Source organism: Microbacterium sp. EST19A (assembly GCF_019969685.1).
Classification (GTDB): domain Bacteria; phylum Actinomycetota; class Actinomycetes; order Actinomycetales; family Microbacteriaceae; genus Microbacterium.
The window spans coordinates 1-228289 of record NZ_JAHXYZ010000004.1 but is presented as its reverse complement, the minus strand read 5'-3'; the positions used below and the strand labels follow the sequence as shown (position 1 = coordinate 228289).

Below are 228289 nucleotides of genomic sequence, written 5' to 3'. Positions count from 1 at the left end.
CGCCCGACAGCTCGACATTGACGTGCTTGAACTGCTTGATGACCTTGCGCAGGATCGGCGCGTTGCTGCCGCGACCGAAGGCCGCGTCGAGATCGACGAGGTGGATCCACTGCGCGCCCTGCGACACCCACTCCCCTGCGGCATCCAGCGGGTCGCCGTAGCTCGTCTCGGTTCCTGCCTCGCCCTGCGTCAGCCGCACCGCCTTGCCGCCGGCGACATCGACCGCGGGAAGAAGGGTGAGCGAGGGGGACTGCGCGAAGTCGTTCATGGGTTCCTAAGCTCGGAAGTTCAGATCCGTGGTCCGGCACACCCGTCTCGGACGCACGAGAACTGAGGGTACCGCGCGCGAGGGCGGCCTCCAAATGCAGCGAAATGCGCCCCGAAACGCAGGAGCTAGGCTGAAGGATCATGTCCGGACCGCACGAAGACTCCACTCCCGCCGAGGCCACGCCCGCGGCCGGCGACACGCCGCCGCTCGTCGACTCGGTCCCCCTCTTCCCCGCCGACGTCCCCCCGGTACCGCCGCTGCCCGCGCAGCCGCCGTATCGCCGGACGCGCGCGGCGGCCCGGGAGGAGCGCCTGGCAGAGGACCGCGACGACGACTTCCCGGAGGACACCGTCCCGAGGCCGGCCGCACCCGCGCCTACCTCGGCGGCACCCGCGCCATCTCGTGCGGCACCCTCGCCTTCCCCGGTCGCGTCACCGCCTTCGGGAGTCGTTTCCTCTGCTCCGAGCACTCCGGCGCCGGCCTCGCCCGTGCAGGTCTCGCCTCCCCCGGCCTCGCCCGCACCGGTCTCGCCGGCACCGGTCTCGCCGGCTCCGGGTTCACCTGCGCCCGTCTCGCGGCCGTCCGATTCGCCGACGCCCGTGCCGTCGGCGCCGATCACCTCCGCCACTCTCGCGTCCGGCCCGTTCTCGTCGGCACCACCCGCATCGGCACCGCCCGCATCGGCACCGCCCGCGTCGGCACCACCGCTGCCCTCCCCCGTCGCGCCCGCGTTCACGTCGCCCCCGCCCGCCGGTGCTCCGGCCTTCTCCTCTGCGCCGGCCACGCCGCCCGTGATCGAGCCTGCATCGCGTCGCGCGCTCCGGGAACGGAGCTCCTTCCTGCAGCAGGAGCGTCCGGAGGAACCGGCGCGCGAAGGCACCCGCGGTGTGCTGAACCGTCTCGGCTTCCGGGTGCGCCCGTCGTCGCAGGAGCAGTCCTCGCGCGACGACGAGCTCGCGGTGAGTCAGCACTGGCCCGGCCCCCGTACGATCGCCGTCGTGAACGGCAAGGGCGGCGCCGGCAAGACCCCGACCACGATCCTGCTCTCCGCCGTGTTCGCTCGCTACGGCGGTGCGGGCGTGCTGGCCTGGGACAACAATCAGACCCGCGGCACCCTGGGCTGGCGCACCGACGCCGGGCCGCACGACCGCACCCTGCTGGAGCTGCTCCCCGAGGTCGGACGTCTGCTCGGAACCGGCGCGCAGTCCGCCGACCTGGCGCAGTACATGCACCACCAGCCTCGGGAGAAGTACGACGTGCTGCGCTCGAAGCCGATCCGACTCGCGCATGAGAACCGCCTCAGCCCGGCCGACGTCGACGCGATCCACGCGGTCGCGGCCAAGTTCTACCGGCTGATCATCATCGACTCGGGCAACGACGAATCCGATCCCATGTGGCTGCGGATGATCGACCATGCGGATCAGCTGGTCGTCGCGACGACGACGCGTGCCGATCACGCCGAGGCCGGTGCGCTCCTGCTCGAAGCCCTCGAGGATCGCGACGAGCGCTCCGCGCGTCTTGCGCAGCAGTCCGTCGTCGTGGTGTCGCAAGCCGACCCGAAGGCGACGCCCACCGAGATCGAGAACGTCGTGAGCGGCTACCGTGCGCTGGCGCGCGATGTCGTCAGCGTCCCGTTCGACCACGAGATGGTCGACGGTCACCTGCGCTACGGAGCGCTCGCGAAGCGGACGCAGCGCGCGTGGCTGGCCGCCGCGGCATCCGTCGCTCGCGGGTTCTGAACCCGCGCTTCCGTTCTGAACTCGCGCGTCAGAGGCTTTCGACCCAGTTGCGGAGCAGCTGGATGCCGGCTTCCCCGGACTTCTCCGGGTGGAACTGCGTCGCCGACAGCGGGCCGTTCTCGACGGCGGCGAGGAACGGGTCGCCATACCTCGTCCAGGTGAGCACCGGCTGCGGGAACGGCGGGATGACGTCGAGCTCCCAGGACTGCGCCGCGTAGGAGTGCACGAAGTAGAAGCGCTCCTGCTCGATTCCCCGGAAGAGCACGCTGTCGGCGCCGGGCTCGACCGTGTTCCAGCCCATGTGCGGGAGTACCGGAGCATTGAGCTCGGTGACCGCGCCCGGCCACTCGCCGAGCCCCTCGGTGTCGTGCCCGCGTTCGACACCGTGGGTGAACAGCACCTGCATGCCGACGCAGATGCCGAGCACGGGGCGTCCGCCGGCGAGACGTCGGTCGATGATCTCGTCCCCGCCGTGCGCATGCAGGGCGTCTCTGACGGCCTGGAACGCGCCGACGCCCGGGACGAGGAGTCCGTCGGCTTCGAGCGCTTCCTTGCGATCGCGCGTCAGGACCGCATCTGCGCCCGCGGCGACGAGCGCCTTGACGGCCGAGTGCACATTGCCTGACTCGTAGTCGAAGACGGCGACCCTGGGTGCTCGACTCACAGCGCGCCCTTGGTGGACGGCACGCCGTCGACCAGCGGGTCGAGGGCCTTGGCCTGACGGAACGCGCGCGCGAAGGCCTTGAACTCGGCCTCGGCGATGTGGTGGGGGTCGCGTCCGCCGAGCACGCGCACGTGCACCGTCAGAGCCGCGTTGAAGGCGATCGCCTCGAACACGTGCCGCACCAGCGACCCGGTGAAGTGTCCGCCGATGAGGTGGTGCTCGAAGCCTGCGGGCTCTCCCTCGTGCACGAGGTACGGACGCCCCGAGATGTCGACGACGGCCTGCGCGAGCGCCTCGTCGAGCGGAACCAGAGCGTCGCCGTAACGAGAGATACCGGACTTGTCGCCCAGCGCCTGCAGGATCGCCTGTCCGAGCACGATCGACACGTCTTCGACGGTGTGGTGTGCGTCGATGTTGGTGTCGCCCGAGGCGCGGACCGTGAGATCGGTCAGCGAGTGTTTCGCGAAGGCGGTGAGCATGTGGTCGAAGAACGGCACGGAGGTGTCGATGCGCGACGCACCGGTGCCGTCGAGGTTCAGCTCGAGTTCGACGGTCGACTCCGACGTGCTGCGCACACGGCTCGCGGTGCGCGGGTTCTGGGCGAGGGTGCTCATGAAGCCGATCCTATCGAGGCCAGGGCATCGAGGAACGCCGTGCTCTCGGCCTCGGTTCCCGCCGTCACCCGCAGGTGACCGGGGATGCCGACGTCGCGGATCAGCACGCCGCGGTCGTACAGCTTCTGCCAGGTCGCGCGCGGGTCGGCCACGCCGCCGAAGAGGACGAAGTTCGACCACGATTCGTGCGGCGTGTAGCCGAGCGCCTCGAGCGTCGCCGAGATGCGGTCGCGCTGCTCGACGATCTCCTCGACCATGCCCAGCATGACGTCGGAGTTGCGCAGCGCCGCGACGGCCGCCGCCTGGGTCAGGGCACTGAGGTGATACGGCAGGCGCACGAGACGCAGCGCGTCGATGAATGCAGGGTCGGCGGCGAGGTAGCCCACACGCGCGCCGGCGAAGGCGAACGCCTTGCTCATCGTGCGGGACACCGCGAGACGCGGACGACCTTCGAGGAGCGACAGAGCGGATGCCGCGTCGCGCGGCGCGAACTCCTGATACGCCTCGTCCACCACGACGATGCCACGGGCGGCCTCGTACACCGCCTCGATGACGTCGAGCCCGAGCGGCGTGCCCGTGGGGTTGTTCGGCGAGCAGAGGAGGATCACGTCGGGGTCGATCGCGCGAACCTGCTCGACCGCCTCTTCCGGCGTGATCGTGTAGTCGGGCTCCCGGGTGCCGGCGATCCACCGAGCGCCCGTCCCCTGCGCGATCAGCGGGTACATCGAGTAGGTCGGGGCGAAGCCGAATGCCGTGCGTCCGGGGCCGCCGAACGCCTGCAGGATGTGCTGCAGGACCTCGTTCGAGCCGTTGCCCGCCCAGATCTGGTCTGGGGTGAGACCGTGACCGAGATAGTCGGCGAACCCTTCCCGCAGCGTCGTGAACTCACGATCGGGATACCGGTTCACGTCGCGGAGCGCCACGGCGATGTCGTCGAGGATGTCGCTCGCCACGGCATCCGGAACAGGATGCGTGTTCTCGTTCACGTTCAACGCGATGGGCAGCGGCGCCTGCGGTGCGCCGTAGGGAACGAGCCCGCGCAGGTCGTCGCGGAGCGGGAGGGCATCGAGTGAAGAAGTCACCCTTCCATGCTAGGCCGCGTGGCCGACAGGTGACGCGCCCCTCCCTGCGGCCGCTGGGCCTGCCGAAGGGATCAGTCCGTGTACTGCGCCGGGATAGCGAGCTCCTGGCCGATCTGCAGCTCGCCGCCGCGGAGCATGTTGAGGCGGCTGATCTCGCCGATGACCTCGCGCGGGTCGGCGGTCGGCGCGACCGTGCTGGCGATCGACCACAGCGTGTCTCCGGGCATGACGGTCACCGTCTGGAAGACGGCCGTCGTCGCCGCCTCGTCGGCGCCGGAGGCGAGAGCGCTGCCCCCGCTGATCGCGGCGAACGCGATGCCGAAAGCCAGCGGCACAGAGGCGACCGCCAGCAGCACGCCCCGACCGCGAGCGGTCAGTCGCAACCGCGACCGCGTCGCCGGACGTGCCGGGATGACCGTTGCGGTGCTGAAGCTGATGCTGCTCATGTCGGGCTCCTTACCCTGTCCCGTCGGCGGGAGCCGGCGGTGAAGTTGGCGTAGCGTTCGCATTCGCGTCTCGGCCGGGAGCCGTGAATGCGAAGCTACGTTCCGAAGATATCTTCGAGTTCGAACATCTGTCAACTGTTCTTCGAAATCGGATCCGCGAATCTGCCGACACGCTCGAACAGATCTTCCAGATCGGGCCGTTTCTCGGATACGGTTTCGATAAGAACACCCCACCACGGACCTCCGACATTCGAAGAGGAACGCCGGATCGCGTACTGAAGGAGCACCATGAGCGAGAACTCAGCCCCGGAGCAGGAGGCCCCTCGGACGCGCCGTCGGAAGAGCCTCAGCCCGAAGCAGATGGCGATCCTCGAGGTCATCCAGACCTCCATCGCGCACCACGGCTACCCGCCGAGCATGCGCGAGATCGGCGACGCCGTGGGGCTCAAGTCCCTGTCCAGCGTCACCCACCAGCTCGGCCAGCTCGAGCTCAGCGGATACCTGCGTCGCGATCCCGGCAAGACCCGCGCGATGGAGGTCCTCATCGACCTCCCCGGTACGAGCGGCGAGAACCCGGCAGACGTGGCGACGCCGGTCGGCGATGCCGCACTCGTGCCGCTGGTCGGACGGATCGCTGCGGGAGTCCCGATCACTGCCGAGCAGCAGGTCGAGGAGATCTTCCCCCTGCCGCGTCAGCTCGTCGGCAAGGGCGACCTCTTCATGCTCAAGGTCCAGGGCGAGTCGATGATCGACGCGGCGATCTGCGACGGCGACTGGGTGGTCATCCGCTCACAGAACAGCGCAGAGAACGGCGAGATCGTCGCCGCGATGCTCGACGACGAGGCGACCGTCAAGACGTTCCGCCGCCGCGACGGGCACACCTGGCTCCTCCCCCGCAACTCGGCGTTCGAGCCGATCCTGGGCGACGAGGCCACCGTGCTGGGCAAAGTCGTGGCCGTGCTCCGCGCCGTCTGACCGCGTCGCTCCGGCATCCATCCGCCTCTCGCACGCGCGAACGTGACGGCGGCCCGCACCCGGTGACGCCGCCTGTCGACTCGCGCCTAGGCTCGAACCATGTCGTCCACGTACGGTTCCTGGCCCTCCCCTTTCTCCGCCGCGTCCGTCGCGGCATCCGCTCCCCGCATCGACGGCGCGCGGTTCGTCGGTGAGGAGATCTGGTGGGGCGAGTCGGTGCCTGCGGAGGGTGGACGGGTGACGGTCCGCAGCTCGAGCGGAGCCGAGATCCTGCCCGGGCCGTGGAGTGCGCGGTCGCGCGTGCACGAGTACGGCGGCGGAGCCTGGACGACGGATGCCGAGGGGACGCTGTTCTTCGTCGACGCCGGCGACCAGCGCGTGTACCGGCTCGCTCCGGGCAGCCAGCCGGTGCCGCTGACTCCCGCCGGCCCCGCTCACGGAAGTCTGCGGGTTCAGCACGGGCGTCTGCTGGCGGTCCGGGAGGACCTCGCCCTCGAACCCGCGCTCCGCGCCATCATCGAGATCCCCGTCGACGGGTCGGCTGCGGACGACCGCTCCGCCATCCGCGTCTTCGCAGAGGGTGCCACGTTCTTCGCGCACCCCGCGCTCTCCCCCGCCGGCACGCGGATCGCCTGGGTCGAATGGAGCGGCACGGAGATGCCGTGGGACAGCGCGTCTCTGCTCATCGACTCTGTCGACGCCGGCGACGCCGGGGCTCTGATCCCCACGCGTGCCGCCTTGCAGCCCGAATGGGTGAGCGACACCGAACTGCTGTACGCCGACGACCCGAACGGGCGCTGGCAGCTGCAGCGCCTTCGGCTCGATGCCGAGACGCTCCGGGGTGAGGCCGAGGAGATCACCTCGACGGATGCCGACACCGGCTACGGTCTGTGGGTGCTCGGCAACCGCTGGTACCAGCCGGTCGCCGACGGTCGGATCGTCGCCGTCCGCACCAACGGTCGCGACGAGATCATCGAGATCGCGGTCGACGGCAGCACGCGTGCGCTCGACGTGCCCGGTGACGGGCACGTGAGCGTCGACGACGTCGCGGGTTCGCGCGTCCTGCTCTCCGGCAACAGCTCCACCACGACCCCCGGGGTCTGGAGCGTCGACCTCGACTCGGGTGAGGTCGTCACCGTGACGGGCGGCGAACCCGTCGACACAGACTGGATGCCTCCCGCGGCGCCGATCCTGGTCGACGGTGCGCACGGTTCCGTCCACGCCTTCGCCTACGCGCCCGCGAACCCCGAGGTCGAGGCGCCGCACGGAGAGCTGCCGCCCTACGTCGTCTTCGTGCACGGCGGGCCCACCGCGCATGTCACGGGAGCGTCGTCCGCAGCCATCGCGTTCTACACGAGCCGGGGCATCGGCGTTCTCGACGTGAACTACGGCGGCTCGACCGGCTACGGGCGCGCCTACCGCGGTCGTCTGCACGGACAGTGGGGAGTCGTCGACGTCGACGACGTCATCGCCGCCGCCCGAGGCCTCGCGGATGCCGGCCTCGCCGACCCCGCTCGCATCGCGATCCGGGGCAGCTCCGCCGGCGGGTGGACCGTGCTGTCGGCCCTGGTCCGCGGCGGCACGTTCGCCGCCGGGATCAGCCGCTACGGCGTCGCGGATCTCCGGATGCTGGCAGAGCACTCGCACGGCTTCGAGGAGCACTACATCACGGGTCTCGTCGGTCCTCTCCCGGAGGCCGAGGCCCTCTACATCGAACGCTCGCCGCTGTCCCACGCCGACCGCATCGACGTCCCGGTGCTGCTGATGCAGGGCGCCGACGATCGCGTCGTGCCGCCGTCGCAGTCCGAGGCGATCCGTGATGCCCTGGCCGCGAGCGGCATCGACCACGAGTACGTCGTCTACCCGGGAGAGGGGCACGGGTTCCGCAGCGGCACGACGATCGTGAACGCCCTCGAACGCGAACTGGCGTTCCTCGGACGGGTGTTCGGCTTCACGCCGAGTCCCTGAACGCGGGACTACTCCCCGACGCGGTTGCGCAACCGCATGGCGCGGTCCGCCTCGCGGGTGTCCTGGCGCTCACGCAGCGTCTGACGCTTGTCGTACTCGCGCTTGCCCTTCGCCAGGGCGATCTCGACCTTGGCGCGGCCGTCGGAGAAGTAGAGCTTGAGCGGGATCAGCGTGTATCCGCCGGCCGAGACCGCATGCGCGATCTTCTCGATCTCCGCGCGATGCAGCAGCAGCTTGCGGATGCGCTTCGCCGAATGGTTGGTCCAGTGCCCCTGGGAGTACTCCGGGATATGCACGGAGTCGAGGAACACCTCGTTGCCCTTGACGAACGCGTAGCCGTCGCTGAGGTTCGCACGACCCTGACGCAACGACTTGACCTCGGTGCCGGTGAGCACCATTCCCGCCTCGTACGACTTCTCGATGTTGTAGTCGTGACGGGCGCGACGATTGGTCGCGACGACCTTCTCCCCGCGTTCCCTGGGCATGGTGCTCCTGCTCTCTGTTGTGGCCAGCCCACCAGCCTACATCAGGCGCGGGGCTGCCTCAGGTGCGCAGCCAGCGTCGGATGGCGAAGCCGGCAGAGAGAGCCGCCAGGATCACGCCGATGCCGATCAGGACCGGCACCACGAGCGCGGCATCCCCCATCGTGATCCACGTCGTGATGAAGGGGACTCGTCCTCGGAGGTAGCCGTTCACGCCGAAATGCACACCGGCGACGACGGCCGCGCTGGCCAGCGCCGACCCCAGGAAGGCGGCGAAGACACCCTCCAGCACGAACGGCGTCTGGATGAAGCGGTTCGAGGCGCCGACGAGGCGCATGATGCCGATCTCCTTGCGCCGCGCGTACGCCGACAATCGGATGGTCGTACCGATCAGCAGCGTGGCCGCGATGAGCATCAGGACCGCTATGCCGACGGCGATGTAGGTCGCGACGGTCAGTGCCGAGAACAGCGGTTCGAGGTACTGGAGCTGATCCTGGACCTGCTCCACTCCCGCCTGTCCGCTGAAGGCCTCGGCGAGCACCTGCGACTGCCCCGGATCCTTCATCGTGACGAAGAAGACCTCGAACGCCTGGTCGGGCGTCAGCACGCTCGCCTGCTCCGCACCGAGCTGCTCGACGAGCTTCTCGTAGGTCTCCTCCTTGGTGTCGAAGGTCATCGAACTGATGAGCGGCGAGAGCGCGTCGCCCTCGAGCTGTGCGCGGACGGCTTCGACCTGCTCCTCGCTGGCCGCGCCGTCGACGCAGGTCTCCGCCTCCGAGACTTCCGAGCACATGTACACCGCGACCTGGGCGCGCTCCGCCCAGTAGCCGCGCATGACGCCGATCTGAGACTGCATCAGGATCGCCGCGCCCACGAAGGTCAGAGACACGAAGGTGACGAGCACGACGGAGATCACCATCGAGATGTTGCGCCGGAGGCCGCCCAGGGCCTCGGTCAGGATCAGGCCGATTCTCATGAGGTCGGGCCCACTTCCTCGGCCTCGTCGTCGGACAGACCGAGTCGGTCGGCGACCCCGAGCTCTGCGACGTCGACCTGCGGCAGCACGATGGGATGGGTGCGAGGACCCACGGAGGCCGGAGTCTCCTCGACGGTCTCGACCGCTTCGACCGCGGTCGGCTCAGGCGCCGATCGGGGCTGGGGCTCGGCGACGGGCGCGGGCGCGGGCGCCGGAGCGGGAGCGGAGGCCGCGGCCTTGCGCTGCGCGCTGAGCTCCTCGGCGAGAGCGGCCCGGACCACGGAGAGATCCGCGGTCTGGCGCTGCACCTCCTGCACGGCGGTCAACGCGGCGGCCGCTGCGGCTCCGCGCACCTCCTCGGGCACGAGGCGCGGGATGTTCGAGGTGTCGCCGTAGCCGCCGTGCACCTCGTCGCGCACCATCTCGCCATCGCTGAGCTCGATCACTCGGCGCTGCATCGCATCGACGAAGCCGGCCTCGTGCGTGGCCATCAGCACCGTGGTGCCTCCGGCGTTGATCCGCGCGAGGAGCTGCATGATGTCGACCGAGGTCGCGGGATCGAGGTTTCCGGTCGGCTCGTCGGCCAGCAGCACCTGTGGGCGGTTCACCAGCGCACGGGCGATCGCGACGCGCTGCTGCTCGCCTCCGGAGAGCTCGTGCGGCATGCGCTTCTGCTTGCCGTCGAGGCCGACGAGGGCGAGCGCCTCGGGAACGGCCTGCTGGATGAACCCGCGCGACGACCCCGTGACCTGCAGCGTGAACGCCACGTTCTGGTACACCGTCTTCGACGGGAGGAGGCGGAAGTCCTGGAACACCGAACCGATGTGGCGCCGGAAGTACGGCACCTTGCGGTTCGCGAGCGAGCGCAGGTCGCGCCCGAGCACGGCGACGCGGCCCGAGGTGGGCACGTCCTCGCGCAGGATCAACCGCAGACAGGAGGACTTGCCGGAACCCGAGGCGCCGACGAGGAAGACGAACTCTCCGCGCTGCACCTCGAAGTCGACACCGGACAGGGCGGGCTTGGACGTCCCGCGGTAACGTTTCGTGACGTTCTCGAACCGAATCATGGCGCTACGAGCCTAAGCGCGGCCTCTCGCCTGGCCGCGAGCGACACCCCGCGCGGCCGAGGGCGCAATGGGGATTCCTCCCCAGGGGATAGGCCCGATCGACGTCGTCTCCCACTGCTATACATGGAGTGGCGGTTCACGCGATTCCGCGCGCGCCGACGACTTCGAGGGGGACACCATGACGACACCTGCCGGTTGGTACGACGACGGATCCGGACGCCAGCGCTGGTGGGACGGCCAGCAGTGGACCGAGCACTTCGCTCCGGAGGCCCCCGCGGCGCCCGAGACCGCTGCTGCGGCCGAGGTGCCGGCTGTGGCCGAGATCCCTGCCGAACCCGAGATCCCTGCCGAACCCGAGGTTCCCGCCGCTCCCGAGATTCCCGCCGTTCCCGAGACGCCCGTCGAGCAGGCTCCGGCCGCCGACGAGACCCCGATCGCTGCGGAAGCATCCGTGGAGGCGCCGGTCGAGGAGACGGTCATCGCTCCCGAAGCCCCGCGCGACTGGGCAGCCCCCGCCCCCGACGACGCGTCGCAGACGGCCGCGTTCGCCGCTCCTGGCGCCACCGCGCCGACGACGCCCCTCGACGGCTCCCTCTACCCGGGTGCCGCCGCGACCGTCCCGCCGGTGCCCCCGCTGCCCGTCCCCCCGGGCGGCGCTCCTGGGTACCCCGGCGCGGCAGCCCCCGCGTACCCCGCTGCCACCGGTACCTATCCGCCCGCAAGCGGCGCCTACGCCTCTCAGCCGGCATACGCGGCTCCCGGCGCGTACGCAGCTGGCGGCTACCCGGCATCCGCACCCTATGCAGCGGGCGCACCGACCGGGCCGAAGAAGATCTCGGTGCTCGGACTCGTCGGGCTCGGCCTCGCAGCCCTCGGCCTGATCCTCTCCTTCATCCCCTTCACCCTGCCGTTCGCGTGGGTCCTGCTCGCAGCCGGCTTCATCGTGTCGCTCATCTCGCTCTTCCTGAAGGGCAAGAAGTGGCCGGGCATCACCGGACTCGGAGTCTCCGTGCTCGGCGCGATCGTCGCCGTCATCATGGGATTCGTCTTCCTCTTCGCTCTCGCGAGCCAGATCGACGACTCGATCCCCGATCCGATGCCGACCTTCGACTCCGGCACCGACGACGGCACGGATGAGGGCACCGACGACGGCACGACGCCCACCGATGTCGCAGAAGGGTCGATGGGCGAGCCCGTGACCGTGAAGCAGCTCTCCGGCACCGCCGAGGTCACCGTGACCTCGGCCTCGTGGAGTGCGACGAACGACTCCGGCTTCGACCCCACCAACGGCGGCTACCTGCTCATCGACCTGACGTGGGAGACCCTCGACGGCACCACCTACGTCAACCCGCTCTACTTCTCGGTCGAGACGGCAGAGGGTACCGCCGGGGACTACGACATCTTCGGCGATGCCACTCTCGAGGGCAGCGAGCTGCCGGCAGGGCAGTCCACGCAGGGCAGCGTGTCGTTCGACGTCGCGCAGAGCGGCTCGTATGTCATCATCATCACGGATGAGCTCTTCCAGGAGGTCGCCCGAGTGACGGTGGAGCCTTCGGCCGGCTGAGCGCCGACAGAAGCACAGACAACAGGAAAGATCGATGACGACACCTGCCGGCTGGTACGACGACGGATCCGGAAACCTGCGGTGGTGGGACGGGCAGCAGTGGACGGCGCATGTTCGCGCCGTCCCGCACCCCAGCCCGGAGGGCCCGACGGAGACGGCCGTAGAACCCGCCGCCGATCCGGCCGCGCAACCGGCGGTCGAGCCTGCTGCGGCGCTGCCGTCGGAGGTCTCGCTCACCGGCGCCGCCGATCCCGAGCCATTCGCACCGCCATACTCCCTGCAGCCTCAGGCCGCGGGGTATCCCGGTGCAGCAGAAGCTCCGTCATATCCGTCGGTCGCGGCGTATCCCGGCGCCGCTCAGGGATATGCGGCCGCACCCGGGATGCCGACGCCGGCGCCCGCGCGCAAGATCTCGGTGCTGGGACTCATCGGGCTCGGCGCGGCCGTGGTCGGCGTCGTGCTCGCGTGCGTGCCGCCGATCGCGGTGATCGGCTGGGTCGTTCTCGGCATCGCCTTCGTCGTCTCCCTCGTCTCGCTGTTCCTCCGCGGCACGAAGTGGCCGGGGATCACGGGCATGGGCGTCACGGTGTTCGGCACGATCCTGGCCCTCGCCGTTTCCCTCATCGCCGTCGGACTCGACTCGAGCGTCGAAGCCGGCCCCGGGCCGGTCGGCTCCCCGAGCGCGCGGCCGTCGACCGACGACTCGGCGCAGGGAGCAGAGGATCCTTCGGAGATCGAGGGCGCCGAGATGGTGTCGTTCGATGAGCTCGCCGTCGGCGACTGCATCCCGCTCGTGGAATACGACGAGGAAGAGACCGAGGTCTTCGAGGTGCCGGTGGTGCCGTGCGATCTGCCGCACACCGACGAGGTCTTCTACAAGTACGACCTTCCCGACGGCGAATACCCGGGCGATGACGCGATCTACGAACTCGCCTGGGAAGGCTGCCGCGACCAGTTCGAGGGATTCGTCGGGCTGTCGTACGACGCATCCGAACTCGACATCTACCCGTACTCGCCGACGCAGGGATCGTGGAACCGGTGGAACGACCGCACCGTCCACTGCATCGTGTTCAGCTATGACGAGGTCACCGGTTCCCTGCAGGGCGCCGCGCGCTGAGCCTTCGCACACGAAAGAAGGCCCCGGAATGATCCGGGGCCTTCTTCGTGGACTCAGTCCTCGATCTTGCGCTTGCGCCAGCGGATGCCGGCCGAGATGAAGTCGTCGAGGTCGCCGTCGAACACAGCGGCCGGGTTTCCGGATTCCTGCCCGGTGCGCAGATCCTTGACGAGCTGCTGGCCGTAGAGGAAGTACGAGCGCATCTGGTCGCCCCAGCTCGCGGTGATGTTTCCCGCCAGCTCCTTCTTCTTCGCCGCTTCCTGCTCCTTCTGCTGCAGCAGCAGACGGGTCTGCAGCACGCGCATGGCCGCTGCGCGGTTCTGGATCTGCGACTTCTCGTTCTGCATCGACACGACGATGCCGGTCGGGAGGTGCGTGAGGCGCACGGCCGAGTCGGTCGTGTTGACGGACTGCCCACCGGGGCCGGATGAGCGGAAGACGTCGACGCGGATGTCGTTCTCGGGGATCTCGACCTCGGTCGCCTCTTCCATCAGCGGGATGACCTCGACGGCGGCGAACGACGTCTGGCGCTTGTCGGCGGAGCCGAACGGGCTGATGCGGGCGAGGCGGTGCGTGCCGGCCTCGACCGAGACGGTGCCGAAGGCGTAGGGCGCGTCGATCTCGAAGGTCGCGGACTTGATGCCTGCACCCTCGGCGTAAGACGTGTCCATGACCTTGACGGGGTACTTGTGCCGCTCGGCCCAGCGCAGGTACATGCGCATGAGCATCTCGGCGAAGTCGGTGGCGTCGTCGCCGCCGGCGCCGGAGCGGATGGTGATGATCGCGGAGCGCTCGTCGTATTCGCCGTCGAGGAGCGTCTGCACCTCGAGCTGGTTGATGACGTCGGTGAGTGCCGCGAGCTCGGTGCGGGCCTCCTGCGCGGACTCCTCGTCGCCCATCTCGTTGGCGAGGCCGATGAGCACTTCGAGGTCGTCGAGGCGCGAGGCGATGCCGGTGATCCGGGCGAGCTCGGACTGACGGTGGCTGAGCGCACTCGTCACCTTCTGCGCGCGCTCGGTGTCGTCCCAGAGGTCGGGGGCGCCGGCCTCCTCGCTGAGCCTCGCGATCTCGTCGCGGAGGTGGGAGACATCGACGACCTCGCTGATGTCGCCGAAGGTGTGCCTGAGCGCCTGGATTTCGGCGGAGAGATCTAGTTCGAGCATGACACCTCAGCCTAACGTGCCGCCTGCTCGCGCGGGGACGCTCGTGTCCGGAGCACGACGACGACCGGAGTAGCGTGAGAGCGTGAGCAGTGCGTCCTCGGTCCTCCGGCAGTTCGGACCGATGGTGTACCTGCCGACGATCCTCTTCGCTCTGGGCGAGGGCGCCGTCATCCCGCTCATCCCTGTGATCGCGTCCTCCATGGGCGCGGATGTGGCCTTCGCCGCACTCGTCACGTCCGGTCTCGTCGTCGGTCAGCTCTGCGGAAATCTTCCCGCCGGCTGGGCCGTCGGTCGCATCGGTGAGCGCTACACGATGGTGATCGCGGGCGTGATCGCCATCCTCGCCGCGGTCGGAATGGTGCTCGCACCCTCGCTCGCCGTGCTCGCGGCATCCGTCTTCCTGCTCGGCATGTGCGCGGCGGCCTTCGGTCTCGCTCGGCACGCGTTCATGACGACGCGCGTGCCCGTCGAGTTCCGCGCGCGCTCCCTGTCGCTGCTGGGCGGCAGCTTCCGGCTCGGCATCTTCATCGGCCCCTTCGTCGCCGCGGGTCTCCTGCAGCTCTTCGGCACCGAAGCCGCGGCGATCTGGTTCTTCCTCGGGTGTCTGGTCGTGATGGTCGCGCTCGTGCTCTTCGGTCCTGATCCGGAGAAGACGATCCCCGCGATCACGCATGTGCGGTACGCCGAGGATTCCGGGGAGCCGGTGAGCGGGTCGATCCCGACGATCGAGCGCGCCGGCATCTTCCGCACGATGTGGCAGCAGCGCGCGGTGCTCGGCCGTCTCGGCCTGGCGGCGGCATCTCTGTCGGCGGTGCGCTCGGCGCGGCAGGTGATCCTGCCGCTGTGGGGTCTCTCTCTGGGGCTCGACGCATCCACGATCGCGTTGGTCGTGGGCGTCTCGGGAGCGATCGACTTCGCCCTCTTCTACGCGAGCGGCCAGGTGATGGACCGATTCGGCCGGCTGTGGGCGGCGATGCCCGCGATGGTGCTGATGGGTGCCGGGTTCCTCGCGATGTCGTTCACGCATGACCTCGACGCGTCGGTGCTGTGGTTCGGCATGTTCGCCGGCGTGCTCGGCGTCGGCAACGGCCTGTCGAGCGGCATCCTGCTGACGCTCGGTGCCGACGTCGCGCCGAAGCGCGAACCGGCGGCGTTCCTCGGATCGTGGCGCACGCTGACGGATGCCGGTGGCGCCGTCGCCCCGCTGCTCGTCGCAGCGATCACCGCGGTCGCTGCGCTGCCGTTCGCGGCGGCGGCGATGGGCGTGATCAGCCTGCTCGGTGCCGCCGGGTTCATCCGGTGGATCCCGAAGTTCGTTCCGCGCACGAGGCCGGAACCGGAAGACGAGGTGGAGGACGAATGAGTCGGCTGCTGTCCGCTGATGTCCATCGGCTCGTCGCTGATCTCGTGCCGAGGTCGGAGCGGGAGCGTGCGGCTCAGGCCGACTTCGCCGCGTTCTTCGCCGACGAATCCGGGCCGGTGTCGCGGGACTCCGGCCCCGATCACGCCACGGCCTCGTGCGTCGTGTTCGACGAGACGCTCACGCAGACGCTGCTCGTGTTCCACGGCAAGGGCCGGTTCTGGGTGCAGCCCGGTGGTCACGCCGAGGAGGGCGACGAGTCGATCGTGGATGCGGCGCTGCGCGAGCTGCGCGAGGAGACCGGCATCGTGTCCGCGACCCCGACCACTCCCCTGGTCTACGACCTGGACCACCACGGGTTGTCGTCCCGCTTCGGGCGCTGCGCCTCGCACCTCGACATCGGGATCGCCGTGATCGTCGACCCGACGATCACGTTGACCGTGAGTGACGAGTCCGAAGATGTGCGGTGGTGGCCGGTGGACGCGCTTCCGGCCGAGGTGCCGATGCAGCTCGAGCCGCGACTGACAGGGTTGCGGGATCGCCTGCGTTCGCAGCGCTAGTACGCGCCTCACCGCAGCGCGGTGCGGCTCGTCGCCGTCGACTCCAGCGCCACCCCGTCAGGGACGAAGGGCGAGAACAGCGGCGGACGCCACGTCGCCGCGACCGTGACCCGGGCAGAGACCCCGTCCGGCGTCGCGGCGTCGACGAGTTCGGCGTCGCCGGGCAGCGCCTCCACCAGTGCCGACGCCTGCTCTTCGACGCCGGCATCGGTCAGTTCCGCCCTCACCGCGTCACCCTCGACCTGCAGCGTGAAGCCGTCGGCTCCGGCGAGCGCGGTTGAATCGGCCAGGGCATCGAGCCGCTTCTGCGCGATGTACAGGTCTGTCGCGCACACGCAGACGAAGACGACGGCGATCGCCAGCAGCACGTACCCGAGCGTCAGGAGCAGCACGCTCCCCTCCTCCCCCGCGCGGGAATCGTCGCTCACTCGGACCCCCAGAGACGCGAGACCTTCTGCGCGGCTTCCGCCTGCACGGCGATGGAGGTCGCGCGTTCGAGACCGAACACCGGTGGCACCAGGGGCAGGTGCACCCGCGCGGCGACGGTGACGATGAGCGTGGCTCCGGCGGATGGGCAGTCGACCCCTGCCGGAGAGCACGACAAGGACACGTCGACGGCGTCGGGATCGAGGCCGTACTCCTCGATGATCCCCGCGAGCACTGCCTCTCCGTCGGCGGTGGCTGCGGCTGCATCCGGCGCCATGGCGATCGCACGAGCCGTGTGACGCGCCGCGGCCTCGGCTCCGAGCGTCTGCTCCTGGATCGCGCCGAGGGCGATCACCAGGTACACGAGCGGAACCAGCAGGATGACCCCGACCGTGATGAACTCCAGCGCCGCAGATCCGTCCTCATTCGTCGCCCAGGCTCTCAACCGGTGCATGCGCCTCCACCTCCAGTGCGTTGGGAACGCCGACGAGCCCGATCACGGGAAGAGGCGCGCGGATCCGCACGTCGACGGTCTCGTGTCCGAGCGTCTCCGAGGTACCCACCGTGATTTCTTCGGCATAGGCCGCGCCGATCGCCTGGGTGATGACCATGCGGGTGCGCTCCGCACCCTCGTCCAGAGTCGTGTCCGCAAGGGCCGCGTGGTACGCGCCCTCCACCGCCGCATCATGGACGACGTTCCGCACATACACGGCGAGCGCGAGTTGCAGCACAGCCAGAGTGAGCACAGTGAGGAGCGTGCCGACCAACACGAACTCGACCGGACTCGAACCCCGCTCCTCGCGCAGCACGCCAGGGAACCGCATCTCAGAGACCGGACACCCGCTCGATCGCCTGCTCGAAGAGCGAGGTGAGCGCCGGACCCGCGACGGCCCAGATCAGGACGACGAGCCCTGCCGTCATCAGCGTCACCAGCACCCAGCCGGGCACGTCTCCGCGCTCGTCCGCTGCGAGCGATCGAGCCCACCCCCTCGCGTCGTGCCATCCGCGCACAAGCCGGCCGGCGCCCGGGATCTTCTGCAGAAGCGCCGTCATGGTCGGGCTTTCTTGGCCGATCGGCCGCTGCCGAGTCGGAGCATGAGGAGCGATGTCGGGGGCGTCGATGCGGGAGAGATGATGCACCTGAGCATCCTCGCAAACTCCTCGTGAATGACGCCGGAGTTATCCACAGGTCGCGAACCCACGGCGGGAAGCCCGTGAATCTCACACGAAACTCAATCCGATATACCGATGGTTCCGAATGTAGAGAGGCAGCGTGTGACGACGCGGGCGTCGCGCAGAGCGCGCTCCCCGTCTCGCAGAATCCCGCTCGGTGCCGCCACTGCGAAATCTCACGCATCCAATGAAGGAGCACTCAGAACAATGTCGTCCATGCTCACACGAACACTCGCAGCGATGGGCGTCGTCACGCTCAGCGTCGCGGGCGTCATCCTGACCGCGCTGCCCGCTCAGGCCCTTCCATCCTCCGCCACGATCGCAGCACCCGACTGCACCGTCCCCTCAGCTGCCACCGTGAGCATCACGGTCGACAATGCCGCAGACGACGCCACAGACCTGACCTACAAGATCGTGCAGGACCTGGGAACCGTGCTCTTCGATAACGTCACCCTCGCCGCCGGCGAGAGCGACGACTACGTTCTCCCGGTCCTCGAGGACGTGTCGACGACCTTCCAGGTCATCGACACGCAAGGCGGCGTCATCTCCGGCTCCGTGCAGACGGCGAACTGCACCCCGAACTTGAGCCCGGCTGCGGTCGCCGCCATCGGCGAGGCCAGCTGTCTGCTTCCGACCGGTGGCATCATCCCGCCGTCGCCCGGATTCCTTTGGACCTTTGACAACACGGCGGGAATCGGGGCAGCTGATTACGAGTTCGTGAAGAACGGCACCGTCATCGAGAGCGGCACTCTCGCGGCGGGCGAGACGCGGTCCTATGCAGCGTCGCTCACGCCGAATGAAAGCGGCACCTCCGCGATTCGATCCGTCGATGCGACCGGTAATCCCGTCACACTCGCGACGGGCGCCTTCGACCTCGACTGCGAACCGGGCCCGGCTCCCACCGGCGCCGTCACGGACGCCTCGTGCGAGATCCCGACCGGTGGCATCCTTGTTCCGACCATCGCCGGTGTCGAGTACACCTTCGACAATTCGCTCGGCACCTCCGACGCCCCCTACGCCTTCCTCGACGGCGAGACCGTGATCGAGAGCGGCACGGTCGCTGAGGGCGACACTCGCATCCGCTCCGTGTCGCTCGTGGAAGACGTCGAGACCGTCGTACAGGTCGTGACGGAGGACGTCGACGGAAACACCGTCGTCCTCGATGCCAAGACCGTCACGCTGGACTGCGTCGCCAACGTCCCCACGATCACCGCGCCGACCGAAGGCTCGACCGTCACTTCGACGACGACGATCATTGGCGGCACGGGTGACGCCGGCGAGACGATCACCATCGTCATCGAGCCCGCGGCAGCGGAAGCAGCACCGGACGACGAGGGCCCCGCATTTGCCGCGGCGGCCATCGAGACTCCTGCCACGCTGACGACCATCGTGCAGCCGGACGGTACGTTCACCCTTCCCGTCGAACTCGCGAACGGTGACTTCACCGTCACCGCAACAGCGACTCGTGCAGCCAGCGCGAGCGGCATCGTGCCCGCGAGTACCTCGGCATCCTCCGCGCCGGTCTCCTTCTCGGTCGCCGTCGTCTCGACACCGGCCGGTCCGGGCAATGGCGGCGGAACGGGCAACGGCTCGCTCGCCAACACCGGAATCGATACCGCCCAGCTCATCGGGTTCGCCGCCCTCGGCGGGCTGCTGCTCGTCGGGGGTGCGATGACCATGCTCGCTCGACGCCGCTCGGCCTGATCGGCGACAGCCCGGCCGGCCCCCGTCCGCACCACAGACCCGCCACGCGCGATCAGCGCATGGCGGGTCTGCGTCGCCCAGCGTCCGCCACGTACGAGTCGGCAACCGCCTCGAAGAGGGCGTGAGCGCCGGACCCTGCGACGGCCAGATCGGGACGACGAGCCCCGCCGTCGTCAGCGGGACCAGCGCCCAGCTGAAAGCGTCTCCCCGCTCGTCTTGGAGGAACGCTCCCGGCAGGGTGAACTCGACCAGAGGCGGAAACGCCGACAGCACCCGCAGTGCCGTGCGTCTCCCGGACCCGGCCTGGCTCGAACAGGCGACCACCCTCGACAGACTGCGGGTTGGATGCACCCTTACCGGGTAGATGCACCTTGGGCGGGCTCGAGTGCACGGTAGCAGAGGCGCGGAGAGCCGCGCCATGCTCTCGTGTCACGCCACCAACGCGGGAGGCGGTGGCCCCGGAGGTTCTGCCTGTGCGCCGTGATGCGCGCCCTTTCCTGGTTGGTCAGCCGATGCCGAGTCGGAGGATGAAGAGTCCGGGGTAGATCGCGAAGACCACGGACAGCGGAAGGATGAGGAACACCAGTGGGAGGAGCATGAGGATCTCCTTGCGCCCGGCCTGCTCGATGAGGGTGCGCTTCGCGTCTTCCCGGGCGTCTCCGGCCTGCGCATGCAGCACTCCGGCCAGAGGTGCGCCGTGTTCGAGTGCGGCGATGACCTGGTCGACAGCCCGAGAGAGTCCGGGAAGCTGCAGTCGGCTGGACATCTCCCCCAGAGCATCCGCCAGCGGAGAGCCCGTCCCGGCGGCGAGCACCACCTGACGCAGCTCGGCGGTGAGCTCACCCGAGCCGACCGCGGCCACGCGTCGCAACGAATCGAGGAAGCCCTCACCCGCCGACAGGCACAGCGCGAGGAACTCCAGCGTCGTCGGAAGCTCGTCCGTGAGTCGCGCGCGACGAGACTTCGACCGCGCGGAGAGCTGCATGTCGTACCCGACGGCAGTCAGGGCTCCGGTCAGGAGGGGAATGATCGTGACAGGCACCGACATCCTGCCCGCAACCGCCAAGGCGATCACGGCGAGCGCACCCGCACCGATTCCCCCGAGCATCCAGCCGAGCTGACGTCCTCGGAACGTGACCGGATCCGTGCGCACCCCTGCCTGACCGAGGCGCTGCCGCAGGGCTTCGCCACCGCCCAGCATCCGCTCGAACGCCTGCTGCGCGCGCTGCCAGAGGCTCCGGCCGCTCGCGGGCAGCATGCCGGTCGCGGGCAGGAGACCGCGGGGCATGTCCGCATCGGCGACGACGTCGCGTACATAGGGGGCGATGCGAACGGTCAGTGAGGCCGCCCGCCACCGCGGCAGCGCCGCCAGGATGCAGAGCAGCCCGGCGGCGAGGGTCCCGCCGATCAGCACCGCGCTCGCGAGCGCCGAGAGGCCGTTCACCCGAACCACCTCCGAGGCTCCGGAAGCCTGCCGATGCGGACCATGATGCGGAAGGCCGTCACCGAGACGGCGGCACCGACGCAGATCACCACCACACCCTCCGGTGTGCCGTACGCTGACGCGCCCTCCGGTCGCATGACCAGCAGCCCGAGCACGACCCAGGGCGCGATCGCTCCGAGTAGGGCCGCACCGCGGATCCACGACTGGCGTGCCTCCACTTCGCCTCGCAGAGCGGCGTCCGCGCGCACCGACGACGACAGGGCGCGCAGCACGGAGATCAGTTCGGTCCCGCCGACTTGACGCGCCATGCGCAGGGTCTCCACGATCCGATCTCCGATCGGATCCGCGAGCGACGTCTTCAGGCGGTCGAGACTCGTCTCGAACCTGCCCGTGGCGCGCAGGTCGCGCGCGAACACGAGGAAGGCAGGCCGCAGCATCGCCGGTGACGATTCGGCGAGGCTCGCCACGGCGTCAGGCAGTGAGAGTCCGACGCGGATCGCGGCGATCAGCAGGTCGCACACATCCGGCCACAGCTGACGACGAAGGCGACGCAGCCTCATCCGACGCCCGCGCAGCCATATCACGGGGGCGACCGCGGCGGCGATGGCAGCGAGCATCGACAGCACGGGGATGCCGGTCAGCAGCCAGACGACCGACGCGACGATCAGGGCCGCTGCCGCCATGACGGTGATCACAGCCCGCGGCGCGACGGCGTCCATGCCTGCCTCTTCGAGGAGGAGCCCCATCCGACTCTGACGGGATGTCGGCGTCTCGCCGTCGGTCTGCGGCCACATCCATGGCGACAGACACAGCAGCAGACCTGCGGCCAGCAGCGCGCCGACCAGGACGGTCACGACTCGACTCCGCTGCGGTAGACGGCACGGGTGATGATGCGTCCGTCGACCACGGCGCCCGTCGGCGCGACGACCTCCTGCACGCGCCGTGCTCCGGATGCGTCCCGCACACAGTGCACGACGAGATCGATCGCGGCGGCGAGCGCAGGGGCGATGAAGGCCCGATCGATGTTCCGTCCCGCGAGCAGGGGCAGGATCGTGAGCTTCTCCAGCGCCTCTGTCGCAGAGTTCGCATGCACGGTTCCGGCGCCGGGCACTCCGGTGTTGAGCGCGAGCACGAGGTCGAGGGCTTCGGCGTCGCGCACTTCGCCGACGACCAGGCGGTCGGGACGCATGCGGAGCGCCTCCTTCACCAGCCGCCGCAGGGTGATCTCGCCCGTTCCTTCGAGCCCGGCCTGCCTTCCCTGCAGGGCCACCAGATCAGGCCCGTCGACAGCGAGCTCGAAGGTCTCCTCGACCGTGATGATGCGCTGCGAGTCCGCACAGGAGGAGAGCAGTGCTCCGAGCAGCGTGGTCTTGCCCGCGTGAGTCGCCCCCGACACGATCACGCTCCGTCCGTTGAGCATCGCATCGCGGAGCATTCGTGCGATCTCCACGGGCATCGCCCCCTGCGCGGTCAGCGCTTCGAGCGTGCGATAGCGCGGCAAGAACTTGCGGATGTTCACGGCCCACGAACCGCGCACGACGTCGGCGATCGCGACGTGCAGCCGCGAGCCGTCGGGCAGGGAGGCATCGACGAAAGGCTGGCTGATGTCGACCCGACGACCGGTGGGCTGCAGCATCCGCTCGACCAGGTCGCGCACGGTGGATTCGGCAAGGTGCAGACCGACCCGCTCCCCGATCCCGCCGCGGGCGACGTGCACGTGCCCGTCGCCGTTCACCCAGATCTCCTCGATCTCGGTGTCGTCCAGGAACGGCTGCAGAGCGCCGAGCCCGCTGACGGCGGCGAGCACGTCGCGCACGCACGCGATCTCGTCGTCGATGAGCGCTTCCCCACGCGCCAGCGCCCGATCGTCGTGACGCCGCACCTCGGACTGCGCGATACGACGAGCTGTCTCGGGATCGAGCGACGGATCGATTCCCTCGGCCCGCAGCCGCGAACGCACGCGTTCGGCGACGAGGGCGGACGGATGACTCACCCCGGCATCCTCGCAAGAACCACGACCGCCCCGCGGAAGTTATCCACAGGCCGATCCGAAGCGCAAGGGTGCAGACCGCAGCGCCCCGCGGTGATGGACTGACGGCACGTGAGCATCACTCAGTGAAAGGACTCTCATGACCGACTCTTCCCCCATCCCGGGCCCGCCCGTCCCCTCCGTCCCGGGCGAACAGCCCACAGGACCCGAGCCGACGGATCCCGGACAGACCCCTCCCGGGCCCGCCGTGCCGTCTCCGTCGCAGCCGTCGCCCGCCTTCCCCGACGAGCCGTCTCCGACGCACCCGAACGAGCCGCTGGCCCCCACCCCGCAGGAGCCGCTGGCCCCGAACCCTGAGGAGCCGCTCGCCCCGAACCCGGACGAGCCGCTCATCCCGGGCTCCGGTCCACTCGCCTGATCCGCCGTTCTGAGACCGTCTTCCGCACCGCCGCGGAAGGCGGTCTTTTCTGCGCGCCCGGGCGCAGGATCTCGACCGCAGAACTGCGGGCTGATCCCCAGATTCTGTGTTTCTCCGATCAGTAGACTGATTCCACCGCGCGGGAGTGGTGAAATTGGCAGACACGCAGGATTTAGGTTCCTGTGCCCTAGGGCGTGTGGGTTCAAGTCCCACCTTCCGCACGAGAGCTGCTTCGGCATCCTCACCGCTACACCGCCGACCAATAACGACCGACGGGACTCCCTGTGCTCGAAACCATGCTGCACGCACCCACCGCTCTCATCCCCTGGCTCGACCCCGCGACGATCATCGGCACGGCCGGGCCCTGGGCGCTGCTGGTCGTCTGCTTCATCGTCTTCGCCGAGACGGGTCTGCTGGTGGGCTTCCTGCTGCCGGGTGACACGCTGCTCGTCATCTCGGGTCTGCTCTCGCATCCGCTCGCCGGTTCGGAGCACGGAGTCTTCGGCATCAACGTCTGGTGGGTGGCCCTGCTGATCGGCCTCTCGGCGTTCATCGGCGGTGAGGTCGGATACGTCATCGGCCACAAGGGCGGGCCCGCGATCTTCGAGCGCAAGGAATCAGGACTCTTCAGCAGGAAGAACGTCGAACGGACGAACGCGTTCTTCGAGCGCTTCGGCGGCATCACCGTGATCCTCGCCCGCTTCGTTCCGATCGTGCGCACGTTCGCACCGGTCGCCGCCGGTGTCGGTCACATGCCGTGGCGCAAGTACACGCTCTACAACCTGATCGGCGCGATCCTCTGGGGCTTCGGTCTGACGATGTTCGGCTACCTGATCGGCTTCATCCCCCCGGTGGCGGAATTCGTGGAGAGCTACATCGACCTGATCCTGCTGGCCGCCGTCGGCGGAACGGCACTCGTCACGATCTACCACTACTTCTCGGAGCGCCACAAGGCCAAGAAAGCGGCCGCTGCCGGCGAAGACGTCACGACGGACGCCGTCGAGGCGGAGGAGCTCACCCTCGACCCCGAGGTGTTCGAGCGGGCTCCCGATCTCGACGGAGACGGCAAGCACTGAGCCTCGCCGCCGGGCGGATCAGCCGGTCTTCTTCGCCGGCTTCTTGGCCTTCGTGGGCTTCTCGCTCGCCCGCTTCTCCTTCGACCGCGCGACGCTCTCGCGGAGCGCCTCCATGAGGTCGATGACCTCTCCGCCCTTGCCCTCGGCTTCCGCTTCGCCGAACGTGTCGGCGATCTCGAAGCTCTCGCCCGCTTCGATCTTCGCGTCGATGAGGGTGCGGAGCTCCTTCTGGTACTCGTCGACGAACGCTTCGGGATCGAAGTCGGCCGAATAGCTGTCGACCAGGGCGGCCGACATCTCGAGCTCCTTCTTCGAGATGCGCACGTCTTCGTCGAGTGCCGGGAACTCGGCCTCGCGGACCTCGTCGGCCCAGAGCAGCGTCTGGAGGACCAGCACCTTGCCGCGCACGCGAAGAGCCGCGAGCCGCGTCTTCTGGCGCAGCGTGAACCGCACGATCGCGGTGCGGTCGGTCTGCTCGAGCGTCCTGCGCAGCAGCACGTACGCCTTCGCCGACTTCGAGTCCGGCTCCAGGTAGTACGGCTTGTCGAGCGTCAGCAGATCGACCTGATCGGAGGGCACGAACTCGACGACGTCGATCTCGCGGCTCTTCTCCGCCGGCAGTGCGGCGAGGTCGTCCTTGGTGAGCACGACCGTCTGCCCCTCCTCGACGTAGGCCTTGTCGATGTCGGCATAGGCGACCGTCTCGCCGCACACCTCGCAGGTGCGCTGATAGCGGATGCGTCCGCCGTCCTTCTCATGCACCTGATGCAGCGGCACGTCGTGGTCCTCGGTCGCCGAATACACCTTGACCGGCACGTTCACGAGCCCGAACGTCAGCGCGCCCTTCCAGATCGTCCTCATTCCCCCAGTGAACACCAGCCACACCCGTCACGGCCAGCCCTTGACGGCGACGGCTGACTACGCTTGCTCCATGGTCCGAGAAGCGCAGGTCGTGCAGGTCGACGGCCGCCGTCTGCGGATCACCAACCTCGACAAGGTCGTCTACCCCGAGACGGGTACCACCAAGGGCGAGGTCATCGCGTACTACTCGGCGATCGCTCCCCTCCTGCTCCCCCTCCTCGACGGCCGCCCCGTCACTCGCAAGCGGTGGGTGGAGGGCGTCGGAACCGCCGATGCTCCGGCTGACGCGTTCTTCACCAAGCAGCTCGAACCCGGAGCGCCGGACTGGATTCCGCGCCAGGCGATCCAGCACTCCGACGGCCCGAAGGAGTACCCGCTCGTCGAGAACGTGCCGACCCTCGTCTGGCTCGCCCAGGTCGCGGCGATCGAGCTGCACGTGCCGCAGTGGCGCTTCGCCCCCGACGGGCTGCCCGGCCGTCCGGACCGGCTGGTGCTCGACCTCGACCCGGGGCCCGGCGTGGGTCTCGCGCAGTGCGCCGAGGTCGCGCGCATCGCCCGCCGCATCCTCTCCGACATGGGCCTCGATCCCCTGCCTGTCACCAGCGGCAGCAAAGGCATCCACCTGTACGCGGCGCTTCCCGGCGAGCAGACCAGCCAGGAGATCTCCGCCGTCGTGAAAGAGCTCGCCCGGCTCATCGAGAACGACCACCCTGACCTCGCGACGAGCGTCATGTCGAAGGCGGTGCGCGGCGGCAAGGTGTTCCTCGACTGGAGTCAGAACAACGGCAAGAAGACGACCATCTCGCCGTACTCGCTGCGCGGTCGTGCGCAGCCGTGGGTCGCCGCCCCGCGCACCTGGGACGAGCTCGATGACCCCGACCTCGCTCAGCTCGACATCGACGAGGTGCTCGCCCGCGCGGCCGAGGGCGTCGATCCCCTGGCTTCGCTGCGCCCGGAGTCCGCCGCTTCCTCCGCTCCCGCACCGGTCACGCCGGCTGGTCCCACATCTTCTCCGCGGCGGTCCTCGCGATACCCGCGGAACACCACACCTCCGGCATCCGGAGCGACCGCCCCGACGCTCGCCCCCATGCTCGCCGAGAACGGCACCCCCGCCCTTGCTCGCGCGCTCAGCGACCCGTCGTGGGTCGAGGTCAAGTGGGACGGCATCCGCGCCATGGGAACATGGGCGGACGGACGGATGCTGCTGCACGCACGCCGCGGAACCGACATCACCGCCCGCTACCCCGAGCTCACGGCAGACGGCGCTCCGTTCCTCCCCGCAGCGGACGCCGTGGTCGACGGCGAGATCGTCGCCTTCGACGCCCACGGCCGGCCGAGCTTCTCGCTGCTGCAGAATCGGATGCACCTGACCCGGCCGCGGGAGATCGAACGCGAAGTGGTGCGCACGCCGATCGTGTACATGCTGTTCGACCTGCTGCGCCTCGACGGGCACGATCTCACCTCGATGCCCCTCCAGCAGCGGAGGACGCTCCTGGACGACCTCGTCGCCGACCTCGATGCCCCGGTGCAGGTGCCGCCTGTCTTCGACGATCTCGACGCGGCTCTCGCCGCCAGCGAGCAGTTCGGTCTCGAGGGCGTCGTCGCCAAGGATCCCGGCTCCCGCTACCGCCCGGGACTGCGCTCACCTGCGTGGCTCAAGCTCAAGCACACCCGCATGCAGGAGGCCGTGATCGTCGGCATCCGTCCGGGGAAGGGCGACCGGGAGAGCACGCTGGGCTCGCTGCTGCTCGCCGTGCCGTCCGAGGGGACCGCGCGGGAGCTGCGCTACGTCGGCCGGGTCGGCACGGGGTTCACCGACCGCATCCTGCGCGACCTGCTCACGCGGCTCGAGCCGCTCCGGGTGAAGACGGCTCCCCTGGACGGCGTGCCCGCGCTCGACGCGTCGGACGCGCTGTGGGTGCGTCCGGAGCTGGTCGGAGAGGTCGAGTTCGCGAACTGGACGCCCGACGGAGTGCTCCGTCATGCGCGCTGGCGCGGGCTCCGCCCCGACAAGACGCCCGACGAGATCGTCGTCGAACCCTGACGGTCAGGCGTGATGCGGTTCGCAGTCGGACTGCTCGGCCGGCTCGATCTGGAACGTCGAGTGCTCGACGTCGAAGTGATCCGCGAGGCACGCCTGCATCTCGGAGAGCAGCGCCGCGGAACGTCCGTCGGCGAGCAGCACCGGATCGACGCTGACGTGGGCCGAGAACACCGGGGCACCGCGGGTGAGCTGCCAGACATGCACATCGTGTACCCCAGTGACGCCTTCGTAGGCGAGCAGGTGGGTGCGGATCTCGCTGACCGCGGTGCCCTTCGGCGCGGACTCGGCGAGCACCGAGAAGACCTCGCGCAGCAGGGAGATCGCCCGCGGTATGATCATCGCCGCGATCAGCAGCGAGGCTAGGGCATCCGCCGGCATCCATCCGGTGGTCAGGATGATCACGGCAGCCACGATGACCGCGGCCGAACCGATCAGGTCGCCCATGACCTCGAGGTACGCGCCGCGTACGTTGATGCTGGTGCGCTGCGCACGGCTCAGCAGCCACATCGAGATCGCGTTCGCGATCAGACCCACGACGGCGACGACGAGCATGAGTCCGCCCGCCACCTCGACATCGCCGGGGTTCAGCAGGCGCCCGATGCCCTCGACGGCGACCCACGCGGCCAGGGCGATCAGGATCACGGCGTTGATCAGCGCACCGAAGACCTCGGCCCGCTGGTAGCCGAACGTGCGCCGGTCATCGGCCGGGCGTGCCGCGACGGATGCCGCGATGAGCGCGATCACCAATGCCGAGGCGTCGGTGAACATATGGGCAGCGTCGGCGAGCAGCGCGAGGGAGCCGGTGAGGATCGCTCCGACCACTTGAACGATCATCACCGTCGCCGTCAGCGACAGCGAGATCGCGAGGAGGCGTCTGCTGCTCGCCGAGCGGATGCCGCCGGCGGCGGGTGCGTGATCGTGCATGCCCCCAGGCTAGACCGGGTGTGAGGGCACGAAGGGCGGATTCTCCTAGTCGGGAAGGGTAACGAGAACCAGTCTCAGCAGTGCAGCCGTCCCGCTCAGAGCTGTGCGAGCAGCGGCACCAGTTCGGCGAACGCGCGCGCGCGATGGGACTGCGACTGCTTCTCCGCCGCGGTGAAGTCGCCCACCGTCCGTTCCTGCCCTTCGGGCTGACCGTCGGGGACGAAGATCGGGTCGTAGCCGAAGCCTCCTCCACCGGACGCGGCGTGTGCGAGCCGTCCCGGCCACAGACCTTCCACCACCTCCTCGCGACCGTCCGGCGTGACCAGTGCGATCGTCGATGTGAAGTGCGCGGAGCGGTGCGGGTCGGCGACGTCGCGCAGCTGATCGAGCAGCAGTTCCAGATTCGCCGTGGCATCCTTCTTCTGGCCCGCCCAGTACGCCGAGAAGACGCCCGGCGATCCGCCCAGCACGTCGACGCAGATGCCCGAGTCATCGGCCAGCGCCGCGAGCCCCGTGTGCGCTGCCGCCGCCCGCGCCTTGATGAGCGCGTTCTCGGTGAAGGTGACGCCGTCTTCGACCGGTTCCGGACCGTCGTAGCCGACGATCTCGAGATCGGGGCGCGTCTCGGCGACGATCTGCTGGAACTCCGAGACCTTGTGCGGGTTGTGCGTCGCGAGGACGACCTTCATCGTCATGCGTCCGAGGCAGCGGCGAGGGCCGCGAGCTGGTGGCCCTTCAGATCGGCGCAGCCGGAGAGACCGAGCTCGAGAAGAGCATCGAGTTCGCGCTTGTCGAAGGGTGCGCCCTCCGCGGTGCCCTGCACCTCGACGAACAGTCCGCGGCCGGTCACGACGACGTTCATGTCGGTCTCCGCGCGGACATCCTCGACATATGCCAGATCGAGCATGGGCTCGCCGTCGATGATGCCGACGGACACGGCGGCGACGGAATCGACCAGCGGCGTGGAGTTCTTGCCGATGAACTTCTTGTCGCGCCCCCACTCGATCGCATCCGCGAGGGCGACGTAGGCACCCGTGATCGCGGCCGTGCGGGTGCCGCCGTCGGCCTGCAGCACGTCGCAGTCGATGACGATCGTGTTCTCGCCGAGCGCCTTGGTGTCGACGACCGCGCGCAGGGCACGGCCGATGAGTCGGGAGATCTCGTGCGTGCGTCCGCCGATGCGGCCCTTCACGCTCTCGCGATCGTTGCGGCTGTTCGTGGCCCGCGGCAGCATCGAGTATTCCGCCGTGACCCATCCCTTGCCCTTACCGGTGAGCCACCGCGGGACGCCGTTGGTGAAGGATGCGGTGCACAGCACCTTCGTGCCGCCGAAGCTGATCAAGGCGGAACCCTCGGCGTGCGCACTCCAGCCGCGCTCGATCGTGATCTCGCGCAGCTGGTCGGTGGAGCGGCCGTCGGCCCGGACGATATCGGTCATGTGCTTCTTTCGGGTGGGGGTGATCGAATCGGCTCAGTGCGACTCGGAGACGGACTCGGGAAGAGTGATCACGCCGGTCTGCACCAGCTGCACATCACGGACCTCGCGGCCCATCAGCCGGTTCGCCAGTGCGGTGAAGTCGTCGGCGGACGCACCCGTCGCCTCGTAGACGTAGGTCGAAGCCGCGTCCGCCGAGGCCAGCAGATCATCGCGGACCAGCTGGCGGTAGACATCGCCGGCCGTCTCGTCGTCGCTGGAGACGAGCGTGACGCCCTCGCCCATGACGTAGCTGATCGCGCCACGCAGGAACGGATAGTGCGTGCAGCCCAGCACGAGGGTGTCGACATCGGCATCCCGCAGCGGAGCGAGATACTCCTCGGCCACGGCGAGCACCTCGGGCGTGCCGGTGATCCCGGCCTCGACGAACTCGACGAAACGCGGGCAGGCCGCCGTGAAGACCTGGAGGCGCTCGTTCACCTCGAGCATGTCCTGGTAGGCGCGGGAGCCGATCGTACCGACGGTGCCGATCACGCCCACGCGGCCGTTGCGCGTCGTCGACACGGCACGGCGCACAGCCGGGCCGATCACCTCGACGACGGGGATGTCGTAGCGCTCGCGCGCGTCCCGGAGCATGGCCGCTGATGCCGTGTTGCAGGCGATCACGAGCATCTTCACGCCCTGATCGACGAGCGTGTCGAGCACCTCGAGCGCGTAGCGGCGCACATCCGCGATGGGCTTCGGGCCGTACGGCGAGTGCGCCGTGTCGCCGATGTACACGAACGATTCACGGGGCAGCTGGGCGCGGATGGCCCTGGCCACCGTGAGCCCGCCGACACCGGAGTCGAAGATTCCGATCGGCGCGTCGTTCATGACTCCCCAGCCTACCGGGCCTCACTATGCTGAGCGCATGACCACGTCGACGGCGCTGCTCACCGATCGTTATGAGCTCACGATGCTCGCGGCTTCGCTCCGAGACGGGACGGCCTTCCGGCCGAGCGTCTTCGAGCTGTTCTCCCGACGCCTGTCCGGCGGCCGCCGGTTCGGCGTGGTGGCCGGCACCGGGCGCCTGCTCGGACTGCTGCGCGAATTCCGCTTCGGTGACGAGGAGCTGCGGTTCCTGCGCGACGGCGACATCGTGGATGCCGACACGCTGAAATACCTCGAGGCCTACCGTTTCACCGGATCGATCAGCGGGTACCGCGAAGGCGAGCTCTACTTCCCCGGCTCGCCGATCCTGACCGTCGAGGGCACGTTCGCCGACGCCGTGATCCTCGAGACGCTCGCCCTCAGCGTCCTCAACCACGACTCCGCTGTCGCGACGGCCGCCGCGCGGATGAGCATCGCCGCCGGTGAGCGTCCCCTGGCCGAGATGGGCTCACGTCGCGCCGCCGAGCGCTCCGCCGTCGCCGCGGCACGCGCGGCGTACATCGCCGGCTTCGGCGCGACGAGCAACCTGGAGGCCGGGCGCAGCTGGGGCATCCCCACGATGGGTACGGCCGCGCACTCCTGGACGCTCCTGCACGATTCCGAGGAGGATGCCTTCCGCGCCCAGGTCGAGAGCATGGGCACCGGCACGACGCTCCTCGTCGACACGTACGACATCCGCACCGGTGTCGAGACGGCGATCCGCATCGCCGGCACGGAGCTGGGCGGGGTGCGCATCGACTCGGGCGACCTGCCCATCGTGGCCGGAGAGGTGCGCGCGCAGCTCGACGAGCTCGGCGCCACCGGCACCCGCATCACGGTGACCAGCGACCTCGACGAGTACGCGATCGCCGCCCTCGCGGCCTCCCCCGTCGACGCCTACGGCGTCGGGACCTCCGTCGTGACGGGGTCGGGCTATCCGACCGCGAGCATGGTCTACAAGCTCGTCGCCAGACAGGACGACAGCGGTGCGTGGATCGGGGTCGCGAAGGCCTCGGCCGACAAGGCGTCGTACGGCGGACGCAAGGCCGCCTTCCGCACGCTCACCGACGGCGTCGCCTCCGCCGAGACGGTCGTCGTCTCCGACGGATTCGAAGAGCTCGACACTCCTTCGGAGCACCCGGACGGACGTCCGCTCCAGGTCACCTTCGTCGAGGCCGGCGAGATCGACACGGCGCACGAAGGGTCGGCGGGAACGGCATCCGCTCGCGCGCATCACCTTCGCGTGCGCGAGGAGCTGCCGGTGCGGGCGCTCGCGCTCAGCAAGTCGGACCCGGCGATCCCGACGGTCTACGTCGAAGCGGACTGAGGTCGGTCAGCCGACCATCGACTCGTAGATCTCCTTGCACGTGGGGCAGATGGGGAACTTCTCCGGGTCGCGACCCGGCGTCCACTTCTTGCCGCACAGGGCGCGCACCGGCTTCCCGGTGATCGCCGACTCGAGGATCTTGTCCTTCTTCACATAATGCGAGAAGCGCTCATGGTCGCCCGGTTCGAGATTCTCCTCGCGGAGGAGCTCTTCCAGTTCGCGATCAAGCGTTGCCACGCCGCCCTGATCGGGGCTGTCCAGCGGAGTACTCATCCCGTGAGTCTAGCCTCGTCGGTGCGCTGGCGGGCGGTCGTCACGCGGTCTCGACGAACTCCATCAGCCGTTCTCCGCTGCGTTCGAAGATGCGTCCGCCGATGACCGCGCCGAGCCAGAGCACCACGAGTCCCGACAGGAGCCCGACCCAGAATGCGGCGGGTGCGTACGAGGGACCGCCGATGATCGTGGCAGCGAACAGCCAGCCCGCCGGCAGGCTCAGCACGATCGCTCCGAGCAGAGCGGCGGCCGGACCGTAGGTGCCCCGCGACGTCGGGCGCTGCGGCTGCTGGAAAGGACTGTCCCCGGGGCGCGACACCGCATACGGCGCGACGACCGAGACGATGCTCGAGATGCCGAGTGCCGAGAACAGCAGGCTCGCGGCGAGGCCCGTCAGCGGCAGCAGCAGTCGCCAGTCGCCGATCAGCAGGAGCGTGAGCGGCACGGCGATCGCGAGCACCGGGATCGCCACCAGCAGCACCGGCACGAGTCGGCCGAGGCGATCGGGAAGACCCCGGATGCCGCTCGCCACGTGCGTCCACAGCGCCGTCGAGTCGTAGGCGACGTCGTTGTGCGGCAACCAGCCGAAGAACAGCGCCATGACCGGCACGGGAACGAGTGCGGCGATCTCGAGCGGCACTCCGGCCACGATGAGCGGCAGCACCGTCAGCACACCTGCCACCGGCACCACGATGATGTTCATGATGTAGCGGCGGTCGCGCAGCCAGTAGACGAGGCTCCGCGAGGCGATCGCTCCGAAGGCGTTCGACGGCAGCAGTCCGAACCAGCCTAGGCCGGTCCGCTCCCGTGCGGCGACCGGACGCTCCGTGGTCGTGAGCAGACGGCGCACGAGCCAGGCCCACAGGGCTCCCAGCAGTACGGCCGTGCCGACCGCGACGATGCCGCTGATCCACGCCATCGTGGTCTCATCCGCGGCGATCGAGAAGAGGAACCCCGGTGCCGCGGCGAGCGGCGTGAAGCCGAACGCCGAGGTCAGCGAGGCCAGCGACGCGGGGACATGTCCGTCCCAGCGCAGGGAGGCGAAGAACACGGCCACGGGGAAGGCGATCACGAGGATGGCCAGGGCGAACAGAGCCGTCAGCTCCCGAGAACGGCGCTCCGGCAGGAGGAGAGCGTTGACGGCCATGCCGACGCGCGCCATGAGCACGGTCGTCAGCACGCCGATGATCGTCATGAGCACGGCCAGTGGCCACGGCGCTCCGAGCTGGATGGCCACGATGCAGACGCTGATGTAGACCGCGAGAAGGGCGAGGCTCGGAACGCTGACGAACGCGGCCAGGATGAGCACCCAGGGCATCTGCCGCTCGTCGACGCCGAACACGGCGAACCGCCGCGGATCGAGCTGGTCGACGGCGCCGACGAGGATCGGCCCGACGAGGAATCCGAGGAGCAGCGCCGCACCGCCCAGGACGGTGACCGCGCGGGCGACCGGCACCGGAGCGCCGGCGAGGCTGAAGACGGCGAGGCAGACGACGACGGTGACGGCGACGACGGCCAGGAACGTGACGATCGACCGTACCCGACGTTCGCCGCGCAGGGACCCGATCAGCAGCGCGAGCCTCAGTCGGAGAACGTGTGCAGCCACTCGAGCCCCTCCACCTCACCGCTGGATCCTGCGAGCTCGACGAATCGCGCCTCGAGGGTCTGACCCGCGCGCACGTCGTCGATCGTGCCCTCGGCGAGCACCTCACCGCCGACGATGATCGCGACCCGGGAGCAGACCCGCTCGACGAGATCCATGCCGTGGCTCGAGAGGATCACGGTGCCGCCGTGCGAGACGTACGCGCGGAGGATGTCGAGGATGACCGCGGACGACACCGGGTCGACGGACTCGAACGGCTCGTCGAGCACCAGGACCCGCGGAGAGTGGATCATCGCTCCCGCGAGCATGATCTTCTTCGTCATACCGGCCGAGTAGTCGGAGACCACGCGGCTCAGGGCATCGCCGAGGTCGAACGCGCGGGCGAGGTCGGCGGCCCGCTTCTCGATGACGTCAGCGGCCAGCCCGCGCAGCAGACCGTAGTAGTAGAGGAGTTGTCGTCCGGTGAGCCGGTCGAAGGTGCGGAGCCGGTCGGGCAGCACTCCCATCACCCGCTTCGCCGCGAGAGGCTGCTTCGCCTGGTCGATGCCGCAGATCACCACGCTGCCCTCGTCGGGACGCAGGAGCCCCGCGACGATCGAGAGGGTGGTGGTCTTGCCGGCACCGTTCGGACCGACGATCCCGTAGAAGGAGCCGGCGGGCACGGTGAGGTTGATCCGGTCGACGGCACGGTTGTCGCCGAACTGCTTGACGAGACCGCGGATGCTGATGGCCTCGGTCGCCGCGACACCGCCGACCTCGGGCGCGGGCGCGGATGCGGAGCCGTCGGATGCCGAGTCCGGTCCGGGCACGACGACATCGGGCGCATCGATGACCGCCTCGTCCTGCGCCGCCTCCTCGGAAGCGGGCTCCTCCACGGATGCTTCCTCCACGACGGGCTCCTCGACGACGGGCTCCTCGACGACGGGCTCCTCGACGACAGGCTCCTCCACGACGGGCTCGTCGACTGCAGGCTCCTCCATCGCGGTCTCGGGGGTGGCGGGCTCCGTGAGGAGGGGCTCCTGGACGGCCACGTCCTCGGCAGCCGTCGGCGGAGAGAGGACGGGCTCCTGCAGAGCGGCGGCCTCCGCGGCGGCCTTCTCTTCAGCAGCCTTCTCGGCGGCAGCGGCCTTCGCCGCAGCCGTCTTCGCCGCGGCGGCCCGCGCTGCCGCGGCCTTCGCGGAGGTCGAGCGCGCCGACGCGGTGCGCGCCGTCGTCTTCGCGGCTGCTGACTTCGCCGCCGCAGACTTCGCCGCGGCGGTCTTTGATGCTGCGGCCTTCCCGGCGACGGGCTTCGAGGCCGAGGTCTTCGCGGCCGTGGTCTTCGCCGAAGCCGCCCGCGCCGCAGCCGTCGCGGGCTTCGTCGACTTCGCGGCCGCCGCGCGGGAGGCGGCGTTCTTCGCTGCCGCGGTCCGCGCTGCCGCGGCCGTCCGGGCGGTGGAGCCGGAGCCGGTCGGCGCGTCGATCACCATCTTCACGGTCGGCTCGATCACGACCTCTCCGGTCGGTGCCGCGGTATCGGCGGAAGCCTTCGCCGGCGTGCGCGCGGTGGTCTTCTTCGCCGCCGGGGTGCGCTTCGCCGGAGCTTTCCTGGCAGCGGGGCGGCCCGTCGAGCTCTGCTTCGGCGCGGGCGTGCGCGCCGAAGTCGCCTTCTGGGGCGGGGTCTGGGAATCGTCCACCTGGTCGGTGCGGTCGTCAGGGGAAGGAGTCACCGTCCTACGGTATCAATGGGTTGCCCCCAGCCAAGGGCGTGGCGAAACAATCTGCGCGCGGATCTCGAAGATTCCGCGCACATCCCGCCCGATCCTCTACCCTGAGTATTCAGTGTGTACTCGGTCACGAAATGACAACGGGGCCATCGATCCCCGGGCCTTCCCAGGCGGAATCGATACCATGAACGCGGCACGATGAGGTGTCTGGCCGGTGAACCGGCCGTGAACACAACTTCCCCTTAGGAGCACTCGTGACTCTTCAAACCGTCATTCTCGCAGCAGGTATGGGCTCACGCCTGGGCCGCGCGCTGCCGAAGCCGCTGACCGAGCTGAGCGACGGCCGCACGATCATGCGCCAGCAGCACGACAACATCCGGGCCGCCTTCGGTTCCGACGCGCGCATCACCACGGTGGTGGGCTACCGCGCCGAGACCATCATCGAGGCGTTCCCCACCGTCAACTACGTCCACAACGAGCGCTACGACGAGACCAACACCTCGAAGAGCCTGCTCCGCGCCCTCGCCGCCACCGGCAAGAACGGCGTGCTGTGGATGAACGGCGACGTCGTCTTCGACCCGATGATCCTCGGCCGCGCGGCCGCGTACATCGAGCGCGACCAGTCCTTCGTCACCGTCAACACCTCCAAGGTGAGCGACGAAGAAGTGAAGTACACGGTCACCGCCGAAGGCTTCATCGACGAGCTGTCCAAGACCGTCAAGGGCGGGCTCGGCGAGGCTGTCGGCATCAACTACATCTCCTCGTCGAACAAGAAGGCGTTCATGCGTCAGCTGCAGCGCGTCGAGGACCAGGACTACTTCGAGCGCGGCCTCGAGCTCGCGATCGCCGAAGACGGCCTGCTGCTCGAGCCGATGGACGTGTCCGACCTGTACGCGGTCGAGGTCGACTTCGCGGAAGACCTCGAGCGGGCGAACCTGTTCGTCTGATCCTCTCCCACGAAAGCCCGGCCCCGTCAAGGGTGCCGGGCTTTCGGCGTTTTCGCGGACGGACTTCGTAGGATCAGGCCATGGCCCCCAAGGTGCACAAGATCCACTCCCTCCCGGACGACTCCCCCTGGGACAAGGGCGTTCCCCCGACGGGGTCGCCGGAGCATCCGATGATGGTGCGCGGACTCGACCGCGTGCTGTCCATCCAGCGACCGCTCGTGCTCGCCCACATCCGCAGCATCCGGCTTCGCAATCCGCACGCGACTCCCGCGGAGATCATCCGCATCCTCGAGCGGCGCTACCTCGCGGCCGTGACGACGGGCGGTGCGGCCGTCGGCGCGACCGCCGTCGTCCCCGGGATCGGTACGGGCATCACGCTCGCGCTGTCGGGCGTCGAGACCGTCGGCTTCGTGGAATCGACGGCTCTGTTCGCGCAGTCCGTCGCCGAGGTCCACGGCATCGCGATCGCCAACCCCGATCGCGCACGTGCCCTGGTGATGACCCTGATGCTGGGCAAGGAGGGCGTCGACCTGGTCGGGCAGCTCGCCGGTCAGGTCGCCGGGCGCGGCGGAAGCCGATCCTCCTATTGGGGCGAGCTCGTGACCAAGTCGCTCCCCCGTGCGGCCGTCGGCCCCCTGGTCGACCGGCTCAAGAGCATGTTCGTCAAGCAGTTCGCGGCGAAGGGCGGTGCGTCGGTCATCGGGAAGGCGCTTCCGTTCGGCATCGGAGCGGCGGTCGGCGGGGCCGGCAACCACATCCTCGGACGACGCGTGCTGACGACATCGCACAAGGCCTTCGGTGCCGCGCCGGTGCACCTGCCGCTCGAACTCGAGCCCGTCGAGGGTGCGGAGAAGCTGGAGCTGCGGATGCTGCGCGGCGCGCGGTTCGCCGGGAGCGCCGTCGCGGGAGCCGCCGGCACGGCCGCGCGGGGAGTCGGCTGGGCCGGGCGAAAGGTCGGCGAGGTGACCACGCGGCGCAGCCACAGCGACCCCGCGGAACTCACCGAAGGCGACGGTGACGACCACCTGTCGGGCGGGCACGACCTCTCCGGCATCGCCCCGCCGTCCGACGCGCCGAAGAGCTGACCGTCGCCCCACGGCACTCAGGAGACCGCCAAAGGATCAGCCGCCCCGTTGTGCCGAGCATCCAACGGATCGGTCATGCCCGACGCTAGGGTGGAATCCGTGACGGACAAGCCCGACCTCTATACCACCGCCGGCAAGATCGCGGATCTGCGCGCTCGCTACACCGAGGCCGTCGTCGACGCCGAGGTCAAGGCGAAGGAGAAGCAGCACGCCAAGGGCAAGATGACCGCCCGCGAGCGCATCGAACTCCTCGTCGACCCGGGGAGTTTCGTCGAGTTCGACGAGTACGTGCGTCACCGCACGACCGCCTTCGGCATGGACCGCTCGCGCCCCTACGGCGACTCGGTCGTCACGGGTGTCGGCACGATCCACGGCCGCACGGTCGCCGTCTACTCGCAGGACTTCTCCACGTTCGGCGGCTCGCTCGGCGAGGTCGCCGGCGAGAAGATCATCAAGGTCATGGAGTTCGCCCTCGCCGGCGGCATGCCGTGCATCGGCATCCTCGACTCCGGCGGCGCGCGCATCCAGGAGGGCGTCGTCGCCCTCGGCAAGTACGGCGAGATCTTCCGCCTGAACACCCGGGCCTCCGGTGTGATCCCGCAGATCTCCATCATCATGGGCCCGGCCGCCGGCGGCGCCGTGTACTCCCCCGCGCTCACCGACTTCGTCATCATGGTCGACAAGACCAGCCAGATGTTCGTCACCGGCCCCGACGTGATCAAGACCGTCACCGGCGAGGACGTCGGCATGGAGGAGCTCGGCGGGGCGTACACCCACAACACCCGCTCCGGAGTGGCGCACTACCTGGCCGAGGACGAGGACGACGCGATCGACTACGCGCGCACCCTGCTCGGCTTCCTTCCCGACAACAACATGGCGGAGCAGCCGACGTACGAAAGCGCTTTCGAGTTCGAGACGACGGATGCCGACCGCACGCTGAACACGATCGTCCCCGATTCCGCCAACCAGCCCTATGACATCAAGACGGTCATCGAGCACGTCGTCGATCAGGGCGACTTCCTCGAGGTGCAGCCGCTGTTCGCACCGAACATCGTGATCGGCTTCGGCCGGATCGAGGGGCGCTCGGTCGGCATCATCGCGAACCAGCCGTCGCAGATGGCCGGCACGCTGAACATCCAGGCCGGAGAGAAGGCGAGCCGGTTCGTGCGCTTCTGCGACGCGTTCTCGATCCCGATCGTCACCCTGGTCGACGTGCCCGGCTACCTCCCGGGCACCGACCAGGAGTGGGAGGGCGTCATCCGCCGCGGCGCAAAGCTGCTCTACGCCTATGCCGAGGCCACCGTTCCCCTCGTCACCGTCATCCTCCGCAAGGCCTACGGCGGCGCCTACATCGTGATGGGCTCGAAGCAGCTCGGCGCCGACATCAACCTCGCCTGGCCCACGGCCGAGATCGCCGTCATGGGCGGCCAGGGCGCGGTCAACATCCTGTACCGCGGCGAGATCAAGAAGGCGGAAGAGGCCGGCGAAGACGTCGCGGCCGTTCGCACGCGCCTCGCCAACGAGTACACGTACGACGTGGCCTCGCCTTTCCTCGCGGCGGAGCGCGGCGAGCTCGACGGCATCATCGAGCCGGCGAACACCCGCGTGTCGATCGCCAAGGCGCTGCGCTCCCTGCGCGGCAAGCGGGCGGAGCTGCCCCCGAAGAAGCACGGGAACATCCCGCTGTGACCGATCCGACCGCTTCCCCCGCGTCACCGGATGAATTGCCGCTGACCCTCGAGATCACGCGCGGTACGGCGAACGAAGAAGAGCTGGCTGCGCTCATCGCCGTGATCACCGACGCGTATGCGACGGAATCGGCCGATGCCGTGGCCGACGACCCGGTCGTGTCGGCGTGGACGCAGACACAGCGCCCGCTGCGCAGACCGCTCCGACGCGACATCCCCTGGGGACGCTTCTCCGGCTGAGCGGGAAGCGCGCGGCGCTTCCCTACCCTGCGGCGGGGATCGACGCGGGGCTGCGGAACCGGAGTGTCACGAGCTGGAAGGCTCGAAGCTCGAGGTCGACGTCCCTGCCCTCGACAGCCCGGACGACCGACGCATGGATCTGCCGCTCGAGGAGATCCGTCTCGACGACCGTGTCGAAGTCGAAGGCGGTCGCGAGGTGCGCCGTCGCCCTGCCGCCGTGCGCCTCGTACAGTCGCACGATCACGTCTCCGCTGCGATCCTCGGCGAGTTTGACCGCTTCGACGACCACGGCGTCGGAGGAGACGGAGAGCAGCGGCTCCACCGGTCCCGCTCCCGAGAGCGCGCGCACCGGCAGATTCAGCCGGTAGCCCTCGCGGACGGCATCCGCGATGGTCGCATCCGGCCGAACGCTCACCGTGAACGTGTGCTCGCCCTGGTCCGCTTCCGGATCGGGGAACAGCGGCGCACGGAGCAGAGAGAGCCGCACGGTCGTCGCCGTTCCTCCGCCGGCACTCGGAGAGCGCGTGATGTCGTGGCCGTAGGTCGCGTCGTTCGCGACGGCGACGCCGAAGCCGGGTTCGCCCACGTGCACCCAGCGATGCGCCACGGTCTCGAATCGTGCGGCATCCCACGATGTGTTCACATGCGTCGGACGATGCACGTGACCGAACTGGATCTCCGACGTCGCACGATCGGTGTGCACGTCGAGAGGGAAGGCGAGCTTCAGGAGCTTCTGCCGCTCGTGCCAGTCGACCATCGTCTCGATGTCGAGCGCGCGCCCGTCGGGCGCGAGCGTGAGAGCCTGCGTGATCCGTGAACCCCCCAGCGCACGGACCACGCAGACGATTGCCGCCGAGGGATGCGGGACGATGTCGATCGACACCACGTCCGTCACGTCGACGACGTGACGGCGGTAGTGCTCGTCGATGTCCCAGGCATCCCATCGGCTGGGCGTGTCGCGGTGCAGCTGGAGCAGGTTCCCCCGCTCCCCCGCCGCGATCGCGTTCCTCCCGGTCGCGCGGGTGACGAGTGACGTCACCAGACCTGCGTCGTCGATCGAGACCGTGAGGTGCTCGTTCTCCAACACGAAGCCGTTCGTCGTCCGCGCGACCGACGCAGGGGACCCCGAACCCTGCACGACGGCGATCCCCATCGCCGCCGTTCCCTCTCTGGCGTAGGGCCCGGCGTCGGCGACCAGTTCGGTGTCTCCCGAACCCGCCACGACGGCCAGCGCCCCCGCGATCATGTGCTCCGTCGAGGCGAGCACCTCGGCGTAGCGTCTTTCCGCCTCCCGGTGCACCCACGCGATGGAGCTTCCCGGAAGGATGTCGTGGAACTGCTGCAGCAGCACGGTCTCCCATGCGGCGTCCAGCTCTGCGTACGGGTAGGGCGCACCGCGCAGAGCGGCGGCCGTCGCCCAGAACTCCGCTTCGCGCAGGGCGTGCTCGCTGCGCCGGTTGCCCCGTTTCGTGCGGGACTGCGACGTGTAGGTCCCGCGGTGGAACTCGAGGTACATCTCGCCCGCCCACACCGGGGGCACCGGATACTCCGCTTCGGCCGCTTCGAAGAAGCTCTGCGGCGTCGACAGCGTCACGGTCGGCGAGCCCTCGAGCGACCGCACCCGCGCCGCCGCGGCGATCATCTCCCTGGTGGGCCCGCCGCCGCCGTCGCCGTAGCCGAACGGCACGAGCGAGGTGTTCGCGGCGCCCTTCTCGGCGTACTGCCGCTCCGCCCTGGCCAGCTCGTCACCGGTGAGCTGCGCGTTGTACGTGTCGACCGGCGGGAAGTGCGTGAAGATCCGGGTGCCGTCGATGCCCTCCCAGAGGAAGGTGTGGTGCGGCATGACGTTCGTTTCGTTCCACGACATCTTCTGCGTCAGCATCCACCGCGATCCGGCCGCGCGCGCGATCTGCGGCAGCGCCGCGGAGTAGCCGAAGGAATCCGGCAGCCAGACGTCCAGGGGTTCCACTCCGAACTCCTCGAGGAAGAACCTCTTGCCCCTCACGAACTGTCTCGCCAGCGCCTCGCCGCCGGGCATGTTGGTGTCGGACTCGACCCACATGCCTCCGGCCGGCACGAAGCGCCCTTCCGCGACGGCCCCGCGCATCCGCTCGAACAGCTCCGGCTGGAACTGCTTCATCCAGGCGTACTGCTGCGCCGAGGAGGCGGCGAAGGCGAAGTCGGGGTCCTCCCGCTGCAGGGCCAGCACGTTCGAGAACGTCCTCGCGACCTTGCGCTGCGTCTCACGGACGGGCCACAGCCACGCCGAGTCGATATGCGCGTGCCCGACCGCGTGCAGGACGTGCGCGGAGGCGGATGCCGGCCGCGAGAGCACACCGGCGAGCTCGGCCCGGGCGTCGGCGGCAGTGCCGGCGACGTCGTCCGGGTCGGTCGCGTCGACCATGCGCTCGAGGGCGCGGAGGATCTCCGCGCGTCGCGGCGAATCGGTCGAGAGCGCCCCCATGAGCCCCCGCAGCGCGGCGACGTCCTGGATCAGCTCCCAGACGGTGACGTCGAGGATGCCGACATCGGCCTGGCGGAGCACGTAGCGCGGGTCGTCACCCGCCGAGTCCCACTCGCCGAGCGGGGTCGGCGCGAACGTCCACCCCTCCGCGACATCCGGGTTCGCCGCCGCCTCCAGATAGAGATCGATCGGCTCCCCCGCAGCGCCGTCCAGCGGGACGTACGCGTTCCGCGGCTCGACCGCCTTCACGATCGATCCGTCCGGGCGGTAGACCGTTCCCTCGGCCTGGAAGCCGGGCTCGGCCGTGTTGAATCCGAGATCGAAGACCAGCTCGGCGCGCTGCCCTGCCTCGACCTCCGGGACGACCCCGGTCACGTGCAGCCACATCGTGCTCCACGCACGACCCCAGGGCGTGCCGACCTCGAAGGGGGCGAAGGACTGCCCCACGGCTTCGTCGAAAGGGACGGGCTCGCCGGGTGCGGTCCACGATCGGAGCGTCAGCGGCTCTGTACGCGCGTAGACGGCGGGGAGGAGGCGCTCCTGCACGAAGCGCTGGATGCGCGCTTCGACGAGGGACGAGTTGTCGTGCATCGGTGGTCCGATCGCTGGGGGCTCACAGATAGTACATCGATTGGAGTTATCCCTGTCAAGACCCGCTCAATGCTCCAGCAGCAGATCCGTCGTCCGCGGTGTCAGCACCGAGTCCAGGACGACGCAGGCGGCGCCCACCGCGCCCACATCCACGCCGACGACCGTGCCGGCGACGGGCAGCGTCCGCACCGCCCGGGTGGCGCTCAGCCGCTCCAGACGCCCGGGGATCTCCTTCAGATACGCGTCGGCGAGGCGTGACCAGAACGGTCCGCCGAGCACGACGCGATCCACGTCGAGCATGTTCGTGAGCACGGCGGTGAGCACGGCGAGGTGGCCTGCCGATGCCCGCAGAACTCGCGCTGCCGGCGCGTCGCCGGCAGCGGCGCGCTCGCACAGCTGCGTCAGCCGCGCCTCCACGGCTTCGACGTCGTTGACCTCACGATCGTCGGGGAACACCCCGGCGTGCTCGGCCTGTTCGACGATCGCCTGCGGGGTGCACATCACCTCGACGCAGCCGCGCGATCCGCACAGGCACGCAGGGCCGTCAGGATCGACCACGATGTGCCCGATCTCGCCGAGGTTCTGCGTGCTGCCGCGCACGACATCCCCGTCCCTCGCCAGAGCCGCGCCGATCCCGGTCCCGAGGTACACGAACACGAACGAGTCGTCGGAAGAGCCGGGGCGGGTCCAGAGCTCCCCCACCGCCGCCGCGGTCGTGTCCTTCTCGAGGGTGACGGGGAATCCGGTCGCCTCCGCGAGCACGGCTCGGAGGGGCACCCGATGCCATCCGAGCAGCTTCGGCGGATCGATCACCGTGCCCTTGTCGGCATCCAGCGGTCCTGGGGCCGCCACGCCGACTCCGGCGATGCGCGAACGGTCCACGCCGGCCGCCGAGATGAGCGTCTCGATCGTGGTCGCCATCGCCTCGACGATCTGGCGCGGATCCATCTTCGGAGTGCGCACGCCCATGCGCCGTACGATCGTGCCCGAGAGATCCAGGAGCACGAAGGTCATGACCGCGGGATCGAGGTGGACGCCGACGGAGAAGCGGCTCTCCGAGATGAGGCGCAGCGTCACTCTCGGCTTGCCCGGACCGTTGATGGTCCGCCCCGCCTCCCGGATGAATCCGTCATCGAGGAGCCGGCGCGTGATGTTCGTGACGGTCTGGGCGGAGAGCCCCGTCGCCTCGACGAGCTCGATCCTGCTCAATCCCTCACCGGATCGCCGGATGGCCTCCAGTATCACCGACTGGTTGAAGTCGCCCATCCGCGGGAGATTGGTGCCGCGACGCGTTCCCATCGTCCAATGATCCCCCATCGGCGGAAAATCCGTGTCCCCCAAAATACCTACAGACAAGCTCTTGACGACCCATCAGACTGAGGGAGACGCTTCGCGTTCGGCTGGTCTCTCTGTCCCAGGGTAGACAGACGCTGATCGGCCACTCGCGGACGGTTTTCGGGTAACTGTCCGCATGGCGAGGGGCAGGCGGCATCGCCGCCGCCCCTCGCCCACTCTTCGTCAGACCTCGGCTGCCTCGCGAAGGATCTCGTGCCAGAGCTCGACGGAGTCGTCGTCGCCCGAGGAGCGGGTGCCGGCACGCCCGACCACGGTCACCGCCACGCGCGGGTCTTTCGCCGAACGGATGATGATCCGCCGTGCGTCGGCGTTCGCCAGGGTCACGGCGAGTTCATCCCGGATCTCCACGCGCCGGTGCTCGTCCACGCCGTCGAGACCGCCCTCGTCGAAGACGGTGACCACGACACCGCGCCGCCGCGCGGCCTCGATCACGTCGCGCACGGCATCGTTGAGCAGGTCGGCGCCGCGCAGCTCGTCGCGCAGCCGCCCTTCCGCGAGCCTCGCCTCGAGCTGCTCCTGCTCGTCGAGGGCCCCGCGTGACGCCACCACACGACTCAGCACGGGTCCGGCCACGGCGAGCGCGAACTGCGTGCGCAGGCGTCGCTCGCGCTGGCGAACGAGCTGCGTCGCATGCCAGGCGGAGACCGCCTGCTGGATCTCGGCCAGTCGCTCGGTGTCGCGGACGGCCCGGTCCCAGAACATCACGAGCAGCTGCGCGATGAGCACCCACATGATCGATCCGACGAGCCCGAGGTTCAGCGAGACCCCCATCCCCAGATAGGCGGAGGAGGTCGCGATGAGCAGCGCCACGATGAGCCACCCGATCAACGAGCGGCGCCGCACGACGCACACGACACCGAGCAGACCCAGCCCGCCGATGTACCAGGTGGCGAACGGCTCGGTGCGGTCGGCCGCATCGAGCGACAGCGTGACCAGCACCGGGATCAGCGCGCTGGACACCGCGGCCAGCACGGCCGCCCACAGCGGCATGCGCACCGTCGCCGAATCCCCCAGGATCGCGATGTTCACGACCACGAGGTAGAGCCCGATGGCGAGCACCATGAGCAGAGGTGCGGTCGGCTGCTCGATCCACCACACGCCGCGCGCCACGAAGTACAGGGCGAAGCCGACGGCGAGTGAGGTGGCGACGCTGCGCACGGTGCGGTTCACGAGCGCTCCCAGCCGAGGGTCACGATCGTGCCGTGCTCGCCGGAGTCGATGCCTGCCGTACCCGCGACGCCCGCCATCCGGGCGAAGATCGAGGCGCGGATGCCGAGACGATCGGCGCCGATCTCGTCGATGTCGAAACCGGGACCGGTGTCCGAGATCGTGACACGGATGCCCTCGTCGCCGTGGCCCTCGGCGATGATGTGCAGGCCCCGGCCGTTGGCATGCGCCACGGCGTTGCCGATCGCCTGGCGGGCGGCGAGCACCAGGGCCCGCGCAGCACGTCCGGGGATGAGTCCGATGCCGCCGCGCTCTTCGACGATCGCGTCGGCGCCGAGCTCCGAGAGCGATCGGCGGAGCTCGACGACGATCTGCGCGGTCCCGACGGGCTCGTCGCTCCCCTCCTGTGCGACGGCTCCTTCGGTGTTGGCGAGGCGGGTGAGCGCCTCACGGGCCATCGCGACGGCGAGTTCACGCGCCCGCTCGCCTTCCGCGCGCTCTCCGGCGATGAGGGCGGCGAGCACGCTGTCGTGCATCAGCGCGGACATCGCCACCCGCTCCTCCTCGGCCGCGGCCGCAGCGGCCGCGGAGGCGTACGACGCGACGGCCTGGCCCCGGGCCTCGTCCACACCCGCGGCGACCGAGCGGAACATCCAGCCGAGCGAGATGATGATCACACCGAGGATGAGCGTGAACGACACGTCGAACGCCGTCGTCACCCAGAACTCGCGCGAGAACTCTCCCTGCACCAGCCGCACGTATCCGTAGACGAACGGCATCCCGACGGCCCAGGCGAACTGGATGCGCACGGGGAACGCGAGCATGGCCGCGACGACCCCGACGTTCACCAGGAAGAAGATCCACGGCTGATCGCCGGCGGCATTGTCGAAGGGGTCCACGACGAGCGGCCACGCCGCGAGGGCGAGCGCATAGGCGATGGCGAACACGCCGGAGGCGACGCGGACGGCCCGTCCGATCACGCAGGCGAGGAGCATCGCGGTCAGCGGAGCGAAGACGACGACGACCGTCGTCACGTGCGGAACGTCGGCGAAGGACATCGTGCCGACGGCGGCGATCAGCGCCTGGGCCCCCAGTGCTGCAGACCCGATCGCGACGACGATCGCGAGGATCCGCTCCATGCGCTTGCCCGTGAAGCGCTCGAACTCCGTCTCCGCCGCGCCGGGAGAAGGGATCTTGCTCCAGGCGTCGCGGATGCTGAGCGGGTCAACGGGCACTCGCGGCCCCGTCGGCGGCGACGATGCCGTCCTCCATGGCCCGGCGGAGGAGGTCCACCTTGGTCGGGGCGGGGCGGCCCACCTCGACGTACTTCACCCGGATCCGGGTGATGTTCTCCTTCGCCGTCGAGTACGCGACGCCCAGACGCTCGGCGACGGCCTTGAGCGGCAGACCCGTCGCGTACAGGCGGAGCACCTCGCGTTCACGCGACGACAGCTGCGCATCGGCGAAGGCCCGGTCGCCGTCGACCGCGCTCGCCCACTCGACGTTGTTCAGCGCCTCCCCCTGCGCGACCGTGCGGATCGCGTCGAGCACGTCGTCGAGGGCGGAGGACTTGCTGACCACCCCGGCGGCACCTGCGGAGAGCGCTTCGCGCACGGCGGCGGGGCGGTCGGCGACGCTGTGGATCACCACGCTCGCGCCGTCGCTCACCAGTGACCGCACGTTCTCGGTCACCGTCGTGCCGTCACCCAGAGTGAGGTCGAGCACCACGACATCGGACGGGGCTGCGCCGGTCGCGCGGCGCCACTCGAGGTACGAGCTGACGGTGCTTCCGGAGAACACCACCGTCTGCCCGTCGCGCGCGCAGGCGGCCTCGAGACCGAGGCGAACGGACTCGTGATCGTCGATGAGTGCGACCGTGCTCATCCGCCCAGCCTAGTGAGTCCGGGAAGCGCCCCTGCCAGCGCGCTCACCGGGTGAGCAGCGCGACGACCTCGAAATGGTGCGAATGCGGGAACAGATCGAAGCCGCGGAGGCGGTCGACGTTCCACCCGAGGGAGCGGAATGTTCCGAGGTCACGGGCGAGCGCGACCGGGTCGCAGGCGACGTAGGCGATCGCTTCGGGCGCGAGGGCGTGCACCGCGTCGACCACCTGACGTCCCGCTCCCGCACGCGGCGGGTCGAGGATGACGGCTCCGGTGCGACCGGCCCCCTTGCGGGATGAGAGGAAGGCGTCGACGCGTGCGGTCACCGCGTTGACGGCGAGCGGGGCGAGGTTCGCGGCCGCGTGCTCGGTGGCGCGGGCGCTCGACTCGACCGTGACGATGTCCGTACCGCCGAGGTCGGCGAGGGTCGCGGCGAACAGTCCGACGCCGCCGTACAGGTCGTAGTGCGTCTTCTCGTCGTCGACATGGCCGTCGAGGATGCCGTACACGGCGGCGTCGAGCACCGATGCCGCTCGCGGGTGCACCTGCCAGAACCCCGTGGAATCGACCTCGAAGCGCCGGTCACCGATGACCTCCTGGATCACCTCAGGGGTGGGGCGGCGCCGGAAGCCGCGTGCGACGCGGGCGGGGCGCTCCGTCTCCTCCCGCCGGATGATGCGCACCTTCCCGTCGGCGGGTTCGACGAGCTCGATGCGCCCCGGCGCCTCGCCCTGCAGCGCGAGCGCGGCCTCGGCGATCGCCGGACGCGAGAGCGGGTACGAGGTGACGGGGATGACGCGGTGGCTGCGAGCCGCGAACGGCCCCACCTCTCCGGCCTCATCGACGTGCAGGGTGACGCGGGTGCGCCATCCGGTGCCGTCTCCGGACTCCACGGCCTCGATCTCCGGGGCGACGAGCCCCTCGCCGGCGAAGCGGTCCAGGGCTTCGGTGAGCACCTGGCGCTTCAGCGTGCGCTGGCGATCGAGAGCGATGTGGCCGAGGTCGGCACCGCCCGGACGGTCGACCGGATCGCGGGACACATCGGCCTCGGCCCAGATATGCGGTCGGCGATGCTCGGATGCGTCGAGCACCTCGATCGTCTCCGCCCGCCAGAAGCTGCGCGTCGAGGCATCCGCACCCTCCTGCGGGGCGATGAGCCGCGCACGCACGCGCTCCCCGGGGATCGCGTCCGACACGAACACGACCCGCCCTTCGTGGCGGGCGATGAACGTGCCACCGTGCGCGATCCCGGTGATGTCGAGTTCGAGCACGTCGGCTGGGGAGGAAGTCATCCTTCGAGGATACGGTGGTGAACATGCGCGTCTGCCTCGCCTCCACGTCTCCCGCCCGACTGATGCTGCTGCGACAGGCGGGGATCGAGCCCCTCACGCTCTCCCCCGACGTCGATGAGGACGCCGTCGCCGCCGCGTCCGCCGAGGACCGGGGCACGGAACTCCTCCCCGGAGAGCTCGTGCTGCTGCTCGCCCGGGCCAAGGCCGCCGACGTCGCGCGGCGGCTGGCCGACGAGGGCGAGTTCGACGGCCTCGTCATCGGCGGAGACTCGATGTTCGCGCTCGGCGGTCGCGTCTACGGCAAGCCGTACACGCCCGAGGAGGCGACCCGCCGCTGGCGCGAGATGCGCGGCGCCACCGGCGTCCTGCATTCCGGGCACTCCGTGTTCCGCGTCTCCCCCGGCGTCGCTCCCCTCGAGGCGACCGCGGTCGCCTCGGCATCCGTCACCTTCGCCGACGACATCTCCGACGCGGAGATCGCCGCGTACGTCGCATCCGGGGAGCCGCTCCACGTGGCCGGCGCCTTCACCGTCGACAGCCTCGGGGGCGCGTTCATCACACGTGTGGACGGCGACCCGTCCACGGTCGTCGGCATGTCCCTGTCGGCGATCCGCCGTCTGGCCGGCGAGCTCGGCGTCCGCTGGACGGACCTCTGGTCGTAGACTCCCCTCCACGTTTCCGCCACTTTCTTGTGGAGGGTCGTCAAATGGATCGAGAGGCTACTCGCTAGGCTGGCAACCATGCCTGCTATCGCCAAGGTGCTCATCGCCAACCGCGGCGAGATCGCCGTACGCATCATCCGCGCCGCCCGAGACTCCGGAATCGCCTCGGTCGCCGTCTACGCCGACCAGGACAGGGACGCCCTGCACGCGCGGCTCGCCGACGAGGCCTACGCCCTCGGCGGCGCCACCAGCGCCGAGACGTACCTCCAGATCGAGAAGATCCTCTCCGTGGCCCGTCGGGCCGGGGCGGATGCCGTGCACCCCGGCTACGGCTTCCTCGCCGAGAACGCCGAGTTCGCCCGCGCCGTGATCGATGCGGGCATGATCTGGATCGGCCCGTCGCCCGAGGCCATCGAGGCTCTCGGCGACAAGGTCACCGCCCGCCACGTCGCCGAGAAGGTCGGCGCACCGCTGGCTCCCGGCACGCCCGGTCCGGTCGAGACGGCCGACGAGGTCATCGCGTTCGCGAAGGAGTTCGGCCTGCCGATCGCCATCAAAGCGGCCTACGGCGGCGGCGGACGCGGCCTCAAAGTCGCCCGCGAGCTCGACGAGGTCGCCGAGCTGTTCGAGTCGGCCACGCGTGAGGCGGTCGCCGCCTTCGGGCGCGGAGAGTGCTTCGTCGAGAAGTACCTCGACAAGCCCCGCCACGTGGAGACCCAGTGCCTGGCGGATGCCCAGGGCAACGTCGTCGTCATCTCGACGCGCGACTGCTCGCTGCAGCGCCGCCACCAGAAGCTGGTCGAGGAGGCGCCCGCGCCGTTCCTCACCACCGAGCAGAACGACCTGCTCTACTCGGCATCCAAGGCCATCCTGAAAGAGGTCGGCTATGTGGGCGCCGGCACCTGCGAGTTCCTGATCGGCGCCGACGGTACGGTCTCATTCCTCGAGGTCAACACCCGCCTGCAGGTCGAGCACCCCGTGTCGGAAGAGGTCACCGGCATCGACCTGGTGCGCGAGCAGTTCCGCATCGCTGCGGGCGGCACCATCGACTACGACGACCCGACGCCGCAGGGCCACTCGATCGAGTTCCGCATCAACGGCGAGGACCCGGGTCGCGGGTTCCTCCCCCAGCCCGGACCGATCCACGTCTTCAAGACGTTCGGCGGTCCCGGCATCCGCCTCGACTCGGGCGTCACCGCCGGCGACTCGGTCTCCGGCGCGTTCGACTCGCTGCTGGCGAAGATCATCGTGACCGGCAAGGACCGCGCGGAGGCGCTGGAGCGCTCGCGACGCGCCCTCGACGAGTTCGAGGTCGCCGGCATGCCGACCGTGCTCCCCTTCCACCGCAAGGTCGTGCGCGACCCCGCCTTCACGGCGGAGAACGGCGAGTTCGGCATCTTCACGCGCTGGATCGAGACCGAGTTCGAGAACGACATCCCCCCGTGGGACGGCGAGCTCGAGTCCCCGGAGTCGGGCACCTCGCGGCACACGGTCGTCGTCGAGGTCGCGGGCAAGCGCCTCGAGGTGAGCCTTCCGGATCGCATCGCCGTCGCCGCCGGCACGGCCGGACGCCCCGCAGCCGTGCCGCCGTCGCGCCGCAGCCACGCCACCGTCGCGAACGCCGGAGCCTCGGGCGACGCGGTGAAGTCGCCCATGCAGGCGACGATCGTCAAGATCGCGGTCGAGGACGGCCAGCAGGTCGTCAAGGGCGATCTCGTCGTCGTCCTGGAGGCGATGAAGATGGAGCAGCCGCTGCAGGCGCACAAGGACGGTGTCGTGGGCAACATCAACGCGGATGCCGGGTCGACCGTCTCCGCCGGCCACCAGCTGCTCACGATCAGCTGACGAACGGACACGAGAAAGGGCGCCCCACCGCGGTGGGGCGCCCTTTCCGTCGGTATCAGGAGATGTAGCCGAGGTGCATCGCGCGGCTGGCGTCGGTGATGCTGCTCGACAGCGAGGGGTACGCGGCGAAGACGCGGGAGACCTGATCCACCGTGAGGCGCCGTTCGACGGCCACCGCGATCGGGTAGATGAGCTCGGAGGCCTTCGGGGCCACGATCACGCCGCCGATCACCGTGCCGGAGCCCTTGCGAGCGATGATCTTCACGAAGCCGTCCTTGATCCCCATCATCTTCGCGCGGGGGTTCGCGGCGAGCGGCAGCTTGTAGACGAGGCCGTCGGCGATGCCGTCCTCCACGTCCTTCTCCGAGTAGCCGACGGTCGCGATCTCGGGGGCGGTGAAGATGTTCGAGGTGATCTTGATCAGCTCGAGCGGGATCACGATGTCACCCAGCGCGTGGAACACCGCGGTGCGTCCCTGCATGGACGCGACCGAGGCGAGCGGGAAGAAGTTCGTGCAGTCGCCGACCGCGTAGACGTTCGGCACCGAGGTGCGGGCGACCTTGTTCACCCGCACGTGCCCCGACTCGTTGAGCTCGATGCCCGCCTCCTCGAGTCCGATGCCCGCGGTGTTCGGGATCGATCCGACCGCCATCAGGCAGTGGCTGCCCTCGACCGTGCGCCCGTCGGAGAGCGTGACCGTCACGCCCTCCTTCGTCGCCTCGACCCTGTCGGCGCGGGATTTGGAGAGCACGGTCATCCCACCGCGCTTGAAGACCTTCTCGAGAACGCTCGCCGCGTCCTTGTCCTCACCCGGGAGCACCTGCTCGCGGCTCGAGATGAGCGTGACCTTCGCGCCGAGGTTCATGTAGGCGGAGGCGAACTCCGCGCCGGTGACACCGGACCCGACCACGATCAGGTGCTCGGGCAGTGCCTTCATGTCGTACAGCTGCGTCCAGGTCAGGATGCGCTTGCCGTCGGGCTTCGCGGAATCGAGCTCGCGAGGGGCGGCGCCGACGGCCACGATGATCGTGTCGGCCTCCACCCGGTCGAAGTCCGTGCCGCCCTGACCGGTCGAGACGATGATCGCGTTCGCGCCCTCGAGCCGGCCGTGTCCGGAGAGCATGCGCACGCCCGCCTCCAGGAGAGTGGAGCGCATGTCCTCCGACTGCTGGCCGGCGAGTGCGAGGAGCCGCTTGTTCACCGCGGCGAGGTTGATCGCGATCTCGGGCTTGAGCGGCTTCCCGTGGTCGCCCTTCACGTAGAAGTTCACGCCGAGGTCGCTCGCCTCGGAGATCGCGACGGCCGCGTCGGCCGTGGCGATGAGGCTCTTGGAGGGCACGACATCCGTCAGGACGGCGGCCCCGCCGACGCCCACGCGCTCGATCAGCGTCACCTCGGCTCCGAGCTGAGCGGCCGCGAGGGCCGCCTCGTATCCGCCGGGACCGCCGCCGAGCACGGCGACGCGCTGAGTGCGCTCGAAAGGGGTGGAAGTCATGGAATCCATTCTTCCGCAATCCTGGCCCCCGAGCCTGCACCTTCCTAGAGTGGATCCATGCCCGAAACCCACAGCAACCCTCTCGACGACCCGACCGCGAACCCGTTCGAGGTCGCCACCCAGGCCGCCGCCGACATCGCGCGCCTGACCGGAGTCGAGCACCACGACATCGCCCTCACGCTCGGCAGCGGCTGGGGCAAGGCCGCCGACATCATCGGCGAGACGGTCGCCACGATCCCCGCCACCGAGGTCACCGGATTCTCGAAGCCCGCCTTGGAGGGTCACGTCGGCACACTCCGCAGCATCCGCACTCCCGGTGGGAAGAACGTCCTCGTGATCGGCGCGCGCACCCACTACTACGAGGACCACGGCGTGCGCCGGGTCGTGCACAGCGTGCGCACCGCCGCCGCCACGGGGGCGAACATCATGGTGCTCACCAACGGCGCCGGTGGCATCCGCGAGACCTGGAAGCCCGGGCAGCCGGTGCTGATCAGCGATCACATCAACCTCACGGCGGACTCGCCGCTCGAAGGCGCCACGTTCATCGACCTCACCGACCTGTACGCGAAGCGTCTGCGCGACATCGCGCGTTCGATCGACCCGAGCCTCGACGAGGGCGTGTACACGCAGTTCCGCGGCCCGCACTACGAGACGCCGGCCGAGGTGCAGATGGCGAAGGCCATCGGCGGGAACATCGTGGGCATGTCGACCGCTCTCGAGGCGATCGCGGCCCGCGAGGCCGGCATGGAGATCCTCGGCTTCTCGCTCATCACGAACCTCGCCGCCGGCATCCAGCAGACCCCGCTCAGCCACGCCGAGGTCATCGAGGCGGGCCGCGAGGCCGAGCCCGTGATCTCCGCGCTCCTCGCCAGGGTGGTCGAGGCCCTGTGAGCGAGGAGCGTGTGAGCGAGGAACTCCTCGCGACGGCCCGCGCCTGGCTGCGACAGGACCCTGATCACGAGACACGGGATGAGCTCGCCGGTCTGATCACCCGCGCCGCCGGCGGCGATGGCGAAGCCATCGCCGGCCTCGACGACCGCTTCCGCACGCGTCTCGCCTTCGGCACCGCCGGGCTCCGCGGCGAGCTCGGTGCCGGCAGCAACCGGATGAACCGTGTGCTCGTCGCGCAGGCAGCCGCCGGATTCGCCGCGTACCTGAACGAGAAGGCGAGGGGCGGGACCCCGACCGTGGTGATCGGCTACGACGGTCGCCGCAACTCCCGCGTCTTCGCCGCAGACTCGGCCGAGCTGTTCGCGGGTGCCGGCCTGCGCGCCATCCTGCTCCCCCGGCTGCTGCCGACCCCGGTGCTCGCCTTCGCGGTGCGGCACCTCGGCGCGGATGCCGGTGTCATGGTGACCGCCAGCCACAACCCGCCCAACGACAACGGCTACAAGGTGTACCTCGGCGGAGCCGATCAGGGCTCGCAGATCGTCGCGCCGGCGGATGCCGAGATCGCCGCGCACATCCAGCGCATCGCGGATGCCGGGGATGCGGTGGGTCTTCCCCGTTCGACCGCGTACGAGACCGCGGGCGAAGACATCGTCGAGGCCTACATCGCGGCCACGGCGGCCGTGGCACCCGCGCCGGCAGACGCCTCCGAGCTGCGCTGGGTCTACACCGCGATGCACGGCGTGGGCTGGGAGACGCTGTCGCGCATCCTGACCTCCGCCGGCTATCCGCAGCCCGTCGTCGTCGACGAGCAGCTCACTCCTGATGCCACCTTCCGCACGGTGTCGTTCCCCAACCCGGAGGAGCCGGGGGCGATGGATCTCTCCTTCGCCACGGCCCGACGGGCCAAGGCCGACTTCATCCTGGCGAACGATCCGGATGCCGATCGCCTCGCGCTCGCGATCCCCGACGAGTCGACGCCCGGCGGCTGGCGACGGCTCACCGGCAACGAGGTCGGGCTGCTGCTCGGGGCTCGCGCGGCGCGCGCGGCGGCAGGAACGCCCGGCGCCTCCCTCGCGTGCTCGCTGGTCTCTTCGCCGGGCCTCGCCGCGGTCGCCGCGCATCACGGCCTCGACTTCCACGAGACGCTGACGGGGTTCAAGTGGATCTCCCGCGCGCCGGGCATCGCCTTCGGCTTCGAGGAGGCCCTCGGATACCTCGTGAATCCGGAGACCGTCCGCGACAAGGACGGCATCTCCGCGGCGATCGCGATCCTCGGACTCGCCGCCGAGGCGCACGGGCGGGGCGCGACACTGGCCGACCTGCTCCGCGAGTTCGGAGAGACGTACGGGCACTTCGCGAGCGGACAGGTGTCGGTGCGCGTCGAAGACGTCTCGGTCATCGGGAACGTCATGCTGGCTCTGCGCACCCTGCCGCCGACGCAGATCGCCGGGCGCTCGATCGCCTCGGCGGAAGACCTGCTGCACGGACGTCCGGGGCAGCCCTCCGGCGACGTGCTCCGGTACCGCCTCACCGACGGCTCCCGCGTGATCGTGCGTCCGAGCGGCACCGAGCCCAAGCTCAAGGTCTACATCGACGCCCGCGCGGAGTCCGCCGAGGGTGCGCTGGCGGCCGTGGCCGATCTCGAGGCCGGCGTCCGGGCCCTGCTCGACGAGCGCTCCTGATCATGCCGTCCAGACGCGTCATCGTCAGTGCGCACAACGGCGTGCATGCGCGCCCTGTCGCCGAGCTCGTGCGACTCGCGCAGTCGCACGGGACGGCGATCACGCTCCGCACCGCCGACGGCTCGACCGTGGATCTCAGCAGCGTCCTCGCAGTGATGGATCTCGCGATCGGGCCCGGGGACGCGGTCGTGCTGGAGACCGCCGAGTCGGCGTCGTCCGATGCCGTGCTGCGACAGCTCGCCGAGGTGCTCGACCCGGGCGCGTGACGGCGGTCCTCAGCCGTCGATGACGGCGACGAGCTCGTCGAGGAAGGCCTCGAACGACGTCCCGCGACGGACGATCCGCTGAACGCTCTCGCGTTCGCTGAACACCTCGACGAGCTGCTCGAACACGGTCTGGAACGCCGCGCGATCGCTCTCGCTGAAGGCCGCGAGCGCGACGACCTGCACGCGGCCGTCGCCCCACGCCGCCGAGCCGTCGGTCACGCCGATCGCGATCGCGGTGCGCGTCGCGGTCATCTGCAGCGCGTGCGGCACGGCCAGGGCGTCGGTGAACGCGGTCGACGACATCCGCTCGCGCACGATCGTGTTCTCGACGTAGTCCTCGCCGATCAGCCCGGCATTGATCAGCAGGCCACCGAGGCGGCGGATGATCGCCTCCTCCCCCTCGTCGGGGAGCGGAAAGACGTACGCGTCCGCGTGGAAGTACCGGGCGAGCTCGCCGCGCAGCCTCGTGAGCCGACGGCCACGGCGGACGCGCGCTGCGGCCTGCTGGATGCGGTCGACGTCGGCGTCGGTGAGGAAGGGCTGGATGCGCACGAAACGGTCGCCGGGCGATCCGGGCTCGATCGTGCTGAGGACCAGATCGGTGTCGAACGACGCCCAGTCGGGGTCGACGTTGGTGACGACGCTCGTCACCTCGATCGCCGACCCCAGCGAGCGGTCGACGCTCGAGCGCAGCAACTCGTGCAGCTCGTAGTAGCCGGGGCACACGATCGTGGCGGTCAGTATCGATTCGGCCTTCCTGCTCCTCTCGAGGCGCCCGCCGACGTGCATCGCGATGTACGCGATCTCATCGTCGTGGATCGGCGTGCCCACGCGGTCGTGCAGTCCGCTTGCGATCGAGACGGCGACCTCGAAGATCATCGGATAGGTCGTCTTGAGCGAGCGGGTGAGCGGGTTGCGCGTCAGGGCGCTCTCCTCCGCTCGCCGCAGCAGGTTCTGCACGTGCAGCGCGAGACGGAGCACGAACGTCTCATCGACGAGATCGACCTGGTAGTCCTCGGCGGCCCGTGCGATCTCGGCGCGCACGGCGGCCTCGACCGCGGGGTCCACACCGCTGCGCGCGACGTCGCGGGTGGCGTCCTCGCCGGGTGCGACGATGCGCGTCAGCACGAGGGAGGCGAGGTGGCTGCTGTCGCCCTCGCCGAGCGCGACATCGAAGTTCTCCGCCGCGAGGCGCGCGATGACCGCGCCCACGCGGGGGATCTCCTCCCGGGCGCCGGCCGGCGAGGAATCGAGCGCGTGGCCGGCGGCGACCCGTTCCGCCGCGATCGCGATGTGCAGCAGCACGTCGGCGATCGCCAGCTCGTTCACGTAGTAGCCCAGCTCGCCGAGCTCGCGCACCAGCGCGGTCTTGAACGGCCCGACGGCGTGGGCGGCGACAGCACTGCCCGAGAGCGCTCGGCGGAACGTCTCCGGATGGAATGACGCGTCGTCCATCTCGTCGTGCGCCAGGCGGCTGAGCAGCCGCCGCTGAGCGGTCTCGTTGCCGCGCAGCCGCACCGTCTCACGGTCCCGCTCCAGCGCGAGGTCGGTGCCGTCGAGCAGTCCGCGCACGCGCACGAGGTCCGCTTCCAGGGTCGCCTCGCTGACGTGCAGCTCATCGGCCGTGTCGAACACGTCGATGCCGGCCGGAAGGTCGAGCAGGGTGCGCACCAGGGCGTGCAGGCGGTCGCGGGGCGCCGACTCCCCCGTCTGCCGCATACGGATCGCTCCGCGCGCCCCCGGTCCGGCGCGATACCCCGCCGGTCCCGACTCGATCACGCCGGCACCGGGGGTGCGGGCGTTCAACGCGGCGACATAGGAGCGGATGCTGCGCGGAGTGACCCCCAGCACGTCGGCGAGGCTCGCGGCCGTCGCCCAGCCCTCCTGCCGGAGCAGGGTGGAGAGGAGCTGGTCCTGACGCTGTCGCGACATGATCCCTCCGACTTCCCCACGTGCTGACTGCACTGTCCTGGCGTGACCTCCATGATGTCAGCTACCGGGGTGCCCGCGCGCGGAAGCCGCGGTTCCGCAGGGGCGGAAAGGAACCTGTTGGCGCGAGCGGCCGATCGTTCACAGACTGTTCTCAGGAAGGTGGAATCGATGAGGATCCTCGTAGTGTGCGGCGCCGGTGCGTCCAGCACGTTCGTCGCCCAGCGACTCCGGCGCGCGGCATCCAACGCCGGGCTCGACTGGGAGGCATCGGCCGGTATGGAGCATTCCGTCTCAGGCAGTGACCACGACCTGATCCTGGTCGGCCCCCATCTCGCCGACCGTCTGGACGCGATCCTCGAGCACGCGCACTCTCCGGTCGCCGTGCTGCCGGACGACGTGTTCGCCGACCGCGACGGCGCTCTCACTCTCGAGTTCGCACGATCCTTCCTCGCCGACCTCAGGAACACCCCGAAAGGAACATCATGACCGCCACACGCACCGTTCGGATCGGCTCCTCCCACGGATTGCACGCGCGTCCGGCCAAGCTCTTCGCACAGGCCGCGAAGGAATCGGGCCTCTCGATCACCATCGCGAAGGACTCGGGCAAGCCGGTCAACGCCGCGAGCATCCTCGGGGTCATCTCGCTCGCCGTCGAATACGGCGACTACGTCACGCTGACCGCAGACGGCGACGGCGCCGAAGGCGTGCTGGACACGCTCACCGAGCTGCTCACGACCGACCACGACCAGGACGCCGCCGGATGAGCGAGCTGCGCGGTGTGGGCATCGGCCTCGGCGTCGCCCAGGGGCCGGTCATCCGGATGACCGAGCCCGTGCCCGCGCCCGAAGACACGCCGAGCACGATCGGCGCCGAGGCGGAGCGCACCCGGGTGCGCGAGGCCATCGCTGTCGTCGCGCAGGAGCTGAACGCGCGCGGCGAGACCGCCGGCGGATCGGCGCAGGAGGTGCTCGAGGCTCAGGCGATGATCGCCGAGGACCCGACCCTGCAGGACGAGGTCGACACGCGGATCGACGCCGGCGCCACGGCCGAGTGGGCCGTGCACGACGCCTTCGCGGGGTTCCGTGCGACGCTGGAGGCCGTCGGCGGCTACCTCGGCGAGCGCGCGGCCGACCTCGACGACATCGCCCAGCGGGTGCTCGCCCGCCTGCGCGGCGTCGACGCACCGGGCGTCCCCGACCCTGGGCATCCGTTCGTGCTCGTGGCACGCGATCTCGCCCCGGCCGACACGGCACTGCTCGACCTCGAGCAGGTGCTGGGACTGATCACGGTCGACGGCGGCCCGACCTCGCATACGGCCATCCTCGCCCGCGAGAAGGGCATCGTCGCGATCGTCGGAGTCGCAGACGGCTTCACGCTCGAGAACGGCGAGACGGTGATCGTCGACGCCGCGGCGGGCGTCGTGACGACCGACCCGACGACCGACGAGAAGGACCGCGCCGCTCAGCGCGCGGCCGCTCGCATGTCGGCCGATGCTGCACCACTGACTCCCGGCGCCCTCGCCGACGGCACGCCGATCGCGCTGCTGGCGAACCTGGGGAAACCCGCGGACGCGGCCGATGCGGTCGAACGGGGGGCCGAGGGCGTCGGGCTCTTCCGCACCGAGTTCCTGTTCCTCTCGTCCGCGCAGGCGCCGACCGTCAGCCAGCAGCGCGAGGCGTACCGCGAGCTCCTCGCCGCCTTCCCGGGCAAGAAGGTCGTCGTGCGGGTTCTGGACGCCGGTGCCGACAAGCCCCTCGCCTTCCTCAACGACGCGCATGAGGAGAACCCCGCGCTCGGTCTGCGCGGTATCCGTGCGCTGCGTGCCAGCGAGGACATCCTGCGCGAGCAGCTCACCGCCCTCGCGGAAGCGGATGCCGAGACCGAGGCCGACCTCTGGGTGATGGCCCCGATGGTCGCGACCGTCGAGGAGACCGTCTACTTCACGGCTCTCGCCCGCGAGTACGGCCTGAAGACGGCCGGCGTCATGGTCGAGGTCCCGTCGAGCGCCCTGCTCGCGGATCGCGTGCTCGCGCACGCCGACTTCGCGTCGATCGGGACGAACGACCTGACCCAGTACACGATGGCCGCCGACCGACTGCTCGGCTCGGTGGCCGGATTCCAGGACCCGTGGCATCCGGCGGTCCTCCGCCTGGTGCGCGAGGTCGGCGCGGCGGGTGCCCGTCTGGGCAAGCCGGTGGGCATCTGCGGCGAGGCAGCCGCAGACCCGCTGCTGGCCGTCGTGCTCGTCGGGCTCGGCGCGACCAGCCTGTCGATGGCGCCGTCGGCTCTCGCCGATGTACGGCACACCATCTCCCAACGCACCCTCGACGAGGCCCGCAGCCTCGCCGAGATCGCACTGGCGGCGGACGACGCCGCCGGTGCTCGCCATGCCGTGGCCGAGGCCACGGCATCCTTCCCCTCCGATCAGAAAGAGACGACATCATGACGACGACGTCACCTGCCGCCCAGAAATCAGGCGGCCTCCGAACGGGCGTGCAGCGTTTCGGCACGTTCCTGTCCGGGATGATCATGCCCAACATCCCCGCGCTGATCGCGTGGGGCATCATCACCGCGTTCTTCATCCCGGTGGGCTGGACGCCGAACGAGCAGCTCGCGACCCTCGTCGGCCCGATCATCCATTACCTGCTGCCGATCATCATCGCTTACACCGGCGGCACGATCGTCTACAAGACCCGAGGCGGCGTTGTCGCGGCGATCGCCGTCATGGGTGCTATCGCGGGGTCGGACTACCTGATCGCACAGGTGAACGCGACCCTCCCGGCCGACAACCAGCTCGGACAGATCCACATGTTCATCGGCGCGATGATCATGGCGCCCCTCGCCGCCTATTCGATGAAGTGGCTCGACTCGCTGTGGGACGGCAAGATCAGGGCGGGCTTCGAGATGCTCGTCAACATGTTCTCGGCCGGCATCTGGGGCTTCGTCCTGGTCGTCATCGGGTTCTACCCGGTCGCCTGGCTCGTCAACGGTCTGATGAACGTGCTGTCGACGGCGGTCAACTGGCTCGTCGAGACGAACCTCCTGCCCCTGACGAGCATCCTGATCGAGCCGGCCAAGGTGTTCTTCCTGAACAACGCGATCAACCACGGTGTGCTCACCCCGCTCGGCACGCAACAGGCGGCCGAGAGCGGCAAGTCGATCCTCTTCCTCCTCGAGGCCAACCCCGGCCCCGGCCTGGGTCTGCTGCTCGCCTTCACGATCTTCGGCATCGGAGCCGCCCGTGCATCTGCTCCCGGCGCCGCTGTGATCCAGTTCGTCGGCGGTATCCACGAGGTCTACTTCCCGTTCGCCCTGATGAAGCCCGTGCTCATCCTCGCCTTGATCGCGGGTGGCATGACTGGCGTGACGACGAACATGCTCCTGGGCACGGGGCTGATCGCGCCAGCTGCGCCAGGAAGCATCATCGCCGTTCTCGGGCAGACCTTCCGAACCGACTATCTCGGAGTCATTCTCTCGGTGATCCTGTCGGCGGCGGTCACGTTCATCATCTCCATGATCATCCTGCGGGCGAGCCGCAAGAAGGACCTCGCCAAGGAGGATGCCTTCGCTGCGGCGGTCGCCCAGACCACTGCCAACAAGGGCAAGTCCTCCGACGCGTTGAGCGGTCTGGCGGCGAGTGCCGCAGCTGCCGGCGGCGTCGCGACCGACCGGAAGATCGAGAACGTGGTGTTCGCCTGCGACGCCGGCATGGGCTCGTCGGCGATGGGCGCGAGCGTCCTGCGCAACAAGTTCAAGAAGGCGGGCGTGGAGGGCGTGACGGTCACAAACCAGGCCATCGCGAACCTCGACGGCACGGCCGACCTGGTGATCACGCAGCAGCAGCTGACGGATCGCGCGAAGGACAAGTCGCCGAACTCGATCCACGTGTCCGTGGACAACTTCATGAACGCGCCGCAGTACGAGGAGGTCGTCGAAATGGTGCGCGAGCAGCGCGGCACCGACGCCTGACCCGCACCGACGTGTGACAGACCCGGTGGGGCGGGTGCCACGGCATCCGCCCCACCGCACCATCTCAGAAAGGAATCACCCATGAGCGTTCTGACCCTCGGCCAGGTCCGCATCCACTCCGGCAGCAGCACCCAGGAGGCCGCACTCCAGGAGGCCACCGACATCCTCGTCTCTGCCGGCGCCGTCACTCCCGCGTACGTCGATGCGATGCGCCAGCGTGAGGAGACCGTCTCGACCTTCATGGGCAACGGACTCGCCATCCCGCACGGCACCAACGAGACGAAGGACGCGATCCTCGGCTCCGCACTGTCGGTCGTCCGCTACGACGGCGGCGTCGACTGGGCCGGCGAGCCCGCGACCTTCGTGATCGGCATCGCCGGGCGCGGCGACGAGCACCTGGAGATCCTCTCCCAGATCGCGATCCTGTTCTCCGACGAGGACGACGTCGCGAAGCTGAACGCCGCCCAGACCCCGGACGAGCTGTTCGCCCTGCTCTCCGCCGTCAACGAGTGATGAGCGACGACCAGGCCATGAAGGCCGTCCATTTCGGGGCCGGCAACATCGGTCGCGGCTTCGTCGGACTGCTGCTGCACGAGGGCGGCTACGAGGTCGTGTTCTCCGACGTCGCCGATGCCCTCGTGGACGCGATCAACGCGGTCGACGAGTACACCGTGCATGAAGCGGGTCCGGGTGGCGTGGACCACGTCGTCAGCGGGTTCCGCGCGGTCAACAGCCGCACCGACCCGGAGGCCCTCACCCAGGAGATCGCCACGGCCGACGTCGTCACGACGGCGGTCGGTCCGACCGTGCTGCGCTTCGTCGCCCCGGCGATCGTCGCGGGTCTCGCGCAGCGCTCCCCGGAGGCCGCGCCGCTGCAGGTGATGGCCTGCGAGAACGCGATCGGGGCGACCGATCTGCTCCGTGCCGAGATCCAGACGGCGGCCGGCGCGGATGCCGAGGACCTGCTGTCGCGCGCGGTGTTCGCGAACACCACCGTCGACCGCATCGTGCCCGCGCAGCCGGCCGACGGCGGCGTGGACGTCACCGTCGAGCCCTACTTCGAGTGGGCGATCGAATCGGGGCCGTTCGGAGACTCCCTCCCCCGCATCCCCGGTGCGCACTTCGTGGGCGACCTCGCCCCGTTCATCGAGCGCAAGCTCTTCACGGTGAACACCGGGCACGCCGCGACGGCGTACTTCGGCGCGCGCGTCGGTGTCGAGCGCATCTCGGACGCTCTGGCCGACCCCGACATCGCCGCCCGCGTGTCGGCTGCTCTGGAGGAGACCTCGGCCGTCCTGGTCGCCGAGCACGGGCTGGATCCCGATGATCTCGCCGCCTACCGGGCGAAGATCCTCGACCGGTTCCGCAACCCCGCGCTGATCGACACCGTGCAGCGCGTCGGGCGTCAGCCGCTGCGGAAGATCTCGAGGAACGAGCGGTTCATCGGCCCTGCCGCGATGGCCGCCGAACGGGGTCTGTCCGCAGACGCCCTGGTCGCCGCCGTCGCCGCGGCCCTCGAATTCGACGACGCCGACGACGAGCAGTCCGTCGAGCTGCAGCGTCTGCTGCGGTCGGAGGACGCCAGGGCGCTCACCGAGCTCACCACCGGGCTCGACCCCGAGCATCCGCTCTTCGCCGCCGTACGCGACGCCGTCGAGAGCCGCCAGCAGGCCCTTCGCGACGCCTGATCCGGCGCGGAGCCGAGACGCCCCCGCCCACCCGTTACGATCGGGGGCGGGGGCGTTTTTCGAGCACAGCGACGTGCAGGACGTGCAGGGAGCAGGATGAACAGATACGCCGTCATCGGCGCCGGGCCGTCGGGACTGGCCGCGGCGCGCGCGCTGCAGAAGCGCGGCATCATGGTCGACGGGTACGAGGCCTCCCACGGGGTCGGCGGCCTCTGGGACATCGACAACCCGCGCAGCACGATGTACGAGTCGGCGCACCTGATCTCCTCCCGCACGACGACCGAGTTCACCGAGTTCCCGATGCGCTCCGGTGCGGACTATCCGGGCCACCGCGTTCTCCGGCAGTACTTCCACGACTACGCGGAGCACTTCGACCTCGCGGATCTGTTCCGCTTCGACACGAGCGTCACCCGTCTCGAGCCGCGCGACGGCGGCTGGGATCTCACCAGCGTCGGACCCGAGGGCGAGCAGACGCGGTGGTACGCGGGCGTGGTGCTCGCGAACGGGACGCTCGCCGAGCCGAACATCCCGGTCTTCCCCGGCGATTTCTCCGGTGAGCTGCTGCACACCAGCGCCTACAAGTCGCCGGCGCAGCTGGCCGGCAAGCGGGTGCTGCTGATCGGCGCGGGCAACTCGGGCTGCGACATCGCGGTGGATGCCGTGCACCATGCGGCATCCGTCGACATGAGCGTGCGACGCGGGTACTACTTCGCGCCCCGTTACCTGTTCGGCCGCCCCAGCGACACCCTCAATCAGGGCCGGCCCCTGCCCGCGCGGATCAAGCAGGCGGTGGACAGCCGTGTGCTGCGGGCGTTCACGGGCGACCCGGTGCGCTTCGGATTCCCGAAGCCCGACTACCGCATCTACGAGTCCCATCCGATCGTGAACACCATGGTCCTGAACCACCTGGGCCAGGGGGATCTGCGGATCCGGCCCGACATCGAGCTCTTCGACCGGCGCACCGTGCAGTTCCGCGACGGCAGCGCCGACGACTACGACCTCGTGCTGCTGGCCACCGGCTACAGCCTCGACTACCCGTTCGTGGACCGGGAGCACCTGCACTGGCGCGGCGCCTCTCCCCGCCTCTTCCTCAACCTCTTCCCCTCGTCATTCAACGGCCTGTATGTGATGGGCATGATCGAGGCGTCGGGCATCGGATGGCAGGGGCGGTACGAACAGGCCGAGCTGCTCGCGGCATACCTCGACGCGGTCGAGCACGATCCGGCGCGCGCCGCCCGGTTCCGTGACCGGGTCACAGGCTCGCCCTGGCCGGACCTGACCGGCGGCTACCACTACCTCGGCCTGGATCGGATGGCCTATTACGTCAACAAGGACGCCTACCGCGGCGCCGTCCGACGCGAGAAGGGCGCGCTGGAGGCGACGGCATGAACGTCGACGACGTCGTCCTCTCGTTCACCCCGGGCACGCTCACGATCCTGAACGTGGTGCTCGGACTGATCATGTTCGGCATCGCCCTCGACACCGCGCCCCGCGACTTCCGTGTCGTGGCGAGGCATCCGAAGCCCTTCATCATCGCGATCCTCGCCCAGCTGCTCCTGCTGCCGATCGCCACCTTCCTGCTGACCCTGGTGCTCCCGGTCGCACCGTCGATGGCACTCGGCATGCTGCTCGTGGCCTGCTGCCCGCCCGGCAACATCTCGCAGGTGCTCACCCATCGCGCCGGCGGCAACGTCGCGCTGTCGGTGTCGCTGACCGCGGTCGGCAACCTCGTCTACATCGTCGCGATGCCGCTCAGCATCACGTTCTGGGGGTCGCTGCATCCGACCGCACGCACACTGCTCCGCGAGGTGGCTCTGGATCCGTGGCGGATGCTGCTCGAGATCCTGCTCATCGTCGGCCTGCCCTTCGCACTCGGGCTGCTCCTGCGGGCGAAGGCACCCGGCCTCTCGGCCCGCGTGCAGCCGTTCGTGAAGTGGTTCAGCCTGATCGCGCTGCTCGGCTTCATCGTCGCAGCTCTGGTCGGCAACTGGGCGGTCTTCGTGCAGGTGCTCGGCGTGATCCTCCTGGTGGTCACGGTGCACGATGCCGTGGCCCTCGCCCTCGGTTACGGCACGGCGGTCGTCGGCGGTCTCGGTACCCGCGAGCGGAAGGCGATGACCTTCGAGGTCGGCATCCGCAATGCAGGGCTCGGGCTCGGCCTGGTGTTCCTGTTCTTCGACGGGCTGGGCGGCATGGCGATCGTCGCCGGCTGGTGGGGCATCTGGGACATCATCGCCGGTCTGATCGTCGCCGGCCTCTGGGCGCGGCACACGAAGCGACGCACCGGCTCCGCTTCGGGAGACGCGAGCGGTCGCACCGTGGCCGAGGCCGCTCCATGACGCGCGTGCTGATCACGGGCGGCGGCGGCTTCCTCGGATCCCACGTCGCCGATGCCCTGGCGGCCAGAGACGACGTCGAGCTCGTCGTGTCGGCCGACGTGCGCGCCGGCAGCGCGCGTGCGGGCATCGTCGGCGCCGTGCTCGATGTCACGGATTCGGCCGCCGTCGCTCCCCTCCTGCTCGAGCATCGCATCGACACCGTGGTGCACCTCGCCGCGATCGTCAATCCCGGTCGAGATGTCGACCTCGAGTACCGCGTCGACGTCGGAGGCGCCGCGAACGTGCTCGCGGCGTGCGTCACCGCGGGTGTGCGCCGGATCGTGGTGTCCAGTTCCGGCGCGGCCTACGGGTATCACGCCGACAACCCGGACTGGATCGATGAGGATCAGCCGCTCCGCGGCAACGACGCCTTCCCCTACTCCCGCCACAAGCGGCTGGTCGAGGAGATGCTGGCCGCGCACCGCACGACGCATCCCGAGCTCGAGCAGGTCGTGTTCCGGATCGGCACGATCCTCGGCCCGACGGTGCGCAACCAGATCACCGCGCTCTGGGAGGGCCGCCGGATCCTCCGCATCGCCGGATCCGACTCGCCCTTCGTGTTCGTCTGGGTCGATGATGTCGCCGCCGCCATGGTGCGAGCCGCGACGGACGGACCGGCGGGAATCTTCAACGTCGCCGGCGATGGACGCCTGACGGTCCCGGAGATCGCGGCGCGTCTCGGCAAGGGCCAGCTCGTGCTCCCGGCCTGGGCACTGGCCGCGGCGCTGCGGATCGGTCGGATGATGCGCCTCACCGTGCACGGGCCCGAGAAGGTCCCCTTTCTCCGCTATCGGCCGGTGCTCGCCAACCGGCGGCTGAAGGAGACGTTCGGCTACATCCCGACGCGCACCACGCGCGAGGCGTTCGAGGAGTACCTGACGACCCACCCGCACGTCGCCGCATCGGCCGCCGGAATCGCTCCCGCCGCGGAGTAGCGTTGACACCGTGCAGAAGAGCGTGCAGCGGAGACGGGGTCGTCGCGTCCTGAAGGGGATCCTCTGGGGTCTCGCGATCGTGCTGGTGCTCGGCGTCGGCGGCATCGTCGCGTGGAGCCAGATCGGCGTCATGGGTGCGGAACCCGAGCCCCTCGCCGATGTGCGGGCGAACAGCGCCGTCACCGTGGAGGACGCCGAGCAGGGGATCGTGCTCTCCCCCGCCGACGGCGAGTCCGACCGCGGCCTCGTCTTCATCCCCGGGGCGAAGGTCGACCCCTGGGCCTACGCCGCCATCCTGCAGGGGCTCGCCGAGGACGGCGTCACGGTCGTGATCACCCGCCCCTGGCTGAACCTCGCCTTCTTCGATCCCCGCGGGCTGGATTCCTTCACCTCCGCCGCTCCCGACGTCGACGTCTGGAGCGTGGGCGGGCACTCGCTCGGCGGTGTGCGAGCCTGCCAGCTCGCCGCTGACGCCGACGCCCTCGTGCTGTTCGGCTCCTACTGCGCCACCGACCTCTCGGAGACCGGCCTCCCCGTCCTGAGCATCGCGGGGAGCGAGGACGGGCTGTCCACGCCGGAGAAGGTCGATGCCGCACGCGACCAGCTCCCTGCGGACGCGGAGATGGTCGAGATCGACGGGGCCTCCCACGCCTCCTTCGGCGACTACGGCCCGCAGGCGGGCGACGGCACACCCACGATCTCGATGGATGCCATGCACGCCGACGTCACGGAGCTCGTCGGCACGTTCCTCGAGAGCGTCGCCGCCGAGTGATCAGCCGATGCGCTTGATCAGCGCGTCCAGCCCCATCCCGTAGTCGATGCGCACGACGGGGAGCGCCAGCTTGTCGGTGCCGATCCCGACGTAGCCCGGTTCGATCGTGCGCGCCATCTCGTAGCCGGCCTGCAGGACGCCCTGCTTCGCGGTGTCGTTGTAGTGGCCGAACGGGTAGGCGATGACCTCGCGCGCGCCGAGGAGGTCGCCCGACATGTTGAGGTCGGCCGCGATCTCGTCGACGCTCCAGTTGACGATGCGTCCCTGACCGTTGGCCCCGGCCTGATGCATGTCGTGCGTGTGCGAGCGACGGAGAACGTACATCGACGGCGGCGGGTCGGTGCGGTAGGCCGTGATCATGAACGAGGTCGTGAGCAGCTGGTACTTCTCCACCACCGGCGCCGCGAGATCGAACCAGCTCTGGTCGGCGTCGTCGTCGGTGATGATCACCGAGCGCACCGGCAGGTACAGCCGGCCGTCGATGAAGGCGCTCAGCTCATCCCACGTCGGCAGGTAGAAGCCGGTCGTGGCGATGTGGTTCATCTGCGCGTCGAAGTCGCCGATGTACGCGTAGTTCCCGCGCAGCCACCCCGACTCGCCATCGGGGTTCGTCGTGAACTGGTGGTACATCAGGATCGGGACCTGCGTGTTCTCGGCGACGTTCTCCTCGGGCGTCTTCCAGGCGCCGTGGAGCTCGATCTGCTGGTCGGTGCAGCTCACCGGGTCGGCACCGTTGATCCGCGCCGTGGCGGTGAACGCCGCCGCGTCGTCGACGGAGGGATACCAGCCCGCGAACACCAGGCCGTCCTGCGCAGGGATCGGCAGCCCGGCGTAGAGCCCGTTCTGCCACTGCAGCATCGGCTCGAGCGCGATTCCGTCGCCCGCGAACGACACAGCACAGGCGAGCGGATTGTCGGCATCCGCCAGGAGCTGCTCCGCCGGCGTGAGCGGTGTCGGCTTCGGTGTCGGCGACGCCGACGGAGACGGGTTCGCCTGCGGCTCCTGGCCGGCGGAGGCGCCGTTCAGCCAGACGAAGACGGCGACCGCCGCACCGCCCAGCACGAGGACGACAGCGCTCACGATGAGGGCGACCGTGCTCGCCCGACGTCGGTTCCCCCCGGACACGAGCGTCAGATGTCGAAGCCGTCGGCGATCATCTCGACGAGCTCTTCCCGCTCCTCGACCGGGAGGAAGGCAGCCGCGGCCGCGTTGAACTGGAAGGTCTCGAGGTCGTCGAGGTCGTACTCGAACGCTTCGACGAGCAGGGCGAGCTCGCGGGTGAGCGACGTGGCGCTCATCGTGCGGTTGTCGACGTTGACCGTCACCGCGAAGCCGAGCTGGTAGAGCAGGTCGAACGGGTGGTCGGCGAGAGTGGTGCCCCACGCGGCGATCGCACCCGTCTGCAGGTTCGACGACGGCGACAGCTCCAGCGGGATCTCACGATCGCGCACCCAGCGGGCCAGCTCTCCGAACTGCACCTGCACCTCGTCGCCCTCCTGGGTGACGACCTGGAGGTCCTCGGCGATGCGCACGCCGTGCCCGAGGCGCAGCGCACGACCGTCGAGGAGGGCCGAGCGGATCGACGCGGGTCCTGCCGCCTCACCGGCGTGCACGGTCACCGGGAAGAAGTTCTCGGCGAGGTAGTCGAAGGCCTTGCGGTGGTTCGAGGGCGGGAAGCCGTCTTCGGGACCGGCGATGTCGAAGCCCACCGCACCGCGACCGCGGAAGTCGACCGCGAGCTCTGCGATCTCCAGCGACCGGTCCGTGTGGCGCATCGCGGTGATCAACTGGCCGACGCGGATGCTGCGTCCGTCGCGGTCCGCGGCGTCCTCGCCCTCCTCGATGCCCTGCTGCACGGCCTCGACCGTCTGCTCCAGCGTGAGACCGCGAGCGAGGTGCTGCTCCGGCGCCCAGCGCACCTCGCCGTAGATCACGCCGTCCGCGGCGAGGTCCTCAACGAACTCGCGCGCGACCCGCGTGAGACCCTCCTGGGTCTGCATCACGGCCGTGGTCAGGTCGAAGGTCTTCAGGTACTCGACCAGCGAACCCGAGTCGCTCTTCTTCGCGAACCAGGTGCCGAGAGCAGCCGGGTCGGTCTCGGGGACCTCGAGGCCGATGGCATCCGCCAGCTCGATGATCGTGGCGGGTCGCAGCGCGCCGTCGAGGTGGTCGTGCAGCGACACCTTCGGCAGACTGCGGAGGGAGATCCCCTGGATGGTGACGTCGCCGTTCGCATCGATCGACATGGTGATCCTCTCGGTCGCGGAAGTGCTCAGTTCAGGCTAGCGGTCGCGCGTCAGGCCGTGATGCGCTCGCGCACGATGGGTCCCGCTTCCGGAGCGTGATCTCCGATCGCCCACGAACCCTCGAGCGCCTCGAGCGCACGCGGGAACCGGGCCTCGTCGGCGGCGGACAGCGTGAACAGCGGCTGTCCGGCATCCACGCGATCGCCGGGCTTGGCGTGCAGGTCGATGCCGGCCTCGAAGATCACCGGATCCTCGGCCCTGGCGCGACCTGCTCCGAGCCGCCAGGCGGCGATGCCGAACGGCAGGGCGTCCATGCGGGTGACGACGCCGTCGGTCGGCGCGGTGACGACGTGCGTCTCGCGGGCGGTCGGCAGCGGAGCGTCCGGGTCGCCGTCCTGGGCTCGGATCATGGCCTTCCAGCTGTCCATCGCACGGCCGTCGTCGAGGGCGGCCTCCACGTCGGCATCCGGCTTCCCCGCGAGGGCGAGCATCTCCTGGGCGAGCGCGATGGTCAGCGCCCGCACGTCGGCGGGTCCGCCCCCGGCGAGGACCTCCACGGATTCGCGGACCTCGTTGGCGTTGCCGATCGCGAAGCCGAGAGGCACGTTCATATCCGTGAGCAGCGCCGTCGTGGCCACGCCCGAGTCCGTGCCCAGCGCGACCATGGTGCGGGCGAGCTCACGCGCACGGTCGATGTCCTGCATGAAGGCGCCAGAGCCGAACTTCACGTCCAGCACGAGAGCGTCCGTGCCCTCGGCGATCTTCTTCGACATGATGCTCGACGCGATCAGCGGGATCGCCTCGACCGTACCCGTCACGTCGCGGAGTGCGTAGAGCTTCTTGTCTGCGGGGGCGAGCCCGGAGCCTGCGGCGCAGATGACCGCGCCGACGTCTCCCTGCATCTGCGCGAAGATCTCCTCGTTGCTGAGCGCCGCACGCCAGCCGGGGATCGCCTCGAGCTTGTCGAGCGTGCCGCCGGTGTGGCCGAGCCCCCGACCGCTGAGCTGCGGGACCGCGACGCCGAACGACGCGACGAGCGGAGCGAGCGGGAGGGTGATCTTGTCGCCGACGCCGCCCGTGGAGTGCTTGTCGACGGTCTTCTTGCCGAGGGCGGCGAAGCTCATCCGCTCGCCCGACGCGATCATCGCATCGGTGAGGACGCGGATCTCGTCGCGCTCCATGCCGCGCTGGAAGATCGCCATCGCGAACGACGCCATCTGCGCGTCGGAGACGTAGCCGCGGGTGTAGGCGTCGACCATCCACCGCAGCGCCTTCTCGGGGACGGCGCCGCCGTCACGCTTGGCGCGGATGACATCCACCGCATCGTAGGGCTCGACGGTCATCGTGCGTCCTCCAGGTCTCGGGGGCCGAACGCATCCGGCAGCACCTCGTCGATCGTGCGGATGCCGGAGACGGTCTCCAGCAGCATGCCGGGCATCGCGTGCTCGAAGAGCAGCTGACGGCAGCGGCCGCACGGCATGATGGTCTGTCCGTCGTTGTTCACGCACACGAAGGCGACGAGCTGGCCGCCGCCCGACATGTGCAGATCGCCGACGAGAGCGCACTCCGCGCACAGCGTCACGCCGTAGGAGGCGTTCTCCACGTTGCAGCCGGCGACGATGCGGCCGTCTCCGACGAGCGCCGCCGCTCCCACGCGGTACCGCGAATACGGCGCGTACGCCTTGGTCATGGCATCCGTCGCCACCTGGCGCAGCTCGTCCCAGTCGATGTCCGTCATTGCGGTTCTTTCCTCTTTCGGCAGGACTATGACTTGATGTACGGCTTGCCGTCGGCGGCAGGCGCCTTGATCTGTCCGGCGAACCCGGCGACCGCGAGCAGAGTCACGACGTAGGGCAGCATCAGCATGAACTCGCCCGGGATGGGCGTCTTCAGGATCGACAAGAGGTTCTGCAGGTTCGTCGCGAAGCCGAACAGGAGCGCGGCCAGCGTCGCCCGGATCGGATCCCAGCGGCCGAAGATCACAGCGGCGAGAGCAATGAATCCGAGGCCGGCCGTCATGTCCTTCCCGAACTGGGGAACCGACACGAGCGTGAAGTACGCGCCGCCCATACCGGCGATCGCGCCGGCCAGCAGCACGTTCCAGAACCGGGTCGGGTTCACCTTGATGCCGACGGTGTCGGCGGCCTGCGGGTGCTCGCCCACGGCGCGCAGACGCAGACCCCAGCGGGTGCGGTACAGCCCCCAGGCCACGACGGCGACCGTGATGAACATCAGGTACCCGATGAACGTCTGGTTGAAGAGCACCGGTCCGATGATCGGGATGTCGCTCAGCAGCGGGATCTCGACGCGCGGGAACCGCTCCGGTGTGTTCAGCGTCGCCTCGTTGGGCGCGAGCAGCGCCCCGTAGAGGAAGCCGGTGAGACCGGTGACGAGCACGTTGAGCACGACACCGACGATGACCTGCTCGACGAGGTACTTGATCGCGAACGCGGCGAGCACGCTGGCGACCAGGACGCCGCCGATCATCGCACCGAGGAGGCCGACGAACGGGTTGCCCGTGATGCTCGACAGCAGCGCGGCCGAGAAGGCTCCGAGCAGCAGCTGTCCTTCGATGGCGACGTTCACGACACCGGCACGCTCGCCGATGACGCCGCCCAGGGCGCCGAACACGAGAGGCACAGACAGCGAAACCGCGCCGAAGAGCAGGCTGGTGACCGGGACGAGGCCGCCGGCCGACGCCCAGACGAGGAAGCCGAACACGGCGAGCACACTGTACGCCACGACCAGCCAGAGGGAGGGCTTGCGGTAGGTCCAGGCCAGAAGGAACGCTCCGACCGTCAGCACCACGAGGATGCCGAAGACGACCCAGAACGTGCTCGCCGTCGGCAGCGCGACGTCGGGCAGCGCGAGCGCCGAGGACTGATCCGAGAGCCGGAAGGTGCTGGTGCCGTCGCGCGGCACGAACACGAAGAGGAGCGCGAGGAGCGCGGTCGCCGCGGCGAGCACGATCGGAGCCTTGAGGTGGCGCTCCTTCACGGTCGCGAGCTGCACCGTGCCGTCAGCGGCCTGGGTCTGCACGAGAGACATCATGCCGTCACCGCCTTCTTCGCGGCCTTGGCTCGGAGCCTGGCCGCCTTCTCGATGTCGGTCTTCGGCAGGAAGAACACCGCACGCAGCAGCGGCGGTGCCGCGATGAACAGCACGACCAGGGACTGCACGACAAGGACGATGTCGACCGGGATGTCCTGCGCCTGCATCGAGAACGACCCCGCCTTGAGAGCGCCGAACAGGATGCCGGCGGCGAACGTGCCCCAGGCGCGGCTGCGCCCAAGGAGGGCGACGGTGATCGCATCGAAGCCGATGCCCGCGTCGATGGTCTCGGTGACGCCGGTGGTGACGGCGCCCTGGATCTGGTTCATGCCCGCGAGGCCCGCGAGACCACCGGCGAACAGCATCGCGTAGACGTAGATCCGCTGCACACTGATGCCCGCGGCACGTGCGGCATGCGGATTCTCGCCGACCGCCCGCATCCGCATTCCGAGCGAGGATCGCTCGATGAGCCACCAGACGAACAGCGTCGCCACGATCACGATCACGAATCCGAGGTCGAGCAGGGGGAACTGCGGTCCGAGCAGCGTCGGGAACTGCGCGCTCTCCGGCGTCGCCGACCCGAGCGCCTGGTTCGTCCCCGGCTTCTGCAGCAGTCCCGGCGTGCGGATCATCCACAGCAGCAGGTAGTACGCGATGTAGTTGAGCATGATCGTGAGGATCACCTCGTGCGCACCGGTACGGGCCTTGATGAGACCGGCGATCGCGCCCCAGAGAGCACCGCCGGCGATGCCGGCGATCAGGGTCACGGGGATGTGCAGCCAGATCGGCAGGTCGAGCGAGAAGGTCAGCAGCGCCGCGACCGCGACACCGATGAGCATCTGTCCACGGGCGCCGATGTTGAACAGGCCGACGCGGAACGCGAGCGCGACGCCGAGACCGGCGGCGATCAACGGAGCGGCGAATCCGAGGGTGTTGGTGAGCGGACGGATCTGCGCCGCGAAGTCGGCCCCGCGCGGGTTGAAGATCGCACCGCGGAACAGTGCCTCGTACCCGTTGTAGACCGCGTTCCACGCTGCCGCGATCGTGTCACCCGGTCGCGAGAAGAAGTACCCGGAGGCCTCCTGCACGTCGGTGTTGGTGAAGGCGATGAGGATGCCGCCGACGATCAGCGCCAGGACGATCGCGAGGATCGTCGTGACCGCGCTCCCGCGCAGCATCTCCTTGAGGATGACGTTGCCGCGCGGCGGCGGGGGCACGTCGGCCGAGTCGCGGGGAACCGTGCCGGTCGGCGTGCCGAGCTGCTCCGGGGGGATGCCCTTGGTCACGTCTCCCGCGCCGGGCGTCGATCCGCTCACGCCGCCACCTCTCCTTCGGCCGCTCCGGCCATCATGAGTCCGAGTGTCTCCCTGGGCGTGTCGCCGGGCACGATGCCGACGATCGCTCCGCGGTACATGACCGCGATCCGGTCGGCGAGGGCCGCGACCTCGTCGAGCTCGGTGGAGACGACGATCACGGGGACGCCGGAGTCCCGGGTCTCGATGATCCTCTTGTGGATGAATTCGATCGAGCCGACGTCGACGCCGCGGGTCGGCTGCGCGGCGACCAGCAGGCGCAGCTCGCGGCTCATCTCACGCGCGATGACGACCTTCTGCTGGTTACCGCCGGACAGCGTGCCCGCCGGCGTGTCCGGACCCTGGGTGCGGATGTCGTACTCGCGGATGCGCTCCCTCGCGAAGGTGTCGAGCACAGCGCGCAGGATCGTTCCGCCGCGGCTGAAGGTCCGGTCGTCCGTCCGGTCGAGGATCAGGTTCTCCGCGACGGAGAAACCGGCGACCAGTCCGTCCTCGGTACGGTCCTCGGGAACGAACCCGACACCGGCGTCGAGAATCGCCCGCACGCTCTTGCCGACGAGTTCGGTCCCGTCGAGCGTGATGCTCCCCTCCACGCGGGCGGCGAGGCCGACGATGGCCTCCACGAGCTCCGTCTGGCCGTTGCCCTGCACCCCGGCGATGGCGAGAACCTCGCCGGGGCGCACGACGAAGTCGATGCCGTCGACGACGATCGCGCCGGCGGGGGTGAGCACGCGCAGGCCCGAGACCTCGAGTCCGCCGTCGCCGAGACGGGGCGCGTCCTTGTGCACCGTGAGCTCGACAGCGCGTCCGACCATGAGCGAAGCCAGCTCGGCGTTCGTCGCCGAGGGCGATGCCTCGCCGACGACGCGTCCGAGACGGACGATCGTGATCTTGTCGGCGACCTCGCGCACCTCGCGCAGCTTGTGGGTGATGAAGACGATCGCGGTGCCCTCGTCGCGGAGCTGGCGCATGATGCCCATCAGCTCGTCGGTCTCCTGCGGGGTGAGCACCGCCGTCGGCTCGTCGAAGACCAGCACCTTGGCGTCGCGGGAGAGGGCCTTGATGATCTCGACGCGCTGCTGCACGCCGACCGGCAGGTCGCCGACGAGCGCGTCGGGGTCGATGTCGAACCCGAACCGCGCAGCGACCGATCGCACGTGCTCTCGCGCCTTCGCGATGTCGAGCGTGCCGAGGGCCTTGGTCTGTTCGTGGCCGAGCATCACGTTCTCGGCCACCGTGAAGACGGGGACGAGCATGAAGTGCTGGTGCACCATGCCGATGCCGGCCGCCATCGCGTCACCGGGGCCGCGGAAGCGCTGCACCACGTCGTCGAGGAGGATCTCGCCCTCGTCGGCCTGATACAGGCCGTAGAGGACGTTCATCAGGGTGGACTTCCCTGCGCCATTCTCACCGAGCAGCGCGTGGATCTGCCCCGGTTCGACCACCAGATCGATGTGGTCGTTGGCGACGAGAGTACCGAATCGCTTGGTGATGCCGCGAAGTTCGAGCTTCATATCTGCACCTTATCCAGAAGAGTCGTCGAGAAGGATCTTCGTCCGATCACAGTTCGGGGCGAGTGGCATCCTGCTCACCACTCGCCCCGCACTTGGACCGGCTGCGACTTACGGGGAGTTCTTCGACTCCACCGTGATGTCACCGGAGATGATCTGCTCCTGGAGTGCAGCGATCTCGTCGAGGAGACCATCCGGGAGCTTGCTCTCGAAGTCGCCGAATCCGGAGAGCTTGACGCCCTCGTTCTCGAGCGTTCCGACGTACGGAGCCGGGTCGAACTCGCCCGCGGCGGCGGCGGTGGTCGCGTCGTGAACGGCGACGTTGATCGCCTTCATGATCGAGAACATCGTGACGCCCGCGACGCTCGGGTCGGCGACGGCGAGGTCGCTGTCGACACCGATCATGAGCGTGTCCTTGCCGCTGTCGGCGATCGCCGCGGCAGCGCTCTGGTACACCGGGCCACCGACGGGCAGGAGCACGTCGACGCCCTGGTCGAGCACGCCCTGAGCCGTCTGCTTGGCGGTGTCGTTCGCGTCGAAGCCGCCCGTGAAGGAGCCCTCCTGCGTGGCGACGTCCCAGCCGAAGACCTCGACCGCGGCCGACTTGTCCTCGTTGTACTTGTCGACGCCGAGCGCGAAGCCGTCCATGAACACGGCGACGGACGGGATCTGCATTCCGCCGAAGGTGCCGACCTTGTTCACACCGCTCTGCGCGGACCAGCCGGCCGCGGCGTATCCGCCGAGGTAGGCGGCCTGAGCCGTGTCGAACACGAGCGGCTTGATGTTCGGAGCATCGGTGGTGCCGTCGAAGTCGGTGTCGGCGTAGTCGTCGATGATCGCGTAGTCGATCTCGGGGTTCGCGGTTGCCGACTCGACCGTCGCGGCGGCCAGCTTGAAGCCGACGGCGACGATGAGCGAGCAGCCTTCGGAGACCGCGGTCTCGAGGTTCGGCGCGTAATCGTTGTCGTTCGCCGACTCGAACTCGAGCGGCTTGACGTCGAGCTCTTCAGCGGCGCTGTCCATGCCCTCCTTGGCGGACTGGTTGAACGACTTGTCGTTCCAGCCGCCCGCGTCGGAGACGAGGCAGGGGAGGAAGTCGGAGTCAGCAGGCGCCCCGGAGCCCTCGGGCTCGGCGGCCGGTGCCTGGCCGCAGCCGGCGAGTGCGAAGACGACGCCAGCAGCGATGGTCGCGCCCAGCAGCTTCTTGGTGGTGGAGATGGTCAACTGATGCCTCCCATAGCGAAACCGCGTCCCTCGCGGATCGCTCAAAGTTACCTACTGTTTCAGCTTTTGTGCATACTCGCGCCGCACGTGCTGGCGAATGGTTACAAAGCTGAAATCAACACAGCCGATGAGCATCGGCCCGTGCTCATCAGAGCACGTCGCCCTGCCCGTTGAGCTTGAGCGACTCCACGACGCCCTTCACGCGCTGCGCGTGCTGCACCGTGGTGACCAGCAGCGCGTCGGGGGTGTCGACGACGACGATGTCCTGCACGCCCACGAGGCTGATCACGCGGGAGGTCTGACTGACCAGGATGCCGCTGGCCGCATCCGACAGCACGCGGGCGTTCGGGCCGAGGACGGCGAGGTCGTTCTTGCGCCCGTTCAGGATGAGCTTCGTCAGCGAGGCGAAGTCGCCGACGTCATCCCAGTCGAAGTGACCCGGCACGACGGCGAGCCGGCCGCGGCGGGCGGCGGGCTCCGCGACCGCGTAGTCGATGGCGATCTTCTTCAGACGCGGCCAGATCCGGTCGACGGCCGGGCCGCGGAGCTCGCGGTCGTCCCAGGCCTCGGCGAGTTCGAGGAGCCCCGCGTGGAGCTCGGGCTCGTTCGCGGCGAGTTCCTCCAGCAGCACGCTCGCCTTCGCGATGAACATGCCCGCATTCCAGAGGTAACCGCGATCGGTGAGGTACGCCTGCGCGGTCTCGAGGTCGGGCTTCTCGACGAAGCTCTCGACGAGAGCGGCTTCGCGGGCCCGCTCGACGACCAGCTCCGGGCCCTTCTTGATGTAGCCGAAGCCGATCGCAGGTTCGGTGGGGGCGATGCCGATCGTGCAGATGTAGCCCTCGCGTGCCACCTCCACGGCGTCGCGGACCGCGAACTCGAACACGCGGGTGCCGCGGATCACATGATCCGCGCTGAACGACCCGATGATCACATCGGGTTCGCGGCGGTGCAGGATCGCGGCGGCGAGCCCGATGGCGGCGGCGGACTCCCGGGGCTCCGACTCGAGGAAGACGTTGAGATCGTGGATGCCCGGAAGCTCCGCCTCGACGGCGGCACGGTGGGCACGGCCGGTGACGACGGCGATCCGGTCGGGGCCGGTGAGAGGCTCCAGCCGGTCCCAGGTGTCGCGCAGCAGCGAGTGGCCCGAGCCGGTGAGGTCGTGCAGGAACTTGGGTGCATCCGCACGTGAGAGCGGCCACAGCCGACTGCCGATGCCGCCGGCGGGGATCACCGCGTAGAAGTCCTTGATGGGCGAGGTCATCGTGCCAGCGTATCGGGGCGTCCTTCCGCGGCCTCCGAGACCTCGCAATATGCTGCGGCGCGCCCTGTGCAGCCGCTATGGTCGACGCCATGCGCCGGTCCCCCAGAAGCCTGCTCGTCCGCACCATCCGCGCGATCGCCGCGGCGCTCGCGGTGACGCTCGGGGCCGCGGTCCTCGCCCCGTCCGCCGCGTCCGCCGCCGGTGGCCCGGCCGGCGAGGTGTTCACCCTGACGAACGCCCAGCGCACGCAGGCAGGACTGCCCGCACTGGCATCCGACCCCGCGCTCGACGCGGCCGCGGCCGAGTGGGCGCAGCAGCTGGCGTCGTCGTGCACTTTCGAGCACAGCACGTCGGCGTGGCGCAGCTCGCGCGTCGCCGCGTTCGGCTGGGTCGCGACCGGTGAGAACATCGCGGCAGGGCAACCGGACGCGGCCTCGGTGGTGAACGGCTGGATGAACTCCAGCGGCCATCGCGCGAACATCCTCGACAAGCGGTACACCGGTCTCGGGGTCGGTTACGCGACGGGCACGTGCTACCGCACCTACTGGGTGCAGATCTTCGGCATCGGCTCCCCCGTCAAGCGGCTCTCGGGTGGCGCCGGCGACCTCACCGGCGACAAGGCCGGAGACATCCTCGCCCTGACCTCGACGGGCGACCTGTACATCTACCCGGGAACCGGGGCCGGCGGATTCCAGTCCCCCGTCGCCGCCGCCCCCGGCTGGGGAAGCCGGCCGTTCGCGACGCTCGGCGACTTCTCCGGTGACGGCATCCCCGACATCGCCCGGACCGAGGCCGACGGTCGGCTCATGCTGCACGCCGGCAACGGAAAGGGCGGCTTCCTCCCGCCCACGCAGATCGGCAACGGCTGGACGATGTTCTCGCAGCTCATCGGCGGCATCGACTTCACCGGCGACGCCCTGCCCGACGTGATCGGCCGCACACCGGGCGGCGACCTGTTCCTCTACCCGGGCAACGGCCGCAGCGGATGGCTCCCCGGCGGCGGGACGAAGATCGGCAACGGCTGGCAGACGATGGACCTGATGTTCCACGCCGGAGACTTCAACGGCGACGCGCGCGGCGACGTCATCGCCCGCAGACTCGACGGCACGCTCTGGATCTACCCCACCACAGGACGCGGGACCTGGGGCGCCGCGTCACAGATCGGCATCGGCTGGTCCTCCCTCACCGCGGTCTTCGGCGCCGGCGACTTCGACGGCAACGGCACGCAGGACATCGTCGCCCGCGCGAGCTCGGGCAGTCTCCTCCTCTACGGCGGCAACGGTCGCGGCAGCTTCGTCCCGACCAGGACGATCGGTGTCGGGTGGAACGGCATGAGCCAGATCGGCTGACCGCGAACCCGTCAGCTCTCTCGACGTCGAGATGACTTAGGTTCCCCTTCGTCGCTCCCCCGCTTCCGACGGGAATAGGATGGACAGCGATCGGGCGTGCCTGACACTTGCGCAGCACGCGACCGAGTCACATCGATCCAGGGAGGACGACCGTGTCCACAAGCGCTCGCTTGACACCGTCGATTTCGGAAACCACTTCCAAGACCCCCCGCGGCACCCTCTACCGGGGTCGCGAAGGCATGTGGTCGTGGGTGCTTCATCGCATCACCGGAGTCGCCATCTTCTTCTTCCTGTTGGTGCACGTGCTCGACACGGCGCTCATCAGGGTGTCGCCGGAGGCGTACAACGCCGTCATCGGCACGTACAAGAATCCGATCATGGCGCTCGGCGAGGTCGTGCTGGTCGCGGGCATCGTGTTCCACGCGATGAACGGGCTGCGCATCATCGCCGTCGACTTCTGGTCGAAGGGCGCCAAGTACCAGCGCCAGCTGTTCTGGGGCGTGCTCGCGGTGTGGGTCGTCATCATGGCCGGCTTCGTGCCCCGCCACCTGATGCTGGCATTCGCCGGATTCGGAGGGGGTCACTGATGGCCACGCAGACCGCCGTCGCCCCCGCCCGCCGTCAGCGCGGATTCAACCTCGAGAAGTGGGCCTGGATCTTCATGCGCCTCTCGGGCGTCGTGCTCGTGGTGCTGATCTTCGGCCACCTCTTCATCAACCTCATGGTCGGCGAGGGCATCCACGCCCTCGACTTCGCCTTCATCGCCGGCAAGTTCGCCACGCCGTTCTGGCAGTGGTGGGACGTGCTGATGCTGTGGCTCGCACTGATCCACGGCGGCAACGGCATGCGCACGATCGTCAACGACTATGTGACCAACGAGAAGGCGCGCAAGGCGCTCGTCTGGGCGATCGGCCTCGCCGCCGGCCTCCTCATCATCCTCGGCACGCTCGTCGTGTTCACGTTCGACCCGTGCCTGGGCGTCACAGAGGACAGCACCCTCTGGACCGAATGCGCCGCGCTGGTCGGGAACTGAGAAGAAGGCTAAAGAAGAAGTGACTACCGAGACCCAGGATTCCGTCGTGCGCGACGGCATTCACTACCACCAGTTCGACATCGTGATCGTGGGCGCCGGCGGCGCCGGAATGCGTGCCGCGATCGAGGCCGGACCCGGCGCCAAGACGGCCGTGATCTCCAAGCTGTACCCGACCCGCTCGCACACCGGTGCAGCGCAGGGCGGCATGGCGGCGGCCCTCGCCAACGTCGAGGAGGACTCCTGGGAGTGGCACACCTTCGACACCGTCAAGGGCGGCGACTACCTCGTCGACCAGGACGCGGCGGAGATCCTCGCCAAGGAGGCCATCGACGCGGTCATCGACCTCGAGAACATGGGTCTGCCGTTCAACCGCACGCCCGAGGGCAAGATCGACCAGCGCCGCTTCGGCGGCCACACCGCCGAGCACGGCAAGACGCCGGTGCGTCGCGCCTGCTACGCCGCCGACCGCACGGGCCACATGATCCTGCAGACGCTGTTCCAGAACTGCGTCAAGCTCGGCATCAACTTCTTCAACGAGTACTACGTGCTCGACCTGCTGACGGTGAAGGATGCCGACGGCAAGACCCAGGTCTCCGGCGTCGTCGCCTACGACCTCGCGACCGGAGAGCTCCACGTCTTCCAGGCCAAGGCCGTGATCTTCGCGACCGGCGGCTTCGGGAAGATCTTCAAGACCACGTCGAACGCGCACACCCTGACCGGTGACGGCGTCGGTATCGTCTGGCGCAAGGGACTCCCCCTCGAGGACCTCGAGTTCTTCCAGTTCCATCCGACAGGACTCGCCGGTCTCGGCATCCTGCTCACGGAGGGCGCCCGTGGTGAGGGCGCGATCCTGCGCAACGCCTCGGGCGAGCGCTTCATGGAGCGCTACGCCCCCACCATCAAGGACCTCGCTCCGCGTGACATCGTCGCCCGCTGCATGGTGCAGGAGGTCCTCGACGGCCGCGGCGCCGGGCCCCACAAGGATTACGTGCTGCTGGACTGCACGCACCTGGGCGCCGAGGTGCTCGAGACCAAGCTCCCCGACATCACCGAGTTCGCCCGCACCTACCTGGGCGTCGACCCGGTCGTCGAGCCGGTGCCCGTGATGCCGACAGCCCACTACGCCATGGGCGGCATCCCGACGAACAACGACGCCGAGGTCCTGGCCGACAACGACACGGTCGTTCCCGGTCTGTACGCCGCCGGCGAATGCGCCTGCGTCTCGGTGCACGGCGCCAACCGTCTGGGCACCAACTCGCTGCTCGACATCAACGTCTTCGGCAAGCGCGCCGGACGCGCGGCGGTCGAGTACGTGAAGACGGCGGAGTTCGTGCCGCTGCCCGAGAACCCGGCCGACTTCGTCTCCGGCATGCTCGAGGACCTGCGCAACAACCAGGGCACCGAGCGCATCGCGGTGCTCCGCAAGACGCTGCAGGACGAGATGGACAAGGGCGCGCAGGTGTTCCGCACGCACGAGTCCCTCGAGCACGTGCTCGGCGTCATCAAGGAGCTGCGCGACCGGTACAAGAACGTGCACGTCGACGACAAGGGCAAGCGGTTCAACACCGACCTGCTCGAAGCCGTCGAGCTGGGCTTCCTCCTCGACATCGCCGAGGTCGTCGTCTACGCCGCGCAGAACCGCGAGGAGAGCCGTGGCGGCCACATGCGCGACGACTTCCCGAAGCGCAACGACGAGAAGTACATGCAGCACACGATGGCGTACCTGACCGGCGACCCGCACTCGTCGACGCCGAGCGATCACATCAAGCTCGATTGGAAGCCCGTCGTGTTCACGAAGAACGAGCAGGGCGAGTTCAACTACCCGCCGATGGAGAGGAAGTACTGAGCATGTCGACTGCCATCGCAGAAGCGCCTGCCGACACGACCGAAGAGACCGGCATCCAGTCCTTCATCGTCACCTTCAACATCCGCCGGTTCGACCCCGAGGTCGACGCCGAGCCGCACTGGGTCGACTACGACGTGGAGCTGTACTCCACCGACCGCGTGCTCGACGCCCTGCACAAGATCAAGTGGGAGGTCGACGGCTCGCTCACGTTCCGCCGCTCGTGCGCCCACGGCATCTGCGGTTCCGACGCGATGCGCATCAACGGACGCAACCGCCTCGCCTGCAAGACGCTGATCAAGGACCTCGACATCTCGAAGCCGATCTACGTCGAGGCCATCAAGGGCCTCCCGCTCGAGAAGGACCTCGTCGTCGACATGGAGCCGTTCTTCGCCTCCTACCGCGAGGTGCAGCCGTTCCTCGTCGCCAGCTCCGTGCCGGAGAAGGGCAAGGAGCGCGTCCAGACGATCGCCGACCGCGAGATCTTCGACGACACCACCAAGTGCATCCTGTGCGCCGCGTGCACCTCGTCGTGCCCCGTGTTCTGGACCGACGGCCAGTACTTCGGCCCGGCGGCGATCGTGAACGCGCACCGCTTCATCTTCGACTCGCGCGACGATAACGCCGCGGTGCGCCTCGACATCCTCAACGACAAGGAAGGCGTGTGGCGCTGCCGCACGACCTTCAACTGCTCCGAGGCGTGCCCCCGTGGCATCGAGGTCACCAAGGCCATCGCCGAGGTCAAGCAGGCGGTCCTGCGCGGCCGTCCCTGACGCACCGGATGACGCGGAGAACGGGCGGGTTCCCCACGGGAGCCCGCCCGTTCTCGTCGTGTGGATAGGGTGAGAACGTGTCTGATCCCGATGGCGCTCTCACCGAGCCCCGCCGCCTCGATGCGGCCGTCGAACGCGCGACCGCGCTGACGCATCGGACGCTCGCGCTGTTCCCCGTGCGCGTCTGGCGTCACTTCCTGCAGCACAACGGATTCCTCCTCGCCGCGGGAGTGAGTTACCAGGCGCTCTTCGCCATCTTCGCTGCGATCTACCTCGCCTTCGCCATCGCCGGTCTCTGGCTCGGCGGCAGCTCGATGGCGGTCGACCGCGTGATCGATTTCATCAACCTCTACATTCCGAATCTGATCAAGGATCAGGGGGGCGTGTTCACGCCCGCTCAAGTGCAGGAGATCGCTGACAAGACGACCGGTGTTCTCAGCATCACCGGTCTGATCGCCCTGGGCACGGTGATCTGGACGGCCATCGGCTGGGTGACGTTCTCTCGCCGTGCCACCAGAGACATCTTCGGTCTGCCGCCCGATCTGCGCAGCTACGTGCTCCTGAAGGCGCGAGACCTGCTGGCCGCCCTGATCTTCGGCGTCGCGCTCATCGCCGGTTCGATACTCAGCTCGGCCAGCGCCGCGGCGCTGAGCTGGATACTGAGCCTCCTGGGATGGGATTCGGGATCGGACGGGCTGAACCTCAGCATCCGCATCGGCACCGTCGTGGTGTCCTTCGCTCTGCTCACCGCTGCTCTCGCGGCCATGGTGCGCTTTCTGACCGGAACCTCGCTGCAGTGGAGCATCATCTGGCCGGGCGCCCTTCTCGGCGGCGGTGCGATGACCGTCCTCCAGTTCGGAGCGGGATTCCTCCTGAGTTACACCCCGACCAATCCCCTGCTCGCCACCTTCGCGATCTTCGTCGGCCTTCTGCTGTGGTTCCGCATCAATGGGGTCGTGATGCTGGTCGCATCCTCGTGGATCGCGGTCGCCGCGCAGGATCGCGATCTGCCCCTGCTTGCGCAGACGGAGGCGGAACGACGCGCGGCCGAGCATCAGACGCTGCTGCTGGCAGCCCACATCCGCCTGCGGGAGGCGGAAGCCGCGCAACGCGACGCTCCCTGGTATCGCGCCTGGTCGGCGGCGCGGACGGCACGCGAGGCGCGGGCACAGCTCGCAGCGGTCGAAGCCTCGGCGCCCCCTGCCGCCGACGCCGCCCTTCCGCTCGCCCAGCGGCTCCTGACGGAGCTCCAGCGTCCGTCTCGGGATGTCGGCGGCCCTCGATAGGCTGGGAATCATGCCTCATCTGCGTATCGCCACGGTCAATGTCAACGGAATCCGGGCGGCTGCCCGCAACGGTATGAGCTCGTGGCTCGATGCGGCAGACATCGACATCCTCACGCTTCAAGAGGTCCGTGGGCAGGACGAGCACCTCGAGGCCGCACTGCCGGGCTGGTCCCTCGTGCACGACGAGGCGACGGCCAAGGGCCGCGCGGGCGTCGCGATCGCCAGTCGCACTCCGGCGCTCGCCTCACGCACGGCCCTCGGCCCCGACGACTTCGATTCGAAGGGGCGCTGGATCGAGGCCGACTTCGTGATCGGCGACCGACCGATCACCGTCGTGAGCGCATACGTGCACTCCGGTGAGGCCGACACCCCGAAGCAGGACGAGAAGTGGAAGTTCCTCGACGCGTTCGGCACCCGTCTGGCCGAGCTGGGCGCCGATGACGCCTTGGCGCTCGTCACCGGTGACCTCAACGTCGGTCACCGCGAGCTCGACATCAAGAACTGGCGCGGCAACCGCAAGAAGGCGGGATTCCTCCCGCGCGAACGCGCGTATTTCGATCGTTTTCTCGGGGAGGCCGGCACGCAGGTCACCGGAGTCGACGGCTCGGTGGGCACCGGGCTCGGCTGGGTCGACGTCGGCCGCCGCTTCCACGGCGAGGTCGATGGCCCGTACACCTGGTGGTCGATGCGCGGTCAGGCCTTCGACAACGACTCGGGCTGGCGCATCGACTACCACCTCGCGACGCCGGCACTCGCCGATCGCGTGCAGACCTACCACGTCGCTCGCGCCGCCGCGTACGACCAGCGCTGGAGCGATCACGCGCCGGTCGTCGTCGACTACACCTACTGAGGCCTCAGGGCTCAGGCCGTGAGCAGAGCAGCGATCAGAGCGACCGCGACGACCACGTAGAAGATCAGGCTGACGGAGTAGGCACGAGCCCGGAGGCCCGAGCGGAAGATCAGCGGGACGACGAACGCGAGCGCGATCCCCGCGACCAGGGCGAGGAACGTGCCGAAGATGAGCCCGTATCCGTGTGGATCCCCTGCGCCTGAGCCGAATCGGCTGCTCAACGCCATCCACGCGAACAGCAGGAACGGGATGCCGATGACGGCTGTCAGCACGATGCCGGCGATGCGCACGGCCCGTGCGACCGCGGGGTTCGGCGTGTCACGCATGGGGGCAGTCTACGGCGACGACGCCGCCACGGGGTCGTCGCTGTAGCGGTACCAGCCGCGGTACTCGAGGATCGTTCCGACCAGCGGGTTCGTGGCCCGCATCTCGATCGTGCGACGCTGATTGCCCTCGTCCCAGCCGTCCTCGAGATCGACGGCGATGCCGAGGACGCCGCGCAGGGCGAAGCGTCGTCCCCACAGCCGCAATGCGATCCGGCGCGTCCGCATCCGCAAGAACCCCTCCGCCGTCACGCTGCATTCCTCGATGAGCTCCACGCGTCCGCGTGTTCCGAGCAGGTTCCGCACGAGCCCCGGCACCACGCTTTCGGTGACCCGGTCGACGACGAACTGCGTGCCTCCCGGAAAGTGGAACTCCCGCGTGGAGTCGAGTGTCGCCCGACCTCTCGAGGTGCGGCCGGAGCGCGTGAGCAGGGAGAACGGTATGTCGCGCCCGAACCGGGTGAGCATCATCCGCGGACCCACCACCGGCACCGCGATGACGCCCAGCCGTCCGAAGCGACTGCCGGCCATCGCAAACACGCCCTCCGCCCTGTCGAGCGTCACCGTGGCCCGCATCTGCGCGAGGATCTGAGGGTGGAGGCGCTCGGCATCCGCCCCCAGTGCCGCCAGGAACACGTCGCCGCGAGCGATCACTCGCGAGCCTCCTCGCGAGTGGGCTTCACCGTCTCGGGCGCATCCACTCCCTCGGGGAAATCGCAGACGAAACTCCCCCGATAGCCGAAGAGGAAACCGAGGATGTCGTTGCGCACCTCCAGATCGATCACGAAGCAGTCGTTCTCGTCGTCGAACCGCTCGATCAGGTGGGCGCGACCGCTGAGGAACATCGGGAAGCGGAACGCGATCGGACCCTCGTAGAAGCGCTGCGCCCCGGAGGTCAGGCGCAGGCCGCCGTCTTCGGTGACCGCGAGGTCGAGGTCGACGGCGAGGTGCTGATGGGTTCCGAGGTAATCGACGACTCTCTGCCGCCTCGCGCTGTAGATCATGGTCGCGTCGAAACGTCGACGGCGGCCCGGTCGCATCGTCATCGTCCGCACGAAGGTGACGGTCTCCCGGCCGAGGCTGTCGATGTATGCGTGATTGTCGATCTGGAACGGCACGTCTCGTCCCCTCTCCGGGAACATGATGTTGCGCATGGTCCCGATCGCGAGGAACGGGCGCGTCCACCACGGACCGCGTCGCACCTCGCTCATCACGCCACGGCCGACGCAGCCGTATCCCGCTTCGACGCCGACCCCGAAGCGCCTCTGCATCTGCGGATGCAGGCGCGCGAAGTCCGCGCCGAGCGCGCGTTCGAAGACTCCCTGGACGCCGGTCACGCGCTGATCACATCCAGCGATGCCGGCGCGTTCTGCATGATGGTGCGTCCGCGTGTGTGCGTCGGCCGCGAGAGGCAGCGGCGTGCGTGCGCCCTCGGTCTGCTGCCCGGAATGAGCGACCGCCACCAGCCCGTGCGTTCCGGCGGAACGCCGTCTTCCGCCCACAGGCGCAGCCGGTCGAAGCTCCACGCGGTGAGCCACCAGACGAAACGACGCGTCACGAGCGGATCGAGAACGCGCCCGAGTCGGCCCCAACCCGGCTCGTAGTCGTAGCCGGTGAGGAAGCGCACCCCCTCCTCGGTCGGGATGTAACGCCAGTATCCGCGGCCGGCGCCCAGGGGAGAGAAGCGGTCGCCGGTGTCGAAGGCCAGAGCCGAGGTGCGCTCGCCCGCTCGTCCTCGGCGGTCACCGAGCGAGACCCCCGTTCCACGGATGGTGTGGATTCCGAGGTCGAGCTCGTACCGGAACTCCTGCGCACCGTCGTCCCGCCGGCTCGTGGGGACGATCGCCGAGAAGCGACCGTCCCAGCGCACATGCTGCTCGGGAGACTGCGTGAGTTCCCACACCCTCTCGAGCGGGGCGTCGATGAGGATCTCGACGTACAGGGCGCGATCCCGGCTCCCGCGGTCGCGCGACGTCCCCTCGGCGGCTTTCATCATGCCCTCAGCGTAGGACGCCGCACGGGCCGAACCGGCAGCGGCATCCCCATAGGATTGATGTCGTGACGAAACCTCGCCTTTACTCCGGAATGCAGCCCTCCGCCGACTCCCTCCAGATCGGCAACTACATCGGCGCGCTCCTTCAGTGGCGGGACCTGCAGACGTCGTACGACGCGTACTTCTCCGTCGTCGACCTGCACGCGCTGACCGTCGCCCAGGATCCGAACGAGCTGCGCGAGAAGACGCGCCGCACCGCTGCCCAGTACATCGCCGCCGGCATCGAGCCGTCCCTGTCGACGCTGTACGTGCAGTCGCACGTGCGGGCGCACGCCGAGCTCGCCTGGATCCTCAGCACCATCACGGGCTTCGGCGAGGCCGGGCGGATGACCCAGTTCAAGGACAAGTCCGCCCGCTACGGGCAGGATGCGACGAGCGTGGGTCTCTTCACGTATCCGGTGCTCATGGCCGCCGACATCCTGCTCTACCAGACCGACGTCGTGCCCGTCGGTGACGATCAGAAGCAGCACGTCGAACTCACCCGCGATCTCGCCGAGCGCTTCAACTCGCGCTTCGGGACCACGTTCACCGTGCCCATGCCGGTCATCCAGAAGGAGACCGCCCGCATCTACGATCTGCAGAACCCGACGTCGAAGATGTCGAAGTCGGCGGAGAGCGATGCCGGCGTGCTGTGGATGCTCGACGACCCGGCGAAGTCGGCGAAGAAGATCATGCGCGCCGTGACCGACAACGAGGGGTCCGTGCGCTTCGACCGGGAGAACAAGCCCGGCGTCTCGAACCTCCTGACCATCTACGCGGCCCTCACCGGACGTCAGGTCGCCGCCATCGAGGACGAGTACGCAGGACGCGGCTACGGCGACTTCAAGAAGGGCCTCGCCGAGGTCGTGGTCGAAGAGTTCACCCCGGTGCGCGCACGCGCGCTGGAGCTTCTGGACGACCCCGCAGAGCTCGATCGCATCCTCGCCGAGAACGCAGGACGAGCGGATGCCGTCGCCGACGCGACCCTGTCGGATGTCTACGACCGGGTGGGTCTGCTCCGCCGCGTGTGAGGATGGCGGCCTCTAGGATGGGGGCGTGACCGATCCGCAGCTGCCCCCTCCGTCCGGCGCCGTACCTCCTGCTCCGCCCGTGCCCTTCGGAGCGGCGCCTCCGGCGTATCCGGCTGCTCCACTGGCCGCGGCACCGCAGCCACCCGTGGCGGCTCCTCCGGCATACCAGGCGCCTCTCGCCCCTCCGGCGTACCAGGGGTCTCCCGCGTATCCCGCCGTCCCCGTCCCCCAAGCAGCACCCCCCGGCGCCTACCAGGTTCCGGTGGGCGGCTACTCCGCTCCGGCCGGCGCGTACACGGTGCCCGACGCTGCTCCGCGCGCCTCGGGCTTCCTCGGGATCCTCGCCCTGATCTTCGCGATCGTCGCGGCCGTCGTCACGCCGATCATCGCCGGCGTCGCGGGTTTCGAGATCGGACGACGCCTCCCGGAGGGCATCTCCACCACAAGCGACGACGTCCTCAGCGTCCTCTCCCCCGCGCGCGATCAGGTGCTCTGGGCAGAGCTGTCGTTCTGGACAGGCACGATCCTCGGGATCGCGGCGATCGTGATCGGCATCATCGCCATCCGCAGGAAGCAGGGCCGCGGCGCGGGCATCGCGGCGCTGGTCGTCGCGGTGGTCGCCCCGATGATCTTCTTCGTCGTGCTGAGCGTCGCCTTCTCCACCGGCGGTGCGGCCGGTTTCGTCGGCTTCGTCAGCTGACGCGCTGACGCCCGCGGTCCGTCGGGGTCAGCGGGGCGCGTGGTGCTTCTGCTGCGCTGCCAGCAGCCCCTCGGCCACGAGAAGCTCGACCGCGTCGGCGGCATCCGAGACGAGGATGGGCAGGTTGGGCCGCTCCTCCTTACCGAACGGCGAGAGCACCCAGTCGGCGGGATCCTGGCGTCCGATCGGCCGGCCGATGCCCACTCGCACGCGCGGGAACTCGGGGGTCCCGAGCGCACGCGCGATGTCGCGCACGCCGTTGTGGCCGCCGTGTCCGCCGCCGATCTTCAGCTTGACCGTGTCGAACGGGATGTCGAGCTCGTCATGCACGACGATGACCCGCTCCGCCGGCACCGAGTAGAAGCGCACGAGCGCGGCGACGGGAGTGCCCGACACGTTCATGAAGGTGTTCGGCTTGGCGAGGACGAGCTTGTCCGCACCGGGTCGCAGCCAGGTCTCGACGACCCGCGCGCCGCCCTTGTGCTCGCGGAAGCTCTCGCCGCGTCGCGCCGCGAGCTCGTCGACGACCATCTGGCCGACGTTGTGCCGGGTGCTCTCGTAGCGCGGGCCAGGATTGCCCAGGCCCACCACCAGCCAGGTCGATGGCATGTCCTCGTCCTCTCGTGCCGCGTCCTGCGAGGGACCCGGTCAGGATACGACAGAGGGGACGCGATCCGATCGCGTCCCCTCTGCCCTGAAACTGTCGGAGATCACTCCGCAGCGGACTCCTCGGCTGCGGCGTCGCCCTCGGCTGCGGCGTCGCCCTCGGCGCCCTCAGCGGCCTCGCCCTCTTCGCCGAGGTCGATCTCGGCGGGAATGGCGATCGCGACGACGAGCACCTCGGGGTCGGCCAGCAGGGTCGAACCCTTCGGCAGCTTCACGTCTGCGGCGGTGATCTGCGCACCCTCTTCGAGACCCTCGACGGAGACCTCGACGTTCTGCGGGATGTGCGTGGCCTCGGCCTCGATCGACAGCGTGTTCGCGTCCTGGTTGACGATCGTGCCCGGAGCGGGCTCGCCGGTGACGATGACGGGAACGTCAATCGTGACCTTCTCGCCCTTGCGCACGACGAGCAGGTCGATGTGCTCGATGATCTGGTGCACGGGGTCCTTCTGGACGTCCTTGACCAGGGCGAGCTGCTCCTTGCCCTCGATGTCGAGCTCCAGCAGCGCGTTGGCGCGGCGGATGATGAGCGCGACCTGGTGGCCCGGCAGCGCGACGTGCACCGGCTCGGTGCCGTGGCCGTAGATGACGGCGGGGATCTTGCCGGCAGCGCGGAGGCGGCGGGCGAAGCCCTTGCCGAAGCTCTCGCGGAGCTCGGCGTGGACCTTGGTGTCTTCAGACATGAGGTTCTCCTTCAGGACACGCAGCGAAGGCGCCGCGCGGTGGTCTTGGAATTGTGAGCTCGAACGCAGACGCGTGAGGAAAGCCACCGGGCTTGCTTCGCCGCGTCGATAACGGATGTCCGCGCACGCGCAGAAGCATCCCTCGCCGAGGTACAGACTCAATGGTACCGGATGAGCCGTTAGGCTGAGTACACCGGTCCTTTTCTGCAGATCACGGAGAACCTCATGCTCGACGGCGCCTTCCTCTCGCACGCACTTCTCTGGCTCATCGGAGCGATGACCGTGTGCGCCGTCGTGGGCAGCTTCGCCGCGCTGTTCTCCATGGGCCGTTCCGGCTACCGCAAGGATTGAGCCCGCGGCGCCGGCCGGCGCCGACGCCTGAGCGCCCGCCTCAGTAGAACTCGACCGTGTCAACCACGGCGCGAAGCTCTGCACCGTCGAGCAGGCGCGTGGCGTTCTCGGCGAACCGTCGCGCGATGCGCTCCTCCTCGTTCGAGTTGAGCGCCGCGGTATGCGGGCTGACCAGCACGTTCGGGTGATCCCACAGCGGGGATGCCGCGTCGAGAGGCTCGCGCTCGAAGACGTCGAGTCCGGCGAACGCGACTCGCCCGTCATCGAGCGCCGCGAGCAGCGCGGCCTCATCCACGACCGTGCCCCGTCCGACGTTCGTCAGGATCATTCCGGGCTTGACGGCGGCGAGCACCTCTTCGCCGATGAGGTGATGGGTCTGCTCGGTGCCGGGGAGCGTGATCACGATGGCATCCACCTCGCCCACCGCGTCGACGAGCCTGTCGAGCGGCACGAGACGATCCACGCCCTCCACCGGTTCCCCGGAGCGGGTCGTACCCCAGACCTGGGCTCCCAGGGCGTGGAAGCGCCGCGCGCACTCCGCGCCGATGCCGCCGAGTCCGACGATCAGCACCGTCATCTCGTCGAGCTGCCGCATCTGCCAGCGATCGGGCCAGGTCCGGCTCCGCTGATCCGTCAGCAGACGCGGAAGCCCCTTCGCACCGGCCAGGACGGCGAAGAGGGAGAACTCCGCGAGCGTGCCACCGTGCACACCCGCACTCGTCGTGAAGACGACGCGGTCGAGTTCGGCGCGGGAGAGCTCGGCCGCCCGCACCGTGCTGCCGCCACCCGCGGCCGTCGTCATGACCCAGCGCAGACGCGGGTTCGCCCTCACGGTGCGCGCCAGGGCCGCGGCATCGACGTCGGGAGCGCCGAACAGCGCATCGGCAGAGTCGACGAGGGCGTCGAACGCGGCCTGCTGCTCCGGCGTGCGGACGAAATCGGGGTCGCCGGTCCAGTCGGCAGGGCCGCGCATCGGCGGCAGCAGGTCCTGATCGCGGACGACCTCGACACGCGGCTCGAGCGTCTCGATGAGGCGGCAGAGCTCCTCCGGCAGCGGTACCGCGACGACGGCGCGCAATCTGTTGTCCGAACCGACCATGCTGATCCTTCCTTCGACGACCGGGTCCAGCGTATGACCTCCGGATCGCCCTGCGCGCCGCCACCGCCCGGCTTTCGTCGCAATCCGTGACACGGGGCGCACGCGCCTCCTGCACAGCGATACGCTGAAAGCACCCCTTCTTCACGATCGAGGAGCCTTTCTGTGCCCGAAGCATCAGCGAACATCGGAGTCGTCGGACTCGCCGTCATGGGTTCGAACCTCGCCCGCAACCTCGCCAGCCGCGAGGGCAACACGGTGGCGATCTTCAACCGCAGCCACGAGAAGACCGAGACCCTCGTCTCGGAGCACCCCGAGGCCGGTTTCGTCCCGGCGAAGACCTACCAGGAGTTCGCCGACTCGCTGCAGAAGCCGCGCACCGCGATCATCATGGTGAAGGCCGGTGGCCCGACGGATGCCGTGATCGACTCGCTCGTCGAGGTCTTCGAGCCCGGCGACATCATCGTCGACGGCGGCAACGCCTACTTCCCCGACACGATCCGCCGCGAGAAGGCGGTACGTGAGACCGGCATCAACTTCGTCGGCGCCGGTATCTCCGGCGGCGAGGAGGGTGCTCTCACCGGCCCCTCGATCATGCCCGGCGGCTCGGACGAGTCGTGGATCACGCTCGGCCCGATCCTGAAGTCGATCGCCGCGGTCGCCGAGGGCGAGCCGTGCGTCACGCACGTCGGCCACGACGGAGCCGGCCACTTCGTGAAGATGGTGCACAACGGCATCGAGTACGCCGACATGCAGCTGATCGCCGAGGCGTACGACCTCATCCGCCGCGGCACGGGCAAGTCCCCCGCCGAGATCGCCGACATCTTCGCCGAGTGGAACACCGGCGAGCTGGAGTCGTACCTGATCGAGATCACGGCCGAGGTGCTCCGCCAGGTGGATGCCGAGACCGGCAAGCCGCTCGTCGACATCATCCTCGACCAGGCCGGAGCAAAGGGCACCGGCGCCTGGACCGTGCAGACCGCCCTGTCGCTCGGGGTGCCCGTGTCGGGCATCGCGGAGGCCACGTTCGCCCGCTCGCTGTCGTCGCACCCCGAGCAGCGCGCGGTCTCCGTCGCGCTCCCCGGCCCGTCAGAGGAGTTCACGGTCGCCGACGAGGCCGCGTTCATCGAGGACGTCCGGCTCGCGTTGTACGCCTCCAAGATCGTGGCCTACTCGCAGGGCTTCGACGAGATCCGCGCCGGCGCCGCCGAGTACGGCTGGAACATCGACCTGGGGGCGATCTCGAAGATCTGGCGCGGCGGCTGCATCATCCGCGCGCAGTTCCTCAACCGCATCGCCGACGCGTACCAGGCTCAGCCGGAGCTGCCGGTGCTGCTCACCGCCCCGTACTTCACCGAGGCGATCACCCGCGCGCAGGCGTCCTGGCGTCGTGTCGTGGTCGCGGCCGCGCAGGCCGGCATCCCGGCTCCCGCCTTCTCGTCGTCGCTGTCGTACTACGACGGCATCCGCGCCGACCGGCTTCCCGCCGCGCTCGTGCAGGGACAGCGTGACTTCTTCGGCGCGCACACCTACAAGCGCATCGACAAGCCGGGCACCTTCCACACGCAGTGGTCGGGCGACCGCACCGAGATCGAGGCGGAAGACACGCACTGAGCGGTTCGTCTTCGTCCACTCCTCACCCGGGTGAGGAGTGGACGGAGTACCCGCTGAGCGCGCTGCTGACGCCGCGGGAGCTCGCGCCCGAGCCTGCCGGCTTCGATGAGTTCTGGCATGCGACTTTCACGGAGTTCGGCACCGGTCCGGTCGACTGGCGGCTCGTGGACGACCGAGCGTCGACCGCGTCGCATCGGATCACGGAGATCGCGTTCGACTCCTCCGCCGGCGAACAGGCGGTGGCGTACGTGATGGTGCCGCACGTGGCGGCGTCCGTCCGACGGGGCCTCGTCGTCGGGCACGGCTACGGCGGGCGCGACGCTCCCGACGTCGACATCGTGGCGGCCGACACCGCCGCGATCTTCCCCTGTGCGCCCGGGCTGTCTCCGGGAGCACCGAGCCGCTTCCCGGCTGCCCCGTCCGCGCATGTCCTCGCCGGCATCGCACACCGCGACACCTACTCGCACCGCTTCGCCGCCGCCGACCTCTGGCGGGCGGCGACCGTCCTGCTCGACATCGCCCCGGAGGCGGTCGCAGCCCTCGACTACAGCGGCAGCAGCTTCGGCGGCGGAATCGGGGCGATGGCCCTCCCCTGGGATCCCCGTTTCCGCCGCGCCTCACTCGACGTACCGAGCTTCGGGAACCACGCCGTGCGGCTGACGCGGCGGTGCACCGGCAGCGGTGAGGCCGTGAGGCAGCACCTGCGCCGACACCCCGACGACCGGCTCGTGCTCGACTACTTCGACGCGGCGATCGCGGCACGACGGCTCCGGCTTCCGGTACACGTCAGCGCTGCGGTGCTCGATCCTGCGGTCGACCCGCGCGGGCAGTTCGCGATCTATCACGCGCTGACCGGGCCGAGACGCCTGAGCGTCCGGGCGAACGGTCACCTCGAGGGGTCTGCGGGCGAGCAGGCCGACCGGCTGGCGCTGCAGGCCGGCATCGACTTCCTGGCGCTTCCGGACGAACGCCTCGTCTGAGCATCCGCCGTCTCGCCTTCTCGGTCAGACGAGGATGTTGTGGTTGCGGCGGAACACGTTCTGCGGATCCCACGTCGCCTTCACCTCGCGCAGTCGAGCGAGCGCGGCTTCGGTGAACATGCCCGGAACCGCCTCTGGGCGCTCGGTGTCGGCGAAGTTGCCGTACTCGGCGAGACGACCCGCCTGGATCCCCGACCAGTCCGAGCGGATCGACGCCCGCGCCTCGTCATCGACCAGGCCCGGGATGTCGAAGGCGCCGGCCATCACGAACCATTTCGCGGATCGCGCCGGGAATGCCGTGTCTTCCTGCGGCACCTCGCCGAACGCGCCTCCCAGCGATCGCAGGAAGACGACGGATGCCGGATATGCGAGGCGGAACGCGACAAGGCGCTCGATCAGCGCGTCGTCGAGTTCGGCATACAGACCGTTGCCGCCGATGAACCCCGGCGCGGCCTGCTCTTCGCCTTCGGGCTCCGGCATCTCGAGCAGAACCTCACGGTAGGCCGGAGACGTGATCTCCGTGTGCACACCGTCGAGCGCGGAGATCGGCTCCAGCACCGCGCGCAGACGGTCGGGGTCCGGCGCTGCCCAGACAGCGCTCAGTCGCGCGCCGGCCGGCGCGCTCGGATCCATCGCCGGCACGTCCATGTAGGTCACGGTGAGCTCGCGCGGCGCCTCGCGGAGCAGTTCCCGCGCGGCGCGCAGCACGGGTGCGGCATCGCCGTCGATCACATTCTCGGCGAACGCGATGCCCGGGAGCGGGTGAGCGGAGAAGTCGAACCGGGTGATCACACCGAAGTTGCCTCCGCCGCCGCGCAGCGCCCAGAAGAGGTCGGGGTGGGCCTCGGCCGACGTCTCGACGATCTGGCCGGACGCGGTCACCACCTGCGCGCCGACGAGCTGATCGACGGCGAGCCCCCAGGAGCGCACCATCCACCCGATCCCGCCGCCGAGGGTGAGGCCGCCGACCCCGACCGACGCCGTGTCGCCGGAGCTGATGGCCAGTCCGTGTGCGGCCAGCGTCGTCGCGACGCCGCCCCACACGGCACCGCCGCCGATGTGGACGGTCGTGCCGTCGACCTCGACCGCGGACAGCGCGCCCAGGTCGAGGCGGATGCCGTCGGCGAGGTCGTGCGACCACGGCCCGTGCCCGCCGGAGACGACCGTCAGAGGGACGGCCCCCTTCGCCGCTTCGACGACGATGGCGGCGATCTCTTCCGGGGTGGAGGGACGACGGACCGAGGATGCCGCAGCATCGGTGATGTCAGCCATGTCGACATGGTAGCCACGCCGTCGGACATCTCACAGCGGAACCATAACGAACTCCATAGAAATCACATAGGAGATTCCGCAGAATGGGTCCATGACCAGTGACCTGCCCGACCTCCGCCGTCCGGATGGCTCTCCGCTTCGCATCCTCGCCGTCGATGACGAGCAGATGCTCACCGACCTGCTCGCGATGGCGCTGCGCATGGAGGGGTGGGAGGTGCGCACCGCGTCGTCGGGCATGGAGGCCCTCCAGGTCGCGCGCGAGTTCGAGCCCGACGCCCTCGTGCTCGACATCATGATGCCCGACCTCGACGGCATGGCCGTGCTGCGCAGACTGCGAGAATCGGGCAGCCTCGTGCCGGTGCTGTTCCTCACGGCGAAAGATGCCGTGGGCGACCGGGTCGCGGGACTCACGGCCGGCGGAGACGACTACGTCACGAAGCCGTTCAGCCTGGAGGAGGTCATCGCACGGCTGCGCGCGATCATCCGCCGCACCGGTCACGCCACCGCGGACGACGGACAGTCCATCCTGCGCGTCGCCGACCTCATGCTCAACGAGGACAGTCACGAGGTCGTGCGCGACGGTGTCGAGATCGACCTCACTGCGACCGAGTTCGAGCTGCTGCGGTACCTGATGCGCAACGAACGGCGCGTGCTCTCGAAGGCGCAGATCCTCGACCGGGTCTGGAGCTACGACTTCGGCGGCAAGTCCTCGGTGGTCGAGCTCTACATCTCGTACCTGCGCAAGAAGATCGACGCGGGGCGCACGCCGCTGCTCCACACCGTCCGCGGCGTCGGCTACATGATCAAGGCGCCCCAGTGAGCCCAGCGGCGATGACACGGCGACCGATGAGCCTGCAGACACGGCTGATGACCGCCGTGATCGGGTTCGTGTCGCTGATCCTCGTCATCGTCGCGATCATCACCAGTGCGACGCTGGGGCGGACCATGGAGGACCAGCTCGACCAGAAGGTGAGCAGCAATGCGCACGCCCTGGTGCGCGTGACCGAGGCTTTCGCACCCTCCTCCGCGACCGCGCAGAACATCCTGACGGGTCCGTTCGCCCCGCCCGCCGGAATCCTCTTCGTCGTCTCGAGCCCCGTGACGGGATACAGCGGCGCCATCGTGAAGAGCACTCCCGGAGACGAGCTCACCGGCACCCTGGAGACGCTCAGCAAGACGCAGATGGCCGAGGTCGCCGCGGCCCTGGTGGACAGATCCGTGGCCACGGTCTCCCTCACCGACCTCGGCTCGTACCGGATCATGGCGCTTGCCACGAACAACGGCGTCGTCGTCATCACGGGCCTCCCCCGCGACGACATCCAGAATCAGCTCACTCAGCTGCTCACCGTGATCGCTCTCGCGACGATCGGCGGCCTGATCCTGCTCGCCCTGACCACGGCGATCACCATCCGGGTGAGCCTTCGTCCGCTTCGCGCCGTCGCGAGAACCGCGACGCGGGTGGCCAACCAGCAGCTGGATCGCGGTGAGGTGATCATCACCGAGCGTGTCCCGGCATCCGAAGCCGATCCTCGAACCGAGACGGGCCTCGTCGGCGCCTCGTTGAACAAGCTTCTCGACCATGTGAACACCTCGCTCGCGGCCAGGCAGAAGAACGAGGAGCAGATGCGCCGCTTCGTGGCCGACGCCAGCCACGAGCTCCGCACGCCTCTCGCGTCGATCCGGGGCTACTCGGAGCTGTCGCTGCGCGCGCTGCGGCAGGATCCGGAGCGCGCGAACGGGCCGGATGCGATCGAGAGCACGACCTCGTCGCTGGAGCGCATCCAGGCGCAGTCGCTCCGGATGACCCGTCTCGTCGAGGATCTGCTGCTGCTCGCGCGACTCGACGAGGGCCGCGAGCTGGTCTACGGGACGGTCGACCTCACCCAGTTGGCTCTCGAGGGCCTGTCGGACGCCCGTCCGACGGCTGCCGACCACCACTGGGCCATCGACGTTCCCGACGAACCCGTCACGATCGTCGGCGACGCCGGCCGGATGCACCAGGTGGTCGCGAATCTGCTCGCGAACGCCCGCACGCACACGCCCGCCGGCACCACGATCACGCTCAGCGTGGGCCGAGAGGGTGGGGACGCCGTCCTGCGCGTGCACGACGACGGACCGGGGATCGATCCGGCCCTCCGCGATGAGCTCTTCGACCGGTTCGCGCGCGGAGACACCTCTCGTGCGCGGCAGACCGGCGGCACCGGGCTCGGCCTCGCGATCGTGAAGGCGATCGTCGACGGCCACGGCGGATCCATCACCGCGGCCAGCGAGCCCGGCGACACGACCTTCACGGTGCGCCTCCCGATCACTCCGGCAGCAGTCTCCAGCCAGCCCGAGGCCTGAGACGATTCGGCCGGGTACACATGTCGGGAGTTTTCACGGATGCCGGACGGAAACAGCGTTTCGGCCCGGCATCCGTGAGATCTCCCGACATCTGTGCCGTTCGGGCGGCAGCTGAGCCGGTCAGGCCCGCTCCCGGAGCCGCACGATCGCGGAGACGACGGCCGCCTCCACCGACGGCCACGCGTGGATGATCTGCGCGTAGTCGAACCTCAGGGTTTCGTAGCCGAGAGCGGAGGCGGCCGCATCGCGCACCCGGTCCCGGTGTCGCTGGTTCTCGCCGTGATGGTTGTCCTTGCCGTCGGCCTCGAGAATCAGGCGATCTCCGATCACGAAGTCCACCCTCCCCACCGAGGGAATGTCGACCTGGCATTCCAGACGGATGCCGCAAAGATGCAGTCTCAATCGCAGAATCGATTCGAGCCCGCTGGCGGCATCCGAACGGGCGAGATCGACGAGCCAATGGGCGTGCTGCGGCAGCCTGCGACGGATACGTCCGCATGCCGCTCGATTGACCTTGCGCTGCGCGAGCGCCGACTCGAGCGCGGCGAAGAACACCTCGTCCCCGGTGCAGCGATAGACGTGCACGAGCGCGTCCTCGAGGGGCGCGAGTCCGACGCTTGCGCGCCCGGCGAAGTAGTGTCCTACGCAATCGCAGTCCTGATGATGGCAACGGGCCTTGCCGCCGAGCAATACGTGTACTCCCGCGGAGGGCTTCAGCGTCCAGATGCCGTGGAGGCTCAGAGCTCGGGCGCAGGTCAGCGCACCACCGTGCCCCGCTGCGACGACAACATCCGGATATGCTGAAGACGTCGCGAACACGCCAGGCCGGACGCGAACGAGCACTCCACGGCGAACGTCGCCAGCCAGCCGCTTCCGAGTGAACCCGTATTGCTGGAGCAAGGTCCCTCGTGCCACTCCTCCGTGATGACTGACGATATGCGCTGCGGAAACCATCCGTCGATCCTGCCGCGCATCGCACGCTCACGGACGGCTACGGCTTGTTGTGGATGATGATCCGACGAAGTGGACGTTGTGCAGGAGCAGTCGCCGCACGAATGTCGGGAGTTTTCACGAATGCAGGGCGATACGACCGATTCCGGCCGACATCCGCACGATCTCCCGACATCCGTCCCGGCCGCGCCGCGGCCCGCGGCAAGCAGCGAACGCCCTCAGTACCCGGCGAACGCGTCGGTCGTGAGGGTGCGCGCCTTCTGGAGCGCCGGCGCGAGATCGGCGATCAGCCGCGGAGGACCCGAGATGAAGGCGTGCCGCCCCGCGATGTCGCCGACGGCCCGTTCGAGCGTCTCGGCGTCGAGCCGGGCCCCGCGCGCCCACGTCCAGTGCGCGGGCAGGTCGGCGGGCTCATCCTTGGTGAAGACGACGGTGCGCACTCCGGTCGCGGCGAGCTCGTCGCGGAACGCGAGTTCGCGAGCGTCGGATGCCACGTAGACGAGCACCACGTCGCGCTGCTGCCCCGTGGCCTGCAGCTGACGCAGCTGCGACACGAAAGGTGTGACGCCGATGCCGGCAGCCACCATCAGGATGGGCGCTTCGCCGCGGGGCAGGATGAAGTCGCCCCAGGTGCCCGTCACGGCGAGCGTCGTTCCGGGCTCGGCCTCGGCGAGCGCGCGCTTGTAGCTCGACGGATGCTTCTGGTCGCCGTTCTTGTAGGCGATGCGCAGCGTCGGCAGGTCGGCCGGCGCCGACACGATGCTGAACTCCCGCCGCGTGCCGCGGGCATCCGGCCGGTGGTGCGGCACGTCGAGCTCGAGGTACTGGCCGGGCAGGAACTTCACCTTGCCCTTGGCGCGGAAGGTCAGCTCCTGAGCCGTCGGCGTGACGAACTCCCGCCGCTCGAGCACGAGGCGCACCGACCCGCGCAGGGCGAAGGCGAAGGCCAGCAGGTTCCCGATCAGCAGTGCGCGCTCCTGACCGAGAGTGAAGAGCCCGGCGACCGAGATCGGCCAGCCGGCGAGCAGACCGACGACCGCGGCCACGGCGAACTGCTGCCGGCGGCGCGGCGGGAGAGTCAAGGGCTCCGAGACCATGAACGCGCCGAGGAACAGGAACGGCGACTGCAGCACAGCGAACTGCAGAGCGGTGAGGAAGTCGAACGAGAGGTCGAACTCCTGCGCCTGCACGGCCTGACGCGCGATCGACACGGCGACCGCGACGACCAGGAACACCAGCACCACACGCACCTTCTCCGTGCGCCAGAGGACCGCGAGTCCGAGGACCGCGACCGGGATCGCCATCGGCGGCGTGCCGATCCACCACGACGACGACGTGCCGAGCCATTCGAACGCGCCGAACGCCCCGAGGATCGAGACCACTGCGGCACCGAACGCGGCGGGGTTGAGGATGTGGCGGCCCCGCCAGGCGATCAGGTACTTCGACAGACTGGCCAGCGCACCCGCGATCGCGAGTCCGAGCAGCGACGACAGCTCCAGCCCGGGGCGGAGGACGAAGAGCAGGATCAGCGCGGTGACGAGTGACGACTCGATGCGCCACGGCAGGCGGAGGATGCGCTGCGCCGCCGCATCGACGAGGGAGATGACGACCGCGAGCACGAGGAACGAGGCGACCAGTTCGAGGGGGGCCGGCGAGACGATCACGCCGAGCAGCGACAGCACGAACGCGATGACCGCGAGCGCGGCGAGCGCGAAAAGCACCAGGCGGTACATCGACAGCGAGCCGAGAACAGCGAGGACGCGCTGTCGTGCGGCGGCGAGAGACGTGATCACGAGTTCCACTCTTCCCTAGTTCTCTGCGGCAGGGCGCGCTCCGCGCCCGCTCTCCACGACGAAGAGCTCGGCAGGACACCCCGGTGACCGCTGCACGCGGCCGTCGGTCGTCATCCGCACCCATTCGACGCCCCAGCTCTCCGCGAGCGCCGGTCCGCCGTCGAAGAAGAGCGCGGTGGCGACGGCATCCGCTCTCATGGCCTCCGGCGCGAGCGCCCAGGTCGCGGCCCAGGTGCGTACCGGCACACCCGTGCGGGCATCGAGCACGTGATGCAGTCCGTTCCCCCACGCTCGACGGTTGACGGCCGAGGCGCACAGCGCGCTATCCTGCACGCTCACGACGCCGATCGCCTTCGTCGGGTCGTACGGGTGCTCGAGCCCCACCCTGACCGCGGCACCGCGCACGCGCAGGTCTCCCCCGGCATCGACCACGAGGTCACCCGGAGTATCGGCGAGCACGGCCATGATCAAGTCCACGAGCCGCCCCTTGCCGAGCGCGCCAACGTCGAGCAGGGACGGAGCGGATGCCGTGACGGCATCGTCCGTCCACGACACGCGCTCGTCCCACACCGCCGGCGCAGCCAGCGGCTCCCCGGCGACGAGCGAATACTCCGCGTCGTAGCCGAGGGCGGCGAGGCTGTCGGCGACCAGCGGGTTCACCGCCCCGTCGGTCGCGGCTGACAGATCGCGGTAGGCGTCGAGCATCACCCCGGCATCCGGCGAGGCGAGGGTGCCGCCCTCGCGACCGAGTCGGGTCACGTCCGAGTCCGCACGGAATCGCGACCATTCGCGATCGAAGCGCTCGATCTCGGCGGCGACGGCGGCTCGGTCGCCCACACTCAGCTCGGCCGACGTCTCGATCTCCCAGCGGGTGCCGATCGCATCGAATCGCCAGCTCGCCATGACGCGGTCCCCGGCGCCTAGGCGGCGGCCTGCTCCTTGATCGACTCGACGGCGTCGTTGAACCCGGCGCTGGTGAGCGACGATCCCGCGACGCGGCTGACATTCAGATCGTCGATCGACTTGCCTTCGACCTCGTCGGCGATGCCGTCGATGAACTGCCCCTGGTAGTTCTCGGTCTCGGGCGCCTGCGGGTCGCCCGTGACCTCGACGTCGGTCACGACGCCGTCGGCCAGCGTCAGCGTGACGGAGATCTTCTCGACGGTCTCGGGCGTCTGGTACTGGCCGTCAGCGGTGTAGGTGCCGTCGGTGTAGGCGGCCGCGGAGTCGCCGCCGCTGGATTCGGAGTTCGAGCCGCTGTCGGTGCTCGCACCGTTCGTCGGCTCTTCCGTGTCGGGGGTGCCGGAGCAGCCGGCGAGGACGAGGAGTCCTGCGACGCCGATGAGGGCGGCTCCCTTGTGGACAGAGGTCGGTACGGTCGTGCGGATCATGATGGTCCTCCCGGCTCGGTGTCTCGCGACTGTATGCCGCTGAATCGACCGTAGGGAACCCTGCTATGCGCGGGCTGTGCCGATCCGATGTGTTACGCGTCGCCGCCGAACATGCTCGTGACGGAGCCGTCTTCGAAGACCTCGTGCACGGCACGGGCCAGCAGCGGCGCGATCGGAAGGATCGTGAGGCGGTCCCAGCGGCGCGACTCCGTGAGCGGGATCGTGTCGGTGACGACGACCTCGTCGATCGATGCGTCCTGCAGACGCTCGTTGGCCGGGTCGCTGAAGATCGCGTGCGTGGCTGCGACGATGACGCGGTGGGCGCCCGCCGCCTTCAGGGCCTGCGCGGCCTTGACGATCGTGCCGCCGGTGTCGATCATGTCGTCGACCAGCAGGCAGGTGCGGCCGTCGACGGTTCCGACGATCTCGTGCACGGAGACCTGGTTCGCGACCTTCGGGTCGCGGCGCTTGTGGATGATGGCCAGAGGCGCGCCGAGGCTGTCGGACCACGTGTCGGCGACGCGGACGCGGCCCATGTCGGGCGATACCACCGTGAGGATCTCGCGGTCCTCGGGGCTGAGGGTGCGCTGGAAGTGCTCGAGGAGCACGGGCTTCGCGAACAGGTGGTCGACGGGCCCGTCGAAGAAGCCCTGGATCTGCGCGGCGTGCAGGTCGACGCTCATCACGCGGTCCGCACCGGCGGTCTTGAGCAGGTCGGCGACGAGACGGGCGCTGATCGGCTCGCGACCGCGGCCCTTCTTGTCCTGACGCGAATACGGATAGTACGGGGCGACGACGGTGATGCGCTTGGCCGACGCGCGCTTTGCGGCGTCGATCATGATGAGCGTCTCCATGAGCCACTCGTTCACCGGCTCGCCGAACGTCTGGAAGAGGAAGAGGTCGCAGCCGCGGATCGACACCTCGAAGCGGGCGTAGATCTCGCCCGAGGCGAAGGTGCGGTGCTCGGTCGGCGCGATCTCGGTGCCGAGAGCCTCGGCGACCGCCGCGGTCAGGGCCGGATGCGAACGCCCTCCCGCGATGACCAGGCGCTTCTTGGTCTTGGCGACGAGGCCGGGCGCAATGCCGTTGTCGCGATCCAGATCGACGATCTTCTTCTTACGCGCCATGTCCGCCTATTCCGCCTATTCCGCCGAATTCTCGCGGGATGCAGCATCCGCCGCACCCGTGCCTGCTCTGTTCTTCTCGACCCACCCCTCGATGTTGCGCTGAGGGGCCACGGTCATGGCCAGGGCGCCGGCGGGGACATCCTTGCGGACGACGGCGCCTGCACCGGTCTTCGCACCTGCTCCCAGCCTAACGGGCGCGACGAGCACGGTGTGCGATCCGGTGTGCACCTCATCGCCGATCTCGGTGCGGTGCTTGTTCACATCGTCGTAGTTGGCCGTGATGGTGCTCGCACCGAGGTTCACGCCGCGGCCGATCGTCGCATCGCCGACGTAGGAGAGGTGCGGCACCTTGCTGCCCTCGCCGATCTCGGCGTTCTTCGTCTCGACGTAGGCGCCGATCTTGCCCTTGGCGCCGAGGACGGTGCCGGGACGAAGGAACGAGAACGGTCCGACGGTGGCTTCGGCACCGATCACGGCGAGCGTGGCATCGGTGCGACGGACGGTCGCATCCTCGCCGACCTCGCAGTCGACGAGCGTCGTGTCGGGGCCGATGGTGGCGCCTGCGGAGATCGAGGTCGCGCGAAGGATCTGGGTGTTCGGGAGGATCGTGACATCCGGCGCGAGCGTCGCGTCGTCGTCGATCCAGGTGGTGGCCGGATCGATCACCGTGACGCCCTCGAGCTGCCAGCGGCGCACGATGCGCTGGTTCAGCAGACGACCGACCAGGGCGAGCTGGGCGCGATCGTTCACGCCGTACGTGACCGTGACGTCGGAGACGATGGATGCCGCGACGCGGTCGCCGTCGCGGCGCAGCAGACCGGGGACATCGGTGAGGTACATCTCGCCCTGCGCGTTCTCCACGCCGACCTGCGGCAGGTACGTGCGGAGGGTCGCGGCACGGAAGACGTACATGCCGGCGTTGATCTCGCGGACCGCGGCCTCGTCGTCGGTCGCGTCCTTCTGCTCGACGATGCGGTCGACGCCGCCGTCCGCGTCGCGGATGACGCGCCCGTAGCCGCGCGGATCATCCACCACGGCCGTCATCAGGGTCGCGGGTGCGCCGGACGCACGGTGCTCGCCGAGGAAGGCCGAGAGGGTGTCGACATCGGCGAGCGGGCAGTCGCCCGAGAGGACGAGCACGTCACCGTCGAAGTCGGCGGGCAGGGCCTCCACGGCCACCTGCACCGCGCGGCCGGTACCGGGGACGTCATCCTGATCGATGAACACGGCGTCGGGGTAGTCGGCGGTGAGCGCCGCGACGACCTGGTCGCGCTCGTGGCGCACGACGACCTCGATGTGCTGCGCCGCCAGCCGCGTGGCGGTGGTCAGCACGTGCCCGACCAGCGGACGACCGCCGATCGGGTGGAGCACCTTGGGAAGGCGCGACTTCATGCGCGTGCCCTGCCCTGCGGCGAGGATGATGATCGCGAGGTTACCTGTCATGCTCCGCCGCCAGGACTCGAACCTAGACCTAACAGCTCCAAAGGCTGTCGTGCTGCCATTACACCACGGCGGACCGCGCCGTCCGCGAGGACGCCGCCCGTCAAGTCTGCCACGTCCGCGCAGGGGATCCGCTGACGTGCGCCGCGTCATCCGACGGAAACACGCCTTTGGGATGCTGAGGAGATGAGCATCGTGATCGAACGGGTCGAGGAGGCGACCCCGGCCCTCGCCGCCTTCCTCGACGCACACCACGCGGACATGGCGGACACCGCGCCGGCCGAGAGCCGGCATGCGCTGCCCTTCGACCGTCTTCTCGCGCCCGGTGTGCGCCTCTTCGCCGGCTGCGCCGACGGCCGCCCGGTCGCCACCGGAGCCCTGGCCGCCGTCGAGGACGAGCATGAGGAGCTCAAGTCGATGCGAACGGATCCGGCGATGCGCGGCCAGGGGCTCGGCCGGGCCATGCTCGACTTCCTGCTGGCGGATGCTGCCGCTCGCGGCATCCGCCGGGTCTCGCTCGAGACCGGGAGCATGGACTTCTTCATCCCGGCCCGCGCACTCTACGCACGCGCGGGGTTCGTCGAGTGCGGACCCTTCGGCAGCTATCGCCCGGACCCGCTCAGCACGTTCATGACGCTCGCGCTGCCCGCAGCGTCCGTCGCAGGGGACGTTCGCACGGGATAATGAGCGGATGAGCGAAGAGGATGAGGTCGACCGGATCGTCGGCGCGTGGAACACGCAGCGCCCCGACCTCGACTTCTCCCCCCTCGAGGTGCTGTCCCGGATGGACCGCCTCTCGCGGCATCTCGATCGCGCCCGTCGGGACGTGTTCCGCCGCAGCGACCTCGAGCCCTGGGAGTGGGACGTGCTCTCCGCACTGCGCCGCGCGGGCTCGCCGTTCCAGCTCTCCCCCAAGCAGCTCCTCCAGCAGACGCTGGTGTCGAGCGGCACCATGACGAACCGCATCGACCGGCTCGTGGCGCGCCGACTGGTACGTCGTGAGGCGGATCCGGGCGACGGCAGGAGCGTGCTCGTCACATTGACGGAAGACGGCCGCACGCGCGTGGATGCCGCGATCACCCGCCTCGTCGACGTCGAGGCCGAGCTGCTCCGGGCGCTCTCCCGCGGCGACCGCGAGCGCCTGGCCGGGCTCCTGCGCAAGCTGAGTCTCAGCTTCGATTCATGATCGCGCATCTTCTCGCGGCCGGGCGCGTCTGATGGGCATGCCCTCTCCCCTGCCCATGCGCGACGGTGTCGGCGCGACGCGCCTGCATGTGCCGCTGACCGGTCCGTGGCCGACCGTGGCGGCGTACATGGTGGAGCGGTTCTTCCACCTCGATCCGGACCAGCTGCTGCAGCGATTCGATCGGGGCGAGATCGTGACGAGCGACGGGTCGGCCGTGGCACGTGACGCTCCTCTCGGCACCGTGGAGTTCGTCTGGTACTACCGCGAGCCGCCGGCCGAGCAGGCGATCCCCTTCACGGAGGAGATCCTCCACGAGGACGATCACCTCGTCGTCGTCGACAAGCCGCACTTCCTGCCGACGACGCCGGGCGGCAAGTTCCTGCAGAACTCCGCGCTGGTGCGGCTGCGCAACCGCCTGGGCAACCCCGACCTCGCGCCGATCCATCGTCTCGATCGTGCGACGGCGGGGCTGCTGATGTTCTCGGTGCGCCCGGCGACGCGCGGCGCCTACCAGCTCCTGTTCGAGAACCGGCAGGTGCAGAAGGTCTACGAGGCGGTGTCGGCGCGACCCGAGCAGTGGGACGACTCCCGCTTCCCGCTGGTGTATCGCAACCACATCGAGAAGCTCCGCGCTCAGGTGCGCGTCGAGGTCGACGACGAGCGCGAACCGAACGCCGAGACCCGCATCGAGGTGATCGACGCCGACGACCGGGTCGTACACACCCTGCTGCGACCGCACAGCGGCAAGATGCATCAGCTGCGCGTGCATCTCGCCGCAATCGGCCTGGGCATCCTCAACGACCGCTTCTATCCGACGCTGCTCGACGACGGGCCGGACGACTACTCCCGCCCCCTGCAGCTGCTCGCCCGCGAACTGCGGTTCGTCGATCCGCTGAGCGGCGAGGACCGCGTGTTCACCACGCGGCGGGTGCTCGCCGAGGCGCCCGTCAGCGGCGCATGATCTTGCGCGCGAGCCTCGTGCCGAGGAGCTGCACGAAGTGCACGAACACGACGATCAGCACGATCGCGGCCCACATCACCACCGGCTCGAACTGCCGGAAGCCGTAGATCTGCGCGAAGGCGCCGAGTCCGCCGCCGCCGATGAGACCGGCCATCGCGGTCATGTCGATCAGGGCCACGACGATGAACGTGTACCCCAGGATGAGCGGCCCGAGCGACTCCGGGATGGCGACGGTGAACAGGATGCGCCAGGGGCCGGCACCCATCGACCGCGCGGCCTCGATGACGCCCGGCGAGACGGACACCAGGTGCTGCTCGACGATGCGACCGATCGCGAAGGCCGCGGCGAGACCGATGATGAACGCACCGGCCGTCGTGCCGATGCCGACGCCGACCACCGCACGGGCGAACGGCTGCGCCACGGCCATGAAGATCACGAACGGGATCGGACGGAAGAAGTTGACCGCGAGGTTCGCGATCGTCGAGACGAAAGCATTCTGCACGAGGCCGCCCGGTCGCGTCACGTACAGGATGATGCCGATGACGAGCCCCAGCACGCCGCCGAGAACCAGCGCGAACGAGGTCATGTAGAGGGTCTCGAGGGCTGCTTGCCAGAACTCCGGTCCGAGTTCGATCAGACGATCCATCAGCGGGTCTCCTCTCCGGCGATCTCGGTGACTTCGACACGGTCTCCGATCGCCGCCAGCGCCCGATCGATCGCCGCGCTCTCCCCGCGGATGGCGAGCGTGAGGTGCCCGAAGGCGCGCCCGCGTATGTCGTTGATACCGCCGAACACGAGCTCGAAGTCGAGGCCCGCGCTCGCGAGGTCGAGGAAGACCTGCGCCTGGGAGGAGTCGCCGTCGCGGAACGAGAACGTGACGATGCGGCCCTGATGACGCTCGCGCAGCACGGCCAGCTCCGCCGGCGACGGGATGCCCTTGACGACCGTGCCGACGAAGCGCTGCGACGCCGGATTCTGCGGGGCCGAGAACACGTCGAACACGTCGCCCTGCTCGATGACCCGGCCGCGCTCCATCACCGCGACCTTCGTCGCGATCGTCTGGATTACGTCCATCTCGTGCGTGATGACGACGATCGTCACGCCCTGCTCCTGATTGACCCGCTTGAGCAGGTCGAGTACCTCGTGCGTGGTCTGCGGGTCGAGCGCGCTGGTCGCCTCATCGGCGAGGAGGATCGCCGGACCCGTCGCAAGGGCGCGGGCGATGCCGACGCGCTGCTTCTGGCCGCCGGAGAGCTGCTCGGGATAGGCCTTCGCCTTGTCGGAGAGCCCCACGAACGAGAGCAGCTCGGTGACCCTGGCCTCGATGTCGGCCTTCTTCCAACCGGCGAGCGTGAGCGGATAGGCGATGTTCGCCTTGACGCTGCGCGAGGAGAAGAGGTTGAACTGCTGGAAGATCATGCCGATCCCGCCGCGGATCCGGCGGAGCTCGCTCTCCTTGAGCGAGGTGATGTCGACGCCGTCGACGAGGATGCTGCCGGCGGTCGCCGGCTCCAGGGCATTGATCAGGCGGACGAGCGTCGACTTGCCGGCCCCGGAGTATCCGATGATGCCGAAGACGTCGCCCTTCTCGATCTCGAGGGTCACGTCGTCGACAGCGACGATCTCACCGTCTCCGGGGTTCCGTGAGGGGTAGGCCTTCGACACGTTCGTCAGGCTCACGATCGGCATGTGCTTCTCCGGTCTGGTTCTCGGGAAATGAGAATCGGGCGACGCACACGGCGTCACCCGATTCTCGCATCGGACGGGATCGCTCCCGTCCGAGATCACTTGTTCTCTTCGGCGTCCTTCTGGACCTTCTTCAGCGACTCCACGAGGTCCTTGGCCGGGGTCTGCAGCGACAGCGCGGTGCCGCCGGACGACTCCGCGAGACCCGCCTGCACGGCTTCGTCGGTCTGGAAGATCTCGACGAGCTTGAGGTAGGTCTTGTTGTCGGCATCCTCGGCACGTGCGGCGAAGACGTTGACGTACGGCAGTGCACTGGGGTCTTCCACGTCGTCCGTGGCGAGCGCATCCTCGAACGTAAGGCCGGCATCCTTCACGAAGTCGTTGTTGATGATCGCCGCGGCGACGTCCGGGAGCGAGGTCGGGGTGAGGGCCGCTTCGAGAGCCTTGACCTGCACCTTGGACTTCTCGGTGTCGATGTCGGCGAGGTCGGAGTACGGGGTGCCACCGCTCTTCAGCTCGACGAGACCGGCCTGCTGCAGCACGTTCAGCGAACGGGCCTGGTTCGACGCGTCATCCGGAACCGCGACGGTCTCGCCCTTCTGGATGTCCTTCACGTCGTCGTACTTCGTGGAGTACAGGCCGAGCGGGTAGATCGCCGTGGAACCGATGGGCGTGAGGTCTTCACCGGAGTTCACGTTGTACTCCGCGAGGTACACGATGTGCTGGAACTGGTTGAGGTCGACCTCGCCCTCGGTGAGCGCCGGGTTGGGCTGCTCGTAGGAGCCGAAGTCCACGAGTTCGACGGTGATGCCCTCTTCGGCGGCGGCCTCGACGAAGGGCTCCCACTGCGCGTCGCCCTTGCCGACGATGCCGATCTTGACGACCTCGTTCTCGGTGGATCCACCGCCGTCGGAGTCGGATCCTGCCGACGCGGTGGCGCATCCGGCGAGGGCGACGAAGAGCGGGATCGCGGCGAGCGCGGCGATGACGGAGGTGGTGCGACGTGACATGGAAGTGCTTTCTCTCTCTGGGGGACTCGAATACGTTAGGCAGGCTCGCGAGCGCGCGCGGAATCGTCCGTCACACGACGTCACAGCGGGGGTGGATGCGGGTCAGTCGAACTCTTCGATGCCCTGCAGTCGAACCTGTTCGAGGTCGAGCCGGGCGGAGATCCGGCGCACGACGATGTCGTCGACGGTGCCTGCTCCGCGGAGCCCGAGGAGCACCTCGCGCTTGCGGTCGATGAGAGCGAGCTTGAGCCGCGTGTGCTCCTCGTGCCGGATCAACGGCGAGCGCTGCGCGAGGTCGACATCGGCCGAGGTCGCGATGATCTGCAGGACCGAGCCGTCGACGGCATCCGCTCCCCCGCCCGAGCTCGGCATGACGGGAGGAGTCGTGTCGACCCCGCCGATGCCGAGGGGATCCGGCTCGTCGAGAAGATCGTCGAGAGCATCCGCCTCAGCGTCGATGAGGGCCTGTTCACGTGCCAGGGAGCGGGCGTTCTCGAACTCCAGCATCTGGTAGCCCTCGGCGCGCACCCGGTCGCGGACCTCCTGGCCCACGCCGTGCTCGGCCGCGAGATCGTCGAGGGCGGCGAGCGCCGCTCCCGAGATCGCGCGTTCGGCGAGCTCGTACTCCTCGTCCTCGGCATGGTCGACCGGGAACCGCGCCCAGCGCACGATCATCGGCAGCAGCGGCGCTTGTACGAGGAGGCTGAGCATGATCACGCCCGCCGTGACGAAGACGATCTCGTCCCGCCCCGACACGGCACCGCCCGCATTGATCGATGCAGGCACCGAGAGAGCGATCGCGAGTGACACGGCACCGCGCATGCCGGCGACGGTCGACACCGCCCGGGCGCGGGATCTCGCGCCCCGCGGCAGCGGTGATGCCGGGCGCCCCTGGAAGGGCACGTTCAGCAGCTGGAACAGGTAGCGCACGACCAGCAGCGTCGCCCACACGGAGAGCGTGATGAGCACCAGCCGTCCGATCGCCGCTGCCGAGATCTCGTGCGCGACGTACTGCACCTCGATGCCGATGAGCACGAACAGGGCGCCGTTGAGGAGGAAGACGCCGAACGGCCACGCGGCGTCCGCCTGGCGCCGCGACGACGCGGTCGTCACCCGCGGCGAGATGTACGCGACGACGAGACCCGCGACGACGACGGCGAGCACCCCGGAGGCGTGCACGATCTCCGCGGCGAGGAACGCCGAGAACGGGATCAGCAGCAGCGCGACGTTGATGACGATGGTCGACGTGGTGCGGCTCAGCAGCAGGTAGCCGAGGGCCGCGACGGCGACTCCGGCCGCGACGCCGCCGACGTACGACACCAGCACGTCCCAGGTGACCGAGAGCGGGGTGATCTGGCCGCCGAGCGCGACCGACACCGCGATCGCGTACAGCACGAGGGCCGTGCCGTCGTTCGTCAGGCTCTCCGCCTTCAGCTTCATGAAGGAGCGACGGGGCAGCAGCCGACCGAGGGCCGCGACGGCGGTGGCATCCGGCGGGGCCACGGCCGCGCCGAGGATCAGCGCGATCTCCCACGGCATGCCGAACAGCACCGCGATGCCGGCGACGGCGAATGCGGATGCCACGACCAGCACCGTGCTCATCGGCAGGATGTAGCGGAAGTCGCGGCGGATCGAACGCAGCGACGTGGTCAGGCTCTCCCAGAACAGGATCACGGGCAGGAACAGCAGCAGCACGGTCTCCGGCGGCAGCTGCACCTCGCGCAGCTGCGGCACGAAACCGAGCAGCAGCCCGAAGATGACGAGGACGAGGGGCAGGGCAAGGCGCACACGCGGTGCGATCAGGGTTCCGACAAGAATCGTGAGTCCGAGCAGGACGGTTACTTCGAGGCCTTCCATCTCTACCTCCCAACGCCTGTGGGAGAAGGATATTCCTGATCGGCTCCCCGCGGTCAGGTTCTCTCGATCTTCGTCCGCGAAGCTGGGGCGGACACCGCACGACGACGAGGGGGAATCGGATGACGACGGCGAGCGCACAGGACCCGGATCTCCCTCACCCCCGACGCGGTCGCCGAGGCGTGCGGCTCGGATTCGTGCTGACCGCCATCGTCGGAGCCCCCGTCGCACTGCTGCTCTCCTGGCCCCAGGCGGTGTCGGCCGAACGCCTGCCGGGGATCGCTCAGCTGATCTCGTTCCGCGCGGGGCTGGCGATCGCGCTGCTGGTCGCGGGACTCGTCTTCGCCGCCCTCGCGCGGGCACATCGGCGCTGGTCGGTCGCGGCGGCGCTGGCCGTGCTGCTCGTCGCCGCATCGGCGGCGAACGCCGGGGTCGTGCTGGCGCGCGGTGGTGGCGGGGTGCCGACGGCGAGCGCGGGGCCGGACGAGCTGACCGTCGTCGCCTGGAACACGCTCGGTGGGGCGGCCTCGCCGCAGTCGATCGCCCGCCTCGTGATCGAGACGGATGCCGACATCGTGAGCCTCCCCGAGACCGACGAGACGGCCGTGGCCGAGGTCGCCCGGCTCGTCGCCCTCGAAGGCAAGGCCATGACGGCGGACACGACCCGCGGGGCAGACGACGACTCCGACATCCCGACCTCCGTGCTGATCGCGGACGAGCTGGGCGACTACCGCATGGACGAGGATGCGGGTTCCACCCCGGGCCTGCCCAGCGGAGTGTGGGAGCCCGTCGACGGCTCCGGTCCGCACATCGTCGCCGCGCACCCGCTGCCGCCGCTGCCCGGCATGTTCGACGACTGGCGCGGCGGGCTCGAGTGGGTCGCCGATCGCTGCACCGACCCGGAGGCCGTGATCGTCGGCGACCTCAACGCCACCGTCGATCACCTCGGAGCTGCGCTCGACGGATGCCGGGATGCCGCGCTCGAGACAGGCGCGGCCACCGATGGCACCTGGCCTGCGGCCGCTCCGCTCTGGCTCGCCGCTCCCATCGATCACGTCCTGGTCGGCTCGGCCTGGGAGGTGCGCGGCGCGACGGTGATCACCGATGCGGCCGGCAGTGATCACCGCCCGATCGTCGCCGTGATCAGTCCAGTTCCTCGGTGAGCTCGAACCAGCGCAGCTCCAGCTCTTCGATCTCCGCCTGCGTGTCGGCGATCGCCTTCATCTTGTCGGCGATGCCTTCGTAGTCGGACTGGTCGTGCTCGGCGAGCGCGTTCTTCGCCTTGTTGATCTGCTGGGTGAGCTTCTCGATGCGGCGCTCGAGCGCGGAGATCTCCTTCTGGGCCGTGCGCAGAGCCGCCCCATCGAGACCCGCGGACTTCTTCGCCGTGTTCGTCGCGGTCTGAGACTTCGACGGCGCCGCATCCTGCAGCTGCCGCAGTCGCAGGTACTCGTCCACGCCGCCGGGGAGGTGGCGCAGGTGGCCGTCGAGGATCGCGTACTGCTGGTCGGTGACGCGCTCCAGGAAGTACCGGTCGTGACTGACCACCAGGAGGGTGCCCGACCACGAGTCGAGGAGGTCCTCGATCGCGGCGAGCATATCGGTGTCGAGGTCGTTGGTGGGCTCGTCGAGGATCAGCACGTTCGGCTGGTCGAGGAGCACCAGAAGCAGCTGCAGTCGGCGCTGCTGGCCTCCGGAGAGATCCTTCACCGGGGTGGACAGCTGGGCGGAGTCGAATCCGAGGCGCTCCAGGAGCTGGCCCGGCGTGAGATCCTGCGCCTTCGAGCCCGAGCCGAGCGTGTACGAGGTGCGCAAGCGGGAGATCACGACGCGGACCGGCTCGCGGCGCACGTCCTCCAGTTCGTCGAGGCGCTGCGTGAGCGTCTTGACGATCACGGTCGAGCCGCGCTTGACCCGCCCCACGGTGGGTTCGACGGTGCCCGCGATCAGACCGAGCAGCGTGGACTTGCCCGCCCCGTTCACTCCGAGGATGCCGGTGCGCTCGCCCGGCGCGATGCGCCATTCGATGTCGCGCAGCACTTCGCGCGTGCCGCCGTCGGTGCGGGGGTACGTCACGCCGACGTCGAGCAGATCGACGACGTCCTTGCCGAGCCGCGAGACGGCGAGCGACTGCAGGGAGACCTTGTCGCGGATCTCGGGCACGTCGGCGATGAGCTCGTTGGCGGCATCGATGCGGAACTTCGGCTTGGCCGTGCGAGCGGGCGCGCCGCGACGCAGCCAGGCCAGCTCCTTACGGGCGAGGTTCTGCCGCTTCGCCTCGATCGTCGCGTTCATCCGGTCGCGCTCGACGCGCTGCAGGATGTAGGCGGCGTATCCGCCCTCGAAGGGCTCGACGATGCGGTCGTGCACCTCCCAGGTCTCGGTGCAGATCTCGTCGAGGAACCAGCGGTCGTGGGTCACCACCATGAGCGCTCCGGAGTTCGCGTTCCACCGGCGCTTGAGGTGCCCGGCGAGCCAGGTGATCGCCTCCACGTCGAGGTGGTTCGTGGGTTCATCGAGGGCGATGACGTCCCAGTCCCCGGCGAGCAGCTTCGCGAGCGAGACCCGGCGTCGCTGACCTCCGCTGAGCGAGCCGATCTCGGCATCCCACGGCAGGTCCTTCAGGAGTCCCTCGATCACGTCGCGGACGCGGGCGTCGCCGGCCCACTCGTACTCCGGGGTGTCGCCGACCACGGCCTCGCTGATCGTGACGTCGTCGGCGAGTGTGTCGGCCTGGGACAGCACCCCGATCGTGGTGCCGCCGCGCACGGTGACGCGGCCGGAGTTCGGCTCCTTGATGCCTGCCAGCATCCCGAGGAGGCTGGACTTGCCGTCACCGTTGCGGCCGACGATGCCGATGCGGTCGCCTTCCTCGATGCCGAGGGTCACGGAGTCGAAGACGACCCTGGTCGGATATTCGAGATGAAGGGCTTCAGCCCCGAGAAGATGTGCCATGTCCTCTCCAGGGTAGTCGTGCGGGCAGGACCTAAGATCGACGGGTGCCAAGGAATCACCGGGTGTTCTCGCTCTCGCTCGACAATCGCAAGGCGAAGCTGGTGGAGTCGAAAAGGCGACCCGGTCGCTACGAGCTCAGCGTCGATGGGATTCCGCAGTCCGTCGTCTCGATGACGGACCCCACGGAACTCGAATACGCGTATATCCGGCACATCGCCCGAGCGATCGATGCCGCGGCCGAGCCCGGCGAGCCGTTGTTCACTGTGCATCTGGGCGCCGGAGCGCTCACGCTGGCGCGCTACGTCGAGGCCGCCCGTGCCGGGTCCCCTCAGCTCGTGGTCGAGTTCGAGCCCGCTCTCTACGCCGCAGTGATCGCGGCGCTGCCTCTTCCCGCCGGCGCCGACCTGCGCGTCATCTTCGGCGATGCGAGAGCAGTCGCAGACGCGGAGCTTCCCGGCGAGGGGCGATCCCCTTCCCCCGCACTCGGCGCGGAAGCAACGGACGGCAGCGCGGTCGACAGCGATTGGGTGGAAGCGCAGTTCACCGTCGTCGATCTGTGGGATGCCGCCGTCATCCGGCACCGCGTGGCCAGCCAGGAGTTCTACCGCCGGGTCGCTGCGCGCTCTGCAGCCGATGGTGTCGTGGCCGTCAACCTGCTCGATGGGCATCCGTTCGAGTACTCGCGGCGACAGGCGGCGACCCTGGGCACGGTGTTCGAGAACGTCGCCGTCGTTCTCGAGGCAGAACCCACCGACGATGAGGGACCGCTCAGCAACGTCGTCGTCTTCGCGAGCGATGAGCCGCTGGACATCGCGACGACCCCCGATCTCCTCGGCACACCGAGACCGCACATGCTCCACGGCGGTCGGCTGACGTCATGGATCGCTGAGGCGCGCATCATGACCGACGCCGACGGCACGGACTCCCCCGACCCCGACGACCCGATCTGGGACTAGCGCGGCAGGTCAGTCTGCGGCGGCAGCATCTCCGTCGCGATTCGAAAGTGAACATATCTTCGAATGTCGGTGGTTGCTGATGTACTGAGGTCATGGAAGCGATGGTGGATGCGACAGACTCTCAGATGGCGATGCTCGCCGATCTGGTCGAATCGCTTGCCGCTGCCGAAGCGACGTTGAGCAGCATGCGAGCGGCCCGCGACGGGCTTCTTGCACTCGCCGGCCGGCTGGCCGTCGACATCGCCCAGGAGGGTCGCCATCCCGACGGCGGCGACATGACGATCCGTTCGGTCGCGGCCGAGATCGGCGCGATACAGCGCGTGAGCGACCGGACGGTCGAGCGGCGGATGTCCGACGCGTCATGGCTGGTGGACCGTTTCCCGTCGGTGTGGCACGCGCAGGGCGAGGGGCGGATCAGTGCGGCGCATTCGCGTGTCATCGTCGACGCCGGTGCACATCTCGACGATGAGGCGGATCGCGCGGCCTACGCTGCGGAGGTCCTCGAGACCGCGGCCGTCGAGTCGCCGAACCGGCTGCGCCGTATCGCCCGGCGGATCGCGGAGAAATACCAGAAGCGCTCGGTGACCGAGCGGCATCGCGATGCCCGCGAGAAGCGGCGAGTGTGGATGAAGGATGGCGACGACGGCATGGCCGAGATCGGCATGCATGGTCCCGCAGCGCTCGTGCACGGCATGTTCGACCGGCTCTCGCAGATGGCGCATGCACTCAAGGAAGAGAACGGCAAGGCTGCGAAGGAGCCCGGCGCTGCACGTGACGAGCGGACGACAGACCAGTTGCGCGCCGACCTGATGGCGGACCTCGTCTTGACCGGCGCCCCGGCGGCGCACGACACCGAAGACGGGCTGCTCGGCGAGATCCACGCCCGGGTCGAGGTGACCGTGCCCGCCTCGTCACTGATCCATGGCGAAACGACCTCGGCCTCAGTTCGTTGCTCTCCCCCGGCCGAACTGGACGGCTCGATCCCGATCGATTCGTGGACCGCCCGCTTCTTCGCCGGCATGGTTGCGGGGTGGGATCGCGTCTTCACACATCCGAGCAGCGGCGCCATGCTCGCAGTCGACCGGTACCGACCCAGCGAACAACTGCGGCGACACCTCCGAGCCCGAGACCAGCGATGTCGGTTTCCGACCTGCGGCCTGGTCGCGCGAAAATGCGATCTCGATCACAACGTCGCGGCTGCGACCGGTGGACAGACGTGCCATGACAACCTCGCCGCATTCTGCCGACGGCATCACATGTTGAAGCACCACTCGCCGTGGCACGTCCGGCAGCAAGCGGGCGGAGTCCTCGAATGGACCAGCCCCACGGGCCGCGTCTACATCGACGAACCTCCGGCGCAGAACACGGTCAGGTTCACGGAGAGCACGATGGCGTCCGCACCATTCTGACGTACTGGTCCCCCTGGCCCACCGCTCTACGCCGCCGGGACCGCTTTGCGCCGCCGAGTGGCGAGGACGAGTCCTCCGCCCGCGGTGAGCAGGAGCAGCGCCCCCGCCAACACGCCGACACTCGCCTCCCCGCCGGTGTCGGACAGGCCACCGGTCGCGGCCGCAGCGGCACCACCCGACGTCGCGGCCGTGACGGTGGTGGCAGCCCATCCGATGAGTGCACCGTCGGCCGCGTAGACCGCGATCCGGTGCGCACCGAGCGCCGCATCCGCAGGGATCGTGACCGTCGTCGTGCCGTCCACCTTCACCACGCGCGTCCCCAACAGCACCGGATCGGAGAACAGGTACACGTCCACCGAGTCGCCTGCCGAATCCGCACCGACGGACACCACGGCAGTCCCGCCCTGCACGACGGAATCGGGAACCGTCACCCCGCCGCGGTTGGCGTCGGTCAGATCCGCCTCGCTCGGCCCGCCCGCACCCGTCTCCTCGGCGGGCACGACCGTGAGCGTCGCGGCATCCGTGACCGCCTCGCCCACGGAGTTGGTGAACACGGCCCGGTATTGGGTGCCGCTCGCGGATTCAGGGACGGCTGTGACCGTGAGCGTGGTCGTGTTCGCATCAGGGATGTCGACCCAGTCTCCCGCGTCGGGCAGCGCGGTCTGCCACCGCACCGTCGGCGCGGGGCTGCCTGTGCCGGTCGTCGTGAAAGTCGCATCCTGCCCGGTCTCGACCTGAGCGTCTGCAGGGTGGGTCGTCACGACCGGGGCTGTGGCCACCGGGTCGCCGGGGAGGGTCGTGCCCGGGATGGTCTCACCCGGAGCGGCGTAGATGTAGCGGATACCTCGGCTGAAAGCCGCACCGATCACCGACAGATGAGTCTCGTCCTCGAACACATGGGCGCCGAGCTCCAGCCCCTCATACCCACGACCTGCGAGCGTGTGCGCGAAGTTCGTCATGTCGCTCGTCATCGGGAAGCCACTGGTGGTCTCCTCCAGAGATCCGACGGAAAGGAAGACGCGCGCATCGAGCGTGTCATGCGACTCGGAGTACGCCTGCTCCATGTCGAGGATCGTGCGGTCGTCCCACCAGATCGACGGGCTCGCGATCACGAAACGGTCGAAGAGCCCCTCGTTGTGCAGCAGCGTGTACGTCGCGAAGAGACCGCCGAACGAATGGCCCATCAACGCGCGATCCTCGGAGTCGACGTGGTACTCGCTCTCGACGTACGGCACCAGCTCGTCGCGGAGGAACGACAGGAACTCCGGTGCACCACCGGAGTTCGCACCGGCGATGGCGGTCGGCGTCAGATCGAGAGTGCGAGGCACTCCGGAAGACGCGAAACCCTGGCCGGGATTGTCGTAGCCGATGCCGACGACGACCGTCCCCGGAGCGTTCAGGCGCGCCGTCTCGACAGCCATGCCGAACTCCGCGTTGGCGTCGGTGACGTAGAGCACGCGATACGGCTCACCCGTCTCGGTGTAGTTCGCCGGCAGCGCGACCGAGATCTTGTAGGTGCGGTCGGCCTCCGAGGTCGTCACCCAGGTGCGGACGTCGCGGATGAAGTCATCAGGTTCGCCCGATGCCGCAGCCGTGACCGCGGTCGGCGCTCCCCCCGTCGGCGCGTTCGCCCCCGCCCAACCCGTGGCGAAAAGGCCTGTCGCGGCCACCAGCGCGACGACCGTCGAGGCCCCGCGCGCCCCTCGTGTGATGAATCCCATGCGTCTTCACTCCCGTCCGTTCGGCTGAGTCGCTGCTCACCGTAGGACGGGCGATCGCACACCCCAATGGTTCAGGGGCACACCACCGACACCGCGGAGTGTGCACGTCGACATGCCGAAACGCGGACGAGCCGCCCGGCCCCCTCTCGAAAGAGGAGGGGACCGGACGGCTCGTGCTGCGTCCTCTCAGAGGACGGGGGTCTTACTCGTAGGACTTGACGATCTCGAGGAGGCTCGGGACGTTGGCGTAAGCCTCGGCCGCGTTCTCCTTCGTGACGATCACCGGGTCGAGCAGGTACGCCGGAACGACCTTGGCGCCGTTGTCGTAGGACTCGGTGTCGTTGACGTCGACCTCCTCGCCCTTCTGCAGCTGCTGGACCATCTTGATGGCCTGCTCGACGAGAAGCGTCGTGTCCTTGTTGATCGTGGAGTACTGGATGCCCTCCATGATCGACTTGACGGACTCGACCTCGGAGTCCTGACCCGTGACGACCGGAACCGGCTTGCCGGCCTGCTGCACCGAGGTGATGATGGCGCGGGCGAGGGTGTCGTTCGGGGAGAGGACGCCGTCGAGGACGGTGTCACCGCTGTACGAACCGGTCAGGAGCGTGTCCATGCGGTTCTGGGCGTTCTCGGCGAGCCATCCCTCGGTCGCCGTCTGAGCGATCTCGGTCTGACCCGAGACGACCTTCAGCGTGCCGTCGTCGATCTTCGGCTGCAGGACCTCCATGGCACCGTCGAAGAAGACCGCCGAGTTGGCGTCGTCCGGCGAGCCCGAGAACAGCTCGATGTTGTACGGAGCCTCGTGGCCCGCACGCTCGGCGAGACCGTCGAGCAGGGCCTGACCCTGCAGGTTGCCGACCTTGAAGTTGTCGAAGGCGGCGTAGTAGTCGACGGCCTCGGTGTTCTCGATCAGACGGTCGTAGGCGATGACGGTGGCGCCGGCATCCTTTGCCGCCTGCACCTGGGTCGCCAGCTGCTTGCCGTCCTTGGCACCGATGATGATGACCTTGGCGCCGTTGGTGACCATCGCCTGGATCTGGTTCTGCTGCTCGGCGACCGTGTTCGACGCGGGAGCGTACTGCACGTCAGCCTTGAAGCCGGCCTCGGCGAGGCCGTCCTCGAACAGCTTGCCGGCGAGAACCCAGTTCTCCGAGGTCTTGTCCGGGAGTGCGACACCGATCGTGGAGTCCGCGGCGAAGCCCTTTGCGGTCTCCTCCCCCGAGCCTCCGGTGTCTCCGCCGCGCTCCGAGGAGCATCCGGTGAGGGCGAACGCGCCCACGGCGACGATCGCTGTCGCCGTCAGAAGCATCTTCTTCATGTGATCTCTTTCTCTGGTGTGTGAAGGTCGTCTCACGCGTGCGAACGCGAGTCGACCCCTACTTTCCGCTCGTCTTGTCGACGGGTGGGGCTTGGTAGGTCTTGTTGGGCTCGAAGGTCTGCAGCGCCGGATCCTCTTTTCGCCCGAAGCGGCGCGTCATGAAGCCGATCAGCGAAGGACGACCCTGCTGCTTGTTCCAGACGTCGATGCCGACCGCGATGAGGAGCACGAGGCCCTTGATCATCGAGACGACGTCGGAGCCCTGTCCCAGCAGCGCGAGGCCGTTGTTGAGGAACGCCATCACGAGACCACCGATGATCGACCCGATCACGGTTCCGATACCACCGGCGACGGCCGCGCCACCGATGAAGACCGAGGCGATGGCGTCGAGCTCCCAGCCGGTGCCGTCGTTCGGACCGGAGGCCTGCGAGCGGGCGACGAAGATCATGCCGGCGAGGGCCGCGAGCACGGACATGTTCATCATCACGAAGAAGTCGACCCAGCGATCCTTGACACCCGACAGGCGTGCGGCCTGCCGGTTGCCGCCGACCGCGTAGATGTGGCGGCCGAAGACGGTGTTGCTCGTGATGAAGGTGTAGACGATGACCAGGGCCAGCAGGATCAGACCCGGCACCGGGAAGCTCGTGCCGGGGCGACCCGTGGCGAACATCCACGCCGCGGCGAGTACGACGACCGAGATCAGCACGACCTTGGTGATGCTCACCCAGAGGGGCGCCCGGTCGGAGCCCATCTTGTGCTGGATGCGCCGGGTGCGGATCTCCCAGAAGACGAGCCAGGCGACCGCGACGAGAGCGAGGAGCATCGTCGGGATGTTGAACGGCAGCGGGAGACCGATCTCCGGCAGGTAGCCCGTTCCGATCACCTGGAAGCCCTTGGGCACCGGGATCGTCTGCGCGTCTCCGATCCACTGCTGCGCGCCTCGGAAGAAGAGCATGCCGGCCAGCGTCACGATGAACGCCGGGACACCGACGTACGCGACCCAGAACCCCTGCCAGGCGCCGACCGCCGCTCCGACCGCGAGGCCGAGCAGGATCGCCAGCGGCCAGGGGAGGTTCCCCTCCGTCATCGACTTCGCCACGATGATGCCGGTGAACGCCGCCACGGAGCCGACCGAGAGGTCGATGTGCCCCATGATGATGACCATCACCATGCCGATCGCGAGGATCAGGATGAACGAGTACTGGTTGATGACGTTGATCAGGTTGCCCGAGGTCAGCGTCGCACCGTTGGGTCCGTTGCGGATCAGCGTCAGGATCTCGAACAGCACGATGATGACGATCAGGCTGCCGAGGATGCCGAACTGACGCAGCGTCGACGTTCCGCCTCCGCCGAACATCTTGGTGATGTCCTTGAAGTGGAACCCGGTCTTCGCGGGGGTGGATTCGGTGGTCATGCGGATGCTTTCTGGGTCGCGGACGTCATGCTGCGCATGAGGGCCTCGGGTGTCGCCTGATCGGCCGGGATGCAGTCGGTGACCCGACCTTCGAAGACGGTGTAGATGCGGTCGGAGATGCCCAGGAGTTCGGGGAGCTCGCTGGAGATGACGATGACGCCCTTGCCCTGGGCGGCGAGCTGGTTGATGATCGCGTAGATCTCGTACTTCGCACCGACGTCGATGCCACGGGTGGGCTCATCGAGGATCAGCAGGTCGGGATCGGTGAACATCCACTTCGCGAGGACGACCTTCTGCTGGTTGCCGCCCGACAGCTTGCCGACGCCTTCCTCGACCGAGGGCGTCTTGATCCGCAGCGCCTTGCGGTACTGGTCGGCGACCTCGAACTCCTCGCGTGCGTCGACGACGCCGTTGTGGGAGATCTTCGAGAGCTTCGCGGCGACCACCGAGCGCTTGATCGTGTCGAGGAGGTTCAGGCCCAGCGACTTGCGATCCTCGCTGACGTAGGCGAGCCCGTGCTTGATCGCCGAGGCTACGTCTGGCAGGACGATCTCCTGACCGTCCTTGATCATCGTGCCGGAGAGGTAGGTGCCGTAGGAGCGGCCGAACATGCTCATGGCGAACTCGGTGCGGCCGGCGCCCATCAGGCCCGCGATGCCGACGACCTCGCCGCGGCGGACGTTGAGGTTGGAGCCCTTGACGACCATGCGCTCGGAGACCGTCGGATGCTGCACCCACCAGTCCTTGACCTCGAAGAACACCTCGCCGATGTCGGGTGTGCGGTCCGGGTAGCGGCTCTCCAGCGATCGGCCGACCATCCCGCGGATGATGCGGTCCTCGTTGATCTCGCCGCGCGAGATGTCGAGCGTCTCGACCGTGCGGCCGTCGCGGATGATGGTGATCTCATCGGCGATCTGCTCGATCTCGTTGAGCTTGTGGCTGATCATGATCGACGCGATGCCCTTGGCCTTGAGGCCCAGGATCAGGTCGAGCAGGTGCTGCGAGTCGGACTCGTTGAGCGCCGCCGTCGGCTCGTCGAGGATGAGGAGCTTGACGTCCTTGTTGAGAGCCTTCGCGATCTCGATGAGCTGCTGCTTGCCGACGCCGAGGGTCTTGATCTGCACGTCGGGGTCTTCTCGCAGCCCGACGCGCGCGAGCAGTTCGACCGACCGCTGCTTCTGCGCCTGCCAGTCGATCCGCCCGAAGCGCTTGATCTCGTTGCCGAGGAAGATGTTCTCGGTGATCGAGAGCTCCGGGATCAGCGCGAGCTCCTGGTGGATGATCGCGATACCGGCCTGCTCGCTCGCGACGATGTCCTTGAAGCGCTGTTCCTCGCCGTAGAGCAGGATCTCGCCCTCGTAGGTGCCGTACGGGTAAACACCCGAGAGGACCTTCATCAGAGTGGACTTCCCGGCGCCGTTCTCGCCGCAGATCGCGTGGATCTCGGCTGCGCGCACGGTGATGGATACGTCGGCGAGTGCCTTGACCCCCGGGAACTCCTTCGTGATGCTACGCATCTCCAGGATGGGGCCTGACACTGTCGGCAACGTTGCTGTGGTGCTCACGTATCTTCCTTGCGACGTGCGGTCACCTCCGATGTGACCGTTCACATTGATATATCGTCCTCGCCGAACCCGGGACTGTCAAGTCAGGGTCCGGATTTCGTGTCGCTACCGTGATGCAGCGGACTCACGAGCACGAAGGAGGGTCTTCAACGGCCCGAAGTCCGGCACCTGATCGCCGCGGATCTGCGCGAGGAGGATGCGCACGGCTCGTCGCCCGAGCTCGGGGAAGTCCTGGTGCACGGTGCTCAGCGTGGGTGCGACGTGCGCCGCGACCGGGATGTCGTCGAAGCCGATGACGCTGACGTCGTGCGGCACACGCACGCCCGCATCGCGGAAACCGTGCATCAGACCGATCGCCATCAGATCGTTCGCCGCGAATACGGCCGTGAAGTCGCGGCGGCGGGACAGCTCCTGCCCTGCGAAATATCCGAAGTCCGCGGTCCAGTCGCCGCGGATCGGGGGGAACGTCGGCAGGTCCGCTTCCCGCAGTCCGTCGAGGTAGCCGCGCATGCGGGACTCCGCCTCGATCCAGTCCTGCGGGCCGGCGAGGTGGAGGATATCGCTGTGACCGAGCGAGATCAGGTGCTCCGTCGCCGCTCGCGCACCCGCGACCTGATCGGCCGAGAGACTGACGCCGTCGGACCCCGAGGCCGTCTGCAGGTTCACGAACGGGATGTCCAACGACATGCCGCGCAGCACATGGAAGACACGCACCTGCGGGGCCAGCACGACGATGCCGTCGACCTGCTCCCGCGCCAGCTGACGCACGGCGTTGCCGATCGCCTCCGGTGTCGTGTCGGCGAGATTCAGGGTCGAGACGGAGTAGCCCTCTTCCCTGGCGGCATCCTCGATGCTGGCGATCGACGACGTCGGACCGAACTCCCCGATGGTCGCCGACAGGATGCCCAGCATGTTCGACCTGCTCGTCACGAGTGCCCGCGCCGCGAGGTTCGGTCGGTAGTCGAGCACGGAGATCGCGTCGAGGACCTTGGCCTTCGTCTCCGGACGGATGCTGGGGTGATCGTTCAGCACCCGCGAGACGGTCTGGTGCGACACCCCCGCGAGACGCGCGACGTCGCGGATGCTCGGCATCCGGGCACGCTCGGAGGCGGTGGACATCGCAGGCCTCCTCGCATGTGCACGGTCACATCGTCTCTACATTATGTCTCTCGACGAGCGTGCGTGCACCTCTCGATGCCCGACCTCCCGCAGATCGAGGTTGTGCGTCGGCACCGCAAGGACCGCCCGTTTTCGTCGAGCGGCACCGGTACAGGCCCCATCCCGCATGGCAGGGTGACAGCGTGGACACTCTGCTGCGCGGCGGGCGCGTCATCGACCCGAAGGCGGAAACCGACCGGATCACCGACCTCCTGATCGCCGACGGGCATGTGGCCGCGCTCGGCGACGGGCTCATCGCCCCGCGCGATGCCGAGGTGGTGGATGCCTCGGGTCTCATCGTCGGGCCGGGTTTCGTCGACCTGCACAGTCATGTGCACTCCATCGCGGGCCACCGGCTGCAGGCGATGGACGGTGTCACGACCGCCCTCGACCTCGAGGCCGGACTCATGCCGATCGCCGAGGCCCTCGCTCGCGCCGCGTCCGACGGTCGCCCGTTGAACTACGGCTTCTCGGCATCCTGGACGCAGGCGCGGGCCTACGCGCACCTCGACCGGATGCCCGTGGCCGACTTCACCGCCTCGATGCACCTGCTCGGCACGCCGGACTGGCAGCGGTCTTCCTCCCCCGCGGAACGTCGTCGCTGGCTGGGCCTGTTGGAAGACGAGCTCGGCGCGGGCGCACTCGGCATCGGCGTGCTCATGGGCTACGCGCCACGGTCCGACCCGGACGAGTACCTCGACCTCGCCCGTCTGGCCGCAGCCGCGCACGCCCCGACCTTCACGCACGTGCGCGAACTGATCGAGGCCGATCCGCGCACGCCGATCGACGGCTCGGAGGAGCTCGTCCGCGCCGCCGCTGAGACCGGGGCCGCGATGCACCACTGCCACGTGAACAGCACGTCGCTGCGGCACGTCGACCGCGTACTGGGGTTGCTCGACCGCAGCCGGGCCGCCGGCTCCCGCGTCACGGTCGAGGCCTACCCCTACGGTGCCGGCAGTACGGCGATCGGCGCGTTCTTCCTCGCCCCGGAGAAGCTCGCGGGTCTCGGCCTCACCCCGTCGTCCCTCGTGCTGGTCGAGACCGGCGAGCGCATCGCCGACGAAGCCCGACTGCGCGAGGTGCGGGCGACCGACCCCGGCGCCACCTGCATCGTGACGTTCCTCGACGAGGCCGATCCCTTCGACCGCGCGCACCTGCAGCGCGCCCTGGCGTACCCGGACTCGATCGTCGCGAGCGATGCGATGCCGATCTCGTGGACCGGGGCGGCAGGAGCGACCCTGCACGAACAGCGCGAGTGGCCGCTTCCCGCGGGCGGCCACACCCATCCGCGCACGGCGGGGACCTTCGCGAAGTCGCTGCGTCTGATGGTTCGGGAGAGCGGCGCCTGGAGCTGGATCGAAGCGTTCCGCCGCTGCTCCTATCTGCCGGCGCGGGTGCTCGACGAGGTCTCCTCGGGCATGCGGGGCAAGGGCCATCTGACGATCGGAGCCGACGCGGACATCGTCGTGATCGACCCGACGACACTGACCGACAGAGCGAGCTATGCCGACCCGACCCGCCCCTCGCAGGGCGTGCGCGAGCTGTACGTGCACGGCACTCCGGTCGTGCACGCCGGAGAGATCGTCTCCGACGCCCTCCCGGGGCGCGCGATACGCGGGGATGCGTGAGCGTCAGTCCTTCGTCCGCGCGCACCAAGGTCTGCGCAAGTCTCGTCGCCCGGCACCAACGAGGTGAGTGTGCACGCGGATAGTCTCGGCCCATCGCCATCGCCTCGAAGACGACGGCCCACTCGACCAAGAGGAGCGCACGTGTCCGACCTGAACGAAATCGGCAGCTGGGTGCGGGAGCACCTTCCCCGGATGCTCGCCGACGCGCACATCCCCGCGGCATCCGTCGCGATCCTGGCCGACGGCGAGATCTTCACCACCGTCGCCGGCATCCTGAACCGCAACACCGGTGTCGAGGCCGACGAGGACTCGCTCTTCCAGATCGGGTCGATCACCAAGACCTGGACCGCGACGCTCATCATGCAGCTCGTCGACGAGGGACTGCTCGACATCGACGCCCCCGTGCGCGACACCGTGCCGGCGTTCGCGATCGGGGACGATGCCGCGGCGACCACGATCACCGCTCGGCAGCTGCTGAGCCACGTGAGCGGCTTCGAGGGCGACATGTTCAACGACACCGGCGTCGGCGACGACGCGGTGGAGAAGTACCTCGAGACGATCGCCGACGCCCCGCAGCTCTTCGCCCCCGGCGAGCGCTTCTCGTACAACAACGCCGCGTTCGTCATCCTCGGCCGCATCGTCGAGGTGCTGCGCGGCACGTCGTACGACCAGGCCCTGCGGACGCACCTCGCCGCCCCGCTGGGACTCACACACGTGGCCACGACGGCCGCCGAGGCGATCATGTTCCGCGCCGCCCTCGGGCACATACCCGCCGAGGGCAGCGATGAGCCGGTCCCCGCGCCGGTGTGGAGCCTGGTCCGCTCGAACGCTCCGGCCGGATCGATGCTCGCCATGACGGCGCGCGACCTGGTGACCTACGCCCGCATGCACCTGGACGGCGGCCTCGCCGCTGACGGGACCCGAGTGCTCTCCGAGAAGAGCGTCCTGGCGATGCAGGAGCGGCAGGTCGACCTCCCCGAGCTCGGCCTGATGGGCGACGCCTGGGGGCTCGGCTGGGAGATCTTCGACTGGGAAGGCGGGCCGGTCATCGGCCACGACGGGGGCACGATCGGCCAGAGCGCGTTCCTGCGGATGGTCCCCTCCGCGGGCGTCGCGGTCGCGGTCCTCACGAACGGCGGGCAGGCCGTCGACGCCTACCAGTCGATCACCGCGAAGATCCTCGATGCCCTGACCGGGGTCACCATGCCCGCGCTGCCCTCGATCCCGGAGACCCCGGTCGCGGTCGACGTCGAGAGGATCCTCGGAACCTACTCGTCATCGGTCTCGGATTCGACCGTGCGGGTCGACGACGACGGCCGCATCTGGCTCGAGCGCACCATGAAGGGCATCTTCGCCGAGCTCGGTCCGGCCCCCGAACCCATCGAGCTCGTCGGCTGGACCGCGGACACTCTCCTCCCCCGCGAACCGCAGAACGGCCTGCAGCTGCCGCTGGCGTTCGTCGGCGACGACGGCAACGGTCGTGCCCTGTACCTGCACACCGGACGCGCCGACCGCCGGGTGGACGCCTGACCACCGTCGCGAGCCCGTCGGCCGAGGGCCGCGCCCGCCCCGCCCCTTGCGGGGACGGGGCCGGCTGAGGCTCGTGGCCCGTCGCCGTCTGCACCCGGCGCGCGCGGCTCGTGGCCCGTCGGTCGAGTGCGCGTGATGCCCGCTCGTGGCCGACATCGTGCGTTTCTGTCACTCATTCCACCACTCGACGATCACTGAGACCATAGAGTGGATTCTGATTGATCGTTCCGATCAATTCTGACGAGGTGAAGAAGGCGACGGTGATCGAAATGGCCAACCTCGACGAGACCGACCGGAGGATCCTCGCGGTGCTCGACAGCGACCCCCGTCGCCCGGTGGCCCTGATCGCCCAGGATCTCGGCCTGGCCCGCGGCACCGTGCATTCCCGGCTCGACCGCCTCGAATCCGGCGGCTACCTGCGCGCGCACAGCTCGCGCATCCTCCCGCAGGCGCTGGGTCGCGGTGTCGCCGCCTCGATCCTGGTCGAGCTCGATCAGCATCAGATCACCGCCGCGATCGACGCGCTCAGTCGCGTCCCCGAAGTCCTGGAGTGCTTCGCCCCCGCGGGTGACACCGACCTGCTGCTGCGCGTCGTCGCGAAGGACCCGGACGACCTCTACCGCGTGGCCGAGGTCGTGCGCCTGTGCCCCGGGATCCTGCGCACCTCGACGAGCCTGTTCCTCCGCGAGGTGATCCCGTACCGGGTGAGCGCACTGCTGCAGGCGCAGTAGGGTCCCCCGAGAACGAGGCACCCACGCGATCAGGCCCGCGGCGCGAGGCCCGCGTAGAGCAGTCCGCCGGACTGGGGATCGGTCATCACGAGGACCTGCTCCCCCACCCTCGGGATCTCCAGACGCGACACGAGCGCCTGGATGGCGACCGCCTGGGCACCGAGCTGCAGCGTGAGCACGATGCTCGGGTTGTCGTTGATCGTCTGCCCCGTGTCCTGCATGCCCAGCACCGTCGCCGGCTGCGTCGGCACACCTGCGGCCCGCAGCCCCGCCACGTGATCCGCCCGATGGATCGACGCGGTCGCCTGCTGCATCGACGCGGTGAACTCGCTCCCCATGAACGCCTTCGTCATCTTGCCCATGAACCCGCGTCCTGCGGCGATGTCATCCGCCATCTGCAGCGCCTCCTCCTGGCGTTCCTGCGACGACTTCCGGTTGAACAGTCCCATGATCACTCCCTCTGTTGTGGTCGTGATCACACGCTATTCAGGCGCGGCGACTACCGATCACAGGATCCGCGCGCCCGGCACGGGGCCGTGCACGTGCAGCGGATCGAGGCCCGCATCGCGCAGCATCGTCTGCACGTCCTGCGCGGTCTCCGGGTCAGGGCACAACAGCGCGATCGTGGGACCGGAGCCCGAGACGATCCCCTGCAGCGCACCCGCGTCGACGCCCTGACGGATCACTTCGTCGAGGTCGGGACGCTCGAAGACGGCCGCCGCCTGCAGGTCGTTGAACAGGCCCTCCGCGAGCAGGGCCGCGTCGCCGGACCGGAGCGCCTGGAGCACGGGGATGGGCACGTCCAGCGACATCGGCGGGTCGTCGGCGAGCGCGCCCTCTTCGCCGCGGAGGAGGTCGAGCCGCTCGTACACGACCGGCGTGGACAGACCTTGCTCACTCGTGACCAGGATCCAGTCGAACCGCCCTCGCGCGAGGGCGGGGTTGAGCTGGTCGCCCCGGCCGGTACCGACCGCGGTGCCGCCGTGCAGAGCGAACGGCACGTCGGCGCCCAGGCGCGCGGCGAGGTCGTGCATCCGCGCCGGTGAGAGGCCGGTGCCCCACAGCGCGTCGCAGGCGACCAGTGCCGCCGCGGCATCCGCCGATCCGCCGCCCATGCCGCCGGCGACGGGGACGCTCTTGCGGATCTCCAGCGCCACGCCGCCGGTGTACTCCGTGGCCGCCGCGAGCAGCTTCGCCGCGCGCATCGCGAGATTCCGGTCGTCGAGCGGCACCGAGTCCACGTCTTCGACGCCGGTCACCGTGAGCGAGAAGTCGTCGGCGTGCCGCGCGATCACGTCTTCGTACAGCGACACCGCCTGGAAGACGGTGGCGAGCGCGTGATACCCGTCGTCATGGCGCCCGCCGACACCGAGGTAGACGTTGATCTTCCCCGGTGCGCGCACGTGCACGGATCCGGCGGACGCGGCGACGCTCATGATGCGGTCACAGCTCCGAGGACTTCGCCCACAGGTTCACGTCGATCGCTCCGGCGAGCTCGTCGATGCGGGCGAGCTCCTCATCGGTGAGCGCCGGGCCGTTCACGGCCGCGATGTTCTCGTCGAGCTGCTCAGGACGCGAGGCGCCGATCAGCGCCGAGGCGACGACGGGGTTGCGCAGGGTCCACTGCAGCGCCAGCTGCGCGAGCGACTGGCCGCGTCCCTTCGCGACCTCGTTCAGCGACCGCAGCGTCTGCACGGCCTCATCGTCGAGCGGCGCGTCCGGGAGCGAGCCGCGCTTCTGCGCCCGCTCCGCTGTGCCGTCGCCGAGGTACTTGTCGGTGAGCAGGCCCTGCGCCAGCGGCGTGAAGGCGATCGCCCCGAGGCCGTTCTGCTCCAGCGTCTCGGTCAGCCCGTCCTCGACCCAGCGGTTCAGGATCGAGTACGCCGGCTGGTGGATGACCAGCGGTGTGCCGAGCTCCTTCGCGATCGCGACCGCCTCGGCCGTGCGCTCCGCGCTGTACGACGAGATGCCGACGTAGAGCGCCTTGCCCTGACGCACGAGAGTGTCGAGCGCGGCGACCGTCTCGGCGACCGGTGTCACCGGGTCGGCCCGGTGCGAGTAGAAGATGTCGACGTGGTCGAGACCCATGCGGGTGAGCGACTGCTCGGCACTCGCGAGGATGTACTTGCGGCTCGCGAAGTCGCCGTACGGCCCGGGCCACATGTCCCAGCCGGCCTTCGACGAGATGATCAGCTCGTCGCGGTACGGACGGAAGTCCTCGGCGAAGATGCGACCGAAGTTCTTCTCGGCCGAGCCGTAGGGCGGGCCGTAGTTGTTGGCCAGGTCGAAGTGCGTGATGCCGTTGTCGAACGCGTGGCGCAGCAGCGCGCGCTGGTTGTCGAGCGGGATGTTGTCGCCGAAGTTCCACCACAGGCCGAGCGAGATCGGCGGCAGGTACAGACCGGACGTGCCGACCTGACGGTAGGCGAACTGCTGATAGCGGCTCTCGTCGGCCGTGTACGGGCGGTGCAGTTCGGGAACATCGGGGCTGAAGCGCGGAGAGTCGGTCACCGTGCCAGATTAGTCCCTGATGCCGGCCCCGGTGATCGAGACGGCGTGCTGCGCGATGCGCTGATAATCGTCGACGCTGAGGTCTTCGCCTCGGGCGGTCGGCGCCACCCCGGCCGCGATCAGGACGTCGGATGCGGCGCCGGAGCTGCCGAAGATGCCCGACAGCGCCTGACGGAGCATCTTCCGACGCTGGTTGAATGCCGCATCCACGATCTGGAACGTGCGGCGGCGTTCCTCCTCGCTGCCGCGCTCGCCCTCCGAGCGGTCGAAGCCGACGAGCAGGCTGTCGACGTTCGGCACGGGCCAGAACACCTGCCGCGACACGGTGCCGGAGAGCTTCCATTCCCCATACCAGGCGGCCTTCACGCTGGGAGTTCCGTAGATCTTCGACCCGGGCTTGGCGGCCAGCCGCTCCGCGACCTCGGACTGCACCATGACGACCCCGCGCTTCAGGTAGGCGAAATTCTCGAGGAAATGCAGGAGCACCGGCACCGAGATGTTGTACGGCAGGTTGGCGACGAGCACGGTCGGCTCGCCGTGCAGCTCGGTGACGCGCAGAGCGTCGGCGTCGACCACCATGAGGCGGTCCGGCTCGACGCCGTGCTCAGCTGCCGTCTGCGCCAGGCGGGCGGCGAGGCGGTGATCGATCTCGACCGCGGTGACGGATGCCCCCGTCTCGAGGATCGCGAGAGTGAGAGAGCCGAGACCCGGCCCGACCTCCACGACGCGCTCCCCCGGCTGCACACGGGCGGCCTGCACGATCTTGCGCACCGTGTTGGCGTCGACGACGAAGTTCTGTCCGAGCTTCTTGGTCGGGGTCACGTCGAGCTCGGCGGCGAGGCGGCGGATCTCGGTGGCGCCGAGCAGCGTGATGGTCATCCCTCCATTGTCCCCCACCGTCAGTAGTCTTTCGGGATGCCCTCTCTCGGTGAACTCGTCGCGCCCCGCCGCATGGGCCGGGATTTCCGATGGCTTCTCGCCTCGTCCTGGACGAGCAACGTCGGTGACGGCGTCGCCCTCGCGGCGGCACCGCTGCTGATCGCCTCGATGACCTCGTCGCCGATCCTCGTCGCGGCGGGCGCGATCCTGCAGTTCCTCCCGTGGCTGCTCTTCGGCCTGCACGCCGGGGCGATCGCCGACCGGTTCGACCGACGGCGCCTGGTGATGTTCGCCAACGCCGCACGCGCGGTCGTGCTCGCCGGGCTCTGCGTGTTCCTCGTGACCGGATCCGCGAACATCTGGATCGTCCTCGCCGTCGCCTTCCTCTACGGCACCGCCGAGGTGTTCGTCGACACAGCGGGCAGCACGCTGCTGCCGATGCTCGTGAAGCCCGACGATCTCGGCGTCGGCAACGCGCGGCTGCAGGCCGGCTATCTCGTGGCGAATCAGTTCGCAGGTCCCCCGCTGGGCGCCTTCCTGTTCGCCGCGGGGACCGCATGGCCGTTCCTGCTCGAGATCGTGTGCGTGAGCCTCGCGGTCGTGCTGATCTCGCGCATGGCCAGGACGCCCGTCCCGCCCAGGGCGACCGACACCCACCCGCCCGTCCATACGGACATCGCCGAGGGGCTGCGCTGGCTCTGGCGCAACCCGCCGGTGCGGATGCTGGTGCTGATAATCCTGGTGTTCAACGTCACGTGGGCGGCTCCGTGGGGCGTGCTGGTGCTGTACGCGACCGAGCACCTGCACATGGGTGCCGTCGGCTTCGGCGCTCTCACGACGGCATCCGCGGTCGGCGGCCTCCTCGCGACGGTCAGCTTCGGCTGGCTGGAGCGACATGTGTCGTTCGCGACGCTGATGCGCGTGGTCCTGTCGCTCGAGGTGCTCATGCACCTCTCGTTCGCGCTGACAACCGTGGGCTGGGTGGCGCTCGTGATCATGTTCGTGTTCGGCGCCTACGCGTTCGTGTGGGGCACGATCTCGACGACCGTGCGCCAGCGGCTGGTGCCCGCCGAGCTCCAGGGCAGAGTCGCCTCGGTCAACATGGTCGGCGTCTTCGGCGGCATGGTCATCGGCCAGGCGCTCGGCGGCGTGATCGCTCAGATCTGGGGTCTGACCGCACCCTGGTGGTTCGCCTTCGCCGGTGCAGCGCTCACCCTCGTGTTCGTGTGGAAGCCGATCTCGCAGATCGTCTCCGCGACTCAGTCGAACGAGCCTCAGTCGAACGAGCCTCAGTCGAAGGAGCCGTAGACCCGGAGGGTGTTGGCGGCGAGCTGGGTCGAGAGTTCGTCGACCTCGAGTCCGAGCTCGGCAGCCATGAAGCGCACGGTGATCGGCACGAGGTACGGCGCGTTCGGCCGCCCGCGCAGCGGCACCGGCGTCAGGAACGGCGCGTCCGTCTCCACGAGGATGCGATCGAGCGGCGTGACCTTCAGGGCATCGCGCAGGTTCTGAGCGTTCTTGAACGTGACGTTCCCGGCGAACGACAGGTGGTAGCCGGCGTCCGCGCAGATCCGGGCCATCGCGTCGTCTCCCGAGAAGCAGTGGAAGACCGTGCGCTCCGGGGCGCCGACGCGGCCGAGCGTCTCGAGCACCGCATCGTGCGCGTCGCGGTCGTGGATCTGCATCGCGATGCCGTGCTTCTTGGCCAGCGCGATATGCGCTTCGAATGACGCGAACTGCGGCGCCTGCCGCTCGGGCTCGGTGCGGAAGAAGTCGAGTCCCGTCTCGCCGATCGCGCGCGTGCGCGGGTGCGCGGCGAGCTCGTCGATCACGGCGATCGCCTCGTCGAGGCGGCCCTCCTCGGCGTACGTCGGCGCGTCGTTCGGGTGGATGGCGACGGCCGCCAGCACGCGAGGATCGGATGCCGCCGCCTCGACGGCCCACCGCGACGACTCGATGTCGCCCGAAGCCTGCACGACGCCCGCGATGCCGACGGCCTGCGCCCGGTCGAGCTGCTCGGTCAGCGAGAGCGGGTCGTCGCCGTCGAGGATCTCGAGGTGCGCGTGGTTGTCGTAGACGGGTACCGCGAGCGGCTCGGGAGCGGACGGATACTTCAGATCCTTGCGCCCGTCTCCCGAGCGTTCGCGGACGTACGTGTCAGCCATGAGTCAGGCCGTGGACTCCACCCGCGGGAACAGCGGCGCGAGTCCGTTGACGCTCGTGCCGGGCCGCAGAGCACCCCAGTCGCCGGCCTCGCGGATCGGCTGGTCCTGCAGACGCCCCAGCGTCTCCCCGGCGCCGAGCGCGTGCCAGAGCTTCTCGGTGGACTGCGGCATCACCGGCGAGAGCAGCACGGCGAGTGCCCGCAGGCCCTCGGCGCACGTGTAGAGCACGGTGCCGAGGCGACCGCGCTGGTCCTCGTCGCGGGCCAGCGCCCACGGCTCGTTCTCGGTGATGTAGCCGTTCAGCGCGTCGACGATCGTCCAGATCGACGAGATGGCCTCGTCGATGCGGAACTGCGTGATGGCGGCATCCGCCTTCGAGGCGGCATCCGCCACGATCTTCTGGATCACCACGTCCTGCTCGGTGTAGTCGGCCGGCGGCGGCACGATGCCCTCGAAGTACTTCTCGATCATGGCCGTCGTGCGCGAGGCGAGGTTGCCGAAGCCGTTCGCGAGCTCGGACTGGTAGCGCGCCGACAGGTCTTCCCACGAGAAGGAGCCGTCCTGCCCGAAGGCGATCGCCGAGAGGAAGTAGTAGCGGTACGCGTCGGAGCCGAAGACGTCGGTGATCTCGGTCGGCGCGATGCCGGTGAGCTTCGACTTCGACATCTTCTCGCCGCCGACCAGCAGCCAGCCGTGCGCGAAGACGCCCTTCGGCACCTCGAGCCCGGCCGCCATCAGCAGCGCCGGCCAGATCACCGCGTGGAAGCGCAGGATGTCCTTGCCGACCACGTGGTACGCGGGCCAGCGGCGCGCGAAGGTCTCCTCATCGGAGCCGTATCCGACCGCGGTCGCGTAGTTCAGCAGCGCATCGACCCACACGTAGATGACGTGCGACTCGTCCCACGGCAGCGGGATGCCCCAGTCGAAGGTCGAGCGCGAGATCGACAGGTCCTTCAGGCCCTGGCTCACGAACGAGACGACCTCGTTGCGCGCCGAATCCGGGCGCACGAAGTCGGGCTGCGTGCGGTACAGCTCGAGCAGGCGGCCCTGGAACTCGCTGAGCTTGAAGAAGTAGTTCTTCTCCTGCAGCAGCTCGAGCGGCTTGGAGTGGATCGCGCAGACCTTGAGGCCCTCGAAGGGTCCGGTGCCGTCGACGATCTCGGACTCGGGCTTGAACTCCTCGCAGCCCACGCAGTACAGCGCCTCGTACTCGCCCGCGTAGATGTAGCCGCGGTCGTACAGGCGCTGGAAGAACGTCTGCACGTTGGTCTCGTGGCGCTCCTGGGTGGTGCGGATGAAGTCGTCGTTGGCGACGTCGAGCGTCGTCAGCAGCGGGAACCAGCTCTCGCTGACGAGCTTGTCGACCCATTCCTGCGGCGTGACGTTGTTGGCGGCCGCGGCCCGCAGCATCTTCTGGCCGTGCTCGTCGGTGCCCGTCAGCATCCAGGTGTCGTCCCCCGCCTGGCGGTGCCACCGCGCGAGGGTGTCGACCGCCACCGACGTGTACCCGTGACCGATGTGGGGCACGTCGGAGGGGTAGTAGATGGGCGTGGTGATGTAGAACGATTCGCCTGCGGGCATGGGGACAATTCTAGGTGCCGCAACGCGGGTGATTGCGCGCTCAGCCGACGGAGACCTCGATGCGGTGCCAGCCCTGAGCGCCGTTCGGAGCCGGGGCCGCCGGCTGGTCCGTCTGGGTCTCTCCCTCGACGCTGATCGCGCGGCACTCGATCGTGTGCCGACCGCTCTCCGCCGTCCAGGGCAGGCTCCATTGCACCCAGGTGTCGGCCGAGATCGCGTCGGCGAGCTCGGCACGCTGCCAGTCGCCGTCGTCGACGCGGACCTCGACGCCCTCGACGCCGACGTGCTGCTGCCAGGCCATCCCGGCGATCACCGACTCCCCCGCATCGACCGAACCGCCGCGCGGCACGTCGATGCGGGACTGGAGCTTGATCGGACCGTGGTCCGACCAGCCACGCGGCGTCCAATACCCCATGGCCTTGTCGAAGCGGGTGACCTCGAGCTGCGTGACCCACTTGGTCGCGGAGACGTAGCCGTACAGGCCGGGGACGACCATCCGCACCGGGAAGCCGTGCTCCATCGGCAGCGGTTCGCCGTTCATCCCGATCGCGAGCAGGGCGTCCCGATCGTCGGTGAGGGCCTCGAGAGGAGTGGATGCCGTGAAACCGTCCGACGAGGTGGACAGCACCATGTCGGCATCCGCGGACACCCCCGCGCGGGCGAGCAGGTCGCGGATCGGATGTCCGAGCCAGCGTGCATTGCCGATCAGGGATCCGCCGACCTCGTTCGAGACGCAGGCCAGGGTCACGTCGGCCTCGTCCATCGGCAGGGCCAGCAGCTCGTCCCAGGAGATGACGACCTCGCGATCGACCATGCCGTGGATGCGCAGCGACCAGTCGGCCGGGTCGATCCGCGGCACGATCAGCGCCGTGTCGATGCGGTAGAAGTCGATGTTCGAGGTCACGACCGGCGCGAGGCCTGGGATGTCCAGCTCGGCTTCCGCCGGGACGGCCGGGGCCGTGCGGGTTGCTTTCGGAAGCTGCAGCGCCGAGCGCACCACGTCGATCGAGCGGGTCGCTCCGCGAGCGATGTTGCCCACGATGAGCGACACGACGCCGACGGCGGCGGTGCCCGCGGTCCAGATCAGGAATCGCCGCCGATCCACGCCGTCGGGAGCGAGGCCGGCGATCGGCCGCAGCCGGCGGATCAGGAGGCGCACCGCGATCACCGCGACGACGCCGGCGACGAGGCCGGGCAGCCACGCGAAGGGACCTGCACCGGGACGGATCATCGCCGCCACGACGGCGAGGGCGCCGAGCCCGCCCAGGATCGTCGCGCCGATGCCCGACCGACGGAGCTCCAGAAGCCCGGCGGCGGCAGCGACCACCACCAGCACCACGGCGATCCCCGTGAGGAGCGCGATCTTGTCGCCGGTGCCGAACAGCGCGATGGCCGTGTCCTTCGCCCAGGCCGGTGCGAGGTCGATCAGACCGCCACCGATCACGGCGAAGGGACTCGCCGCAGGTTCGACGATCGCCGCCACCAGCTCGGCGAAGCCGACGCCGACGACCGCGGCACTGAGTCCCGCGGCCGCCGACCGCAGCCGATCAGTCCGCTTGTCCACGATCGCGTGCGTCATGTCCAGAGCGTAACCCCGCGGGACGGTGCCTCGGCTGTGCGCTCAGAATCCGTTGCGACGAGCCACCTCGCCCAGCCAGGCGAGGGAGGGCTTCGGGTGGCGCTCGAACGTCTCGTGATCGAAGCCGATCAGCCCGAATGTCGGCCGGAATCCGCTCGCCCACTCGTAGTTGTCGAGGGCGCTCCAGTGCTGGTACGCCCGCACGTCGATGCCGTCGGAGATCGCGCGGTGCAGCCCCTCCAGCGCGCCCTGCGTGTAGGCGACGCGTCGCGTGTCGTCGGCGGTGGCGATGCCGTTCTCGGTCACCAGGACCGGCACGCCGCCACTGCGCTCCCACGCGCTGCGCACGCCCATCTCGAGCGCCTCGGGGAAGAACTCCCAGCCGGTCAGCGTGGTCTCCACGTCGTCCGCGACCGGCAGTGGGCCCTCCGGACCGATGAAGGTGCGGGTGTAGGCCTGCACGCCGACGAAGTCGTCACCGGCGGACTGGTCGAGGTACCAGTGGTCGCGCGGGTCGCCGTAGGCGGAGAGCATCTCGTCGGCCCCCGGCTCGCCCGTGGAGTGGAAGGCCTGGGTCGCGATGGTCCAGCCGGCCTGCGCGCCCGACACGGAGTGCACGATCTCGGAGGCGCGGTGGTGCGCCTCGAGCAGGGTGTCGGCGACCGCGAGGTCGGGGTTCGGGAGACCGTAGGCGACGAGATTCGCGGCATCCTCTCCCCCGGCGAGCATCGCGGCGATGTTCGGCTCGTTGATCGTGCAGACGTAGGTGACGCCCTCGAGGATCGGCAGCACGGTCTCGACGTAGCGCGCGAACAGATCGACGGCGTCGTCCGCCCGCCAGAACCCGTCCTTCTGGAACCACTGCGGCACCGTGAAGTGCATCAGCGTCACGGTCGGGTCGAGCCCGTTCTCGCGCGCGGTGTCGATCATGCGGCGGTAGTGGTCGAGCATCGCCCGCGAGACGAAGCCGCGCTCGGGTTCGATGCGCGCCCACTCCACGGAGAACCGGTACGAGTTGAGTCCGGCATCCGCCAGCAGACGCATGTCCTCCGGGTACCGGTGGAAGTGATCGGCCGCATCGCCCGACGGCTCGACCATCGGAGAGCCGGGCGCTTGCTCCATGGCCCACCAATTGCTGGTCGTGTTGTTCCCCTCCACCTGATGGGCTGCGGTCGCAGCTCCCCAGAGAAAGCCGTCAGGGAATGTGAGCACGAGTGCTCCTTTCGTGGTGTGGTCTATCGGATTCGCGCAGGATTCGGCACGGCGTCCAGCAGCTGGACGGTGTACGGATCCTCCGGATGCTGCAGCACCTCGCTCGTCTCGCCGCGCTCGACGACCCGCCCGCTGTTCAGCACCAGGATGTTCTCCGTCACGAGTCGAGCGCTCAGCAGGTCGTGCGTGATGTAGAGCATGCTGATGCCCCACCGTTCGCGCAGATCCTCGAGCAGGGCCAGGACGCCGGCACGGAGCGAGACGTCGAGCATCGACACAGGCTCGTCGGCGATCAGCACCTGCGGATCGCTCGCGAGGGCGCGGGCGATCACGACGCGCTGGCGCTGCCCGCCGGAGAGCTGGTGCGGCAGCTTCGCCGCGAACTGCTCCACCGGCGTGAGGCCGACGGTCTCGAGCAGCCCGAGCACGCGGTCCCTGGCCTCCTGCCCGCGCAGCTTCGTGTAGTTCATGACCGGCCGCGTGAGGGCGTATTCCACCGTGTGCAGCGGATTGAGCGCCGCATACGGATCCTGGAACACCATCTGCACGTCCTTGCGGAGGTCACGCAGTCCGCGCCGCTTGAGCGACGCCACGTCGGTGTCGCCGAAGCGCACGGTCCCCGAGGTCGGCTTCTCGACGCCGGTGATCAGCTTCGCGATGGTCGACTTGCCCGATCCAGAGGCTCCGACGAGCGCGAGCGCCTCCCCCGGTTCGAGCCGGAACGAGACGTCGTCGACGGCGGTGACGGCATCCTGGCCGCGGCGGGGCGCCGGGTAGAGCTTCGACACGCCCTCGACCACGATCGCGGCATCCGCACGGCGCGCGTCGCGCTCCGACACGGTCGGCACGGTCTCGGTGACGTCGGTGCGTGAGCGCCCCTCACGGCGCCGCGTTCCGAGGTCGACGAACCCGGGGATCGAGATCGTCTTCGCCCGCGGGTCGGCGTAGTGGCTCAGCAGCATCCGCGTGTACTCGTCGCTGGGGTCGTCGAGGATCTTGCGGCTCGACGCGTCTTCGACGATCCGCCCCTCGTGCATCACCATCACCCGATCGGTGGCCTCGAGCACGATGCCGAGATCGTGGCTGATGAGGATGGCGGTGAAGTGCTCGGCGTGCTGCAGCTCCTTGATCGTGTCCATCACGGCGTGCTGCACGAGCACGTCGAGCGCGGTGGTCGGCTCGTCGAAGACCATCAGCTGCGGTTCCAGCGACAGGGCCAGCGCGATCGACGCGCGCTGTCGCATGCCGCCCGAGAGCTCGCCGGGGTAGCGCTTCAGCACCTCGGGGTCGAGACCGACCTTGCCGATGAGCTCACGGGCACGAGCGTCGCGCGACTCGCGCGGCACGTGACCGTGCGCCGCGAAGATGTCCTGGAAGTGCGCACCGACGGTCCGCACCGGGTTGAGGGCGTTCATGCCCGACTGCAGCACCATGGCGAATCCGCCCTGGCGCTGCCGGCGCAGCTCCTCGGTGCCGAGCTCGCGGATGTCGCGCCCGCCGAACAGGATGCGGCCGCCGCTGATCCGGGCCGGCGGCTTCTGCAGCCGCGTGAGGGCGAAGCCCAGCGTCGACTTTCCCGATCCGGACTCTCCGACGAGGCCGACGAACTCGCCGCGTCGGAGGGTGAACGACACGTCGTGCACCGCCGCGACCGGGGTCGTGCCGGGTGAGGCGTACTCGACCGACAGGTTCTGCACGTCGAGCAGGATCTCGTTCTGTTCGGGGGCGGTCATCGTCCCTTCCCCTCTCGCAGGCGCGGGTTGGATATGCCGTCCACGCCGAAGTTGATGAGTGTCAGGCTCAGCGCCAGGAGGGCGATGCAGAGACCGGGGGCGAACAGCAGCAGCCACTGCCCGGTGAGCAGCGAGTTGGAGTTCTGCGCCCAGTAGAGCATCGTGCCCCAGCTGACGATGCTGGAGTCGCCGAGTCCGAGGAACTCGAGGCCCGCCTCGGCGAGGATCGCCGCGGTGGCCGCTCCGAAGAGCGTGCCGGCGATGATCGACGTCATGTTGGGGAGGATCTCGCGGAACACGATCCGCGTCCTGCTGTCGCCGGAGAACTGCGCCGAGGTGACGAAGTCGTTCCCGCGGAGGGACTGCGTCTGGCTGCGGAGCACTCGCGCGCCCCACGCCCAGCCGGTGACCACGATGACGGCGATGATCATCAGGATGCCGCCGTTCTGCAGGTACGCGGCGATCACGATCATGAGCGGCAGGCCGGGGATCACGAGGAACAGGTTCACGATGAAGCCGATCACGTCACCGGCGAAACCGCGCATGTAGCCCCAGCTCAGCCCGATGAGGACGGCGACGATCGTGGACAGGATGCCGGCGGCGAAGCCGACGAGGATGCTGATCTGCGAGCCGTAGATCAGCTGGCTGAGCACGTCCTCCCCCGCTGCCGTGGTGCCGAGCCAGTGGGCTGCGGACGCATCGGCGTTGCGGTCGAAGTCGTTGTCCTTGGGTCCGTACGGCGCCAGCAGCGGGGCGAAGATGGCGACCAGCACGAAGACACCGAGGATGCAGAGCCCGAGGCGCGCCTTGCCGTTGGACCAGAGGGTGCCCACCATCCGCCCGAAGGCCCGCCAGGGGCTGGGAGCGGCGATGCGGTCGGCCGGGAGCTTGACGTTCATGGTGGAGGTCATCGGCGAGTCCTCGGGTCGAGTACCCCGTAGAGGATGTCCACGAGGAAGTTGGCGATGAGCACGCTCACCGTGATCATCAGGAAGAGCGCCTGCATGAGCGGGTAGTCCTGCCCGATCACGGCGTTGAAGAGCAGGTATCCGATACCGGGATAGCCGAAGACCTGCTCGACGAGGATCGATCCGCCGACCACGCCGCCGAGCGTGAGCCCGAAGCCGGTGAGGTTGGGGAGGATCGCGTTGCGGGCCGCATAGCGGACGGCGATCGTGCGGCCGCGGAGGCCGTTCGCCTCGGCGAAGGTGATGTAGTCCTCACCGAGCGTGTTGATCATGGCGTTGCGCATGCCGATGATCCAGCCGCCGAGAGATGTCAGCAGGATCGTCAGCGCCGGGAGCACCGCGTGCTGGGCGAGGTCGCCGATGAACTCCCAGGTGAACCCTGGTGTCGTCGTCGCGGCGTAGGCGCCGGTCGTCGGGAACCAGTGCAGCACGTAGCCGAGGAAGAACAGCAGCAGCAGCGCCGTCCAGAAGTACGGGAACGTGCTCAGGAACGAACCGGTGAGCGTCGGCAGGCTGTCGAGCCAGGTTCCGCGACGCCAGGCCGCGGCGACGCCGATCAGCGTGCCGATGATGAACGCCAGGATCGTGACGATCCCGACGAGCCCGATCGTGTACGGAAGTGCGGTCGACACCATGCTCGACACCGACTGCGGGTAGAAGGTGTACGAGACGCCGAAGTCGAGTCGTGCGACCTGACCCAGGTAGGTCACGTACTGATCCCACATGGACCCTGTCGGCACACCGAGCTGGGCCTCGATCGCCGCACGAGTGGCATCCGACACCGGACCGTTCTGCGCGAGCTTCGCGATGGCGGCATCCGCGGGAGATCCCGGCATGAGGCGAGGGAGGAAGAAGTTCAGGGTGACCGCTGCCCACAGGGTGAGCACGAACAGACCCAGTTTCTGGAGGACGTACTTCACTGGTCGTCTCCGTTCACGCGCTTCAGGTTGATGAAGATCCCGAGCGGCGCGTTGTCGTAGTTCTGCGGGATCATGTACGGATCCTCCTCGGAGGGCCAGCCGGTGAACTTGGCGTCGCTGAACAGACCCCAGATGCCCCCGTAATAGAGGCCGATGACGGGCATCTGGTCGTAGACGATGCCCTGCAGTTCCTGCACGATCTCGGTCTGACGGGCGGTGTCGACCGTGCCGCGGTACTCCGCGAGCAGCGCGTCGGCCTCTTCGGACTGGAAGCGCTCGAAGTTGTTCGCGGTCGCCTCGCCGGACGGCACGTAGAACTCGCTCGAGAGCAGGTTGTTGTAAGCCTGGTAGACGTCGCCGCCACCCATGCCGCCGATCGCCATCTCGAAGTCGCCGTTGCTGATGGCGCTCTGGTAGCCGGCGGGCTGCGGGAGCTTCAGCGTGACCTTGACGCCGACGTCCGCCAGCTGGCGCTGCACGGTCTGCGCAGCCCTCGTCCAGTCGGAGTAGCCGTTGGCGGTGGTGATCGCGAACTCGAGCTGCTCGCCGTCGGGACCTGTGAGGCGGTCGCCGTCGAGCGTGTAGCCCGCCTCTTCGAAGGCCGCGAGCGCGGCATCCTTGTCCTGCGTGATCATGCCCTGGTCGGGGATCTCGGGGTCGAGGTACTCCTCCTGGTTCGGCAGGATGAGGCCGGTCTGGCCTGCAGGTTCCATGTATCCCTCGGATGCCGTCTCGGCGATCTCCTCGCGGTCCAGCGAGAGCGCGATGCCGCGGCGCACGTTCACGTCGTCGAACGGCGCGACTTCGAGGTTCGGCAGCAGTGCGATCACGCCGCCCGGCGGGAACCACCACTTGTTGTCGGGACTCGCTGCTCCCCACGTGCCCTCGACGTCGGAGATGAACGAGTACGACCAGTCGTAGCCGCGGCTGACGGTGTCGAGCTGCGAGTTCGTCGCGGGCAGGATGATGTGCTCGATCTCGATCTTGTCGGCCTGCCAGTAATCGGGGTTCTTGTCCACCGAGTACTGCTGGTTGTTGTAGTTGCCGAGCACGAACGGGCCGGTGCCGACGGGCTTCTCATTGAGATACGTGCCCGGGTCCTTGACGTCTTTCCAGAGGTGCTCGGGAACGATCATGGTCTGTCCGAGGATCGTCAGCGCGGGGGCGTCGTCGCCCTGCAGGTGCAGGATGACCGAATCGCCGTCGGTCTCGACGCTCTCGAGGTGCTGCCAGGCACCCTTGATGTCGAGCGACGGGTTGTCCTTCAGGAGTTGGAACGTGAAGGCCACGTCGTCGGCGGTGAATTCCTCGCCGTCGCTCCAGGTCACGTCGTCGCGCAGGGTCATCACGATCGTGCGGGCGTCGGGCTGCTCCCACTCGGTCGCCAGCCACGGGGTGAGCGACCCGTCGAGATTGTTCATCAGGATCAGCGGCTCGTAGATCCACCGCGAGGCGGTGCGCGTGTTCGTCAGATAGGGGTTGAAGTTCTGGTTGAAGAACGGGTTCCCCTTGTCGGCGTTGATCAGCATCGTGTCGGCGCCGATCGAGGGATCCGGCTGCGACGTGATCTGGATGCTGCATCCGCTCAGTACGACCGCTGCGCCGGCGAGGGCGACGACAGCCGCTCTCCGCCAGCGTCGTAACGACAACTTTGTCTTCATGATGCGATTGTAAGCGCATACATTTCGGGACGGCAACCCCTTGACACTGGCTGAGGCGCGTGCCCGTGACGCTCGAGCCGCGGTCAGGAAGGGCGGAGCGAACTCTCCCGCATCACGATCTCGAGCGGCAGACTGACCGCGACGGGCGCCGCATCGGGCCGCTCCAGTCGACGCGCCAGGACCTGCACCGCCGCGCGACCGAGCTCGATCATCGGCTGGCGGACCGTGGTCAGCCGAGGACGAGACAGAGAGGCCGCCTCGATGCCGTCGAAACCGGTCACGATCAGGTCCTTCGGCACCTCGATCCCCGCAGATCGGAAGACGTCCAAGGCGCCGAGCGCCATCTGATCGTTGGCCGACATGAGGGCCGGCGGCAGGCCGTCGGCGAGCATCTCCTCGGCGGCCCGGCGACCGGATGCGCGCGTGAAGTCTCCGCGAACGACGAGGACATCTTCGATGCGGATCCCGGCCTCCGAGATCGCGCGGGAGAATCCGTCCCAGCGCTCTGCGCCATCCGGCGAGTCATCGGGACCGGCCAGATACGCGGGCGCGGCTCCGCCGGTCTGCGCGAGCACACGTCGCGTCAGTTCGGCCATCGCCTCGGCGTTGCTCACGGTCACGTGGTCGTAGTCGTCGCCGCGGGAGCGTCCGGACAGCACGACGACCGGGGTGCGCAGGGCGAGGCGCGCCAGCACGTCGTCGGGCACGCTGTTGGCCAGCACGACCAGACCGTCGACGCGTCCTGCCATGTCGCGCACGGTCGAACGGTCCGGGTCATCGCGCCCGACGCCGACCATGAGCACGAAGCCCTGCTTCCACGCCTCCAGCTCGGCGCCGCGCAGCACCTCGTCGAGGAAGAACATCGTGGAGTGCTCCTCCGTGGCATCCGTGGCGTCCTGCACCACGGTGAAGGGCGATGTCGAGCCGGCGTGCGCGGAGAGGACATCGAGTGCCGGGGCCTCTTCCGCGGCGTCGAACCCCGGGAAGTACAGGCCGAGCACACCGGTGCGCCGCTCGGCGAGGCCGCGCGCGCTGCCGCTCGGCACATAGCCCAGGGCCGAGACGGCATCGAGCACCCGCTCACGGGTGACGGGGCGAACGGCATCCGGTGAACGCAGCACCCGGGACACCGTCGCGATCGAGACGCCGGCGCGGTCGGCGACGTCGTACACCGTGGCCGCCTTGCTCACGATCGTGCCCTTCTTTCCCGTCATCGTGCCCAGGGTACCCGGCGCGCGATCAGAGCTCCGTGGGGACGCACGCTCATCTCGCCGGGTTCCCGCTCCCGCTGCTCGGTGAAGGTCACCTCGAATCCGGCATCCGTCAGCAGCGCGCCGAGCGCGTCGGCCGACCAGAAATGGGCGGTCGTGACGGCGTGCGCGAACGGCTGACGGGGCTCTCCGACGAAGAAGCCGAGGAGCAGGCTGCCGCCGGGCGCGAGCACCCGCGCGAACTCGCGCAGCACCACCGGCACCTCGGACGGGTCGGTGTGGATCAGGGAGTACCAGGCGAGGATGCCGCCCACCGACGCATCGGCCGCAGGGAGCTCACGGAAGGACGCCTGTTCGAAGCGGACATCCGGATGGTTCCGGCGAGCGAATCGCAGGAACTCCGCCGAGATGTCGACGCCCACCGATTCTCGGCCCGCGTCGTGCAGGAATCGCGTCCAGTGGCCGGGTCCGCAGCCCGCATCCAGGACAAGTCCCGCGGTCTCGTCCCGCCAGCGCCCGATCAGCTCCCGGTCGCGCGGATCCATCAGCTCGATGGTTCCGCCCAGACGCACGTAGTCGACGGCTCTGCTGTCGTACGCGATTCCGACGGCGGCATCCGCATCTTCCGGACGCTTCGCGAGGACATGTGCGTCAGCCGAGGATGAATCCGGCGGGTTCGTCCTCGGCGGGCGCTTTCGTCCTTCGGACGCGCTCCCGATCTCGGGGCTCATGACGAGCGGGCGGCCAGAGCGGCTTGGTACAGATCGCGGGACGACAGTCCGGTCAGCGCGGCGACCTCGGAAGCGGCGTCCTTGAGTCGGATGCCGTCGGCCACGAGCTTCTGCACCTGGGCGAGGGCATCCTCCGGGGAGGCATCCCGTCGCGTGGCACCTTCGACGACCACGACGATCTCGCCCTTCACACCGTTCTCCGCCCAGGCGACGAGGTCGGATGCCGTGCCCCGGCGCACCTCCTCGTAGAACTTCGTCAGCTCGCGGCACACGGCGATCCGGCGGACATCGCCGAAGGCGGCGCCCATGTCGGCGAGAGCGCTTGCGAGGCGGGCAGGCGACTCGAAGAACACCATGGTGCGCGCCTCGGACGCGAGCCCGCGCAGCACCGAGCGCCGCTCCCCCGGCTTGCGCGGCAGAAAGCCCTCGAACGTGAAGCGGTCGGTGGGCAGGCCCGAGATCGCGAGGGCCATGAGCACGGCGCTCGGCCCCGGGATCGCGGTCACGGTGACACCCTGCGCGACGGCCTCGGCCACCAGACCGTAGCCGGGGTCGCTGACGGTCGGCATGCCCGCGTCGCTCATCACCACGACGTCGGACTCGGCGGCGAGCGCGGCGATCTCCGCCGCCTTCTGCTTCTCGTTGTGGTCGTGCAGTGCGATCAGCCGCGGTCGGTTGTCGATCTGCAGCGCCTTCAGGAGCTTCTGCGTGGTGCGCGTGTCTTCGGCGACGATCGTCTCCGCGTTCTCCAGCACCTCCACCAGACGACGGGACACGTCGCCGAGATTTCCGATCGGCGTGGCGGCGAGGATGATCACCCGCTCAGCATAGGCGCGTTGTCTAGGCTGGACCGGTGACCGCGCCCGAGCCTCTGCTGCCTGCTCCTGAGGACCGGTTGACGCGCTACGGACAGCTGCGAGACCGCCTGCTGCAGAGCCCGGACTGGGGGCGCGCCGTCCACTGGCTCGCCCCGCTGCTCGTCACGGCCGTCGCGGCCGTGCTGCGCCTGGTCAATCTCGGCCACCCGCACCAGCTCGCCTTCGACGAGACCTACTACGTCAAGGACGCGTGGTCGCTGTGGACGCTCGGCTACGAGGGCGTCTGGGGCGAGAACGCGAACGAGGCCTTCATCACGCTGCAGGAGCTGCCGCTCTCCGACAAGGGCGCGTTCGTCGTGCATCCGCCGCTCGGCAAGTGGCTCATCGCGCTCGGGATGGCGATCGGCGGGCCCGACAACAGCGCGGGATGGCGCCTGGCGACAGCGGTGCTCGGCACGGCATCGGTCCTGCTCGTGTACCTGATCGCCCGCCGGTTGAGCGGTTCCGTCGTCGTGGCGACCGTGGCCGGCACGCTTCTCGCGATCGACGGTCTGAGCATCGTCTTGAGCCGGATCGCGCTGCTCGACGGCATCCTCACGTTCTTCGTGCTGCTCGGGGCGCTGTTCGTGCTGCTCGATCGGCAGCGCACGATCCCGCTGCTCGAACGACGGGATCCCGAGGCGCCGGATCCGTTCTGGGGCCCGGTGCTGTGGCGCCGCCCGTGGCTCATCGCGGCGGGGGCTGCGCTGGGCGCGGCATCCGCGGTGAAGTGGTCGGGGCTGTACGCCCTGGCTGCGTTCGGACTGTACGTCGTCGTGACGGATGCCCTCGCCCGCCGCCGTGCCGGCGTGGTGCTCTGGCCCACCGCCGCCGCGTTCAAACAGGGTCCGGTGTCATTCGTGCTGCTGGTGTTCCCCGCGCTGGCGGTCTATCTGGTCAGCTGGACCGGATGGCTCGTCACCGCAGGTGGCTACGACCGGCAGACCGACGCGAACCCTCTCGTCGCGCTGTGGAAGTACCACCAGTCGATCCTCGGGTTCCACGTCGGGCTGACCAAGGGCCACCCCTACGCGAGCCCCGCCTGGGAGTGGCCGTTCCTGCTGCGGCCGACCGCGGTGTGGGTCGGTTCGGACCCCGGTCCCTGCGGCACGGACCACTGCATCGCCGTGATCTCCTCGATCCCCAACCCGCTGATCTGGTACGGCGGCGTGGCCGCGTCCGTGTACCTGATCTACCGGCTGGTGCGCGGCTGGATCACCCGCCGGCCGGTGGGCGCCGAGGTCGGACTGCCGCTCGTCGGTCTCGCGGCGACCTACCTGCCGTGGCTGATGTTCCCCGAGCGCACGATCTTCCAGTTCTACACGGTCGTGATGATGCCGTTCCTCGTGATCGGCCTCGCGCTGACCCTGCGGATCATCGCCGGACGACGAGAGGATCCGCTCTACCGACGGCAGTCGGGCGAGCGCACCGTCATGATCTGCCTCGTCGTCGTCGTGCTGGTGTCGGCGTTCTTCTACCCCGTGTGGACCGGCATGAGCGTGCCGTACGACTTCTGGCTGCTGCACAACTGGTTGCCGGGATGGGTGTGAGACGCGGATGGGAGCCCCCTCCGACTTCGAGTTCCAGGTACGCGGTGAGGACGTCGTGATCCGACATCACGGGAAGACGGCGACGACGCTGCGCGGCGCGAGCGCTCAGGAGTTCCTCGCGCAGGTGGAGCACGGCGATCCGCAGCTGCTCATGGCGCGGGTCACCGGGAACTACCGACGCGGCAACGAACGCGCGGCGAGACAGCATCCCCGCAACGCGCGCTGAGGGTCAGCGCGCCACCGGGAGCGCGGCGGGGTCGCTCACCGGCAGCCGGCACACGAACGCGTGGCAGTCGTACGCACGCTCGGGTATGGCGGCCTTTCCCTCGAACAGCTCGAACCCGGCTTCGGCGAAAGCCTCGGCCTGCGCCGGGGTGACCACGGCGATCACGTCGGCGTCGGTGCGCAGCGCCGCGCCGGCGAGTGCACCGGCGGGATCTGCTGTGACGGTCACGACCTGACGCGGAGCGGACGCCAGACCCGCCGCGACCCGCAGCAGACTGCCGTGCGCGAAGGGCTGCTCGACCGCGCGGACGGCCAGCGAGCGGACAGTCGCCGCTGCGGACTCTCGGTACCGGTCCCCCGCTCCCAGCCGCCAGGCCGTGAGCGACGCCGCGGCGACAGCGGCGGCATCCGAGGGGAGATCACCGTCGGTCTCGTCGGGCGAGACCGCGATGCCGTTGGCCGTCAGCAGCGGATCGCCGCCGACCCCCTCGAGCACATCGTCGAGGAGCCCGCGGGCCGTCACCGCCCAGGAGGCATCCCCGGTCGCCGTGGCGAGGGCGAACAACCCGTCGGCCAGGAGTCCGAGGTCGGCTGCCGTCGCGACGGCGGCCGAGGGGATGCCGTCGAGCGACGCACGGACGAGCGCGCTCCGCTCGTCGCGATTGACGCGCAGCACGTGGGTCGCTGCGGCGGCGGCGGCATCGATCCACGAGGACTCTTCGAGAGCGGCGCCGGCGCGGGCGAGCGCCCCGATCGCGAGGCCGTTCCAGCCCGTGATGACCTTGCCGTCAACAGCCGGAGGCTGCAGCTCCGCGCGCTCCGGCACGGCGCGCAGGTAGTAGCCGCCTTCGCTGCGCGCTCCGTCGATCCACGACTCGGAATCCTGTGCGGAGCCGAAGCCGCCGTCGACGCGCCGCAGCACGGCCAGCAGGAAGGTCGCGATGCCGCGTGCGGTCTCGTGGTCTCCGGCATCGAGGGCGACCTCGAGAAGCTGCGCGTTGTCGGTCAGCATCCGCTCGTAGTGCGGCACGGTCCAGTCGCGCTGGGTCGCGTAACGGAAGAACCCGCCGTCGTCATCGCGCAGAGCGGACCCCGCCATCGCGGTGAGCGCGCGCCGGGCCGATGCCGCGGCATCCGGAGCGTGCTGCCGAATCAGCGGGTCCTGCAGGAACCGCAGCGTCGTGGCGACCGGGAACTTCGGGGCGCTGCCGTATCCCCCGAAGGCTCGATCCTCCCGGGCGGAGATCGTCTCGGCCGCGGCGGCGATGGCGGCGGGGTCCGGCAGATCGGCCGGGACCGATTCGGCCGCCCGCGCGAGCGCGTCGGTCACAGCATCCGCCGACTCCTCCGCCTGCGCACGACGCAGCGTCCACGCCTCCTGCACGGCGGCCAGCACGTCGCGGAACGCCGGCATCGGCGGGCGCGGCTCCGGCGGCCAGTACGTGCCGGCGTAGAACGCCCGTCCGCGCGGGGTGGCGAACACGGTCAGCGGCCAGCCGAGATTCTGCGTGAAGGCGGATGCCGCGGCCATGTAGGCGCCGTCGACCTCCGGGCGCTCCTCGCGGTCGACCTTCACTGCCACGAACCCGTCGTTCATCAGAGCAGCCGTCGTCGGATCGGCGAACGACTCCCGGGCCATCACATGGCACCAGTGGCACGTCGAGTAGCCGATCGAGATCAGCAGCGGCACGTCCCGCCGCTGCGCCTCGGCGAACGCCTCTTCACCCCAGGGATACCAGTCCACGGGGTTGTCGGCATGCGCTCGCAGGTACGGGCTGAGGGTGTCGGCGAGCCGGTTGGTCATGCCCTCACGCTACGCGCCCGCAGGGCGCCGGGTCACGAGACGAGCAGCTCCACCGGCCGCGACGCCGCGTATCCCACCAGCGGCAGAGCGCGCTCCGCGGCGAGGGAGATGCGCGACTGCAGGATCTCGGAGGCGATCTCGTAGCCGTCGAAGTCGGTATCGCTCGCGTAGACGCCGAGCGGCAGAGTGAGGGCCTGGAAGAAGCCGAACAGCGGGCGCAGCTGATGCTCGATGATCAATGCGTGCCGCTCGCCGCCGCCGGTCGCCGCCAGCAGCACCGGCTTGCCGACCAGGTCGTACTGTCCGACGAAGTCGAAGAGGTGCTTGAAGAGGCCGGTGAACGAGGCCCGGTAGACGGGGCTGCCGACGATCAGCAGGTCGGCGGTCTCGATCGCCCGCAGCTTCTCCTCGACCTCGGGCGGAAGCTGGTCGCGGCGCAGCGCCCCGGCGAGACCGGGACCGATCTCCGTGAGCTCGATCAGCTGCGCCTCGATCGGGGCTCGCTCGCCGATGGCGGCCGTGATCGCGCGGACGAGGGCGGTCGTCTTGCTCGGCTCGTGCAGGGAACCCGACACGGCGACGACACGGAACGGAGCTGTCATGACATCGACGGTACCCACGACGACGCCCCGTGTCGCGGAGCGCGACACGGGGCGTCATGTGAGCAGTACGGGTCAGTTCACCTCGTCGGGGTGCGAGCCGACGCGACCCGAACCGTCGAGGGGGTCGAGGGCGTCGATCGCCGCGACCTCGGCGTCGGTCAGCGTGAAGCCGAACACGTCGAGGTTCTCGCGCAGGCGCTCGGCACGCACCGACTTCGGGAAGACGATGATGCCCTTCTGCAGGTGCCAGCGGAGGACGGCCTGCGCGGGGGTGACTCCGTGCGCCGCCGCGGCATCGGCGACAGCCGGCGTGCCGAAGAGGTCGTACTTGCCCTGGCCGAGCGGGCCCCAGGCCTCGGTGCGGATGCCGTGCTCGTCGGACCACGCCACCACGTCGCGCTGCTGGTAGGCCGGGTGCAGCTCGATCTGGTTCACGGCCGGCACGACGCCGGTCTCGTCCACCACGCGCTCCAGGTGCGGGACCAGGAAGTTCGAGACGCCGATGCTGCGGGTCAGGCCCGCCTCGCGCAGCTCGACGAGCTTGGCGAAGGCGTGCACGTAGTCGTCCTTCGCGGGCGTCGGCCAGTGCACGAGGTAGAGGTCGACCTTCTCGAGCCCGAGCTTCGTCAGGCTCTCGGCGATGGCCGCACGCGGCTCCTCGTCGTGGTGGCGGTCGTTCCAGAGCTTCGTCGTGATGAACAGCTCGTCGCGAGCGATGCCGGAGGACGCGATGGCCGCGCCGACGCCCTCCTCGTTGCCGTAGATGGCGGCGGTGTCGATGTGACGGTAGCCGATCTCGAGGGCCTGGCTCACCGCGCGCTCCGTCTCATCGGCAGGCACCTTGAAGACGCCGTAGCCGAGCTGGGGGATGGAGTTGCCGTCGTTGAGTTCGAGTGCAGGAATGGTCATGGATCCAGCCTATGACCTGTGATGACAGGCAAGGTGGGAATTCCCGCCATCGCCGACGCCCCTCGCCCCACGAGGCGCTCGAGCGGACCGCGTCCGAGGAACATCGACCAGAGGGTCGCGCCGAGGAGCAGTCCGATCGCCGTCAGACCCCAGAATGCGTTGCTCGTGAAGAACCCGCCCGGACCGACGAGCAGCACGATCGACACCACGTGCACGCTGTATGCCGTCAACGGCATAGATCCGAGCGCACCCAGCGGCAGCAGCGGCCAGCGGAGGGGTCGGCTCAGCAGCAGGCACAGCGCGACCACGGCGAGCGCGAACCCGCCGGAACCGAGGACCTCGGCCGTCCCGCCGGTGTGCGGGTCGACCGCGAACACCGCGGAGATCGCCGCCTGGAGCGGATCGCTCTGCGCGAGTGCCTCCGGATACCCGGCCCATCCACTCGGGGCGGACAACGAGGCACCGTCGCCCGACTCGGCGGGCACGGCGCCGAGCGCCGCCCCTGCTGCCCCCAGACCGTATCCCCCGACCGCGAGCAGGATGCCGACGGCGAGGGCGACGACCGCGGTGCGGATCCGCTCGACATGCAGGCGGCCCAGCGCCATGCCGCCCAGGACGAGAGCCATCCAGACCGTGATCGGGTACGAGCCGTAGAGCACGAATCCGATGCCCGCGCCGAACGGATGCAGCGCCACGGCGGCGAGGAAGGCGAGCAGCGCCGGGCCGATGAGGGCGAGGACGGCGGCGGCGGTGAGCAGCTGCCACGGTCGCCAGCGCAGGAACGGGATCACCGCGACGTAGATCAACCCGTACAGCGTGAGGATCACGGCGATCGGGGTGTTCAGCATCTCCAGAGCGAGGCCGATGACGAAGATCACGGCTCCTCGTCCGACCAGGCTGAGGCGGAGGTACGGAAGGCGCTCGCGTTCCGGCAGGGCGGAGCGGCCGGTCATCAGGGCGATCGACACCCCCGCGAGCACCGCGAACAGGATCGAGGAGCGGCCGTTCACCAGGTCGGTCCACGAGCCCGGGTCGCCCCAGTCGAAGGTGCGGGTATCGCCGATGTGCGCCCCGGCCATGCCGAGGATCGCGAGACCGCGTGCGACGTCGAGTCCGAGGATGCGCGGCGGGCGCCCGAATCCGCGAAGCCAGCTCACGGGTGGGAAGACGTTGGTCACCTCATGATCGTATGGTGCGATTCCCGGCATACGATGGAGGGCTATGTCTGCGTCCCTTCCCGTGATCATCTACCCGCCGGAACTGCCCGTCAGCGCCGCCCGGGAGGAGATCGCCGACGCCATCCGCGACCATCAGGTCGTGATCGTCGCCGGCGCGACCGGTTCCGGAAAGACCACCCAGCTGCCGAAGATCGCGCTCGAGCTCGGCCGGGAGCGCATCGCGCACACGCAGCCGCGCCGTCTGGCCGCCCGCACCATCGCGGAGCGCGTGGCGGAGGAGCTGCAGGTCGAGCTGGGCACCCTCGTCGGCTACAAGGTGCGCTTCACCGACAAGGTCTCCGACGAGACCCGCATCGCGCTGATGACCGACGGCATCCTCCTCAACGAGATCCACCGCGATCGCCTGCTCACCCGCTACGACACGATCATCATCGACGAGGCGCACGAGCGCTCGCTCAACGTCGACTTCCTGATCGGGTACCTGGTGCGCATCCTGCCGGAGCGCCCTGACCTCAAGGTGATCATCACCTCGGCGACGATCGATCCGGAGAGCTTCGCGAAGCACTTCGCCCCGGCCGGCGGCGAACCCGCACCCATCATCGAGGTGTCCGGTCGCACGTACCCGGTGGAGATCCGCTACCGCGAGCAGACCGAGGAGACCGAGGACGAGGACGAGGTCTCCGCGATCGTCGCCGCGCTGCGGGAACTCGACCGCGAGGAGCCCGGCGACGTGCTCGTCTTCCTGCCGGGCGAGGCCGAGATCCGGGATGCCGCGGATGCCGTGCGCGGCGCGTACGCGAAGGATCGCTCCCCCACCGAGGTGCTCCCCCTCTACGGACGGCTGTCGGCGGCGGAGCAGCATCGGGTCTTCGAGCGCTCCCGCGTGGCGGGCGTGCGGCGCCGGGTCGTCCTCGCCACGAACGTCGCGGAGACGAGCCTCACGGTTCCCGGCATCCGCTATGTGATCGACACGGGCACCGCCCGCATCTCGCGGTACAGCAATCGTTCGAAGGTGCAGCAGCTCCCGATCGAGGCGATCTCGCAGGCTTCGGCGAACCAGCGCGCCGGCCGCGCCGGACGTACCAGCGACGGCATCGCGATCCGGCTGTACTCCGAGGAGGACTTCGACAAGCGGCCGGAGTTCACCGAGCCCGAGATCCTGCGCACCTCTCTCGCCTCGGTCATCCTGCAGATGCTGTCGCTCGGCTTCGGCGACATCACGGCCTTCCCCTTCCTCACGCCGCCGGACTCGCGAGGCGTGAAGGCGGCCTTCGATCTGCTCACCGAGCTCGGGGCGGTCGAGCCGTCGCGACGCGACGACTCCCCGCACCTCACCCGCGTCGGTCGCGACATCTCACGCATGCCCATCGATCCGCGGTTCGCCCGCATGCTGATCGAGGCCGGGCGCCACGGGGTCACGAACGACGTGCTGCCGATCGTGTCGGGTCTGACGATCCAGGACGTCCGCGAACGGCCGGAGGAGCGCCGCGAGGCCGCGGATCGGCTGCATGCCCGCTTCGTCGACCCGACGAGCGACTTCCTCACGCTGCTGAACCTCTGGAACCACCTGCGCGAGCAGCAGCGCGAGCTCGGCTCCAGCGCCTTCCGCCGGCTCTGCCGCTCGGAACACCTCAACTACGTGCGGGTGCGCGAGTGGTTCGACGTGCATCGTCAGCTGCGGACCCTGGTCAAGTCCTCGGAGAAGCAGGGAGCGTCGGATCCGGACGCGATCCACCGCGCCCTGCTGTCGGGCCTGCTCTCGCAGATCGGCATCCTCGACGAGCGCACGGCCCCGGCCGGCAAGGCGCACTCCCCCGCGAAGGAACCGAAGGGTCGCCGCATCGCGGAGTACCGCGGGGCCCGCGGCATCCGCTTCTCGATCTTCCCGGGCTCGGGCCTGCGCAAGAAGAGCCCGCAGGCGGTGATGGCGGCGGAGATCGTCGAGACCTCGCGCACGTTCGCGCGCACGGTGGCCGCGATCGATCCCGCCTGGGCCGAGCCCCTCGCCGGCGACCTCGCCAAGCGGCAGGTCACCGAGCCGCACTGGTCGAAGGATGCCGGCGCCGCCGTCGCGTTCGAGAAGGTCACACTGTTCGGCGTCGAGATCATCCCCCGACGACGCGTGCAGTTCGCCCGCATCGACCGGGCGGCGTCCCGCGAGCTCTTCGTGCGGCACGCCCTCGTCGAGGGCGAGTGGGATCCGTCGCGCATCGACAAGCGGGTCAGCGCGTTCTGGCGCAGCAACGGCGAACTCCGCAAGCGCCTGGAGAAGCTCGAGGAGCGCGAACGTCGTCGCGACATCCTCGCCGGCGACGAGGCCGTGTTCCGCTTCTACGACGAGCGCATCCCCGCCGACGTCTTCGACGTGCGCTCCTTCGAGACGTGGTGGCGCGAGGCGCTGCAGGCCACTCCGAAGCTCCTGGTCATGCGCGAGGCCGATCTGCTCGATGACGAAGCCCGGGCTGATCAGAGCGAGTTCCCCACGCGGTGGACGCAGGGCGATCAGGTGCTCGGACTCGCCTATCGCTTCGAACCCGGCGCCGACGATGACGGGGTGAGCGTGGTCGTGCCGCTGCCGCTGCTCGCGCAGATCGAAGACCGCGGCTTCGACTGGCAGGTGCCGGGTCTGCGCGCGGAACTCGTGACCGGGCTGCTGCGGGCTCTCCCCAAGGCCATCCGCCGTCACGTCGTCCCTGCGGCGGACTGGGCCGAGAAGTTCGGCGCCGAGCTCGCCGATCAGGGGCCGGAGAACCATGGCGGCCTGCCGCCGCGCACGCTCAAAGAGGCACTCGCCCGGCTCATCCAGCCGCTCGCGAATCAGCTGGTCGCAGCGAGCGACTTCGAGGACGATCGCGTGCCGGCGCACCTGCGGATGAACTTCCGCGCCGTCGACGAGCGCGGACGGGTCGCCGGATCGAACCGCGACCTGCGCGCCCTGCAGACGCAGCTCTCCGACCGGGCGCGCAGCAGTGTGGCACGGTCGATCGCCGCTCCTCCGCGCGGTCCGCGCGGCGCGCGGGATGCGGCCTCCGCCGTCGTCGCCGCCGCGACGAGCACCGGCTCGATCGAGAAGACCGGTCTGACGTCGTGGACCTTCGACGAGCTCCCCGAGGTGCTCGACACCCGCGTCGCGGGCGGCGTCGTGCGCGGCTACCCGGCGCTCGTCGATCAGGGCAAGACGGTCGCGGTGCGGGTCGAATCGACCGCGGATGCCGCGGCGGCGGCGACCCGCTCCGGGCTGCTGCGACTCGTGCTGCTCGGCGTCCCGTCTCCGTCCTCCTATGTGCAGGAGCACCTCACCAGCCAGGAGAAGCTCGCCCTCGCGGCCTCCCCCTATCAATCCGCCGCCGCCCTGATCGAGGACAGCCGGGCCGCGGTCGCGCGGCGGGTGATCGACGCGTCGACAGGCGGAACGGGGATCGTGCGGAGCGAGGCCGAGTTCACCCGGGTGCGCGATGCCGTGTCGGCATCCCTCGTCGACGACCTGTTCGCCTGCGTCTCGCTCGTCGCGCGGATCCTGACGAAGTCACGAGACGTCGAGCGCGGGATCAAGGCGCAGAACTCCCTCGCCCTGCTGGGTCCGCTGAACGACATCCGCACCCAGCTGTCGGGGCTGCTGCATCCAGGATTCGTCTCGGCGACGGGCGTCGAGCGCCTCGCGCACTTCCCCCGGTATCTCGAGGGCATGCTCGACCGCCTCAAGACCCTGACGACCGAGCCGGGCAAGGATCGCGCCCGCATGACGGAGTTCGAGCGCATGGCGAAGGCCTTCGAGGACGCGGGCGGGACGATCCCGCTCCCCGCCGACGCTCGGCCTGCCCTCATCGAGGTGCGCTGGCTGCTCGAGGAGTACCGCATCAGCGTGTTCGCGCAGCGCCTCGGCACTGCGCAGCCCGTCTCGCCGCAGCGGATCATGAAGGCCCTCGCCGGCAACGGTCGTTGAGCGAGCGCCAACGAGACGAAACGCACGCGGGTAGCCTGGATCGTATGGCACGCGCGATCGTCTACACCGAGTTCGGATCCCCCGCAGTCCTGCACCAGATCGAGATCCCCGACCCCGTCGCGGCGCGCGGCGAGGCCGTGGTGCGGATCGAGGCCGCGGGAGTGAACCCCATCGACGCGAAGCTCCGCAGCCGCAAGCGCCCTTCCCCGGACATCACCGAGCCTCGCCCCGTCGGATTCGACGGGGCCGGAGTGGTCGAGGCTCTCGGCGAGGGCGTGGACGATCTCGCGGTCGGCGACCGTGTCGCCGTCCGCGATGCGCTGGGCACGTACGCGTCGGCGCTGGCGGTCGAGACCGAGAAGCTCGTGAAGCTCCCGGATGCCGTCACCGCAGCCGAGGGCGCGGCGATCGGCATCCCGGCGGGCACCGCCTATCAGTCGCTGCGTTCGCTCGGCGTGACCGAGGGCGACGTGCTGCTGGTCCACGGCGGTTCCGGCTCTGTGGGCCAGTTCGCCGTGCAGTTCGCCGTGGCGTGGGGTGCGACCGTGATCGCCACCGCCAGCCCTTCCCGCCATGAGCTCCTGCGCGAGCTGGGCGCCATCCCCGTTTCGTACGACGAGGGACTCCGGGAGCGCGTGAAGGATGCCGCGCCTGCACCCGTCACCGTCGTCCTGGACTGCGCCGGCACCGACGAGGCGATCGAGACGTCGCTCGCCCTCGTGGACGACCGCGACCGGATCGCGACCATCGTGCGCGGGCCGGATGCCGCGTCGTTCGGCATCCGCGCGTTCTCCGGAGGCTCGCCCGTGCCGCTTACCGCGGAGGAGCTCGCCTGGCGCGCGGAAGCCCTGCAGAAGACCGTCGAGCTCCTCGCGGCCGGCGACTTCACGATCGAGCTCGGTCCGGCGCTGCCGCTCGCCGAAGCGGCGCAGGCCCATGAGCTCATGGAGTCCGGCGCCGTCTCGGGGAAGATCATCCTCGTCCCGTAGTCACACCCGCCCCGCTCGCGCGGCGGCGCTGATGCCCGCGACGATCGCCTCGGAGACCGCGTCGGCGTCGAGTCCGGTCACGATCCTCGTGCGGCCGTCACCGGCATGGAATCGGCTGATGCCCTCCTCGTCGCCGTCGCGCGCGATCTCGACATGGCCCTCCGGCGAGTAGGTGAAGGATTCCGGCTGCGTCAAGGTGAGCACCGTCACGGGGTCGTGCGGAACATTCCACTCGGTGCCCCAGAACTCCCACCACTGCGTGATCTCCGCCTCGATCACTCGACCGAGCTGCCCGGCGGCGCTCATGCGCGTCAGCGCGTCGCGCCGCATGGTGATGAGGCGGGTGACGTCCAGCCCCGACACCGTCGTCGGGATGCCGGCGCCGAAGACGATCGCGGCCGCCTCGGCGTCGCTGCGGAGGTTGTGCTCGGGCTCCTCGTCGGCGAACGAGCCGCCCATGATCCACAGGTGGCGCACGGCGGCGGCGAATCGCGGATCGCGGGAGATCGCCGCGGCGATGTTCGTCAACGGCCCGATGGCCATCACGTCGACCGTGCCCGGTGCCGCGCAGACCGTCTCGACGAGGTGGCTCACCGCGTCCGTGCCGTCGAGCGCGTGACGATCGAGCCCGTCGTACAGCTTCCCTTCGTGACCCGCCCACCAGACATCGCGCCCGGACAGCGTCGTCGACTCCCCGGAGTGCACCGGGATCGTCGTGCCGGCGATCTCAGCGATGCGCTTCGTCATCCGTCCGCGCAGAGCGGTGTCTCCGTAGACGGTGGTGACGCCGAGGAGTTCGATGCTCGGCGAACCGAGGATCAGCGCCAGGGCCATCAGGTCGTCGACATCGGTGCCGATGTCGGTGTCGAGGATGACGCGGTGGACTGCAGACATCTGGTGTGGGCCTTTCATGGGGATCGGTGCTACTTCAGCCCGGTCGTGCTGACGGACTGGATGAAGTACCGCTGGAACGCGAGGATGATCGCCAGCGGGATGAGGACGAGGATCATGGAGGCCGCGAACAGCACTCCGTAGTCCACCTGGAACTGCCCCTGCATGTTCGACAGCGCGACCGGGCCGAGGATGTGCTCCTCGTCCGTGCCCATCAGCAGCGGCCAGACGTACGCCTGCCACTGGAAGAGGAACAGCATCAGACCGGCCCCGATCAGGGCGGGCCGGGACAGCGGCAGATAGATGCGCGTGAAGATGCCCCACCAGCCCAGTCCGTCCAGACGGCCCGCTTCCACGAGCTCCTCGGGAATCGCGAGGAAGAACGTCCGCAGTAGGAAGATCGCCATCCCGTTGCCGATCCCCGGGAGGATGAGGCCGAGGAAGGTGTTCTGCAGCTGCCAATCGCGGAACATCGACGCGAGAGGGATCGCGATCGCGTCGAACGGGATCAGGAACGAGAGGATCACGATCGAGAAGAGCGCCGCCTGCCCGCGGAACCGGAAGGCCGAGAGCCCGAACGCCGCCGTCGCGCAGACGATCAGGCCGACGATCACCGTCACCACGCTCACGAAGAGCGAGTTGAGGATGGCGCGGCCGAGGTCGCTGTCGAGCAGCGCGGCGTAGTTGTCGAGCGTGGGTGTGGTGGTGAAGAACGTCTGCCACTGCAGCGGGTTGAGGTAGCTGAACGTCTCCGCGCCCGGTCGGAGCGAATTGACGAACGTCCACCAGAGCGGGACGAGGAAGGCGATGCCGACCGTGACGGCCAGCAGCGTCGACCAGATCAGCAGGACGGTGCTGCGCGGGAAACGGCGTCGGTTCGGGGTGATCGTGGTCACGGCTGGTCCTCCGTCCTCAGCAGACGGAACTGCAGCGCGACGATCACCACGGTGATGAGCACGAGGATGACGACCTCGGCCTGCGCCTTGTTGATGTCGCCGAAGGTGTACGCGCGGGTGTAGAGATCGTGCATCAGCAGGTTGGTGGATCCGTTCGGTCCGCCCTTGGTCAGGATCTGCACCGGGGCGAAGACGAGGAAGTTCGACACCGTGTCCGCCACCAGCACGAAGGCCAGCGGCCGGCGCAGCAGCGGGAGTGTGATCGACCAGGTCTGCCGCCACCACGACGCCCCGTCGAGGGAGGCCGCTTCGTAATACGACGTCGGGATGTCGTTGAGGCCGGCGATGAGGAACATCATCCAGTAGCCGACGCCGATCCACGACAGCAGGATCATGATCGACAGCAGCGCCTGATACGGCGAGGTCAGGAACGGCTGCGGAGGGATGCCGATGATCGCGAGGAACCCGTTCGCGAGGCCGTCCGGCCGGTAGATGACGCTCCAGACGACCGCCGAGACCGCGGGCGGCACGGCGATGGGGAGGATCACCATCGAGCGCCAGAACTTCGATCCGACCGCCCGCCGGGTGAAGAGCACCGCGAGGAGGAACGCGGCCACGATCTGCAGCGGATTGATGACGACCGCGAAGAGCAGCGTAACGGCGAGCGAGTTCTGGAAGTCGGCGTTGGTGAACAGCTCGATGTAGTTGCCGAGGCCGACGAAGGACGTGCCGCCGAGCAGGGTCGAGCGGGACAGGCTGTCGACGAGCGCGACAGCGGCCGGAGCGAGGCGCAGGAGCAGCAGGGCGACGAGTGCCGGGAGCAGGAACAGGAGCGCGATCCCCGCGACGCTCCTGTTCCGTCGCTGTCCGAGCGTCCCGCGGACGCGGGTGCTCATTGCAGCTGGCTCCAGGCGTCTTCGATCTGCGACTGGGCCTGCTCGAGGCGTTCGGCGGGGTCGGCACCGTTGCGGATGTCCGCGAACGCCTTGTTGATGAGCGACTCGAACTGGACGTACCCCACCGACACCGGTCGGGCGACGGCCGTGTCATCGATCTCGGACGTGATGAGATCCGCCACTCCGGCGCCGTGCTCGCCCGCCAGCTCCTCGAGGCCGGGCAGGTATTCCGCTGCGGCCTCCGTGTTCGCGGGAATGATCGTCGTCGCCTCGGTGGTGGCGAGGTTCCCCGCAGGGTCGAGCGCGGCGAACTCCAGGAACTCCTGCGCGGCCGCCTTGTTCTTCGACGCGGTGTTGATGCCCCACGACCAGGAGCCCGTCGGCGTCACCTCTGCTCCGCCCTCGAAGTACGGCTGCGGCGCGACGCCCCAGTCGAATGTCGCGTTCGCGGCGAACCCTCCGACGTCCCAAGGTCCGCCCACGAAGAACGCGACCTTCTGATCGGTGAAGACGGCACTCGTCTGGAAACCGCCGACGCCGCGGGGCGACAGGCCGGATTCGAAGGAGTCCGCGTACCAGGACAGCGCCTTCTCCCAGCCCTCGTCTGTGACGTCGACATCGAGCATGTCCGGACCGGAGATGCCGGAGCCGCCGCCGGCGGACTCGATCAGAGGCTGCAGCTGGTAGTACGCCTCGACCTGCTCGAGGAGGAGCCCCGACTCGGCACCGGCGGCCTGTGCTGCACGCCCCGCCTCGGCCGTCTGCTCCCAGGTCCAGCGCTCCGCCGGATCGACGGAGGGGGCCTCGACGCCGGCCGCCGCAAGGAGGTCCTTGTTGTAGAACAGCATCTGCGTCGAGTTCCAGATCGACAGCGCGTACATCTTCCCGTCGTAGACGTTGATCTCGTACTGCGCCGCCGAGGTCGCATCCTTCGCCTCGGACTGCAGGGCGCTCAGGTCTTCGAGGAATCCCTGCGCGGCGATCTGAGCGAGGTTCGGCTGGTCGACGGCGAACACGTCGATCGTGTCGTCTTCAGCCGACAGTCGTTGCTGGAGTGTGGTGGCGTACTGGTCGAACGGCACCTGCGAGTACTCCACGGTGATGTCGGGGTGGCCATCTTCGAAGGCCGCGATGACCGGGGCGAAGACCTTGGGGTCCTCGGGGCCCAGCAGTCGCACGGTTCCGGAGGCGTCCTCGGAGTCCGTCGAGCCTGCGTCGGAGGTGGCGCAGCTCGACAGCGCCAGAGCGGCGACGGCCAGCCCGGCGATCGCGGCGACGTGTCGCTTCATCTTCTTCTCCCTTGAATGTGGATCTGATCTATGCGGTTAGACGATGCGGTTAGATGGACTATAGCCCGCGAAATCCTTCAAATCAAGAGATGAATACGAGACCCCGGTGCTACGCTGACCGAACTTATCTAACCGCTTAGTGGGGAGAACCCGATGGCCACCGCGAAGGACGTCGCCGACAGGGCGGGCACATCGACGGCCGTCGTCAGCTACGTGTTCAACAACGGACCGCGCGGCGTCGCACCGTCCACCCGCGAGAAGGTCCTCCTGGCGGCCACCGAGCTCAACTACCGCCCGAATGCGCTGGCGCGGGCGCTGAGCTTCGGGAAGACGCTGTCGGTCGGCCTGATCGTGCCCGACATCGCCAACAGGTTCTTCGGCGAACTGGCACGGGCGCTGGAGGAGGCCGCCGCCGCACGGGGGAACCTCCTGCTGATCGGCGACTCCGGACTCAACGTGGAGCGCGAGCGGTCGCATGTGGCGGCCTTCGTCGAGCGCCGCGTCGACTCGGTGGTCATGGTGTCGCTCTCCGACACCCCCGACCTCCGCCCCTTCACCGACGCCGGCATCCCGATCGCGGTCCTGCACCCGGTCGATCCCGGGCAGCAGGCGTCATCGATCTCGATCGACTACCGGGCCGCCGCGCAAGCGGCCACCGCCCACCTGATCGAGCACGGGTACCGCTCCATCGCGCTCCTGAACGGCCCCGACGACTCCGCGGGCTCGCGGCAGCATCGCGAGGGCTTCTTCCGAGCGATCCAGGCGCATGATCGCTCGATCGACACCGTGGAGCTGCAGACCGAGATCTCCCGCGCGCACGCCGCTCAGGTCGCTCTCGACGTGCTCGCCCGTCCCTCCCGGCCCCGCGCCTTCTACTGCTCGACGGATGAGCAGGCGCACGGCGTGATGTTCGCCTGCCACCGCCTCGGACTGACCATCCCCGACGATGTCGCCGTGACCGGGTTCGACGGCACCGAGCACTCCGCGTACACGTATCCCCCGCTCACGACCGTCCGTCAGCCGGTGATGGAGATGGCGGAGCGAGTGATCTCACTCCTCACCGGGCACGTCGAACTCCCGGTTCACGAGATCGCACCGTTCGAGCTCGTGCTCCGGGAGTCGTGCGGTCCGCACGGTGGACCGGACCGCTGAGGCCGACGCCTGTCAGGCCGGTGCGACCGGCCGTCCGATCGACAGCATGAGGCGGTTCGCCCAGTTGAAGAACGCCGCGCCGTGGATGACGTCGGCGATCTCCAGATCGTCGAGGCCTGCCGCGCGGAGCCGGGCGATCTCGCCCTCCCCGAACGCGCTGGGCGTGTCGGTCAGAGCGACGGATGCCGCGACGACGGCATTCCACCGCTCACCGAGGTCCGCCTCCACCCCCTCATCGAGCAGGCGGTCGACGTCGTCGACCCGCTTGCCGTGGTGGGCGGCGAAGCGGGAGTGCACCGAGGCGCAGAACACGCAGCCGTTGCGGCGGGATGCCGCTGTCGCCGCGAGCTCGCGCTCGGCGCGCGGAAGGCCCTCGGCGACGTTGTAGAAGATGTCCTTGTCGACGAGCGTGCGCGCCTTCAGGATCTCGGGGTCGCGCGCGAGCAGACGAAAGTAGTCGTTCTTCGCCCGGGCCGCATCGACGAGTCCGTCGTAGTGGCGCTCGGTGAGCTCCTCCTCCGGCAGCGGAGCGAGATGCGGCAGCCAGCCGACCTCCCCGCGGGTGAACGCGTGCGGGTGCGGGGCGTCGTGGGTCAGCACGGTCTCGGCGGTCATGCGGCCTCCTCCTCGGAGTCGGCGGCGGCAGTGGTGGCGAATCCGGCAGCGGCGAGGGTGCGCAGTCCGGTGATGACGCGCTGCTGGAAAGCCAGGAACGAGACCAGCTGCGACAGCGTGATGATGCCGTCGGCGGACCACCCGGCATCGAGGAGGCGGCTGATGTCGCTGCCCGACGCCTCGCGCGGGCGGAACACGAGCAGGTGCGTGTGGGCGAGAGCGGCGGCGAGCCGGTCGCCGAGAGCCTCGGCAGCGGCATCCGACGGCGCGTAGCGCTCGCCCTCGGTGTTCTCGTCCTGCAGCCCGCTCTCGGTGTAGGCGCCGAACGGGCCTGCGACGGCGGCATCCGCCGCTTCCGCCAGCACGACCGCCGCACGCTGAGCGTCGGCGGCGAGCGCGCGGTCGGCGTAGAACGTGCCGGTCGCATCGGAGCTGCCGGCGAGACGCGTGGCGAAGGCCGCGATCAGCTCGCGCTCCGCCTGCGACACGTGCTCCTCCGAGACCGGACGGAACAACGCGTCGAAGCTCGCCTGCAGCTGTTCCCTGGTCACCGGGCGACGACGCCGCAGTGCATCGAGCTCGGGCGTCACCCCCACGATCTGATCGACGATGTCGTGTGTCATGCCTTCTCCTTGATGGTGTCGGTGATGTCGGTGAGTGCGTACCCGAGGGCGGGCGCGACCTGTTCGGCGAAGAGCTCGATCGAGCGCAGCACGTGCTCGTGCGGGGCGTCGACCGAGTGCACCTGGAAGGCGACCTCGGTCGCGCGGACGAGCGTGGCATCGGCGGCGAGCGACTCGGCCACCTGCTCCGGCGTGCCCAGGTGCGTGTCGAGAGCGGCGATCAGCTCGTCGATGTCATCGCCCGGAATGGTCTGACCCTGTCGGCGGAAACCCTCGGCCGCACGGCGCAGGCCCACCTCGGCGAAGCGCAGCGCCTCGGCGCGGTCGTCGGCGACGAACACCGTGCGCGACGCGGTGATCCGCGGTGTCACTCCGGCGGGCAGGGCCTCGAGGTACGCGTCGATGATCGGGTCCTGCAAGGCGGACAGCGGCGCGTGCAGCGCGTCCTCCCTCCGCGGCTGCGTGCGCGAGAGCAGCAGACCGTGCCCGTGGATGCCGGCGCGATGACCGCCCGGCGCCGAGAAGGTCGCCTGCCAGATGCGGTCGGCGAGGCCGGCGGCATCCGGGTAGAGCGTGTTGCCTGCGCCGATGTCGCGGCCGCCCAGGGCATCGAGCAGCACGGCGAGCTTGCGGTCGTACGTCGGCGCCTTGTCGCGCACGTCCTCGCCGAACGGCACGAACGACGACGGGGTGCCGCCGCTGCCGAGGCCGAGGTCGAGGCGACCGCCCGACAGCAGGTCGGCCACGACAGCGTCCTCCGCGACGCGCACCGGGTCTTCCAGCGGCAGCGTGATCACGCCGGTGCCGAGACGGATGCGCGTGGTGCGGGCCGCGATGCTCGCGAGGAACACCAGCGGCGACGGCAGCCCGCCCTCCGCCGCACGGAAGTGGTGCTGCGCGACCCACGCCCGTCCGATGCCGACGCTCTCGGCGCGCTGGATCTGCTCCGCGGCGAGCGCGTACCTCTCCGCAGGCGCCGCGTCGTCGAGCAGGCGGGAGAAGAAGGCGACGGTGGGGGCGGTCATGCGGGAATCTCCGTTCGACCGGGCACCGCGGCGAGCAGCTCCCGGGTGTAGTCGTGCTGCGGGTCGTGGAACAGCTCCTCGGTCGGCCCTTCCTCGACGACGCGGCCGCGACGCATCACCGAGACCGTGTGGCTGATCCGTCGCACCACGGCGAGGTCGTGCGAGATGAACAGGTACGTGAGGCCGAGCTCGGACTGCAGCGAGGTGAGCAGCTCGAGGATACGCGCCTGCACGGTCACGTCGAGCGCCGAGACCGCCTCGTCGAGCACGACGATCTCCGGATCGATCGCCAGGGCTCGGGCGATCGCGACGCGCTGCCGCTGTCCGCCGGACAGCTCCTGCGGCGTGCGACGGGCGACGTCCGCGGGAAGCGAGACGCGATCGAGGAGGGCCAGTGCACGCTCGCGGCGCTCCGCGCGGGAGCCGAGCCGGAAGTTCTGCAGCGGCTCGGCGACGATGTCGACGATCTGCTGGCGGGGATCGAGGGAGGCGAACGGGTTCTGGTACACGAGCTGGATGCGACGGCGCAGCGCCCGCAGCTGTTCGCGGGAGGCGTGGGTGACGTCCTCGCCCGCGACCGCGACAGTGCCGGCATCCGGCTGCTGGAATCGCGTGATGAGACGGGCGGTCGTGGTCTTGCCGGAGCCGGACTCCCCCACCAGCGCGTGCGTCGTACCCTTGCGCACCCGGAACGACACGTCGTCCACGGCGCGGAAGCGCTCGCGCCCGCCGACCCGGAACTCCTTCACGAGTCCGTCGGCGACGATGGCGTAGGGGTTCTCCGCCGCGACCGCTGCCGCATCGCGCAGGAACGGCGGGGCGTCGGGGCGTCGGAAGCCGGTCGTGAACGCCGGGGCATCGGCGAGCAGCTGCTTCGTGTACGCGTCCGTCGGCGCGGCGAGCACGTCCGCGCTCGCGCCCTGCTCCACGATCCGGCCGTCCTTCAGCACGACCAGTCGCTCCGCACGGTCGGCGGCGACGCCCAGGTCGTGGGTGACGAGCAGGATGCTGGTGCCCTCCTCGCGCCGCAGCTCGTCGAGCAGGTCGAGCACCTTCCGCTGCACCGTGGCGTCGAGCGCGCTCGTGGGCTCGTCCGCGATCAGCAGGCGGGGACCGAGCGCGATCGCCGTCGCGATCAGCACGCGCTGCCGCATGCCGCCTGAGAGCTCGTGCGGATACTGGCGGGCACGCAGGTCGGGGTCGTCGATGCCGACGCGGTCGAGCAGCTCGATGACCCTGGCCCGACGCGAGCGGCGATCCCGGTGCCCGTGCAGGCGCAGGATCTCCTCGACCTGTGCGCCGATCGGGCGCACCGGGTCGAGCGACGTCGTCGGGTCCTGGGGCACGAGGCCGATCGCCGGCCCCCGGATGCCGCGCAGCGCCCGGTCCGACCAGCCGGAGATCTCGAGGTCGCCGAGCCGCACGCTCCCGCCGTCGACACGCCCTCCGGCAGGCAGCAGCCCCAGCAGCGCATGCGCCGTGGTGGACTTCCCCGACCCGGACTCGCCGACGAGCGCGAGGGTCTCCCCCTCGGCGATCTCGAACGAGATGCCGTGGACGACCTCGCGCCCGCCGTAGGAGATGCGCAGATCGGTGGCGGCGAGAACGCTCATCGCGTGTTCCTTCCGAGCCGGTGGCTGATCCGGTTGGCGCTGAGCACCACCGCGACCACGACCAGACCCGGCAGGGCCGTGAGCCACCAGGCGGTGCCGATGTAGTTGCGTCCCTCCGCGATCAGGAGACCCCACTCGGGCGTGGGCGGCGGTGCGCCGTAGCCGAGGAACCCGAGGGTCGAGATCGCGAGGATCGCCGTGCCGAACTGCAGGGCGGCGAGCGCCACGATCGGGGTGAGCGAATTGGGCAGCACATGCCGCCGCAGCACCGCGAAGAACGTGGCCCCGCTGCCGTACGCGGCCTCGACGTACTCGGTGCGCCGCACCCGGGCGACCTCCGCGCGCATCAGGCGGGCGAAGGCGGCGATGCTGCCGAGGCCGACGGCGATCGCGGCGTTCACGGTGCCGAACCCGAGCAGGATGATCACCGACAGCGACAGCAGGAGGCCGGGGATCGCGAGCAGCACGTCGACCACGCGCATCAGCACGTCGTCGAGGACCCCGCCGACCGCTCCGGCGATCGCGCCGATCAGCGTGCCGAAGCCGAGGCCCACGGTGACCGCGATGAGCGCCCCGGAGAGGGAGTGGACCGCACCGTGCACGACACGGCCGAAGAGGTCTCGACCGAGAGTGTCGGTGCCGAACCAGTGCGCGGCGCTCGGCGGCAGGAGCTTGTCGGCCGGCGTACCGGTGAGGGGATCGCCGGGCGCGAAGACCCCGGGGATCACCGCCCACAGGACCGCGAGCACGACGACGACGATCGCCAGGTACAGCCCCCAGGGGCGGGGACGCCGCGGACGGCGTGGCCGGATCGAGGCCTCGCCCGCGGCATCCGCCTCCTGCTCCGGGATCACCGGAGTCGGGAGGGTCGTGAGAACGGGGACGGTCATGCCGGCACCTCCTGCAGCGCGCGTGGGGTCGTCGCCCTCGCCACGTTCCGCTGACGCGGATCGATGAGCGGGGTGACGAGGTCGACGGCGAAGCTGATCAGCACGAAGCCGAGGGCGGACAGCAGCACGACGCCCTGCAGCACCGGGATGTCCTGGTTCGCCACGGCCTGCTCGGTGAGACGGCCGACACCGGTGCGGCCGAACACGGTCTCGGTGACCACCGCACCGCCGACGAGCTCGCCGAACAGGACTCCCGCGATCGTGAGACTCGGTACGGCGGCGTTCCGGGCGACGGAGCGGGTGAGCACCCAGAGCGGCGGAGCGCCCTTCGCCCGCACGACCGTGATGAACGGCTGCGCCTGCACCTGGTCGATGCTCCGCACGAGCACCTGCGCCAGCGGCGCCGAGATCGGCACGGCCAGCGTGAGCACCGGCAGGATGAGCCCCGACACCGGGTCGGCGCCGACGATCGGCACCCAGCCGAGGCCGAAGGAGAACACCTGGATGAGCAGGATCCCGAGCCAGAACACCGGAACCGCGACGAACAGTCCGGGGATCTGGCGCAGTCCGTCGCGCAGCCAGGCGAAACGGGCGAGGGACGAGAGACCCGCGACCAGCACCGCGATGAGCAGCGCCACGATCAGACCGAGGAAGGCGAGCAGCAGGGTCGACGGCAGCGCTTCGCCCAGCATCGTGAGCACCGGGGTGCCGAACTGCGTCGAGTATCCGAAGTCCCCGGCGAGGAAGCCGAGGCCTGCGTGCAGGTACTGCTGCCACCACGGCAGGTCTGCGCCGTATGTCGCGCGGATGCTGTCGAGCTGATCCGGTGAGAGCCCGAGACTCGGGTCGGAGAACTTGATCAGGATCGCGTCGCCCGGCAGCAGCTGCAGCAGGAAGAACGTGGCCGTGAAGGCCGCGATCAGAACGATCGCGGCCTGCCCGGCTCGTCGGAGGACGAAGCTCATCGGTGCACCGTGCCCATCAGTCCGTGCTCATCAGTGCTCGGCGAGCCACACGCCGGAGAAGGTCGGGCGACCCACCGACTCGAAGGCCACGCCCTGCACGTAGGTCGCCGCGCCGTACACCTGCGGCTCCTCGAACAGCGGGATCACGTACGCCTGCTCGGCGATGTAGTCCTGCACGGCCTGCGACGCCGCGATGCGCTTGTCGGGATCCGGCTCGGACGCCACGGCGAGCAGCAGCGCGTCGAGCTCAGCGTCGTTCGAGATGAGGGTGTCGCGGTTCTTGGTGAAGTACTGGCTCTTGATCACGTCGAGGTCCGCACGGCCGACCATCGAGTGGTAGAAGCCGGTCGCGACCGGATCGCGGTTGTCCTCGGCGGCGCTGCCGGCATCGCCGGGCTTGACGGTGAGCTCGACGCCGACCTTGGCCAGCTGCTGCGCGACGAGCTCGAGCGTCTGCTTCGACAGCGGCTGGGGCTTCGCCTCGTAGACGGTGAACGCGAGCCGCTCGCCGTCCTTCTCGCGGATGCCGTCGGAGCCCGGCTCCCATCCGGCCTCGTCGAGCAGCTTCTCGGCCTTGTCGGGGTCGAAGGCGTAGTGCTCCGACTCGTCCTTGAAGCCGAGCGCCTCAGAGGAGAGGACGGACTTCGCGACCGGGTAGTTCTCGGTGAAGAGCGTGTCGACGACCTCCTGCGCGTCGACCGCGGACACGAGAGCCTGGCGGACGCGGACGTCGGTGAGCAGCGGGTTGCTCGGACGGAGGCTGATCGCGTTGTTCACACCGCGGGTCTGCGGGGCGTAGAGCGTGAAGCCGGCGCTCTCGACGCGGTCCTCGTCGAAGGCCTGCACGTAGCGCACGTAGTCGGCCTGACCGGCGAGCAGCGAGCCGATGCGCACCGAGTCCTCCGGGGTGACGAGCACGTGCACCGCGTCCACGTAGGGGCGGCCCTGGTTCTCGGCGCTCTCCGGCGCCCAGGCGTAATCGTCGCGGGCGGTGAGCGTGTACTCGGTGCCCAGCTTCTCGTCGGTCACGGTGAAGGGACCGGAGCCGATGATCTCCTCGGCGTTGCCGGCGCCGAAGTCCTCGATCGTGCCGTCGAGGGTCTCGGGCGACAGGAGACCGGAGTTGATCGTCGAGGTCGCCTGCAGGAATCCGGGCGCCGGGGCCGAGAACCGGAACGTGACGGTGTCCGCGTCGACGACCTCGCTGCTGGCGTAGTTGTTGATCGCCTCGGAGACCGTGAGCCCGCGCTCGGCGTTGCCGAGTCCGTAGGTGTCGAAGTTCTTCGCCACCGCGGCCGCGTCCAGCGGCGTGCCGTCGGAGAAGGTGACGTCGGATTTGAGGTTGAACGTGTACTCGGTCGCGTCGTCGTTCACCGTCCAGTCGGTCGCGATCCACGGCTCGATCTCGAGCGATTCCGGGTTCTGCCATGTGAGACGGGCGGCGATGTTGTTGACGACGCCGCCGTTCGGATAGAAGCCGGCCTGCGGCGGGTACAGGTTCGTGTAGGTCTGGTGCTCGAGGTAGGTGAGCGTACCGCCGGTGATGGGGTCGCTCCCCGCCGCCGGCGCGTTCGCCGGTGCCGGTGAGGAGGCGCAGGCGGCGAGACCCGCCGCGAGGACGAGTGGCAGCGCGACGGCGGCTGCGCGGACGAGACGGCGATTCATGTGAGAGGACTCCTGGGCTTCGGGTGCGAGGGTGTCGCGGAGGTTCAAGGTGGCTTCACGCTAGGGAACGCGGATGCCGCGCTGCGACGCGACGGACTCCGACGGTCGCGAAGCGAAACCTCTCGTCATGCGTCGACACGGGAGGAAATGCGCAGCCGATCGCGCAGGGTCGCCCCGGTGCGCTCGGCGTCGCCCGCGAGCAGTCCACGACGCCGCAGTTCGGGCGCCGCGAGGCGCGTGAAGGCCTCGAACTGCGCGGGCTGGAAAGCCGACAGCACGTTGAAGCCGTCGGCCGCTCCGGCATCGCGCCAGGTCTCGAAGTGATCCGCGATGAGCTGTGCGTCACCCACCACGAAGGCGGCGGGCACGGCATGCGCGGCGACGAGGTGCCGCCAGGTGAGCGGGCGCCGACCCGAGACGGCCAGACCGGCGATGCGGGACACCCGCTCGATCAGCGCGGCGCCGCCCTCCCCCAGTCGTGCCGCGTCGTCCGCGGTCACGGGCTCATCGAAGGCGACCGCGCGCAACGGGTCGTCCGCCGCCACGCCGAGGGCGTCCGAGAGGGCGTCGACGGTGCGGTTCGGCGGGAACGCGGTGCGTGCCGGCTGATGCCCCTCGGCGAGCGGCACGAGCGCGAGCAGGCGCTCCACGATGCGGTGCGCCTCGGCATCCGTCTCGGCGACGACCGGCAGCACCGGCGCGATCACCTTGAGCGACTCGGGCGAACGCCCGGCCTCCGCCGCGATCGCGCGGAGCTGCGCACGCGTGGCGATCGCGTCGGCGATGTTCGGTGCCGCGATGAGCGCGAGGTCGGCCTCCGTCGCCGCGAGCGCACGCGACCGCGGCGATGTGCCGGCGTGCACGATCGGGATCCGCCCCTGCGGCGGTCGGGCGACGTTCAGCGGGCCGGTGACCCGCACCTGCGCACCGTGCAGGTCGGTGCTGCGCAGACCCGCGGGATCGATGAGCACGCCGCGTTCGGCATCCGCGATCCAGGCATCCTCATCCCACGAGTCCCAGAGCCCGCGCAGGGCCGCGACGAACTCCTCGGCGCGGTCGTAGCGCGTGTCGTTGTCGGCGTGCGCGTCGCGGCCGTGGTTGCCCGCGGCCCGCGGCTCGGCGCCGGTGACGAGATTGATCCCGGCGCGCCCACCGGTGAGCACGTCGAGCGACGCCAGCGACCGCGCCGTCGTGTACGGATCGCCGTAGGTCGTGTTGACCGTGGCGATCAGCCCGATGCGCGAGGTCACGCCGGCGAGGAACAGCACGGCGCTGACCGGGTCGATGCGGGCCAGGAGATACGGATCGCGGAACTCCAGGTCGGGTCCGGTCGCCAGCCAGTCGCCGAAGAAGAGGTAGTCGAGTCCGGCTTCCTCTCCTTCTCTGGCGATGTGGCGGAGGATGTCGGCGTCCGCTGACGGATCGCGATGCGCCCCGGGATGCCGCCACCCCGACGGATACGCGCCGAGCGTGCGCACCATGGCACCGACGATCAGAGGTTCGGTCATGCTCGTCACCGTAGGTTCGCACCGCGGACGACTTCCAGGCCGGCGATGCCGGGAGTCACGTGATGTAACAGTCCGTCACACCCACCGCACCCTCTACGCTGAAAGAATGACTGGTCTTCGTTGGGGAATCCTCGCGACCGGCGGCATCGCCGCCTCGTTCGCATCCGATCTGCGCACCGCAGGGCTCGATCTCGTGGCCGTCGGCTCGCGCTCGCAGGAGTCCGCGGACGCCTTCGCCGCACGCTTCGACATCGCGCGCGCGCATCCCTCGTACGAGGCTCTCGCGTCGGACCCGGATGTCGACATCGTCTACGTCTCGACTCCGCATCCGCTGCACCATGAGAACGCCCGACTGCTGCTCGAGCACGGCAAGCACGTGATCGCGGAGAAGGCGTTCACCCTGAACCGCGCCGAGGCCGAAGACCTGCAGCGGCTCGCCGCCGAGAAGGGCCTGCTCGTCACCGAGGCGATGTGGACGCGGTACCTGCCCCACATGATCCGCATCCGCGAGATCATCGCCGAGGGCACACTGGGTGAGATCCGCGCCGTGACCGCCGACCACACCCAGCTGCTGCCGTCCGACCCCGCCCACCGGCTGAACGCGCTCGAGCTCGGCGGCGGTGCCCTGCTCGACCTGGGCATCTACCCGATCTCGTTCGTCCACGACATCCTCGGAGCTCCGACCAGCATCCGCGCCGTCGGGCGTCTGATCGAGACCGGGGCCGATGCCGAGGTCGCCACGGTCATGACGCACGAGGGCGGCGCGATCTCGACCACCCTCTCGTCCTCCCGCGCCGCCGGTCCGAACACCGCGAGCATCATCGGGACCGCCGCGCGCATCGACATCGATCATGTCTGGTACTCCCCCACCTCGTTCCGGGTCGTGCTGCCGGACGGCACCGTCCACGAGGAGTACGCCTCCGACATCGACGGCCGCGGCATGCAGTTCGAGGCGCTCGCCGCCGAACGGCTCGTCGCCGAGGGCAACATCGCCGGCGACCTGCTCCCGATCGCCGAGAGCGTCGCGATCATGGGCGTCCTGGACGAGATCCGATCGCAGATCGGCGTGCGCTACCCGCATGAGGAGTCCGACCGTGGCTGAGCCGACGAACGCCCGCGTCGCGGTCTACCTCGACTTCGACAACATCGTCATCTCCTGGTACGACCGCGTCCACGGCCGCAACGCCTACGGCAAGGACCGCCAGCGGATCACCGAGAACCCGAACGACCCCGAGGTCGCCGAGCGGCTGAGCCGCGCGATGATCGAGGTCGGCGCGATCATCGACTACGCCGCCTCCTTCGGCACCCTGGTGCTCACGAGGGCCTATGCCGACTGGTCCTCGCCCGTCAACGCCGAGTACCGCTCCCAGCTGGTGGCGCGCGCGGTCGACCTCGTGCAGCTGTTCCCTGCGGCGGCGTATGCGAAGAACGGCGCCGACATCCGCCTCGCCGTGGATGCCGTCGAGGACATGTTCCGCCTCCCCGACCTGACGCACGTCGTCATCGTGGCCGGCGACAGCGACTACGTGCCGCTGGCGCAGCGCTGCAAGCGTCTCGGACGCTACGTGATCGGCGTCGGCGTCGCCGGCTCCACGGCCAAGTCCCTGGCCGCGGCGTGCGACGAGTTCGAGGCCTACGACTCCCTCCCCGGCGTGGTCCGTCCGTCGAAGCCGGCACCGGTCGTCGCGGCGCCGACGGCCGAACCCGTCGAGCCGGTCGCCGAGGCCCCGGCCGATGCGCCCAAGGCGAAGGCGCCGCGACGGGCCAAATCCAAGGCGACGACGGCCAAGGTCGAAGAGCCCAAGATCGACGAGCAGGGCGAGGCCACGCAGTTGCTGGAACGCGCCCTGCGCCTCGGCCACGACAAGGCCGACGCCGACGAGTGGCTGCACAGCTCGGCCGTCAAGACGCACATGCGCCGCATGGACCCGTCGTTCAGCGAGAAGGCCCTCGGCTACCGGTCGTTCTCCGACTTCCTCAAGTCCCGCGACGACATCGCGGAACTGGAGGAGACCGGCCACGAGCGTCTGGTCAAGCTGCGCGAGCCCTGAGGCCGGGCTCCCCCGGCTCCCCCGGGGCTCACTCGGTGAAGTCGTACTCCTGGAACTCGGCGACCTCGGGCACCCAGCGCTCCGCCACGAAGGCGCGGTGCGCGGGGTGGACGTCGTACGCGTCGTAGGCGTGCTGGTCGGCGAAGATCATCGAGAACTGATGCGTGAGGTCGCTCTTCGCGCTCACCTGCCGCCGGATGGTGAAGTCCGCGACGCCAGGGATGGAGGTCAGCACGGCGTGCCCGGTCGCGAGGAACTCGCGCTCCTCGGCAGAGCCCGCCGGGTGAGCGAGACGGAAGACGACGGTGTGCTGGATCGGCATGCGGGTTCCTGTCACTGGTTGCTGAACGCGGCGTCGAACGAGGCATCGGGTTTCGGCCAGAGCAGCGACCGCACGTAGGCGAGCGCTTCGGGAGCGCCATGGAGCCGGTCCATTCCGGCGTCCTCCCACTCGATCGAGATGGGTCCCGTGTAGCCGATCGCGTCGAGCGCACGGAACGCGTCCTCCCAGGGCACGTCGCCGTGGCCGGTCGAGACGAAGTCCCAGCCGCGTCGCGGGTCGCCCCACGGCAGATGCGAGCCGAGCACTCCGGCACGCCCGTTGTGCGGGCGCATGCGGGTGTCCTTGCAGTCGACGTGGTAGATGCGGTCGGCGAAGTCGACGATGAACCCGACCGGGTCGATGTTCTGCCACATCATGTGCGACGGGTCCCAGTTGAAACCGAACGCCTCCCGGTGGCCGATCGCCTCGAGCGCGCGCACGCTCGACCAGTAGTCGTAGGCGATCTCGCCGGGGTGCACCTCGTGCGCGAACCGCACGCCTTCGCCGTCGAACACGTCGAGGATCGGGTTCCAGCGGGCCGCGAAGTCCTCGAAGCCGCCCTCGATGACGGATGCCGGGACCGGCGGGAACATCGCCAGATACGGCCAGATCGACGATCCGGTGAACCCGACGACCGTGTCGATGTCGAGCTTGCGGGCGACGCGCGCGGCGCGCTTCATGTCTTCGGCGGCGCGCTGCCGGACGCCCTCCGCATCGCCGTCGCCCCAGACGTACTCCCGGAGGATGGCCTGGTGCCGGAAGTCGATCGGGGCGTCGCACACGGCTTGACCGGCGAGATGATTCGAGATCGCGAAGATCTTCAGCCCGTGGCGGTCGAGGATCTCGCGGCGGGAGGCGACGTAGGCGTCGTCCTCGTCTGCCCGCCGCAGGTCGAGATGGTCGCCGGATGCCGCCACCTCGAGTCCGTCGTAGCCCCACTCGGCGGCGAGGCGCGCGACGTCCTCGAAGGGCAGATCCGCCCACTGGCCGGTGAACAGGGTGACAGGACGCGTGCTCATGAGTGCTCCAATGCGCGAAGTGCGGCGATGCTGCGGGCGGCCAGTTCGTCCTGACTCGGGGCGAGCGGGCGCCACACGGATGCGGCGACCGCGATCGTGGCGTTCTCGCCCGTGAAGCTCTCCAGCCCCAGCGGGCCGTGGTAGCCGGCGTCGTCCAGCGCGCGCAGGATCTCCGGCCAGTCGGTGTGGTCGTCGCCCACGGCGCCGCGATCACTGCCGCACACCTGCACGTGCGCGATCGCCGCACCGGCGGAGCGGATCGCGTCGGCGGGCTTCTTCTCCTCGATGTTGAGGTGGTACGTGTCGAGAGCGAGGCCGACGCCGGCGCCGAGCAGCGGCCCGAGCGCGTCGAGGCTCTGCTCCACGGTGTTGAGCAGACTGGTCTCGTAGCGGTTGAGCGGCTCGACGGCGAGGGTGATGCCGAGGTCGACGGCCTCGGCCGCCAGGGGCGCGAGGTTCTCGCGCAGTTCGCGCACGACGGCGGTGCGTTCATCGGCATCCATGCGCCAGGTCACGCCGGTCGGAGCGTAGAAGGGACCCGCGACGACGTCGGATCCCAGCACACTCGCGGAGCCGATGCACGCTCGCAGGTAGTCCTGAGTCGCCGTGACGTCGCCTGCCTTCGACACGAGGGATCGCCCTGGCCCCATCGCTCCGACCAGGATCGCGCCGAGGCCGAGGGCGTCGAGCACCTCGCGCACCTGCCGCGGGTCCCAGTCCCCCACGTTCTCGAGCGGCAGCTCCAGGGCGTCGTAGCCGAGATCCTTCGCCTTGCGGGCGAGCGGCTCGACCGTCGAATCCGTGAGCGGCGACGTCCACACCCACGTGTTCACCGCGATCGTGCGGGGCATCCTTCTCCTCTTCATCGGGGAGACGTCTCGTCTCGCCGCACTCCTCCGGGAGCGCAGCGAGACGAGACGCGTCTTGCCGTGACTTTACGGGATCTGCCGTTCCTGCCAGACGGTCGGATACCCCGGGAGGTCCTCTCCGCCGAACTTGGCGTAGTGACCGTCGGGCATGCCGTCGTTGGCCTCGAGGTACTGGTCGAGCTCGCCCTCGGTGATCGGCTTCTGCGGCAGCACCCATTCCTTCGGGACCTCTTCGCCTGCGAAGACCATCTGCGCGGCGAGGAGGGGCGTGCGCCACTGGAAGTTGGAGTACACCGGAGCGAGGCCGGTGAGACCCGTGTCCTTCCACTTGCGGAGGAAGCTCATCTCGTCCTCACCGGTCATGACCGGGTAGTCCGCTCCGGCATCCTCGAACGCCTCGATTGCGGCGACGGCGCCGTCTCCGGCATCCATCCAGATGCCCTGCACGTCGCCCTTGGCGAGCTCATCGCTGATGATGCTCTTGATCTCGGCGGGGTCGGCTCCCGTGAAGTAGTCCACGGCCTCGATGCCGGCCTCGTCGAAGAGCTTCTTCGCGCCGGCCCAGCGGTGCTCGAGCACGTCCACACCCGGGAGGATGCGGAGAGCCACGACCTTGTCGCCCTCTTCGAGGTTGTCGATGAGGAACTCGGCCGTGTCGATGCCCCAGGCGAAGCCGCCGATCGGGTGGATGAACGAGACATAGCAGTCGGTGTTCACGCCGCGGTCGAACACGATGACGGGCTTGCCCGTCTCGCACGCCCGCTCCACGGCCGGGGTCATGGCGGCGGTGCTGTTCGGCGAGATGAGGAACACGTCGCAGTTGCCCTCGGAGATGAAGTAGTCGATGTCGGCGATCTGCGTGTCATCGGAGTCCTGCGCGTCGCGGGTCTCCATCTCGCTGATCGCGCCGTCGGCCTGCAGCGCCTTCAGCTGCTCGTTCATCGTGATCCAGCCGGTCTGCCGCCACGGGTTCGAGATCGAGGCGTTCGCGAAGCACGCCTTCTTGGCGCCGTCGCTCGCGAACTCCGTCGTGTCGACCATCTCGGCGTTGATGTGCTGCAGGTACGGCTGGTCGGCCGGACCCTGCGGTTCGACGCCGCGCTCCTCGTTCTGCTTGTCGAACAGCTCCTGGTCGAACCATTCGGTCGTCTCCGCCGACTCGTCGGGACTGTCGGACTCGGCCGGCGCGACGGACGGGTCAGTCGTACACCCGGCGAGCGCGATGAGGCCGAAGAGAGCCACCCCTGCGGTGGCGATCTTCATTGATCGACGCATTGCTAATCTCCTCTGATTTTCTCTGTGTGGATGGTGCTGGTCGTTACGGGTTCTGCGGGTCCTGCGGTGGTGGGATCGGGAGCTGTCTGCGGCCCTCGTCGGCGCCGTGCCCGGAAGGCGACGGCCGAGTAGGCGACGGCGGCGATGATGATGACGCCCTGCACGGCGTCGCGGAGGGTCGACGGCACGCCCGCGATGTTGAGGAGCATGAAGAGCGCCTCGAGCGCGAAGGCTCCGGCCGCGGCGGCGACGATCCAGCCGCGTCCGCCGCCGAGCACCACGCCGCCGAGGACGACCGCGGTGATCGCGATGAACTCGTAGCCGCGGCCGACCGACGGATGCACCCCGGCGTAGCCGACGAGCAGCACGGCCGAGAGCGAGGCGGACAGCGACGAGATGATGAACGCGCGCGTGGTGACCCAGGCGCGGCGGGCGCCGGCGTAGTCGACCGCGATGGCGTTGTCACCGACCGCGATGAGCGACTTGCCCAGGGGCAGCTTCGTGATCCAGATCCCCAGGGCGAGCCAGGCGATCAGGATGAACACCGCCCACGGGATGAAGTCGAGGAACGGCACGTCGCGGATGCCGCCGCGGCCGATCTCGCGGAAGCTGTCGGCCGGGTTCCCGGTCGCGGCCCCTCCGGTCCACCACAGCACGCCTCCGAGGAGGGCGAGCATCACGCCCAGGGTCACGATGAACGACGGCACCTTGAGCAGAGTGGTGATCAGGCCGTTCACGAGGCCTACGGCGACACCCACGACGATCATGAGCAGCAGCACCGGGACGGTGCGGGAGTCGTCCTGTCCGACGAGATTGCCGGCGAGGATGACCTGCGCCGTGATGAGCGACCCCTGTGAGAGGTCGAACTCTCCCGCGATGATGACGAAGTACTGCCCGATCGCGACGATGGCGATGGGCGCCACACGCTGGATGAAGCGCATGAGCTGGCCGGGCTCCGCGAAGTTCGGGTTGAGGATCGTGACGGCCACGAGAAGGATGACGAGCAGCAGGAAGACCGCTCCTCGAGGGCTGACGAGGGCGCGCAGGGCGTTCATGACCGGCCTCCTTCCGTCGCGGGGGTGGCATCGGCGAGCTGGGATGCCGCTGCCGCCATCTCTCCGGCGGCCGCTTTGGCCGCATCGTCCCCGCCGGTGCGGGTACCGCCGGCACCGAAGCGCGGTCGGCGGCGCACGATGGCGCGACGGCTGTACACGGCGACGGCGGCCACGATCACGATGCCGCGGACGACGTCCTTGAGGAACGGGTTCACCTGCATGACGCTCATGACGCTGTCGACGACGGCGAGGATGGCGACGCCGCCGACCGTGCCCCAGATCGATCCACGTCCGCCGAGGAGGAGCGTGCCGCCGAGGACCACCGCGGCGATCGAGAGCAGCGCGTATCCGCCCTGCTGTCCGACCGTCGGGCTGCCGACGCCGAGGCGGCTGGCGAGCAGGAGGCCGGCGAGACCGGCGAACACCGAGCACAGCACGTGCGCGGCGATGAGCGGCGGCCGGGTGCGCACCCCCGACAGACGGGCGATCTCGGGATCGCCGCCGACGGCGTAGAGGTGGGCGCCGGTGCGGGTTCGGTTCAGCAGGAACCAGACGACCACCGCCAGCACGATCATGATGATCGTCGAGACCGGCACCGGTCCGAGACCGGTCGCACCGATCAGCTGGAACTCCCACGGCACGGCTCCCGCCGACCCCTCGAAGTTCGTGTTGAGGATGCCCTGCAGGATCAGGCCGACGCCGAGCGTGGCGATGAAGCCGTTCACCTTGAGCACCGTGACGATGAGACCGTTGACGAGCCCGATCCCCGCGCAGACCAGCAGCGTGATCGCCACGGCGGCCGGGATGTTGGCCGGGTTGCCGTTCATGGTCGTCGCCCCCAGCAGGCTGGCGAGGCTGATCACGTACGTCACGGACAGGTCGAGCGAGGCGCCGAGCACCACGAGCGTCTGCCCGATCGCGACGAGGCCGAGCACGCTCATGCCGGTGAGGATGTCGCGGATGTTGCCGGGGCTGAGGAAGTTGCGGCCGACGGTCCCGACGAGGATCGCGCCGACGACGAGAGCCAGGATCAGGATGCCGAGGACGATGGTCGTGGAGTCGATCCGGAAGCGCTTCATCGCGCACCTCCGTCCGTCGAGAGGCCGGGATCGATCGCGCCGGTCGCCGCCCCGAGGATCTCGTGCTCCGCCGAACCGGGCGGCAGCTCGGCGACGAGTTCGCCGTCGTGCATGACGAGGATGCGATCGCTCATCCCGATGATCTCGGGCAGCTCGCTCGAGACCATGAGCACCGCCTTCCCCTGCGCCGCGAGCTCGCGCATGAGCTGGTAGACGGCGTACTTGGCGCCGACGTCGATGCCTCGGGTCGGCTCGTCGAAGAGCACGATCTGCGGCTGCGTGAGCAGCCACTTCGCGAGCACCACCTTCTGCTGATTGCCGCCCGAGAGGAACCGCGCCTCCTGGCCTACTCCCCGCGAGCTGATCTCGAGCGAGCTGAGCACGCCGGGCACCTCGCGACGCGACGCGGCCGTGCGGCCGGGGAAGACGCTCCGCACCACGAGCAGCGCGTTGTCGAGCACGGACTGCCCGAGCGCGAGGCCCTGCGCCTTGCGGTCCTCGGATACCAGGGCGAGTCCGGCACGCACGGCCGAGCGCGCGCTGGTGATGCGCACCGGGATGCCGTCGATCCGCATGGTTCCCCGAGTGAAGGCCTGGATGCCGAAGACTCCCTCGACGAGTTCGGTGCGACCGGAGCCCTGGAGCCCGGCGATGCCGACGATCTCGCCCGCACGCAGCGTCAGCGAGACCCCGTCTACGTACGCGTTGCCGCACTCCTCGAGCTCGACACGGGGGTCTCCGACCTTCGTGCCCTCGATCGCGTCGGGGAAGTACGACTGGATCGACCGGCCGACCATGCGCCGCACGAGCTCGTCGGTCGTCAGCGCGGCCGTCTCGTCGGTGGACACGAGGGCGCCGTCCTTGAGGATCGTGATGCGGTCGCACAGGTCGAAGATCTCCTTCAGCCGGTGCGAGACGTAGATCACGGCGACGCCGCGGGAGGTGAGCCGGCGGATGATCGCGTAGAGCAGCTCGACCTCGCGGTCGCTCAGCGCTGCGGTCGGCTCGTCCATCGAGATGACCTGCGCATCGAACGACAGCGCCTTCACGATCTCGACGATCTGCTGCTCGGCCACCGTGAGCGACCCCACTCGTGCCTGCGGCTCGATGAACGAGACGCCGAGATCGGCGAGCAGTTCCGCGGTCCGGCTGATCATCGCCTTGCTGTCGACGAAGCCGCCGCGTCGCGGTTCGCGGCCGAGGTAGACGTTCTGCGCGACCGTGCGCTCGGGGAGGAGCGTGAACTCCTGGAACACCGTGACGATGCCGGCATCCATCGCCTGGCGGGGGTGCGCGTGACGCACCTCTTCGCCGAGGTAGGCGACCGTGCCCTCGTCGGCCGGCTGCACCCCGGCGATGATCTTCATGAGGGTGGACTTGCCGGCGCCGTTCTCTCCGACGAGGCCGTGCACCTCCCCCGGCCGCACGTCGAAGTCGATGCCCTTGAGCACCTCGACGCCGAAGAACGACTTGCGGATGCCGCTCACGGCGAGCACCGGCTGCGTCGTGGTCGCGTTCATGCCGTCACCTCCACCCATCGTCCGCCGTCCGCCGCCGAGGCGAGGACCGCCTCGGTCACCACGGCCGAGCGGTATCCGTCGGCGAAGGTCGGCAATCCCTCGGGCTGCGCTCCGGCCATCGCCGCGTAGACGTCGGCGACGAAGCCGTTGAAGGCGTCCTGGTAGCCCATCGCATGCCCTGCCGGAACCCGCTGCAGTCGAGCCGAGTCCGGGTCGGCGGCGACCGGATCCCGCAGCAGCAGCCGGGACTCGTCGCGCATGCCGATCCAGAGCTCTTCCGGTCGCTCCTGCTCGAAGCGGATGCTCTGCCGTGAGCCATGCAGCTCCAGCGTGAGCGCGTTCTTGCGACCCGCGGCCATCTGCGAGATGAGCAGCGTGCCCAGCGCTCCGGACGCGGTCTCGACCAGCACGGCGACGATGTCCTCGGTGTCGACCTCGTGCCCGGCCCGCTCCGGGAAGACGCGGCGCGTGCGGGCGCTCAACGCGCGGATCCGCTCGCCGATCACGAACTCGATGAGGTCGCACAGGTGCGAGCCGATATCGGCGAAGGCGCGGGAGGCGCCGCCCGAGGCGGAGCGCACCCGCCAGTCGTCGTCGCTGGGGAGCAGCATCCAGTCCTGGAGATACGAGCAGTCCAGCGTGAGGAGCTCGCCGATGTCACCGTGGGCGATGCGGGCCCGCGCCTCGCGCACCATCGGGTGGTAGCGGTAGATGAAGGGCACGGCGGCCACGCGGCCGGACGAGGCCGCCGCGTCGGCGAGGATCTTCGCGTCGAGCGCGGTCGTCGCGAGCGGCTTCTCGCAGATCACGTGCTTGCCCGCGCTGAGAGCGCGGAGGGCCAGGTCGGCGTGCGTCGCGTTCGGAGTGCAGATGTGCACGACGTCGATGTCGGCGGCATCCAGGAGGGCATCCGCGTCGGCCTCGGCCCGCTCGGCGCCGAGGGCGTCCGCAGCGTGACGGCTTCCGGCGGCGGAGCGGGTGGCGACGGCGCGGAGCTCGCCTCCGGCGTCTCGCGCCGCGGTGCGGTGCACGCGGGCCATGAATCCTCCGCCGAGGATGCCGGCTCGGATCGTTCCGAGACCGGTGTCTGTGACATCCGTTGTCATGTCGGCGATTCTGACACAGGCCTCTCCACTTTTGCTAGTCCTCCGTCAAAAGTTGTTTGTAACAAATCCGAAGTCAATCGATGATGCACGGAAGTGCTGTGGTTTACTGTCGCAATGGTTGACGTTCTGCGGCCCGTCTCAGCGACGAATCCGGGCACCGGTGAGATCTTCCAGATCCTCCGCGACGGGCATGCGCGCACGAAGGCCGAGCTCGCCGCGCTGACCGGACTGGCCCGCTCGACGGTGGCGCTGCGCGTCGACGCCCTCCTCGCCGCCGACCTGCTCCGGCCCGCAGGCGAGGCGGCATCCACCGGCGGGCGGCCGCCCGCCCGGGTCGCCTTCAACCCGAGGGCCGGTCTCGTGCTCGCCGTCGACCTCGGCGCGACCCACGCCACGGTCGCCGTGGCCGACCTCGCCGGCGTCATCCTCGACGCCCGCACCCGCACCATCGACATCGGCGACGGCCCGGAGACGCTGCTCGACACGATCCTCTCCGACGGCACGGCGCTGCTCGAGCTGCCCGCCGCCTCGGGCCTCCCCCTGCTGGGCGTCGGCATCGGGGTTCCCGGTCCGGTCGAGCACTCCACGGGACGACCGACCAACCCGCCGATCATGCCCGGATGGGACCGGTTCGACGTGCCGGGCTACGTGCAGCAGACCTTCGACGTGCCGGTGCTCGTCGACAACGACGTCAACATCCTCGCCCTGGGCGAGCAGGCCACGAGCTGGCCCCGCGTCGACGACCTGATCTTCGTGAAGGTCTCCACGGGCATCGGAGCGGGCATCATCGCCGGCGGGCAGCTGCAGCGCGGCGCGCAGGGCTCCGCGGGAGACATGGGGCACGTCCAGGTGCCGAGCGGGGCGGGATCGGCACGCGAACCGGGCGATGAGCGCGACCTCGAAGCCCTCGCCAGCGGATCGGCTCTGGCGGTCGCTCTGCACGCCGCAGGCCACGATGTGCAGAGCGCGTCTGACGTGGTCGACCTCGTCCGCGCGGGGAACGCCGCCGCGATCGAGGCCACCCGTCAGGCCGGGCGCGACGTCGGCGAGGTGCTCGCCACCGTCGTCAACCTCTTGAACCCCTCGATCATCGTGCTCGGCGGCAGCATCGCCCGGGCCGGAGAGCACCTGCTCGCCGGCGTGCGCGAGGTCGTGTACCGACGATCGATCCCGCTGGCCACCCAGCACCTCGCCATCGTGCAGTCCCAGGCCGGCGATCGCGCCGCGGTGCTGGGCGCCGCGATCATGGTCGCCCGCGAGGTGCTCTCACCGGTGAACGTCGATCGCTACGTGGCGGCGAAGGCGCGCTGACCCGCACCCGCCTACCTGGAGGCGTTCACCTCCCGCACGGCATCATCGATCGCCGCTGAGACGGCCAGGGGAATCGTCCCCAGAGAGTCGGCGAGGGTGAGCCCGGAGACCCACCGCGTGTTGCGGCGCCAGCGCTGCGCGCGATCCGCGTCCAGGTTCTCGATCGACGCGCCGATCGCGTCGTACGCCATCCGATCCTGTATGAGCTCGGAGAGTTCGATCGTGCGGCTCACGGGCACGCGCTGCGGGCTCAGACGCTGCGCCGGCACGCGCCACGTGCGGCTTCCCGACCCGACGAGGATCGTCTCATCGCTGCCGGGGAGCGCGACCTCTGCCGTGGCGTTGGCGGGCACCGTCGCATCCACGACGATCTCGGCGCCCTCTCGGCGCCACGCCACGCTCACCCTCCCGTAGGGCGTGTCGAGAGTCGCGCTCGCGGACTCCAGGCCGTCGAGGGGGCGCGGGGCGATGCGGATGACGCGGTACCCGGGAGCGGCCGGAGCCAGTCCCGCGACCGAGCGGTGCATCCAGTCCGCGACACCGCCGAGCGCGTAGTGGTTGAAGGAGGTCATCTCGCCGGGATTGATCGAGCCGTCCTCGAGCATGCTGTCCCAGCGCTCCCAGATCGTCGTCGCCCCCATCGTCACCGGGTACAGCCACGACGGGTTCTCGGTCTGCAGGAGCAGCCGTTCGGCGGTGTCACCCTGGCCGGTCGTCTCGAGCGCCTCGGTCACGAGTGGGGTGCCCACGAAGCCGGTGCCGATGTGGTATCCGCCGCTGCGCACCAGCTCCGCGAGGCGCGCGCCCATCGCATCGCGCTGCTCCTGCGACGCGAAGATGCCGAAGATGATCGCCGTGGCGTATGCCGTCTGCGCATCGGAGACGATGCGGCCGGATGCCGTCACGTATTCGGCGATGAACGCGTCGCGCACGAGCCGCTCCTCGCGTTCGTAGTGCTCCGCCTCGCTCTCGCGCCCGAGCACACGTGCGGCACGAGCGACGAGCTGCACCGAGCGGAAGAGGTAGGCACTCGCGACGAGGTCGGGATCGGTCTTCGCGAGGAACGCGTTGTCCGGCGGCGCGCTCGGGTCGAGCCAGTCGCCGAACTGGAACCCGCCCTCCCAGAGCTTGCGATCGCCGGCGAGTGCGAGGAGATGGTCGGCCCACGCCTTCATGCTGTCGAACTGGCGCGAGAGCATCCCCGCATCGGCGTACCGCTCGTACAGCACCGAGGGCACGACGGTCGCCGCGTCGCCCCAGGCCGCAGCCGGGGTGTCGGCATCCCGCAGCACGTTCGGCACGACGAACGGCACGCTTCCGACACCCGTCTTCTGCTGCTCGATGGCGAGGTCGACGAGCCACGACGACAGGAAGCCGTCCACGTCGTAGAGGAAGCTCGCGGTCGGGGTGAACACCTGGATGTCGCCGGTCCAACCGAGGCGCTCATCGCGCTGCGGGCAGTCGGTCGGAACCGAGAGGAAGTTGCCCCGCATCCCCCACACCACGTTCTCGTGCAGTCGGTTCAGGAGCGGATCGGAGCTCTCGAACCACCCCGTCCGGCGCATGTCGCTGTGCAGCACGACCGCGGTCACGGCATCCGGCGCGATCGGCTCCGGAAGCCCGGTGATCTCCGCGTAGCGGAAGCCGTGGAAGGTGAAGCGCGGTTCCCAGACCTCCGGTCCCCCGCCACGCAGCGTGTAGACATCGGTCGCCTTCGCGAGCCGGAGGGGACGGATGCCGAGCTCACCGTGCTCGAGCACCTCGGCGTGACGCAGGGTCACGACCGTCCCGGCCTCGCCGTCGACGGTGATCCGCAGACGTCCGACGAGGTTCTGGCCGAAGTCCAGGATCTGCCCACCGCTCGGCGACGACACGACCTCAGCCACCGCGAGTTCCTGGGTGGCGCGCACGGCCGGTGCGATGCGCGCTCCGGGCACAGGCATCGGGAGCTCGGAGACCCGGACGGCGGGCCAGTGCCCATCATCGAAGTCCGCCGATCCCCACTCCGGGATCTCGAGTCGCGCGTCGTACTCCTCGCCGTCGTACAGGCTGCTGTTCACGACGGGACCGTCGCCGGTCGCGCGCCAGTCCGGCCCGGAGGCGATGACCTCGCTTCCGCCGTCCTGGTAATCGAGCACGAGCTGCACCGCGACGTCCGGCTGCTCGCCGTAGAACGGGGTCGAGGTCTCGCTGAAGCCGAAGCGCTCCGTGTACCAGGCGCCGCCGAGCGTGATGCCGATCACGTTGGTTCCCGGGGTGACGAGGTCGGTCACATCGGTCGTCTCGTGCAGGAGGCGCTCGCCGTACGGGGTCCAGCCGGGCTTGAGCTCCTGATCGTCGACCGCGTGTCCGTTGACCGAGGCCTGGTAGACGCCGCGCGCGGTCGCGTAGAGCGTGGCGCGGGCGACAGGACGCTGCACCTCGAACGTCTTCCGCAGCAGGGCGGGCTGAGCCGGACGGGAGGGCTCGCCGAGACCGATCGGCTGGGCGATCCAGCTGCCGTCGTCGAGGAAGCCGGCGACGACCTCGAGTCCCTCGCTCCAGTCGGATGCGTCCCCGTCTGCTCCGGTCACGCGCACCCGCACGATGTGGCGCGAGCGCGCTGCGAGAGGTTCGAACGGCCACTCGACCAGCACCTGGTCGCGACCGTCGATCGACGCGGTCACCGCCCCGTCCAGCTCGAGTTCGGCGGATGCCTGCGTCCAGCCCTCGGTGTCGCTCTCGGTGATCCAGCTGAGTCGTGGCGCGCCGACGGCGACGTCGGTGCTGTCGGTGCGGAGCTCTGCCCGCAGGCGGGTGATCCGGGTGGTCATGAGGGATTCCTGTTCTCGTAGGCGGATTCTCCGAGCTGCACGCTGCGGATCCTGTCGATGTCGAACTTCGGTGCTCTCGTGAAGTCGTAGATGCCGTTCTCCTCCTGGAACGTGTCGGTGAGCTGCGTGTAGCAGTAGCCGAACATGTCGGGGTTCTCGAGCAGGACGCGGGTCAGCCCCTCGTAGCGCTCGTACCAGGCAGCGATGCTCTCGACGCGCTGGCCGTACCCCCACGAGCCTTCGCGGTTCGGGTCGTCCGACGATGCCTGTTCCTCCCCGAGACGAGCGCTGTTCCACCAGATTCCGCCGTACTCCGACACGAAGTACGGTTGGCCGGCGTACGGGTGGGAGATCGTCTCGCCGTACTCGTCGTTCAGGTAGGGGTCGCCGTGGGCGAGGCCCGCCTGTTGCAGGCGGAAGGCCTCCGGATCCTGCTCGTAGGAATGCGAGTCGTAGACGTCGGTGTCGCGCACGCGATGCGAGTAGCCGGAGGCGTCGATGACCGGGCGCGTGAGATCGGCCGCCTTCGTCGCCAGGAACATGCCGAGCGTGACGTCGTCGAGCTGTGTGATCCGGTCGTGCAGTCGCTGATGCGTCTCGTTCATCGGGCACCAGCCGATGATCGACGGGTGATTGCGGTCGCGCTTGAGTATTTCGAGCCACTGCGTGATGAAGCTCGCCGTGGGCTGTTGGTTGTGGCCGACGGGACCGCGACCGGAGACTCCCCAGTCGCCGAATTCCGCCCAGACCAGGTAGCCCAGGCGATCCGCGTGGTAGAAGAAGCGCTCCTCGAAGACCTTCTGGTGCAGGCGCGCACCGTTGAAACCGGCGGCCATGGACAGCTCGATGTCGCGGATCAGCGCGGCATCGTCCGGTGCGGTCATCAGCGAGTCCGGCCAGTAGCCCTGGTCGAGCACGAGGCGCTGGAAGACCGGCTCCCCGTTCAGCAGGAGGCGGTTCCCGCTGATCGCGACGGAGCGCAGCCCCGCATAGGAGGCGACCTCGTCGACGACGTCGCCGCCGCCGGTCAGCAGACGCACGCGGAGGTCGTACAGATGAGGATCCTCGGGCGACCACAGCCGGACGCGATCCTCCGGGATCGTGAGAGTCACGCGCGGTGCCAGATCGCCGGTCGGGATCGCTGTCGCGGTCACGACCCCTTCGCGATCGCTCAGCACGGCTTCGAGTCGCAGCCCGTCTGCGGCGTACGAGACCTCTGCTGTGACGAGGAAGCTCGAGTCCAGACGCTGCGGCGTGACGTCGAGGCTGCGGACGTGCGCGCTCGCCACCGGCTCCAGCCACACCGTCTGCCAGATCCCGGTCGTCCGCGTGTAGTTGCAGCCGGTGTTCGCGTACCAGGTGGCCTGCTTGCCCCGCGCCTGCGCATCCGTCGGGGTGTCACGCGCGCGGACCACGATCGTCACGGTCTCCCCCGGGGCGGCGACCCCGGCGAGCGGAGCGGTGAAGGAACTGAACCCGCCGCGATGCCGCGCGACCTCGACGTCGTTGACCCAGACCGTCGCGTCATGGTCCACCGCGCCGAAGTGCAGCAGCACGTCGCGTCCTGCCCACTCGGCCGGGATCACGACCGTCCGGCGGTACCAGACCGCATGAAGGAAGTCGGTGTCCTCGATGCCGGATGCCGCGGACTCCGGCGCGAACGGCACCGTGATGGAGCCGCCGAGATCGCGCGTGCGGAGCCCGCGCTCGAGGCCCGAGTCGCCGCGATCGCTTTCGAACTGCCAGTCGCCGTTGAGGGTGAGCCAGTCGCGGCGGACGAACTGCGGTCGCGGATATTCCGGCCTGGGGAGGGATACGTTCACAGGATCACCCTTTGACGGCGCCGCTGGTCATGCCGGCGACGATCTGGCGGTTGAAGAAGATGTACATGATCAGCGGCGGGATCGTGATGAGCAGGATGTCCATGAACAGCAGATTCCACTGATTCAGCGCCTGGCTCTGGAAGTTGTAGAGCGTGAGCTGCACAGTGGCGTTCTGGTCTCCCGGCAGGAAGTACAGCGGTCCGGCGAAATCGTTGAAGATCGCGACGGACTGCACGACGATCACCGTGATGACCACCGGTCGCAGCAGCGGCAGGATCACCCGGAAGAACAGCCGGATGGGACCTGCGCCGTCAATGACGGCGGCCTCGTCGAGCTCCTTCGGGATCGTGGCGACGAAGGCCCGGAACAGCAGGATGCAGAACGAGAGCCCGAAGGTCGCGTTGATCAGGATCATCCCGGGGATCGTCTTGAACAGCTCGAGCGCCTGGAGGACCCAGATGGTGGGCACGACGGCGGGCGGCACGATGAGTCCACCGAGCACGAAGAAGTTCACCACCGGGTTCCACCTCGACGACTTGCGCTGGAGCACGTAGCCGACCATCGCCGCCAGGACCACCATGATCGCGACCGATGCGACCGTGAGAATGGTGGAGTTGACGAAGGCGCGGATCACGATGCCGTCGCGCACGCTGAGCACGGCGACGAGGTTGTCGAAGAGCGCCCACTCCTCCGGCCAGGTGAAGGCCAGTCCCGAGGCGTCGGGAGCCGTCTTCGACGCGGTGAGGAAGATGAAGGCGAACGGCACCAGGAACACGATGACCGAGGCGATGATCGCGATGATCCCGACGACGGTCGCACGGACCTTCACGGCCTTCATGCTTCCACCTGCTTTCGGTTGAGGATGACCCAGATCGGCACCATGATCGCCGTGACGACGAGGAACAGCACGACGTTCCCCGCCGTCGACAGACCGTAGAAGCCCGCCTGGTACTGCTTGTAGATGACCGAGGCGATGACGTCGCTCGAGAACCCCGGGCCGCCCTTCGTCATCGCCCAGACGAGGTCGAACGAGCGCAGCCCGCCGATCAGCGACAGGATGATCACGGTGACGGTGGCCGGCCGCACGAGCGGCAGGGTGATGGTGCGGAACATCTTCCACGAGCCGGCGCCATCCACCCTGGCCGCCTCGAAGTACTCCTGCGGGATCGCGACGATGCCGGCGATGAAGATCAGGCAGGCGATGCCGACGCCCTTCCACACCTCGACGAGCGCGACCGAGAACAGGGCGAGCTGCGGGTCCGTCAGCCATCCCGGACCGACGACCCCGAACCACTCCAGCACGGTGTTCACCATGCCCCCGAAGGGGTCGAGCAGCACCTTGAAGGTGATGCCGACCCCGATCGTGGAGACGAGCACGGGGAAGAAGGTGACGGATCGGAGATAGCCGCGGGCGATGATCTGCGACGTCAGCAGCAGCGCGAGGGCGAGCCCGATCACGACCTTCAGCGCTGAGGTCAGGAACCCGAAGATGAACGTGTTCACGAAGCCCTGGATCAGCTGCGGCTCGGCGAAGAACTGCACGAAGTTGTCGAAGCCGATGAACGTCGAGTCGAACAGGGTCCAGCGCGTGAGGCTGAAGTAGAACGATGCGAACGTCGGCACAGCGAAGAACACGATGTACAGCGCGGCCGCGGGGAGGAAGAACCACGTGGGGTACGGGCTCTTCATCCGCCGCCGCCGCCGGACCGGAGAACCATCGGGTGTCTCGCGGTCGGCTTTCGCGAGGGTCGAGATCGACTCTGACATCTGCACGGCTCCCGTTACCAGCCCTCGAGCCCGAGCTGCTGCGCCTGCTTCTTCACGTCCTCGTCGTACGCGGCCGCGGCCTCCTTGGCGTCGGTGATCCCGGAGCCGAGCGAGATGGTGATGTTCGGCAGGCTCGGGCCCTTGACCGGCGAGATGAACTCGAGCGCCGGGGCGGTGGCACCGGATTCGAAGTACGTGTTCAAGTCCTTGACCGCCTGCGGAGCGTCATCGGAGACCTCGCAGGTCGACACGACGAACGGGCCTCCGGGGACGCCGGTGGTCTTTCCGATCTCGCACGCTTCGGGGCTCGACACGACCCAGTCGATGAACGTCTTCGCCGCCTCGAGCTCGGCGCCCTCAGTGGTCTTGGGGATGTAGAGAGCGTTGGGCTGCCACACCGTCGCCTGCGTGTTGTCCGCATCATCGGCGGGGAGCGGGAAGTAGCCGACGTCGTTGAGGTTGTCGGCGTGGTTCTGTGAGAGCGCCGACATGATGTTCGTGAGGATCGGGTACTGCGCGCCCCGGCCTTCGGCGAGCATCGCGATGGCCTCGTCGTTCATCAGCGACGGATAGTCCTCGTTGAACAGCCCGGCGTCGAACGCCTCCTGCTGGTGCTGGAACCCGGCGAAGGCCGGGTCGTCGGAGTACTTGACCTCGTTGGCGGTGTACTTCTCCGCCCAGTCGGGGTCATCGCCCATGACGTTGGCGAAGTCGGCGAGCACGAAGATCTGCGCCGTCCAGTCGTCGCCGTACGCCTGGATGATGGGAGCGACATCGGGCGCTTCGGCCTTGATCTTCTCGCTGTTCTCCATGAACTCGTCCCATGAGGTCGGCACGGTGAGGCCCAGCTGCTCATAGACCTTGATGTTGTACAGGATGCCGCCGGCGAACGACGATCCGTTCGGACCGCCGTAGATGCCGTTGTCGGTGCTGACGGTGCTGATGAAGTCGTCGGTCACGTCCTTCACCCAGTCCTGGTCGGACAGATCGACGAGCTGGGTGTCGGGGCTGAGGGCTTGCAGCAGCGATCCCGTGTTGTAGAAGAACACGTCCGACATCTCGCCCGTCGACAGCTTGGTCTTGGTGAGGTTGTCACCCTCGGTCCCGGCCGGCTGCGTGTCGATCGTGACGTCGATCTCGGGATGTTCCTTCTCGAACGCGGCGACGAGCTCGGTGGCGGCATCCACGCTCAGCTGATCGCTCTGCGTGAGGTAGCTGATCGACGTCGTGCCGTCGCCTCCCCCGCCTCCCCCACCGCCCGAGGAGCAGGCGGCGATCGGCAGACCGAAGACGGCGATACCGGCGACGGCACCGAAGGTGCGGAGGGTCTTCTTGCGAACGTTCATGAGTACATACCTCTCTGTAAGGACTCGACGGCTGCGATGCCGACGCTATGAAACGATTCAACTCGACAAGGAAAGGCTGTTCCCTCGATGCAAAGCTGTGCGAGCACTATATCCACAGCTTTTTCCTCGATGCAAGAGATTTCCTCGAAGCGATATATTGGCAACCGGAGGCAGCGTGGGAACTCGCAGAGAAGTGGCGGAGGCGGCGCAGGTCTCCATGCGGACCGTCAGCAACGTCGTCAACGGACATCCGCACGTGTCGGACGCCGTGCGCGAGCGGGTCTCGCGGGCGATCGCCGAGATCGGCTACCGGCCGAGCGAGCTGGCGCGCAATCTCAAGGCCGGTCGCTCCGGCCTCATCGGCCTCGTGCTCCCCGAGCTCGACAATCCGTACTTCGCCGAACTCACCCGGGCGTTCGTCGAGGACGGCGCGCGGCGCGGGCTGACCGTCGTCATCGATCAGACCGACGGCGACAGGGAGCGCGAGCGCTTCCTCATCGACCGTACGAACAGCGGATCCCTCTTCGACGCGCTCGTCATCAGTCCGCTCGGCATGCAGCCGGACGACGTCGCGAGCATCCCCGAAGACCGCCCGCTGGTCTTCCTGGGCGAGACCCTGTTCCCCCCGTTCGATCACGTGATGATCGACAACCGGGCGGCGGCGAAAGAGGCGGTCGCCCACCTGATCGCGACCGGACGGCGCCGCATCGCCACGATCGGCGCACAGCAGCAGTCGGTCGACACCAGCTCGCTGCGGCTGGCCGGCTACGCCGACGCTCTGCAGGATGCCGGCATCCCCTACGACGATTCGCTCGTCGAGTACGTCGAGAAGTTCCGTCGGCAGGACGGTGCCGCGGCGATGGCCAGGTTGCTCGCGCTGCCCGACAGGCCGGATGCGGTCTTCTGCTTCGCGGACCCCCTCGCGCTGGGAGCCCTTCGCACGATGTCCTCGGCCGGCATCCGGAGCCCGGAAGACGTGGCGCTCGTCGGATTCGACGATGTCGAGGACGGCGCGTACTCCACCCCCACGCTCACGACGGTGAGTCCCGACAAGCTCCGCATCGCCTCTGCCGCACTCGACCGGGTGATGGCGAAGCTCGGCCGCGACGCGGGTGGGGGCGGGAGCATCGTCACCGTCGCCCCCCATCAGCTGGTGATCCGGGAGAGCAGTCGGCCGCGCTCGGCGAGCGCGGCCGACTGTCCTGCGGCACCTCGCTGTCAGAGCGTGGCGGCGAAGGGGTCGAATCCGGCGTCGAGCGCACCGACCTGATCGAGCGTGCTCTCGACGGCGACGAAGCGGCGCGACTCCGCGGCCTCCTCGATCGAGAGCAGCGTGTCGAGCACGTGGTAGCCGAACTCGCCGGTCGCGACGTGGGCGCGGCCGGCGGCGATCGAGCGCGCCATGTCGAGCAGCCCGACGCCACGGCCGGAGAGCACGCCCTCCTGCACGACGTCGACGATCTCCTGGTCGACGAGCTCCTGTCCGAGCCGAAGGGGCCGGGTGATCGAGATCGCTCCGCCGAAGGTGTTCGGGTCGGGGATCACGATCGTGCCCTCGGTGCCGGTGATCTCGACGATCCCCGTGCGCAGCAGCGGCGAGTCGGTGCTGTACAGGCTCTGCGCCTGACCGCCCTGCTCGAAGTCGATCAGCACGCTCAGCGTGGACGGGATCTCGACCGGGAACTCCTGTCCTGCGAGCTCGCCGACCTGCACGCGACGGGTGGACGTGCCCTGCAGCCCGAGTGCCGCGACGGCCGCGACCGGACCGAAGACGTGCACGAGCGTGGAGACGTAATACGGCCCCATGTCGAGCAGCGGTCCCCCGCCCTTGGCGTAGAGGAAAGCCGGGTTCGGGTGGAAGATCTCCGGACCCTGCCACTGGAAGGTCGTCTGCGCGAAGAGCGGGCGGCCGATGTCGCCGCGCGCGATCGCGCGCTTCGCGGTCTGCACGCCCGGGCCGAGCACGGTGTCGGGCGCGACGCCGACGCGGAGGCCCGCGGCATCCGCCTTCTCCAGCAGCCCACGGGATTCCTCACGGCTCACGCCGATCGGCTTCTCCGTCCAGACATGCTTGCCCGCGGCGATGATCGCCTCGGAGACCTCGACGTGCACCGCCGGGATCGTCAGGTTCACGACGATGTCGATGTCGGGGTCGTCGAGGACGACGTCGACTCCGCCCGAGCGCGGGACACCGTACTTCTCTGCCTGCGCCTTCGCGCGCTCCTGGATCACGTCGGCGATCGCGAGCACCCGGACGTCCGGGAACGTGGTGAGGTTCGACAGGTACTGGTCGCTGATGTTCCCCGCGCCGATGATCCCGACGCCGACGGGGCCGTTGCCCGCCGCCATCAGCCGGCCACCTTCTCGTCGAGGTAGACCCGGCTGCGCTCGATCGCGTCGAACAGGTCGCCGTCGTAGTGATCGAACTCGACGATCGCGAGCTCGAGGGCGGATGCCGCGGCGATCGCCTCGACCAGGGGAACAGCACCCTCGCCTGCGGCCACCTGATCGGCCGGCGGATAGGCGTTCGCGAGCGCCGGGTCGAGCGTGCCGTCCTTGGCGTGCACGGCGATGACCCGGCTGCCCAGGCGTTCGAGCAGCGCGACGGGGTCGACACCGCCGCGTGCGACCCAGTACAGGTCGACCTCGAGCACGACGCGCTCGTCGAGGAGGCCCGCGAGCACCTCGAGGCCCGTGACGCCATCGAACACGGCCTCCAGCTCATGAGCATGGTTGTGGTAGCCGACGCGCACGCCGACCGTGGCACCGACGGCCGCCGCCTCGTTGAGCAGGCGCGCGGTCTCCTCGATCTGCGCGACGGACTCCCAGCGGGCCGGCTCCGTGTACGGGTCGATGACCGTGGTCATGCCGAGCACCTTGGCCGCTGCGAACACCTCGGCAGGCGAGGGCACCGGAACAGTCGTGCCGCTGCCGTCGGGGTTCACGAAGGACTGCGAGGCGAGGAAGGCGTGCCCGGAGGGTGCGGTGAGTCCTGCCGCCGTGAGCGCCTCCGCGAGCGGTACGGCGCGACGGACGAAGTCGTAGGGCTCCACCGCCGTGAACCCGCGCGCGGCGACCGCGGCGAGCGATCCCTCGAGGTCGGCGTCCAGCTGGTCCTTGATGGTGAACAGTTGGAGGGAGGTCGTGATTGTCATGCCAGCACGTTAGCACCAAATACCTCCACGCGGAAGTTTTCATTCGCTAGAATCCTGATATGCCCGACGATGACGAGCGCCCACGCCAACGCGGTGCCTATGCCAAGGGGATCGCGCGCCGGCAGGAGATCCTCGACCGCGCCATCGAGGTGTTCGCCGAGCGCGGGGCCGACCGCACGAGCCTCCGCGCGATCGCCCGCGAGGTCGGAGTCACCCACGCCGCGCTGACGCACTACTTCGGCTCGCTCGAAGAGCTGCTCGTCGCCGTCTACCAGGAGAGCAACTCTCCGACGCACCGGCACGAGGTCGTGCCCGATGACGCCACCCCCGTCGAGCGGATGATCGAGTCGGCACGCACCAACCGGGAGGTCCCGGGGCTCGTCCAGCTCTACTCGACCCTGGTGGCGTCGGCCCTGGAGACCGGTCATCCGGTGGCGCGGGAGTTCGCCACGGCCAGGTTCGCCGACCTCCGCACCCGTCTCGCCGACGAGATCCGCCAGCAGCAGGAACGCGGGCGCCTTCGTCGCGATGCCGATCCGGATGCCGTCGCCGCACTCGTCGTGGCCGCGTCCGACGGCCTGCAGACCCAGTGGCTCCTCGACGAGACGGCCCCGCAGCACGAAGCGCTGACCCTTCTGGACCGCCTCCTCCGGCCGGCCCCGTGACGCTCGGGCGCACGCCGCGCAGCTAGGCTCGAAGCGTGACGCCCGTGCCGCAATCCCCGTATGCGACGGCACTCGGCGAGCGGTTCGGCGATCTGCATCCGCGTCTGCGCACGTACTTCCAGGCGATCCCCGACGGCTCGGTCGGCGTCGGGGACGGCGTCTTCGATCGCGTCGGCACCCCGCGGCGCTGGCTCTGGCCGATCCTCCGGGTGCTGGAACGCCGCGGCGTGGTCGCCGCCTGCGGGGAGCGCGATGTGCCCTTCCGCGTCGAGAATCGCACGATCGCGTCGCGCGCGATCGGTGAGCGCACGTTCCACCTGGCACGCGGCCCGTGGGTCATGCACGATGCGGTGGCCCTCACCCGCCACGGCCGCGTGGTCGACGAGCTCGGCGAACCGGGGCTGATCGCGGCCTGTTTCGACGTGGAGACGCGCGACGGGGCGCTGGAGCTGACGAGTCGTGCCGTCGGGTTCCGTCTCGGCCGCCTGCGCGTGCGGATTCCGCGGCTCCTCTCCCCCGTGGTCCGCCTCACCGAGCGCTTCGACGACACCCGCGACCACCAGCAGGTGAGCCTGACCATCGACGCACCGATCATCGGCCGCGTCTACGAGTACCGCGGCAGCTTCCGCTACCGCATCGAGAGCATCGCAGGAGAGGAGACCGCAGCATGAGCGCTGGCAAGGTCGTCATCGGCGGGTCCACCGGGTTCATGGGCAGCTTCCTGATCCCGCGCCTGCGCACCGAGGGCCGCGAAGTGGTCACGATCTCCCGCTCGGGCGCCGACATCCGCTGGGGCGACCAGGCGGCGATCGACCGCGCGGTCGACGGAGCCGCCCTGGTGATCGGTCTCGCGGGCAAGAGCGTGAACTGCCGGTACACGCCCGAGAATCGTGCCGAGATCTTCCGGTCCCGGCTCGACACCACGGCGTCGCTGAGCACCGCCGTCGCGAGAGCGGAGAGCCCTCCCGCGCTGTGGGTCAACTCGTCGACGGCGACGATCTACCGGCATGCGGAGGACCGCCCGATGACCGAGTCGACCGGCGAGCTCGGCTCGGGCTTCTCCGTCGAGGTCGCGAAGGCGTGGGAGCAGGCCCTGTTCGCCGATGAGCTGCCGGCCACGCGGCGCGTCGCGCTGCGGAGCACGATCGTCCTCGGTCACGGCGGCGTGCTCGATCCGGTGAGGAACCTGGCCCGCCTCGGACTCGGCGGCGCACAGTACGACGGACGCTGGCCGGTCGGCGCAGCGCGCCGCGCCGCGGGCACCGGACATCTCCCCGGAGCCCGCCGAGGTCGCCAGCGCTTCAGCTGGGTGCACATCGAGGACGTCGCGCGCATCATCGACTTCCTCGAGCAGACGCCGGAGGTCGACGGACCGGTCAACGCCGCGGCTCCGAACCCCGTCGACAATGCCGCGTTCATGGCCACCGTGCGACGCGTGCTCGGTGCTCGCGTCGGTGTGCCGATGCCGCGATGGATGCTCGAACTCGGCGCCATCGGCATGCGCACCGAGACGGAGCTGATCCTCAAGAGCCGGTGGGTGCTCCCCGAGAAGCTCACCGCTGCCGGGTTCGAGTTCCGCTACCCGACGCTGGAGGCCGCCGTCCGCGAGGCGTTCGACCGCGAGATCGCGGCCTAGGAGGCGGGCCCGGCAGCCGCGTCGCCGTCGTCCTGTCGCCGCCGCTCGAGCTCGTCGCGAAGACGCCATTCCTCGATCTCCCGGTCGAGGTCGGCGATCTGCTGCTCGGTCGTCCGTACGTCCACCGGGGGTGCCGGGCGCACGTCGACCGGCCCCACGGGCCGCTCCGCACGCCGCATCCTCGGCATCGAGATACCGGAGTCGCCGTATTCGCGGCCGATCGCGAACCAGAGTCCGCTGCCGATCAGCGGGAGCAGGATCACGATGATGATCCACACCATCTTCGGCAGATGCTTCACCTGGGAGTCGTCGCGCGTGATGACGTCGATCAGCGCGACGATCATCAGGACGATGATGAGGATCGAGAGGAACGGCATGACTTCAGGGTAGACGACGTCGGAATCGGCCGCTCGGGCTACGGGAGCAGGTGCCCTGCCGCGCGGAACAGCTCGTACCACTCGGCACGGGTGAGCTCGACGTCGGCTCCTGCCGCCGCGTCCCGCACGCGCTGCGGCGTGGCCGTGCCGAGCACCACCTGCATGTGGGCCGGGTGCCGGGTGATCCACGCCGTCGCGATCGCGATGGGTGTGACGCCGTAGGACGCGGCGAGTCGGTCGATCACGACGTTGAGCTCGGCGTACTCGGGGTTTCCGAGGAACACGCCGGTGAAGAATCCGCCCTGGAACGGCGACCACGCCTGGATCGTGATGCCGTTGATGCGGCAGTACTCGACGATGCCGCCGCCGTCTCGGACGACGCTCTGCTCCTCGCCCGCCATGTTCATGGCCACCGGCTGCGCGAGGATCGGCGCGTGCGTGATCGACAGCTGCAGCTGATTCGCGATCAGCGGCTGACGGACGGCCGTGCGCAGGAGGTCGATCTGCCGGGGCGTGTGGTTCGACACACCGAACGCACGGACCTTGCCTGCAGCCTCGAGCTCGTCGAATGCGCGGGCCACCTCTTCGGGCTCGACCAGAGCATCGGGGCGGTGCAGCAGGAGCACGTCGATCCGGTCGGTGCGCAGGGCCGCGAGCGAGCCGTCGACCTGCGCGATGATGTGCTCGTAGGAGAAGTCGAACATCCCCTCCTTCGGCACGATGCCGCACTTGGTCTGCAGCACGATCTCGTCGCGCTCGGCGGCACTGAGCTGCAGGGCGTCCGCGAAGCGCGACTCGCAGTGGTGCATGCTGCCGCCGTAGATGTCGGCGTGATCGAAGAAGTCGATGCCGGAGTCCCGTGCCGCGGCGTAGAGATCGCGGATATGGGCGTCATCCTTGTCGTCGATGCGCATCATTCCGGCGACGACGGCGGGGGCGGTGGCGGATCCGAACGGCACTGTCTTCATGCCGACCACGCTACCGCGCCTCAGCGGAGGGAGGACCCGGCGCTCGGCGTCAGAGCGGCCACCGGAACGCCGAGGGCCGCGGCGATGTTCGCCAGATCGACCATCGTGAAGTCCTCGCGCTCCTCGAGCTTCGAAGCGAGGACAGCGCGGTCGACGCCGGATCGATCGGACACCCACCGCACAGACCGATCGGCCCGCTGCATCTCGGTCACGATCGCGGACGCCACCAAATGACGCTCTTTCGTCCCCATGCGTCGACATTATCTCCTTGTGCGCAGACGATCAAGCGCCGAATGAGCCAATATGACGGCATATCGGCTCCATGCCGGTGCTATGGTGAGCCAGATGGAGACACCTGCCGACCACTTCAATGCGGCCGTGGGCCGACAGCTGCGGGCGGAGATCGCCGCGTCCCGGAGCAGCATCGCTGCAATGGCACGGACTATCGGCATCGCGCGCAGCGCCCTCGACAACTATGTGACCGGCAAGCGAGCCATCCCCGTCCCGGTCGTCTATTCGGTCTGCGCGGCACTCGATCTGGAGCCGCACGTGCTCCTCTCGCGAGCCGAGGAGCGTCTCCGCGCCGACGACGGCTCGCCTGTGGCACGCATCAGCGTGCTCCGTCGATCCCCCGATGTCGCAGGGCAGCGCGAGGATGTCCCCGAGGTCGCGTTCGAATCGCGCCTCCGGCACGACGCCGACACGGACGACCTCTACGAATAGGGGAATCATGCACACGCTCCTCCGCCTGGCTGAGGAGCACGGTGTGCGCATCGTCGAGCGCGCCGGCCCGACCCCCGGGGGCTTCGAACCCGCGTCGCGCACGATTCGCCTCGCACCGGGCATGAGTGCCCGCACGACCCGCAGCGTCCTCGCCCACGAACTCGGGCACGTCGTGCTCGGGCACCTCCCCTCGACCGTGCCGGCGGTCCGTCGGCAGCAGGAACACCAGGCCGACGAATGGGCGGCGCGCCGGCTGATCACGGCCCAGGCCTACGCACAGGCGGAAGACGCACGCGGGCCGCACCTGGCGAGCCTGGCCTTCGAACTCGATGTCACGATCGAGCTCGTCCTCGCCTACCAGCGTCGTCTGCGTCGGCTCGGCGAGAACGACCTGCGATTCACGGCGGCGTGACGAGATCGTCCGCTGGTTGAATGGCTCCATGGCCTTTCTCGTCTCCCCCGCACCTGTCACCCTGACGGGCGCGCTCGTCGAACTCCGTCCGCTCGAACGCTCGCACGTCGACGGCCTCGTGGACGCGGTGCAGGAGGGCGACCTGTGGAAGACGGCGTGGTACACCTCGGTACCTGCGCCCGACGGCGTCGCCGCCGAAGTCGACCGACGCATCTCGCTGATCGACAAGGGCGAGATGCTGCCGTTCACCGCTTTCGACGCCGCGGGGCGCATCCTCGGGCTGACCTCGTACTACGACATCGTCGCCGACGTGCCGCGGCTGCACATCGGATACACCTGGAATCGCCCGTCCGCGCATGGCACGGGCACGAACGCGGAGTCGAAGCTGCTGCTGCTGCGACACGCCTTCGAGACGCTCGGGGTGTTCCGCGTCGGCCTGACGACGCAGTGGGTGAACTTCCAGTCGCGGGCGGCGATCGAGCGTCTCGGCGCCAAGCAGGACGGCGTGATGCGCGCCATGAGCCGTTACCGCAACGGCGCCCTGCGCGACAGCGTCGAGTTCTCGATCATCGAGCCCGAGTGGCCTGCGGTGAAGGCCAATCTCCAGGCTCGGCTCGCTCGGCGGCGTTGACGCCGCCGGCCATCACTCGGTCGGGCTGCCCGACCAGTTGTCCTTGCGGCGGGTGGCCGAGCCGCGCTGGCGCATCATGAAGGCCAGCGAGAGGCTGGTGAGGAGAAGGCCGGCGATGAAGACGATCGCCTGGAAGTCCTCGAGCGACTGCGCGAGAGCCATCACCCAGATGCCTCCGAGGAAGAGGATCAGGAAGAAGATGAAGCTGAGGATCACGGGATCTCCTGTCGTTGCGGCCGTCTTCTAGAGTACCGGTGCCGGCTGCGACTAGCGCACAGCGCGAGCGGAGGAAACCCCCTGGGCCGGGCGCGTGGCCGCGTGGTTCTCTCTCTGCATGAATGCTCCCCTCACGGCTGTCGCCATCTCCTGCACCCTCAAGCCCTCTCCCGCGGAGTCGAGCTCCGATCTGCTCGCATCGCAGATCCTCGCAGCTCTCGCCGACCACGGGGTGACCGGCGACGTGATCCGCGCCGTCGACCACGTGATCAGTCCGGGAGTCGAGAAGGACATGGGCGATGGTGACGAGTGGCCGGCGCTGCGCCGGCGCGTGCTGGATGCCGACATCCTCGTGTTCGTCACGCCGACCTGGATGGGCCAGCAGTCGAGCGTTGCTCAGCGCGTGCTCGAGCGTCTGGACGCGGAGCTCAGCGAGACGGACGCCCGCGGACGCCTCACGCTCCTCGACAAGATCGCCATCGCGGGCGTCGTCGGCAACGAGGACGGCGCGCACCACATCTCCGCGATCCTCTTCCAGTCCCTCAACGACGTCGGGTACACGATCCCTTCGCAGGCGTCGGTCTACTGGAACGGCGAGGCCATGCACACGACCGACTACAAGGATCTCGACGAGACGCCCGAGAAGGTCGCCTCGGCTACGGCGACCGCCGCACGCAACGCCGCGCACCTGGCACGTGTACTGCGGGAGCGGGACTATCCCGCGAGCTAAAATACTGGTTTCCGTCCAAGAATCCTCTCAGAGGGTTGACGTGGTTCGAAGCGGTCAATAGGTTCGGTGGCGAACCGCTCCGGCGGATTCGACCTCACCAGCAAGTCGGTGTCTCCGCGCTCCCCACGCGGCTCCGCTTCTGAACGAGTCCGCCCCCAGAGCGGGCCCGGTCGTCGACCCCTGCGGTCGGCGACAGACGTCCCCACGGCGTCTTCCCACCGATGAGAGGAAACCCCTTGTTCACCGACACCCCGGGGCGCAGAGTCGCGCCGCGAGGACTGGCCGCTGCCGCGGCGATCCTCACCTGTCTCACCCTCACCCTGACACCGTCGTTCGCCGGAGCGACCACCGAATCTCCGGATGCGCCCGAGATCGTCGGCGCCGACTCCCCGTCGGCCGTCGAGGGCGAGTACCTCGTCGTCCTCAAGCCGCAGGCGAGGATCGGCGCCGCCGACGACATCGCCTCCGCATTGACCGACACGATCGGCGGACAGATCCTCGACGTCTTCAACACCGTGATCGACGGCTACTCCGCCGCGCTCAGCGAGGACGAGGCGCTCGCGATCGCGTCCGACGACCGCGTCGACCACGTGGAGCAGGCGCAGATGGTTCACGCGATCGGCGAGCAGGTGAACCCGCCCAGCTGGGGCACGGACCGTGTCGACCAGCGCGACCTGCCGCTCGACGGTCGGTACCGTTACCCCGACTCGGCGGGCGCAGGCGTGAACGTGTACGTGGTCGATTCCGGCATCCGCCTGACCCATTCGGAGTTCGCCGGGCGCATCCGTCCCGGATTCGATGCGGCCACCCCCGGCGGGAACGCCAGCGACTGCAACGGCCATGGGACGCATGTCGCCGGCACGGCTGTCGGCACCACGTACGGCATCGCCAAGAAGGCCACCGTCTACCCCGTGCGCGTGCTCGACTGCAAGGGCGACGCCCTGAGCACGACGATCGTCACCGGTCTGGAATGGGTCGCTGAGAACGCCGTACGGCCGGCGACGGTCAACTACAGCGTCGGCTGCCGCTCCGCCTGCTCGATCCCCTCGGTCGACGCCGCGGTGAGGAACATCGTCGCCTCGGGCATCACGTGGGTGTCGGCAGCGGGCAACAGCAACGACAACGCGTGCCGTTACAGCCCGCAGCTGCTGCCCGAGACGATCGTCGTCGGCAACACCACCCGCACCGACGGCAAGGCGCCGACGAGCAGTTACGGAAGCTGCCTGGACATCTGGGCGCCGGGAACGGACATCCTGTCCTCCTGGTTCACCGGTGACACAGCGGCCGCGTCGGCGACCGGGACGTCGATGGCATCGCCGCAGGTGACCGGAACGACTGCGCTGTACCTCAGCGCGAACCCGACGGCCACCCCCGCGCAGGTGCAGGCCGCGATCCTCGACAACTCGACGCCCGGGAAGGTGACCGGGCTGGATGCCGCGTCACCGAACCGCCTGCTCTACACGGGCTTCCTGAACGGCACGACGACGCCGACGCCGACCGCGGTCGATCTCGCGGCGATCGCCGACGTGGCGGCCACCGTCGGCCAGCCGGTCTCGGTCAGCGTGAGCGCGAGCGGCGGAACCGCGCCGTACGCGTTCTCGGCGACGGGTCTGCCGGCGGGTCTCGCGATCAATCCGTCGACGGGCGCGATCACGGGCACTCCGTCCGCGGCCGCCGTTTCGAGCATCACCGTGACTGTGCGTGACGCGGGCACGCCCGTCACCACGGATGCGGCGACGTTCCGGCTCACGGTGACGGGAGCCGGCACGAACCCGAATCCGACCCCGAGCACGTGCAGCGGGACCGCAGTGAGCGCCGGCACGCTCGCCGCGGGACAGCAGGTCGCGTCATCGACGTTCAGCCGTGCGGCCGGCGCCGTCGAGGTATGCCTCGACGGACCGACCGGGGCGGACTTCGACGTCTACCTCCAGCGGAACTACTCGTTCCTCGGGTGGATGACGGTAGCCCAGGGCATCTCGAACAGCGCGGACGAGAAGTTCACCTACAACGCGAGCGCAGGCACCTACCGGCTCGTGGTGAAGTCCGACTCCGGTGCGGGGGCGTACACCGCCACCGTGAAGTAGTCAGCGCAGGATGACGGTGGATGCCGCGGGGCTAGCGCCTCGCGGCATCCGCTGTGTGCGCTGACGGACGCCGGAACGTGATGACGTCGTCGCGGCGAGAGCGCTCCAGTGCGAGCCCGGCGAGTTCCAGTCGGCGGAAGACGCGACGCGGGAGCACCGGGAGCTCAGCCGTTCGTCCCGCCGACGGTTTCGCGAGCCCCGCGATCAGGGAGACGTCGACGCCGGCGCCGCGCACCTCGATCCGCGCATAATCGCTGCGGGATCGCCAGAGGAGGAGTTCGAGGTCCCGGAAGGGGATCGTGCGGCTCGACTCCCCCACGTTCACGCGGATCTCGTCGTTTCCGAAGGCCACGACGCACTCGACCGTTCGACGCCGCAGCACCGCGGTCACAGCCAGATACATTGGCAGCGCGAGCACGGCGCCGACGACGATGATCATCAATCGCGGCCCCAGGCGCATCGCGATGTCGTCGAACGCGATCAGCAGCAGGGTCGCGAAGAGCCCGACGACGACCACGATGGCGACGATCGTGCCGGTGAGGACGCGCATCCGGAGCGGGATGCCGGGAAAGCGCACACTCGAGCCGTCGCCGCTCTCCTCTCGTTCCCACTCCGGCGTCGTGGGCGTCGGGCGCTTCCTGGCGTCCCGTCGGGCGAACACGTCGCTGAGACGGCCGATCAGTCCGAGCCAGATCCATCCGGCGGCCGGGATCGCAGCGAGCTGCAGCACGACCGCGACGGCGCGCACCGCCGCCGGGAAGGGATCGAGCAGGTCGCCGCCGGACTCCACCACGAAGGCGATGGCCGCGCCCAGTGCGACCGCGACGCCCGTGTGCAGGAGCACCCCGTTGCGCGCCGGCACCATGCGCATCGTCGCGTTCACGAACGCGAATCCGACGCACCAGCCGCCCACCAGCATCAGCAGGAAGGGGAAGAAGCTCAGGTCGTCGCCGGCGAGGGTGAAGGCGATCGCGACGGCGAGGAGCAGTGCGCCCCAGAGCGCCGGGTTGCGGATGAGTCTGCGTCGCACGGTCGCTCGCGCCTCGGTGTCGGCGGCGGGCTCGGTCATCGGAGCAATCCTAGAACGCGATGCGCCCCTCCCGGAGAGATCCGGGGAGGGGCGCATCTGCTGCGATCGAGAGTCGGCGACCTGGTTCTCAGAAGTCCCAGTTCTTGCCAGCGGAGGCTGGGAGGTGCGGAATCACGCGGGTTCTGTCATCCAGCTGCCTGCTCGTGCCTTCTGCGTGCCACTCGCGGTCTTCCACCGCTCTGCCCGCCGTCGCGAACCAGAAGCACTCCCCCGAGTTTACTCGTCGCGGGCGGGGCATGCGCCGGGCTGGGCCTGGCTACCCCCATGGCTTGCCGAAAACGGCCGCTTGCGAGTTTCGGAGCGTTTGGTTTCGGCGGGGAGTTTCGGCAGATCGTCCTCGGCGTGTCGAGCTCATGGTCGTCGATGGCCGCGGACCCACCGAAAACGATCGTTTTCGGTGGGGCGCCGCCTGGCAGATCGCCGTGTCGTAGGCGGTGGTGGGCCTGGTCGACCCGTGGGTCACAGACGCAGCGGCGCGGCTAACCGAGGCTTCGGGTCGCCCTCCCCGGCCTGCGCTCACCCAGCTGGAGCGGATGCGCCGATCCATGCCCGTCAGCACTGTCGGAAGCAGTTCGCGAACTCGAACGTGAGGCGGCCGCAATGTTGCCTCCGGACTCCGGGACCGTCTGAACTTCGGGTGGCCTGAGGCTGATGTGATGACTGACCATGCGAGCCTTCCTATAAAGCTCGCCGGGCTAGTTCAGCTAGTCGCCGAACCGTCAGCGCTATTCGCGGCGCTGCAGAATGAGCCCTGGAGGGGCATCAGCCGATCGCTAGACGGATGATGTCGGCGACGACCTTCGGCTGGGAGATGAAGATCGCGTGGCTGCCTGGGGTTTCGACGACCGGGGCGCCGACACTTAGCCGACCGCCGGAAATTAGCTGCGGTACCGAGTGTTGTGGTCCCGAGAGCTCGGGGAACCTTCGGGGACCGCCCCTGGTGTTGCTGGGGATTTCACCGGTCGGTAGATACGCGGTGAGAGTCGCCCACTACAGTTGCGGGTTTCAGCCACCCGCAAACTCGCGCGTCGATTGATGGATAGCGTCTAGATCTGGACGGGCCCTTGATCTACGGCGTACTCTGCTTCCGGAGCGGCGGTGTCGCTGAGCTGGGGAAGATCCGCGCCGCGTTCTGAGCCTTCCGCCGAGCGAGAACTGGGGCGAATCGCGGAGCGGAAGGCCCCAAACTCCTGCTGCACGGGGTCGGTGGCCTCGCCGATCTTCGTGGACCGGATCGGGTGGCCGCTCGTCGACAGGCACCGGCCCGTCTTCAGGTCCCACTCCCAGTCGTGCATGCTGCACGTGAGGACGCCGTCCTCGTCGACCTTGCCGGTCTTCGTGAGGTCGGCGCGCAGGTGCGGGCAACGCCGCTGCACGACCCAGTCGCCGATCTCGGCGTCCTCCGTCTGGTCTGTCTGCTCCTGGTACCAGTTCTCCACGTACTCGATGCGGTCCACCGAGAGGCACTTCAGGAAGGTCGTGAGGAACTCGTTGAACTTGCCGCTGCGGCCCACCTGGAACTGCATGGACAGGAAGATCGAGTTCGACCAGTCGATCTCGTGATCGCGGATGTTCGTGGAGACGAGGTCGGCGGGGATCGTGTACCAGTAGATGCACTCCTCACCGGCGTATTCGCGGACCTTGGCACGGGGGAAGTCGACGACCATGTCGAGCTCGCCGATCTGGAACCGCACGCATCCCCCGACGCCGAGACGGATCGTGCGCGACTTCTTCAGCAGCGGCTCCCACCACTCCTTCAGAGTCTCCAGCATCTCGGCCGGCGGGATGACACGCGTTCGCAGCAAGAGCATGCACACGTCCGGCCTTGAGTTACATACCCCCAGGGGGTATCCTATAGACTATGAACGGGCACACCGACGGCAAGACGGATCTGCGCAAGCGGGTGAGTCGCGTCGCGGGTCAGTTGCGAGAGATCGCTCGGATGGTCGATGAGGACAAGTACTTCATCGACACCCTCAGGCAGGTTTCTGCGGCGACGAGAGCGCTCAGGACGGTGGCGTTGTCGCCGCTGAGCGATCATCTGAGTCATTGCGTTGCCGAGGCCAGCGCTGAGGGTGGCGCGGTTGCGGCGGAGAAGGTCCGCGAGCCTAACGCGGCCATTAGCCGCCTGGTCCGTTCATGACCGCCACGTCTATTTGAAGGAGCACACGATGACTGATCGCATTGAACTCGGCCTGAAGGACTCGAACGCTGGCTGCGCTTGCTGCGCCATCCCATCCGACACCGAGGCGTCCGCACCAGCTGCGGCCTCGTTCTCCTATTCAGAAGAGGTTTTGGTTGCGGGGATGACGTGCTCGCATTGCGTGTCGAGAGTCAGTGAGGATCTGATGGCGGTGGACGGTATCGAGTCCGTCGACGTCGATCTGAATGCTGGCGGCATCTCGCGTGTGACCGTCCACAGCGCAGCTCGTGTCGATCCCGCCTCCGTGGAGGCTGCGGTCGAAGAGGCCGGGTATACCCTCGCGACCAGCCAGGCCTGAGTCGCTATCCGTCAGCACCCGGCTCGACCGGGCGCATCCGAGCAAGGAGTTCCGATGAGCCAGCACGACGAACACAGCCATCGCGCCGCGCACGAGATCCACGGCGCGGCACCGACGACGGAGCAGGAGCATAGGGCGATGAGCCACGATCACGGCGCTTCTCCAGAACATGGCGGACATGGTGGCCACGGTGGCCACGGTGGCCACGGTGGCCACGGTGGCCACGGTGGCCACGGTGATCATGTGGGTCAGTTCCGGCGGTTGTTCTGGATCATGCTGGTTCTCGCGGTTCCTGTCGTTGGGTTCTCGATGATGTTCTCGATGCTGCTCGGGTACTCGCTGCCGGACGCCGCCTGGATCGGCTGGATCTCCCCGGCTCTCGGCTCGGTCATGTACGTGTGGGGTGGGGCGCCGTTCCTCACCGGCGCGGTGAGCGAACTTCGCGCCCGCAAGCCCGGGATGATGCTGCTGATCGCCCTGGCGATCACGGTCGCGTTCCTCGCGTCATGGGGCGCGAGCCTCGGCCTGCTGCACCACGAGCTCGACTTCTGGTGGGAGCTGGCGCTGCTGATCGTGATCATGCTGCTCGGCCATTGGATCGAGATGCGCTCCCTCGCGCAGACGACGTCCGCGCTGGACTCTCTCGCTGCTCTCCTGCCCGATGAGGCGGAGAGGGTGGAAGGTGACATGACCGTCACCGTCGCGCCCGGCGACCTGCGGGTGGGAGATGTCGTGGTGGTGCGCCCGGGCGGGCGGGTCCCCGCGGACGGGCGGATCGTGCAGGGCTCCGCCAGCATGGACGAGTCGATGATCACCGGAGAGTCACGGCCCGTGCGCCGCAGCGACGGCGACCAGGTCATCGCCGGCACCGTCGCGACCGACTCTGGTGTGCGGGTCGAGGTCACCGCCATCGGTGAGGACACGGCATTAGCGGGGATCCAGAAGCTGGTGACCGAAGCGCAGAGTTCGTCTTCTCGGGCGCAACGGCTCGCGGACAAGGCGGCAGGGTGGTTGTTCTGGTTCGCGCTCGGCGCTGCCGCGATCACCGCGATCGTGTGGACGGCCGTCGGGCTGCCTGACGCCGCAGTGATCCGCACCATCACCGTGCTGGTGATCGCCTGCCCGCACGCTCTCGGCCTGGCGATCCCGCTCGTCGTGTCGATCGCGACCGAACGGGCCGCTCGTGGGGGCGTTCTGATCAAGGACCGCCTCGCGCTGGAGAGCATGCGCACGGTCGACACCGTCCTGTTCGACAAGACAGGCACGCTGACGAAGGGCACGCCCGCGATGACGGCGATCGCCCCTGTCTCGGGGTTCGATGCCGATCAGCTGCTGGCGTGGGCTGCGGCCGCAGAAGCCGATTCCGAACATCCGCTCGCCCGGGCGATCGTGCACGCGGCGAAGGAGAAGACTCTCCCTGTCCCGTCATCGTCTGACTTCGGGTCGTCCCCGGCGGTCGGGGTTCGTGCGCGTGTCGACGGCCGCGTCGTCCAGGTCGGTGGTCCGTACATGCTCGAGCAAGAGCACGCCGACGAGCTGCCGGTTACCGACGAATGGCGCGACGAGGGAGCGATCATCCTCCACGTCCTCGTCGACGGGCGGGTCGCAGGCGCGCTGCGCTTGGCGGATGAGATTCGCTCGGAGTCGCGTCATGCGGTCGAAGCGCTCCATGAGCGCGGCGTGCAGGTCGTCATGATCACCGGTGACGCTGACGCGGTCACCGCGTCCGTGGCAGGTGAGCTGGGCATCGACCGGTACTTCGCCGGGGTGCGACCGGAGGACAAGGCCTCGAAGGTGAGAGAACTGCAGGACGAAGGCCGCAGGGTCGCGATGGTCGGAGACGGCGTGAACGACGCCCCCGCGCTCGCGCAGGCCGACGTCGGTATCGCCATCGGCGCGGGCACTGATGTCGCGATCGCCTCCTCAGGGGTCATCCTCGCCAGCGACGATCCCCGGTCGGTGCTGTCGGTGATCGAGCTGTCCCGAGCCAGCTACCGCAAGATGAAGCAGAACCTCTGGTGGGCCGCCGGCTACAACCTGCTCTCCGTCCCGCTCGCGGCCGGCGTACTCGCCCCCATCGGGTTCGTGCTCCCGATGTCCGTGGGTGCCATGCTGATGTCCCTGTCGACCATCGTCGTTGCGCTCAACGCGCAGCTGCTGCGCCGGCTAGATCTGCGCCCGGACGCAATGGCCGGCAAGCAACCGGAACATTCAGGGCGACGGACGTGGGCTGGGCGGAACGGGAGGTGAGTATGTCGCTGATCAACGTCGCGCAACGGGTGCGTGGAGCGCGCACGCTCGGTCACACCGTCCTGGCGGTCCTTCCAGGCGCCGTGGGATCATCACCGGGTTGCTGGCGATGCACTCTTTCAACTCGCACACGACATCGGCCGACCACCACGACACCGTAGCTGTCAGTGCTCAATCTGGAGTGCCCGACCATCACCGCGAGGCGTCCGCAGCCGCCGTCCTGCCGGACTCACGGCACTTGGACGCGAGATGTGCACGACGTGCGGGGGGCGGGGGCGGTAACCAGATGACGTGGATGGCGTGTGTCCTCGCGCTCCTGGTCGCGAAGATGGCGCGGTGGCCCGCTCTGCGGGCACGCCCCTGGCACCGGCAGCAGCCGGGCCTCATCACCGACCTCTTGGAGAACACTCATGTAGATTCGGCCCGCGGCGATCGCCGCACTCACCCTCACTGCCCATCTCGCCCTAACGGGCTGCGCCGGAAGTACCGCTCCCGGCGACGGCATGGAAGGCATGGACCACGGCGGCAGCTCGTCCGCACCCGTCCTAGCAGCGGACGCGAATGACGCCGACGTCATGTTCGCCAGCATGATGAACGAGCAGCACGCACAGGCTATCGAGATGTCCAGCCCGCCGGGTATAAGAGCGCTACGTACAGCGATGTTCACGATGCGCGGGCCGCAGGCATTGCCTTCTCCGGATGCGAAGCGACCTTGAGTAGCTTGAGTGTTTCTTCACCGATGAACTCGCCGCCGTCACCATTGCCTATCCAGACGAGTCCCTGCCCGAGAAGGTTAGGTACCTGTGAGCACCTGCGCCGAGACTGCCGGCTTCTATCAGACCGACAACCGGCCGATCAACGGGAATCAGAGCATCGAGGCTGCGGGATCGCTCATGCTCTGCCCGGACCATCCGTCGGTGGTCGCCATGGCGAACGGCTCAATCGAGCGACAGGAGCGCAACCATTTGCTGAACTCGAACTCCTCGGGTGCGGTCACTCCTTCGATGCCCCCGCGAGCATCCCCGAAACCAGGGCGCGCTGTGAGAACAGGAACAACACGAGCACTGGAAGGATCGCGATGATGACCGCCATCGCCAGCTCCGGACTCGTGATCTCCAGCCCCGCACCGGCGACCGGGTTGAACGACGGCGTCGACGAGAGCAGCTGGTTGAGCCCCACCTGGATCGGGAACTGATCGCTGCGCGGGAGCACCAGGTAGGGCAGGAAGAAGTTGTTCCAGTTGCCGACGAAGCTGAAGAACGCCACCAGCGCCACCACCGGCTTCGCGAGCGGGAGGGCGACCCGCAAGAATATCTGCCATTCGTTCGCTCCGTCGAGCCGCGCGGCCTCCAGCATCGAGCTCTGCATGCTCGTCGCGAAGTAGATGTACACCAGGTAGACCCCGAACGGATAGAACGAGAACGGGAGCACGATCGACCACACCGAACCGATCAGCCCGAGCAGGTTGAGCTCTAGGAAGATCGGCAGCACGAGCGCTGCCGACGGCATGATCATCACGATGAGCGTCGTGGTGAGCAGGAGCTTGCGTCCACGGAACTTCGTGAGGGCCAGCGCGTATCCCGCGGGCACGCTCGTCGCCAGGGTCAGCACGAGGGCGAGCCCGGAGTACAGCGCTGAGTTGCCGAGCCACTGGAAGACGGCGCCGCCCTGGAAGTGCACCAGGTTGGTCCACGCCGTGCCGATCTGATCGAACGACCCGAAAGCCAACGCCGGAAGCGAGATGAGCTCCGCTGCGGTCTTCGAGGGAGCGAGCAGCACCCACACCGCTGGGAGGATGAAGAACACGAGCAGCGCGGCGAGCACGATGACGACCACGGTCATCGACGAAAAGGATTCGAGGCGCCCCCGGCGCACGGCGGGTTGCGTGGTGCTCATTCGCCCTCCTCCGCCTTGAACAGTCCCGACCGCGTGACGAGCACGGCCGCGAGGATGAGGCCGATCACGAGGAGGAACAGAGAGATCGCCGCGGCGCCGTTGAAGTCGCCGTTCTGGAACGCGAACACGTAGGCGAGCTGGTTCGGGGACCACGTCGGGCTGACGCGGCCTAGGCTCGCGGTCTGCAGGAGCTGGGGTTCGACGAACAGCTGCGTCCCCGCGGCGAACGCCAGGATCGCCATGTACACGATCCACTTGCTGATCATGGGAATCTGGATGAACCACGCGGCGCGCCAGGGTCCGGCGCCGTCCATCCGCGCGGCTTCCATGACCTCGTCGGGGATGTTGTTCAGTGCACCGTACATCACGACGATCCAGCCGCCGGCGCCGGTCCAGAACGCGATGATCACGAAGATGACCGGGAGGTTAGCCGGGTCGAGGACCTTTCCGAAGTTGTCAAAGCCGAGGGCCCGGAGAAGCCCCGCGGCGGGGCTCACATTCGGGTCGAGCATGAACAGCCAGACGAGCACACTCGCGACCCCAGCGAGCGCGCCGGGGATGTAGTACAGGAATCGGAAGATCGCGGAGAGGCCGGGGCGCATGCGGCTGCGCAGCACGACGGCGACGACGACCGTCAGCACGACGATCGACACCAGCCACATCACGAGGTAGACGGCGATGTTCAAGAACGCAGGGCCGAACCGGTAGTCCCCCATAACCTTGGCGAACTGTCCGACGCCGGTGAACTGGCCCTGATCGTTCGTGAACGCGAGGTACACGGCATACGCCGTCGGGAAGACGCCGAAGGCGAGCAGGAGCACCGTGTACGGCGCGGCGAACACGAGCCCGGCCCAGCCGCCCCGCCGCGCGGGGCGCCGGTCCGGCTGGGTGGTGCCGGGCGCGGTGGTGCCGCGCCCGGCCTCGATGACGGTGGTCATTCGTTGACGACCGTGTATCCGACGGTCTTCGCCTCGTCGGTGATCGCCTGCTGCCACGCCGGCAGCGTGTCGGTCAGCGAGGCTCCGCCGGTGATCGCGGGGAGGACGACACTCGACCAGGCCGTCGCGCTGTTGAAGCGCGTGTTCGACCAGCCCGTCCACACGTCGTCAGCCGCCGCGGTGAAGGCGTCGGCGATGTCGTTGGCGAAGTAGTCGCTGTTGGCGGGGTTCTCCAGCCAGACCTTCGCGCCGGGGGCGTACGCGGGGTAGGTCGGAGCGTCCTTCAGGTTCTCGTCCGAGGTGGTGAGCCACTCGGCGAGGTCCGTCGATGCCTTCAGGTTCTTGCTGTGCGCCGAGACGATCCACACGCCGCCGCCGACGTTGCCGGTCGCCGGCTCGGACTCGCCGTCCCAGGTCAGCGGACCCGAGGCGCCGATCTGGCCGGCGGGGACGTGGAAGGCGGAGTCGAATAGGTACTTGCCGTACCAGGAGGGGCCGTTCGCCATCAGCACCCTACTGCCGTCGAAACCCTGGCTGAAGAAGCCCTGCGTGCTGACGGATCCGGCGTCGATGAGCGTGTCGAGCAGCGACGCCATGCGTGTGCACTTCGGGTCCTGCAGGTCGACCCGCAGCTCGTCGCCCGAGCCGAGCTCCTGCGCCGGGCACTGCGCCGACCAGAAGTACGACTCGTGGGAGTTCGTATCGCCGACGGATCCGACCAGGTAGCCGGGGTGCTCGGTGGCGACGCGCTCACCGAGAGCCTGGTACTCCCCCCACGTCGTGGGCACCTCGTAGCCGAACTGGTCCATCAGCGACTGGTTGTACCAGAGCACGACCTGGGCGATGTCGTTGCGGAGGCAGTAGGTGTCGCCGCCGACCTCGCATGGGGCGAGCGAGCCGGCCGCGAAGCCGTCGAGCAGATCCTGATCGACCAGGTCCTGGTTCAGCGGCGCGGCGAAGGCCGTCTTGCCGGGCGAGGTGGGCTTTGACGCCCACGTGATATCCGTCGGGGTGCCGAAGACCACGTCCGGCCAGCCTTCGCCGGTGCGGTCGAAGAGCTGCACCTTGGTCTGGAGGTAGGTCGACCCGTCGGCGCCGCCGTCGTACGTGACGACGTCCATCTTCACGTCGGGGTTGGCGGCCTGGTACGCCTCCACCGACGGCAGGCGGGTCGAGTCGGCCCACACGGTGATGGGGGCGCTGTCGTCCTGCTCGACGGGGGTGAAGGCGGCGGACTCGTCGGGTCGGGTTTGCTCGGCACTGGCGCAACCCGCCATCAGGGTCAACGCTCCGGCCGCTGCGAGTGTGGTGAGCCCGCGCCGTAGAAGTCGTGATCGATGGGTTGACTGCATTGTCTTTCCTTTCGGGTGGGTGAAGATCAGGCGGCGCGTGCGAACGACGCGACGCTCGAGGGGTAGTCGAGTCCGGCGGGCAGGGCGATGCCGGGCTCGGTCGGCGCCTGGACCATGCCGTCCTCGTCGACGACGGCCTCGCGTCGCACCGGGTTCGAGGTGACGAGAGACTCGTAGTAGGTCGTGTTCGAGATGGCCATGCACAGGTGCTGGTTCGGGATGTCCGATCCGTGGACCTCGGCACGCAGGCGGTACGCGTCGGCGAGGTGCGCGGTGCGCATCGCCCCCGTGATGCCGCCCCGGAGGGTCGTGCTCGCCCGGACGCCGAACGTGGCGGCTCCTGCCGCGATGAAGTCCGCGGAGTTCATGTGGGCGCCGTCACTGGTCTCGGCCACGACGAGGGGGACCGCGACCGCGCGGGCGAGGTGACCGTACGCGGTGACGCTGAACTCCCGCATCGGCTCCTCGTACCAGAGGTAGCCGGCATCTGATAGGGCGTGACCGAGACGGATCGCGTCGGGCAGGTCGAAGCCGGCGGAGCCGTCGTACATCAGGGGCACGGCGTCGCCGACGTGCTCGCGCAGGGCGATCGCGAGCTTCGCGTCTCGGGTCGCGTCCCCCCACGCGTGCAGCTTGATCCCGTGGTAGCCGAGCGCCAACGACTGGTCGGCCACGTCGAGGAACTCCTCGACGGTGCCAAAGGTCGACGTCGATGCATAGGCGGGGATCGCCGTGCGGAAACCGCCGAGTACACGCCAGGTCGGCTCGTCCGCGATGCGGCCGGCCAGGTCCCAGAGCGCCGTGTCGACAAGGCCCAGCGTCGGGAGCGGGAGCTCGTGGATGCGATCCAGCTCCCAGATCCGGTGCCACAGCCACTCGCGGTTGGCAGGATCCGCGCCGATCAGCTCGGGGCGCAGCACCCGCTCGACGAGATCGTCGAGCATGACTCCCGCCCCGGGGCGGGAAAAGAAGGCGACACCCTCCGCCCCCGCGTCCGTGCCGATGCGGAGCACGGCGCCGTCACCGGCCGGGGCGCTTCCTGCCAGTCCCTCGCGCCACTTGAACGGCGGGTGGACGGCCGGCACGTGCACCCGGAACGATTCGACGTCTGTGATTCTCATTGCTTCTCTCTTGTCTTCGGACTTCGTCTGCGGTTCAGAATCCGCCGTAGGCCTTGATCTCCCAGAGGCTGCCTCCGTTGCCGCTGCTGTCGACGACGGTCAGGCGTAGGTAGCGCATCGCCACAGGCTCCGCAGAGAAGCTGTAGTTCTCGCGCTGGGTGGTCTTCGCCGCGGTCCGGTCGTCGAAGACGCTCCAGCTCTGACCGTCGACGGACGACTCGAGCAGGTAGCGGTAGCCGCCGGGCAGCTCGAACACTGATGCGACGGTGGAGACGTCCTTCACGGCTCCGAGGTCGAGCTGGATCCAGGACGGATCCGGCAGGAACAGCCCCTGCGCCCACCGTGTGCGGGGATCCCCGTCCACGACGTTCGCGGGGACGTTCGACTCGGAGAACGAGGAGGCGGTCACGGCTGCGGCGCGGGCGAAGTTGTCCTCGACGGGCATCGTCACCGTGGTCGCGGGCGACGACGCGGAACTGTTGAGCACGGCGTCACGTGCGACGATGTGGAACGCGTGCGTCGACTCGGGCGCGAGCCCGCTCACCCGGTATGTGGTGCCCGCCGTCACGGTCAGCCTCATGTCGCCGTCCCACACCTCGTAGCTGGCGGGATCACCGGCCGGGGTCTCCCAGCTCAGGTCAAGCATGGTGGGCAGCAGCACCGAGGCTGTGGGTGCCGACGGGGCGTCCGGAGCGGTGGTGTCGTCCTGCGGCGCCGACTTCGCGCCGTACACCTCGAGCTCGTGGATGCTGCCGCCGTTTCCGCTGGACCCCGTGACCGTCAGCCGGACGAAGCGCGCGGTGGCGATACCGACGGGCACGGAGTAGGTGGCGCTGCTGGCGGTGTTCTCTCCGCGGTGGTCATCCAGCGTCGTCCAGTGCATCTCGTCGAGCGAGGTTTCGAGCAGGTAGCGGTATCCGCTGGACTTCTCGAACGTCGTGATTACGCCCGTGAGGTCGTGCGCCGCACCGAGGTCGACCTGGTACCAGGACGGGTCGGGGAGTCCGAGGCCCTGGGCCCAGCGGGTGCTCGGGTCGCCGTCGACGGCGAGCGCGGGCACGTTCGGCTCGGAGAAGGACGACACGTTGACGTCCTTTCCGATCGCGACGTTGTCGACCTTCGGGGTCTTCAGCGTGAACGCCGCGCTGGCTGCCGAGGGGTTGGCCGCGGCATCGCGCGCCGTGACGGTGATTTCGTACGACCGGCCGCCGGTGAGCCCGGTGATCCGCACGCCCGGGTTCTGGGACGCGCTGTACAGCTCGCCGTCGACGAAGACCGAGTAGCCGGTCACCCCGACGTCATCGGTCGAGGCCGCCCAGGCCACGTCCGCCACGGTAGGGAAGTGCGCGGTCGCCGTCACGCCGGTGGGGGCGGTAGGTTCCGCCGTATCCGAGGGCGCCGACTGCGGGTCGAGGTGCCGGTACGCGGGCTCCAGGCCGGCTTTCTGCACCACGCTCGCGGGCAGCTGCTCGCAGCTCGGAACGGTCGTGTTGTTCGTGACCACTGTGTTGGCGGAGCCGCCCTGGTTCCCGTAACGCTCGGTGGTGCTGAAGTTCCGCTGCACGTCGAGGTCGAAGCCGCGGTTGATGAGCATCCACTGGTACGCGATGTTGCAGAACGCGTTGTTGACGTTGCTGAAGTACCGCGACGATTCGTCGTGATAGATCGCTCCATAGGCGTGGGTCGGGATGTCGGTGATGAGGTTGTTGCTCACCTCGCTTTCCGGAGAGCGGCTTAGGGTGTAGATAGCGCCGCCGTCGGCCTGTGAGCGCATGATGTCGCTTATGTGGTTGTAGCGCACGATGGTCTCGCGGCTCGGGGTGTCCGTGGTGTACGGCGTGATCCCCCCGTTGGTGGGGTAGCTGGCGTTGCCGCCCTTATCGGTGAGACCCCACCCCCAGCCGACCGAGATGCCACTGTACGGCAGGTCGCGGACACGGTTGTGCTCGATCACTGTGTGGTCGGTGTACCCGGCGAGGATGGCGACGGAGCCGCGGTAGTTCGTGGCCACGTCGTGGATGAGGTTGTTGCGGACCGTAGTGTCCTTGGTGATCTGGCGCTTGTCGTCCGGATGGTGGTCGACGACGTCGGTGCCGCCGATCTGGATGCCTGTGCCGGCGATGTCGGTGAAGACGTTCCCGATGATGGTCGTCTTCTGGCTGCCGGTGTTGAGGTTGAGGCCGACGGCGCCCAGGTGCGTGAACACGCTGTCCTCGAAGGAGATGTCACGGCTGAAGCCGACGTTCACGGCACCGGGGGTCTTCTTCCAGTGCAGGCGGGTGGAATCGAACGTGGGGTTTCCTTCGCCGACCATGCGGAAGCCCGCCTGGCCCTCGATGAGTCCATCGGGGGAACTCGGCTCCATCCACGTCGAGTGGGAGAACGTGATCCCGGAGAAGGCGATGTCACGGACTGGCTTCGCCAGCGTTCCCTGCACATCGACGAGCGATTCCACCCGGGGCAGGATGATCTCCGAAGTGTTCGGGTCCTTGCCGCCGACCGGCTTGTAGAAAAGTAGATCAGCGTCGGTATCCAGGTACCACTCGCCAGGCTGGTCGAGGAGCTCATAGGCATTCTCGATCCACGACGGGTTCTGGATCTCCTGCCCCTCCTGCAAGTTAGCGTTGTGCCAGCACGGCTGCTGCATGTTCATCCGGTCGGCCGTGATCGACTCGACGAGACAGCGCTGGAGCTTCCAACCCCAGGACGAGGCGACCTCTATACGGTCCTGGTGCTTCCAGTTCCTCATCGACGCGTCTGAAATAACGTAGCCGCCGTCGATCTTGCGGAAGCCACCCGGGTTCTCGCCGCTGCGCGCACGCGTGGCCGGGGCGCCGTCGACATACAGCTGACGCGCGTCGAGGTCTTTCACCTTCGCACTCCAGATGCCCTTAGCCGGATCGCTCACGATCCACTTCGTGACATCGACGCCACCGCTGACCACAGGCTTCGCGCCCGGGGCAGCCTCCCACGTGATCGTGTGGCCGTTACTGCCGGAATCACGTGCGGTCAGCGCAAGCGTGTCGCTGAGCCGGTACGAGCCGTCCATCAGACGCACGTTGATATCGCTCAGCATGAAGCCGTTCACCAGGCGGACGGCCTTCTGCGCCTGAGCGAGAGTCCGGAACGGTCGGCTCTTGGTGCCTAGCTGCACGCCCTTCGCGTCCGGGGACACGTAGATGTTCAGCGCCGGAAGCGTATTTCCGGCTGAGACGGCGGAGCCGGCGGGCTGGGCCGCTACGGCGGGAGCGGCTCCAGCGACTATCGGGGCAAAAGCGATCGAAGCTGCGATCGCAACGCCGAGAAGGCGCGTTCGGACAGGGGAACTCATCATCGAACTCCAAAAAGAGATGGGCGTAGCCAGGGATGGAGGGGAAAACCGTGGCGAGGCGGGGAACGGGACGCGACGGCGCGCGCGGAGAGGCGAGGTCAGTCGAGGTGGCGATCGAACAGCCGGTTGCGGATGCGGCGCTCGAACTGCTCACGCGTGGTCTCGATGTGGACGATCATCAGGGCGGCGGCGCGGTCACTCTCGCCCTCGGCGATCGCCTCGGCGATCTCGGTGTGCTGCACCCCGGCCGCGGAGAGTGAGCCGGCGGCGTCGCCGTGGAACAGCAGGACGTCGGACTGCGAGGCGAACCGGCGGGTGTTGGCCACGCTCGCGCTGAGGAACAGGTTCCCGGCCGCGGAGGCGACGGCTGTGTGGAAGTCGGCGTCCGCCTGGGCGAACCCGTCGATATCGAGGGCGACACCCGCCTCGACCGATGCCGTCGCCGCGTCGCGGATCGCCCGCACCTGCACGGGGGTCGCCGAGGTGGCTGCCCGTCGGGCGGTCTCGGACTCCACGAACTCCCGGTAGTCGATGAGCATGAGCACGTGCTCCATGTCGGTCGGCTGGAAGTTCGCCAGCTCGTCGTGCCCCAGAGGGCCCGGAGCCTCGGAGACGAAGATGCCGGCACCACGGCGCACCGTCAGACGCCCGATCGCCGAGAGCACCTTCACTGCCTCGCGGGCGACGTTGCGTGTCGTGTCGAGCACATCGGCGAGCCCCTGCTCGGTTGGTAGGCGGTCACCGGGGCGAAGGCCCTGGTCGACGATGTACTGCAGGAGTTGCTCCGCGACGAGCTCATATCCCGGCCGGTATGCGGTTCTCGGCTGGCTCTGCTCGTCGTGCCGTTCTGACTGCGTCATCATCGTCTCCCTCAACGGTGAGTTGTGAGACTGAGTATTACACATAGGGTCAGGATTCACAATTAATCTTATTCATCGCTCTATCGAGGACTGGAACAGCAGTATCTGAGCGTGGCCTGGCAGATTAACGCGATTCATTTTTGAACTCTGGACATAGACAGCGATAGCGATCTCCGGAGGGCTGGCGAACATGACCGTCTCAGCAACCCGTGCCGAGCCCGGGCGACTCCGACGACGTCTTCGAGGTGACCTTCCGCGCGTTCGGGTGTTACCCCCTCCGGGCTTGGCTACGGACGGCGCGGGGACACAGGGAGACGGCACTCCGACTCGCTGCGGTGCCGGCGAGCGTCACCACGGCGAGTCGCCCGTCTTCCCGGTGAGGCGGACAGATCAATAGCCGACGGCAGCCAGTCCGAACTCGATCTCTGAGGGTTGGAAGCCTTCATAAGCGAGCTGGTCGTAGAGACCCTGTCGCGAGAAGGCGGAGTACTCGAGGTAGCTCTGAGCGCTTTCAGCCGCCTCCTGGTTCCAATCGGCGCCCGAGTTGTCAGCGCCGAACGTCGCATCCTCGGTGCTGAATCCTTCGTATTCAAGTTGATCGATCAATCCCGTACGAGAGAAGTCAGAGAAGCCGATGTAACTCTTGGCCGATCCCACGGCGTTCTGTTGACCGAGGGTGAGCTTAAGCTTCTCCGCGACCACGAGGGCGATGTCATCCCCTTCGTGGGCTTCGACGCCGGCGACAGGGTCCGAGGATACAACGAGTGCCGCTGGATCCTCGAAGCTAGAAACCGCGGGAGCATTCAGTCCCGCGGCGGTGATCGCGGCGATCGCTTCGGAAACCGGCAGACCGACGACCGCGGGTACACCCACGACGGCCAGTTCCGCTTCCTCTTCGACGTTGGGGGCATCCGCGGCGACACTGTGGTGCGGCGCTGTTGCGGCGTCATGACCGTGGGTGCCGAGACCGAGTGCACTGCCGAGGCCTCCGATGACCAGCAGACCCGCCGCAACCGAGCCCGCGATCATCCAACCCCTCTTCTTGTTCTTGAGTTCGGCGGGGACCGCGGGTGTCGGATGGTCGTTGATGGGCGCGGGTGTCGGATGGTCGTTGATGGGCGCGGGTGTCGGATGGTCGTTGATGGGCGCGGCAGTTTGGGTGATTGCGGTGCTCAGATAAGCAGGGGTGGCACTCTCGGTCCGTGCGGCCACATGCGGTTCGATCCACTGAGTCCCATCCCAGTAGCGCTGTTCGTTGTTAGCGTGCGGGGCTGGGTACCATCCCGGCGCTGGGTTCTGGTTCGACACCAATACTCCTTTGGGCTGTTCATACGGATCCCTCGAACCGGACGGACGAATGTGATCGGCACGAGGGGCCGGTAGCCATGCGAGACGCGATCGATTGTCACCGTCGTGATCGCCATTACGTTGCGCATCAGCAGACAGCAGGTGCGCTTAGGGTCGAACCCGGAGCCTTGCCGGAGTAGCCGCCCTCTACGGCGACTCCTCCGGCAGGGATTGGTACGCCTACGGAGCGACGGGGAAGTGACTGCTGAGAGCGATACGGTTCCAGCTGTTGATCACAATGGTGAGCCAGGTCACTGCAGCGATCTGCTTGTCGTTGAGGACCTCAGCGGGATCGACCCCGCGATTGGTGAGCTTGCCGTGGTCGCTGATCAGCGTCACACGTTCGGCGATCTGCAGAGCTGCCTGCTCTTCTGCGGAGAAGTACTGCGACTCCCACCAAGCGGCGAGCACGGCGAGGCGGTCCGCAGTTTCACCGTGCTTGACAGCGTCAGCACTGTGCATCTTCAGACAGAAGGCGCAGCCGTTGAGCTGAGAAGCACGAACCTTGACCAGCTCCACAAGCAACGGTGACAGGCCGGCGTCGACCCCGGCTTCCACGGCGCGGTTCTGCAGCTCCATCATCGCCTGGTACGGGGCGGCGTATTCCTTGCTGATGTTGACGTTCGACACACTGATTCCTCTCGTTACGGAGCAGGATGCGCTCCAATAATTAGACGACGCAGCATCCGGATATGTGATGTCGATCGCGTATGTCTCGGCCGCCGGAAGCGCGCGACGCACGTGGTGGAGCGCTGGTATCAGCTCAGCCTTGTTCGGTCGCGAGGAAGCCGTCGCCGTGGCGAATGTCATCATCCCCGACGGCGAGAGCGAGGAAGATCATGTCGGAGATCACGGTCGGATCGAACCCGGTGATGGCGGCCACCCGAGTCAGTCGGTAGCTCACGCTGTTCGGCTGCACGTGCAGCACGCGAGCCGTCCGCGTGAGGCTGAACCGCGTCTGGACGAACAACCGCAGAGTACTCAGCAGAGAGGCGTCATTCGCGCTGTCATAGGCGCGGAGTTTCTCGATCGTCGACTCGGCGATCGCGTCTCGGTACATGGATGACTCGACGAGGTTTCGCAGGAGCGCGCGCTCGAAAGTGCGCACCTCTCCGGGATCCAGACCGTTCAGCGCCTCTTCTGCATCGTGAAAGCTTCGGATCGCTTCGTCCGGCGTCAAGTACGGTCTGCCGATCCCGGCGCGTAACGCTCTCATCCCCTCGCCGGAGATGAGTTCAGAGATCTCGTGTGTGAAGCGGACGGCGCTGTCGGCTCGGGCGCCCAGACTCGCCACCACGACGACACCGTGAGGTGTCAGGCTCGCGAGCAAACCGGTCTGTCTAAGCTTCTTGACTCGGCCTACCGCGGTGCGAAGGAGCTCGTCGGAAGTCGCAGAGGCGATGTCACGTCGTATGACGGCGACGATGCCCGGCGCGTCGAGCCGGACTCCCAGCGCGCTCGCGATCTCGACATGCCGAACGGTCAGCGTCTCCATGTTCGCGATCGCGTCGAGCAGATCACGCACGGCCATCTCGCGGTCGAAAGCATGTCCGGCGGTGAGTTCGACGTTTCGCCGTGTGGCGGCGTTGGAGATGTCATCGATGAACTCCATCACCTTTCCGCCGACGAAGAGCGCGACCTCGGCAGATGTGTTCGTCTCACCTGCCGAGGTCTGAACGAGCTCCCAGATCGTCTTGCCGAGGACCCGGTATCCGCGCAACATCGATTCCAGCGGAACTCCCTGGAAGAATCGCCGCTCCGCGCTGGTGGTGCAGATCTGCAGCTGCGCGCTGGTCACGTCTCGCTTGTCACGAAGGTTCTCGAGCAGTTCGCGAATCAGCTGGAGGCCGGTCGCGACGACGTCATCCCTGAGGACGGACGATGACATCGCGTTGTACTCGCGGATACCGCGGTATCCATCTCTGAGTCTCTGCGCGACATCGGGAAGCAGTTCCTCCGCCCGATCCAGGAGCGCCGCAGTCGCATCCTGCGTGTCGCGCTGTCGCTCTTGCATTCACATCCCCTGCACGGTTCGATGACGGGTCTGATCGATGAAAACAGTGCGGGGACCTGGGACGGATCCCCGCACTGGGATTGTAAGGCGTCGTACTCAGATCTGAGAGCGTTCCCTGGTGCCGCGGAGGCCGAGCGCGCCGACCACGCCGACCAGCGAAAGGGCCAAAATGACGAATCCGGGCGCAAAATTCAATCCGGTCTGCGCGACGAGCAGTGCACTCAGCGCCGGCAGGAAGGCGGGGACTGCTGCCGCGGGGATGTTGTAAGCGATGGTCCCGGAGGTGAACCGGATCTTCGCGGGGAAGGCGTCGACCGCAGTGAGCGGGCCCACCGCATAGTAGTACGACTGCAGGACGGCGAGGAGGAAGAGCCCTGCATACATCGCGGCATCTGAGCCACCACCGATGAGGACGAAAGCTGGGATCGCGAGGGCCGCATGCAGCCCGGCACTCACGAGTCGAGATGCGGTCCGAGATGTCCGATCCACCAGGAGGCCGAACACCGGAATGAACACGGCGAAGACCAGAGTCGTGAACCCCATCAGCAGGCTCGCGTGCTGCGGATCGACGCCTACGACGGATGTGAGATACGTGGGCACGAAGAAGAGCAACATAATGGCGCCGCCGAAATAACCCAGCAAGTAGGCGATCGCAGACACCAGCCGGCGGGGATTCGACTGGAGTGAATCCTTCAGCGGGGACTTGCTGACCTCCTGCGCAGCCTCGAGCGCCTTGAACACCGGGGACTCAGTGAGCTTCACCCGGATGTACAACGCGACGAGCGCGAGCGGGGCGCTCAGCAGGAACAGCACTCGCCACGCACCGCCCGCGAAAGCCTCGGGACCCACCGCGGATGCGATGCCGAAGCTGAGGAACGCCGCGGCGGGATAACACAGTCCCGTGCCCATCTGAATGAGTCCGAGCAGGAACCCTCGACGCTCCGCGGGCGCGTATTCGTACACGTATGTGGCCGCCCCGACGAACTCGCCCCCGGCTGCGATCCCCTGGACGACCCGACACGCCAGAAGCAGGATCGGTGCGGCGATCCCGATGGTCGAATAGTCGGGAAGCAATCCGATCGCCGTCGTCCCCGCAGCCATTGTGAGGATCGAGAACACGAGAAGTCTCTTACGCCCGAGCCTGTCGCCCAGAACTCCCATGATGATGCCGCTCAGCGGGCGGATGGCGTACGTCACTGCGAACATGACGAACGTCGCGATCAGGCCCACTTGCGGGTTGTCCGTGGGGAAGAAGGTCGTGCTGATGATCACGGCCGCGTACGCATAGACCGCTAGGTCATACCACTCAACGAAATTCCCGATCGCTCCGGAGACGACGACGCGACGAAGCGTGCCGGGCGAGGCTGGTACTGCCGTGTCGAGGGAAGTTCCCTCGACGGCGATGCTGGTGTTCATTACTACCTCCTTGTAGTGAAATGCGGTCAGTTGGCGAGGATCGCGAGCAGGCTGCGCACCGCGTCCCGATCAGTCGCGGTGACGCTCGGCTCCGGAGCTCGAACGACAGGGCGAGCGAGGACGTTCGTCTGTGTGAGGGCCTCTTTGATGCGCGCGACGAACGACCATGCAGCGCTGCCCTGATCGCCGGTGATGGCCCGCATGATCGGAAGGAGTTTTCGATTCGCGAGGTCCACCGCGGCCGAGATCTCTCCCCGCGACCAGGCGTCGTAGAACTCACGCCAAAGCCTCGGCGCCACGTTGCTCACGCCGACAAGCAGAACCTCTTGGCCCCGCGACATCATGGCGAGGACGTCATAGGTGTTACTGTCCGCGAACATCGACACCCGCCCCTCGACGGCCGCTCTGTCATCGGAGTATCCGGCGGCACCGCCGGAGTTCTTCACTCCGACAACCCCCGGAATCGCGCAGATCTCGGCCAGTAACTCGGGCGGATAGTTGACGCCCGATGAGCTCGGGTACTGAAAGACGGTCAATGGCAGGCCAGTGCCCTCTGCAAGATCGGCGAAGAATTTGACGGCGATGTCCGAGCGCTTCGCATACTGGCGCCGCATCAGACTGCTGAACGGTGAGTTCACCAGCAGGCCGTCCGCCCCGGCCGCGGCCAGCTCACGCCCGAACTCGATCGTGTGCAGGGTCGAGGTCGGACGGATGCCGCAGATCAGAGGGACCCGGGTGCGGGTGACGGACGAGATCGTCGCCACGATCTGGGTCTGCTCGTCTTCGGTGAGGCTGGCGATCTCGCCCGTATATCCGCAGGCGAGGACCCCGTCGGCAGCTGCCTCATTCACGAGATGCCGTGTCAACGACTCCAGGGCGGGCAGATCGACGGATTCATCCTCTCTGAATGGCGTGACCGGAGCGACGTAGAGTCCCCGTGGCAAGTGGGTGGAGATCGACATTGAGCTTCCCATCGATTGTTCGAGCGGGCTTCGATACGCCAACGCTAAGTCCACCGTCACAGCCGGTCACTTGATGATCGTGCAGAAGTTTTCGACGTTTCCGTGTCCGGTCGACCGGCGGAAGCCCGAGAGGGTGTTCCGGACATCACAATCCGACGCCCTGCGTCGTCCTATATGTGATGGCGCAGTGGACGGATGGCTAACGTGTTCACCGCGGAACGGAGCGAGGAGACGGTGACGAGATGCACCCTGAAGATGATCTGACTCTGACGGAGGTCCTCGGCGAGCGACAGCACCTGCTCAATGTGTCCTTCCGTATGCTCGGCACGGCGGCCGACGCCGAGGACGCCGTCCAGGAGACGTATGTCCGGTGGTTCCGGATGTCCGACGACGAACGCTCGCTGATTCGCGCGCCGCGCGGCTGGCTGACGCGCGTCGTCGGCAATGTCTGTCTCGACATGCTCGGATCAGCCCGGCACCGGCGAGAAGAGTACGTCGGCGAATGGCTGCCCGAGCCCCTCTCCCCCGATTCCCCATGGGAGTCGCCGTCCGAAGATCCGCTCGATCGCCTCAGCGAGCACGAATCGATCAGCATGGCGCTGCTGGTGATGCTCGAATCGTTGACGCCCGCCGAGCGCGTCGCCTTCATCCTCCACGACGTGTTCGCGATGCCGTTCGACGAGATCGCCGACATCGTCGGCCGAACATCGCAGGCCTGCAGGAAGCTCGCGTCGACGGCACGGCGGCACATCGATGAGCGCCGCGAACAGGTCACGCCCGTCGACCAGCACGACGCCATCGTTCGTGAGTTCTGGACGGCGTGCGGCAGCGGGGACCTCACCGAACTGGTCCGCCTGCTCGACCCGAATGTCGTGACCCTCGTCGACGGCGGCGGACGCGTACGCGCTGCATTGAAGCCGATCCGGGGCGCCGACAATGTCTCCCGGTTCCTGCTCGGCGTCGTCGGCAGACAGGATGCGATCGAGACGCGAGTCGAATCGGTCAACGGCAGAAGCGGACTCGTGTTCCGCCATCAGGGTGTCGTGGTCACCGTAGCGAGCTTCGAGATGAGAGCCGGACTCATCACCGACCTATGGCTCACGCTCAACCCGGACAAGCTCCGGACCTGGAACAAGAGCTGAACTCACACTCTCGGGTCCTACGTCGTCTTACAGATGACGAGGCACACTGACCTCGTCCTGCCAAAGAGAGGATCCGATCCGATGACCATCATGAATCTTCCCGCACTTCCCGCGGAGGCCCCCTCATGAGCCTTGGAGCTCGCCGCACCCTCCTCTGGGTGCTGGCCGCATTCGGGCTCCTCGTCGGTCCCTGGGCGCTGCTTTTCCCTGCGCACTGGTACGAGACCTTCCCCGATGGATTCGCCAATGCCGGGTTGGATCAATGGATCCTGCTCGATGGACCGTTCAACGAGCACATGATCCGCGATATCGGAGCGATGAACCTCGCTCTCGCTGCCGCGAGCATCTTCGCCGCGCTCTCGCGCAGCACGACGGCGGCCCGTGTCGCAGCGGTGGCGTGGATCACTTTCTCCGCGCCTCATCTGATCTATCACGTTCAGCACCTGCACGGCCTTTCGACGCTCGACACGATCGTCGAACCCATCTCGCTGACCTTCACACTCCTTCTTCCCATCCCCCTGCTTCTGCCTTCCCGCTCCTCGCGCCGCGACCCGGCCGAACCCGAAAGGAACTGACTGATGAAGATCGCTATCGCCGGAGGCACCGGCACTGTCGGACGCCACGTCGTCGCCGTCGCCCGAGAGCGCGGCCACGACGTCGTCGTCCTCACGCGCTCGAACGGGGTGAACCTCATGACCGGTGCCGGACTGGCGCCGAGCCTGGACGGAGTCGAGGTCGTGGTCGATGTCTCGTCCACCTTGACGCAGTCGGCGAAGAAGTCGAGAGAGTTCTATGAGACGGCGACGACGAACCTCCTCGCTGCGGAGAAGAGGGCAGCTGTGCCTCATCACGTCGCCCTGTCGATCGTCGGAAGCGACAAGGCACCCTTCGGCTACTACGCCGGCAAAGAGGTCCAGGAACAGCTGGTGACGGCAGGACCGATCCCGTGGACGATCGTTCGTGCCACGCAATTCCACGAGTTCGCACAGCAGCTGTTCAGTCAGATGCGATTCGGACCAGTGACCGTCGTTCCCAAGATGGTGTCCCAGCCCGTGGCTGCGCGCGACGTCGGCGAGTACCTCATCTCTCTCGCCGAGAGCGACCCCGCCGGACGTCCGGCGGATCTCGCGGGACCCGAGGTGCTGCAGATGGTCGATATGGTCAAGGCATACGCCGCAGCTGTCGGAAAGCCGGGACCGACCCTCGAGGTATCCCTCCCCGGTGGCTTCGGCCGAGCGATGCGAGATGGAACGCTGCTCCCCACGCCCGGGGCACGCCTGGGCCGGACGACCTTCCAACAGTGGGTCTCCGCGCTCGATCCGATCAGCTGACGTAGATCGCAGCTCAGGCGCGGGAGAACGCCCGAAGGTTCTCCCGCGCTGTCATACGCTGGGCGGGCCTTCGTCCCAGGGCCCGTCCAGTACCATCTCCTCAGCTTCAGCCGGCGCGGGTCGCAATGCCGACGTCTCGCAGCTGGGTGCTGGTCAGGAGCACCATCGATTCACTACCCTCCCCCGTGAGCGCATAACCGCCGGGATAGGGAGCGACAGAGAACCGCGCGCCCGGCCGCAAGCCCGCCGCGTCGAAAGCGCGGAGAAGCACGATCGAAGTCTGAATCCGCTCGCCCAGACTTCCCAGCACCAGACCAGCATGTGGAGATCGCCCGCTCACCATCTCCTCGAGTGTCAGCTCAATGGAGTGGGGCCAGTCAGCACTCTTCGGCTCAGGGATCGGATTCCCGTATGGATCGTGATCAGGCGTACCCAGCAACCGTTGCATCAGGTATGCGGCCTCGTCACTCACGACGTGCTCCCACCTGCAAGCCTCATCGTGCAAGAGGGACCACTCAAGCCCTACCGTCGTGTCGAGAAAGCACTCGATGATCCGATGCTTCGCCAGGACCGAGACGGCCTCGCGGAAGCCCCTGCGGGTCAAGCACACCTGTCGGTCGTCTGCGATGAAGACGAGGCTCGCCTCCGCCAACCGCTGGACCATGTCCGTCACGGTGGCCGGAGCGTGCCCGAGCCGCTCGGAGAGTCGCGCCCGCAGACTGGGGATGCCCCGCTCGCGCAATTCGACGATCGCCTTCAGGTACATCTCCCTCGAGTTGATGAGATCGTTCCTGGCTGTCACGTGGCCACTGCTCGAGTGCCCGGTGAGCGTCGGGGAGACCTACGCACGACGGACCCTGAATCCGAGGGCTTCGAGCATATCCCGGCCCTCTTCACTGATCCGCTCCGGCGACCAAGGCGGCATCCACACCCAATCGATGCGGAATGCGTCGACCACCCCGTCGAGTGCTTCTGCCACGCTGTCCTCGATGACGTCGGTCAGTGGGCATCCGGCGGAGGTCAACGTCATCCGCAGCGTCGGGATGTCTCCATCGAATTCGACACCGTAGACGAGCCCCAGATTGACGACGTCAATCCCGAGTTCCGGATCCATGACGTAATACAGCGCATCGAGCACCCGGTCCTCTCTCGTGATTTCGCCGATCGCGGTGTTCACGCGACTTCACGCGAGTCAGGGTTCGGGAGGAAACGGTCGTACCCGTCGTGTTCCAGGCGCTCCGCCAGCTCCGGTCCGCCTTCTTCGACGATTCGTCCAGCGACGATGACATGCACGAAGTCGGGACGGATGTACTGCAGAATGCGTGTGTAGTGGGTGATCATGAGGATGCCGAGCTCTGTGCGATCCTTCACCCGATTGACTCCCTCGGACACGATTCGCAACGCGTCCACGTCAAGGCCGGAGTCGGTCTCGTCGAGGATGGCGAACTGCGGCTTGAGCAAGCCGAGCTGAAGGATCTCGTGCCGCTTCTTCTCCCCTCCCGAGAAACCCTCATTCACGTTGCGCTTGAGGAACGCGTCATCCATCCTCAGCGCCTTCATCTCCTCTTTCAGCGTCTTGCTCCAGCTGCGCAGTTGTGGCGCTTCCCCTGACACCGCGGTCACGGCGGTGCGCAGGAAATTGGGCAGCGTCACCCCCGGAATCTCGACGGGATACTGCATCGCCAGGAAGATGCCCGCACGCGCACGGGCGTCCGGGGACTGACCCAGCAACTCGACGCCATCCAGGGTGATCGATCCCTCGGTGACGTCGTACGCCGGGTGTCCGGCGATCACAGCGGCGAGAGTCGACTTGCCTCCGCCATTCGGCCCCATGACCGCGTGGGTCTCTCCCCGACGCAGGGTGAGGTCGACGCCGCGGAGGATCTCGACGGACCCGTCGTCCGTAGAGACGCTGGCGTGCAGATTACGAACCTGAAGTGTTGTCATTTTTCGTCCTCGATTGCAGATTGGGGTTCAGTCGGAGAGGCTCGACGCAGTCACTCGCCGCTGCACGTCAGCGATGAGCTCCTCCGCGAGAGTCGGAACGGGTACCTTCTGGATGATCTCCACGAGGAACCCGAGAGCGACGAGCCGCCTGGCCTCGAGCTCTGGGATTCCGCGGGCCTTCAGATAGAACAGCTGCTCATCGTCGAAGCGACCGGTGGCACTGGCGTGCCCCGCACCAACGATGTCGCCGGCCGCGATCTCCAGATTGGGCACGGAATCCGCCCTCGTTCCGTCGGTGAGCAGGAGGTTGCGGTTCTGCTCATACGTGTCAGTGCCCGTGCCTCGAGCTCCGATCAGCACATCTCCGATCCACACGCCGCGCGCGCCATCGCCTTGGAGCGCTCCCTTGTAGTTGACGCGCGACCGCGATCGCGGCGCATCATGATGGACATAGACTTGCTGCTCGAAGTGCTGGCCCGCGCCGGGGAAGTAGAGTCCCAACGCATCCGTACTCGCCCCGGACTTCTCGAGATGGATCGTCGGGTTGACTCTGACGAGTTCCCCGCCCAGCGAAATGACGATATGCGTCAGATGCGCGTCCGCGCCGACTTTCACGAAATGACTGGCCAGGTGCACGGACTCGTCCGACCACTGCTGCAGCGCGAGAATCGTCACGTCCGCGCCATCACCGACGATGATCTCCAGATTCTCCGTCAGCCGAGCAAGCCCGCCACTCCGGATGACGATGGTCCCGCGGCTTCCCGGTGCGACGTCGATGATGGTGTGGGCCGCGGTCGGCTCCGAAGATACGGAGTGGCGTCCGACCGTTGTCACGTCACCCGCCGCTCCGGCGTAGGAGAGGTGGAGCGCTCGACCGAAATGGGACCAAGCATTCGCACTGGCTCGATCTTCCGGCGTTCCGGCGCCGCCGATGACGGGATCCGATCGGTCGACCCAAAAGAGCTCCGACTCCGCCGTACCGCTCGACTCGATCTGAAGACGCGCGTCCTCCAACGGCCCCGTCAGAAGATCCTGCAGCTTTCCGACCGGCGTGTATTTCCAGTCCGGTTCGTCACCACGCACGCGTGGGAAGTCCAAGACGTTGAAGGACCTCGGACGCTCGGATCGGCTCTGCACGGGCGGTGCCGTGGGAGCCGAGTGACCAGTCCAGCGATTGTCGTGTGCCGTCTTCGTCATCTCAGCCGACCGATCCTTCCATGCCCATCTCGATGAGCTTGTTCAACTCCATGGCGTACTCCATCGGCAGCTCGCGCGCGATCGGCTCGATGAAGCCGCGCACGATCATCGCCATCGCCTCGTCCTCGGGCATGCCGCGGGACTGCAGGTAGAAGAGCTGCTCCTCGCTGACCTTCGAGACGGTGGCCTCATGGCCGAGCT

General features: G+C 68.7%; 212 protein-coding genes and 2 tRNA genes (1 of these 214 cut by a window edge). 80 read left to right on the top strand and 134 right to left on the bottom strand.

Annotated features, from left to right (window positions below; genetic code table 11):
- On the bottom strand, positions 1-268 hold the beginning of the coding sequence (priA, locus tag LC452_RS20065) for a bifunctional 1-(5-phosphoribosyl)-5-((5-phosphoribosylamino)methylideneamino)imidazole-4-carboxamide isomerase/phosphoribosylanthranilate isomerase PriA (protein ID WP_223628523.1). Its footprint begins 479 nt before the window's first position; the window shows 268 of its 747 coding nt (coding positions 1-268); it begins with the start codon at positions 266-268; its stop codon lies off the left edge, out of view.
- Between the two features lie 140 nt (positions 269-408).
- Here priA and LC452_RS20060 point away from each other — a divergent pair, with 140 nt between their 5' ends.
- Complete coding sequence (locus LC452_RS20060; protein ID WP_223628522.1) at positions 409-2007, top strand: AAA family ATPase; 1599 nt, start codon at positions 409-411, stop codon at positions 2005-2007.
- 28 nt (positions 2008-2035) lie between these two features.
- On the opposite strand, the gene hisH is transcribed toward LC452_RS20060, so the two are convergent.
- The 4 genes from hisH to LC452_RS20040 form a co-directional block, all read right to left on the bottom strand.
- Positions 2036-2671 (bottom strand): imidazole glycerol phosphate synthase subunit HisH, encoded by a 636-nt coding sequence (gene hisH, locus LC452_RS20055; protein ID WP_223628521.1) that lies wholly within the window; start codon positions 2669-2671, stop codon positions 2036-2038.
- Positions 2668-3285: an imidazoleglycerol-phosphate dehydratase HisB gene (gene hisB, locus LC452_RS20050; RefSeq protein WP_116636477.1), complete on the bottom strand. Its 618-nt coding sequence runs from the start codon at positions 3283-3285 to the stop codon at positions 2668-2670. Before hisB ends, hisH begins: the two co-directional genes overlap by 4 nt.
- Positions 3282-4367 (bottom strand): histidinol-phosphate transaminase, encoded by a 1086-nt coding sequence (locus tag LC452_RS20045; RefSeq protein WP_223628519.1) that lies wholly within the window; start codon positions 4365-4367, stop codon positions 3282-3284. Before LC452_RS20045 ends, hisB begins: the two co-directional genes overlap by 4 nt.
- 71 nt (positions 4368-4438) lie before the next feature.
- Complete coding sequence (locus LC452_RS20040) at positions 4439-4813, bottom strand: LysM peptidoglycan-binding domain-containing protein (protein ID WP_223628517.1); 375 nt, start codon at positions 4811-4813, stop codon at positions 4439-4441.
- 288 nt (positions 4814-5101) lie between these two features.
- Here LC452_RS20040 and lexA point away from each other — a divergent pair, with 288 nt between their 5' ends.
- Positions 5102-5788 carry a transcriptional repressor LexA gene (gene lexA / locus LC452_RS20035; protein ID WP_223628516.1) on the top strand — a complete coding sequence of 229 codons (687 nt, stop codon included), beginning with the start codon at positions 5102-5104 and terminating at the stop codon, positions 5786-5788.
- A 99-nt stretch (positions 5789-5887) separates the two neighbouring features.
- Complete coding sequence (locus tag LC452_RS20030) at positions 5888-7756, top strand: prolyl oligopeptidase family serine peptidase (RefSeq protein ID WP_223628515.1); 1869 nt, start codon at positions 5888-5890, stop codon at positions 7754-7756.
- 8 nt (positions 7757-7764) lie between these two features.
- Here LC452_RS20030 and smpB read toward each other — a convergent pair whose 3' ends face one another.
- Genes smpB through ftsE form a run of 3 tightly spaced genes read right to left on the bottom strand, consistent with a single transcriptional unit; the run spans position 7765 to position 10281 of the window.
- Positions 7765-8241 carry an SsrA-binding protein SmpB gene (gene smpB, locus LC452_RS20025; RefSeq protein ID WP_116636349.1) on the bottom strand — a complete coding sequence of 159 codons (477 nt, stop codon included), beginning with the start codon at positions 8239-8241 and terminating at the stop codon, positions 7765-7767.
- Between the two features lie 58 nt (positions 8242-8299).
- A complete protein-coding gene (gene ftsX / locus LC452_RS20020; protein ID WP_223628514.1) occupies positions 8300-9214 on the bottom strand; it encodes a permease-like cell division protein FtsX in 915 nt (304 codons plus the stop codon).
- Positions 9211-10281 carry a cell division ATP-binding protein FtsE gene (gene ftsE, locus LC452_RS20015; protein ID WP_223628512.1) on the bottom strand — a complete coding sequence of 357 codons (1071 nt, stop codon included), beginning with the start codon at positions 10279-10281 and terminating at the stop codon, positions 9211-9213. The genes ftsX and ftsE overlap by 4 nt, the downstream gene beginning before the upstream one ends.
- A 178-nt stretch (positions 10282-10459) precedes the next feature.
- On the opposite strand from ftsE, the gene LC452_RS20010 reads away from it, so the two are divergent.
- Positions 10460-11845 carry a DUF2510 domain-containing protein gene (locus LC452_RS20010; protein WP_223628511.1) on the top strand — a complete coding sequence of 462 codons (1386 nt, stop codon included), beginning with the start codon at positions 10460-10462 and terminating at the stop codon, positions 11843-11845.
- Positions 11846-11879: 34 nt separating this feature from the next.
- Entirely contained in the window at positions 11880-12962 is a 1083-nt protein-coding gene (locus tag LC452_RS20005; RefSeq protein ID WP_223628510.1) for a DUF2510 domain-containing protein, read from the top strand.
- A 53-nt stretch (positions 12963-13015) separates the two neighbouring features.
- Here the strand turns inward: LC452_RS20005 and prfB are convergent, their stop codons facing one another.
- Positions 13016-14125, bottom strand: a complete 1110-nt coding sequence (gene prfB / locus LC452_RS20000) for a peptide chain release factor 2 (protein ID WP_223628508.1) — start codon at positions 14123-14125, stop codon at positions 13016-13018.
- 121 nt (positions 14126-14246) lie between these two features.
- On the opposite strand from prfB, the gene LC452_RS19995 reads away from it, so the two are divergent.
- Both LC452_RS19995 and LC452_RS19990 read left to right on the top strand, forming a co-directional pair.
- Positions 14247-15488: an MFS transporter gene (locus tag LC452_RS19995; RefSeq protein WP_223628588.1), complete on the top strand. Its 1242-nt coding sequence runs from the start codon at positions 14247-14249 to the stop codon at positions 15486-15488.
- Complete coding sequence (locus LC452_RS19990) at positions 15485-16045, top strand: NUDIX hydrolase (protein ID WP_223628507.1); 561 nt, start codon at positions 15485-15487, stop codon at positions 16043-16045. Before LC452_RS19995 ends, LC452_RS19990 begins: the two co-directional genes overlap by 4 nt.
- Positions 16046-16053: 8 nt before the next feature.
- Here LC452_RS19990 and LC452_RS19985 read toward each other — a convergent pair whose 3' ends face one another.
- From LC452_RS19985 to LC452_RS19970, 4 genes are read right to left on the bottom strand one after another with little or no spacing between them, the layout of a single operon-like run.
- Positions 16054-16473: a hypothetical protein gene (locus tag LC452_RS19985; RefSeq protein WP_223628506.1), complete on the bottom strand. Its 420-nt coding sequence runs from the start codon at positions 16471-16473 to the stop codon at positions 16054-16056.
- Positions 16470-16925 carry a TadE family protein gene (locus LC452_RS19980; protein ID WP_223628504.1) on the bottom strand — a complete coding sequence of 152 codons (456 nt, stop codon included), beginning with the start codon at positions 16923-16925 and terminating at the stop codon, positions 16470-16472. The genes LC452_RS19985 and LC452_RS19980 overlap by 4 nt, the downstream gene beginning before the upstream one ends.
- Positions 16894-17280 carry a TadE/TadG family type IV pilus assembly protein gene (locus LC452_RS19975; protein ID WP_308116489.1) on the bottom strand — a complete coding sequence of 129 codons (387 nt, stop codon included), beginning with the start codon at positions 17278-17280 and terminating at the stop codon, positions 16894-16896. The genes LC452_RS19980 and LC452_RS19975 overlap by 32 nt, the downstream gene beginning before the upstream one ends.
- 16 nt (positions 17281-17296) lie before the next feature.
- Positions 17297-17524 (bottom strand): hypothetical protein, encoded by a 228-nt coding sequence (locus LC452_RS19970; protein WP_223628502.1) that lies wholly within the window; start codon positions 17522-17524, stop codon positions 17297-17299.
- A gap of 336 nt (positions 17525-17860) precedes the next feature.
- Here LC452_RS19970 and LC452_RS19965 point away from each other — a divergent pair, with 336 nt between their 5' ends.
- Positions 17861-19348: a hypothetical protein gene (locus LC452_RS19965; RefSeq protein WP_223628501.1), complete on the top strand. Its 1488-nt coding sequence runs from the start codon at positions 17861-17863 to the stop codon at positions 19346-19348.
- 505 nt (positions 19349-19853) lie between these two features.
- Here LC452_RS19965 and LC452_RS19960 read toward each other — a convergent pair.
- Genes LC452_RS19960 through LC452_RS19950 form a run of 3 tightly spaced genes read right to left on the bottom strand, consistent with a single transcriptional unit; the run spans position 19854 to position 22785 of the window.
- Positions 19854-20792, bottom strand: a complete 939-nt coding sequence (locus LC452_RS19960; protein ID WP_223628500.1) for a type II secretion system F family protein — start codon at positions 20790-20792, stop codon at positions 19854-19856.
- Entirely contained in the window at positions 20789-21646 is an 858-nt protein-coding gene (locus LC452_RS19955) for a type II secretion system F family protein (protein WP_223628498.1), read from the bottom strand. The genes LC452_RS19960 and LC452_RS19955 overlap by 4 nt, the downstream gene beginning before the upstream one ends.
- Entirely contained in the window at positions 21643-22785 is a 1143-nt protein-coding gene (locus LC452_RS19950; protein WP_223628496.1) for a CpaF family protein, read from the bottom strand. Before LC452_RS19950 ends, LC452_RS19955 begins: the two co-directional genes overlap by 4 nt.
- Before the next feature lie 136 nt (positions 22786-22921).
- Here LC452_RS19950 and LC452_RS19945 point away from each other — a divergent pair, with 136 nt between their 5' ends.
- The 3 genes from LC452_RS19945 to LC452_RS19935 all read left to right on the top strand — a co-directional run bounded on the left by LC452_RS19945 (position 22922) and on the right by LC452_RS19935 (position 24276).
- Positions 22922-23200, top strand: coding sequence for a hypothetical protein (locus LC452_RS19945; protein ID WP_223628494.1), 279 nt, complete (start codon positions 22922-22924; stop codon positions 23198-23200).
- 139 nt (positions 23201-23339) lie between these two features.
- Positions 23340-23421: transfer RNA gene (locus LC452_RS19940), tRNA-Leu, on the top strand.
- A gap of 75 nt (positions 23422-23496) precedes the next feature.
- Entirely contained in the window at positions 23497-24276 is a 780-nt protein-coding gene (locus LC452_RS19935) for a DedA family protein (protein ID WP_223628492.1), read from the top strand.
- An 18-nt stretch (positions 24277-24294) separates the two neighbouring features.
- Here the strand turns inward: LC452_RS19935 and LC452_RS19930 are convergent, their stop codons facing one another.
- On the bottom strand, positions 24295-25137 hold the full coding sequence (locus tag LC452_RS19930) for a Ku protein (RefSeq protein ID WP_223628491.1): 843 nt from the start codon (positions 25135-25137) through the stop codon (positions 24295-24297).
- 70 nt (positions 25138-25207) lie between these two features.
- On the opposite strand from LC452_RS19930, the gene ligD reads away from it, so the two are divergent.
- A complete protein-coding gene (gene ligD / locus LC452_RS19925; protein ID WP_223628490.1) occupies positions 25208-27181 on the top strand; it encodes a non-homologous end-joining DNA ligase in 1974 nt (657 codons plus the stop codon).
- A 3-nt stretch (positions 27182-27184) separates the two neighbouring features.
- On the opposite strand, the gene LC452_RS19920 is transcribed toward ligD, so the two are convergent.
- The 4 genes from LC452_RS19920 to murI all read right to left on the bottom strand — a co-directional run bounded on the left by LC452_RS19920 (position 27185) and on the right by murI (position 30413).
- Positions 27185-28105: a cation diffusion facilitator family transporter gene (locus LC452_RS19920; protein ID WP_223628488.1), complete on the bottom strand. Its 921-nt coding sequence runs from the start codon at positions 28103-28105 to the stop codon at positions 27185-27187.
- Positions 28106-28200: 95 nt separating this feature from the next.
- Complete coding sequence (gene rdgB, locus LC452_RS19915) at positions 28201-28800, bottom strand: RdgB/HAM1 family non-canonical purine NTP pyrophosphatase (protein WP_223628487.1); 600 nt, start codon at positions 28798-28800, stop codon at positions 28201-28203.
- Positions 28797-29543: a ribonuclease PH gene (gene rph / locus LC452_RS19910; protein WP_223628485.1), complete on the bottom strand. Its 747-nt coding sequence runs from the start codon at positions 29541-29543 to the stop codon at positions 28797-28799. The genes rdgB and rph overlap by 4 nt, the downstream gene beginning before the upstream one ends.
- A 33-nt stretch (positions 29544-29576) precedes the next feature.
- On the bottom strand, positions 29577-30413 hold the full coding sequence (murI, locus tag LC452_RS19905) for a glutamate racemase (RefSeq protein ID WP_223628484.1): 837 nt from the start codon (positions 30411-30413) through the stop codon (positions 29577-29579).
- A gap of 37 nt (positions 30414-30450) precedes the next feature.
- On the opposite strand from murI, the gene LC452_RS19900 reads away from it, so the two are divergent.
- Positions 30451-31776: a nicotinate phosphoribosyltransferase gene (locus LC452_RS19900; RefSeq protein WP_223628483.1), complete on the top strand. Its 1326-nt coding sequence runs from the start codon at positions 30451-30453 to the stop codon at positions 31774-31776.
- A 6-nt stretch (positions 31777-31782) separates the two neighbouring features.
- Here the strand turns inward: LC452_RS19900 and LC452_RS19895 are convergent, their stop codons facing one another.
- The 3 genes from LC452_RS19895 to LC452_RS22150 are packed head-to-tail and all read right to left on the bottom strand — an operon-like array spanning position 31783 to position 35361.
- Positions 31783-32049: a DUF3039 domain-containing protein gene (locus LC452_RS19895; RefSeq protein WP_028503536.1), complete on the bottom strand. Its 267-nt coding sequence runs from the start codon at positions 32047-32049 to the stop codon at positions 31783-31785.
- Positions 32050-32089: 40 nt separating this feature from the next.
- Positions 32090-33655, bottom strand: a complete 1566-nt coding sequence (locus LC452_RS19890) for a hypothetical protein (RefSeq protein WP_223628481.1) — start codon at positions 33653-33655, stop codon at positions 32090-32092.
- Positions 33631-35361 carry an ATP-binding cassette domain-containing protein gene (locus LC452_RS22150; protein WP_308116488.1) on the bottom strand — a complete coding sequence of 577 codons (1731 nt, stop codon included), beginning with the start codon at positions 35359-35361 and terminating at the stop codon, positions 33631-33633. Before LC452_RS22150 ends, LC452_RS19890 begins: the two co-directional genes overlap by 25 nt.
- Before the next feature lie 251 nt (positions 35362-35612).
- On the opposite strand from LC452_RS22150, the gene LC452_RS19880 reads away from it, so the two are divergent.
- The 4 genes from LC452_RS19880 to LC452_RS19865 all read left to right on the top strand — a co-directional run bounded on the left by LC452_RS19880 (position 35613) and on the right by LC452_RS19865 (position 39318).
- The gene (locus tag LC452_RS19880) at positions 35613-36305 is read left to right on the top strand and encodes an NTP transferase domain-containing protein (RefSeq protein ID WP_223628479.1); all 693 of its coding nucleotides are present in this window, start codon (positions 35613-35615) and stop codon (positions 36303-36305) included.
- An 80-nt stretch (positions 36306-36385) separates the two neighbouring features.
- Positions 36386-37390 carry a hypothetical protein gene (locus LC452_RS19875; protein ID WP_223628478.1) on the top strand — a complete coding sequence of 335 codons (1005 nt, stop codon included), beginning with the start codon at positions 36386-36388 and terminating at the stop codon, positions 37388-37390.
- 75 nt (positions 37391-37465) lie between these two features.
- Positions 37466-39079, top strand: a complete 1614-nt coding sequence (locus LC452_RS19870; RefSeq protein WP_223628476.1) for an acyl-CoA carboxylase subunit beta — start codon at positions 37466-37468, stop codon at positions 39077-39079.
- Positions 39076-39318, top strand: coding sequence for an acyl-CoA carboxylase subunit epsilon (locus LC452_RS19865; protein WP_223628474.1), 243 nt, complete (start codon positions 39076-39078; stop codon positions 39316-39318). Before LC452_RS19870 ends, LC452_RS19865 begins: the two co-directional genes overlap by 4 nt.
- A 22-nt stretch (positions 39319-39340) precedes the next feature.
- On the opposite strand, the gene LC452_RS19860 is transcribed toward LC452_RS19865, so the two are convergent.
- From LC452_RS19860 to LC452_RS19835, 6 genes are all read right to left on the bottom strand, one after another.
- Positions 39341-42373, bottom strand: coding sequence for a glycoside hydrolase family 38 C-terminal domain-containing protein (locus tag LC452_RS19860; protein WP_223628473.1), 3033 nt, complete (start codon positions 42371-42373; stop codon positions 39341-39343).
- A 66-nt stretch (positions 42374-42439) separates the two neighbouring features.
- Positions 42440-43639: an ROK family transcriptional regulator gene (locus LC452_RS19855; RefSeq protein ID WP_223628584.1), complete on the bottom strand. Its 1200-nt coding sequence runs from the start codon at positions 43637-43639 to the stop codon at positions 42440-42442.
- 252 nt (positions 43640-43891) lie between these two features.
- Entirely contained in the window at positions 43892-44899 is a 1008-nt protein-coding gene (locus tag LC452_RS19850) for a hypothetical protein (protein WP_223628471.1), read from the bottom strand.
- Positions 44896-46131, bottom strand: a complete 1236-nt coding sequence (locus LC452_RS19845) for an ATP-binding protein (protein ID WP_223628469.1) — start codon at positions 46129-46131, stop codon at positions 44896-44898. Before LC452_RS19845 ends, LC452_RS19850 begins: the two co-directional genes overlap by 4 nt.
- A complete protein-coding gene (locus LC452_RS19840; RefSeq protein WP_223628468.1) occupies positions 46121-46780 on the bottom strand; it encodes a response regulator transcription factor in 660 nt (219 codons plus the stop codon). The genes LC452_RS19845 and LC452_RS19840 overlap by 11 nt, the downstream gene beginning before the upstream one ends.
- A gap of 43 nt (positions 46781-46823) precedes the next feature.
- Complete coding sequence (locus LC452_RS19835; RefSeq protein WP_223628466.1) at positions 46824-48071, bottom strand: class I SAM-dependent RNA methyltransferase; 1248 nt, start codon at positions 48069-48071, stop codon at positions 46824-46826.
- 23 nt (positions 48072-48094) lie between these two features.
- Between LC452_RS19835 and LC452_RS19830 the strand changes: the two genes are divergently transcribed.
- Both LC452_RS19830 and LC452_RS19825 read left to right on the top strand, forming a co-directional pair.
- Positions 48095-48733 carry a nucleoside triphosphate pyrophosphatase gene (locus LC452_RS19830; RefSeq protein ID WP_223628582.1) on the top strand — a complete coding sequence of 213 codons (639 nt, stop codon included), beginning with the start codon at positions 48095-48097 and terminating at the stop codon, positions 48731-48733.
- Positions 48734-48811: 78 nt separating this feature from the next.
- Complete coding sequence (locus LC452_RS19825) at positions 48812-50578, top strand: biotin carboxylase N-terminal domain-containing protein (RefSeq protein ID WP_223628465.1); 1767 nt, start codon at positions 48812-48814, stop codon at positions 50576-50578.
- Between the two features lie 55 nt (positions 50579-50633).
- On the opposite strand, the gene LC452_RS19820 is transcribed toward LC452_RS19825, so the two are convergent.
- The gene (locus LC452_RS19820; protein WP_223628463.1) at positions 50634-52082 is read right to left on the bottom strand and encodes an NAD(P)H-quinone dehydrogenase; all 1449 of its coding nucleotides are present in this window, start codon (positions 52080-52082) and stop codon (positions 50634-50636) included.
- Between the two features lie 48 nt (positions 52083-52130).
- Here LC452_RS19820 and LC452_RS19815 point away from each other — a divergent pair, with 48 nt between their 5' ends.
- Genes LC452_RS19815 through LC452_RS19805 form a run of 3 tightly spaced genes read left to right on the top strand, consistent with a single transcriptional unit; the run spans position 52131 to position 54912 of the window.
- Complete coding sequence (locus LC452_RS19815; RefSeq protein WP_223628461.1) at positions 52131-52964, top strand: purine-nucleoside phosphorylase; 834 nt, start codon at positions 52131-52133, stop codon at positions 52962-52964.
- A gap of 11 nt (positions 52965-52975) precedes the next feature.
- The gene (locus tag LC452_RS19810; RefSeq protein ID WP_223628459.1) at positions 52976-54646 is read left to right on the top strand and encodes a phospho-sugar mutase; all 1671 of its coding nucleotides are present in this window, start codon (positions 52976-52978) and stop codon (positions 54644-54646) included.
- Positions 54647-54648: 2 nt separating this feature from the next.
- Positions 54649-54912 carry an HPr family phosphocarrier protein gene (locus LC452_RS19805; RefSeq protein WP_223628457.1) on the top strand — a complete coding sequence of 88 codons (264 nt, stop codon included), beginning with the start codon at positions 54649-54651 and terminating at the stop codon, positions 54910-54912.
- A 9-nt stretch (positions 54913-54921) separates the two neighbouring features.
- Here LC452_RS19805 and LC452_RS19800 read toward each other — a convergent pair whose 3' ends face one another.
- Entirely contained in the window at positions 54922-56844 is a 1923-nt protein-coding gene (locus LC452_RS19800; protein ID WP_223628456.1) for a PRD domain-containing protein, read from the bottom strand.
- Between the two features lie 168 nt (positions 56845-57012).
- Here LC452_RS19800 and LC452_RS19795 point away from each other — a divergent pair, with 168 nt between their 5' ends.
- From LC452_RS19795 to LC452_RS19750, 10 genes are all read left to right on the top strand, one after another.
- On the top strand, positions 57013-57330 hold the full coding sequence (locus LC452_RS19795; RefSeq protein WP_223628454.1) for a PTS sugar transporter subunit IIB: 318 nt from the start codon (positions 57013-57015) through the stop codon (positions 57328-57330).
- The gene (locus LC452_RS19790; RefSeq protein WP_223628452.1) at positions 57327-57608 is read left to right on the top strand and encodes an HPr family phosphocarrier protein; all 282 of its coding nucleotides are present in this window, start codon (positions 57327-57329) and stop codon (positions 57606-57608) included. The genes LC452_RS19795 and LC452_RS19790 overlap by 4 nt, the downstream gene beginning before the upstream one ends.
- Positions 57605-59290 (top strand): phosphoenolpyruvate--protein phosphotransferase, encoded by a 1686-nt coding sequence (gene ptsP, locus LC452_RS19785; protein WP_223628450.1) that lies wholly within the window; start codon positions 57605-57607, stop codon positions 59288-59290. The genes LC452_RS19790 and ptsP overlap by 4 nt, the downstream gene beginning before the upstream one ends.
- Positions 59287-60813: a PTS mannitol transporter subunit IICB gene (locus LC452_RS19780; RefSeq protein ID WP_223628448.1), complete on the top strand. Its 1527-nt coding sequence runs from the start codon at positions 59287-59289 to the stop codon at positions 60811-60813. Before ptsP ends, LC452_RS19780 begins: the two co-directional genes overlap by 4 nt.
- Positions 60814-60894: 81 nt before the next feature.
- The gene (locus LC452_RS19775) at positions 60895-61326 is read left to right on the top strand and encodes a PTS sugar transporter subunit IIA (RefSeq protein ID WP_223628446.1); all 432 of its coding nucleotides are present in this window, start codon (positions 60895-60897) and stop codon (positions 61324-61326) included.
- Positions 61327-61343: 17 nt separating this feature from the next.
- Complete coding sequence (locus tag LC452_RS19770; protein ID WP_223628581.1) at positions 61344-62501, top strand: mannitol-1-phosphate 5-dehydrogenase; 1158 nt, start codon at positions 61344-61346, stop codon at positions 62499-62501.
- A gap of 96 nt (positions 62502-62597) precedes the next feature.
- The gene (locus LC452_RS19765) at positions 62598-63890 is read left to right on the top strand and encodes an NAD(P)/FAD-dependent oxidoreductase (RefSeq protein WP_223628444.1); all 1293 of its coding nucleotides are present in this window, start codon (positions 62598-62600) and stop codon (positions 63888-63890) included.
- Complete coding sequence (locus LC452_RS19760; RefSeq protein ID WP_223628443.1) at positions 63887-64840, top strand: bile acid:sodium symporter family protein; 954 nt, start codon at positions 63887-63889, stop codon at positions 64838-64840. Before LC452_RS19765 ends, LC452_RS19760 begins: the two co-directional genes overlap by 4 nt.
- On the top strand, positions 64837-65814 hold the full coding sequence (locus LC452_RS19755; protein ID WP_223628442.1) for an SDR family oxidoreductase: 978 nt from the start codon (positions 64837-64839) through the stop codon (positions 65812-65814). Before LC452_RS19760 ends, LC452_RS19755 begins: the two co-directional genes overlap by 4 nt.
- A gap of 10 nt (positions 65815-65824) precedes the next feature.
- Positions 65825-66586, top strand: coding sequence for an alpha/beta hydrolase (locus tag LC452_RS19750; RefSeq protein WP_223628440.1), 762 nt, complete (start codon positions 65825-65827; stop codon positions 66584-66586).
- Here LC452_RS19750 and LC452_RS19745 read toward each other — a convergent pair whose 3' ends face one another.
- The 9 genes from LC452_RS19745 to LC452_RS19705 form a co-directional block, all read right to left on the bottom strand.
- Positions 66587-67666, bottom strand: a complete 1080-nt coding sequence (locus tag LC452_RS19745) for a polysaccharide deacetylase family protein (protein ID WP_223628438.1) — start codon at positions 67664-67666, stop codon at positions 66587-66589.
- A gap of 50 nt (positions 67667-67716) precedes the next feature.
- Complete coding sequence (locus tag LC452_RS19740) at positions 67717-68832, bottom strand: adenosine deaminase (protein WP_223628436.1); 1116 nt, start codon at positions 68830-68832, stop codon at positions 67717-67719.
- A gap of 50 nt (positions 68833-68882) precedes the next feature.
- Complete coding sequence (locus tag LC452_RS19735) at positions 68883-70175, bottom strand: thymidine phosphorylase (protein WP_223628435.1); 1293 nt, start codon at positions 70173-70175, stop codon at positions 68883-68885.
- Positions 70172-70594 (bottom strand): cytidine deaminase, encoded by a 423-nt coding sequence (locus LC452_RS19730; RefSeq protein WP_263294355.1) that lies wholly within the window; start codon positions 70592-70594, stop codon positions 70172-70174. The genes LC452_RS19735 and LC452_RS19730 overlap by 4 nt, the downstream gene beginning before the upstream one ends.
- 2 nt (positions 70595-70596) lie before the next feature.
- Positions 70597-71880: an ABC transporter permease gene (locus tag LC452_RS19725; protein WP_374197791.1), complete on the bottom strand. Its 1284-nt coding sequence runs from the start codon at positions 71878-71880 to the stop codon at positions 70597-70599.
- Positions 71880-73199, bottom strand: a complete 1320-nt coding sequence (locus tag LC452_RS19720; RefSeq protein ID WP_223628432.1) for an ABC transporter permease — start codon at positions 73197-73199, stop codon at positions 71880-71882. The genes LC452_RS19725 and LC452_RS19720 overlap by 1 nt, the downstream gene beginning before the upstream one ends.
- Positions 73196-74710, bottom strand: a complete 1515-nt coding sequence (locus tag LC452_RS19715) for an ABC transporter ATP-binding protein (RefSeq protein ID WP_223628430.1) — start codon at positions 74708-74710, stop codon at positions 73196-73198. The genes LC452_RS19720 and LC452_RS19715 overlap by 4 nt, the downstream gene beginning before the upstream one ends.
- A gap of 108 nt (positions 74711-74818) precedes the next feature.
- Entirely contained in the window at positions 74819-75931 is a 1113-nt protein-coding gene (locus LC452_RS19710) for a BMP family protein (protein ID WP_223628429.1), read from the bottom strand.
- 148 nt (positions 75932-76079) lie between these two features.
- Positions 76080-77195 (bottom strand): mannose-1-phosphate guanylyltransferase, encoded by a 1116-nt coding sequence (locus LC452_RS19705; RefSeq protein WP_223628427.1) that lies wholly within the window; start codon positions 77193-77195, stop codon positions 76080-76082.
- Between the two features lie 89 nt (positions 77196-77284).
- Here LC452_RS19705 and LC452_RS19700 point away from each other — a divergent pair, with 89 nt between their 5' ends.
- The 7 genes from LC452_RS19700 to LC452_RS19670 all read left to right on the top strand — a co-directional run bounded on the left by LC452_RS19700 (position 77285) and on the right by LC452_RS19670 (position 84329).
- A complete protein-coding gene (locus LC452_RS19700; RefSeq protein ID WP_223628426.1) occupies positions 77285-78544 on the top strand; it encodes an FG-GAP-like repeat-containing protein in 1260 nt (419 codons plus the stop codon).
- Positions 78545-78696: 152 nt separating this feature from the next.
- Complete coding sequence (gene sdhC / locus LC452_RS19695; protein ID WP_116636409.1) at positions 78697-79131, top strand: succinate dehydrogenase, cytochrome b556 subunit; 435 nt, start codon at positions 78697-78699, stop codon at positions 79129-79131.
- Positions 79131-79577 (top strand): succinate dehydrogenase hydrophobic membrane anchor subunit, encoded by a 447-nt coding sequence (locus LC452_RS19690; protein WP_223628424.1) that lies wholly within the window; start codon positions 79131-79133, stop codon positions 79575-79577. The genes sdhC and LC452_RS19690 overlap by 1 nt, the downstream gene beginning before the upstream one ends.
- Positions 79578-79596: 19 nt before the next feature.
- Positions 79597-81423 (top strand): succinate dehydrogenase flavoprotein subunit, encoded by a 1827-nt coding sequence (gene sdhA, locus LC452_RS19685; RefSeq protein ID WP_223628422.1) that lies wholly within the window; start codon positions 79597-79599, stop codon positions 81421-81423.
- A gap of 2 nt (positions 81424-81425) precedes the next feature.
- Positions 81426-82193 carry a succinate dehydrogenase iron-sulfur subunit gene (locus LC452_RS19680; protein ID WP_223628421.1) on the top strand — a complete coding sequence of 256 codons (768 nt, stop codon included), beginning with the start codon at positions 81426-81428 and terminating at the stop codon, positions 82191-82193.
- Between the two features lie 77 nt (positions 82194-82270).
- Complete coding sequence (locus tag LC452_RS19675; RefSeq protein ID WP_223628419.1) at positions 82271-83479, top strand: YihY/virulence factor BrkB family protein; 1209 nt, start codon at positions 82271-82273, stop codon at positions 83477-83479.
- A gap of 10 nt (positions 83480-83489) precedes the next feature.
- A complete protein-coding gene (locus LC452_RS19670; protein WP_223628417.1) occupies positions 83490-84329 on the top strand; it encodes an exodeoxyribonuclease III in 840 nt (279 codons plus the stop codon).
- Between the two features lie 11 nt (positions 84330-84340).
- Here LC452_RS19670 and LC452_RS19665 read toward each other — a convergent pair whose 3' ends face one another.
- The 4 genes from LC452_RS19665 to LC452_RS19650 are packed head-to-tail and all read right to left on the bottom strand — an operon-like array spanning position 84341 to position 86648.
- Positions 84341-84655 carry a hypothetical protein gene (locus tag LC452_RS19665; protein WP_223628416.1) on the bottom strand — a complete coding sequence of 105 codons (315 nt, stop codon included), beginning with the start codon at positions 84653-84655 and terminating at the stop codon, positions 84341-84343.
- A 9-nt stretch (positions 84656-84664) separates the two neighbouring features.
- Positions 84665-85306 (bottom strand): DUF4166 domain-containing protein, encoded by a 642-nt coding sequence (locus tag LC452_RS19660; RefSeq protein WP_223628414.1) that lies wholly within the window; start codon positions 85304-85306, stop codon positions 84665-84667.
- Positions 85303-85989 carry a DUF4166 domain-containing protein gene (locus LC452_RS19655; RefSeq protein WP_223628413.1) on the bottom strand — a complete coding sequence of 229 codons (687 nt, stop codon included), beginning with the start codon at positions 85987-85989 and terminating at the stop codon, positions 85303-85305. The genes LC452_RS19660 and LC452_RS19655 overlap by 4 nt, the downstream gene beginning before the upstream one ends.
- Positions 85986-86648, bottom strand: coding sequence for an SRPBCC family protein (locus tag LC452_RS19650; RefSeq protein WP_223628411.1), 663 nt, complete (start codon positions 86646-86648; stop codon positions 85986-85988). Before LC452_RS19650 ends, LC452_RS19655 begins: the two co-directional genes overlap by 4 nt.
- 62 nt (positions 86649-86710) lie before the next feature.
- Between LC452_RS19650 and trpS the strand changes: the two genes are divergently transcribed.
- Entirely contained in the window at positions 86711-87715 is a 1005-nt protein-coding gene (gene trpS / locus LC452_RS19645) for a tryptophan--tRNA ligase (protein ID WP_223628409.1), read from the top strand.
- Between the two features lie 25 nt (positions 87716-87740).
- Entirely contained in the window at positions 87741-88415 is a 675-nt protein-coding gene (locus tag LC452_RS19640; protein WP_223628408.1) for a hypothetical protein, read from the top strand.
- Between the two features lie 27 nt (positions 88416-88442).
- On the opposite strand, the gene pth is transcribed toward LC452_RS19640, so the two are convergent.
- Both pth and LC452_RS19630 read right to left on the bottom strand, forming a co-directional pair.
- Complete coding sequence (gene pth / locus LC452_RS19635) at positions 88443-89024, bottom strand: aminoacyl-tRNA hydrolase (RefSeq protein ID WP_223628406.1); 582 nt, start codon at positions 89022-89024, stop codon at positions 88443-88445.
- Positions 89025-89125: 101 nt separating this feature from the next.
- Complete coding sequence (locus LC452_RS19630; RefSeq protein WP_223628404.1) at positions 89126-89761, bottom strand: 50S ribosomal protein L25/general stress protein Ctc; 636 nt, start codon at positions 89759-89761, stop codon at positions 89126-89128.
- Between the two features lie 225 nt (positions 89762-89986).
- Between LC452_RS19630 and LC452_RS21985 the strand changes: the two genes are divergently transcribed.
- Positions 89987-90112 carry a hypothetical protein gene (locus LC452_RS21985; protein ID WP_263294326.1) on the top strand — a complete coding sequence of 42 codons (126 nt, stop codon included), beginning with the start codon at positions 89987-89989 and terminating at the stop codon, positions 90110-90112.
- 40 nt (positions 90113-90152) lie between these two features.
- Here LC452_RS21985 and LC452_RS19625 read toward each other — a convergent pair whose 3' ends face one another.
- Positions 90153-91211, bottom strand: a complete 1059-nt coding sequence (locus LC452_RS19625) for a D-2-hydroxyacid dehydrogenase (RefSeq protein WP_223628402.1) — start codon at positions 91209-91211, stop codon at positions 90153-90155.
- A gap of 162 nt (positions 91212-91373) precedes the next feature.
- Here LC452_RS19625 and gndA point away from each other — a divergent pair, with 162 nt between their 5' ends.
- Together gndA and LC452_RS19615 are read left to right on the top strand one after the other, a co-directional pair.
- Positions 91374-92822: an NADP-dependent phosphogluconate dehydrogenase gene (gndA, locus tag LC452_RS19620; RefSeq protein ID WP_223628400.1), complete on the top strand. Its 1449-nt coding sequence runs from the start codon at positions 91374-91376 to the stop codon at positions 92820-92822.
- The gene (locus tag LC452_RS19615; RefSeq protein WP_223628399.1) at positions 92777-93802 is read left to right on the top strand and encodes an acetylxylan esterase; all 1026 of its coding nucleotides are present in this window, start codon (positions 92777-92779) and stop codon (positions 93800-93802) included. Before gndA ends, LC452_RS19615 begins: the two co-directional genes overlap by 46 nt.
- Positions 93803-93826: 24 nt before the next feature.
- Here LC452_RS19615 and LC452_RS19610 read toward each other — a convergent pair whose 3' ends face one another.
- Positions 93827-95074, bottom strand: coding sequence for an FAD-binding oxidoreductase (locus LC452_RS19610; protein WP_223628398.1), 1248 nt, complete (start codon positions 95072-95074; stop codon positions 93827-93829).
- A 91-nt stretch (positions 95075-95165) separates the two neighbouring features.
- Here LC452_RS19610 and LC452_RS19605 point away from each other — a divergent pair, with 91 nt between their 5' ends.
- Positions 95166-95894, top strand: coding sequence for a response regulator transcription factor (locus tag LC452_RS19605; RefSeq protein WP_223628396.1), 729 nt, complete (start codon positions 95166-95168; stop codon positions 95892-95894).
- Positions 95895-95920: 26 nt separating this feature from the next.
- Positions 95921-97417, top strand: a complete 1497-nt coding sequence (locus tag LC452_RS19600; protein ID WP_223628394.1) for a cell wall metabolism sensor histidine kinase WalK — start codon at positions 95921-95923, stop codon at positions 97415-97417.
- Positions 97418-97537: 120 nt separating this feature from the next.
- On the opposite strand, the gene LC452_RS19595 is transcribed toward LC452_RS19600, so the two are convergent.
- The 7 genes from LC452_RS19595 to LC452_RS19565 form a co-directional block, all read right to left on the bottom strand.
- Positions 97538-98371 carry an endonuclease domain-containing protein gene (locus tag LC452_RS19595; RefSeq protein WP_223628392.1) on the bottom strand — a complete coding sequence of 278 codons (834 nt, stop codon included), beginning with the start codon at positions 98369-98371 and terminating at the stop codon, positions 97538-97540.
- A 215-nt stretch (positions 98372-98586) separates the two neighbouring features.
- Positions 98587-100161 (bottom strand): FAD-dependent oxidoreductase, encoded by a 1575-nt coding sequence (locus LC452_RS19590; RefSeq protein WP_223628390.1) that lies wholly within the window; start codon positions 100159-100161, stop codon positions 98587-98589.
- A gap of 15 nt (positions 100162-100176) precedes the next feature.
- A complete protein-coding gene (locus LC452_RS19585) occupies positions 100177-101064 on the bottom strand; it encodes an FAD:protein FMN transferase (protein WP_223628389.1) in 888 nt (295 codons plus the stop codon).
- A gap of 17 nt (positions 101065-101081) precedes the next feature.
- Positions 101082-101552: an FMN-binding protein gene (locus LC452_RS19580; RefSeq protein WP_223628387.1), complete on the bottom strand. Its 471-nt coding sequence runs from the start codon at positions 101550-101552 to the stop codon at positions 101082-101084.
- A gap of 92 nt (positions 101553-101644) precedes the next feature.
- On the bottom strand, positions 101645-102679 hold the full coding sequence (locus LC452_RS19575; protein WP_223628385.1) for a ribose-phosphate diphosphokinase: 1035 nt from the start codon (positions 102677-102679) through the stop codon (positions 101645-101647).
- 15 nt (positions 102680-102694) lie between these two features.
- Complete coding sequence (gene glmU, locus LC452_RS19570) at positions 102695-104122, bottom strand: bifunctional UDP-N-acetylglucosamine diphosphorylase/glucosamine-1-phosphate N-acetyltransferase GlmU (RefSeq protein WP_223628383.1); 1428 nt, start codon at positions 104120-104122, stop codon at positions 102695-102697.
- A 1-nt stretch (position 104123) separates the two neighbouring features.
- Positions 104124-104195 (bottom strand) — tRNA-Gln (locus LC452_RS19565).
- A gap of 110 nt (positions 104196-104305) precedes the next feature.
- Between LC452_RS19565 and LC452_RS19560 the strand changes: the two genes are divergently transcribed.
- From LC452_RS19560 to LC452_RS19550, 3 genes are read left to right on the top strand one after another with little or no spacing between them, the layout of a single operon-like run.
- Positions 104306-104803, top strand: coding sequence for a GNAT family N-acetyltransferase (locus LC452_RS19560; RefSeq protein WP_223628380.1), 498 nt, complete (start codon positions 104306-104308; stop codon positions 104801-104803).
- 7 nt (positions 104804-104810) lie between these two features.
- A complete protein-coding gene (locus LC452_RS19555; protein ID WP_223628379.1) occupies positions 104811-105305 on the top strand; it encodes a MarR family winged helix-turn-helix transcriptional regulator in 495 nt (164 codons plus the stop codon).
- Positions 105306-105342: 37 nt separating this feature from the next.
- Positions 105343-106266, top strand: coding sequence for a pseudouridine synthase (locus LC452_RS19550; protein WP_223628378.1), 924 nt, complete (start codon positions 105343-105345; stop codon positions 106264-106266).
- Here the strand turns inward: LC452_RS19550 and LC452_RS19545 are convergent.
- The 4 genes from LC452_RS19545 to LC452_RS19530 all read right to left on the bottom strand — a co-directional run bounded on the left by LC452_RS19545 (position 106253) and on the right by LC452_RS19530 (position 110819).
- Positions 106253-106912: a methionine ABC transporter permease gene (locus tag LC452_RS19545; protein ID WP_223628376.1), complete on the bottom strand. Its 660-nt coding sequence runs from the start codon at positions 106910-106912 to the stop codon at positions 106253-106255. The genes LC452_RS19550 and LC452_RS19545 overlap by 14 nt on opposite strands.
- The gene (locus LC452_RS19540) at positions 106912-107955 is read right to left on the bottom strand and encodes a methionine ABC transporter ATP-binding protein (RefSeq protein ID WP_223628374.1); all 1044 of its coding nucleotides are present in this window, start codon (positions 107953-107955) and stop codon (positions 106912-106914) included. Before LC452_RS19540 ends, LC452_RS19545 begins: the two co-directional genes overlap by 1 nt.
- Positions 107956-108050: 95 nt before the next feature.
- Positions 108051-108962, bottom strand: a complete 912-nt coding sequence (locus LC452_RS19535; protein ID WP_223628373.1) for a MetQ/NlpA family ABC transporter substrate-binding protein — start codon at positions 108960-108962, stop codon at positions 108051-108053.
- Between the two features lie 102 nt (positions 108963-109064).
- Positions 109065-110819: a Na+/H+ antiporter gene (locus LC452_RS19530; protein WP_223628371.1), complete on the bottom strand. Its 1755-nt coding sequence runs from the start codon at positions 110817-110819 to the stop codon at positions 109065-109067.
- 119 nt (positions 110820-110938) lie between these two features.
- Between LC452_RS19530 and LC452_RS19525 the strand changes: the two genes are divergently transcribed.
- Positions 110939-111979, top strand: a complete 1041-nt coding sequence (locus tag LC452_RS19525; protein WP_223628369.1) for an endonuclease/exonuclease/phosphatase family protein — start codon at positions 110939-110941, stop codon at positions 111977-111979.
- Here LC452_RS19525 and LC452_RS19520 read toward each other — a convergent pair.
- Entirely contained in the window at positions 111960-113771 is a 1812-nt protein-coding gene (locus LC452_RS19520; RefSeq protein ID WP_223628367.1) for an ABC-F family ATP-binding cassette domain-containing protein, read from the bottom strand. The two genes, LC452_RS19525 and LC452_RS19520, sit on opposite strands and share 20 nt — an antisense overlap.
- Before the next feature lie 44 nt (positions 113772-113815).
- On the opposite strand from LC452_RS19520, the gene LC452_RS19515 reads away from it, so the two are divergent.
- Both LC452_RS19515 and LC452_RS19510 read left to right on the top strand, forming a co-directional pair.
- Positions 113816-114727, top strand: a complete 912-nt coding sequence (locus tag LC452_RS19515) for a spermidine synthase (RefSeq protein WP_223628366.1) — start codon at positions 113816-113818, stop codon at positions 114725-114727.
- 92 nt (positions 114728-114819) lie between these two features.
- The gene (locus LC452_RS19510; RefSeq protein ID WP_223628364.1) at positions 114820-116136 is read left to right on the top strand and encodes an HNH endonuclease signature motif containing protein; all 1317 of its coding nucleotides are present in this window, start codon (positions 114820-114822) and stop codon (positions 116134-116136) included.
- A gap of 26 nt (positions 116137-116162) precedes the next feature.
- On the opposite strand, the gene LC452_RS19505 is transcribed toward LC452_RS19510, so the two are convergent.
- The 5 genes from LC452_RS19505 to LC452_RS19485 all read right to left on the bottom strand — a co-directional run bounded on the left by LC452_RS19505 (position 116163) and on the right by LC452_RS19485 (position 123276).
- Positions 116163-117857: an alpha/beta hydrolase-fold protein gene (locus LC452_RS19505; RefSeq protein ID WP_223628362.1), complete on the bottom strand. Its 1695-nt coding sequence runs from the start codon at positions 117855-117857 to the stop codon at positions 116163-116165.
- Between the two features lie 202 nt (positions 117858-118059).
- Positions 118060-119178, bottom strand: a complete 1119-nt coding sequence (locus LC452_RS19500; RefSeq protein ID WP_223628360.1) for a sugar-binding protein — start codon at positions 119176-119178, stop codon at positions 118060-118062.
- Between the two features lie 58 nt (positions 119179-119236).
- Positions 119237-120592: a multiple monosaccharide ABC transporter permease gene (gene mmsB, locus LC452_RS19495; RefSeq protein ID WP_223628358.1), complete on the bottom strand. Its 1356-nt coding sequence runs from the start codon at positions 120590-120592 to the stop codon at positions 119237-119239.
- Positions 120589-122109: a multiple monosaccharide ABC transporter ATP-binding protein gene (gene mmsA, locus LC452_RS19490; RefSeq protein ID WP_263294347.1), complete on the bottom strand. Its 1521-nt coding sequence runs from the start codon at positions 122107-122109 to the stop codon at positions 120589-120591. The genes mmsB and mmsA overlap by 4 nt, the downstream gene beginning before the upstream one ends.
- Positions 122110-122262: 153 nt before the next feature.
- Positions 122263-123276 (bottom strand): LacI family DNA-binding transcriptional regulator, encoded by a 1014-nt coding sequence (locus tag LC452_RS19485; protein WP_223628356.1) that lies wholly within the window; start codon positions 123274-123276, stop codon positions 122263-122265.
- 182 nt (positions 123277-123458) lie between these two features.
- Between LC452_RS19485 and LC452_RS19480 the strand changes: the two genes are divergently transcribed.
- The 3 genes from LC452_RS19480 (at position 123459) to LC452_RS19470 (ending at position 127204) form a co-directional block, all read left to right on the top strand.
- Complete coding sequence (locus tag LC452_RS19480) at positions 123459-124943, top strand: amidohydrolase family protein (protein WP_308116487.1); 1485 nt, start codon at positions 123459-123461, stop codon at positions 124941-124943.
- Between the two features lie 141 nt (positions 124944-125084).
- On the top strand, positions 125085-126473 hold the full coding sequence (locus tag LC452_RS19475) for a serine hydrolase (protein ID WP_223628352.1): 1389 nt from the start codon (positions 125085-125087) through the stop codon (positions 126471-126473).
- A gap of 269 nt (positions 126474-126742) precedes the next feature.
- The gene (locus tag LC452_RS19470; RefSeq protein WP_223628578.1) at positions 126743-127204 is read left to right on the top strand and encodes an Lrp/AsnC family transcriptional regulator; all 462 of its coding nucleotides are present in this window, start codon (positions 126743-126745) and stop codon (positions 127202-127204) included.
- Between the two features lie 29 nt (positions 127205-127233).
- On the opposite strand, the gene LC452_RS19465 is transcribed toward LC452_RS19470, so the two are convergent.
- The 4 genes from LC452_RS19465 to rsmA are packed head-to-tail and all read right to left on the bottom strand — an operon-like array spanning position 127234 to position 130594.
- Positions 127234-127653: a hypothetical protein gene (locus LC452_RS19465; RefSeq protein WP_223628351.1), complete on the bottom strand. Its 420-nt coding sequence runs from the start codon at positions 127651-127653 to the stop codon at positions 127234-127236.
- A 57-nt stretch (positions 127654-127710) separates the two neighbouring features.
- A complete protein-coding gene (locus tag LC452_RS19460; RefSeq protein ID WP_223628349.1) occupies positions 127711-128640 on the bottom strand; it encodes a 4-(cytidine 5'-diphospho)-2-C-methyl-D-erythritol kinase in 930 nt (309 codons plus the stop codon).
- Between the two features lie 7 nt (positions 128641-128647).
- Positions 128648-129715, bottom strand: coding sequence for an L-glyceraldehyde 3-phosphate reductase (gene mgrA, locus LC452_RS19455; protein WP_223628347.1), 1068 nt, complete (start codon positions 129713-129715; stop codon positions 128648-128650).
- Between the two features lie 9 nt (positions 129716-129724).
- Positions 129725-130594 (bottom strand): 16S rRNA (adenine(1518)-N(6)/adenine(1519)-N(6))-dimethyltransferase RsmA, encoded by an 870-nt coding sequence (gene rsmA / locus LC452_RS19450; RefSeq protein ID WP_223628346.1) that lies wholly within the window; start codon positions 130592-130594, stop codon positions 129725-129727.
- 36 nt (positions 130595-130630) lie between these two features.
- On the opposite strand from rsmA, the gene LC452_RS19445 reads away from it, so the two are divergent.
- Entirely contained in the window at positions 130631-131902 is a 1272-nt protein-coding gene (locus tag LC452_RS19445) for an MFS transporter (protein ID WP_223628344.1), read from the top strand.
- Here the strand turns inward: LC452_RS19445 and LC452_RS19440 are convergent.
- The 11 genes from LC452_RS19440 to rsmI all read right to left on the bottom strand — a co-directional run bounded on the left by LC452_RS19440 (position 131884) and on the right by rsmI (position 145173).
- Complete coding sequence (locus LC452_RS19440; RefSeq protein WP_223628342.1) at positions 131884-132759, bottom strand: TatD family hydrolase; 876 nt, start codon at positions 132757-132759, stop codon at positions 131884-131886. The two genes, LC452_RS19445 and LC452_RS19440, sit on opposite strands and share 19 nt — an antisense overlap.
- A gap of 3 nt (positions 132760-132762) precedes the next feature.
- Complete coding sequence (gene metG / locus LC452_RS19435) at positions 132763-134340, bottom strand: methionine--tRNA ligase (RefSeq protein ID WP_223628340.1); 1578 nt, start codon at positions 134338-134340, stop codon at positions 132763-132765.
- 40 nt (positions 134341-134380) lie between these two features.
- Complete coding sequence (locus LC452_RS19430) at positions 134381-135919, bottom strand: molybdopterin-dependent oxidoreductase (protein WP_223628339.1); 1539 nt, start codon at positions 135917-135919, stop codon at positions 134381-134383.
- A 42-nt stretch (positions 135920-135961) separates the two neighbouring features.
- The gene (locus LC452_RS19425) at positions 135962-137131 is read right to left on the bottom strand and encodes a glycoside hydrolase family 1 protein (protein ID WP_223628337.1); all 1170 of its coding nucleotides are present in this window, start codon (positions 137129-137131) and stop codon (positions 135962-135964) included.
- A 23-nt stretch (positions 137132-137154) separates the two neighbouring features.
- Entirely contained in the window at positions 137155-138864 is a 1710-nt protein-coding gene (locus tag LC452_RS19420) for an ABC transporter ATP-binding protein (RefSeq protein ID WP_223628335.1), read from the bottom strand.
- Positions 138861-139775, bottom strand: coding sequence for an ABC transporter permease (locus LC452_RS19415; protein WP_223628333.1), 915 nt, complete (start codon positions 139773-139775; stop codon positions 138861-138863). Before LC452_RS19415 ends, LC452_RS19420 begins: the two co-directional genes overlap by 4 nt.
- Positions 139772-140752 (bottom strand): ABC transporter permease, encoded by a 981-nt coding sequence (locus LC452_RS19410; RefSeq protein WP_223628331.1) that lies wholly within the window; start codon positions 140750-140752, stop codon positions 139772-139774. Before LC452_RS19410 ends, LC452_RS19415 begins: the two co-directional genes overlap by 4 nt.
- Positions 140749-142413, bottom strand: a complete 1665-nt coding sequence (locus tag LC452_RS19405; RefSeq protein ID WP_223628330.1) for an ABC transporter substrate-binding protein — start codon at positions 142411-142413, stop codon at positions 140749-140751. Before LC452_RS19405 ends, LC452_RS19410 begins: the two co-directional genes overlap by 4 nt.
- 83 nt (positions 142414-142496) lie before the next feature.
- A complete protein-coding gene (locus tag LC452_RS19400; protein ID WP_223628328.1) occupies positions 142497-143627 on the bottom strand; it encodes a LacI family DNA-binding transcriptional regulator in 1131 nt (376 codons plus the stop codon).
- The gene (locus LC452_RS19395; RefSeq protein ID WP_223628327.1) at positions 143624-144355 is read right to left on the bottom strand and encodes a class I SAM-dependent methyltransferase; all 732 of its coding nucleotides are present in this window, start codon (positions 144353-144355) and stop codon (positions 143624-143626) included. The genes LC452_RS19400 and LC452_RS19395 overlap by 4 nt, the downstream gene beginning before the upstream one ends.
- Complete coding sequence (gene rsmI / locus LC452_RS19390; protein ID WP_223628326.1) at positions 144352-145173, bottom strand: 16S rRNA (cytidine(1402)-2'-O)-methyltransferase; 822 nt, start codon at positions 145171-145173, stop codon at positions 144352-144354. Before rsmI ends, LC452_RS19395 begins: the two co-directional genes overlap by 4 nt.
- A 35-nt stretch (positions 145174-145208) precedes the next feature.
- Here rsmI and LC452_RS19385 point away from each other — a divergent pair, with 35 nt between their 5' ends.
- The gene (locus LC452_RS19385; RefSeq protein WP_223628324.1) at positions 145209-146762 is read left to right on the top strand and encodes a dolichyl-phosphate-mannose--protein mannosyltransferase; all 1554 of its coding nucleotides are present in this window, start codon (positions 145209-145211) and stop codon (positions 146760-146762) included.
- 7 nt (positions 146763-146769) lie between these two features.
- A complete protein-coding gene (locus tag LC452_RS19380) occupies positions 146770-146988 on the top strand; it encodes a hypothetical protein (RefSeq protein ID WP_223628322.1) in 219 nt (72 codons plus the stop codon).
- Between the two features lie 3 nt (positions 146989-146991).
- Here LC452_RS19380 and LC452_RS19375 read toward each other — a convergent pair whose 3' ends face one another.
- The 4 genes from LC452_RS19375 to LC452_RS19360 form a co-directional block, all read right to left on the bottom strand.
- On the bottom strand, positions 146992-148791 hold the full coding sequence (locus LC452_RS19375; protein WP_223628320.1) for a thioredoxin domain-containing protein: 1800 nt from the start codon (positions 148789-148791) through the stop codon (positions 146992-146994).
- A 32-nt stretch (positions 148792-148823) separates the two neighbouring features.
- Positions 148824-149393, bottom strand: a complete 570-nt coding sequence (gene msuE, locus LC452_RS19370) for an FMN reductase (RefSeq protein WP_136055623.1) — start codon at positions 149391-149393, stop codon at positions 148824-148826.
- 72 nt (positions 149394-149465) lie between these two features.
- Positions 149466-150302, bottom strand: a complete 837-nt coding sequence (locus LC452_RS19365) for an aldo/keto reductase (RefSeq protein WP_223628319.1) — start codon at positions 150300-150302, stop codon at positions 149466-149468.
- On the bottom strand, positions 150299-151480 hold the full coding sequence (locus LC452_RS19360) for a heparan-alpha-glucosaminide N-acetyltransferase domain-containing protein (protein ID WP_223628317.1): 1182 nt from the start codon (positions 151478-151480) through the stop codon (positions 150299-150301). The genes LC452_RS19365 and LC452_RS19360 overlap by 4 nt, the downstream gene beginning before the upstream one ends.
- 43 nt (positions 151481-151523) lie before the next feature.
- Here LC452_RS19360 and hrpA point away from each other — a divergent pair, with 43 nt between their 5' ends.
- Both hrpA and LC452_RS19350 read left to right on the top strand, forming a co-directional pair.
- Entirely contained in the window at positions 151524-155423 is a 3900-nt protein-coding gene (gene hrpA, locus LC452_RS19355; protein WP_223628315.1) for an ATP-dependent RNA helicase HrpA, read from the top strand.
- Between the two features lie 44 nt (positions 155424-155467).
- Positions 155468-156412: an NADP-dependent oxidoreductase gene (locus LC452_RS19350; protein ID WP_223628314.1), complete on the top strand. Its 945-nt coding sequence runs from the start codon at positions 155468-155470 to the stop codon at positions 156410-156412.
- On the opposite strand, the gene LC452_RS19345 is transcribed toward LC452_RS19350, so the two are convergent.
- From LC452_RS19345 to LC452_RS19330, 4 genes are read right to left on the bottom strand one after another with little or no spacing between them, the layout of a single operon-like run.
- Positions 156413-157306, bottom strand: coding sequence for a nucleoside hydrolase (locus LC452_RS19345; RefSeq protein ID WP_223628312.1), 894 nt, complete (start codon positions 157304-157306; stop codon positions 156413-156415).
- Positions 157307-157335: 29 nt separating this feature from the next.
- Positions 157336-158199, bottom strand: coding sequence for a carbohydrate ABC transporter permease (locus LC452_RS19340; RefSeq protein ID WP_223628311.1), 864 nt, complete (start codon positions 158197-158199; stop codon positions 157336-157338).
- Complete coding sequence (locus LC452_RS19335) at positions 158196-159095, bottom strand: carbohydrate ABC transporter permease (RefSeq protein ID WP_223628310.1); 900 nt, start codon at positions 159093-159095, stop codon at positions 158196-158198. The genes LC452_RS19340 and LC452_RS19335 overlap by 4 nt, the downstream gene beginning before the upstream one ends.
- The gene (locus LC452_RS19330; protein ID WP_223628309.1) at positions 159092-160384 is read right to left on the bottom strand and encodes a sugar ABC transporter substrate-binding protein; all 1293 of its coding nucleotides are present in this window, start codon (positions 160382-160384) and stop codon (positions 159092-159094) included. The genes LC452_RS19335 and LC452_RS19330 overlap by 4 nt, the downstream gene beginning before the upstream one ends.
- A gap of 153 nt (positions 160385-160537) precedes the next feature.
- Here LC452_RS19330 and LC452_RS19325 point away from each other — a divergent pair, with 153 nt between their 5' ends.
- Positions 160538-161536, top strand: a complete 999-nt coding sequence (locus LC452_RS19325; RefSeq protein WP_223628307.1) for a LacI family DNA-binding transcriptional regulator — start codon at positions 160538-160540, stop codon at positions 161534-161536.
- A 12-nt stretch (positions 161537-161548) separates the two neighbouring features.
- Here LC452_RS19325 and LC452_RS19320 read toward each other — a convergent pair whose 3' ends face one another.
- From LC452_RS19320 to LC452_RS19285, 8 genes are all read right to left on the bottom strand, one after another.
- Positions 161549-162151 (bottom strand): alkylhydroperoxidase domain protein, encoded by a 603-nt coding sequence (locus LC452_RS19320; RefSeq protein WP_223628305.1) that lies wholly within the window; start codon positions 162149-162151, stop codon positions 161549-161551.
- Positions 162148-162774, bottom strand: coding sequence for a CMD domain protein (locus tag LC452_RS19315; protein WP_223628303.1), 627 nt, complete (start codon positions 162772-162774; stop codon positions 162148-162150). Before LC452_RS19315 ends, LC452_RS19320 begins: the two co-directional genes overlap by 4 nt.
- The gene (locus LC452_RS19310) at positions 162771-163799 is read right to left on the bottom strand and encodes a putative FMN-dependent luciferase-like monooxygenase (RefSeq protein WP_223628302.1); all 1029 of its coding nucleotides are present in this window, start codon (positions 163797-163799) and stop codon (positions 162771-162773) included. Before LC452_RS19310 ends, LC452_RS19315 begins: the two co-directional genes overlap by 4 nt.
- Positions 163796-165412, bottom strand: coding sequence for an ABC transporter ATP-binding protein (locus LC452_RS19305; RefSeq protein ID WP_223628301.1), 1617 nt, complete (start codon positions 165410-165412; stop codon positions 163796-163798). The genes LC452_RS19310 and LC452_RS19305 overlap by 4 nt, the downstream gene beginning before the upstream one ends.
- Positions 165409-166302, bottom strand: a complete 894-nt coding sequence (locus LC452_RS19300; RefSeq protein WP_223628299.1) for an ABC transporter permease — start codon at positions 166300-166302, stop codon at positions 165409-165411. Before LC452_RS19300 ends, LC452_RS19305 begins: the two co-directional genes overlap by 4 nt.
- Positions 166299-167267 carry an ABC transporter permease gene (locus tag LC452_RS19295; RefSeq protein ID WP_223628298.1) on the bottom strand — a complete coding sequence of 323 codons (969 nt, stop codon included), beginning with the start codon at positions 167265-167267 and terminating at the stop codon, positions 166299-166301. The genes LC452_RS19300 and LC452_RS19295 overlap by 4 nt, the downstream gene beginning before the upstream one ends.
- A 30-nt stretch (positions 167268-167297) precedes the next feature.
- Positions 167298-168932, bottom strand: coding sequence for a TIGR04028 family ABC transporter substrate-binding protein (locus LC452_RS19290; RefSeq protein WP_223628296.1), 1635 nt, complete (start codon positions 168930-168932; stop codon positions 167298-167300).
- Positions 168933-169057: 125 nt separating this feature from the next.
- Positions 169058-170440, bottom strand: coding sequence for an NtaA/DmoA family FMN-dependent monooxygenase (locus LC452_RS19285; protein ID WP_223628294.1), 1383 nt, complete (start codon positions 170438-170440; stop codon positions 169058-169060).
- A gap of 106 nt (positions 170441-170546) precedes the next feature.
- On the opposite strand from LC452_RS19285, the gene LC452_RS19280 reads away from it, so the two are divergent.
- Entirely contained in the window at positions 170547-171542 is a 996-nt protein-coding gene (locus LC452_RS19280) for a Gfo/Idh/MocA family protein (protein WP_223628292.1), read from the top strand.
- The gene (locus LC452_RS19275) at positions 171535-172491 is read left to right on the top strand and encodes an NYN domain-containing protein (protein WP_223628291.1); all 957 of its coding nucleotides are present in this window, start codon (positions 171535-171537) and stop codon (positions 172489-172491) included. Before LC452_RS19280 ends, LC452_RS19275 begins: the two co-directional genes overlap by 8 nt.
- A gap of 28 nt (positions 172492-172519) precedes the next feature.
- Here the strand turns inward: LC452_RS19275 and LC452_RS19270 are convergent, their stop codons facing one another.
- The 8 genes from LC452_RS19270 to LC452_RS19235 form a co-directional block, all read right to left on the bottom strand.
- On the bottom strand, positions 172520-172813 hold the full coding sequence (locus tag LC452_RS19270; protein ID WP_223628289.1) for a Dabb family protein: 294 nt from the start codon (positions 172811-172813) through the stop codon (positions 172520-172522).
- 11 nt (positions 172814-172824) lie between these two features.
- Positions 172825-173832, bottom strand: coding sequence for a sugar phosphate isomerase/epimerase (locus LC452_RS19265; RefSeq protein WP_223628287.1), 1008 nt, complete (start codon positions 173830-173832; stop codon positions 172825-172827).
- Positions 173829-174683 (bottom strand): sugar phosphate isomerase/epimerase, encoded by an 855-nt coding sequence (locus LC452_RS19260; RefSeq protein WP_223628286.1) that lies wholly within the window; start codon positions 174681-174683, stop codon positions 173829-173831. Before LC452_RS19260 ends, LC452_RS19265 begins: the two co-directional genes overlap by 4 nt.
- A gap of 84 nt (positions 174684-174767) precedes the next feature.
- On the bottom strand, positions 174768-175964 hold the full coding sequence (locus LC452_RS19255) for a substrate-binding domain-containing protein (RefSeq protein ID WP_374197789.1): 1197 nt from the start codon (positions 175962-175964) through the stop codon (positions 174768-174770).
- 14 nt (positions 175965-175978) lie between these two features.
- A complete protein-coding gene (locus LC452_RS19250; RefSeq protein ID WP_223628283.1) occupies positions 175979-177031 on the bottom strand; it encodes an ABC transporter permease in 1053 nt (350 codons plus the stop codon).
- Positions 177028-178110 carry an ABC transporter permease gene (locus tag LC452_RS19245; protein ID WP_223628281.1) on the bottom strand — a complete coding sequence of 361 codons (1083 nt, stop codon included), beginning with the start codon at positions 178108-178110 and terminating at the stop codon, positions 177028-177030. The genes LC452_RS19250 and LC452_RS19245 overlap by 4 nt, the downstream gene beginning before the upstream one ends.
- A complete protein-coding gene (locus LC452_RS19240; RefSeq protein WP_223628279.1) occupies positions 178107-179630 on the bottom strand; it encodes a sugar ABC transporter ATP-binding protein in 1524 nt (507 codons plus the stop codon). Before LC452_RS19240 ends, LC452_RS19245 begins: the two co-directional genes overlap by 4 nt.
- A complete protein-coding gene (locus LC452_RS19235; RefSeq protein WP_223628278.1) occupies positions 179627-180736 on the bottom strand; it encodes a Gfo/Idh/MocA family protein in 1110 nt (369 codons plus the stop codon). Before LC452_RS19235 ends, LC452_RS19240 begins: the two co-directional genes overlap by 4 nt.
- Positions 180737-180850: 114 nt before the next feature.
- Between LC452_RS19235 and LC452_RS19230 the strand changes: the two genes are divergently transcribed.
- A complete protein-coding gene (locus tag LC452_RS19230) occupies positions 180851-182047 on the top strand; it encodes an ROK family transcriptional regulator (RefSeq protein WP_223628276.1) in 1197 nt (398 codons plus the stop codon).
- Positions 182048-182058: 11 nt separating this feature from the next.
- Here the strand turns inward: LC452_RS19230 and LC452_RS19225 are convergent, their stop codons facing one another.
- From LC452_RS19225 to LC452_RS19205, 5 genes are read right to left on the bottom strand one after another with little or no spacing between them, the layout of a single operon-like run.
- Positions 182059-184860, bottom strand: a complete 2802-nt coding sequence (locus LC452_RS19225) for a family 78 glycoside hydrolase catalytic domain (RefSeq protein ID WP_223628275.1) — start codon at positions 184858-184860, stop codon at positions 182059-182061.
- Positions 184857-186683, bottom strand: a complete 1827-nt coding sequence (locus LC452_RS19220; protein ID WP_223628274.1) for a glycoside hydrolase family 2 protein — start codon at positions 186681-186683, stop codon at positions 184857-184859. Before LC452_RS19220 ends, LC452_RS19225 begins: the two co-directional genes overlap by 4 nt.
- A gap of 4 nt (positions 186684-186687) precedes the next feature.
- A complete protein-coding gene (locus LC452_RS19215; protein ID WP_223628272.1) occupies positions 186688-187521 on the bottom strand; it encodes a carbohydrate ABC transporter permease in 834 nt (277 codons plus the stop codon).
- Entirely contained in the window at positions 187518-188450 is a 933-nt protein-coding gene (locus LC452_RS19210; protein ID WP_223628270.1) for a carbohydrate ABC transporter permease, read from the bottom strand. Before LC452_RS19210 ends, LC452_RS19215 begins: the two co-directional genes overlap by 4 nt.
- Before the next feature lie 14 nt (positions 188451-188464).
- On the bottom strand, positions 188465-189796 hold the full coding sequence (locus LC452_RS19205; protein ID WP_223628268.1) for an ABC transporter substrate-binding protein: 1332 nt from the start codon (positions 189794-189796) through the stop codon (positions 188465-188467).
- Between the two features lie 175 nt (positions 189797-189971).
- On the opposite strand from LC452_RS19205, the gene LC452_RS19200 reads away from it, so the two are divergent.
- Complete coding sequence (locus LC452_RS19200) at positions 189972-191066, top strand: LacI family DNA-binding transcriptional regulator (protein ID WP_223628267.1); 1095 nt, start codon at positions 189972-189974, stop codon at positions 191064-191066.
- Here LC452_RS19200 and LC452_RS19195 read toward each other — a convergent pair.
- Both LC452_RS19195 and LC452_RS19190 read right to left on the bottom strand, forming a co-directional pair.
- Entirely contained in the window at positions 191015-192145 is a 1131-nt protein-coding gene (locus tag LC452_RS19195; protein WP_223628265.1) for a Gfo/Idh/MocA family protein, read from the bottom strand. The two genes, LC452_RS19200 and LC452_RS19195, sit on opposite strands and share 52 nt — an antisense overlap.
- Positions 192145-192951 (bottom strand): sugar phosphate isomerase/epimerase, encoded by an 807-nt coding sequence (locus LC452_RS19190; RefSeq protein ID WP_223628264.1) that lies wholly within the window; start codon positions 192949-192951, stop codon positions 192145-192147. Before LC452_RS19190 ends, LC452_RS19195 begins: the two co-directional genes overlap by 1 nt.
- 59 nt (positions 192952-193010) lie before the next feature.
- Here LC452_RS19190 and LC452_RS19185 point away from each other — a divergent pair, with 59 nt between their 5' ends.
- Genes LC452_RS19185 through LC452_RS19175 form a run of 3 tightly spaced genes read left to right on the top strand, consistent with a single transcriptional unit; the run spans position 193011 to position 195252 of the window.
- Complete coding sequence (locus LC452_RS19185) at positions 193011-193616, top strand: TetR/AcrR family transcriptional regulator (RefSeq protein WP_223628262.1); 606 nt, start codon at positions 193011-193013, stop codon at positions 193614-193616.
- A gap of 35 nt (positions 193617-193651) precedes the next feature.
- Positions 193652-194287 (top strand): DUF4166 domain-containing protein, encoded by a 636-nt coding sequence (locus LC452_RS19180; RefSeq protein WP_223628261.1) that lies wholly within the window; start codon positions 193652-193654, stop codon positions 194285-194287.
- Positions 194284-195252, top strand: coding sequence for an epimerase (locus LC452_RS19175; protein WP_223628259.1), 969 nt, complete (start codon positions 194284-194286; stop codon positions 195250-195252). The genes LC452_RS19180 and LC452_RS19175 overlap by 4 nt, the downstream gene beginning before the upstream one ends.
- On the opposite strand, the gene LC452_RS19170 is transcribed toward LC452_RS19175, so the two are convergent.
- From LC452_RS19170 to LC452_RS19160, 3 genes are read right to left on the bottom strand one after another with little or no spacing between them, the layout of a single operon-like run.
- A complete protein-coding gene (locus LC452_RS19170; RefSeq protein WP_223628258.1) occupies positions 195249-195629 on the bottom strand; it encodes a PLDc N-terminal domain-containing protein in 381 nt (126 codons plus the stop codon). The genes LC452_RS19175 and LC452_RS19170 overlap by 4 nt on opposite strands.
- Before the next feature lie 38 nt (positions 195630-195667).
- Positions 195668-196597, bottom strand: a complete 930-nt coding sequence (locus LC452_RS19165) for an aldo/keto reductase family oxidoreductase (RefSeq protein WP_223628257.1) — start codon at positions 196595-196597, stop codon at positions 195668-195670.
- Between the two features lie 20 nt (positions 196598-196617).
- Positions 196618-196824 (bottom strand): XRE family transcriptional regulator, encoded by a 207-nt coding sequence (locus tag LC452_RS19160; RefSeq protein WP_223628255.1) that lies wholly within the window; start codon positions 196822-196824, stop codon positions 196618-196620.
- Between the two features lie 118 nt (positions 196825-196942).
- Between LC452_RS19160 and LC452_RS19155 the strand changes: the two genes are divergently transcribed.
- Genes LC452_RS19155 through LC452_RS19145 form a run of 3 tightly spaced genes read left to right on the top strand, consistent with a single transcriptional unit; the run spans position 196943 to position 198363 of the window.
- Positions 196943-197320, top strand: a complete 378-nt coding sequence (locus LC452_RS19155) for a helix-turn-helix domain-containing protein (RefSeq protein WP_223628254.1) — start codon at positions 196943-196945, stop codon at positions 197318-197320.
- Between the two features lie 7 nt (positions 197321-197327).
- Positions 197328-197732, top strand: coding sequence for an ImmA/IrrE family metallo-endopeptidase (locus tag LC452_RS19150; protein WP_223628252.1), 405 nt, complete (start codon positions 197328-197330; stop codon positions 197730-197732).
- A gap of 28 nt (positions 197733-197760) precedes the next feature.
- The gene (locus LC452_RS19145; protein ID WP_223628250.1) at positions 197761-198363 is read left to right on the top strand and encodes a GNAT family N-acetyltransferase; all 603 of its coding nucleotides are present in this window, start codon (positions 197761-197763) and stop codon (positions 198361-198363) included.
- A gap of 12 nt (positions 198364-198375) precedes the next feature.
- Here the strand turns inward: LC452_RS19145 and LC452_RS19140 are convergent, their stop codons facing one another.
- Positions 198376-198579, bottom strand: a complete 204-nt coding sequence (locus LC452_RS19140; protein ID WP_136055659.1) for a hypothetical protein — start codon at positions 198577-198579, stop codon at positions 198376-198378.
- A gap of 118 nt (positions 198580-198697) precedes the next feature.
- Here LC452_RS19140 and LC452_RS19135 point away from each other — a divergent pair, with 118 nt between their 5' ends.
- The gene (locus LC452_RS19135; protein WP_223628249.1) at positions 198698-199309 is read left to right on the top strand and encodes a flavodoxin family protein; all 612 of its coding nucleotides are present in this window, start codon (positions 198698-198700) and stop codon (positions 199307-199309) included.
- Positions 199310-199545: 236 nt separating this feature from the next.
- Positions 199546-201393 carry a S8 family peptidase gene (locus tag LC452_RS19130; protein ID WP_223628247.1) on the top strand — a complete coding sequence of 616 codons (1848 nt, stop codon included), beginning with the start codon at positions 199546-199548 and terminating at the stop codon, positions 201391-201393.
- Between the two features lie 31 nt (positions 201394-201424).
- Here the strand turns inward: LC452_RS19130 and LC452_RS19125 are convergent, their stop codons facing one another.
- Both LC452_RS19125 and LC452_RS19120 read right to left on the bottom strand, forming a co-directional pair.
- Positions 201425-202462: a hypothetical protein gene (locus LC452_RS19125; RefSeq protein ID WP_223628245.1), complete on the bottom strand. Its 1038-nt coding sequence runs from the start codon at positions 202460-202462 to the stop codon at positions 201425-201427.
- A 1067-nt stretch (positions 202463-203529) separates the two neighbouring features.
- Positions 203530-204294 (bottom strand): Rieske (2Fe-2S) protein, encoded by a 765-nt coding sequence (locus tag LC452_RS19120; RefSeq protein WP_223628243.1) that lies wholly within the window; start codon positions 204292-204294, stop codon positions 203530-203532.
- A gap of 50 nt (positions 204295-204344) precedes the next feature.
- Between LC452_RS19120 and LC452_RS19115 the strand changes: the two genes are divergently transcribed.
- From LC452_RS19115 to LC452_RS19105, 3 genes are read left to right on the top strand one after another with little or no spacing between them, the layout of a single operon-like run.
- A complete protein-coding gene (locus LC452_RS19115; RefSeq protein ID WP_223628242.1) occupies positions 204345-204626 on the top strand; it encodes a metal-sensitive transcriptional regulator in 282 nt (93 codons plus the stop codon).
- A 28-nt stretch (positions 204627-204654) separates the two neighbouring features.
- Positions 204655-204984, top strand: a complete 330-nt coding sequence (locus LC452_RS19110) for a heavy-metal-associated domain-containing protein (protein ID WP_223628240.1) — start codon at positions 204655-204657, stop codon at positions 204982-204984.
- Between the two features lie 54 nt (positions 204985-205038).
- Complete coding sequence (locus LC452_RS19105; protein ID WP_374197788.1) at positions 205039-207234, top strand: heavy metal translocating P-type ATPase; 2196 nt, start codon at positions 205039-205041, stop codon at positions 207232-207234.
- Between the two features lie 993 nt (positions 207235-208227).
- On the opposite strand, the gene LC452_RS19100 is transcribed toward LC452_RS19105, so the two are convergent.
- The 9 genes from LC452_RS19100 to LC452_RS19060 all read right to left on the bottom strand — a co-directional run bounded on the left by LC452_RS19100 (position 208228) and on the right by LC452_RS19060 (position 219574).
- Positions 208228-209130 (bottom strand): carbohydrate ABC transporter permease, encoded by a 903-nt coding sequence (locus LC452_RS19100; RefSeq protein ID WP_223628237.1) that lies wholly within the window; start codon positions 209128-209130, stop codon positions 208228-208230.
- Complete coding sequence (locus LC452_RS19095) at positions 209127-210068, bottom strand: carbohydrate ABC transporter permease (RefSeq protein WP_223628235.1); 942 nt, start codon at positions 210066-210068, stop codon at positions 209127-209129. The genes LC452_RS19100 and LC452_RS19095 overlap by 4 nt, the downstream gene beginning before the upstream one ends.
- Positions 210065-211420, bottom strand: coding sequence for an ABC transporter substrate-binding protein (locus tag LC452_RS19090; RefSeq protein WP_223628234.1), 1356 nt, complete (start codon positions 211418-211420; stop codon positions 210065-210067). The genes LC452_RS19095 and LC452_RS19090 overlap by 4 nt, the downstream gene beginning before the upstream one ends.
- A 26-nt stretch (positions 211421-211446) precedes the next feature.
- Positions 211447-212541: an enolase C-terminal domain-like protein gene (locus tag LC452_RS19085; RefSeq protein ID WP_223628232.1), complete on the bottom strand. Its 1095-nt coding sequence runs from the start codon at positions 212539-212541 to the stop codon at positions 211447-211449.
- A 34-nt stretch (positions 212542-212575) separates the two neighbouring features.
- Positions 212576-215695 (bottom strand): discoidin domain-containing protein, encoded by a 3120-nt coding sequence (locus tag LC452_RS19080; RefSeq protein WP_223628230.1) that lies wholly within the window; start codon positions 215693-215695, stop codon positions 212576-212578.
- A 275-nt stretch (positions 215696-215970) separates the two neighbouring features.
- Complete coding sequence (locus LC452_RS19075; protein WP_223628228.1) at positions 215971-216735, bottom strand: FadR/GntR family transcriptional regulator; 765 nt, start codon at positions 216733-216735, stop codon at positions 215971-215973.
- 387 nt (positions 216736-217122) lie between these two features.
- The gene (locus LC452_RS19070; RefSeq protein ID WP_223628226.1) at positions 217123-218040 is read right to left on the bottom strand and encodes an Ltp family lipoprotein; all 918 of its coding nucleotides are present in this window, start codon (positions 218038-218040) and stop codon (positions 217123-217125) included.
- A 219-nt stretch (positions 218041-218259) separates the two neighbouring features.
- Positions 218260-218709 carry a carboxymuconolactone decarboxylase family protein gene (locus LC452_RS19065; protein ID WP_223628224.1) on the bottom strand — a complete coding sequence of 150 codons (450 nt, stop codon included), beginning with the start codon at positions 218707-218709 and terminating at the stop codon, positions 218260-218262.
- Between the two features lie 133 nt (positions 218710-218842).
- Positions 218843-219574, bottom strand: coding sequence for a CdaR family transcriptional regulator (locus LC452_RS19060; RefSeq protein WP_223628223.1), 732 nt, complete (start codon positions 219572-219574; stop codon positions 218843-218845).
- On the opposite strand from LC452_RS19060, the gene LC452_RS19055 reads away from it, so the two are divergent.
- On the top strand, positions 219551-219964 hold the full coding sequence (locus tag LC452_RS19055; protein WP_223628221.1) for a hypothetical protein: 414 nt from the start codon (positions 219551-219553) through the stop codon (positions 219962-219964). The two genes, LC452_RS19060 and LC452_RS19055, sit on opposite strands and share 24 nt — an antisense overlap.
- Positions 219965-220189: 225 nt before the next feature.
- On the opposite strand, the gene LC452_RS19050 is transcribed toward LC452_RS19055, so the two are convergent.
- A complete protein-coding gene (locus LC452_RS19050; protein ID WP_223628219.1) occupies positions 220190-221509 on the bottom strand; it encodes an MFS transporter in 1320 nt (439 codons plus the stop codon).
- Positions 221510-221535: 26 nt separating this feature from the next.
- The gene (locus LC452_RS19045) at positions 221536-222471 is read right to left on the bottom strand and encodes a dihydrodipicolinate synthase family protein (protein WP_223628217.1); all 936 of its coding nucleotides are present in this window, start codon (positions 222469-222471) and stop codon (positions 221536-221538) included.
- 242 nt (positions 222472-222713) lie between these two features.
- Here LC452_RS19045 and sigJ point away from each other — a divergent pair, with 242 nt between their 5' ends.
- The 3 genes from sigJ (at position 222714) to LC452_RS19030 (ending at position 224944) form a co-directional block, all read left to right on the top strand.
- Complete coding sequence (sigJ, locus tag LC452_RS19040; RefSeq protein WP_223628215.1) at positions 222714-223613, top strand: RNA polymerase sigma factor SigJ; 900 nt, start codon at positions 222714-222716, stop codon at positions 223611-223613.
- Positions 223614-223738: 125 nt separating this feature from the next.
- Complete coding sequence (locus LC452_RS19035) at positions 223739-224188, top strand: hypothetical protein (protein ID WP_223628214.1); 450 nt, start codon at positions 223739-223741, stop codon at positions 224186-224188.
- Between the two features lie 3 nt (positions 224189-224191).
- Positions 224192-224944, top strand: a complete 753-nt coding sequence (locus LC452_RS19030) for an SDR family oxidoreductase (protein ID WP_223628212.1) — start codon at positions 224192-224194, stop codon at positions 224942-224944.
- Positions 224945-225050: 106 nt separating this feature from the next.
- Here the strand turns inward: LC452_RS19030 and LC452_RS19025 are convergent, their stop codons facing one another.
- The 5 genes from LC452_RS19025 to LC452_RS19005 form a co-directional block, all read right to left on the bottom strand.
- Positions 225051-225746 (bottom strand): metal-dependent transcriptional regulator, encoded by a 696-nt coding sequence (locus tag LC452_RS19025; protein ID WP_223628210.1) that lies wholly within the window; start codon positions 225744-225746, stop codon positions 225051-225053.
- A gap of 39 nt (positions 225747-225785) precedes the next feature.
- Positions 225786-226121 carry a metal-sulfur cluster assembly factor gene (locus LC452_RS19020; RefSeq protein WP_223628209.1) on the bottom strand — a complete coding sequence of 112 codons (336 nt, stop codon included), beginning with the start codon at positions 226119-226121 and terminating at the stop codon, positions 225786-225788.
- The gene (gene sufC / locus LC452_RS19015) at positions 226118-226891 is read right to left on the bottom strand and encodes a Fe-S cluster assembly ATPase SufC (protein ID WP_223628207.1); all 774 of its coding nucleotides are present in this window, start codon (positions 226889-226891) and stop codon (positions 226118-226120) included. Before sufC ends, LC452_RS19020 begins: the two co-directional genes overlap by 4 nt.
- 27 nt (positions 226892-226918) lie before the next feature.
- Complete coding sequence (locus LC452_RS19010) at positions 226919-228088, bottom strand: SufD family Fe-S cluster assembly protein (RefSeq protein WP_223628205.1); 1170 nt, start codon at positions 228086-228088, stop codon at positions 226919-226921.
- Position 228089: 1 nt separating this feature from the next.
- Positions 228090-228289 (bottom strand): SufD family Fe-S cluster assembly protein (locus LC452_RS19005; protein WP_223628203.1); only part of this gene is annotated, 200 nt, incomplete at its 5' end.

Bases quoted from the DNA above. Each gene is read 5' to 3' on its own strand.
- LC452_RS20060 (WP_223628522.1), top strand. From the start codon at position 409: ATGTCCGGACCGCACGAAGACTCCACTCCCGCCGAGGCCACGCCCGCG.
- hisB (WP_116636477.1), bottom strand. From the start codon at position 3,285: ATGAGCACCCTCGCCCAGAACCCGCGCACCGCGAGCCGTGTGCGCAGC.
- LC452_RS20040 (WP_223628517.1), bottom strand. From the start codon at position 4,813: ATGAGCAGCATCAGCTTCAGCACCGCAACGGTCATCCCGGCACGTCCG.
- lexA (WP_223628516.1), top strand. From the start codon at position 5,102: ATGAGCGAGAACTCAGCCCCGGAGCAGGAGGCCCCTCGGACGCGCCGT.
- LC452_RS20030 (WP_223628515.1), top strand. From the start codon at position 5,888: ATGTCGTCCACGTACGGTTCCTGGCCCTCCCCTTTCTCCGCCGCGTCC.
- smpB (WP_116636349.1), bottom strand. From the start codon at position 8,241: ATGCCCAGGGAACGCGGGGAGAAGGTCGTCGCGACCAATCGTCGCGCC.
- ftsX (WP_223628514.1), bottom strand. From the start codon at position 9,214: ATGAGAATCGGCCTGATCCTGACCGAGGCCCTGGGCGGCCTCCGGCGC.
- ftsE (WP_223628512.1), bottom strand. From the start codon at position 10,281: ATGATTCGGTTCGAGAACGTCACGAAACGTTACCGCGGGACGTCCAAG.
- LC452_RS20010 (WP_223628511.1), top strand. From the start codon at position 10,460: ATGACGACACCTGCCGGTTGGTACGACGACGGATCCGGACGCCAGCGC.
- LC452_RS20005 (WP_223628510.1), top strand. From the start codon at position 11,880: ATGACGACACCTGCCGGCTGGTACGACGACGGATCCGGAAACCTGCGG.
- prfB (WP_223628508.1), bottom strand. From the start codon at position 14,125: ATGCTCGAACTAGATCTCTCCGCCGAAATCCAGGCGCTCAGGCACACC.
- LC452_RS19995 (WP_223628588.1), top strand. From the start codon at position 14,247: ATGGTGTACCTGCCGACGATCCTCTTCGCTCTGGGCGAGGGCGCCGTC.
- LC452_RS19990 (WP_223628507.1), top strand. From the start codon at position 15,485: ATGAGTCGGCTGCTGTCCGCTGATGTCCATCGGCTCGTCGCTGATCTC.
- LC452_RS19980 (WP_223628504.1), bottom strand. From the start codon at position 16,925: ATGCACCGGTTGAGAGCCTGGGCGACGAATGAGGACGGATCTGCGGCG.
- LC452_RS19970 (WP_223628502.1), bottom strand. From the start codon at position 17,524: ATGACGGCGCTTCTGCAGAAGATCCCGGGCGCCGGCCGGCTTGTGCGC.
- LC452_RS19965 (WP_223628501.1), top strand. From the start codon at position 17,861: ATGCTCACACGAACACTCGCAGCGATGGGCGTCGTCACGCTCAGCGTC.
- LC452_RS19945 (WP_223628494.1), top strand. From the start codon at position 22,922: ATGACCGACTCTTCCCCCATCCCGGGCCCGCCCGTCCCCTCCGTCCCG.
- LC452_RS19935 (WP_223628492.1), top strand. From the start codon at position 23,497: ATGCTGCACGCACCCACCGCTCTCATCCCCTGGCTCGACCCCGCGACG.
- LC452_RS19930 (WP_223628491.1), bottom strand. From the start codon at position 25,137: ATGAGGACGATCTGGAAGGGCGCGCTGACGTTCGGGCTCGTGAACGTG.
- ligD (WP_223628490.1), top strand. From the start codon at position 25,208: ATGGTCCGAGAAGCGCAGGTCGTGCAGGTCGACGGCCGCCGTCTGCGG.
- LC452_RS19920 (WP_223628488.1), bottom strand. From the start codon at position 28,105: ATGCACGATCACGCACCCGCCGCCGGCGGCATCCGCTCGGCGAGCAGC.
- rdgB (WP_223628487.1), bottom strand. From the start codon at position 28,800: ATGACGATGAAGGTCGTCCTCGCGACGCACAACCCGCACAAGGTCTCG.
- rph (WP_223628485.1), bottom strand. From the start codon at position 29,543: ATGACCGATATCGTCCGGGCCGACGGCCGCTCCACCGACCAGCTGCGC.
- murI (WP_223628484.1), bottom strand. From the start codon at position 30,413: ATGAACGACGCGCCGATCGGAATCTTCGACTCCGGTGTCGGCGGGCTC.
- LC452_RS19900 (WP_223628483.1), top strand. From the start codon at position 30,451: ATGACCACGTCGACGGCGCTGCTCACCGATCGTTATGAGCTCACGATG.
- LC452_RS19895 (WP_028503536.1), bottom strand. From the start codon at position 32,049: ATGAGTACTCCGCTGGACAGCCCCGATCAGGGCGGCGTGGCAACGCTT.
- LC452_RS19875 (WP_223628478.1), top strand. From the start codon at position 36,386: ATGGCCCCCAAGGTGCACAAGATCCACTCCCTCCCGGACGACTCCCCC.
- LC452_RS19870 (WP_223628476.1), top strand. From the start codon at position 37,466: ATGCCCGACGCTAGGGTGGAATCCGTGACGGACAAGCCCGACCTCTAT.
- LC452_RS19860 (WP_223628473.1), bottom strand. From the start codon at position 42,373: ATGCACGACAACTCGTCCCTCGTCGAAGCGCGCATCCAGCGCTTCGTG.
- LC452_RS19855 (WP_223628584.1), bottom strand. From the start codon at position 43,639: ATGGGCGACTTCAACCAGTCGGTGATACTGGAGGCCATCCGGCGATCC.
- LC452_RS19840 (WP_223628468.1), bottom strand. From the start codon at position 46,780: ATGAGCACGGTCGCACTCATCGACGATCACGAGTCCGTTCGCCTCGGT.
- LC452_RS19835 (WP_223628466.1), bottom strand. From the start codon at position 48,071: ATGACTTCCTCCCCAGCCGACGTGCTCGAACTCGACATCACCGGGATC.
- LC452_RS19830 (WP_223628582.1), top strand. From the start codon at position 48,095: ATGCGCGTCTGCCTCGCCTCCACGTCTCCCGCCCGACTGATGCTGCTG.
- LC452_RS19825 (WP_223628465.1), top strand. From the start codon at position 48,812: ATGCCTGCTATCGCCAAGGTGCTCATCGCCAACCGCGGCGAGATCGCC.
- LC452_RS19820 (WP_223628463.1), bottom strand. From the start codon at position 52,082: ATGGATTCCATGACTTCCACCCCTTTCGAGCGCACTCAGCGCGTCGCC.
- LC452_RS19815 (WP_223628461.1), top strand. From the start codon at position 52,131: ATGCCCGAAACCCACAGCAACCCTCTCGACGACCCGACCGCGAACCCG.
- LC452_RS19805 (WP_223628457.1), top strand. From the start codon at position 54,649: ATGCCGTCCAGACGCGTCATCGTCAGTGCGCACAACGGCGTGCATGCG.
- LC452_RS19800 (WP_223628456.1), bottom strand. From the start codon at position 56,844: ATGTCGCGACAGCGTCAGGACCAGCTCCTCTCCACCCTGCTCCGGCAG.
- LC452_RS19795 (WP_223628454.1), top strand. From the start codon at position 57,013: ATGAGGATCCTCGTAGTGTGCGGCGCCGGTGCGTCCAGCACGTTCGTC.
- LC452_RS19790 (WP_223628452.1), top strand. From the start codon at position 57,327: ATGACCGCCACACGCACCGTTCGGATCGGCTCCTCCCACGGATTGCAC.
- ptsP (WP_223628450.1), top strand. From the start codon at position 57,605: ATGAGCGAGCTGCGCGGTGTGGGCATCGGCCTCGGCGTCGCCCAGGGG.
- LC452_RS19780 (WP_223628448.1), top strand. From the start codon at position 59,287: ATGACGACGACGTCACCTGCCGCCCAGAAATCAGGCGGCCTCCGAACG.
- LC452_RS19775 (WP_223628446.1), top strand. From the start codon at position 60,895: ATGAGCGTTCTGACCCTCGGCCAGGTCCGCATCCACTCCGGCAGCAGC.
- LC452_RS19770 (WP_223628581.1), top strand. From the start codon at position 61,344: ATGAAGGCCGTCCATTTCGGGGCCGGCAACATCGGTCGCGGCTTCGTC.
- LC452_RS19765 (WP_223628444.1), top strand. From the start codon at position 62,598: ATGAACAGATACGCCGTCATCGGCGCCGGGCCGTCGGGACTGGCCGCG.
- LC452_RS19760 (WP_223628443.1), top strand. From the start codon at position 63,887: ATGAACGTCGACGACGTCGTCCTCTCGTTCACCCCGGGCACGCTCACG.
- LC452_RS19755 (WP_223628442.1), top strand. From the start codon at position 64,837: ATGACGCGCGTGCTGATCACGGGCGGCGGCGGCTTCCTCGGATCCCAC.
- LC452_RS19740 (WP_223628436.1), bottom strand. From the start codon at position 68,832: ATGTCGATCGATGCGAACGGCGACGTCACCATCCAGGGGATCTCCCTC.
- LC452_RS19735 (WP_223628435.1), bottom strand. From the start codon at position 70,175: ATGACCGTCGAGCCCTACGATGCGGTGGATGTCATCCGCGCCAAGCGT.
- LC452_RS19725 (WP_374197791.1), bottom strand. From the start codon at position 71,880: ATGTCTCTCGTGCAGACCCAGGCCGCTGACGGCACGGTGCAGCTCGCG.
- LC452_RS19715 (WP_223628430.1), bottom strand. From the start codon at position 74,710: ATGAAGCTCGAACTTCGCGGCATCACCAAGCGATTCGGTACTCTCGTC.
- LC452_RS19705 (WP_223628427.1), bottom strand. From the start codon at position 77,195: ATGACCTCGCCCATCAAGGACTTCTACGCGGTGATCCCCGCCGGCGGC.
- LC452_RS19700 (WP_223628426.1), top strand. From the start codon at position 77,285: ATGCGCCGGTCCCCCAGAAGCCTGCTCGTCCGCACCATCCGCGCGATC.
- LC452_RS19690 (WP_223628424.1), top strand. From the start codon at position 79,131: ATGGCCACGCAGACCGCCGTCGCCCCCGCCCGCCGTCAGCGCGGATTC.
- LC452_RS19680 (WP_223628421.1), top strand. From the start codon at position 81,426: ATGTCGACTGCCATCGCAGAAGCGCCTGCCGACACGACCGAAGAGACC.
- LC452_RS19670 (WP_223628417.1), top strand. From the start codon at position 83,490: ATGCCTCATCTGCGTATCGCCACGGTCAATGTCAACGGAATCCGGGCG.
- LC452_RS19665 (WP_223628416.1), bottom strand. From the start codon at position 84,655: ATGCGTGACACGCCGAACCCCGCGGTCGCACGGGCCGTGCGCATCGCC.
- LC452_RS19650 (WP_223628411.1), bottom strand. From the start codon at position 86,648: ATGATGAAAGCCGCCGAGGGGACGTCGCGCGACCGCGGGAGCCGGGAT.
- pth (WP_223628406.1), bottom strand. From the start codon at position 89,024: ATGCCATCGACCTGGCTGGTGGTGGGCCTGGGCAATCCTGGCCCGCGC.
- LC452_RS19630 (WP_223628404.1), bottom strand. From the start codon at position 89,761: ATGTCTGAAGACACCAAGGTCCACGCCGAGCTCCGCGAGAGCTTCGGC.
- LC452_RS21985 (WP_263294326.1), top strand. From the start codon at position 89,987: ATGCTCGACGGCGCCTTCCTCTCGCACGCACTTCTCTGGCTCATCGGA.
- LC452_RS19625 (WP_223628402.1), bottom strand. From the start codon at position 91,211: ATGGTCGGTTCGGACAACAGATTGCGCGCCGTCGTCGCGGTACCGCTG.
- LC452_RS19610 (WP_223628398.1), bottom strand. From the start codon at position 95,074: ATGGCTGACATCACCGATGCTGCGGCATCCTCGGTCCGTCGTCCCTCC.
- LC452_RS19605 (WP_223628396.1), top strand. From the start codon at position 95,166: ATGACCAGTGACCTGCCCGACCTCCGCCGTCCGGATGGCTCTCCGCTT.
- LC452_RS19600 (WP_223628394.1), top strand. From the start codon at position 95,921: ATGAGCCTGCAGACACGGCTGATGACCGCCGTGATCGGGTTCGTGTCG.
- LC452_RS19595 (WP_223628392.1), bottom strand. From the start codon at position 98,371: ATGGTTTCCGCAGCGCATATCGTCAGTCATCACGGAGGAGTGGCACGA.
- LC452_RS19585 (WP_223628389.1), bottom strand. From the start codon at position 101,064: ATGGCGAGCTGGCGATTCGATGCGATCGGCACCCGCTGGGAGATCGAG.
- LC452_RS19580 (WP_223628387.1), bottom strand. From the start codon at position 101,552: ATGATCCGCACGACCGTACCGACCTCTGTCCACAAGGGAGCCGCCCTC.
- LC452_RS19575 (WP_223628385.1), bottom strand. From the start codon at position 102,679: ATGGCGCGTAAGAAGAAGATCGTCGATCTGGATCGCGACAACGGCATT.
- glmU (WP_223628383.1), bottom strand. From the start codon at position 104,122: ATGACAGGTAACCTCGCGATCATCATCCTCGCCGCAGGGCAGGGCACG.
- LC452_RS19560 (WP_223628380.1), top strand. From the start codon at position 104,306: ATGAGCATCGTGATCGAACGGGTCGAGGAGGCGACCCCGGCCCTCGCC.
- LC452_RS19555 (WP_223628379.1), top strand. From the start codon at position 104,811: ATGAGCGAAGAGGATGAGGTCGACCGGATCGTCGGCGCGTGGAACACG.
- LC452_RS19550 (WP_223628378.1), top strand. From the start codon at position 105,343: ATGCCCTCTCCCCTGCCCATGCGCGACGGTGTCGGCGCGACGCGCCTG.
- LC452_RS19545 (WP_223628376.1), bottom strand. From the start codon at position 106,912: ATGGATCGTCTGATCGAACTCGGACCGGAGTTCTGGCAAGCAGCCCTC.
- LC452_RS19540 (WP_223628374.1), bottom strand. From the start codon at position 107,955: ATGCCGATCGTGAGCCTGACGAACGTGTCGAAGGCCTACCCCTCACGG.
- LC452_RS19535 (WP_223628373.1), bottom strand. From the start codon at position 108,962: ATGTCACGTCGCACCACCTCCGTCATCGCCGCGCTCGCCGCGATCCCG.
- LC452_RS19530 (WP_223628371.1), bottom strand. From the start codon at position 110,819: ATGGAAGGCCTCGAAGTAACCGTCCTGCTCGGACTCACGATTCTTGTC.
- LC452_RS19525 (WP_223628369.1), top strand. From the start codon at position 110,939: ATGACGACGGCGAGCGCACAGGACCCGGATCTCCCTCACCCCCGACGC.
- LC452_RS19520 (WP_223628367.1), bottom strand. From the start codon at position 113,771: ATGGCACATCTTCTCGGGGCTGAAGCCCTTCATCTCGAATATCCGACC.
- LC452_RS19510 (WP_223628364.1), top strand. From the start codon at position 114,820: ATGGAAGCGATGGTGGATGCGACAGACTCTCAGATGGCGATGCTCGCC.
- LC452_RS19505 (WP_223628362.1), bottom strand. From the start codon at position 117,857: ATGGGATTCATCACACGAGGGGCGCGCGGGGCCTCGACGGTCGTCGCG.
- LC452_RS19500 (WP_223628360.1), bottom strand. From the start codon at position 119,178: ATGAAGAAGATGCTTCTGACGGCGACAGCGATCGTCGCCGTGGGCGCG.
- mmsB (WP_223628358.1), bottom strand. From the start codon at position 120,592: ATGACCACCGAATCCACCCCCGCGAAGACCGGGTTCCACTTCAAGGAC.
- mmsA (WP_263294347.1), bottom strand. From the start codon at position 122,109: ATGCGTAGCATCACGAAGGAGTTCCCGGGGGTCAAGGCACTCGCCGAC.
- LC452_RS19485 (WP_223628356.1), bottom strand. From the start codon at position 123,276: ATGTCCACCGCCTCCGAGCGTGCCCGGATGCCGAGCATCCGCGACGTC.
- LC452_RS19470 (WP_223628578.1), top strand. From the start codon at position 126,743: ATGGCCAACCTCGACGAGACCGACCGGAGGATCCTCGCGGTGCTCGAC.
- LC452_RS19465 (WP_223628351.1), bottom strand. From the start codon at position 127,653: ATGGGACTGTTCAACCGGAAGTCGTCGCAGGAACGCCAGGAGGAGGCG.
- LC452_RS19460 (WP_223628349.1), bottom strand. From the start codon at position 128,640: ATGAGCGTCGCCGCGTCCGCCGGATCCGTGCACGTGCGCGCACCGGGG.
- rsmA (WP_223628346.1), bottom strand. From the start codon at position 130,594: ATGACCATCACGCTGCTCGGCGCCACCGAGATCCGCCGCCTCGCCGCC.
- LC452_RS19445 (WP_223628344.1), top strand. From the start codon at position 130,631: ATGCCCTCTCTCGGTGAACTCGTCGCGCCCCGCCGCATGGGCCGGGAT.
- LC452_RS19440 (WP_223628342.1), bottom strand. From the start codon at position 132,759: ATGGCTGACACGTACGTCCGCGAACGCTCGGGAGACGGGCGCAAGGAT.
- metG (WP_223628340.1), bottom strand. From the start codon at position 134,340: ATGCCCGCAGGCGAATCGTTCTACATCACCACGCCCATCTACTACCCC.
- LC452_RS19430 (WP_223628339.1), bottom strand. From the start codon at position 135,919: ATGACGCACGCGATCGTGGACAAGCGGACTGATCGGCTGCGGTCGGCG.
- LC452_RS19420 (WP_223628335.1), bottom strand. From the start codon at position 138,864: ATGACCGCCCCCGAACAGAACGAGATCCTGCTCGACGTGCAGAACCTG.
- LC452_RS19415 (WP_223628333.1), bottom strand. From the start codon at position 139,775: ATGACCTCCACCATGAACGTCAAGCTCCCGGCCGACCGCATCGCCGCT.
- LC452_RS19405 (WP_223628330.1), bottom strand. From the start codon at position 142,413: ATGAAGACAAAGTTGTCGTTACGACGCTGGCGGAGAGCGGCTGTCGTC.
- LC452_RS19400 (WP_223628328.1), bottom strand. From the start codon at position 143,627: ATGACGGGAAAGAAGGGCACGATCGTGAGCAAGGCGGCCACGGTGTAC.
- LC452_RS19395 (WP_223628327.1), bottom strand. From the start codon at position 144,355: ATGAGCCCCGAGATCGGGAGCGCGTCCGAAGGACGAAAGCGCCCGCCG.
- LC452_RS19380 (WP_223628322.1), top strand. From the start codon at position 146,770: ATGGGAGCCCCCTCCGACTTCGAGTTCCAGGTACGCGGTGAGGACGTC.
- LC452_RS19375 (WP_223628320.1), bottom strand. From the start codon at position 148,791: ATGACCAACCGGCTCGCCGACACCCTCAGCCCGTACCTGCGAGCGCAT.
- msuE (WP_136055623.1), bottom strand. From the start codon at position 149,393: ATGACAGCTCCGTTCCGTGTCGTCGCCGTGTCGGGTTCCCTGCACGAG.
- LC452_RS19365 (WP_223628319.1), bottom strand. From the start codon at position 150,302: ATGACCATTCCTGCACTCGAACTCAACGACGGCAACTCCATCCCCCAG.
- hrpA (WP_223628315.1), top strand. From the start codon at position 151,524: ATGTCTGCGTCCCTTCCCGTGATCATCTACCCGCCGGAACTGCCCGTC.
- LC452_RS19350 (WP_223628314.1), top strand. From the start codon at position 155,468: ATGGCACGCGCGATCGTCTACACCGAGTTCGGATCCCCCGCAGTCCTG.
- LC452_RS19345 (WP_223628312.1), bottom strand. From the start codon at position 157,306: ATGTCTGCAGTCCACCGCGTCATCCTCGACACCGACATCGGCACCGAT.
- LC452_RS19335 (WP_223628310.1), bottom strand. From the start codon at position 159,095: ATGAGCACCCGCGTCCGCGGGACGCTCGGACAGCGACGGAACAGGAGC.
- LC452_RS19330 (WP_223628309.1), bottom strand. From the start codon at position 160,384: ATGAAGCGACACGTCGCCGCGATCGCCGGGCTGGCCGTCGCCGCTCTG.
- LC452_RS19325 (WP_223628307.1), top strand. From the start codon at position 160,538: ATGGCCACCGCGAAGGACGTCGCCGACAGGGCGGGCACATCGACGGCC.
- LC452_RS19320 (WP_223628305.1), bottom strand. From the start codon at position 162,151: ATGACCGCCGAGACCGTGCTGACCCACGACGCCCCGCACCCGCACGCG.
- LC452_RS19315 (WP_223628303.1), bottom strand. From the start codon at position 162,774: ATGACACACGACATCGTCGATCAGATCGTGGGGGTGACGCCCGAGCTC.
- LC452_RS19310 (WP_223628302.1), bottom strand. From the start codon at position 163,799: ATGACCGCCCCCACCGTCGCCTTCTTCTCCCGCCTGCTCGACGACGCG.
- LC452_RS19305 (WP_223628301.1), bottom strand. From the start codon at position 165,412: ATGAGCGTTCTCGCCGCCACCGATCTGCGCATCTCCTACGGCGGGCGC.
- LC452_RS19300 (WP_223628299.1), bottom strand. From the start codon at position 166,302: ATGACCGTCCCCGTTCTCACGACCCTCCCGACTCCGGTGATCCCGGAG.
- LC452_RS19295 (WP_223628298.1), bottom strand. From the start codon at position 167,267: ATGAGCTTCGTCCTCCGACGAGCCGGGCAGGCCGCGATCGTTCTGATC.
- LC452_RS19290 (WP_223628296.1), bottom strand. From the start codon at position 168,932: ATGAATCGCCGTCTCGTCCGCGCAGCCGCCGTCGCGCTGCCACTCGTC.
- LC452_RS19285 (WP_223628294.1), bottom strand. From the start codon at position 170,440: ATGACCGAACCTCTGATCGTCGGTGCCATGGTGCGCACGCTCGGCGCG.
- LC452_RS19280 (WP_223628292.1), top strand. From the start codon at position 170,547: ATGACTGGTCTTCGTTGGGGAATCCTCGCGACCGGCGGCATCGCCGCC.
- LC452_RS19270 (WP_223628289.1), bottom strand. From the start codon at position 172,813: ATGCCGATCCAGCACACCGTCGTCTTCCGTCTCGCTCACCCGGCGGGC.
- LC452_RS19265 (WP_223628287.1), bottom strand. From the start codon at position 173,832: ATGAGCACGCGTCCTGTCACCCTGTTCACCGGCCAGTGGGCGGATCTG.
- LC452_RS19260 (WP_223628286.1), bottom strand. From the start codon at position 174,683: ATGCCCCGCACGATCGCGGTGAACACGTGGGTGTGGACGTCGCCGCTC.
- LC452_RS19255 (WP_374197789.1), bottom strand. From the start codon at position 175,964: ATGAAGATCGCCACCGCAGGGGTGGCTCTCTTCGGCCTCATCGCGCTC.
- LC452_RS19250 (WP_223628283.1), bottom strand. From the start codon at position 177,031: ATGAACGCCCTGCGCGCCCTCGTCAGCCCTCGAGGAGCGGTCTTCCTG.
- LC452_RS19245 (WP_223628281.1), bottom strand. From the start codon at position 178,110: ATGAAGCGCTTCCGGATCGACTCCACGACCATCGTCCTCGGCATCCTG.
- LC452_RS19240 (WP_223628279.1), bottom strand. From the start codon at position 179,630: ATGAACGCGACCACGACGCAGCCGGTGCTCGCCGTGAGCGGCATCCGC.
- LC452_RS19235 (WP_223628278.1), bottom strand. From the start codon at position 180,736: ATGACAACGGATGTCACAGACACCGGTCTCGGAACGATCCGAGCCGGC.
- LC452_RS19230 (WP_223628276.1), top strand. From the start codon at position 180,851: ATGGTTGACGTTCTGCGGCCCGTCTCAGCGACGAATCCGGGCACCGGT.
- LC452_RS19225 (WP_223628275.1), bottom strand. From the start codon at position 184,860: ATGACCACCCGGATCACCCGCCTGCGGGCAGAGCTCCGCACCGACAGC.
- LC452_RS19215 (WP_223628272.1), bottom strand. From the start codon at position 187,521: ATGAAGGCCGTGAAGGTCCGTGCGACCGTCGTCGGGATCATCGCGATC.
- LC452_RS19210 (WP_223628270.1), bottom strand. From the start codon at position 188,450: ATGTCAGAGTCGATCTCGACCCTCGCGAAAGCCGACCGCGAGACACCC.
- LC452_RS19205 (WP_223628268.1), bottom strand. From the start codon at position 189,796: ATGAACGTTCGCAAGAAGACCCTCCGCACCTTCGGTGCCGTCGCCGGT.
- LC452_RS19195 (WP_223628265.1), bottom strand. From the start codon at position 192,145: ATGGCGGCGGGCAACGGCCCCGTCGGCGTCGGGATCATCGGCGCGGGG.
- LC452_RS19190 (WP_223628264.1), bottom strand. From the start codon at position 192,951: ATGACAATCACGACCTCCCTCCAACTGTTCACCATCAAGGACCAGCTG.
- LC452_RS19185 (WP_223628262.1), top strand. From the start codon at position 193,011: ATGCCCGACGATGACGAGCGCCCACGCCAACGCGGTGCCTATGCCAAG.
- LC452_RS19175 (WP_223628259.1), top strand. From the start codon at position 194,284: ATGAGCGCTGGCAAGGTCGTCATCGGCGGGTCCACCGGGTTCATGGGC.
- LC452_RS19170 (WP_223628258.1), bottom strand. From the start codon at position 195,629: ATGCCGTTCCTCTCGATCCTCATCATCGTCCTGATGATCGTCGCGCTG.
- LC452_RS19165 (WP_223628257.1), bottom strand. From the start codon at position 196,597: ATGAAGACAGTGCCGTTCGGATCCGCCACCGCCCCCGCCGTCGTCGCC.
- LC452_RS19155 (WP_223628254.1), top strand. From the start codon at position 196,943: ATGGAGACACCTGCCGACCACTTCAATGCGGCCGTGGGCCGACAGCTG.
- LC452_RS19150 (WP_223628252.1), top strand. From the start codon at position 197,328: ATGCACACGCTCCTCCGCCTGGCTGAGGAGCACGGTGTGCGCATCGTC.
- LC452_RS19145 (WP_223628250.1), top strand. From the start codon at position 197,761: ATGGCCTTTCTCGTCTCCCCCGCACCTGTCACCCTGACGGGCGCGCTC.
- LC452_RS19135 (WP_223628249.1), top strand. From the start codon at position 198,698: ATGAATGCTCCCCTCACGGCTGTCGCCATCTCCTGCACCCTCAAGCCC.
- LC452_RS19125 (WP_223628245.1), bottom strand. From the start codon at position 202,462: ATGACCGAGCCCGCCGCCGACACCGAGGCGCGAGCGACCGTGCGACGC.
- LC452_RS19120 (WP_223628243.1), bottom strand. From the start codon at position 204,294: ATGCTCTTGCTGCGAACGCGTGTCATCCCGCCGGCCGAGATGCTGGAG.
- LC452_RS19115 (WP_223628242.1), top strand. From the start codon at position 204,345: ATGAACGGGCACACCGACGGCAAGACGGATCTGCGCAAGCGGGTGAGT.
- LC452_RS19110 (WP_223628240.1), top strand. From the start codon at position 204,655: ATGACTGATCGCATTGAACTCGGCCTGAAGGACTCGAACGCTGGCTGC.
- LC452_RS19105 (WP_374197788.1), top strand. From the start codon at position 205,039: ATGAGCCAGCACGACGAACACAGCCATCGCGCCGCGCACGAGATCCAC.
- LC452_RS19100 (WP_223628237.1), bottom strand. From the start codon at position 209,130: ATGAGCACCACGCAACCCGCCGTGCGCCGGGGGCGCCTCGAATCCTTT.
- LC452_RS19095 (WP_223628235.1), bottom strand. From the start codon at position 210,068: ATGACCACCGTCATCGAGGCCGGGCGCGGCACCACCGCGCCCGGCACC.
- LC452_RS19090 (WP_223628234.1), bottom strand. From the start codon at position 211,420: ATGCAGTCAACCCATCGATCACGACTTCTACGGCGCGGGCTCACCACA.
- LC452_RS19085 (WP_223628232.1), bottom strand. From the start codon at position 212,541: ATGAGAATCACAGACGTCGAATCGTTCCGGGTGCACGTGCCGGCCGTC.
- LC452_RS19075 (WP_223628228.1), bottom strand. From the start codon at position 216,735: ATGATGACGCAGTCAGAACGGCACGACGAGCAGAGCCAGCCGAGAACC.
- LC452_RS19055 (WP_223628221.1), top strand. From the start codon at position 219,551: ATGCCGAACGGTCAGCGTCTCCATGTTCGCGATCGCGTCGAGCAGATC.
- LC452_RS19060 (WP_223628223.1), bottom strand. From the start codon at position 219,574: ATGGAGACGCTGACCGTTCGGCATGTCGAGATCGCGAGCGCGCTGGGA.
- LC452_RS19050 (WP_223628219.1), bottom strand. From the start codon at position 221,509: ATGAACACCAGCATCGCCGTCGAGGGAACTTCCCTCGACACGGCAGTA.
- LC452_RS19045 (WP_223628217.1), bottom strand. From the start codon at position 222,471: ATGTCGATCTCCACCCACTTGCCACGGGGACTCTACGTCGCTCCGGTC.
- sigJ (WP_223628215.1), top strand. From the start codon at position 222,714: ATGCACCCTGAAGATGATCTGACTCTGACGGAGGTCCTCGGCGAGCGA.
- LC452_RS19035 (WP_223628214.1), top strand. From the start codon at position 223,739: ATGAGCCTTGGAGCTCGCCGCACCCTCCTCTGGGTGCTGGCCGCATTC.
- LC452_RS19030 (WP_223628212.1), top strand. From the start codon at position 224,192: ATGAAGATCGCTATCGCCGGAGGCACCGGCACTGTCGGACGCCACGTC.
- sufC (WP_223628207.1), bottom strand. From the start codon at position 226,891: ATGACAACACTTCAGGTTCGTAATCTGCACGCCAGCGTCTCTACGGAC.
- LC452_RS19010 (WP_223628205.1), bottom strand. From the start codon at position 228,088: ATGACGAAGACGGCACACGACAATCGCTGGACTGGTCACTCGGCTCCC.